The sequence below is a fragment of the Mycobacterium sp. HUMS_12744610 genome (assembly GCF_041206865.1).
Taxonomy (GTDB): Bacteria; Actinomycetota; Actinomycetes; order Mycobacteriales; family Mycobacteriaceae; genus Mycobacterium; species Mycobacterium servetii.
Window position 1 is genome coordinate 4468940 of sequence record NZ_JBGEDP010000001.1, and the last position, 225162, is coordinate 4694101.

The 225162-nt window shown below is 67.3% G+C and carries 225 protein-coding genes, 1 tRNA gene, 1 other RNA gene, 41 pseudogenes and 1 other annotated feature (2 of these 269 only partly in view); of the genes and pseudogenes, 150 read left to right on the forward strand and 118 right to left on the reverse strand.

Features of this window, described 5'->3' with window-relative positions:
- A protein-coding gene (locus AB8998_RS21530; RefSeq protein WP_369739699.1) for a type IV toxin-antitoxin system AbiEi family antitoxin crosses the window boundary here: on the forward strand, nucleotides 1–742 show its 3' portion. The gene continues 41 nt to the left of window position 1, outside the view; only the last 742 of its 783 coding nucleotides appear in the window; the start codon falls outside the window, past its left edge; it ends in the stop codon at nucleotides 740–742.
- Entirely contained in the window at nucleotides 739–1134 is a 396-nt protein-coding gene (locus AB8998_RS21535; RefSeq protein ID WP_369739700.1) for a nucleotidyl transferase AbiEii/AbiGii toxin family protein, read from the forward strand. Before AB8998_RS21530 ends, AB8998_RS21535 begins: the two co-directional genes overlap by 4 nt.
- 21 nt (nucleotides 1135–1155) lie before the next feature.
- Here the strand turns inward: AB8998_RS21535 and AB8998_RS21540 are convergent.
- Nucleotides 1156–1290 (reverse strand): annotated as a pseudogene (locus AB8998_RS21540) (ATP-binding protein); the annotation flags it as partial.
- Between the two features lie 133 nt (nucleotides 1291–1423).
- Here AB8998_RS21540 and AB8998_RS21545 point away from each other — a divergent pair.
- The 7 genes from AB8998_RS21545 to AB8998_RS21575 all read left to right on the forward strand — a co-directional run bounded on the left by AB8998_RS21545 (nucleotide 1424) and on the right by AB8998_RS21575 (nucleotide 9430).
- On the forward strand, nucleotides 1424–2452 hold the full coding sequence (locus AB8998_RS21545; RefSeq protein ID WP_369736422.1) for a tyrosine-type recombinase/integrase: 1029 nt from the start codon (nucleotides 1424–1426) through the stop codon (nucleotides 2450–2452).
- Between the two features lie 218 nt (nucleotides 2453–2670).
- Nucleotides 2671–3708, forward strand: a complete 1038-nt coding sequence (locus AB8998_RS21550; RefSeq protein ID WP_369741376.1) for a tyrosine-type recombinase/integrase — start codon at nucleotides 2671–2673, stop codon at nucleotides 3706–3708.
- Nucleotides 3708–4040, forward strand: a complete 333-nt coding sequence (locus AB8998_RS21555) for a helix-turn-helix domain-containing protein (protein ID WP_369736420.1) — start codon at nucleotides 3708–3710, stop codon at nucleotides 4038–4040. The genes AB8998_RS21550 and AB8998_RS21555 overlap by 1 nt, the downstream gene beginning before the upstream one ends.
- 3 nt (nucleotides 4041–4043) lie before the next feature.
- Nucleotides 4044–6473, forward strand: a complete 2430-nt coding sequence (locus AB8998_RS21560; RefSeq protein WP_369736419.1) for a hypothetical protein — start codon at nucleotides 4044–4046, stop codon at nucleotides 6471–6473.
- A 5-nt stretch (nucleotides 6474–6478) separates the two neighbouring features.
- Complete coding sequence (locus AB8998_RS21565) at nucleotides 6479–8065, forward strand: flavin-containing monooxygenase (protein ID WP_369741375.1); 1587 nt, start codon at nucleotides 6479–6481, stop codon at nucleotides 8063–8065.
- Nucleotides 8066–8216: 151 nt separating this feature from the next.
- Entirely contained in the window at nucleotides 8217–8531 is a 315-nt protein-coding gene (locus AB8998_RS21570; RefSeq protein ID WP_144955196.1) for a helix-turn-helix domain-containing protein, read from the forward strand.
- 488 nt (nucleotides 8532–9019) lie between these two features.
- Complete coding sequence (locus AB8998_RS21575) at nucleotides 9020–9430, forward strand: hypothetical protein (RefSeq protein WP_246133538.1); 411 nt, start codon at nucleotides 9020–9022, stop codon at nucleotides 9428–9430.
- 30 nt (nucleotides 9431–9460) lie between these two features.
- On the opposite strand, the gene AB8998_RS21580 is transcribed toward AB8998_RS21575, so the two are convergent.
- Entirely contained in the window at nucleotides 9461–10696 is a 1236-nt protein-coding gene (locus tag AB8998_RS21580; RefSeq protein WP_369741377.1) for an IS256 family transposase, read from the reverse strand.
- A 193-nt stretch (nucleotides 10697–10889) separates the two neighbouring features.
- Entirely contained in the window at nucleotides 10890–11042 is a 153-nt protein-coding gene (locus AB8998_RS21585) for a hypothetical protein (protein ID WP_246133537.1), read from the reverse strand.
- Between the two features lie 3 nt (nucleotides 11043–11045).
- Here AB8998_RS21585 and AB8998_RS21590 point away from each other — a divergent pair, with 3 nt between their 5' ends.
- A complete protein-coding gene (locus AB8998_RS21590) occupies nucleotides 11046–11624 on the forward strand; it encodes a site-specific integrase (RefSeq protein WP_246133536.1) in 579 nt (192 codons plus the stop codon).
- Nucleotides 11625–11655: 31 nt separating this feature from the next.
- Here the strand turns inward: AB8998_RS21590 and AB8998_RS21595 are convergent, their stop codons facing one another.
- Both AB8998_RS21595 and istA (AB8998_RS21600) read right to left on the reverse strand, forming a co-directional pair.
- On the reverse strand, nucleotides 11656–12327 hold the full coding sequence (locus AB8998_RS21595; RefSeq protein WP_369739701.1) for an ATP-binding protein: 672 nt from the start codon (nucleotides 12325–12327) through the stop codon (nucleotides 11656–11658).
- A 5-nt stretch (nucleotides 12328–12332) separates the two neighbouring features.
- Entirely contained in the window at nucleotides 12333–13964 is a 1632-nt protein-coding gene (istA, locus tag AB8998_RS21600; RefSeq protein WP_369739702.1) for an IS21 family transposase, read from the reverse strand.
- A 109-nt stretch (nucleotides 13965–14073) separates the two neighbouring features.
- Between istA (AB8998_RS21600) and AB8998_RS21605 the strand changes: the two genes are divergently transcribed.
- The 7 genes and pseudogenes from AB8998_RS21605 to AB8998_RS21635 all read left to right on the forward strand — a co-directional run.
- Nucleotides 14074–14697: a nucleotidyl transferase AbiEii/AbiGii toxin family protein gene (locus AB8998_RS21605; protein ID WP_369739703.1), complete on the forward strand. Its 624-nt coding sequence runs from the start codon at nucleotides 14074–14076 to the stop codon at nucleotides 14695–14697.
- 586 nt (nucleotides 14698–15283) lie between these two features.
- On the forward strand, nucleotides 15284–16387 hold the full coding sequence (locus AB8998_RS21610) for a tyrosine-type recombinase/integrase (protein ID WP_369739704.1): 1104 nt from the start codon (nucleotides 15284–15286) through the stop codon (nucleotides 16385–16387).
- A complete protein-coding gene (locus AB8998_RS21615; protein ID WP_369739705.1) occupies nucleotides 16384–16731 on the forward strand; it encodes a helix-turn-helix domain-containing protein in 348 nt (115 codons plus the stop codon). The genes AB8998_RS21610 and AB8998_RS21615 overlap by 4 nt, the downstream gene beginning before the upstream one ends.
- 76 nt (nucleotides 16732–16807) lie before the next feature.
- Nucleotides 16808–18211, forward strand: coding sequence for a recombinase XerD (locus AB8998_RS21620; protein ID WP_369739706.1), 1404 nt, complete (start codon nucleotides 16808–16810; stop codon nucleotides 18209–18211).
- Nucleotides 18212–18316: 105 nt separating this feature from the next.
- Entirely contained in the window at nucleotides 18317–18646 is a 330-nt protein-coding gene (locus tag AB8998_RS21625; RefSeq protein WP_369739254.1) for a hypothetical protein, read from the forward strand.
- Between the two features lie 8 nt (nucleotides 18647–18654).
- Entirely contained in the window at nucleotides 18655–19713 is a 1059-nt protein-coding gene (locus tag AB8998_RS21630; RefSeq protein ID WP_369739255.1) for a transposase, read from the forward strand.
- Nucleotides 19714–19749: 36 nt separating this feature from the next.
- Nucleotides 19750–20001 (forward strand): annotated as a pseudogene (locus AB8998_RS21635) (integrase core domain-containing protein); the annotation flags it as partial.
- Here AB8998_RS21635 and AB8998_RS21640 read toward each other — a convergent pair.
- The 3 genes and pseudogenes from AB8998_RS21640 to AB8998_RS21650 all read right to left on the reverse strand — a co-directional run.
- Complete coding sequence (locus AB8998_RS21640; protein WP_369739707.1) at nucleotides 19950–20477, reverse strand: hypothetical protein; 528 nt, start codon at nucleotides 20475–20477, stop codon at nucleotides 19950–19952. The pseudogene AB8998_RS21635 and the gene AB8998_RS21640 overlap by 52 nt on opposite strands.
- Before the next feature lie 39 nt (nucleotides 20478–20516).
- Nucleotides 20517–20942 (reverse strand): MMPL family transporter, encoded by a 426-nt coding sequence (locus AB8998_RS21645; protein WP_369739708.1) that lies wholly within the window; start codon nucleotides 20940–20942, stop codon nucleotides 20517–20519.
- 25 nt (nucleotides 20943–20967) lie between these two features.
- Nucleotides 20968–21195: pseudogene (locus tag AB8998_RS21650) on the reverse strand (MMPL family transporter); the annotation flags it as partial.
- Between the two features lie 7 nt (nucleotides 21196–21202).
- Between AB8998_RS21650 and AB8998_RS21655 the strand changes: the two are divergent.
- The 4 genes and pseudogenes from AB8998_RS21655 to AB8998_RS21670 all read left to right on the forward strand — a co-directional run.
- A pseudogene (locus tag AB8998_RS21655) lies at nucleotides 21203–21832 on the forward strand (transposase); the annotation flags it as partial.
- 83 nt (nucleotides 21833–21915) lie between these two features.
- Nucleotides 21916–22245 (forward strand): hypothetical protein, encoded by a 330-nt coding sequence (locus AB8998_RS21660; protein WP_369739254.1) that lies wholly within the window; start codon nucleotides 21916–21918, stop codon nucleotides 22243–22245.
- A gap of 8 nt (nucleotides 22246–22253) precedes the next feature.
- Nucleotides 22254–23225 carry a DDE-type integrase/transposase/recombinase gene (locus AB8998_RS21665; RefSeq protein WP_369739709.1) on the forward strand — a complete coding sequence of 324 codons (972 nt, stop codon included), beginning with the start codon at nucleotides 22254–22256 and terminating at the stop codon, nucleotides 23223–23225.
- Between the two features lie 128 nt (nucleotides 23226–23353).
- Nucleotides 23354–24130 (forward strand): annotated as a pseudogene (locus AB8998_RS21670) (IS1380 family transposase); the annotation flags it as partial.
- A gap of 112 nt (nucleotides 24131–24242) precedes the next feature.
- Here the strand turns inward: AB8998_RS21670 and AB8998_RS21675 are convergent.
- From AB8998_RS21675 to AB8998_RS21690, 4 genes are all read right to left on the reverse strand, one after another.
- The gene (locus AB8998_RS21675) at nucleotides 24243–24884 is read right to left on the reverse strand and encodes an MMPL family transporter (RefSeq protein ID WP_369739710.1); all 642 of its coding nucleotides are present in this window, start codon (nucleotides 24882–24884) and stop codon (nucleotides 24243–24245) included.
- Nucleotides 24885–25231: 347 nt separating this feature from the next.
- Nucleotides 25232–25540 carry an MmpS family transport accessory protein gene (locus AB8998_RS21680; protein ID WP_369741695.1) on the reverse strand — a complete coding sequence of 103 codons (309 nt, stop codon included), beginning with the start codon at nucleotides 25538–25540 and terminating at the stop codon, nucleotides 25232–25234.
- A 422-nt stretch (nucleotides 25541–25962) separates the two neighbouring features.
- Nucleotides 25963–26415 (reverse strand): SRPBCC family protein, encoded by a 453-nt coding sequence (locus tag AB8998_RS21685; protein WP_369739711.1) that lies wholly within the window; start codon nucleotides 26413–26415, stop codon nucleotides 25963–25965.
- 250 nt (nucleotides 26416–26665) lie between these two features.
- Complete coding sequence (locus tag AB8998_RS21690; RefSeq protein WP_369739712.1) at nucleotides 26666–26812, reverse strand: hypothetical protein; 147 nt, start codon at nucleotides 26810–26812, stop codon at nucleotides 26666–26668.
- Nucleotides 26813–27234: 422 nt separating this feature from the next.
- Here AB8998_RS21690 and AB8998_RS21695 point away from each other — a divergent pair.
- Nucleotides 27235–28373, forward strand: a protein-coding gene (locus AB8998_RS21695) for an IS3 family transposase (RefSeq protein WP_369739713.1) whose coding sequence is annotated in 2 segments (ribosomal slippage) — nucleotides 27235–27505 and nucleotides 27505–28373 — 1140 coding nt in all. Because the reading frame shifts where the segments join, the coding sequence is not laid out codon by codon here.
- A 94-nt stretch (nucleotides 28374–28467) separates the two neighbouring features.
- On the opposite strand, the gene AB8998_RS21700 is transcribed toward AB8998_RS21695, so the two are convergent.
- Both AB8998_RS21700 and AB8998_RS21705 read right to left on the reverse strand, forming a co-directional pair.
- Nucleotides 28468–29403, reverse strand: coding sequence for an IS3 family transposase (locus AB8998_RS21700; protein ID WP_369739714.1), 936 nt, complete (start codon nucleotides 29401–29403; stop codon nucleotides 28468–28470).
- Nucleotides 29400–29690 carry a transposase gene (locus AB8998_RS21705; RefSeq protein ID WP_369739715.1) on the reverse strand — a complete coding sequence of 97 codons (291 nt, stop codon included), beginning with the start codon at nucleotides 29688–29690 and terminating at the stop codon, nucleotides 29400–29402. The genes AB8998_RS21700 and AB8998_RS21705 overlap by 4 nt, the downstream gene beginning before the upstream one ends.
- Nucleotides 29691–30156: 466 nt before the next feature.
- On the opposite strand from AB8998_RS21705, the gene AB8998_RS21710 reads away from it, so the two are divergent.
- From AB8998_RS21710 to AB8998_RS21750, 9 genes and pseudogenes are all read left to right on the forward strand, one after another.
- Nucleotides 30157–30675, forward strand: coding sequence for a hypothetical protein (locus AB8998_RS21710; protein ID WP_369739716.1), 519 nt, complete (start codon nucleotides 30157–30159; stop codon nucleotides 30673–30675).
- 38 nt (nucleotides 30676–30713) lie between these two features.
- The gene (locus tag AB8998_RS21715; protein WP_369739717.1) at nucleotides 30714–30887 is read left to right on the forward strand and encodes a hypothetical protein; all 174 of its coding nucleotides are present in this window, start codon (nucleotides 30714–30716) and stop codon (nucleotides 30885–30887) included.
- Nucleotides 30888–30991: 104 nt separating this feature from the next.
- Nucleotides 30992–32227, forward strand: coding sequence for an IS256 family transposase (locus AB8998_RS21720; RefSeq protein ID WP_369741377.1), 1236 nt, complete (start codon nucleotides 30992–30994; stop codon nucleotides 32225–32227).
- 43 nt (nucleotides 32228–32270) lie between these two features.
- Nucleotides 32271–32570 carry a hypothetical protein gene (locus AB8998_RS21725; RefSeq protein WP_369739718.1) on the forward strand — a complete coding sequence of 100 codons (300 nt, stop codon included), beginning with the start codon at nucleotides 32271–32273 and terminating at the stop codon, nucleotides 32568–32570.
- On the forward strand, nucleotides 32543–32935 hold the full coding sequence (locus AB8998_RS21730) for an ATP-binding protein (RefSeq protein ID WP_369739719.1): 393 nt from the start codon (nucleotides 32543–32545) through the stop codon (nucleotides 32933–32935). The genes AB8998_RS21725 and AB8998_RS21730 overlap by 28 nt, the downstream gene beginning before the upstream one ends.
- A 186-nt stretch (nucleotides 32936–33121) precedes the next feature.
- A complete protein-coding gene (locus AB8998_RS21735; RefSeq protein WP_369739720.1) occupies nucleotides 33122–33892 on the forward strand; it encodes an IS110 family transposase in 771 nt (256 codons plus the stop codon).
- Complete coding sequence (locus AB8998_RS31705; protein WP_475582075.1) at nucleotides 33841–34287, forward strand: transposase; 447 nt, start codon at nucleotides 33841–33843, stop codon at nucleotides 34285–34287. The genes AB8998_RS21735 and AB8998_RS31705 overlap by 52 nt, the downstream gene beginning before the upstream one ends.
- A gap of 7 nt (nucleotides 34288–34294) precedes the next feature.
- Nucleotides 34295–34718: pseudogene (locus AB8998_RS21745) on the forward strand (ATP-binding protein); the annotation flags it as partial.
- Nucleotides 34719–34797: 79 nt separating this feature from the next.
- A pseudogene (locus AB8998_RS21750) lies at nucleotides 34798–34878 on the forward strand (hypothetical protein); the annotation flags it as partial.
- A gap of 186 nt (nucleotides 34879–35064) precedes the next feature.
- Here AB8998_RS21750 and AB8998_RS21755 read toward each other — a convergent pair.
- On the reverse strand, nucleotides 35065–35487 hold the full coding sequence (locus tag AB8998_RS21755) for an SRPBCC family protein (RefSeq protein ID WP_369739721.1): 423 nt from the start codon (nucleotides 35485–35487) through the stop codon (nucleotides 35065–35067).
- 162 nt (nucleotides 35488–35649) lie between these two features.
- Nucleotides 35650–36525 carry a metal-dependent hydrolase gene (locus AB8998_RS21760; protein WP_369741697.1) on the reverse strand — a complete coding sequence of 292 codons (876 nt, stop codon included), beginning with the start codon at nucleotides 36523–36525 and terminating at the stop codon, nucleotides 35650–35652.
- 234 nt (nucleotides 36526–36759) lie between these two features.
- Here AB8998_RS21760 and AB8998_RS21765 point away from each other — a divergent pair.
- A pseudogene (locus AB8998_RS21765) lies at nucleotides 36760–37544 on the forward strand (IS256 family transposase); the annotation flags it as partial.
- Nucleotides 37545–37593: 49 nt separating this feature from the next.
- Here the strand turns inward: AB8998_RS21765 and AB8998_RS21770 are convergent.
- Nucleotides 37594–38049, reverse strand: coding sequence for an integrase core domain-containing protein (locus tag AB8998_RS21770; protein ID WP_369739722.1), 456 nt, complete (start codon nucleotides 38047–38049; stop codon nucleotides 37594–37596).
- A 15-nt stretch (nucleotides 38050–38064) separates the two neighbouring features.
- Nucleotides 38065–39252 (reverse strand): annotated as a pseudogene (locus AB8998_RS21775) (IS1634 family transposase); the annotation flags it as partial.
- A 117-nt stretch (nucleotides 39253–39369) separates the two neighbouring features.
- Here AB8998_RS21775 and AB8998_RS21780 point away from each other — a divergent pair.
- Nucleotides 39370–40605 (forward strand): IS256 family transposase, encoded by a 1236-nt coding sequence (locus tag AB8998_RS21780; protein ID WP_369741377.1) that lies wholly within the window; start codon nucleotides 39370–39372, stop codon nucleotides 40603–40605.
- Nucleotides 40606–40660: 55 nt separating this feature from the next.
- Here AB8998_RS21780 and AB8998_RS21785 read toward each other — a convergent pair.
- The 4 genes and pseudogenes from AB8998_RS21785 to AB8998_RS21795 form a co-directional block, all read right to left on the reverse strand.
- Nucleotides 40661–41000 (reverse strand): annotated as a pseudogene (locus AB8998_RS21785) (IS1634 family transposase); the annotation flags it as partial.
- Between the two features lie 119 nt (nucleotides 41001–41119).
- Nucleotides 41120–41428 (reverse strand): Lsr2 family DNA-binding protein, encoded by a 309-nt coding sequence (locus AB8998_RS31620; RefSeq protein WP_420492646.1) that lies wholly within the window; start codon nucleotides 41426–41428, stop codon nucleotides 41120–41122.
- Complete coding sequence (locus tag AB8998_RS31625) at nucleotides 41314–41556, reverse strand: hypothetical protein (protein ID WP_420492658.1); 243 nt, start codon at nucleotides 41554–41556, stop codon at nucleotides 41314–41316. Before AB8998_RS31625 ends, AB8998_RS31620 begins: the two co-directional genes overlap by 115 nt.
- A gap of 219 nt (nucleotides 41557–41775) precedes the next feature.
- A protein-coding gene (locus AB8998_RS21795; RefSeq protein ID WP_369739723.1) for an IS3 family transposase occupies nucleotides 41776–43046 on the reverse strand; the annotation gives its coding sequence in 2 pieces (ribosomal slippage) (nucleotides 41776–42773 and nucleotides 42773–43046; 1272 coding nt in all).
- 158 nt (nucleotides 43047–43204) lie between these two features.
- Between AB8998_RS21795 and AB8998_RS21800 the strand changes: the two are divergent.
- A pseudogene (locus AB8998_RS21800) lies at nucleotides 43205–44368 on the forward strand (IS1634 family transposase); the annotation flags it as partial.
- A gap of 317 nt (nucleotides 44369–44685) precedes the next feature.
- Here AB8998_RS21800 and AB8998_RS21805 read toward each other — a convergent pair.
- Complete coding sequence (locus tag AB8998_RS21805; protein ID WP_369739724.1) at nucleotides 44686–46209, reverse strand: flavin-containing monooxygenase; 1524 nt, start codon at nucleotides 46207–46209, stop codon at nucleotides 44686–44688.
- Between the two features lie 45 nt (nucleotides 46210–46254).
- Nucleotides 46255–47145 carry a metal-dependent hydrolase gene (locus AB8998_RS21810; protein WP_369739725.1) on the reverse strand — a complete coding sequence of 297 codons (891 nt, stop codon included), beginning with the start codon at nucleotides 47143–47145 and terminating at the stop codon, nucleotides 46255–46257.
- 165 nt (nucleotides 47146–47310) lie between these two features.
- Between AB8998_RS21810 and AB8998_RS21815 the strand changes: the two are divergent.
- A pseudogene (locus tag AB8998_RS21815) lies at nucleotides 47311–47496 on the forward strand (IS256 family transposase); the annotation flags it as partial.
- A gap of 80 nt (nucleotides 47497–47576) precedes the next feature.
- Here the strand turns inward: AB8998_RS21815 and AB8998_RS21820 are convergent.
- Nucleotides 47577–48997, reverse strand: a protein-coding gene (locus AB8998_RS21820) for an IS3 family transposase (RefSeq protein WP_369739726.1) whose coding sequence is annotated in 2 segments (ribosomal slippage) — nucleotides 47577–48664 and nucleotides 48664–48997 — 1422 coding nt in all. Because the reading frame shifts where the segments join, the coding sequence is not laid out codon by codon here.
- 176 nt (nucleotides 48998–49173) lie between these two features.
- Between AB8998_RS21820 and AB8998_RS21825 the strand changes: the two genes are divergently transcribed.
- Nucleotides 49174–50318, forward strand: a protein-coding gene (locus AB8998_RS21825; protein WP_369739728.1) for an IS3 family transposase whose coding sequence is annotated in 2 segments (ribosomal slippage) — nucleotides 49174–49441 and nucleotides 49441–50318 — 1146 coding nt in all. Because the reading frame shifts where the segments join, the coding sequence is not laid out codon by codon here.
- Between the two features lie 225 nt (nucleotides 50319–50543).
- On the opposite strand, the pseudogene AB8998_RS21830 reads toward AB8998_RS21825, so the two are convergent.
- Both AB8998_RS21830 and AB8998_RS21835 read right to left on the reverse strand, forming a co-directional pair.
- Nucleotides 50544–51552: pseudogene (locus AB8998_RS21830) on the reverse strand (IS256 family transposase).
- Nucleotides 51468–51872, reverse strand: a complete 405-nt coding sequence (locus AB8998_RS21835) for a transposase (RefSeq protein ID WP_369739729.1) — start codon at nucleotides 51870–51872, stop codon at nucleotides 51468–51470. Before AB8998_RS21835 ends, AB8998_RS21830 begins: the two are co-directional and overlap by 85 nt.
- Nucleotides 51873–52488: 616 nt before the next feature.
- Between AB8998_RS21835 and AB8998_RS21840 the strand changes: the two are divergent.
- From AB8998_RS21840 to AB8998_RS21870, 7 genes and pseudogenes are all read left to right on the forward strand, one after another.
- Nucleotides 52489–53149: pseudogene (locus AB8998_RS21840) on the forward strand (IS3 family transposase); the annotation flags it as partial.
- Nucleotides 52796–52923: a sequence feature (AL1L pseudoknot), on the forward strand. It overlaps the preceding pseudogene by 128 nt.
- A 724-nt stretch (nucleotides 53150–53873) precedes the next feature.
- On the forward strand, nucleotides 53874–54269 hold the full coding sequence (locus AB8998_RS21845; RefSeq protein ID WP_369739731.1) for a hypothetical protein: 396 nt from the start codon (nucleotides 53874–53876) through the stop codon (nucleotides 54267–54269).
- Nucleotides 54270–54278: 9 nt separating this feature from the next.
- Complete coding sequence (locus AB8998_RS21850; RefSeq protein ID WP_369739732.1) at nucleotides 54279–54569, forward strand: transposase; 291 nt, start codon at nucleotides 54279–54281, stop codon at nucleotides 54567–54569.
- The gene (locus AB8998_RS21855) at nucleotides 54566–55459 is read left to right on the forward strand and encodes an IS3 family transposase (RefSeq protein ID WP_369739733.1); all 894 of its coding nucleotides are present in this window, start codon (nucleotides 54566–54568) and stop codon (nucleotides 55457–55459) included. The genes AB8998_RS21850 and AB8998_RS21855 overlap by 4 nt, the downstream gene beginning before the upstream one ends.
- A gap of 93 nt (nucleotides 55460–55552) precedes the next feature.
- On the forward strand, nucleotides 55553–56374 hold the full coding sequence (locus AB8998_RS21860) for a Mu transposase domain-containing protein (protein ID WP_369739734.1): 822 nt from the start codon (nucleotides 55553–55555) through the stop codon (nucleotides 56372–56374).
- Nucleotides 56362–56766 carry a transposase gene (locus AB8998_RS21865; RefSeq protein WP_369739735.1) on the forward strand — a complete coding sequence of 135 codons (405 nt, stop codon included), beginning with the start codon at nucleotides 56362–56364 and terminating at the stop codon, nucleotides 56764–56766. Before AB8998_RS21860 ends, AB8998_RS21865 begins: the two co-directional genes overlap by 13 nt.
- Nucleotides 56767–56771: 5 nt before the next feature.
- Nucleotides 56772–57494, forward strand: a complete 723-nt coding sequence (locus AB8998_RS21870; protein ID WP_369739736.1) for an ATP-binding protein — start codon at nucleotides 56772–56774, stop codon at nucleotides 57492–57494.
- Here the strand turns inward: AB8998_RS21870 and AB8998_RS21875 are convergent.
- From AB8998_RS21875 to AB8998_RS21890, 5 genes and pseudogenes are all read right to left on the reverse strand, one after another.
- Nucleotides 57452–58303, reverse strand: coding sequence for an IS3 family transposase (locus AB8998_RS21875; RefSeq protein WP_369741698.1), 852 nt, complete (start codon nucleotides 58301–58303; stop codon nucleotides 57452–57454). The genes AB8998_RS21870 and AB8998_RS21875 overlap by 43 nt on opposite strands.
- A 127-nt stretch (nucleotides 58304–58430) precedes the next feature.
- On the reverse strand, nucleotides 58431–58739 hold the full coding sequence (locus AB8998_RS31630; protein WP_420492646.1) for an Lsr2 family DNA-binding protein: 309 nt from the start codon (nucleotides 58737–58739) through the stop codon (nucleotides 58431–58433).
- Nucleotides 58625–58867: a hypothetical protein gene (locus AB8998_RS31635; protein ID WP_420492658.1), complete on the reverse strand. Its 243-nt coding sequence runs from the start codon at nucleotides 58865–58867 to the stop codon at nucleotides 58625–58627. Before AB8998_RS31635 ends, AB8998_RS31630 begins: the two co-directional genes overlap by 115 nt.
- A gap of 219 nt (nucleotides 58868–59086) precedes the next feature.
- Nucleotides 59087–60358 (reverse strand): annotated as a pseudogene (locus tag AB8998_RS21885) (IS3 family transposase).
- Between the two features lie 104 nt (nucleotides 60359–60462).
- Nucleotides 60463–60753 carry a transposase gene (locus AB8998_RS21890; protein WP_369739715.1) on the reverse strand — a complete coding sequence of 97 codons (291 nt, stop codon included), beginning with the start codon at nucleotides 60751–60753 and terminating at the stop codon, nucleotides 60463–60465.
- A 53-nt stretch (nucleotides 60754–60806) separates the two neighbouring features.
- On the opposite strand from AB8998_RS21890, the gene AB8998_RS21895 reads away from it, so the two are divergent.
- From AB8998_RS21895 to AB8998_RS31640, 11 genes and pseudogenes are all read left to right on the forward strand, one after another.
- Complete coding sequence (locus AB8998_RS21895) at nucleotides 60807–60950, forward strand: hypothetical protein (RefSeq protein ID WP_369739737.1); 144 nt, start codon at nucleotides 60807–60809, stop codon at nucleotides 60948–60950.
- 426 nt (nucleotides 60951–61376) lie between these two features.
- Entirely contained in the window at nucleotides 61377–61664 is a 288-nt protein-coding gene (locus tag AB8998_RS21905; RefSeq protein ID WP_369739739.1) for a transposase, read from the forward strand.
- Nucleotides 61594–62934, forward strand: a complete 1341-nt coding sequence (locus AB8998_RS21910; RefSeq protein WP_172835062.1) for an IS256 family transposase — start codon at nucleotides 61594–61596, stop codon at nucleotides 62932–62934. Before AB8998_RS21905 ends, AB8998_RS21910 begins: the two co-directional genes overlap by 71 nt.
- A 225-nt stretch (nucleotides 62935–63159) precedes the next feature.
- Nucleotides 63160–64093 (forward strand): annotated as a pseudogene (locus AB8998_RS21915) (IS3 family transposase).
- Between the two features lie 42 nt (nucleotides 64094–64135).
- Nucleotides 64136–64687, forward strand: a pseudogene (locus AB8998_RS21920) (transposase); the annotation flags it as partial.
- A 92-nt stretch (nucleotides 64688–64779) separates the two neighbouring features.
- Nucleotides 64780–65109 carry a hypothetical protein gene (locus AB8998_RS21925; protein WP_369739254.1) on the forward strand — a complete coding sequence of 110 codons (330 nt, stop codon included), beginning with the start codon at nucleotides 64780–64782 and terminating at the stop codon, nucleotides 65107–65109.
- An 8-nt stretch (nucleotides 65110–65117) separates the two neighbouring features.
- Nucleotides 65118–66176: a transposase gene (locus AB8998_RS21930; protein WP_369739255.1), complete on the forward strand. Its 1059-nt coding sequence runs from the start codon at nucleotides 65118–65120 to the stop codon at nucleotides 66174–66176.
- Nucleotides 66177–66201: 25 nt separating this feature from the next.
- Nucleotides 66202–66666: pseudogene (locus tag AB8998_RS21935) on the forward strand (IS256 family transposase); the annotation flags it as partial.
- 112 nt (nucleotides 66667–66778) lie between these two features.
- Nucleotides 66779–68035, forward strand: a complete 1257-nt coding sequence (locus AB8998_RS21940) for an ISL3 family transposase (RefSeq protein ID WP_369736942.1) — start codon at nucleotides 66779–66781, stop codon at nucleotides 68033–68035.
- A 25-nt stretch (nucleotides 68036–68060) separates the two neighbouring features.
- Nucleotides 68061–68300, forward strand: a pseudogene (locus AB8998_RS21945) (transposase); the annotation flags it as partial.
- A 47-nt stretch (nucleotides 68301–68347) separates the two neighbouring features.
- A pseudogene (locus AB8998_RS31640) lies at nucleotides 68348–68518 on the forward strand (IS30 family transposase); the annotation flags it as partial.
- Nucleotides 68519–68560: 42 nt separating this feature from the next.
- Here the strand turns inward: AB8998_RS31640 and AB8998_RS21950 are convergent.
- Together AB8998_RS21950 and AB8998_RS21955 are read right to left on the reverse strand one after the other, a co-directional pair.
- Nucleotides 68561–69619 carry a transposase gene (locus tag AB8998_RS21950; RefSeq protein ID WP_369739255.1) on the reverse strand — a complete coding sequence of 353 codons (1059 nt, stop codon included), beginning with the start codon at nucleotides 69617–69619 and terminating at the stop codon, nucleotides 68561–68563.
- A gap of 8 nt (nucleotides 69620–69627) precedes the next feature.
- Complete coding sequence (locus AB8998_RS21955) at nucleotides 69628–69957, reverse strand: hypothetical protein (protein ID WP_369739254.1); 330 nt, start codon at nucleotides 69955–69957, stop codon at nucleotides 69628–69630.
- Between the two features lie 39 nt (nucleotides 69958–69996).
- Here AB8998_RS21955 and AB8998_RS21960 point away from each other — a divergent pair.
- A pseudogene (locus tag AB8998_RS21960) lies at nucleotides 69997–70584 on the forward strand (IS30 family transposase); the annotation flags it as partial.
- On the opposite strand, the gene AB8998_RS21965 reads toward AB8998_RS21960, so the two are convergent.
- Nucleotides 70526–70894: a DUF3024 domain-containing protein gene (locus AB8998_RS21965; RefSeq protein WP_369739740.1), complete on the reverse strand. Its 369-nt coding sequence runs from the start codon at nucleotides 70892–70894 to the stop codon at nucleotides 70526–70528. The pseudogene AB8998_RS21960 and the gene AB8998_RS21965 sit on opposite strands and share 59 nt — an antisense overlap.
- Between AB8998_RS21965 and AB8998_RS21970 the strand changes: the two genes are divergently transcribed.
- The 4 genes and pseudogenes from AB8998_RS21970 to AB8998_RS21985 form a co-directional block, all read left to right on the forward strand.
- On the forward strand, nucleotides 70893–71222 hold the full coding sequence (locus tag AB8998_RS21970) for a hypothetical protein (protein ID WP_369739254.1): 330 nt from the start codon (nucleotides 70893–70895) through the stop codon (nucleotides 71220–71222). The two genes, AB8998_RS21965 and AB8998_RS21970, sit on opposite strands and share 2 nt — an antisense overlap.
- An 8-nt stretch (nucleotides 71223–71230) precedes the next feature.
- Nucleotides 71231–72289, forward strand: a complete 1059-nt coding sequence (locus AB8998_RS21975) for a transposase (protein ID WP_369739255.1) — start codon at nucleotides 71231–71233, stop codon at nucleotides 72287–72289.
- A gap of 49 nt (nucleotides 72290–72338) precedes the next feature.
- Nucleotides 72339–73586 carry a DDE-type integrase/transposase/recombinase gene (locus AB8998_RS21980; protein ID WP_369739741.1) on the forward strand — a complete coding sequence of 416 codons (1248 nt, stop codon included), beginning with the start codon at nucleotides 72339–72341 and terminating at the stop codon, nucleotides 73584–73586.
- Nucleotides 73587–73642: 56 nt separating this feature from the next.
- Nucleotides 73643–74224: pseudogene (locus tag AB8998_RS21985) on the forward strand (ExeA family protein); the annotation flags it as partial.
- Nucleotides 74225–74252: 28 nt separating this feature from the next.
- Here AB8998_RS21985 and AB8998_RS21990 read toward each other — a convergent pair.
- Nucleotides 74253–75188, reverse strand: a complete 936-nt coding sequence (locus tag AB8998_RS21990) for an IS3 family transposase (RefSeq protein ID WP_369739714.1) — start codon at nucleotides 75186–75188, stop codon at nucleotides 74253–74255.
- A complete protein-coding gene (locus tag AB8998_RS21995; protein WP_369739715.1) occupies nucleotides 75185–75475 on the reverse strand; it encodes a transposase in 291 nt (96 codons plus the stop codon). The genes AB8998_RS21990 and AB8998_RS21995 overlap by 4 nt, the downstream gene beginning before the upstream one ends.
- 40 nt (nucleotides 75476–75515) lie before the next feature.
- Between AB8998_RS21995 and AB8998_RS22000 the strand changes: the two are divergent.
- From AB8998_RS22000 to AB8998_RS22015, 4 genes and pseudogenes are all read left to right on the forward strand, one after another.
- Nucleotides 75516–75776 (forward strand): annotated as a pseudogene (locus tag AB8998_RS22000) (ExeA family protein); the annotation flags it as partial.
- 97 nt (nucleotides 75777–75873) lie between these two features.
- Nucleotides 75874–76902: a transposase gene (locus AB8998_RS22005; protein WP_369739742.1), complete on the forward strand. Its 1029-nt coding sequence runs from the start codon at nucleotides 75874–75876 to the stop codon at nucleotides 76900–76902.
- A 150-nt stretch (nucleotides 76903–77052) separates the two neighbouring features.
- Nucleotides 77053–77451: pseudogene (locus AB8998_RS22010) on the forward strand (IS110 family transposase); the annotation flags it as partial.
- Between the two features lie 2 nt (nucleotides 77452–77453).
- Nucleotides 77454–78043: pseudogene (locus tag AB8998_RS22015) on the forward strand (IS982 family transposase); the annotation flags it as partial.
- A 19-nt stretch (nucleotides 78044–78062) separates the two neighbouring features.
- On the opposite strand, the gene AB8998_RS22020 reads toward AB8998_RS22015, so the two are convergent.
- Nucleotides 78063–80003 carry a PE domain-containing protein gene (locus tag AB8998_RS22020; protein ID WP_369739744.1) on the reverse strand — a complete coding sequence of 647 codons (1941 nt, stop codon included), beginning with the start codon at nucleotides 80001–80003 and terminating at the stop codon, nucleotides 78063–78065.
- A 277-nt stretch (nucleotides 80004–80280) separates the two neighbouring features.
- Here AB8998_RS22020 and AB8998_RS22025 point away from each other — a divergent pair, with 277 nt between their 5' ends.
- The 6 genes and pseudogenes from AB8998_RS22025 to istA (AB8998_RS22050) form a co-directional block, all read left to right on the forward strand.
- The gene (locus AB8998_RS22025) at nucleotides 80281–80571 is read left to right on the forward strand and encodes a transposase (RefSeq protein ID WP_369739732.1); all 291 of its coding nucleotides are present in this window, start codon (nucleotides 80281–80283) and stop codon (nucleotides 80569–80571) included.
- Complete coding sequence (locus AB8998_RS22030) at nucleotides 80568–81461, forward strand: IS3 family transposase (RefSeq protein WP_369739733.1); 894 nt, start codon at nucleotides 80568–80570, stop codon at nucleotides 81459–81461. Before AB8998_RS22025 ends, AB8998_RS22030 begins: the two co-directional genes overlap by 4 nt.
- 29 nt (nucleotides 81462–81490) lie before the next feature.
- Nucleotides 81491–81670, forward strand: a pseudogene (locus tag AB8998_RS22035) (recombinase XerD); the annotation flags it as partial.
- 69 nt (nucleotides 81671–81739) lie between these two features.
- Entirely contained in the window at nucleotides 81740–82048 is a 309-nt protein-coding gene (locus AB8998_RS22040) for an IS3 family transposase (protein WP_007170961.1), read from the forward strand.
- A complete protein-coding gene (locus AB8998_RS22045; RefSeq protein ID WP_369739745.1) occupies nucleotides 82045–82611 on the forward strand; it encodes a DDE-type integrase/transposase/recombinase in 567 nt (188 codons plus the stop codon). The genes AB8998_RS22040 and AB8998_RS22045 overlap by 4 nt, the downstream gene beginning before the upstream one ends.
- Nucleotides 82612–82800: 189 nt before the next feature.
- Nucleotides 82801–84114, forward strand: a pseudogene (istA, locus tag AB8998_RS22050) (IS21 family transposase); the annotation flags it as partial.
- A 23-nt stretch (nucleotides 84115–84137) separates the two neighbouring features.
- Here istA (AB8998_RS22050) and AB8998_RS22055 read toward each other — a convergent pair.
- A complete protein-coding gene (locus tag AB8998_RS22055) occupies nucleotides 84138–85073 on the reverse strand; it encodes an IS3 family transposase (RefSeq protein ID WP_369739714.1) in 936 nt (311 codons plus the stop codon).
- Entirely contained in the window at nucleotides 85070–85360 is a 291-nt protein-coding gene (locus AB8998_RS22060; protein ID WP_369739715.1) for a transposase, read from the reverse strand. The genes AB8998_RS22055 and AB8998_RS22060 overlap by 4 nt, the downstream gene beginning before the upstream one ends.
- A 63-nt stretch (nucleotides 85361–85423) precedes the next feature.
- On the opposite strand from AB8998_RS22060, the gene AB8998_RS22065 reads away from it, so the two are divergent.
- The 3 genes and pseudogenes from AB8998_RS22065 to AB8998_RS22075 all read left to right on the forward strand — a co-directional run.
- Nucleotides 85424–85693 carry a hypothetical protein gene (locus tag AB8998_RS22065; RefSeq protein WP_369739746.1) on the forward strand — a complete coding sequence of 90 codons (270 nt, stop codon included), beginning with the start codon at nucleotides 85424–85426 and terminating at the stop codon, nucleotides 85691–85693.
- Nucleotides 85690–86514, forward strand: a complete 825-nt coding sequence (gene istB / locus AB8998_RS22070; RefSeq protein WP_369739747.1) for an IS21-like element helper ATPase IstB — start codon at nucleotides 85690–85692, stop codon at nucleotides 86512–86514. The genes AB8998_RS22065 and istB overlap by 4 nt, the downstream gene beginning before the upstream one ends.
- 7 nt (nucleotides 86515–86521) lie before the next feature.
- Nucleotides 86522–86839: pseudogene (locus AB8998_RS22075) on the forward strand (transposase); the annotation flags it as partial.
- Nucleotides 86840–86848: 9 nt separating this feature from the next.
- Here AB8998_RS22075 and AB8998_RS22080 read toward each other — a convergent pair.
- Together AB8998_RS22080 and AB8998_RS22085 are read right to left on the reverse strand one after the other, a co-directional pair.
- Nucleotides 86849–87565, reverse strand: a complete 717-nt coding sequence (locus AB8998_RS22080; RefSeq protein ID WP_369739748.1) for a hypothetical protein — start codon at nucleotides 87563–87565, stop codon at nucleotides 86849–86851.
- A gap of 422 nt (nucleotides 87566–87987) precedes the next feature.
- Nucleotides 87988–88305 (reverse strand): pyridoxal-phosphate dependent enzyme, encoded by a 318-nt coding sequence (locus AB8998_RS22085; protein WP_369739749.1) that lies wholly within the window; start codon nucleotides 88303–88305, stop codon nucleotides 87988–87990.
- On the opposite strand from AB8998_RS22085, the gene AB8998_RS22090 reads away from it, so the two are divergent.
- Nucleotides 88235–88561: a tyrosine-type recombinase/integrase gene (locus AB8998_RS22090; RefSeq protein WP_369739750.1), complete on the forward strand. Its 327-nt coding sequence runs from the start codon at nucleotides 88235–88237 to the stop codon at nucleotides 88559–88561. The two genes, AB8998_RS22085 and AB8998_RS22090, sit on opposite strands and share 71 nt — an antisense overlap.
- 57 nt (nucleotides 88562–88618) lie before the next feature.
- Entirely contained in the window at nucleotides 88619–89542 is a 924-nt protein-coding gene (locus AB8998_RS22095; protein WP_369739751.1) for a hypothetical protein, read from the forward strand.
- Between the two features lie 79 nt (nucleotides 89543–89621).
- On the opposite strand, the gene AB8998_RS22100 is transcribed toward AB8998_RS22095, so the two are convergent.
- From AB8998_RS22100 to pgm, 5 genes are all read right to left on the reverse strand, one after another.
- Nucleotides 89622–89694: transfer RNA gene (locus AB8998_RS22100), tRNA-Ala, on the reverse strand.
- 53 nt (nucleotides 89695–89747) lie between these two features.
- A complete protein-coding gene (locus AB8998_RS22105) occupies nucleotides 89748–90911 on the reverse strand; it encodes an MFS transporter (RefSeq protein ID WP_369741699.1) in 1164 nt (387 codons plus the stop codon).
- Between the two features lie 164 nt (nucleotides 90912–91075).
- Entirely contained in the window at nucleotides 91076–91816 is a 741-nt protein-coding gene (locus AB8998_RS22110; protein WP_369739752.1) for an SDR family NAD(P)-dependent oxidoreductase, read from the reverse strand.
- A 24-nt stretch (nucleotides 91817–91840) separates the two neighbouring features.
- Nucleotides 91841–92086 (reverse strand): hypothetical protein, encoded by a 246-nt coding sequence (locus tag AB8998_RS22115; protein WP_369739753.1) that lies wholly within the window; start codon nucleotides 92084–92086, stop codon nucleotides 91841–91843.
- Between the two features lie 73 nt (nucleotides 92087–92159).
- Nucleotides 92160–93791, reverse strand: coding sequence for a phosphoglucomutase (alpha-D-glucose-1,6-bisphosphate-dependent) (gene pgm, locus AB8998_RS22120; protein ID WP_369739754.1), 1632 nt, complete (start codon nucleotides 93789–93791; stop codon nucleotides 92160–92162).
- A 109-nt stretch (nucleotides 93792–93900) separates the two neighbouring features.
- Here pgm and crcB (AB8998_RS22125) point away from each other — a divergent pair, with 109 nt between their 5' ends.
- The 3 genes from crcB (AB8998_RS22125) to AB8998_RS22135 are packed head-to-tail and all read left to right on the forward strand — an operon-like array spanning nucleotide 93901 to nucleotide 95982.
- On the forward strand, nucleotides 93901–94299 hold the full coding sequence (gene crcB, locus AB8998_RS22125; RefSeq protein WP_369739755.1) for a fluoride efflux transporter CrcB: 399 nt from the start codon (nucleotides 93901–93903) through the stop codon (nucleotides 94297–94299).
- The gene (gene crcB / locus AB8998_RS22130) at nucleotides 94296–94676 is read left to right on the forward strand and encodes a fluoride efflux transporter CrcB (protein ID WP_369739756.1); all 381 of its coding nucleotides are present in this window, start codon (nucleotides 94296–94298) and stop codon (nucleotides 94674–94676) included. The genes crcB (AB8998_RS22125) and crcB (AB8998_RS22130) overlap by 4 nt, the downstream gene beginning before the upstream one ends.
- Nucleotides 94677–94707: 31 nt before the next feature.
- Nucleotides 94708–95982, forward strand: coding sequence for an HNH endonuclease (locus AB8998_RS22135; protein WP_369739757.1), 1275 nt, complete (start codon nucleotides 94708–94710; stop codon nucleotides 95980–95982).
- A 9-nt stretch (nucleotides 95983–95991) separates the two neighbouring features.
- Here the strand turns inward: AB8998_RS22135 and AB8998_RS22140 are convergent, their stop codons facing one another.
- Both AB8998_RS22140 and AB8998_RS22145 read right to left on the reverse strand, forming a co-directional pair.
- Entirely contained in the window at nucleotides 95992–96687 is a 696-nt protein-coding gene (locus tag AB8998_RS22140; protein WP_369739758.1) for a mycothiol-dependent nitroreductase Rv2466c family protein, read from the reverse strand.
- 20 nt (nucleotides 96688–96707) lie between these two features.
- Entirely contained in the window at nucleotides 96708–97625 is a 918-nt protein-coding gene (locus tag AB8998_RS22145; RefSeq protein ID WP_369741700.1) for an HpcH/HpaI aldolase/citrate lyase family protein, read from the reverse strand.
- Nucleotides 97626–97734: 109 nt separating this feature from the next.
- Here AB8998_RS22145 and AB8998_RS22150 point away from each other — a divergent pair, with 109 nt between their 5' ends.
- Nucleotides 97735–99189 (forward strand): protein adenylyltransferase SelO, encoded by a 1455-nt coding sequence (locus AB8998_RS22150; protein ID WP_369739759.1) that lies wholly within the window; start codon nucleotides 97735–97737, stop codon nucleotides 99187–99189.
- Nucleotides 99190–99223: 34 nt separating this feature from the next.
- Here AB8998_RS22150 and AB8998_RS22155 read toward each other — a convergent pair whose 3' ends face one another.
- Complete coding sequence (locus tag AB8998_RS22155; RefSeq protein WP_369739760.1) at nucleotides 99224–99616, reverse strand: DUF4267 domain-containing protein; 393 nt, start codon at nucleotides 99614–99616, stop codon at nucleotides 99224–99226.
- Between the two features lie 199 nt (nucleotides 99617–99815).
- On the opposite strand from AB8998_RS22155, the gene AB8998_RS22160 reads away from it, so the two are divergent.
- From AB8998_RS22160 to AB8998_RS22170, 3 genes are all read left to right on the forward strand, one after another.
- Nucleotides 99816–100517 (forward strand): TetR/AcrR family transcriptional regulator, encoded by a 702-nt coding sequence (locus AB8998_RS22160; RefSeq protein ID WP_369739761.1) that lies wholly within the window; start codon nucleotides 99816–99818, stop codon nucleotides 100515–100517.
- Between the two features lie 19 nt (nucleotides 100518–100536).
- The gene (locus AB8998_RS22165; protein WP_369739762.1) at nucleotides 100537–101118 is read left to right on the forward strand and encodes a DUF732 domain-containing protein; all 582 of its coding nucleotides are present in this window, start codon (nucleotides 100537–100539) and stop codon (nucleotides 101116–101118) included.
- A 211-nt stretch (nucleotides 101119–101329) separates the two neighbouring features.
- Nucleotides 101330–101851 (forward strand): DUF732 domain-containing protein, encoded by a 522-nt coding sequence (locus AB8998_RS22170; protein ID WP_369739763.1) that lies wholly within the window; start codon nucleotides 101330–101332, stop codon nucleotides 101849–101851.
- Between the two features lie 15 nt (nucleotides 101852–101866).
- Here the strand turns inward: AB8998_RS22170 and AB8998_RS22175 are convergent, their stop codons facing one another.
- On the reverse strand, nucleotides 101867–102259 hold the full coding sequence (locus AB8998_RS22175) for a nuclear transport factor 2 family protein (RefSeq protein WP_369739764.1): 393 nt from the start codon (nucleotides 102257–102259) through the stop codon (nucleotides 101867–101869).
- A gap of 82 nt (nucleotides 102260–102341) precedes the next feature.
- Between AB8998_RS22175 and AB8998_RS22180 the strand changes: the two genes are divergently transcribed.
- Entirely contained in the window at nucleotides 102342–103193 is an 852-nt protein-coding gene (locus AB8998_RS22180) for a phytanoyl-CoA dioxygenase family protein (RefSeq protein WP_369739765.1), read from the forward strand.
- 20 nt (nucleotides 103194–103213) lie between these two features.
- Here the strand turns inward: AB8998_RS22180 and AB8998_RS22185 are convergent, their stop codons facing one another.
- Both AB8998_RS22185 and AB8998_RS22190 read right to left on the reverse strand, forming a co-directional pair.
- Nucleotides 103214–103444 (reverse strand): hypothetical protein, encoded by a 231-nt coding sequence (locus AB8998_RS22185; RefSeq protein ID WP_369739766.1) that lies wholly within the window; start codon nucleotides 103442–103444, stop codon nucleotides 103214–103216.
- A gap of 122 nt (nucleotides 103445–103566) precedes the next feature.
- Entirely contained in the window at nucleotides 103567–105075 is a 1509-nt protein-coding gene (locus AB8998_RS22190; protein ID WP_369739767.1) for a serine hydrolase domain-containing protein, read from the reverse strand.
- Nucleotides 105076–105135: 60 nt separating this feature from the next.
- On the opposite strand from AB8998_RS22190, the gene AB8998_RS22195 reads away from it, so the two are divergent.
- Both AB8998_RS22195 and AB8998_RS22200 read left to right on the forward strand, forming a co-directional pair.
- Nucleotides 105136–105816, forward strand: coding sequence for a M15 family metallopeptidase (locus AB8998_RS22195; protein WP_369739768.1), 681 nt, complete (start codon nucleotides 105136–105138; stop codon nucleotides 105814–105816).
- Nucleotides 105817–105835: 19 nt separating this feature from the next.
- Complete coding sequence (locus AB8998_RS22200) at nucleotides 105836–106273, forward strand: hypothetical protein (protein WP_369739769.1); 438 nt, start codon at nucleotides 105836–105838, stop codon at nucleotides 106271–106273.
- A gap of 114 nt (nucleotides 106274–106387) precedes the next feature.
- On the opposite strand, the gene AB8998_RS22205 is transcribed toward AB8998_RS22200, so the two are convergent.
- From AB8998_RS22205 to AB8998_RS22260, 12 genes are all read right to left on the reverse strand, one after another.
- Nucleotides 106388–107059 carry a hypothetical protein gene (locus AB8998_RS22205; protein WP_369739770.1) on the reverse strand — a complete coding sequence of 224 codons (672 nt, stop codon included), beginning with the start codon at nucleotides 107057–107059 and terminating at the stop codon, nucleotides 106388–106390.
- Nucleotides 107060–107069: 10 nt separating this feature from the next.
- Nucleotides 107070–107774, reverse strand: coding sequence for a hypothetical protein (locus AB8998_RS22210; RefSeq protein ID WP_369739771.1), 705 nt, complete (start codon nucleotides 107772–107774; stop codon nucleotides 107070–107072).
- Nucleotides 107775–107795: 21 nt separating this feature from the next.
- On the reverse strand, nucleotides 107796–108761 hold the full coding sequence (locus AB8998_RS22215; RefSeq protein WP_369739772.1) for an MlaD family protein: 966 nt from the start codon (nucleotides 108759–108761) through the stop codon (nucleotides 107796–107798).
- Nucleotides 108758–109804 (reverse strand): MlaD family protein, encoded by a 1047-nt coding sequence (locus AB8998_RS22220; protein WP_369739773.1) that lies wholly within the window; start codon nucleotides 109802–109804, stop codon nucleotides 108758–108760. The genes AB8998_RS22215 and AB8998_RS22220 overlap by 4 nt, the downstream gene beginning before the upstream one ends.
- Nucleotides 109801–110961, reverse strand: coding sequence for an MlaD family protein (locus AB8998_RS22225; protein WP_369739774.1), 1161 nt, complete (start codon nucleotides 110959–110961; stop codon nucleotides 109801–109803). Before AB8998_RS22225 ends, AB8998_RS22220 begins: the two co-directional genes overlap by 4 nt.
- A 1-nt stretch (nucleotide 110962) precedes the next feature.
- The gene (locus AB8998_RS22230) at nucleotides 110963–111964 is read right to left on the reverse strand and encodes an MlaD family protein (protein WP_369739775.1); all 1002 of its coding nucleotides are present in this window, start codon (nucleotides 111962–111964) and stop codon (nucleotides 110963–110965) included.
- Between the two features lie 14 nt (nucleotides 111965–111978).
- A complete protein-coding gene (locus AB8998_RS22235) occupies nucleotides 111979–112989 on the reverse strand; it encodes an MlaD family protein (protein ID WP_369739776.1) in 1011 nt (336 codons plus the stop codon).
- Complete coding sequence (locus AB8998_RS22240) at nucleotides 112986–114047, reverse strand: MlaD family protein (protein WP_369739777.1); 1062 nt, start codon at nucleotides 114045–114047, stop codon at nucleotides 112986–112988. The genes AB8998_RS22235 and AB8998_RS22240 overlap by 4 nt, the downstream gene beginning before the upstream one ends.
- A 3-nt stretch (nucleotides 114048–114050) precedes the next feature.
- Complete coding sequence (locus tag AB8998_RS22245; RefSeq protein ID WP_369739778.1) at nucleotides 114051–114923, reverse strand: MlaE family ABC transporter permease; 873 nt, start codon at nucleotides 114921–114923, stop codon at nucleotides 114051–114053.
- Nucleotides 114923–115927 (reverse strand): MlaE family ABC transporter permease, encoded by a 1005-nt coding sequence (locus AB8998_RS22250; protein ID WP_369739779.1) that lies wholly within the window; start codon nucleotides 115925–115927, stop codon nucleotides 114923–114925. Before AB8998_RS22250 ends, AB8998_RS22245 begins: the two co-directional genes overlap by 1 nt.
- A 277-nt stretch (nucleotides 115928–116204) precedes the next feature.
- Entirely contained in the window at nucleotides 116205–117176 is a 972-nt protein-coding gene (glsA, locus tag AB8998_RS22255) for a glutaminase A (RefSeq protein WP_369739780.1), read from the reverse strand.
- Between the two features lie 4 nt (nucleotides 117177–117180).
- Entirely contained in the window at nucleotides 117181–118242 is a 1062-nt protein-coding gene (locus AB8998_RS22260; protein WP_369739781.1) for a zinc-binding metallopeptidase family protein, read from the reverse strand.
- A 271-nt stretch (nucleotides 118243–118513) separates the two neighbouring features.
- On the opposite strand from AB8998_RS22260, the gene AB8998_RS22265 reads away from it, so the two are divergent.
- On the forward strand, nucleotides 118514–118960 hold the full coding sequence (locus tag AB8998_RS22265) for a hypothetical protein (RefSeq protein WP_369739782.1): 447 nt from the start codon (nucleotides 118514–118516) through the stop codon (nucleotides 118958–118960).
- A 54-nt stretch (nucleotides 118961–119014) separates the two neighbouring features.
- On the opposite strand, the gene AB8998_RS22270 is transcribed toward AB8998_RS22265, so the two are convergent.
- Entirely contained in the window at nucleotides 119015–119197 is a 183-nt protein-coding gene (locus AB8998_RS22270; RefSeq protein WP_369739783.1) for a DUF732 domain-containing protein, read from the reverse strand.
- 239 nt (nucleotides 119198–119436) lie between these two features.
- Here AB8998_RS22270 and AB8998_RS22275 point away from each other — a divergent pair, with 239 nt between their 5' ends.
- Nucleotides 119437–119595, forward strand: a complete 159-nt coding sequence (locus AB8998_RS22275; RefSeq protein ID WP_369739785.1) for a hypothetical protein — start codon at nucleotides 119437–119439, stop codon at nucleotides 119593–119595.
- A gap of 229 nt (nucleotides 119596–119824) precedes the next feature.
- On the opposite strand, the gene AB8998_RS22280 is transcribed toward AB8998_RS22275, so the two are convergent.
- The 5 genes from AB8998_RS22280 to AB8998_RS22300 form a co-directional block, all read right to left on the reverse strand.
- Nucleotides 119825–120253, reverse strand: a complete 429-nt coding sequence (locus tag AB8998_RS22280; protein ID WP_369739786.1) for a hypothetical protein — start codon at nucleotides 120251–120253, stop codon at nucleotides 119825–119827.
- Nucleotides 120254–120400: 147 nt separating this feature from the next.
- A complete protein-coding gene (locus AB8998_RS22285; RefSeq protein ID WP_369739788.1) occupies nucleotides 120401–121660 on the reverse strand; it encodes an ISL3 family transposase in 1260 nt (419 codons plus the stop codon).
- 243 nt (nucleotides 121661–121903) lie between these two features.
- Complete coding sequence (locus AB8998_RS22290; protein WP_369739790.1) at nucleotides 121904–123370, reverse strand: hypothetical protein; 1467 nt, start codon at nucleotides 123368–123370, stop codon at nucleotides 121904–121906.
- A gap of 44 nt (nucleotides 123371–123414) precedes the next feature.
- A complete protein-coding gene (locus AB8998_RS22295; RefSeq protein ID WP_369739791.1) occupies nucleotides 123415–123738 on the reverse strand; it encodes an RNA 2'-phosphotransferase in 324 nt (107 codons plus the stop codon).
- A gap of 365 nt (nucleotides 123739–124103) precedes the next feature.
- Nucleotides 124104–124226: a hypothetical protein gene (locus AB8998_RS22300; RefSeq protein ID WP_369739792.1), complete on the reverse strand. Its 123-nt coding sequence runs from the start codon at nucleotides 124224–124226 to the stop codon at nucleotides 124104–124106.
- Between the two features lie 79 nt (nucleotides 124227–124305).
- Between AB8998_RS22300 and AB8998_RS22305 the strand changes: the two genes are divergently transcribed.
- The 7 genes and pseudogenes from AB8998_RS22305 to AB8998_RS22335 all read left to right on the forward strand — a co-directional run bounded on the left by AB8998_RS22305 (nucleotide 124306) and on the right by AB8998_RS22335 (nucleotide 129139).
- Complete coding sequence (locus tag AB8998_RS22305) at nucleotides 124306–124812, forward strand: N-acetylmuramoyl-L-alanine amidase (protein WP_369739794.1); 507 nt, start codon at nucleotides 124306–124308, stop codon at nucleotides 124810–124812.
- Nucleotides 124813–124918: 106 nt separating this feature from the next.
- A complete protein-coding gene (locus tag AB8998_RS22310; RefSeq protein ID WP_369739795.1) occupies nucleotides 124919–125608 on the forward strand; it encodes a hypothetical protein in 690 nt (229 codons plus the stop codon).
- A gap of 66 nt (nucleotides 125609–125674) precedes the next feature.
- Nucleotides 125675–126454 (forward strand): annotated as a pseudogene (locus AB8998_RS22315) (BadF/BadG/BcrA/BcrD ATPase family protein); the annotation flags it as partial.
- A gap of 84 nt (nucleotides 126455–126538) precedes the next feature.
- Nucleotides 126539–127447, forward strand: coding sequence for an N-acetylmuramic acid 6-phosphate etherase (locus AB8998_RS22320; RefSeq protein WP_369741701.1), 909 nt, complete (start codon nucleotides 126539–126541; stop codon nucleotides 127445–127447).
- Between the two features lie 112 nt (nucleotides 127448–127559).
- Nucleotides 127560–128453 carry a universal stress protein gene (locus AB8998_RS22325; protein WP_369739797.1) on the forward strand — a complete coding sequence of 298 codons (894 nt, stop codon included), beginning with the start codon at nucleotides 127560–127562 and terminating at the stop codon, nucleotides 128451–128453.
- A 61-nt stretch (nucleotides 128454–128514) separates the two neighbouring features.
- On the forward strand, nucleotides 128515–128769 hold the full coding sequence (locus tag AB8998_RS22330) for a type II toxin-antitoxin system Phd/YefM family antitoxin (protein WP_369739799.1): 255 nt from the start codon (nucleotides 128515–128517) through the stop codon (nucleotides 128767–128769).
- 19 nt (nucleotides 128770–128788) lie between these two features.
- Nucleotides 128789–129139, forward strand: coding sequence for a type II toxin-antitoxin system VapC family toxin (locus AB8998_RS22335; RefSeq protein ID WP_369739801.1), 351 nt, complete (start codon nucleotides 128789–128791; stop codon nucleotides 129137–129139).
- Between the two features lie 107 nt (nucleotides 129140–129246).
- Here AB8998_RS22335 and AB8998_RS22340 read toward each other — a convergent pair whose 3' ends face one another.
- The 11 genes from AB8998_RS22340 to prfB form a co-directional block, all read right to left on the reverse strand.
- On the reverse strand, nucleotides 129247–129663 hold the full coding sequence (locus AB8998_RS22340; RefSeq protein WP_369739802.1) for a PIN domain-containing protein: 417 nt from the start codon (nucleotides 129661–129663) through the stop codon (nucleotides 129247–129249).
- A 2-nt stretch (nucleotides 129664–129665) separates the two neighbouring features.
- Complete coding sequence (locus tag AB8998_RS22345; protein ID WP_369739803.1) at nucleotides 129666–129905, reverse strand: DUF6364 family protein; 240 nt, start codon at nucleotides 129903–129905, stop codon at nucleotides 129666–129668.
- Nucleotides 129906–130076: 171 nt separating this feature from the next.
- Nucleotides 130077–130444, reverse strand: a transfer-messenger RNA (tmRNA) gene (ssrA, locus tag AB8998_RS22350).
- A 98-nt stretch (nucleotides 130445–130542) separates the two neighbouring features.
- Complete coding sequence (locus AB8998_RS22355) at nucleotides 130543–131388, reverse strand: maleylpyruvate isomerase family mycothiol-dependent enzyme (RefSeq protein ID WP_369739805.1); 846 nt, start codon at nucleotides 131386–131388, stop codon at nucleotides 130543–130545.
- Between the two features lie 50 nt (nucleotides 131389–131438).
- Nucleotides 131439–132188 (reverse strand): EamA family transporter, encoded by a 750-nt coding sequence (locus AB8998_RS22360; protein WP_369741702.1) that lies wholly within the window; start codon nucleotides 132186–132188, stop codon nucleotides 131439–131441.
- A 92-nt stretch (nucleotides 132189–132280) separates the two neighbouring features.
- A complete protein-coding gene (gene smpB, locus AB8998_RS22365) occupies nucleotides 132281–132790 on the reverse strand; it encodes an SsrA-binding protein SmpB (protein WP_369739806.1) in 510 nt (169 codons plus the stop codon).
- Between the two features lie 2 nt (nucleotides 132791–132792).
- Nucleotides 132793–133686, reverse strand: a complete 894-nt coding sequence (gene ftsX, locus AB8998_RS22370) for a permease-like cell division protein FtsX (protein WP_369739807.1) — start codon at nucleotides 133684–133686, stop codon at nucleotides 132793–132795.
- On the reverse strand, nucleotides 133687–134376 hold the full coding sequence (gene ftsE, locus AB8998_RS22375; protein ID WP_369741703.1) for a cell division ATP-binding protein FtsE: 690 nt from the start codon (nucleotides 134374–134376) through the stop codon (nucleotides 133687–133689).
- A gap of 43 nt (nucleotides 134377–134419) precedes the next feature.
- On the reverse strand, nucleotides 134420–134893 hold the full coding sequence (locus tag AB8998_RS22380; RefSeq protein WP_369739809.1) for an Rv3103c family proline-rich protein: 474 nt from the start codon (nucleotides 134891–134893) through the stop codon (nucleotides 134420–134422).
- Nucleotides 134890–135927: a mechanosensitive ion channel family protein gene (locus AB8998_RS22385; protein WP_369739810.1), complete on the reverse strand. Its 1038-nt coding sequence runs from the start codon at nucleotides 135925–135927 to the stop codon at nucleotides 134890–134892. Before AB8998_RS22385 ends, AB8998_RS22380 begins: the two co-directional genes overlap by 4 nt.
- Nucleotides 135917–137032 (reverse strand): peptide chain release factor 2, encoded by a 1116-nt coding sequence (prfB, locus tag AB8998_RS22390; protein WP_369739812.1) that lies wholly within the window; start codon nucleotides 137030–137032, stop codon nucleotides 135917–135919. The genes AB8998_RS22385 and prfB overlap by 11 nt, the downstream gene beginning before the upstream one ends.
- A gap of 119 nt (nucleotides 137033–137151) precedes the next feature.
- On the opposite strand from prfB, the gene AB8998_RS22395 reads away from it, so the two are divergent.
- A complete protein-coding gene (locus AB8998_RS22395) occupies nucleotides 137152–138531 on the forward strand; it encodes an FAD-dependent oxidoreductase (protein WP_369739813.1) in 1380 nt (459 codons plus the stop codon).
- Here AB8998_RS22395 and AB8998_RS22400 read toward each other — a convergent pair.
- Nucleotides 138528–140252 (reverse strand): GAF domain-containing sensor histidine kinase, encoded by a 1725-nt coding sequence (locus AB8998_RS22400; protein ID WP_369739814.1) that lies wholly within the window; start codon nucleotides 140250–140252, stop codon nucleotides 138528–138530. The two genes, AB8998_RS22395 and AB8998_RS22400, sit on opposite strands and share 4 nt — an antisense overlap.
- A gap of 9 nt (nucleotides 140253–140261) precedes the next feature.
- Nucleotides 140262–141059: a universal stress protein gene (locus AB8998_RS22405; protein WP_369739816.1), complete on the reverse strand. Its 798-nt coding sequence runs from the start codon at nucleotides 141057–141059 to the stop codon at nucleotides 140262–140264.
- A 218-nt stretch (nucleotides 141060–141277) separates the two neighbouring features.
- Here AB8998_RS22405 and AB8998_RS22410 point away from each other — a divergent pair.
- Nucleotides 141278–142645, forward strand: a pseudogene (locus tag AB8998_RS22410) (nitric-oxide reductase large subunit); the annotation flags it as partial.
- A gap of 113 nt (nucleotides 142646–142758) precedes the next feature.
- Here AB8998_RS22410 and AB8998_RS22415 read toward each other — a convergent pair.
- The 3 genes and pseudogenes from AB8998_RS22415 to AB8998_RS22425 form a co-directional block, all read right to left on the reverse strand.
- Nucleotides 142759–142986: pseudogene (locus tag AB8998_RS22415) on the reverse strand (nitric-oxide reductase large subunit); the annotation flags it as partial.
- Nucleotides 142987–143046: 60 nt separating this feature from the next.
- The gene (locus tag AB8998_RS22420) at nucleotides 143047–144219 is read right to left on the reverse strand and encodes an ISAs1 family transposase (RefSeq protein WP_369739817.1); all 1173 of its coding nucleotides are present in this window, start codon (nucleotides 144217–144219) and stop codon (nucleotides 143047–143049) included.
- 174 nt (nucleotides 144220–144393) lie between these two features.
- Nucleotides 144394–145653 carry an ISL3 family transposase gene (locus tag AB8998_RS22425; protein WP_369737678.1) on the reverse strand — a complete coding sequence of 420 codons (1260 nt, stop codon included), beginning with the start codon at nucleotides 145651–145653 and terminating at the stop codon, nucleotides 144394–144396.
- 593 nt (nucleotides 145654–146246) lie between these two features.
- On the opposite strand from AB8998_RS22425, the gene AB8998_RS22430 reads away from it, so the two are divergent.
- The 3 genes and pseudogenes from AB8998_RS22430 to AB8998_RS22440 all read left to right on the forward strand — a co-directional run.
- Nucleotides 146247–147389: a PPE family protein gene (locus tag AB8998_RS22430; RefSeq protein WP_369739819.1), complete on the forward strand. Its 1143-nt coding sequence runs from the start codon at nucleotides 146247–146249 to the stop codon at nucleotides 147387–147389.
- 84 nt (nucleotides 147390–147473) lie between these two features.
- Entirely contained in the window at nucleotides 147474–148562 is a 1089-nt protein-coding gene (locus tag AB8998_RS22435; protein ID WP_369739820.1) for a PPE family protein, read from the forward strand.
- 4 nt (nucleotides 148563–148566) lie between these two features.
- A pseudogene (locus AB8998_RS22440) lies at nucleotides 148567–148677 on the forward strand (PPE domain-containing protein); the annotation flags it as partial.
- Between the two features lie 284 nt (nucleotides 148678–148961).
- On the opposite strand, the gene AB8998_RS22445 reads toward AB8998_RS22440, so the two are convergent.
- On the reverse strand, nucleotides 148962–149207 hold the full coding sequence (locus AB8998_RS22445) for a hypothetical protein (protein WP_369739821.1): 246 nt from the start codon (nucleotides 149205–149207) through the stop codon (nucleotides 148962–148964).
- Here AB8998_RS22445 and AB8998_RS22450 point away from each other — a divergent pair.
- Nucleotides 149195–149338: a PPE family protein, SVP subgroup gene (locus AB8998_RS22450; RefSeq protein WP_369739822.1), complete on the forward strand. Its 144-nt coding sequence runs from the start codon at nucleotides 149195–149197 to the stop codon at nucleotides 149336–149338. The genes AB8998_RS22445 and AB8998_RS22450 overlap by 13 nt on opposite strands.
- Here the strand turns inward: AB8998_RS22450 and AB8998_RS22455 are convergent.
- Nucleotides 149335–149685, reverse strand: a complete 351-nt coding sequence (locus AB8998_RS22455) for a hypothetical protein (protein ID WP_369739823.1) — start codon at nucleotides 149683–149685, stop codon at nucleotides 149335–149337. The genes AB8998_RS22450 and AB8998_RS22455 overlap by 4 nt on opposite strands.
- Nucleotides 149686–149719: 34 nt before the next feature.
- Between AB8998_RS22455 and hisN the strand changes: the two genes are divergently transcribed.
- The 15 genes from hisN to AB8998_RS22530 all read left to right on the forward strand — a co-directional run bounded on the left by hisN (nucleotide 149720) and on the right by AB8998_RS22530 (nucleotide 163025).
- Complete coding sequence (hisN, locus tag AB8998_RS22460) at nucleotides 149720–150505, forward strand: histidinol-phosphatase (RefSeq protein ID WP_369739824.1); 786 nt, start codon at nucleotides 149720–149722, stop codon at nucleotides 150503–150505.
- Nucleotides 150506–150583: 78 nt separating this feature from the next.
- A complete protein-coding gene (locus AB8998_RS22465; RefSeq protein ID WP_369739826.1) occupies nucleotides 150584–151984 on the forward strand; it encodes an acyl-CoA dehydrogenase family protein in 1401 nt (466 codons plus the stop codon).
- A gap of 47 nt (nucleotides 151985–152031) precedes the next feature.
- Complete coding sequence (locus AB8998_RS22470) at nucleotides 152032–153237, forward strand: acyl-CoA dehydrogenase family protein (protein ID WP_369739828.1); 1206 nt, start codon at nucleotides 152032–152034, stop codon at nucleotides 153235–153237.
- A 48-nt stretch (nucleotides 153238–153285) separates the two neighbouring features.
- The gene (locus AB8998_RS22475) at nucleotides 153286–153456 is read left to right on the forward strand and encodes a hypothetical protein (protein ID WP_369739830.1); all 171 of its coding nucleotides are present in this window, start codon (nucleotides 153286–153288) and stop codon (nucleotides 153454–153456) included.
- Nucleotides 153457–153484: 28 nt separating this feature from the next.
- A complete protein-coding gene (locus AB8998_RS22480) occupies nucleotides 153485–154459 on the forward strand; it encodes an NADPH:quinone oxidoreductase family protein (RefSeq protein WP_369739832.1) in 975 nt (324 codons plus the stop codon).
- Between the two features lie 170 nt (nucleotides 154460–154629).
- Nucleotides 154630–155733 (forward strand): homogentisate 1,2-dioxygenase, encoded by a 1104-nt coding sequence (locus AB8998_RS22485; protein ID WP_369739834.1) that lies wholly within the window; start codon nucleotides 154630–154632, stop codon nucleotides 155731–155733.
- Nucleotides 155734–155735: 2 nt separating this feature from the next.
- The gene (locus tag AB8998_RS22490; protein ID WP_369739836.1) at nucleotides 155736–156914 is read left to right on the forward strand and encodes an alpha/beta hydrolase family protein; all 1179 of its coding nucleotides are present in this window, start codon (nucleotides 155736–155738) and stop codon (nucleotides 156912–156914) included.
- Nucleotides 156914–158116 (forward strand): CaiB/BaiF CoA transferase family protein, encoded by a 1203-nt coding sequence (locus tag AB8998_RS22495; protein ID WP_369739837.1) that lies wholly within the window; start codon nucleotides 156914–156916, stop codon nucleotides 158114–158116. The genes AB8998_RS22490 and AB8998_RS22495 overlap by 1 nt, the downstream gene beginning before the upstream one ends.
- A 48-nt stretch (nucleotides 158117–158164) precedes the next feature.
- Nucleotides 158165–159061, forward strand: a complete 897-nt coding sequence (locus AB8998_RS22500) for a hydroxymethylglutaryl-CoA lyase (RefSeq protein WP_369741704.1) — start codon at nucleotides 158165–158167, stop codon at nucleotides 159059–159061.
- Nucleotides 159061–159681: a TetR/AcrR family transcriptional regulator gene (locus AB8998_RS22505; protein ID WP_369739839.1), complete on the forward strand. Its 621-nt coding sequence runs from the start codon at nucleotides 159061–159063 to the stop codon at nucleotides 159679–159681. Before AB8998_RS22500 ends, AB8998_RS22505 begins: the two co-directional genes overlap by 1 nt.
- Nucleotides 159682–159689: 8 nt before the next feature.
- On the forward strand, nucleotides 159690–160928 hold the full coding sequence (locus AB8998_RS22510; protein WP_369739840.1) for an acyl-CoA dehydrogenase family protein: 1239 nt from the start codon (nucleotides 159690–159692) through the stop codon (nucleotides 160926–160928).
- A complete protein-coding gene (locus AB8998_RS22515; protein ID WP_369739842.1) occupies nucleotides 160925–161929 on the forward strand; it encodes a phosphotransferase family protein in 1005 nt (334 codons plus the stop codon). Before AB8998_RS22510 ends, AB8998_RS22515 begins: the two co-directional genes overlap by 4 nt.
- Nucleotides 161926–162279, forward strand: a complete 354-nt coding sequence (locus tag AB8998_RS22520) for a DUF6285 domain-containing protein (RefSeq protein ID WP_369739844.1) — start codon at nucleotides 161926–161928, stop codon at nucleotides 162277–162279. Before AB8998_RS22515 ends, AB8998_RS22520 begins: the two co-directional genes overlap by 4 nt.
- Nucleotides 162280–162435: 156 nt before the next feature.
- Nucleotides 162436–162582 carry a hypothetical protein gene (locus AB8998_RS22525; RefSeq protein WP_369739845.1) on the forward strand — a complete coding sequence of 49 codons (147 nt, stop codon included), beginning with the start codon at nucleotides 162436–162438 and terminating at the stop codon, nucleotides 162580–162582.
- A 29-nt stretch (nucleotides 162583–162611) separates the two neighbouring features.
- Complete coding sequence (locus AB8998_RS22530; RefSeq protein ID WP_369739847.1) at nucleotides 162612–163025, forward strand: Rv3143 family two-component system response regulator; 414 nt, start codon at nucleotides 162612–162614, stop codon at nucleotides 163023–163025.
- Nucleotides 163026–163106: 81 nt separating this feature from the next.
- Here AB8998_RS22530 and AB8998_RS22535 read toward each other — a convergent pair whose 3' ends face one another.
- Nucleotides 163107–163427 (reverse strand): PE-PPE domain-containing protein, encoded by a 321-nt coding sequence (locus tag AB8998_RS22535; RefSeq protein WP_369739848.1) that lies wholly within the window; start codon nucleotides 163425–163427, stop codon nucleotides 163107–163109.
- Nucleotides 163428–163598: 171 nt separating this feature from the next.
- Between AB8998_RS22535 and AB8998_RS22540 the strand changes: the two genes are divergently transcribed.
- The 14 genes and pseudogenes from AB8998_RS22540 to nuoN all read left to right on the forward strand — a co-directional run bounded on the left by AB8998_RS22540 (nucleotide 163599) and on the right by nuoN (nucleotide 179038).
- On the forward strand, nucleotides 163599–163967 hold the full coding sequence (locus tag AB8998_RS22540; RefSeq protein WP_369739849.1) for an NADH-quinone oxidoreductase subunit A: 369 nt from the start codon (nucleotides 163599–163601) through the stop codon (nucleotides 163965–163967).
- An 8-nt stretch (nucleotides 163968–163975) separates the two neighbouring features.
- On the forward strand, nucleotides 163976–164530 hold the full coding sequence (locus tag AB8998_RS22545; RefSeq protein ID WP_369739850.1) for a NuoB/complex I 20 kDa subunit family protein: 555 nt from the start codon (nucleotides 163976–163978) through the stop codon (nucleotides 164528–164530).
- Entirely contained in the window at nucleotides 164527–165234 is a 708-nt protein-coding gene (locus AB8998_RS22550) for an NADH-quinone oxidoreductase subunit C (protein WP_369739851.1), read from the forward strand. Before AB8998_RS22545 ends, AB8998_RS22550 begins: the two co-directional genes overlap by 4 nt.
- Nucleotides 165234–166532, forward strand: coding sequence for an NADH dehydrogenase (quinone) subunit D (nuoD, locus tag AB8998_RS22555; RefSeq protein WP_369739852.1), 1299 nt, complete (start codon nucleotides 165234–165236; stop codon nucleotides 166530–166532). Before AB8998_RS22550 ends, nuoD begins: the two co-directional genes overlap by 1 nt.
- Complete coding sequence (gene nuoE, locus AB8998_RS22560) at nucleotides 166529–167287, forward strand: NADH-quinone oxidoreductase subunit NuoE (RefSeq protein ID WP_369739853.1); 759 nt, start codon at nucleotides 166529–166531, stop codon at nucleotides 167285–167287. Before nuoD ends, nuoE begins: the two co-directional genes overlap by 4 nt.
- Complete coding sequence (gene nuoF / locus AB8998_RS22565) at nucleotides 167284–168600, forward strand: NADH-quinone oxidoreductase subunit NuoF (RefSeq protein ID WP_369739855.1); 1317 nt, start codon at nucleotides 167284–167286, stop codon at nucleotides 168598–168600. Before nuoE ends, nuoF begins: the two co-directional genes overlap by 4 nt.
- A gap of 7 nt (nucleotides 168601–168607) precedes the next feature.
- Nucleotides 168608–171028, forward strand: coding sequence for an NADH-quinone oxidoreductase subunit G (locus tag AB8998_RS22570; RefSeq protein WP_369739856.1), 2421 nt, complete (start codon nucleotides 168608–168610; stop codon nucleotides 171026–171028).
- Between the two features lie 5 nt (nucleotides 171029–171033).
- Nucleotides 171034–172302, forward strand: coding sequence for an NADH-quinone oxidoreductase subunit NuoH (nuoH, locus tag AB8998_RS22575; protein WP_369741705.1), 1269 nt, complete (start codon nucleotides 171034–171036; stop codon nucleotides 172300–172302).
- Nucleotides 172286–172840 (forward strand): annotated as a pseudogene (gene nuoI / locus AB8998_RS22580) (NADH-quinone oxidoreductase subunit NuoI); the annotation flags it as partial. The gene nuoH and the pseudogene nuoI, both read left to right, overlap by 17 nt.
- On the forward strand, nucleotides 172840–173637 hold the full coding sequence (locus AB8998_RS22585; RefSeq protein WP_369741706.1) for an NADH-quinone oxidoreductase subunit J: 798 nt from the start codon (nucleotides 172840–172842) through the stop codon (nucleotides 173635–173637). The pseudogene nuoI and the gene AB8998_RS22585, both read left to right, overlap by 1 nt.
- A complete protein-coding gene (gene nuoK, locus AB8998_RS22590; protein WP_025735676.1) occupies nucleotides 173634–173933 on the forward strand; it encodes an NADH-quinone oxidoreductase subunit NuoK in 300 nt (99 codons plus the stop codon). Before AB8998_RS22585 ends, nuoK begins: the two co-directional genes overlap by 4 nt.
- 10 nt (nucleotides 173934–173943) lie before the next feature.
- Nucleotides 173944–175845, forward strand: coding sequence for an NADH-quinone oxidoreductase subunit L (gene nuoL / locus AB8998_RS22595; protein ID WP_369739857.1), 1902 nt, complete (start codon nucleotides 173944–173946; stop codon nucleotides 175843–175845).
- Nucleotides 175846–175856: 11 nt separating this feature from the next.
- A complete protein-coding gene (locus tag AB8998_RS22600; RefSeq protein ID WP_369739858.1) occupies nucleotides 175857–177443 on the forward strand; it encodes an NADH-quinone oxidoreductase subunit M in 1587 nt (528 codons plus the stop codon).
- Nucleotides 177443–179038, forward strand: coding sequence for an NADH-quinone oxidoreductase subunit NuoN (gene nuoN / locus AB8998_RS22605; RefSeq protein WP_369741707.1), 1596 nt, complete (start codon nucleotides 177443–177445; stop codon nucleotides 179036–179038). The genes AB8998_RS22600 and nuoN overlap by 1 nt, the downstream gene beginning before the upstream one ends.
- Before the next feature lie 26 nt (nucleotides 179039–179064).
- Here the strand turns inward: nuoN and AB8998_RS22610 are convergent, their stop codons facing one another.
- The 7 genes and pseudogenes from AB8998_RS22610 to AB8998_RS22640 form a co-directional block, all read right to left on the reverse strand.
- On the reverse strand, nucleotides 179065–179334 hold the full coding sequence (locus tag AB8998_RS22610) for a hypothetical protein (RefSeq protein ID WP_369739860.1): 270 nt from the start codon (nucleotides 179332–179334) through the stop codon (nucleotides 179065–179067).
- A 206-nt stretch (nucleotides 179335–179540) separates the two neighbouring features.
- Nucleotides 179541–179630: pseudogene (locus tag AB8998_RS22615) on the reverse strand (PPE domain-containing protein); the annotation flags it as partial.
- Between the two features lie 291 nt (nucleotides 179631–179921).
- Nucleotides 179922–180368 (reverse strand): hypothetical protein, encoded by a 447-nt coding sequence (locus AB8998_RS22620; RefSeq protein WP_369741708.1) that lies wholly within the window; start codon nucleotides 180366–180368, stop codon nucleotides 179922–179924.
- A gap of 8 nt (nucleotides 180369–180376) precedes the next feature.
- Nucleotides 180377–181627, reverse strand: coding sequence for a DUF58 domain-containing protein (locus AB8998_RS22625; RefSeq protein WP_369739862.1), 1251 nt, complete (start codon nucleotides 181625–181627; stop codon nucleotides 180377–180379).
- On the reverse strand, nucleotides 181624–182619 hold the full coding sequence (locus AB8998_RS22630; RefSeq protein ID WP_369739863.1) for an AAA family ATPase: 996 nt from the start codon (nucleotides 182617–182619) through the stop codon (nucleotides 181624–181626). Before AB8998_RS22630 ends, AB8998_RS22625 begins: the two co-directional genes overlap by 4 nt.
- Entirely contained in the window at nucleotides 182616–183098 is a 483-nt protein-coding gene (locus tag AB8998_RS22635) for a hypothetical protein (protein WP_369739864.1), read from the reverse strand. The genes AB8998_RS22630 and AB8998_RS22635 overlap by 4 nt, the downstream gene beginning before the upstream one ends.
- On the reverse strand, nucleotides 183095–184042 hold the full coding sequence (locus AB8998_RS22640; protein ID WP_369739866.1) for a DUF4129 domain-containing protein: 948 nt from the start codon (nucleotides 184040–184042) through the stop codon (nucleotides 183095–183097). Before AB8998_RS22640 ends, AB8998_RS22635 begins: the two co-directional genes overlap by 4 nt.
- Nucleotides 184043–184236: 194 nt before the next feature.
- On the opposite strand from AB8998_RS22640, the gene AB8998_RS22645 reads away from it, so the two are divergent.
- The gene (locus AB8998_RS22645) at nucleotides 184237–185607 is read left to right on the forward strand and encodes a 13E12 repeat family protein (protein ID WP_369741709.1); all 1371 of its coding nucleotides are present in this window, start codon (nucleotides 184237–184239) and stop codon (nucleotides 185605–185607) included.
- 100 nt (nucleotides 185608–185707) lie between these two features.
- Nucleotides 185708–186049, forward strand: coding sequence for a hypothetical protein (locus AB8998_RS22650; protein ID WP_369739868.1), 342 nt, complete (start codon nucleotides 185708–185710; stop codon nucleotides 186047–186049).
- Nucleotides 186050–186104: 55 nt separating this feature from the next.
- Here AB8998_RS22650 and AB8998_RS22655 read toward each other — a convergent pair whose 3' ends face one another.
- Both AB8998_RS22655 and AB8998_RS22660 read right to left on the reverse strand, forming a co-directional pair.
- On the reverse strand, nucleotides 186105–186974 hold the full coding sequence (locus AB8998_RS22655; protein WP_369739869.1) for an SDR family NAD(P)-dependent oxidoreductase: 870 nt from the start codon (nucleotides 186972–186974) through the stop codon (nucleotides 186105–186107).
- On the reverse strand, nucleotides 186971–187573 hold the full coding sequence (locus tag AB8998_RS22660) for a TetR/AcrR family transcriptional regulator (protein WP_369739871.1): 603 nt from the start codon (nucleotides 187571–187573) through the stop codon (nucleotides 186971–186973). The genes AB8998_RS22655 and AB8998_RS22660 overlap by 4 nt, the downstream gene beginning before the upstream one ends.
- A gap of 58 nt (nucleotides 187574–187631) precedes the next feature.
- Here AB8998_RS22660 and AB8998_RS22665 point away from each other — a divergent pair, with 58 nt between their 5' ends.
- From AB8998_RS22665 to AB8998_RS22675, 3 genes are read left to right on the forward strand one after another with little or no spacing between them, the layout of a single operon-like run.
- A complete protein-coding gene (locus AB8998_RS22665; protein ID WP_369739872.1) occupies nucleotides 187632–188792 on the forward strand; it encodes a phosphotransferase family protein in 1161 nt (386 codons plus the stop codon).
- Nucleotides 188792–189916, forward strand: coding sequence for an Rv3169 family protein (locus tag AB8998_RS22670; protein ID WP_369739873.1), 1125 nt, complete (start codon nucleotides 188792–188794; stop codon nucleotides 189914–189916). Before AB8998_RS22665 ends, AB8998_RS22670 begins: the two co-directional genes overlap by 1 nt.
- Before the next feature lie 39 nt (nucleotides 189917–189955).
- Nucleotides 189956–191320 carry a flavin monoamine oxidase family protein gene (locus AB8998_RS22675; protein WP_369739874.1) on the forward strand — a complete coding sequence of 455 codons (1365 nt, stop codon included), beginning with the start codon at nucleotides 189956–189958 and terminating at the stop codon, nucleotides 191318–191320.
- Between the two features lie 9 nt (nucleotides 191321–191329).
- Here AB8998_RS22675 and AB8998_RS22680 read toward each other — a convergent pair whose 3' ends face one another.
- From AB8998_RS22680 to AB8998_RS22690, 3 genes and pseudogenes are all read right to left on the reverse strand, one after another.
- The gene (locus AB8998_RS22680; protein WP_369741710.1) at nucleotides 191330–192289 is read right to left on the reverse strand and encodes an alpha/beta fold hydrolase; all 960 of its coding nucleotides are present in this window, start codon (nucleotides 192287–192289) and stop codon (nucleotides 191330–191332) included.
- 104 nt (nucleotides 192290–192393) lie between these two features.
- Entirely contained in the window at nucleotides 192394–192801 is a 408-nt protein-coding gene (locus AB8998_RS22685; RefSeq protein WP_369741711.1) for an MmyB family transcriptional regulator, read from the reverse strand.
- Nucleotides 192802–192810: 9 nt separating this feature from the next.
- Nucleotides 192811–193099, reverse strand: a pseudogene (locus AB8998_RS22690) (SRPBCC family protein); the annotation flags it as partial.
- A gap of 296 nt (nucleotides 193100–193395) precedes the next feature.
- Here AB8998_RS22690 and AB8998_RS22695 point away from each other — a divergent pair.
- On the forward strand, nucleotides 193396–193653 hold the full coding sequence (locus tag AB8998_RS22695) for a DUF7218 family protein (RefSeq protein WP_369741712.1): 258 nt from the start codon (nucleotides 193396–193398) through the stop codon (nucleotides 193651–193653).
- Nucleotides 193654–193668: 15 nt separating this feature from the next.
- On the opposite strand, the pseudogene AB8998_RS22700 reads toward AB8998_RS22695, so the two are convergent.
- Nucleotides 193669–194139: pseudogene (locus tag AB8998_RS22700) on the reverse strand (hypothetical protein).
- Between the two features lie 141 nt (nucleotides 194140–194280).
- Between AB8998_RS22700 and AB8998_RS22705 the strand changes: the two are divergent.
- From AB8998_RS22705 to AB8998_RS22725, 5 genes and pseudogenes are all read left to right on the forward strand, one after another.
- Nucleotides 194281–194997: a glycosyltransferase family 2 protein gene (locus AB8998_RS22705; RefSeq protein WP_369739875.1), complete on the forward strand. Its 717-nt coding sequence runs from the start codon at nucleotides 194281–194283 to the stop codon at nucleotides 194995–194997.
- A complete protein-coding gene (locus AB8998_RS22710; protein ID WP_369739876.1) occupies nucleotides 194994–195935 on the forward strand; it encodes an acyl-CoA dehydrogenase family protein in 942 nt (313 codons plus the stop codon). Before AB8998_RS22705 ends, AB8998_RS22710 begins: the two co-directional genes overlap by 4 nt.
- 5 nt (nucleotides 195936–195940) lie before the next feature.
- Nucleotides 195941–196714 (forward strand): PIG-L deacetylase family protein, encoded by a 774-nt coding sequence (locus tag AB8998_RS22715; RefSeq protein WP_369741713.1) that lies wholly within the window; start codon nucleotides 195941–195943, stop codon nucleotides 196712–196714.
- Nucleotides 196711–197340: an SAM-dependent methyltransferase gene (locus AB8998_RS22720; protein ID WP_369739878.1), complete on the forward strand. Its 630-nt coding sequence runs from the start codon at nucleotides 196711–196713 to the stop codon at nucleotides 197338–197340. The genes AB8998_RS22715 and AB8998_RS22720 overlap by 4 nt, the downstream gene beginning before the upstream one ends.
- Nucleotides 197336–197597, forward strand: a pseudogene (locus tag AB8998_RS22725) (endonuclease/exonuclease/phosphatase family protein); the annotation flags it as partial. The gene AB8998_RS22720 and the pseudogene AB8998_RS22725, both read left to right, overlap by 5 nt.
- Here AB8998_RS22725 and AB8998_RS22730 read toward each other — a convergent pair.
- Nucleotides 197585–197872 (reverse strand): DUF3349 domain-containing protein, encoded by a 288-nt coding sequence (locus AB8998_RS22730; RefSeq protein WP_369741714.1) that lies wholly within the window; start codon nucleotides 197870–197872, stop codon nucleotides 197585–197587. The pseudogene AB8998_RS22725 and the gene AB8998_RS22730 sit on opposite strands and share 13 nt — an antisense overlap.
- Nucleotides 197873–197956: 84 nt before the next feature.
- Here AB8998_RS22730 and AB8998_RS22735 point away from each other — a divergent pair, with 84 nt between their 5' ends.
- The 5 genes from AB8998_RS22735 (at nucleotide 197957) to AB8998_RS22755 (ending at nucleotide 205256) form a co-directional block, all read left to right on the forward strand.
- Nucleotides 197957–198115 carry a hypothetical protein gene (locus AB8998_RS22735; RefSeq protein ID WP_369739880.1) on the forward strand — a complete coding sequence of 53 codons (159 nt, stop codon included), beginning with the start codon at nucleotides 197957–197959 and terminating at the stop codon, nucleotides 198113–198115.
- A 130-nt stretch (nucleotides 198116–198245) separates the two neighbouring features.
- Nucleotides 198246–199286: an SDR family oxidoreductase gene (locus AB8998_RS22740; protein ID WP_369739882.1), complete on the forward strand. Its 1041-nt coding sequence runs from the start codon at nucleotides 198246–198248 to the stop codon at nucleotides 199284–199286.
- A 116-nt stretch (nucleotides 199287–199402) separates the two neighbouring features.
- On the forward strand, nucleotides 199403–201196 hold the full coding sequence (locus AB8998_RS22745) for a thiamine pyrophosphate-requiring protein (RefSeq protein ID WP_369739884.1): 1794 nt from the start codon (nucleotides 199403–199405) through the stop codon (nucleotides 201194–201196).
- A gap of 6 nt (nucleotides 201197–201202) precedes the next feature.
- Nucleotides 201203–202327, forward strand: coding sequence for an enolase C-terminal domain-like protein (locus tag AB8998_RS22750; RefSeq protein WP_369739886.1), 1125 nt, complete (start codon nucleotides 201203–201205; stop codon nucleotides 202325–202327).
- A 34-nt stretch (nucleotides 202328–202361) separates the two neighbouring features.
- The gene (locus AB8998_RS22755; protein WP_369739887.1) at nucleotides 202362–205256 is read left to right on the forward strand and encodes an FAD-binding and (Fe-S)-binding domain-containing protein; all 2895 of its coding nucleotides are present in this window, start codon (nucleotides 202362–202364) and stop codon (nucleotides 205254–205256) included.
- A gap of 7 nt (nucleotides 205257–205263) precedes the next feature.
- Here AB8998_RS22755 and AB8998_RS22760 read toward each other — a convergent pair.
- The 3 genes and pseudogenes from AB8998_RS22760 to AB8998_RS22770 form a co-directional block, all read right to left on the reverse strand.
- Nucleotides 205264–205527, reverse strand: a pseudogene (locus AB8998_RS22760) (uracil-DNA glycosylase family protein); the annotation flags it as partial.
- 76 nt (nucleotides 205528–205603) lie between these two features.
- A pseudogene (locus AB8998_RS22765) lies at nucleotides 205604–205891 on the reverse strand (LLM class flavin-dependent oxidoreductase); the annotation flags it as partial.
- A 265-nt stretch (nucleotides 205892–206156) separates the two neighbouring features.
- Nucleotides 206157–206717, reverse strand: coding sequence for a hemerythrin domain-containing protein (locus tag AB8998_RS22770; RefSeq protein ID WP_369739888.1), 561 nt, complete (start codon nucleotides 206715–206717; stop codon nucleotides 206157–206159).
- 235 nt (nucleotides 206718–206952) lie between these two features.
- On the opposite strand from AB8998_RS22770, the gene AB8998_RS22775 reads away from it, so the two are divergent.
- Nucleotides 206953–207999, forward strand: coding sequence for a sensor domain-containing protein (locus tag AB8998_RS22775; protein ID WP_369739890.1), 1047 nt, complete (start codon nucleotides 206953–206955; stop codon nucleotides 207997–207999).
- A 22-nt stretch (nucleotides 208000–208021) separates the two neighbouring features.
- Nucleotides 208022–208990, forward strand: a complete 969-nt coding sequence (locus AB8998_RS22780) for an aldo/keto reductase (RefSeq protein ID WP_369739891.1) — start codon at nucleotides 208022–208024, stop codon at nucleotides 208988–208990.
- Between the two features lie 13 nt (nucleotides 208991–209003).
- Here the strand turns inward: AB8998_RS22780 and AB8998_RS22785 are convergent, their stop codons facing one another.
- The 6 genes from AB8998_RS22785 to AB8998_RS22810 all read right to left on the reverse strand — a co-directional run bounded on the left by AB8998_RS22785 (nucleotide 209004) and on the right by AB8998_RS22810 (nucleotide 216205).
- Nucleotides 209004–209783 carry an SDR family oxidoreductase gene (locus AB8998_RS22785; RefSeq protein WP_369741715.1) on the reverse strand — a complete coding sequence of 260 codons (780 nt, stop codon included), beginning with the start codon at nucleotides 209781–209783 and terminating at the stop codon, nucleotides 209004–209006.
- Between the two features lie 79 nt (nucleotides 209784–209862).
- Nucleotides 209863–211614: a diguanylate cyclase domain-containing protein gene (locus AB8998_RS22790; protein WP_369739893.1), complete on the reverse strand. Its 1752-nt coding sequence runs from the start codon at nucleotides 211612–211614 to the stop codon at nucleotides 209863–209865.
- A 130-nt stretch (nucleotides 211615–211744) separates the two neighbouring features.
- The gene (glgX, locus tag AB8998_RS22795; RefSeq protein WP_369739894.1) at nucleotides 211745–213895 is read right to left on the reverse strand and encodes a glycogen debranching protein GlgX; all 2151 of its coding nucleotides are present in this window, start codon (nucleotides 213893–213895) and stop codon (nucleotides 211745–211747) included.
- 93 nt (nucleotides 213896–213988) lie between these two features.
- A complete protein-coding gene (locus tag AB8998_RS22800) occupies nucleotides 213989–215170 on the reverse strand; it encodes a zinc-dependent alcohol dehydrogenase (protein WP_369739895.1) in 1182 nt (393 codons plus the stop codon).
- A gap of 94 nt (nucleotides 215171–215264) precedes the next feature.
- A complete protein-coding gene (locus AB8998_RS22805) occupies nucleotides 215265–215546 on the reverse strand; it encodes a helix-turn-helix transcriptional regulator (RefSeq protein WP_369741716.1) in 282 nt (93 codons plus the stop codon).
- 305 nt (nucleotides 215547–215851) lie between these two features.
- On the reverse strand, nucleotides 215852–216205 hold the full coding sequence (locus tag AB8998_RS22810) for a MerR family transcriptional regulator (RefSeq protein WP_369739896.1): 354 nt from the start codon (nucleotides 216203–216205) through the stop codon (nucleotides 215852–215854).
- A gap of 142 nt (nucleotides 216206–216347) precedes the next feature.
- On the opposite strand from AB8998_RS22810, the gene AB8998_RS22815 reads away from it, so the two are divergent.
- Together AB8998_RS22815 and AB8998_RS22820 are read left to right on the forward strand one after the other, a co-directional pair.
- Nucleotides 216348–216794: an Hsp20/alpha crystallin family protein gene (locus tag AB8998_RS22815; protein ID WP_369741717.1), complete on the forward strand. Its 447-nt coding sequence runs from the start codon at nucleotides 216348–216350 to the stop codon at nucleotides 216792–216794.
- An 82-nt stretch (nucleotides 216795–216876) separates the two neighbouring features.
- A pseudogene (locus tag AB8998_RS22820) lies at nucleotides 216877–217580 on the forward strand (PAS and ANTAR domain-containing protein).
- On the opposite strand, the gene AB8998_RS22825 reads toward AB8998_RS22820, so the two are convergent.
- Complete coding sequence (locus tag AB8998_RS22825; RefSeq protein ID WP_369739897.1) at nucleotides 217577–218959, reverse strand: WS/DGAT/MGAT family O-acyltransferase; 1383 nt, start codon at nucleotides 218957–218959, stop codon at nucleotides 217577–217579. The pseudogene AB8998_RS22820 and the gene AB8998_RS22825 overlap by 4 nt on opposite strands.
- A gap of 159 nt (nucleotides 218960–219118) precedes the next feature.
- On the opposite strand from AB8998_RS22825, the gene ppsA reads away from it, so the two are divergent.
- The gene (gene ppsA, locus AB8998_RS22830) at nucleotides 219119–221515 is read left to right on the forward strand and encodes a phosphoenolpyruvate synthase (protein ID WP_369741718.1); all 2397 of its coding nucleotides are present in this window, start codon (nucleotides 219119–219121) and stop codon (nucleotides 221513–221515) included.
- 115 nt (nucleotides 221516–221630) lie between these two features.
- Here the strand turns inward: ppsA and AB8998_RS22835 are convergent, their stop codons facing one another.
- Nucleotides 221631–221984 carry a hypothetical protein gene (locus AB8998_RS22835; protein ID WP_369741719.1) on the reverse strand — a complete coding sequence of 118 codons (354 nt, stop codon included), beginning with the start codon at nucleotides 221982–221984 and terminating at the stop codon, nucleotides 221631–221633.
- Nucleotides 221985–222016: 32 nt separating this feature from the next.
- Between AB8998_RS22835 and AB8998_RS22840 the strand changes: the two are divergent.
- Nucleotides 222017–222203: pseudogene (locus AB8998_RS22840) on the forward strand (HNH endonuclease signature motif containing protein); the annotation flags it as partial.
- Nucleotides 222204–222206: 3 nt separating this feature from the next.
- On the opposite strand, the gene AB8998_RS22845 reads toward AB8998_RS22840, so the two are convergent.
- The 3 genes in view from AB8998_RS22845 to AB8998_RS22855 are tightly spaced (each overlapping or abutting the next) and all read right to left on the reverse strand, a layout consistent with a single transcriptional unit that may run on beyond the window.
- Nucleotides 222207–223349 carry a 6-phosphofructokinase gene (locus AB8998_RS22845; protein ID WP_369739899.1) on the reverse strand — a complete coding sequence of 381 codons (1143 nt, stop codon included), beginning with the start codon at nucleotides 223347–223349 and terminating at the stop codon, nucleotides 222207–222209.
- Nucleotides 223349–224245, reverse strand: coding sequence for a 3-oxoacyl-[acyl-carrier-protein] synthase III C-terminal domain-containing protein (locus tag AB8998_RS22850; protein ID WP_369739900.1), 897 nt, complete (start codon nucleotides 224243–224245; stop codon nucleotides 223349–223351). The genes AB8998_RS22845 and AB8998_RS22850 overlap by 1 nt, the downstream gene beginning before the upstream one ends.
- Nucleotides 224229–225162: the 3' portion of a 3-oxoacyl-ACP synthase III family protein gene (locus AB8998_RS22855; protein ID WP_369739901.1), read on the reverse strand. The gene runs 164 nt beyond the window's last position; only the last 934 of its 1098 coding nucleotides appear in the window; its start codon lies beyond the right edge, outside the window; it ends in the stop codon at nucleotides 224229–224231. The genes AB8998_RS22850 and AB8998_RS22855 overlap by 17 nt, the downstream gene beginning before the upstream one ends.

The following is a 225162-nucleotide window of genomic DNA, read 5'->3' on the forward strand; positions in this document are numbered from 1 at the left end:
GTCAGATCGGCTGGCCGCGGTCATGCGCCAAGTCGGGCTCGACGGTGACGAAGCGGCGACACAGCGCCTCGCCTACGAACTCCAGCGCGGCGGCTGGCTGGGAAAACTGCGCACCCGCCACGCTTGGGAGTTCCTTCCCGGGGCGCGCGGCGGTGCCTACGGCTCCGGGGACCGCTTCATCGAATTTCGCGCGCAGCGCGCCGTGGACCCTGATTGGCGCGGCGTGCTGGCAATGGAAACGGCTGCATCCCTCCTTGGGCTGGCCCAACGGTTACCGGAGCAAGAAGTCGTCGCCCTCCCGGCCGAGCAACCCTTTCCTAAAGCACTCGCCGGTGATTGGCGCTACGTCCGCATCGAGTTGCCCGAGGCCGGGCTGACGACGGTCAACGGATTGCCGTCGTGGAACCTCGAAGGACTCATCGTCGGTATCGCGGTGCGCCCGTCGGCCTACAAGGACGCGGCTGGCCTGGGTCAGTGGCTGCCGGATGCCGTCGCGCGCGTGAACCTCGATACCGTCATCGGCTTGCTGAAGACTAGGCCGCGTGCAGCGGCGCAGCGTGCCGCATACCTTCTCGGGTCGGCAGGCAACAACGACGCCCGAGCCGCGATCGTCGCCACCTACCCAGCGACAGAGACGGTCTGGCTTGGACCGCGTGTCGCCGGTGCAGGTTTCTTCGACGCCGAGACCAACGTCAATGACACTCTGCTGCACCGATACCTCACCGTAGGCACCGGATCGTGACCCGGATTACCGAGGGGCACCTCGCGCGCCACTATCAAGGCGTCAGGGGTGGACGCGATGCCGCTCTTCTCGACATCGCCCAAGATCACGCGCTGCATCTGCTTCACAACGCCGGGCTCTTCGCACGCGGCCTGGTTTTCAAGGGCGGCACCGCGCTGCGAAAGTTCAGGGCGGGCAACGCTGGCCGTTTCTCGACCGACCTCGACTTCGCCGCGCCCGATGAGGAGGTGGCGCTCGCCGCTTTGCAGGCTCTCGACGGCGTCGATGTCGACGACTTCATTTTCGCGATTGAAAATCTCGGTGACGACGGTCGGCGTGTGTCATTTGCCACGATAATGGGACCACCGGTTGGCCAGTATCTATGGACCACCTGTTTGGCTCATTGGGGATGATCGGTGGTCGTCGGGCTGGTGTCAACTGCGCGCGGGTTTCTGGCGGCGTCGGTAGGACTGTCCTTCGATGATGAGTTCGTGTGCTGTCGAGGTGATTCTGTCGACAGCCGATTGGGCCAGCAGGGGGTCGGTCATGACGGCCAGCCATTCAACTGGAGCTGGCACATGTTCGTTATGACCGATTTCCCCTGCTAGCTGGACTTTCGACTGCTCTGCGTGTCGCATCGATCTTCAAGGCATTATCGCGATATGTTAGGTGCTGCCTTAACGAGTTAGGTGGGAAGAAGGTGTGCGGGTGGTGGAGGGTCTCCGGCTGATTCCCGGTGGCGCCGTCCCGGTCGAGCCCGTTGTTAGGGATCCTGTTGTCTTTCAACGGGAATGCGTCGATGCGTTCGTGGCGTCGTGGCGGGCGCGCGGGTTTAGCCCGGTGACGATCGACAATGACATCGGGTTGTTGGAGCGGACGTTGGCCGCACTGGGGCGTCCGGCGTGGGAGGTCACCAGCGAGGACATCGATCGCGTGGTTGGCGAGCTGGCGGTGGCGGGCCGTTCGGCGTCGACGCGGCGCGAGTACGTGCAGATCTTCAAGGGGTTTCACCGGTTCCTGCAGGCCCGTAAGGCTGCCGAGATCGAGGCCGGGTTCGGTGTGCGCTTGGTGTGCCCGGTTGATGAGTTCAACGCTTCACGGCACGTAGGTGACGAGTCGCCGGCGGTCGGGGCGCCGCCGACCCCCGACCGGGTGAGCGAGTTCTTCGAGTTCTTGAAGTCGAGGATCGCCACCGCCCGCAAGTACGGTCCGGCCGCGCGGGACTACGCGTTGTTTCGGACCCTGTATCACGCTGGGCTGCGATCGGAAGAGTCTGCACTGCTGGAGATAGTGGACGTGCATTTCGGGCGTGGACCGTTCGGCAAGTTGCACGTGCGATTCGGCAAGGCCGCCCACATGTCCGGTCCTAGGCCGCGGTGGGTGCCGATGCTGGACGGGTTGGACGCGTTGTTGCGGTGGTTTTTGGCCGATGTGCGGCCGAAGTTTCCGGAGTCGCCGGTGTTGTTTGCCGACGAGTCCGGTGGTCCGCTGAATCGTGGCACGATCCGCAACCGGCTGCGGTATCTGATGGAGCTGGAGGGCCGACCGGTCGCGGAGCGGTTCAGCCCACACGCGCTGCGTCGCGCTTGCGCGACACACAACTACGAGCGTGGCGTTGATCTGGTGGCGATCCAACAGCTTTTGGGTCATTGGACGGTGAGTTCGACCATGCGCTATGTGAACTATCAGAAATTGCATCAGACGGGCGCGTCTCCGCTGGTCGCCTGCTGAAGCAGATCTGGCTATGGTGTCATGTCGCCTACAGGACAGGGCGTCCCACCTGCATTGCTTGCATATCGCGCCCGTTGGATGCATGATCCTTTCGCCGGACGGTTGCGGGGATTCAGGTTGGAGGCGGCGTGGTGCGGGCAGATCTGGCTGGGTCGGCGCATCTGGAGCTGGTCTCCGGAGTTGTGCAGTTGCGTCCGGAAGACGCTGTGCTGGAGGCGATGTTGCGCGGATGGCGTGCCCAGCAGGTTGCGCGTGGTTTGCGGGAGGAGACCATCGCGCCGCGGGAGCGGTTGGTGCGCCGGTTTGCGACGTTCACTAACGAGTACCCGTGGCATTGGCTGCCGGGTCATGTCGACGAGTGGACGCAGTCGTTGATGGCGGAGTCGCATCTGGCACCTTCGACGATTCGCGGCTATCAGACCGAGCTGCGATTGTTCAGCGAGTATTTGTGCGACGGCCGTTATAGCTGGGTTGCGGTGTGCGAGCAGGAGTTTGGTTCGGGTGTGCATCCGGTGCCGATCTGCCATGAGTGGAACACGATAGAGCACCTCAATGGCTACGAGGGCAACCCAGAGGCCCGGCCATTCACCCGCGAGGAGTTGCAGCGGTTTCTCGACTACGCCGACGACCAGGTTGAGCGTGCGGTGTGCGCGAAACGCAAGGGCGCGTTGGCCGCCTACCGGGATGCGACGTTATTCAAAGTGGTGTATGGGTGGGGCCTGAGGCGGACCGAGACGGCGAAGCTGGATGTAGTTGACTGGGGCCGTAACCCGGCGGTGCCGGAGTTCGGCCGGTTCGGGATGCTGCATGTGCGCTATGGCAAGTCGGTGCGCGGGCAACCGCCGCGGCGACGCAACGTGCCGTCGGTCATGGGGTGGGCGGTGGAAGCGGTCGCCGACTACGTCGACAACATCAGGCCCCGTTTCGGGTGCGAGGACCATCCGGCACTGTGGGTGACCGAACGTGGCGGTCGCATCGCCCCGGCAGAGATCAACGCCCGCTTCGTCACATACCGTGACGCGCTCGGGCTACCGAAAACCCTTAGTCCACATAGCCTTAGGCATTCGTGGGTGACGCACCTTACTGAGGAGGGCGTTGACCGACGATTCATCCAGGAGGCCGTTGGGCATCGCTGCGATACGTCCACCGCGATCTACACCCACGTGTCCGGTGACTTCATGAACACCGCGCTGCGCAAAGCCCTGGCGCCGGCGTTCGACACGGCGCCCGACCCCACGAGCGGCAAGGAGTCCTGATGGCCCGCAAACTCGACTACCGATGGCACCTGCGTCAGGTGATGGCTGCACGCGAGATGTTCAGCACCACCGACCTGATAGAGCCGTTGGCGCAACGCGGCATCCATCTGTCGTCCAGCCAGGTCTATCGGCTCGTCGTCGAGCGACCCGAGCGGCTGAGCCTGAATATTCTGATGGCGCTGCTGGACGTCCTGGACTGCCGGATGGACGAGCTGATCGAACCGGTCGCCGCAGCCGCGCCGACGCGCAAGAAACGTGCCGCTGGCGGCGCCGACGCCGGTCTGGGCGGACTGCGGCCAAAACGCGCTCGCATCAGCGGCATTGAAAGCTAAGCAATGCCAAAGACATTCGCATCTGAGGTGCTCGCCGACCCGATCGGGGTCATCGTCGATCTGGTGCTTGGCGAAAAGCCCGGGCTGGATCGACGCACGGTCATCGGACTGGTCGAGGCGATGGCCGGTGGACGAGCGAAACGGCGCCGCCTCGCCCAGGCATTGCTGGACCGGCCCGCAGTGTTGACCGACGGGCGCTCGCCAGCGCCACGTGGGATTGGTGAGCTGCTGATCGCGCTGAATGCGGCTGGCGCCATGCATATTTCGTCTCCGGTTTGCGCAGGTTGCGGCAAGCATCTACACACCCTGCAGCGACGCGGGGATGACTGGTATTGCGCGAAGTGCGGTCCTCGACGAGAACCCTGCACAATATGCGGCTCGAGCAGGCCGGTTTACCTTCGCGACCGCGACGGCCGACCCAGGTGTTCACGATGCCTGCCCGATGACGGGCGGGATCCGACGCCGCTCATCGTCGACGTCGTGAGGCGAGCAGACCCGAGCTTGTCGGGTGAGGAGATCAACGCGGCAATCGAGGCGGTGGTGCCGCGTGCCGGACGCCGATACCGATTGGCGTGGGCATTGCAGCAGCGACCCGCCCTGCTGACCGGCGCCGGTGCCGAGGCGTCTGATCCTGCGGTGCTGCGGTTGATCGACCAGCTCGGGGACGCCGGAGCGAAAGGCATTGTCCACCCGGCCTGCCCCGGTTGTGGTCGAATCATCCACCTGCACCGGCCTATCGGCGGAAAGTGGTTATGCCGCAGCTGCACCGCCAAGTCCCGTGCCCAACCATGCGCTCGCTGCGGCGCGCTTCGCGAAGCCGCCACCCGTGACGAACAGGGCCAACCCGTGTGTCCGAGCTGCCTGGTCACCGATCCGATCAACCAGGAAGTCTGCGTGGACTGCGGCCGCCGCCGACCGGTTAGTATCCGCTGCGAGGACGGACCACGCTGCGCCAGTTGCCGCCCGCCGACGATCGCCGAATGCGCGATCTGCGGACGGACCGCGCCGAGCACGATTTCAATTGCCACCGGCCGCCCGTGGTGCGAAGCCTGCCACAAGCGGTGGGCCCAATGTATTTCGTGCGGCGAGTTCCGCCCTATCCGCGGCGGCACGCTGGCCGAACCGCTTTGCGCCGAATGCGTTCGTGACGAGTCCGGTTTCTGGCGCACCTGTCCCGGATGTGGTCAACGCGGCCGCCGGTATACGAGCCGGTGCGCCCGCTGCAACGTGCAGCAGCGGCTGCGCGAGCTGCTCGGCGACGCCCGCGGTGACATCCGCCCCGACCTGTGCGACCTCTACGAGGCCCTGGTCGCGGTCGAACGTCCCAACACGGCCGCGGTATGGCTCGATAACGGCGGCGGTCCCGCCATCTTGCGCGAGCTAGAGGCCGGTCAGCGCGTGCTGTCGCACGAGACGCTCGACGAACTGCCCGCGGGCAAGCCGGTCGAGCACCTGCGCAGCGTCCTGGTCGCGATCGGCACCCTGCCACACCGCGACGAACAGATGCTGCGGTTGCAGCGCTGGACCGCCGCCCTCATCACCGAACGCGTCGATCCCGAGGAGCGCGGCCTGCTGCACCGCTACGCCGTCTGGCACGTCATCCGCCGCCTGCGTGCCCGCGTCGGCGACACCGACACCACCTACGGGCAAGCCCGCGCCGCCAAGCGCTCCATCAGATCTGCAGCTGCCCTACTGGATTGGCTTGCCGCGCATAACCTTAAGCTTGCCACTGCCCGACAGGGAGATCTCGACCGGTGGCTAACCAGCGCCGCCGCCGGCCAGCGTCGCGACAGCGGCAACTTCGTGCGCTGGGCACGCCGAAACAGGCTCACCCGAGTCGAGCACGCCGCCCAACGATGGGACGGCCCCAGCGGCGTCATCGACACCGAGACCCGCTGGGAACAAGCACGCTGGCTGCTACACGACGACACGATCGACACCGCCGGCCGTGTCGCTGCCCTGCTGGTGCTGCTCTATGCCCAAACCGCCGCCGCCATAAGCGAACTGACCATTGATGACATCGAACTCACCGACGAAAGCGTCCGGTTGCGGCTCGGACACGAGCCGATCCTGATCCCAGCACCGCTAGACCGACTGATCCGCGCCCTGGTCTCCACCCGATCACCTCACGCCGCCGTCGGCCGCCCTCGCAGCTCGCGATGGCTATTCCCCGGCGGGCAGCCCGGCCGCCACCTCAGCGCCTTCCGCATGGCCGAACGACTCCGTCAACTCGGCATCCAAGCCAGCCGCGCACGTTCCGCCGCCCTGTTTCAACTCGCCACCGACCTGCCAGCCGCCGTGCTGGCGCGCACCCTGGGAATCCACATCAGCGTCGCCGCGACCTGGCAGCGCGCCAGCAGCGGCGACTGGACCACTTACGCAGCCGAAATCAGCCGCCGATCACCCACTGAGATAAGGATGCGGGTCACGTGACAGACATGCGGGCCGGGCGGATCGGCGTGATCGGCGCGGGAATTGCGGGCCTGGTCACCGCGAAAGTGCTGCGCGAGGACGGCTTCGAGGTGATCGTGTTCGAGAAGGAGCAGGCGATCGGCGGTGTTTGGACCCAATCGCGGACCTATCCCGGACTGCGTACCAACAACTCACGCGACACCTACGCATTCTCCGACCATCCCTATGACCGATCAGCCGACATCTTCCCGAGCGCTGAGCAGGTGCGCGCGTATCTGGCCTCGTATGTGGCCCGGTTCGAGTTGGCCCCGCTTCTTCGGTTATCGACTGAGGTGGTGCGGGTGTCTCGCCACGGTAACGAATTCACGGTAGAAAGCTGTGGCCCAACGGGTTTGAGCACCGTGGTGTGTGACTTTGCGGTGGTATGCGCGGGAACCTTCTCTGAACCGGACATGCCTGCGATCGACGGTGCCGACCGGTTCACCGGGACGGTGGTCCATTCAAGCCAAGCGACCAATCCTGCCCTGTTCGCGGGGCGACGGGTGGTGATCGTGGGCGCGGGCAAATCCGCGCTGGATTGCGCGGCGTGGGCCGGGTCGCACGCGCAGGAATGCACGCTGGTGTTCCGAAAGGCCCACTGGATGATGCCCCGCTACTTCCCGGGAGGTATTCCCGCCGACCGGCTGACTCTGGGACGTTCGACCGAGGCGTTCTTCCGCTACCACCACCCCAGCCTGATGGAGAGGTTGTTGCACGGGCCGGGCAAGCAGCTGACCAACTTGGTCTGGCGGGTGGTGAGTCTGCTGTTTCGATTCCTGCTCAGGATGCCTGCGGCCATGGTGCCTGACGAGCCGATGCCTACTGGAATCGAAAACCTGGGGTTCGGCAAGGAGTTCTACGATATGGCCCGCCGCGGTCGGCTGGTCCTGCGGCGTGACTCGGTCGCGGCCTTTCTCGGCGGACCGCAGGTCCTGCTGGCCAGCGGCGATCAGATCGCTGCCGACATCGTCGTTTTCGCCACCGGCTGGCGCCAGCCGTTGTCGTTTCTAGCGCCCGAACTGCGGACACCCGTTGTCTCCGACGGGCGATTCCAGCTCTACCGGCATATCCTTCCGCCCACCGAGCAGCGCCTCGGGTTCGTGGGCTACGCCTCATCGACCGCGTGTCAGCTCAGCTCAGAAATCTCAGCCCACTGGCTTTCACGATGCTTCCGCGGCGAACTCGCACTTCCCAGTCTCGATGAAATGCAGACTGAGATACGACGCGTGCAGGCCTGGCTGGAGGAGGTCATGCCAGCTCGACCGCAGGGCTATCAAATCGGACCGCACCTGGTGCACCACATCGACGACCTGTTGGCCGACATGGGATTACCGACACGGCGAACCAGCAACTTCGTCAGCGAATATTTCGGGTCGTTCTCGCCGACACGCTACCGAAACCTCGCCCAAGAACGGCGCCCGGCCCGCGGTCGCAAGATCGACCGTCGCCGCTACTACTTGAGCGCCCAGCATGCTCTTGCGGCATTTGCCGCTCTCACCCTGGTTGGTGTCCTTCGCCGACACAACGCGACCCGGCGCCGGACCAACGAACACCCCGATCGGAACCAGACATGACACCGACAGACTCGGACCCGACCAACCTGGCATTCCGACAGTTGCGATATCCGACGTCGCCAGAGCGTCCGTCGGCGACATTCATCGAGGACGCTTATCGGCGTGCGGTCACCTCGACCTTGGCCGAGCTCAGCGGAGAGGACGGGACGGCATGAAGATCCGGTGGCGGTTGCGGATGGCGGCTGCGCAGCGTGAGGTGTGGACCGGAACCGAGCTGCGGCGACTGCTGGCAGAGAAGGCCGGGGTGGAGATGTCGGCGGCGTCGGTGTCGGCGCTGTTCACCAAGGAACCCAGCCAGATCAAGCTCTCGACGCTGATCGCGTTATGCACCGCATTGCAGTGCACCCCCGACGACCTGTTCGAGACCGATACCACCCCGCTCGAACGGCCCGCCACTCCGGCGCGGTCGGTTCCGTCGGAACCGAAGACAGCCAACGTGCGGGGCCGGTCGATGCCGCCGATGTAGATTCGGCGAAGCTTCGGAACGGGTTGCGGCCGATGGGGAAAAAGCAACGAGACTGCGTCGACTGCGGAGCCCCGGTCGGATACCTCGGCCGCGAGCATTGCTGCCTGTGCACCCGCCGGTTACGGACGCAGGCGGCCAAGGCGCAATGCCCACGCTGTGGGCGCGACCGGGTGCTGGTGTCGGCGGTGGGTCGGTGCGTGCTGTGTTCGCGCTGTTGCCGGGAATGCGGCAGATCGATGCGGTTCCGCAACGAGGTGGTGTGCCGGCCGTGTCAGAAGCGGGCCAAGCTCGCGGCCGCGAGATCGACCTGCCCGCGCTGCGGAAAACCAGGCTATCTGCGCGAGTCGACTGGGTGGTGTGGCTCGTGCTCACGACCCGGTCCGCCGAAGGATCCGCCCCGGGTCTGCGTGTCCTGCGGCGAGTTGCGCCGCCACGTCGGGCGCGGCATGTGTGGGCGATGCTGGCAGCGTCGCCCGGACCGGCCGTTCGTGCGTGGCGAGACGCTGGCCGCCCGGCTCGCCGAGCCGCCGGGCTGGCTCGATGATTTCGTCGCGGACCTGGCGACGCATTACTGCCCGGCGCAGGCATGCAAGCTGCTCACCACGTTGGCACGGTTGCTCGCAGACGATTTCCCAAATCACCCGCAAAGCGTGCTCGAGCGGGCCCGCACGCCGGGTCGGTCGATGGGATCGCTGGCTCGGGCGTTGGAGGCGTTCTTCACCGAACGTGGTTTGGCGATGGCCACCGACCAGGCCGACCGGCTCGCCGCCGGGCGACGGCAGAGGCGGATCGACAGCGCACCGGCCGGGATGCGTGGCGCTGTCGCGTCCTTCGCTGAGTCCATGCTGCACGCGCGTGAACGCGCCCGCCGTGCGGAGCCTGTCACGATTTCTGTGTAAGTCAGAGGTGATTTGACTACGAGTTGTATTCTAGCACAATGGGATTCGCCCAGGGAATAGTCTGGCGAGTGTGTTGAGCGCCACAGTCCAGTTGTGCGTTCCAGTACCCGAATAGCCTCCTCTCTCGCTGGAGATGTTGCGCAGCCCGAGGTACAGCAACTTCATCGCGGCGTCCTTGTCCGTGAAATGACCACGGTTCTTGGTGATCTTGCGCAACTGGAAGTTGATCGACTCGATCGCATTGGTGGTGTAGACGATCTTGCGCAACTCCACCGGATAGTCCAGGAACGGAACGAATTCCCCCCAGGCGTTGTGCCACACGTCAATTGCACCCGGATATTGGGCGCCGAATTGCTGGTCGAACTCCTTGAGTGCGAGTTCGGCTCCATCGACGGTCGGCGCACTGTAGATCGCCCGCATCGCGGTGGCGACCTTCTTGCGGTCCTTATAAGACACGAAGCGCATCGCATTCCTAATGACGTGCACGACGCAGGTCTGCACCACGGTATCGGGATAGATCGAGCGGATCGCATCAGGCAGACCGGTCAGCCCGTCGCAGCAGGCGATGAGGATGTCGCGCACCCCGCGGTTGCGCAGGTCGATGACGACCTTCTGCCAGAACTTCGCCCCCTCGGAGTCCTGGATCCAGCAGCCCAAGGCGTGTTTGCGGCCCTCCAGATCCACGCCAATGGCCAAATAGGCGACCTTGGTGGTGATGACCCCGTTGTCGCCGATCCGCAGCCGCAGCCCATCGATGTAGAGGATCGGGTAGACCTCATCGAGCGGGCGGGCCTGCCAGGCCTTGATCTCATCGACCACCACCTCGGTGATATTGGAGATCAACTCCCGCGACACCGACGCCCCATAGACCTCCTGCAGGTGGGCTTCGATATCGCGGGTGGTCATTCCCCGTGAATACAGCGACAACACCACCGAATTGATGTTGTTGAGCCGGCGGGTCTTCTTCGGCACAATCGCCGGCTCAAACGAGCCGTTGCGATCACGCGGCGCATCGATCTGCACCGGGCCGTTGACGGTGGTCACCGTTTTCGGCGTGGTGCCGTTGCGCGAATTTCCCGATCCGCGTCCGGCCGGATCGCCGGCCTCATAGCCCAGATGGTGGGTTAGCTCCGCATTCAGCGCCCGCTCCAGCACGGCCTTAGTCAGCTGGTTCAGCAAACCGTCCGCGCCGTCGATCGGGGTCCCGGTCTTCACCGCATCCTTAATCAACGAGTCCAGCGTCTCTTCGGTGAACATCTCGGCCAGCCGCCGCGCCGCGGTCGTCTCCTCAGCCGGCATCTGCATGGTCTTGGTCACAAAACACTCCTTCTGTCCGCCCAACGGCGGTCCGATGATGGACCACCCCGGACTTACACAGATGGAATGACACGCCCGCCGTGCGGGCACTCGGCCCCGTACCGACCGCACCATCGAGTCGGCGCTGACGATCGTACGTGATCTAGCCCGCTTCCTCGATACCCAACGCGGCAAACAGGATTGGGCCCTCGCAGACATCGCCGATATCGAGGCGTTCCTCGCCGAGCTGCCGAAAAACCGGGCCCGCCGCCTGGCGGTGCTGCGCCAATTCTTCCGATTCGCACGCAACCATCATCTGGTGCTCATCGATCCAACCCGCGGCGTCACCATCAAGCGGCACAGGGCATTTCGTGGCCGTACTCTCACCATCCCCGAACAGCGCGTGCTGTTTGAGCGCTGGAGCGGTGATTCGGCAGTGCACCCACACGAGGCGCTGTTCGGGCTGCTGGCAATACTGCACGGCGCCTCCAGCAGCGAGGTGCGTCAGCTACGGGTCGAGCACATCGATACCGTCAATCGCTCGATCACCCTCGGCAGACGTCCTCACCCAGTGCCGCTCGACCCGGTCAGCTGGGCCGCGCTGCAGCGCTGCCTCGAGCACCGCGACACGCTGCGCACCGACAACCCGCACGTACTCGTCACCAGGGGCACCAAGGCCGATCGACGGCCGGCTTCCGAGGCCTACATGAGCCACCTGCTCGACCCGTGCGGCCTGCCGCCCAAGATGCTGCGCAGTACGCGACTGGCCGATCTCGTCAACACAATGGACCCGAAACTCGTCGCCGCAGCATTCGGCATGAAACCCGAAGGGGCGATGATCTACCTCGCCGATCAGCTCGACGATGGCCGATTGCTAGACCAGCTTGCTGAATCCTGACAAGTGCGAACGTGTCACGCTTCGGCAGCGCCTACGCACAGGTTCGCGCGAACATGTGCGCTTTATCGGGGCTGCGGTTGGAGGTCAGCACGGTCGAGGCCCGTTGGTGGCGGGCCACGACGAGCTCGTAGAAATCGGCGGTCGCGGTGGCGTCCATCGGCTGCAGGGCGAAATCGTCGATGATCAGCAGCCGGATTTGGGCCAGGCGGCGCATCTCGGCTTCGGTGCTGTTGTCGAGTCGGGATGCTCTGAGCCGCTTGAACATTGCATCAGCACGCAGCATCAGGGTGGGGATGCGGCGGCGCACGGCGATGTGACCCAGTGTCGTCGCCAGATGTGTCTTGCCCACCCCAACGGGTCCGAGCAGCAAAGCCCCGTGAGGGCCGTCGAGAAACCGCAGGCTGGTCAGGTCGGTCCACAAGGTGCGGTCGTAGCGCACCGCCGCGGCGTCGTCCCAGGAATCCAGCCGCATTGCGGTGTCCAGTCCTGCGTCGCGGGCGCGGCGGGCCGCTGAGCTGTTGTCGCGGCGGCTGGCCTCATCGGCGAGGACCAGCTCCAAAAACGCCGCGTGGGATAGGTGCTGCTGGTGGGCCAAGGTGAGCCGCTCGGGCAGGGTGTCGAGCATCCGCCCGAGCTTGAGTTGGCGCATCACATTCTTCAGGTCAGTCGAGATCGGGTCGCTGACAATGGGTTTGGTTGCCATGGTGATCACCGCCCCTGGGTTTCGTCGCTGCTGGTGGGGGCGGCGCCGCCGTCGATGATGCTGAGCCAGTCGGGCCGCTGCCGGCCGTGGGGGCGGTATTCGCCCGGATCGCGGGCAAACCGGGCCGGTGCCAGCCCGGTGGCCGCCCGCGCTGGCTCGGCAGGGGTGTTCTCGGTGGCTTTTTGCAGCATGGCGGCGATCTTGGATACCGAGACCACGTCGAGTTCCAGGGCACGCCCGCAGGCGGTGTCCACTGGTGTCGCGCCGTAGCGTTTGACCAGCCCCAACAGTCGGTAGACCTGGCGCATCCGGGTCCAGGGCAGCTGGTGGTCGAGCAGGCGTTCGGCGTAGATGCCGATATCAGCCCCGTGGCCGGCGGCGGTGGTGATCAGCCGGGTCAGATCCCGCATGGCGTAGCCGGTCTTGTCGGCGGGCAGATCGGCCGGGTCGGTGGAGCGCCCGCCGGCGGGCTGGCGGGGGTGGGTTTTGATCAGCTTGCCGCGGAAAAACGCCTTGACCAACTCACCATCGGCGCGAACCGAAACGGTTTGCCCGCGAAGGTGTTCGGGAATCGAGTACAAGGCTCGATCGACTTGAATGTGGTAGTCACGGTGCACCTTGGCTTGCGCGTAGATCGGCACCTGGTAGACCACGGTCGGGGCGGGCAGCAGCAGCGCAGCCTCACATTCGGCGAACACCACAGCAGGGCGCTGGCAGGTAGTGCCGTGGATACGCTGCCCGGCCTTATCGGCACACCACACCTGGGCTCGAGCCTGAGCGTCGGCCAGGTCGGCGAAGTCCTCACCAGCGAAGAAGTTGCCCCGCACGTACTGGACCATGCGTTCCACTCGCGGTTTGTCGCACGGGTGTGCCACCCTGGCCGGGTCGGTGAAAAATCCGCGGGCTTGCGAGTACTCCGTCCACCCCACACTGAACTGCGGATCGGTCGAATCCGCCTTGGGCACAATCGGTGTCATGTTGTCTGGGATCAGCACTTTGAAGACACCGCCGTAGAATCGCCAGGCCGCCTCGCAGCCGGCGATGATCGCCTCCAGGGTCTGGCGCAACGTCAGCCACACGAACATGTGCCGCGAGTACACCGCAGTGAAGATCAACGCGTGCACCACCCGGTTGCGCCCTGACCCGGGATCGAAGACCTTGCCCATCTGACCGAAGTCGATCTGGCACTCCACACCGGGCTCACCGTCGGCAACCGGCACCGTGCCAGCGCCGCCACGACCCCGGTAGGCGGTGCACTGCGTGCAGTACCGGTGCAGGGTCCGCTGCGGAACCATAATGCCTTGACGTGCCAACAGGTCACCGATCTTGACCACCGTCAGCCCCTTTTCGACCCACTTGACGATCTGATCGTGGTTGGCGCGCAACAACTCCCACATCGCACCGTGGCTATCTGGCCGGCCTGGCCGCACCGCCTCGATCACCGCCCCGATCAGCTCGTCGGTGAGCTGCTCCAGATCGCCGTCACGGACCAACCCCGCCAACTCCGCGGCGTTCGTATAGTCGCGTGCGGTCTTGCGATCGACCCCTGCCAACGCAGCAACCCGGCGCAAGCCGGCCCCCGACATCCACACCCGCAACAGCTCGCGTACCTCGATCACCGAAACCTCCCGATACATTCAGCGGACCTCCTTCACATCGATCGACATGAAGCGATCCGACCCAGTAATCGAGCGACCCCCCGCGACGACACGCCGGTGGTCCCATAACTGGCAAACGGGTGGTCCAATGAAGCTGGCTAAACCCTGGTCAAAGTGGTCCCATCACCATGGCGGTCGACAGCGTGGTGACCTGTTGGTAGACACGCCATTCGGCCGGCCGCAGCTGGGTGCCAAGATAGAGCTGGCGCGACACGCGCTCAGCCTGGCACCCGAGATCCTCGATCCGGTGCGACTACCGATCCACGACAGGTACGACTTCGTCCTGCCGACGACTCCCGTAGTGCGCGGCGAGGAGGCCGTCGCCGAGAAGCTCGCACGATACCGCCGAGTGTCGCTGGCACGAGATCTCTACGATCTGCAATGGTTCGCAACCTCGGGTGCACTCGATGAGTCCCTCGTCCGCCGGCTCTGGGTACTCAAGGTCTACCGCGACGTCGTTGTCGACGGCCGCGGAACCAAGCCAGTCGACCCGCAGGAGATCCTCAGGCCGCGGGACGAGCGTGAGTTCCGTCAAGAAGACATCGGCTACCTCACAAGGCCTGTGCGTATCAACGAGTGGATCGCCGCCATCCGCGACCGCTATGCCTTCGTTGCTCACCTCGACGCCGACGAGCAGCGCTGGGCCCAATGCAACGAACGAGACCTGCACGAGGTGGAGACGGCCCTCGCATCTTTTCCTGCTCACACCTGAGTCGCCGAATTACGCAGCAGTAGAACGGCTTCCGGAAGAATGACCGGCCCCGGAAGAGTCCGCACCGGAGCGAAGTGTCGAGCCGCCTGTCGCCCGGCGCCCCTGGGTTATGAGCTAACCCGTAGCGGTCTTCTGCAATACGATCGGTCTCATAGCTGCAGGTCATCGACGTTCAGCCGTCCACGCTGTTTCGCCGCGTCCTGCTCGTCCGCATCGGTTCCACCCTATTCCGTCGCCAAATCCGTGGCCACCACGCTGAGCGACGAGTGCAACCGCCTCGCCGTCGCGACGCACGTTTCATAGATAATCTTCATTATCCATGATGTTAGTCTGCATATTGCAACAGATGAATCATTTTCCTCGTCTCCGGTTGGCCCGCCGAGTGGCGCTGTTGGCCTTCTGAGATGGGCATTGACCTGCGATGTTGGTGTCCTCGGTAGCAGGACTCCACCGGTGTAGGTCTTCGCCCTCCGCCGATAGGCCGCACGACCTGTCCCAGACGCCTAGCGCTGACGTGCTCCGATGTGGTAATGATTCATTGAGTGATTCAATAACTCATCAAACGAGACACGCTCGGGAGGCTGTTTTGCCCGTCGACAAGAGTGGCCGTTTCTACGTCGTTGACTCTGTTCCGCTGCTTCATCCCGAGGCGCAGATGGTTCGGGAGATGCTCGACGGTTGGCGCAATCAGCAACTGTGTCGCAACCTCGCGCACGACACCATCGATCAGCGGATCCGGCTCGTGGAGCGGTTCCTGGGGTATACCAACGAATTTCCGTGGACGTGGACTCCAACGATGGTCGAGGAGTTCTTCAGCGACCTGCGCTCGATATCGCGGCGCAGGCAGTCGACCATCCGCGGGTATCAGAACGCGTTGCGGATGTTCTGCTCCTACGTCAGTCATCCCGACTACGGCTGGGACCGAGTGTGCGAGCAGAGATTCGGTAGCCACCCGGCGCAGGTCTTCTTCGAGTGGAACACCGCCGCACACGTGCAAGACAACGAACAATCGCCGGCCAAGCGCGCGTTCACCAAGAAGGAGCTGCAGGATTTCTTTGACCATGCCGACGACCAAGTCGTGTTGATCGCCGCCTCTGCGCGCAAGGGCTGGTTGCCGGCCTACCGCGATGCTGTCATGTTTAAGCTGGCCTACTCGTATGGATTGCGGTTCAACGAACTTCGCCACTTGCAAACCGTTGACTTCGCTCGTAATCCGCACGGGCGCGAGTTCGGACGCTACGGGCTGGTTCATGTCCGTTACGGCAAGGCAAAACGCGGGTCACCGTACAAACGCCGCAGTGTGCTGACTGTCTTTGACTGGACGCCGGAGGTTATCGCCGATTGGCTGGCGCACGGACAGCGTTGCATGGATGACAGTATCGACCTGTTTCCCAGCGAGCGCGGAGCGCTGGTGTCCGAAGATACCCTCCTGCGCCGATTCCGCCGTTATTGCGACCACCTCGGGTTGTCGCCCGGGCTGGACCTGCATTCGCTGCGTCGCTCCTACGCCACCCACCTGATAGAAGATGGATGGGACGCCAAGTTCGTCCAGGACCAATTGGGCCATGAACACGCCAGCGCCACGGCGTTATATACCTGCGTGTCCAGTGATTTCCGCATCCGCACGTTGCGGCGGGCGTTGGACTCCACCATCAACGACGCACTGTCGTCCAGCAAGGAGGACTCGTGAAGCGTCGCGTCGACTATGCCTGGCGGCTACCGGAGATCATGGCCGCCCACGGTATGCACAACAGCACCGACCTGATGCCGCGGCTCGCCGAACGCGGTATCGAGCTGTCCCGGCCCCAGGTGTATCGCATCGTTTACCAACGGCCTGAACGGTTGTCACTGCACCTACTCGCCGCCCTGTGCGACATCTTCGGATGCGGCGTCGAGGATCTTCTCACCATCACCGCGACTGACGTCCGCCGCAAGAAAGCCGCCTCATCCACCACGACTGCGCGCCCAAATGTGTTCGACCTCAACAAGTCGGTGCGTCCGCGCCGGGCCCGGGTGATCCGCGATGAGGATTGATCCCGACCGGCCGCCGACACGTCGCGGACGGCCTGCGGTCCGCGACGGCGCCTTGTGCTGCACGAGGTGCCACCGGATGGCCAACCAATTGCGCGTGAACTGGCCCGCTGATCGACTGTGCCACAGCTGCTTCTACACCGCGATGCGCACCCGCGGCATCTGTCCCATTTGTGGGCACGACGGCGTGCTGCCCGGTCGGGTCAATCGAGCCGATCCTCGACCGGTATGCCTGTCATGCGCCGGCATCTCCGACGACTACCGATGCGCAACCTGCCACACCGAAGGCCAGCTGTATCGGAGCGGGCAGTGCGCCCGCTGCGCGCTTCGCGACGACCTCACTGCTCTGATGGTCCACGACGCCGCCGACCCGGTCGCCATGGGGACCATCGTGACAATCCTTTGCGGGGTTGACCGACCCGAAAGCATCCTTACCTGGAAACGCTCCCCTACCGTTCGGGCCCTGCTGATGGGCCTGGCCAGCGAGGACATCCCACTCAGCCACGATGGTCTGGACGCCGCCGGACAGAGCAGACAGATCTCCCATCTGCGCAGCCTCCTCGAGCACAACGGCCTGCTGCCGCCACGCGATGAACCCCTTGCCCGTTTCCAGGCCTGGCTGGCCTGCAAACTCGACGCGATCTGCGAGCCAGCCGTTCGAGCCCCCGTCGAGCAATTCGCCACCTGGCATCACCTGCACCGCCTACGCCGAACCTCTGCTTCAGGCCAAAGCTCCCACGGACCAACACATTCGGCCAAACAAGAGATCAACGAGACAATCAAATTCCTCAGCTGGTTGCACGAGAACCATCACCGCACCGCGGCGACCTGCCGACAACAAGACATCGACGAGTGGTTAGCCACTGGACCGACAACTCGTACCAAGATCCGCACCTTCGTCGTGTGGGCCTCGAAAAGCAAGGTCAACACCGCCCTGCACCTCGACGCTCCACAAGCCAAGGACACCCGCTTGCTCACCCAAGACCAGCGACTGGCATGGATTAAGGAATTACTCCACGGGGACACCGAATCACTGCCCTACCGCGTTGCCGGCACATTGCTGCTGCTCTACGCCCAGCCCGTGGCCAAAATCGTCGCCCTGCCGACAGCCGCAATCGTCACGGCCGCCGGCGAGACACGCATATCACTTGGCGCCGAACCTGTTCCAATACCCGAGCCCTTCGCCGACATGCTCAAAGACCACCTGCACAACCGACCCAACCTCCGGACCGCTGGAGGCCTGAACACCAACCCCTGGCTATTTCCCGGCCACCGCCCCGGCAAGCACCTCGAACACCACTCCATGATGCTGAAGCTGCGCACCCTAGGTATCAACCTGCTCGGAGCACGCAACTCCGCGCTGCAGAACCTGGTCGCCGAAATACCCCCTCCCGTCGTCTCCCACCTCTTGGGCTACAGCCACAACTGCACCCAACGACATGCCCAACTGGCAGCCCAACCATGGTCGCGCTACGTCACGTAGTGGTTCCGGAGTCGGTGTGGTTTGCGTCTGACTTCGCCGCAGAGATCGGGGTGAGAAATTACCCAAGGGTGGGAGTCTTCTCGGGTGATCCGAGAGGAGCGATCCATGCCCGAGTCGAACGAGTCCGGCCGTCGGCGGCCGATGAAGCTGTCGGCGGAGACGAAGTGGGAGATCTTCCTGCAGGTCACTGCCGGGGAGATCAGCCAGGCCGAGGCCGCGCGCAGGTGGGCCGTCGACGTGTCAACGGTGATCGGGATACGCCGCACAGTCAAAGACGCCGCACTGGCCGCCCTGGCCCGCAAGCCGGGGCGTCCTGGCCGGCAACGCGATTGGCAATTGGAGGCGGCACGATCCGAGATCGCGCAGTTGACCGAGGCGGTCAAGGCGCAGGCTATCGAGCTGGCGGTTGTGCGGGGAAAATCCGGCTGGGGCTGAGCGGACCGGTGCCGGCGCGGGTCCCCGCCGAGGCGAAGGAGCTGGTCCTCAAGACGGTCGACGAGGCGGTCGCAGCCGGGTTCTCCCATAGCTGGGCGTGTGCGCTGTGGCAGGTCTCCGATTCGCGGGTGCACCGGTGGCGGGCGCGGCGCCGCGACACTGGCACCCTGGTCGACTGCGCCCCGGGCGGGCACCCGATACACGGTTTGCTGCCCGAGGAAGTGGCCGCGATCCTCGACCTGGTCGAGCAGTGGGGTCCGATCGACCGGTCGCATCGCAAGCTGGCCCACCGCGGCTCCTACCAGCAGCTGGTGTGGGTGGCGCCGGCCACCCTGCGCCGGGTGCTCATCACCCACGGGCTGAGCCTGCCGGCACCTCAACCACGGCGCCGGTCGGAGAAAAAGCCCTGGCCGGACTGGCTGGTGTGGGCGCCCAACCGGATTTGGATCTGGGACGCGACCCACTTCACCCGGGCTCGCCGCGTCGTCTTCGCCATCGTCGATATGGTGTCACGCAAGTGGATCGACACCCTGGTCAGCGTCGAGGAGACCACCACCCAGGTGCAGGTGGTCTTCGAACACGCCCTCGAAATCGAGGACCTGTTGGATTTGCTGACCGACGAGCGCCTCGACCTCGACGCGGACGATCCGCGCCGCCCGATCCTACTGGCGGTTTCCGACAACGGGCCGCCGATGACCGCCCACGACACCCGCGCTTTCATGGCCCTGATGGCCATCGTCCAACACCATGGTCGCCCCGGCGTGCCACAAGACCAAGCGTGGATCGAATCGTTCTTCGGCCACATCAAGTGCGAGTGGCCGCACCTGGAGGCCATCACCGACCCGGCGCTGCTGGAAACCGAACTCGCAAGGGTGCGAACCGAATACAATTGCGTCAGGCTCCACGAAGCGATTGGCTATGTGACCCCCGACGACGAGCACGCCGGCCGTGGAGAGGCTATCCGCCAGGCCCGTCGTGACGGCCTCGACCGAGCACGCCAACGCCGCCTGGACTACCATCGTCGAACCAGCACCAACCCCACCGGGGAGACGCCATGCATTGGGTAATTTCCCGCGCGATCTCTGCGGTTAAGTCAGAAACGCAGCGTTGGAGATTCATTCGATAATGCGCCCGCGGAGACGATCAACGGCCTGTACAAAACCGAGCTGATCAAACCCCGCGGACCCTGGCGCACCGTCGAGCAGGTCGAGTATGCCACCGCCGAATGGGTCGACTGGTTCAACCATCGCCGGCTATACGAGTACTGCGGGGACATCCCGCCAGCCGAATTGGAGGCCGCCTACTACCGTGAACACCAGCCCCGCCGTCCGGTCGGGAGCTCAGAAACAAAGTGACCGGACATGCCGGTGCGATTCATCTCGATCAATGAACTCTTCACCAGCGGTATGGATTCTGTCGATTGATACAGGTTCTCATCGATAGAGGTGAACTTTAGAGTCGACTGTTTCATCGGTACATTGATCTTGCTGATACTGTCAAAATAGTTCAATGCTGCTTTTAGTTGCGTGCAAAGTGATTCTGCTTCACAATTTGACTGAGCATCAACTAGCTCCCGCACCTGCCCAATCTGGCGGTTAAAGTCGTTCACACGATCATTGAGACCGCGAAGGGTGTCCTGAATTTGAGCGGACGCCGCGCTTAACTGCTGCATGTCTTGATGCGCGTTCGCCAATTGAGTTTGCACACCGTCAATCTGCGGAATCAGCTGACCAAGGTTGTCAGTTAGTTGCTGCATCTGCTCTAAGCGCTTATCGATGATGATCGCATTTTGCGATATCAGGCTTCGTGCATAGCTCACTCCGTAGGTCACAGATGCTTGGTCCAACGGAACGCCCAATGGCCGGGTAATCTACTGAACGGAGTTGACGTCGGGCCTCTGGCTGATTGTCCGAGCCGCCCTCTCAAGTAGACCAATGTCGGCTGAGTTGCGCAGATCGTGGTCGGCCTCGATGAGGACGACGTCCGGCGACATCTGGCTCAGCGGGAAGTGCTTCTTGGCGGCGGATAATCCGCGCGAACTAGGTACATTCTTCGGCACAAAGTCAAGCTCGTCGTTGTTTAGCTGCCCTGTAGGTATAGCTAACATGAATAGGACTAGCACCGCTGTGGTCGCGACGAAGATCGGCACCGGCCAGCGAGCAATCCGAATACCCATGCGTCGCCACAACGTCGCACTGCGAGCCCGCTTGCGCGGCTCGAAAAGCCCGAACCTCTGCGCACCGATCAGCAGCACCGCAGGAGTCACCGTCAACGCAGAGGCAACCGCGAAAAGCATGCCGACAGCGCAATAGTCCAATTGTCTTGAATAGATCGAGCTGGGTGAGATTCATGCAGGCAAGGCCGCCTGCGACGGTCAGACCAGGGGCGACGCTGACCGGAACTATCCCGCGGTACGCTGCCGTGAAAGCCGCATTAGCCCGGATTTTTCGCGGGATGTCGATGTAGCTGGGTGTTGATACGCGAAAGTGCCTGTCCCGCAGTGGAAGATCTACTTGTCTAAGGAAGATCGGTACATGCGTGAGAGGCACCTCGCAAGTGAAGAGTATCGCGGTGGCGCGGCGGGTGAAAGTATCGGCGGACGGTCGTGGGGTGGTGTCGCACGCCGGGATGGGGCTGTTGCGTGAGCTGGCCGACCTGACGGGGTTGTCCGCGCAGGTCACGGCGGTTTTGGCGGATACCTACAAGGGGCCGTGGACCTATGCTCCGGGGGCGGTGTTCGCTGATCTGGCTGCTGCGGTGGCCGACGGGGCGGACTGTATCGACGGGGTCGGGCAGCTGTGCGGGGATCGTGAGCATGTGTTCGGGGCGAAGGCCTCGACGACGACGATGTGGCGGCTGGTCGATGAGCGTATCGACGCCGCGCACCTGCCAGGGGTTCGCGCCGCACGGGCGGCTGCGCGGGCGGCGGCTTGGGCTGCCGGAGCCGCCCCCGCTCGTGGTCAGCCCCTCTATATCGACATCGACGCCACCCTGGTGATCGACCATTCCGACAACAAGGCTGAGGCGGCCCCGACGTGGAAGAAGTCCTTCGGCCATCACCCGCTGCTGGCGTTTTTGGACCGCCCGGAGGTCGCCGGCGGCGAGGCGCTGGCCGGGCTGTTACGCAAGGGAAACGCTGGCTCGAACACCGCCGACGACCACATCACGGTCCTTGAGCAGGTGGTTTGCGTCTGACTTCGCCGCAGAGATCGGGGTGAGAAATTACCCAAGGGTGGGAGTCTTCTCGGGTGATCCGAGAGGAGCGATCCATGCCCGAGTCGAACGAGTCCGGCCGTCGGCGGCCGATGAAGCTGTCGGCGGAGACGAAGTGGGAGATCTTCCTGCAGGTCACTGCCGGGGAGATCAGCCAGGCCGAGGCCGCGCGCAGGTGGGCCGTCGACGTGTCAACGGTGATCGGGATACGCCGCACAGTCAAAGACGCCGCACTGGCCGCCCTGGCCCGCAAGCCGGGGCGTCCTGGCCGGCAACGCGATTGGCAATTGGAGGCGGCACGATCCGAGATCGCGCAGTTGACCGAGGCGGTCAAGGCGCAGGCTATCGAGCTGGCGGTTGTGCGGGGAAAATCCGGCTGGGGCTGAGCGGACCGGTGCCGGCGCGGGTCCCCGCCGAGGCGAAGGAGCTGGTCCTCAAGACGGTCGACGAGGCGGTCGCAGCCGGGTTCTCCCATAGCTGGGCGTGTGCGCTGTGGCAGGTCTCCGATTCGCGGGTGCACCGGTGGCGGGCGCGGCGCCGCGACACTGGCACCCTGGTCGACTGCGCCCCGGGCGGGCACCCGATACACGGTTTGCTGCCCGAGGAAGTGGCCGCGATCCTCGACCTGGTCGAGCAGTGGGGTCCGATCGACCGGTCGCATCGCAAGCTGGCCCACCGCGGCTCCTACCAGCAGCTGGTGTGGGTGGCGCCGGCCACCCTGCGCCGGGTGCTCATCACCCACGGGCTGAGCCTGCCGGCACCTCAACCACGGCGCCGGTCGGAGAAAAAGCCCTGGCCGGACTGGCTGGTGTGGGCGCCCAACCGGATTTGGATCTGGGACGCGACCCACTTCACCCGGGCTCGCCGCGTCGTCTTCGCCATCGTCGATATGGTGTCACGCAAGTGGATCGACACCCTGGTCAGCGTCGAGGAGACCACCACCCAGGTGCAGGTGGTCTTCGAACACGCCCTCGAAATCGAGGACCTGTTGGATTTGCTGACCGACGAGCGCCTCGACCTCGACGCGGACGATCCGCGCCGCCCGATCCTACTGGCGGTTTCCGACAACGGGCCGCCGATGACCGCCCACGACACCCGCGCTTTCATGGCCCTGATGGCCATCGTCCAACACCATGGTCGCCCCGGCGTGCCACAAGACCAAGCGTGGATCGAATCGTTCTTCGGCCACATCAAGTGCGAGTGGCCGCACCTGGAGGCCATCACCGACCCGGGCGCTGCTGGAAACCGAACTCGCAAGGGTGCGAACCGAATACAATTGCGTCAGGCTCCACGAAGCGATTGGCTATGTGACCCCCGACGACGAGCACGCCGGCCGTGGAGAGGCTATCCGCCAGGCCCGTCGTGACGGCCTCGACCGAGCACGCCAACGCCGCCTGGACTACCATCGTCGAACCAGCACCAACCCCACCGGGGAGACGCCATGCATTGGGTAATTTCCCGCGCGATCTCTGCGGTTAAGTCAGAAACACCTCACAGGCATTGGATTCGCTACCGGCGGATTGGCGTCCCGACCCGCAGAACCCGGGCGGACCGGCGGTGGTGGTGCGCTCGGATTCGGCGGGGGCCACCCACCGATTCGCCCAGGCCTGCCGCGACCGGGGGGTTGGGTTCTCCTTCGGTTTCCCCGTCGACGCCCGCGTCTGGGATGCCGTGGACACCCTGCACCTCGCCGAGGGCTGGTATCCGGCGATCGACTCCGGTGGTGACCTGCGCGAGGGGGCGTGGGTCGCTGAGGCCACGTCCCTGGTCAGGCTATCGACCTGGCCTTCCGGGACCCGGCTGATCCTGCGCAAGGAGAGGCCCCATCCAGGGGCGCAGCTACGCTTCACCGACATCGACGGCATGCGCATCACCGCGTTGATCACCGACACCGCGCCCGGGGTCGTGCCCGGCCAGCTGGCCGGGCTGGAACTACGGCACCGCCAGCACGCCCGCGTCGAGGACCGCATCCGCGAGGCCAAGGCCGCCGGATTGGCAAACCTGCCCTGCCATGATTTCCAGTCCAACGCCGCCTGGCTAGAGATCGTGCTGGCCGCCGCTGACCTGGTCGCCTGGGCCCAACTGATCGGCTTCACCGGCACACCGGAGCTGGCCCGCTGCGAAATCCACGCCTTCCGCTACCGGGTGCTGCACGTCGCGGCCCGCATCACCCGCGGCGCCCGCCAACTTCGGCTGCGCATCGACGCCACCTGGCGCTGGGCCGCGGCCATCGCGACCGCCTGGCAACGCCTCCGCGCCGCCTTCCCCTGAACAACCCCACCACCGTGCCTGACAGCCCGAAAGACCCGCGGCCCTGGGAAAGCCCGCCCACCCCGGCGACACGGGCCGATCGAACCTGCCCCAAGCCCAAAACAACAGCAATTCAGCGACTTTCGGGGCTCAGCACCGCCGCACCCCACCGGCGCGCAAAATCGAGGTTAGTATCGAGGCCGTTACGCCGTCCCTCTTGATACCGCCCAATGAAAAAGATCGAATAGTCAGTGCCCGCGCCGAGCATGAGTGCGCTCATCAACGCGTTGGTGAACATCGAGGAGGGCAGCAGACCCGCCTGTATTAGTAAGCTCACTATCGGCGTTGCTGCACCGATGGCGAGCCAAAATGTAAATAGCGGCAAGAGTGCGATAAACATTGAGCGATAAATTAACAAGAGTAAAATGCCAACTAAAATTACGCATAGGGTGCCGATTACTGCTACATCGTGCATGACCGACTGAATTTGGTCGAAGGCTCCCTGGCTTAGTCCAGTAAGGTAGATCGCGGTGCCGTCTGGCTTCTTTACTGAATCGATGGTCGACTTTACTTGATTTACCGACGTGAATGCGGTTGGTGTGCCCAGATCACCAGCCAAGTGTAGCTGCACGAAAGCCAGCTGCTTATCAGGGCTCTCGCTTACCGCGATGGCCTGTGGATCGGACCAGGTATCGAATGCCGACTCGACACTTTTCTTATGGGGCCACCAATTTATGCAGGAGTACAATTCGGAATTGGCGGTCGTCGTCGTCAAATTGCTTGTTCTTCTCGACAATGAGAACCGACTCGTTGCTGGATGACGACTCGCCGAAGGCTTCGCCTATCCGCTGCATCGCCTGGCCAGAAACCGTGTTACTTGGGAGGATAGGACGACCGTGCTCGACAACCATTCTCTCGGGCGAGGGCGCATACAAGTTCGAGCCGAGTACAAGTAGTATCCAAATACCCACAATCAGTAGCCGGGATTTGCCAACCCAGGCCGAGATAGTTGAAAGCCGTGAATCATTCCGCACTGACTAGAAACCCTCTCCGTTAGCCGGTGGCCTTACGGAACGCCAGAAGACTGCAACTCACCGATGGCCGTGTCCCCACGTCAGTCTTCTAATCAGCGAGACGTCCGTCCACCCTGATTCTGCACGTCAATGGCCCATCAGCTGACACGGCTGTCGCTCCGGCAGCAAAGCCGATATCGCTGGTCTTAACCGTAATGCTCCACGGCGACGCTCCGATATAGAGCCTCGTCTGTCCGGTCTCATCGAGATATGAGATGGTGATCTCGGCATTACTCCGACTGAGTGCCTCGTAATGTCCTTGGGTTTGCTTAACGTGAGCGTCATGTTGGCCAACGGTGACTGTGTCGGTTCGGCCGGGTGCTCCACGGCCACATCTTTTTGGGTAATTACGTAGGATCTAGCAGCGGCCCAGAGGCCCAACGATCAACACCCAGACCCATCCGTGACGGCGCGCCAAAAAGCGCCTGACCAATTCGACACCAGTGAGCGGACCGCACGATCAGTGCTTTCATTGAACGGCGTCCGACGCAGCACCGTTTTGTCCAGCGCCGACGGAATAGTTCTCACCGCCTATCCCTCACTAATCGTACACTGGGTAAGTGGCAAGTCTAAATACGCTTTACCTCCGAGAGCTAGCTACACTCGATTTAAGATAACCAAATTTTAGCGTTATGCGCGCAGCCAACATCAATGTGGCTTGCGCTTTCTGATCATACGTACCACTAGCGCCAAGGTGCGGCGTTGCAACCATGTTTTGCTTGAGCGCAATTGGGATGGTGAAATTGATGGTTGTCTGCCCTCGATCGGCAGAAAATCTTTTTAGCAGGAAGCACTTAAGCACCGTCGGCGAAGAGTCCGTACAGTAGAGCGGATACCCGAACCAAGTAGCGGCTCGATAGCGCGTTGGATAAATTTGCCGGTTAGTCCTCCCGGAAAAGAGTAGCCGACTGTTATGTCGACGTGTGTCAGTTCAGGCTCTATCGGTGTCAGAGTGGAGGTACATGATGCTTTAATCCCGTTGTTTGTGAAAACCTCCACGGTGAAGAGTCTGTTAGGTTGCCACTCGCGGATCCGACCTGTTCCGGTCATCCCAATGGGACCGATCTTGCCGCTCCCAGTAAATTTGGTGCCCAGGCCCACGGATTGTTCCCCGACCGGCTCAACGGTATGCAAGCCAAACACCCACTCCGGCATCCACCGGAAGTCAGAAACGTAGTCGAAGACCACCTCAGGTGGTAGTTCTATGGTGTTAGATGCCGATATGGTTGTCATATGGCGCCCGCCGGGGTGATATGACTGCGCGATACGCGAGCGAACCACAGCGTTTCTCCGCTTTGGGCAAATATACACCTGTGAGAGCGCAAGGGAATATCCTTAAGGGATAGGAGCTTATAGGCGAGCATCAGCAATTTTGGCCTTTACTAAGTATGTAAGATTCGACACCTCCGGAGATTGCCTTGGTAAGGTACCAGAGCCGCTATTAGTTGGCCGCGGGATGTCTTGGTCATGAAACGCAGGGCCGTCATCGATTGGTAAAACAGGGTTCAACCCCTTGGAAGTAGCCCAGCGCGGAATCGGCGAAAGGCAGTTCCCTGACATCCGCGCCAGTGCGAAGGGCAACGATGGTGTAGCAGTCGGGCGCGTCCATGTAGTTGAGGAGATCACCCACATACTTCGACACCTCATCTGCTTAAAAGGTTCAGGAGCATCGGCAGCTGATGCAGTACTTCGTTCTCCTTGCGAAACGGCAAAGTAACCGCGGCACGCCGGGATACCGATACCCCGCGCTGACCGCATTTGCAGTGGCCCAGGCTCCGTTGACATGACCACGTTAGGTTTACCCATACATTCGGTTCCAGGTACCGATCGTATCGGACGGTGGCGTCCAGCGCGATAGATCGGCGTGCCTTGCCTGTTGTGAGCGCGTAGCTGGTGGTGGTGCCTCAGCTATTTTGAGCGTGTGGCCGTTACGGCGGCTTGCCCGATGTGGAGGGCAAAATCCACATGGCCGTGAGGTGAGCCCCTCGTAGTGGTCCAGTTGTTGTGTGACTCTGTTGCCCGGTGTGCCGGGCAGGAAGAATCGGCAACGACATGACATCGAAGAAGCGCCGGCGGCACACGCCGGATCAGATCATCCGCAAGCTCGCCGAGGGCAACAAGCTGCTGGCGTCGGGCCAGGAACTCGACGAGGTGTGCCGTCACCTGGAGGTCGCCGAGTCGACCTGGCATCGCTGGGTGGCCCAATACGGCGGCATGAAGGCCAGCGACGCCAAGCGGCTCAAGGAACTAGAGGCCGAGAATGCGCGGCTCAAGAAAATGTTCGCTAACCAGGCTCTTGACATCGACATGCTCAAGGAGCTGTCGGCGGGAAACTTCTAACTCCGAACCGCAAGCGCAGCGCCGTGGATATGCTGCGCGACCGGTTCGGGGTGTCACAACGGCGCGCCTGCACGGTGGTAGGCATCCACCGATCCACGATGCGCCTGGCCCCACCGCCGATGAGCACCGAGGAAGCCGAGTTACGCACCTGGCTGCGCCGGTTTGCCACCGACCGGCCCCGCTGGGGGTGGCGGCGGGCCGCCAAGATGGCGCGCCGCGCTGGTTGGCAGGCCAACAACAAGCGCATCCGCCGCCTCTGGCGTGAGGAGGGCCTGCGGGTCCCGCAGCGCCGCAAGAAGAAGCGGTTGACCGGCATCGGTGTCGTCGTGGGGGCGATGTCACCGATCCGACCGAACGTGATCTGGGCGATGGACTTCCAATTCGATACCACCGCTGATGGCCGCGCCCTAAAGCTGCTCAACGTGATCGACGAGTTCACCCGCCAAGCTCTCGCCATTGAGGTTGATCGCCGCATCGACGCTGACGGCGTCGTTGCCGTCTTAGACCGTCTGGCCCTCACCCACGGCGCGCCAGCCTATGTGCGCTTTGACAACGGTCCGGAGTTCGTGGCCCGCGCCGTCAACGATTGGTGCCGATTCAACGGCGCCGTTTCACTATTCATCGATCCCGGCTCGCCATGGCAGAACGCCTGGGTCGAGTCGTTCAACGGCCGGCTCCGCGATGAATTGCTCAACGCCTGGCGCTTCGACTCGCTCCTGGAAGCCCGCGTGATCATCGAGGACTGGCGCCGTGACTACAACGCCAACCGACCCCACACCGCCCATGGCGAACTCACCCCCACCGAGTTCGCTCTACAGTGGACCACGACCCACCAACCCCAAGTCGCATAGCGACTGGACCACTAAACGGGACCCCCTCAGCCGCACGTCGGCAGGTGACCAAGAAGCTGCGCACTGTGCTTCCCCCGAAATCGTGGAGGGTTTCCTATGCCGCTTCCGGCTTGGTCTTGGATTCCCTGATCTCGTAGTTGACGGGTGAGAGCCCGTCGGCGGCGCTGTGCCGGCGTTGGTGGTTGTAGAAGGTGTAGCACCAGTCGATGACCACGGCCTGCGCTTGGATAGTATCACGGAAACGATTGCGGGACAACACTTCCCATTCGAGTGAGGAGAAGAATGCCTCTGCGGCAGCATTGTCGAAACACGATCCGACCCGGCCCATCGACTGCCGAATCCCCAACTTCCGGCACAGTGCGGTGAACGCGCCCGCGGTATAGGTGCTGCCGCGATCGGTGTGGAATATGACCCGCTCGGACTCCTCGTCGCGCCAGATCACTCGGCGGCCACCGCGGGCGGCCACGGCCATTTTGATGGCCGCGCACGCCAGCTCGGCATCTGGGTGTAAGCCCATGGCCGCGCCCAGCAGCCGGCGGCTATACAGATCGATCACGGTCGCCAAATACAGCTTCTGCCCGGACTCGGTCGGAATCTCGGTCATGTCACCGACCCATTTGCAGTTCGGCGCGGCCGCGGTGAAGTCTCGTTTGACCAGGTCGGGGAACTTCGGTGCCGTCTTGTCCTGTTTGGTAAGCCCATTGCGGCGCTTGATGCGGCGCGCCACCAAACCCTGGCGGCGCATCGAGTCGGCCACCGTTTTCTCCGACACCTGCCAACCAAGATCACGCAGGTCATCGACCAGCCGTGGTGAACCATGTAGTCCCTTGGCCGCCTTGAACGCCGCAGCGACCGCGGCATCGAGTGCAACGCGGCGCCGATCGGTGTCGGTGTGCAACCCATCAGGATCGTCGGCACGGTTGATCCACTTGTAGAACCACGCCATGCTGACCCCCAACAGAAAGCACGTAACCGTATGCGGCACCCGGTATTTGGCCCTCTGGTCAGCGATGAAGCGTGCCACGCTCACTTCGTCGCCTCCTTCACCCACAGGACCACTGATCGCTTGAGGACATCACGCTCCATCCGCAGCTCGGCGTTCTCGGCCCGCAACCGCTTGAGCTCGGCGAGATCGTCGCGGGTCAGCTCCCCACGACCCTCACGCGCCTCTCGATCCTGGGCAACCCAATTTCCCAGAGTGCCCTCGTGGATCCCCAGGTCCCGCGCGACCTGGGCGATCGACTTACCCGTCTCACGCACGATCCGAACAGCCCCCTCACGGAACTCCCGGTCGTACTTCTTCCGTTTCTCTGACATCGCTACTCCTTATAGCTGATGCCTCCACGGTCTCGGGGGAATGCCACACTCACTGCTGTAAGGCATCGAAGACCGATGAAAGCGAGATTTGGATCGGTGAGTGTGGTCACCTGATCTGGCCCCACTTTGGCCGTTGTTCTTCACGAATGTTGGCCCCACCGGGGTGGTGATCATTGCCGGCGGGGTGGGGCGGTGTGTCGTCACGAATGTTGGCCCCATGCTCGTTCAGATCGTTCCTGTCGCCCGTCGTTCCTGGCGCTCAGGGAGGGTCGGTCAGGATGCGGTCACGCGTGGAGTTGTTCGAGAAGATCAGGAGGGATCGGCGGGTTGAGGGCCTGTCGATCCGCGAGTTGGCAGACCGGCACGGCACGCATCGTCGGACGGTGCGCCAAGCCCTTGGTGATGCGATTATCGCACCGGGCAAAGCCTTCACGTCGCGTTCGGCACTCAGGCGCAGGAGGCGTTTGTGGAGGGCCACGTGTTGGGCTTCGAGTACTTCGGTGGGGTGCCGGGGCGGATCCGCTACGACAACCTCAAGCCCGCCGTCATCCGGGTTCTCAAGGGCCGCGACCGGGCCGAGTCCGAACGGTTCATCGCCCTGCGAAGCCACTACGGGTTCGACTCGTTCTTCTGCCGCCCGGGCCTGGGCGGCGCCCATGAGAAGGGCGGAGTGGAGGGCGAGTTTGGACGCTTTCGCCGCCGCCACCTCGTCCCGGTCCCGGCGGGGGCCTCGCTGGCCGACCTCAACGCCTTGATCGCGGTCGCCGACCGTCTCGACGACGACCGGGTGATCACCGGGCGCCCGGTTACCGTCGGTGCGGCGTTCGCCGCCGAGCACGACTCGTTGATGGGGTTGCCGGACGAGGTGTTCGACTGCGCCCGTCTGCTGGCTGCTCGTGTCGACAAACGCGCCAGAGTGTCAGTGCGGCAGTGCTTTACTCCGTGCCGGCACGCTACGCTGGTCGACGGCTTCCGGCGCGGCTGAGTGCTCGTGGTGTCGAGGTCTACGACGGGCCTCGGGTGGTGGCGCGCCACGATCGGGCGGTCGGACGCCACGTCGAGGTGCTGTGCCTGGATCACTACCTGGAGGTGCTGGTGACCAAACCCGGCGCGCTGCCGGGAGCGACGGCGCTGGCTCAGGCCAAGGGGCGCGGGGTGTTCACCGCCAGCCACGGGCGTGTCATTCCATCTGTGTAAGTCCGGGGTGGTCCATCATCGGACCGCCGTTGGGCGGACAGAAGGAGTGTTTTGTGACCAAGACCATGCAGATGCCGGCTGAGGAGACGACCGCGGCGCGGCGGCTGGCCGAGATGTTCACCGAAGAGACGCTGGACTCGTTGATTAAGGATGCGGTGAAGACCGGGACCCCGATCGACGGCGCGGACGGTTTGCTGAACCAGCTGACTAAGGCCGTGCTGGAGCGGGCGCTGAATGCGGAGCTAACCCACCATCTGGGTTATGAGGCCGGCGATCCGGCCGGACGCGGATCGGGAAATTCGCGCAACGGCACCACGCCGAAAACGGTGACCACCGTCAACGGCCCGGTGCAGATCGATGCGCCGCGTGATCGCAACGGCTCGTTTGAGCCGGCGATTGTGCCGAAGAAGACCCGCCGGCTCAACAACATCAATTCGGTGGTGTTGTCGCTGTATTCACGGGGAATGACCACCCGCGATATCGAAGCCCACCTGCAGGAGGTCTATGGGGCGTCGGTGTCGCGGGAGTTGATCTCCAATATCACCGAGGTGGTGGTCGATGAGATCAAGGCCTGGCAGGCCCGCCCGCTCGATGAGGTCTACCCGATCCTCTACATCGATGGGCTGCGGCTGCGGATCGGCGACAACGGGGTCATCACCACCAAGGTCGCCTATTTGGCCATTGGCGTGGATCTGGAGGGCCGCAAACACGCCTTGGGCTGCTGGATCCAGGACTCCGAGGGGGCGAAGTTCTGGCAGAAGGTCGTCATCGACCTGCGCAACCGCGGGGTGCGCGACATCCTCATCGCCTGCTGCGACGGGCTGACCGGTCTGCCTGATGCGATCCGCTCGATCTATCCCGATACCGTGGTGCAGACCTGCGTCGTGCACGTCATTAGGAATGCGATGCGCTTCGTGTCTTATAAGGACCGCAAGAAGGTCGCCACCGCGATGCGGGCGATCTACAGTGCGCCGACCGTCGATGGAGCCGAACTCGCACTCAAGGAGTTCGACCAGCAATTCGGCGCCCAATATCCGGGTGCAATTGACGTGTGGCACAACGCCTGGGGGGAATTCGTTCCGTTCCTGGACTATCCGGTGGAGTTGCGCAAGATCGTCTACACCACCAATGCGATCGAGTCGATCAACTTCCAGTTGCGCAAGATCACCAAGAACCGTGGTCATTTCACGGACAAGGACGCCGCGATGAAGTTGCTGTACCTCGGGCTGCGCAACATCTCCAGCGAGAGAGGAGGCTATTCGGGTACTGGAACGCACAACTGGACTGTGGCGCTCAACACACTCGCCAGACTATTCCCTGGGCGAATCCCATTGTGCTAGAATACAACTCGTAGTCAAATCACCTCTGACTTACACAGAAATCGTGACAGGCTCCCAGCCACCGGCCTACTGGGACGCTGCTCGCACGGCGCGCGGTGACGCCGCCGGAACCCGCGCGCTGATCACAGTCCTGTTGGCGCACCGCACGATGGCCGCCTCGGCGTTGACCGCCGCGATGGACCAGGCCGGACTCATCGACGCTCGCCGCGATACGGCGGCGATCGCGCCGGTGGTTCCGCTCGGTGCGCTGGCCCGCTACGACCGTCCCGCTCCGTCGTTGACCGATTACGACGACCTGCTGACCGGAAGCGAATCATGGCCACCACCGCCAGCAAGCCGGTGAGCACCGATGCCGCGGCGCAGGCCTCGATCGGGGCTTCGGCCCGTGAGTTGCACCTGCCCACCGTGCGCACCGAAGCCGCTCGGCTGGCCGAGATCGCCGCACGGCAACGTCACACCCATCTGCTCTATCTGGCCGAGGTCTTGGCCGCAGAGGTCGATGACCGCACCGAACGACGCCTAGCTCGCTCCGTCAACGAGGCCAAGTTCCCCGGGCCGAAACGGTTGGCGGAGTTCAACAGCGACGCCGTGACCGGTATCGCACCTGCAACGCTGGGGCAGCTCGCTGCCGGGCACTACATGGATGCCGGCGAGCTCGTCGTGCTGCTCGGTGACTCCGGCACCGGCAAAACCCATTGTGAGTCTTGAAAACGGACTCGGAAGAGTTCCGGCGCCGCCAAGTGGAAGGGTCGGTGTCGGTGACCGCGACTGACCCTAAAGACTCATTGGCCCACCCCGCGCGGCAGGTGCCCTTGCTTTGGATATGTCGTCGATGGTGACCGGCACCGGCCTGGCCCACCACGACTGGCCTGATCAGACGCCTGGCCGACCCGAATGTCGGGCCGTGCCTCATCACAGTCTTGCCACACGGTGATCCCATCCAGGGCCGGTGCCAACCTGATGCACCCAACAGATGTGGAGAACGCCATGACACCCATGCTGGCAGACAAAGTCGACTTCGTCATCGGCGTCGACACCCACCGCGACTCGCACACCGCCGCGGTCATCACCGCTACCGGTGGACTCAAGGAACGCCTTACCGTGGCCACTGACGCGTTTGGATTTCGCGAGCTCGACGCGTTCGCCGCTGCGCACGCGCGGGGTCGGCGGGTCTGGGCCGTCGAGGGCACCGGCAGTTTCGGGGCAGGGTTGACCACCCACCTGCTCAAGCGCGGCGAATGGGTCGTGGAGATCGACCGCCCGGCACGTCCCGCCCGTCGCGACGGAGCTAAATCCGATGATCTCGATGCGGTACGAACTGCCCGCGAAGCGCTAACCCTTGAGCATCTGGCAGCCCCACGGGCTCGCGGCGACAGAGAAGCCATGCGCGTCCTGCTGACCGCACGCGAAGGCGCAATCCTGGCTCGCACCAAAGCTATCAGACAACTCAAAGCCATGATCGTCAACGCCCCCAGGCGCTGCGCGATCAGCTGCGCCGCGGCACCACTGACGAACAGCTCAACCGCTGCGCACGCCTCCGCACCTTGCCATCACACTCCATCGAACACCGGGCCACGGTGCGTGCGATCCGGGCCACCGCGCGGCGTGCACTCATGCTCGAAGCTGAAGCAGCAGAACACGAAACCGAACTCGAGCTCCTCGTAGCCGCCGCCTGCCCACAACTGCTTGAACGACCCGGTATTGGCGTTATCACCGCAGCGCAACTGCTCATTTCCTGGTCACACCGCGACCGCGTCCGCAGTGAAGCCGCATTCGCCGCCTTAGTTAGCCGGCGCGGCTCCCATCCCCGCCAGCAGCGGCGCTACCGTGCGCCATCGCCTCAACCGGGCCGGGGATCGCCAGCTCAACCGCGCATTGCACACCGTTGCTTGACCGGACTGCGCTTCGAACTGGCCACCAAGGCCTACGCCGCGCGACGCACCGCCGAGGGCAAAACTCCCCGCGACATCAATCGCTGCCTCAAACGCGCCATCGCCCGAGAGGTCTACCGCATCATGCAGACCCACGCGCAATCAACCACCACCAGAACGGCGGCTTGACAGACATAGAAGCATCCTGCTCATCGGGCTCGGGCGGGCGGCCTGCGAGCAGGGACGTCGGGTCCGCTACGTCACCACCGCCCAGTTGGTCAACGAACTCGTCGAAGCCGCCGATGAACGTGTCCTCTCCCGCGTCTTGGCTCGGTACGGGCGCTTGGATCTGCTCTGCCTCGATGAACTCGGATACGTCCAAATCGACTCCCGCGGAGGAATTGCTGTTTCAGATCATCACCGAACGCGAAGAACGCGCCTCGGTGGCGATCGCGACCAATCTCCCGTTCAGCGAGTGGGGCACCGTGTTCCCCGACCCGCGCCTGGTCGCCGCCATCGTCGACCGCATCACCTTCAACGCCCACATCATCTAGACCGGCACCAAGTCCTACCGGCTACGCACCAGCAACACGACCAACCGCACCAAACGCACCACCTGATCCACGGTAGGGCCAAAATTCACGACGACAGTGGGCCCAAGGCACTTGACGAAACACAGATCGGGTGGCCACCACGGGGATGGGCCGATCGATGGCGCGTCGGATGTTGATCGGCCTGAGGCTGCTGGATCCTGCCGAGCAGGTCGACGGGCGCACGCTGCCGGTCGGTGGCCGACAAGCTTGGCATCGTGCGCCACAGACGCTACTGAATCGGGTACGCAAGGCACAGTTGATGCCGTTCAGCGTCCCGTTCGAGCTTAGTGAACGAGCGATCCGCACGTTCGGTGTGAGCCGCCCCGATGCTCCTCCGTGCCGCAAGACGTCCGAGATGCCGGTGCCTTTAGACTCAGGACTTCGCCGCGGCCCGGGCGAGCAGCCGCAGCAGTACCTGGCTTAGAGCCGCGAGCACGAGCTTCACCGGCGGGAACGACGCTGTGGACGACAATGTGTAGTCGATGCGGGTTCCCTGCCCCTCGTGTTGAGTGAGGCGTACCTCGCCCTGGTAACCGGGGATGGGTACGCCTGAGCGGGCGGCGTAACCGAACCGGTTCGGGACCTCGAAGGCCACCACTTCTTCGGTCATCGCCGGTCCTGGGCCGGGCGTACTGATCCGACGCACAGCGCCAAGACCGTTCGGCTCGGGACTGCCAGGCCGGTCGATGGTCACGGTCACCCCTGGGCCCCAGTTCGACATACCTTCGTGATCGGTCAGGATTGCCCAGACGGACTCGATCGGGCGGGCAACGGTGGTGGTGGCGGTCGCGTGCATGGTGGCTCCCTTAGTCGGGGTCGACTCGATGAATGCCGCACGCCCGGCTGCAGCCCGGCGGGTGTTAGACAGGCCGCATCAGCCCCGGGGACGCGCGTCCAGGACAGGCCCCCGCGCTGATGGGGCCCTCCCAGTTCAATTGTTGTCACCCGCTTTAGGTAGCTACCTGAGATAGCCCACGAGGGTTCCTTCTGTGCCGAACAGTTCCTCTTGCCAGCGTTCCAGTAATGCACCGGTGTCGATGTCATCGGGATGAAACCCGGTCCGCTGGTAGACGCGCAGCTCAGGGATGAGTCCCCGTAGCAGTGGGCCGCGGTAGAGCCGGTAGGTTTCTCGCACTACGCGCAGCGGCCGGCGACGCGCTTCGGGGTCCTTGGACACCGAGTAGGCAGTAACCCCGAGGAGCAGTAACAAAAGCAGGGGAATCATCACCGCCATGACACGCCGGCGCACCTTCTCGGTGCCGCCCACCGTCTGGAACACATCGAATGCCACCGACTTGTGCTCCAACTCTTCGATCGCATGCCAATTAAGCAGATTCCAGATCTCCAGCTCGCCCGGGATCGCCTGAATCTCCTCGTCACCAAGTACCCGCTCTGCAAGTACGGCGGTGAAGTGTTCGGCAGCCGCTGTCACCGCCAAAGGGATCCGCGGAGGCAAGAACTCCTCAACGCGTTTCACCCAATCAACGAACTTCTCCGAATCCCACCACGCGATCGGGTACCCCATCTCGATGAGTTTCTCGTTGATCGCCCGGTGCTGCTGGCCGTGCACCGATTCTTGACCGATAAAACCCGCCACCCGCTTCTTCAACACCGGATCGGTGATCTCATCAGCAAACCGGCGCACTGAGCGAATGAACATCTCTTCTCCCGGCGGGAACGACCCCGACAAGTTAGCCACGAAGTGGCTAAACACCATGTCGTTGTTGACGTAGTACTTGCTGCTTTGAGCGAACGGGAAACGTATCCGCCGCGTCTTGGGGTAGCGAGACTCCACCACCGGGGCCGCGGCAACAGCCAGCCCGCCAGGTCCCATGTCGCCCTCAACCATGGTAAGCGCCTTTCCTCGTACATTGGGTATCAGATACCAACAGTAGCGCACTGAACCGCCCAGGGGAGACCAGAGATTTTCTGATTTGAGGGGACTGTCGCAATAAGGGTGTTAACGGCCTGATCGGTCCCGGTGTGTCGGGGCTGGAAAGGTCGTTTAATGACCGAGCCTGTCGTGGCTGTGCAGCCATCACAGAACCCTGAAGTCAAGGCCGCCGCCATGGCGGCGATCGATGTCCCTGGTAGCCGTGAGGTCGACGAGCTCGAGGTCGCCCGGGAGTGGGTGCGCCAGGCCCGCGAGGCCGGCGTGGCGCTGACCGGGCCGGGCGGGTTACTCAAAGCGATGATCAAGACGGTCATCGAAACCGCCGTTGATGAGGAATTATCCGAGCATCTCGGCTATGCCCGCCACGATCCGGCCGGGTATGCAAGCGGCAACTCCGGCAACGGAACCCGCGTCAAGGCAGTGCTGACCGATGCGTGCGGTCCATTGAAATTGACGTCCCGCGCGATCGAGCGGGCACGTTCGAGCCGCACATCGTCCAAAAGCGTCAGCGACGCCTGACCGACGTCGATGAGGTGGTGTTCTCGCTGTATGCCCGTGAGTTGACCACCGGCGAGATCAGCGCCCGTTTCGCCGACATCTACGGTGCGTCGGTGTCCAAGGACACCATCAGCCGGATCACCGACCGCGTTGTGGAGGAAATGACGGCCTGGCACACCCGCCCGCTGGAGCGCGTGTACGCCGCGGTGTTCATCGATGCCCTGCATGTCGAGATCCGCGACGGGCAGGTCGGACCGCGGCCGGTCTACGCGGCCATCGGGGTGGATCTGGCCGGGCACCGTGACGTGCTGGGCATGTGGGCCGGTGAAGGTGACGCTGAATCAGCGAAGTACTGGCTGGCCGTGCTGACCGAGTTGCGCAACCGCGGCGTAGCTGACATCTTCTTCCTGGTCTGCGACGGCCTTAAAGGCCTACCGGCCTCGGTGAGCGCGGTGTTCCCCGACACCGTGTGAGGTGTTTCTGACTTAACCGCAGAGATCGCGCGGGAAATTACCCAATGCATGGCGTCTCCCCGGTGGGGTTGGTGCTGGTTCGACGATGGTAGTCCAGGCGGCGTTGGCGTGCTCGGTCGAGGCCGTCACGACGGGCCTGGCGGATAGCCTCTCCACTGCCGGCGTGCTCGTCGTCGGGGGTCACATAGCCAATCGCTTCGTGGAGCCTGACGCAATTGTATTCGGTTCGCACCCTTGCGAGTTCGGTTTCCAGCAGCGCCGGGTCGGTGATGGCCTCCAGGTGCGGCCACTCGCACTTGATGTGGCCGAAGAACGATTCGATCCACGCTTGGTCTTGTGGCACGCCGGGGCGACCATGGTGTTGGACGATGGCCATCAGGGCCATGAAAGCGCGGGTGTCGTGGGCGGTCATCGGCGGCCCGTTGTCGGAAACCGCCAGTAGGATCGGGCGGCGCGGATCGTCCGCGTCGAGGTCGAGGCGCTCGTCGGTCACCCGACTTTTATCAAATTAGTGCGCACCGCCGCTGGCGTGGATTTCTGCTAGTGCTTGGGCGAGGTCGTCGGGGATGGGGTCGGCGGCGGTCAGTGTCTGCTTTCCGGCTTGGATGGTGATGGTGCGGTAGCGCCGTGCGGTCCGCACGAATTTCTTGATGCTCCAACCTGTTCGGTGCTCGATCCAGTGGGTGAGGGCCATCGCGGCGAACACGATGCTCAGGTGGGCGTCGATCGATTCCCGTTTGTGGTGATAGATCGGGCGGGCTTGTAGGTCGTGCTTGGACATCCGAAAGCTCTTTTCGATGCGCCACAAGCGGTGATAGGCCTCGATGATGAACTTTGGGGTCTGCTCGGTGAGGTTGGTGGTGTAGCCCTTCCAGCCGGCCAGGGCGCGGGCCTTGGCTTCCAGGTCGCGGTCGATGGCCTTGGTTTCTCCGCTCAGGGTGATGAACCGATTGCGTTTGACCGGGGCTTTGCCCTCAACGGCACGCTGGGCTTTGGTGATCTGGTCATCGATGCCCCGCAGCGTGCGCCGCGCCCGGTCGTGACGGTACTGGTAGTGGATCACCCGGTCGGGGATCCCGCGGGTCTTTTCCCGGCTGGTGGCTGGCCAGGGCTGGGTCAAGATCAGCTCATCGGGAACGGCCTGGTCGGGGTGTTGGTCGTGCCACTCGCGCACGACATCGGGCAGGTAGGGCAGCCGCGCACCCAGGATGTAGGTCAATCCGGCGGCGGTGATATCGATTTGGTTGGCCTCCGAGATCATCCCGGCATCAGCGACCACCGTGATGTCGGTGAGCTGGTGAGCTTTTTTGAACGCGTTGAGCACCGGCAGCATGGTGGCGGTCTCGGCTTTGTTGCCTTCAAAGGCGCGCACCGTGAGCGGGAACCCTGAGGCATCGGTGAGCAATCCGACGGTGATCTGGGGTTCGAGGCGTCGTTCTTTGGAGAATCCGGGCTCGCGGAACCCGTCAGCGGTGTCGGTTTCGAAGTACAGCGTCGTCACGTCATACAACACCAACGTGGCCGGCCCCAGATCGGCGTGTGCCGCACACGCCGCCGAAAGGCGTTCCCGGAAGCCATCTTTGGCATAAACTGGTAGGCGGCGGTTCAAGGTGGGGTATGACGGGGCGGCCACCCCGGTCTCCTGCAGGACCCGGGCCGAGTCGATCTTGCTGGTCGGTTCGATGGGGCGTGTCATTCCATCTGTGTAAGTCCGGGGTGGTCCATCATCGGACCGCCGTTGGGCGGACAGAAGGAGTGTTTTGTGACCAAGACCATGCAGATGCCGGCTGAGGAGACGACCGCGGCGCGGCGGCTGGCCGAGATGTTCACCGAAGAGACGCTGGACTCGTTGATTAAGGATGCGGTGAAGACCGGGACCCCGATCGACGGCGCGGACGGTTTGCTGAACCAGCTGACTAAGGCCGTGCTGGAGCGGGCGCTGAATGCGGAGCTAACCCACCATCTGGGTTATGAGGCCGGCGATCCGGCCGGACGCGGATCGGGAAATTCGCGCAACGGCACCACGCCGAAAACGGTGACCACCGTCAACGGCCCGGTGCAGATCGATGCGCCGCGTGATCGCAACGGCTCGTTTGAGCCGGCGATTGTGCCGAAGAAGACCCGCCGGCTCAACAACATCAATTCGGTGGTGTTGTCGCTGTATTCACGGGGAATGACCACCCGCGATATCGAAGCCCACCTGCAGGAGGTCTATGGGGCGTCGGTGTCGCGGGAGTTGATCTCCAATATCACCGAGGTGGTGGTCGATGAGATCAAGGCCTGGCAGGCCCGCCCGCTCGATGAGGTCTACCCGATCCTCTACATCGATGGGCTGCGGCTGCGGATCGGCGACAACGGGGTCATCACCACCAAGGTCGCCTATTTGGCCATTGGCGTGGATCTGGAGGGCCGCAAACACGCCTTGGGCTGCTGGATCCAGGACTCCGAGGGGGCGAAGTTCTGGCAGAAGGTCGTCATCGACCTGCGCAACCGCGGGGTGCGCGACATCCTCATCGCCTGCTGCGACGGGCTGACCGGTCTGCCTGATGCGATCCGCTCGATCTATCCCGATACCGTGGTGCAGACCTGCGTCGTGCACGTCATTAGGAATGCGATGCGCTTCGTGTCTTATAAGGACCGCAAGAAGGTCGCCACCGCGATGCGGGCGATCTACAGTGCGCCGACCGTCGATGGAGCCGAACTCGCACTCAAGGAGTTCGACCAGCAATTCGGCGCCCAATATCCGGGTGCAATTGACGTGTGGCACAACGCCTGGGGGGAATTCGTTCCGTTCCTGGACTATCCGGTGGAGTTGCGCAAGATCGTCTACACCACCAATGCGATCGAGTCGATCAACTTCCAGTTGCGCAAGATCACCAAGAACCGTGGTCATTTCACGGACAAGGACGCCGCGATGAAGTTGCTGTACCTCGGGCTGCGCAACATCTCCAGCGAGAGAGGAGGCTATTCGGGTACTGGAACGCACAACTGGACTGTGGCGCTCAACACACTCGCCAGACTATTCCCTGGGCGAATCCCATTGTGCTAGAATACAACTCGTAGTCAAATCACCTCTGACTTACACAGAAATCGTGACAGGCTCGTTCGATGACCCGCGCACACACTAGCGCGCGGAACACCTCGTCGGCTACCTGGTCGAATCCAAGGCCCCGGTAGCCCTGGCACAAGGCATCCCACAGATGCGCCGCCCGCGAGGAGGTGATCGGCAGCGGCGCCGACCCAGCTCGAGGGGCAATCCCGAGATCCAGCTCGGGCCTGGCCGGCGGCCAGCCGTTGGGTGGCGGTCGCCTTGAGCGCCGCCACCCCCGCCTCATCATGGGCTGAGCCCAAATGCTCGATCGACCGTGATCCCCGCCGAGATGACCACACGATCTGCACCGCGGTCGCCCCAGAGCTGGTTTTCACCGCGCGCACGTAGGCCACCACCGCACCCTACGGACCCATTCTGAAGGACCCCGGGTTTGATGCACACCTCGTTTTGTGTGACCGGTGTTGTCCGATCCGATGAGGAGCGTAGTACCCGGACGCCCAGTTGTGCGCGGTCAGTTCGTGTCGTTGGCGTCGTGCCATGCCTGCCAGATGTCGGGGCGGAGCCGACCGCGGTCGGGTACCTGCAGGCCGACGGCGCGGGCCCAGGCGCGCACCTCGGCGGTGCTCGGCTCGGGCGCTGGGGCTGCTTGATCGAGTTCGGTGACGATCGATCTTGGTTGGCGAGATACGTTGCAGCGCAGCGTGGTCAGTGATCGCCCAGGCGTGGGCGGCGTGGGGTACGCACGTTCGGACGCGCCTGCTTGCGGGTGCGCGGCGATTGCCAGAACACCGCGTCGCGGCCCCCCGCGGTGGTGAACCACCGTCGATTGGGGTCCCGGCTTTCACGAACAACCAGCTGCGAGCGGTTTTCCCTGGACCGCTGCACAATCACATCGATGGCCGCACCGCGGCGCTGGCACGAGCGCAACGGCAGGCGTTCGACGATCACCGCATCTGTGGGCCACTCGTTGAGGCTGACTGGGTAGCAGTACAGCGCCTTGACCCGCGGCCACGTCCCCGAGGTCCGAAACAGCAGGTCACCGCCGGGTTGGGGAACCCGCAGCAGATACAGCAGCCGGGAATCCTCATCCGGGTTCGAGCGCGATCACCAACTCCGCCACAGTCCCCGAGTCTGCCGGTGCGCGGCCCCGAAGCGGGCCTGTGGGGCTTACTGGTGGCCGGTGTGCTCGGCGGCGTGCAGGCGCTGGTAGTGCTCGGCCTCGACCTCGGCCGGCGGGCGTCGGCCCAGACGGTGCATCAGCCTGGCTGTGTTGTACCAGTGCACCCACGCCGAGGTGATGTCCTCCAGGTCGGCGAGGGTGCGGATCGGGCCGTTGCGAAACGGTGAGCCCTCGCGGACGCACTCGGTTTTGTAGAGCCCAATAGTGGTTTCGGCGAGCGCGTTATCGAGGGCGTCTCCGACCGTGCCGACCGAAGGTTTCAGCCCGGCCAACATCAGAATTTCGGTGAAATGTATTGCGGTGTACTGTGATCCGGCATCGCTGTGGTGGATGGTGTTCCCGGACAGCGGACGACCCTCGCGGGCTCGGCGGGCTGCGGCGGCCCGAATGGCGCGTTCGACGAATGCGGTGTTTTTCCTCAGCGAGCATTCCCAGCCGGGGATCAGGCCGGCGTAGGCGTCGATGACAAACGCGGTATAGCCGAACCCGCCACCGTCGAGGGGCACGTAGGTGAAGTCGGCCACGTGCAGAGCGTCGGGTCGCGTTACCCGGAACCGCCGACCCACCAGGTCCGGTGCCCGCTCGGCGGCTGGATCCCGCTCGGTGGTGCGCACCCGGCGGGTTCGGGTCACGCCGCGCCAGCCGTTGGCGCGCATCAGCCGTTCTAGCGTGCAGCGGGCCACGGGGACGCCCTGGCGCTGCAGATGCGCCCACATCTTCACACTGCCGTACAGGCATTCTGGAGGCCGTTTGCCATCGCCGTCGGGCTCGTAGATGCCGGCCAGGATCTCGGTGATCGTGGTGTCCCATAGTGCCCGTTTCGACGGTGCTGCTGCCCGGTGTGCCCAGTAGGTACGCGGGGCGATCGCCACGCCCTGGATACCCAGAGCGCGGCAGATCGGTACGACCCCGAACCGGTCCTTGTGTTCGTCGATGAACGCACAGATCAGCGGTGTAGCGGGTCGCACTCCCGCGCGAAGAAAGTCGTTGCGGCTTTTAGTACTTCGATTGTGGTTTCGAGCTCGCGGTTCTTCCTGCGAAGCTCACGCAGCTCTTGTTTTTCTTCGCTGGACACCCCGGCCCTCTCGCCCGCGTCGACCTCGGCCTGGCGCACCCACTTGCGCAGCGTCTCCGCGCTCATCCCCAGCCGGCCGGAGATCTCGCGCATCGCCGCCCACTCCGTGGCGTAGTCATCGCGGTGTTCGCGGACCAACCGAACCGCCTTGGCCTTGGTGTTCTCGTCGTACTTGCTCGGCATCGTGCCCATCCTTCCCTCAGAAGAAGGTGTGCAAGAAACCCGGTACGGTTCATTCCTAGTGCACAAATCCGCACCAGCGACCACCCAAACCCACAGGTCACAGCCCTACAGCCCGACCCAGCCAGCCAAAGTGATAAAAGTCAGGTGTCATACCGGTGTCCTACCGCAGTGTCCAGCGGCATCTTGCCATCACGGTCGAGAAGCGGTACCGGGACAAGATTGCCGCGAAATGCTTTGCCTACGCCTCGGATTGCGGTGGGCTGAGCCTGATCCTTTACGACGCAACCACATTGTGGTTCGAGGCTGAGAACGAAGACGAACTCCGCAAGGTCGGCTATAGCAAGGACCGCAAAGTCGATCCACAAATCGTGGTCGGGCTGCTGGTAGACCGCACCGGGTTTCCGCTGGAAATCAGTTGCCACGAGGGCAATACCGCTGAGACGACCACGATAGTGCCGATCATCACCAGCTTCACCGAGCGCCACGATCTCAAAGACACGCCGGTGGTGGTCGCCGCCGATGCCGGGATGTTGTCGGCAGCCAATCTCAAAGCCCTCGACGAACTCGGCTGCTCGTTCATCGTCGGCTCTCGAACCACCAAAGCCCCCGGGGATCTGGAATCCCATTTCCATTGGAACGGCGATGCTTTCACCGAAAAACAGATCATCGACACGGTCACCCCGCGACACGGAAAATCCAAGGTCAACGACATCAAGCTGCGGTCCGAACCGGTCTGGGACCCCGCCGAGCACCCGAATGCGTGGCGGGCAATCTGGTCCTATTCGGCCACCCGGGCCCGCCGCGACCAGAAGACCCTGGCCGCCCAGGAACAACGCGCCCGCGCCATCGTCGATGGAGAACGGCCCGCCAAATCCGCCCGGTTCGTCAAGGTCAACGGTTCTGACCGCCACCTCGACGAAACCGCCCTGGCCCGAGCCCAATCGCTGGTCGGCCTCAAAGGCTACGTCACCAACGTCCCGGTTACGGCGATGCCGGCCACCGAGGTCATCGACAAATACCACGACCTGTGGAAGGTCGAGAAGTCGTTCCGGATGTCCAAATCAGACCTCGCCGCCCGCCCGATCTTCCACCACCAGCGCCAATCCATCGAAGCGCACCTGACCATCGTGTTCACCGCCCTGGCCGTCTCCCACGCCATCCAGTCCCGCACCGGCCTGTCCATCGCCCAAGTCGTCAAACAACTGCGGCCCCTGCGCAGCGCCACCATCGCCATCAACGGCACCACCCAAACCTTCCCGCCAGCCATTCCCGCAGGCCAGCGCCACATTCTCGACTCGCTCGGGCTCAAAACGGGGCACTAACGAATGTCCTAACTCAGGCCGGACGGCACCCTGATCCTCCCGCCCTCACGGGCTACAACCTCGCAATCCCCCACCAGACACGCGCTGATCACCAGTTTGCTCCGTTTGCTGAGCCGGGCCTTGCCCACGCTGAAAGCTTCACCTCGCTGACACCCAGCTCAGCAGCGATCACCGTGATCGTCGCACCCTCGGGGTGTCCCGGTACAGCGCGGCCGCGTCACGCTTGAACTCATCGGGATGATTTTTCTTTGCCATCGGGTTGGATCATCTCGCTTCCCCAGGCCAAGCCTGGAATTAAGCGTGTCCAACACACGGGGTTAAGTCCCGCCAGAAGCCAATTCGCAAGTGCTTTGGTGTGATGTCGAGGCCGGCAGAGTTACCGACCGGGATGCTTTGGTCGTGAAGCGCAGACCGTCATCGATCTTGCCGCGGCGTATTTGACGAACATCGAAGAGGTAATTCTGCTTTGCTTTCCACGGACCGCGGGATCCGGACTTAGGCAGTTGATCCATGGCGCGTTGGAAGTAGCCGGGCGCAAAATCCGTGAACGGCAGCTCCTCGACATCCTCGCCAGGGTGGGGAGCTACGACGGTGTCGTAGCCGTGCGCATCCATGTAGTTGAGTAACCGACAGACATATTCAGACACTAGGTCTGCTTTCAGTGTCCATGACGCGTTGATGTAACCGATAGTGAAGGCCATGTTCGGGACATCGGATAGCAGCATGGCCTTATAGGTCATCGACTTGGCGACGTCGACGACCTTGCCGTTGTGGGTAACCTTGGCGCCGCCGAACAACCGCATGTTCAAACCGGTTGCGGCGACAATGATGTCGGCCGTCAACTCCTGACCCGAGGAAAGCTTGATCCCGGTCCTGGTGATGCGGTCGATAGTATCGGTGACTACAGTGGCCTTGCCGTCCCGAATGGCCTTGAAAAGGTCCCCGTTAGGGGCCAGGCATATCCGTTCATCCCACGGGTTGTACTTCGGCCCGAAATGCTTCTCCACGTCATAGCCTGCGGGCAGCTGGTATTTAGCCCAAGCGATCAACGCTTTTCGCATGGAACGGGGAAAGCGACGCGCCAGTCTGTACTGCGCTACAGCTAAGAGGATGTTCTTCCAGCGGTTGACGAAGTCCGCGGTCCTTGTCGGTAACCACTTGATGAGCTGTACGGCGATGGGGTCGATGTTTGGCAGGGATCCGATGTAAGTCGGTGAACGCTGCAGCATCGTGACCTGGCCAGCGCCTGAATCCACGAGGGACGGAATAAGGGTCACTGCGGTAGCACCGCTGCCGATAACGATGATGTTCTTGCCCGCATAATCGAGGTCTTCGGGCCAGTTCTGCGGGTGAACAATAACTCCTTCGAAATCCTCCTCGCCCCGGAATTCTGGACGGTACCCCTGGTCGTAGTCGTAGTAGCCGGTGCACGCAAACAGGAACGCGGCCGTGATCTCGGTCGTTTTCTGGCGGTCCCCAGCGACCTTGATCGTCCAGCGCCTGTCGGCGTCCGACCAGTCCGCAGACAATACCTGGCTACCAAACCGGATGTGTTTGTCGATGCCGCTCTCGGTGGCAGCTTCCCAGAGATAATCCTTGATGGTGGCTCCATCAACGGTGAAGCGCGGCGAGTGCCACGGCTTGAAGCGGAACCCGAAAGTGCACATGTCGGAATCCGATCGGATGCCGGGATACTTGAACAGGTCCCATGTACCACCCAGATCAGCTCTGCGCTCTAGAACTAAATAACTCTTGTTGGGACAGCGCTCCTGCAGATGCCAGGCAGCGCTGATACCGGAAATACCAGCACCCACAATCACAACGTCAAAGGATTCGGACATAAAACTGCATGCTCCCTTCTTGGCGACGGTCTCGGTAAGGTTCGATCACTTCAGGTAGCCGACCAGGGCCCCCTCGGTGCCGAAGAGTTCCTCTTGCCATTGCTCGAGCAACGCGTTGGTGTCGATGTCGTCGGGGTGAAATCCCGGTCGCAAGTATTGCCTGAGCTCTGGGATCAAACCCCTGAATATCGGACCGCGGTAGACCCGATAGGTCTCACGCACCAACCGCACTGGTTGACGGCACGCTTCGGGATCCCGCGCCACCGAATACGCCAGCGTGCCACTCATGAGGAGGAGCAGAAGGGGAATCATTACCGCCATCACACGTCGACGCACCCGCTCGGTACCCCCCACCGACCGGAATACATCGAAGGCAACCGACTTGTGCTCAAGTTCCTCCAGCGCATGCCACTTCAGGAGATTCCACACCTCCGCATCGCCCGGGATCGCCCGGAAGTCCTCATCGCCGAGCAGCCGCTCAGCAAGTATCGCGGTGAAGTGTTCTGCGGCTGCTGTCACCGCCAGCGGAATCCGAGCCGGCAGCAACTCCTCGATGCGTTTCACCCAGTCAACAAACTTTTCTGAATCCCACCACCCGATCGGATACCCCATGTCAACGAGCTTGTCATTGAGCGCCCGATGCTGCTGGCCATGCACCGATTCCTGACCGATAAACCCGGCCACTCGCTTCTTCAACCCAGGATCGGTGACCTCATCGGCGAACCGCCGCACCGACCGAATGAACAACTCCTCCCCCGGCGGGAACGACCCCGACAAGTTCGCCCACAGGTGGCTGAAAATGATGTCGCCATCGAAGAAATACTTGCTGTCCTCGCCAAAGGGGAAACGTATTCGCCGGGTCCTCGGATACTGAGACCCCACACTTGCGGCACTCGCAGTGGTCACCGCACCTTGTCCTGTGTCTTCGTCGACCATGACAGGCTACCTTTCCTCGAACATCGAGTTTCGGATACCGATAGTATCGGGTTCTAACGCGGAATGCTACACGCTACAAGGTCCTTCCAGAGGGACTGTCTGAACAACGGTGGATCTGATTTTGGTCTGACAGGCCGGGCGTGAGCTTGGCGGGAATGACTGACGATGTCAGAAACACTCGATCCCATGGCGATTGAACTGGATCAACGTGAGCTTCCTGAACAGCTGCTGGCTCAAGCGAGGGAACAAGGTGTCGAGCTGGTCAGCCCGAACGGTCTGCTGAATCAGTTGACTAAGAACGTGCTCGAGACGGCGCTGGATGCCGAGATGGCCGAGCACCTTGGTTATGACATGTCCCCGGTGAATGAGTCCGCCTTGTTTTAGAGTCCTGCGGAATTTGTCAACCTGAATGAGGCACCGTTGAGGGGTATTTACTGAGTGGCCTCCTCGGTGTCGTCTGGTTTGTTGATCCACGAGCCGTTGGGCAGTTTCGGTGGTTTGGGAGGCTTGCGCACGAACCGTTCTGGGTGTGCGGCGTAGGCGGTGTCGAGCACGCCGGCGCGCTTCTCGCGGACGATGACGGCGGTGCCGTAATGCACGTCGGCGGGAACGTGTAAGCCCAGCCCGGTATGGCGATGTTCATCGTTGTACCAGCCGAAGAAGATCTGGCAGTGCCGGCGGGCGGTCTCGATCGAGGCGAACCAATCAGGGAAGTCGGGCCGATACTTCAGTGTCTTGAATTGCGCCTCGCTGAACGGGTTGTCGTCGGAGACGTGCGGGCGTGAGTGCGACTGGGTGACGCCCAGGTCGGCGAGCAGGAACGCCACCGGCTTGGAGGTCATCGAAGAGCCACGGTCGGCGTGGATGGTCAACTGGTCGCGGCCGATACCCTGCTTGGCGCATGTCTGGCGGATCAGCACCTCGGCCAGCGCCGCAGACTCCCGGTGCGCGACCATCCATCCGACCGCGTAGCGGGAGAAGATGTCCAAGATCACGTAGAGGTAGTAGTACGTCCACTTCGCCGGGCCGCGCAGCTTGGTGATGTCCCATGACCAGACTGAATTTGGCTGGCGTGCAACTAATTCCGGCTTCACCGTCGCGGGGTGGGTGGCTTGGCGGCGCCGCTCCTTGCTTTCACCGGCTTGGCGCAGCAGCCGGTAGAAGGTCGAGATCGAGCCGAGGTAGCGGCCTTCGTCGAGCAGTGTGGCCCACACCTCGGTCGGCGAGGTGTCGACGAAGCGCTCGCTGTGCAACTCAGCCAGGATCGCGGCCCGCTCAGTGGCAGACAACGCGCGAGGCTGCGGTCGGTCCTTGTGGCCGATCGGCGCCGGCCGCTGCGGTGGCGGGCTGTGCCGGTGTCGGCGGTAGTAGCTGGCTTGGGCGACACCGACGACATCGCAGGCGTTGCGTACGCCGATCTTGGGCGCCAGCTCGGCGATCGCTGCGTCGCTCACTTCATCGACCCGTTCTCGGGCTCCGCGCTCTCGGAGAGCGTCTCCAAGAGCGCGTGCAGTTTTGCCTGCACGTCCACCACGAAGCGGGTCTTGGCCAGCTCCTGCTCCAGTTGGCGCTTCTCGGCCTCCAGCCGGGTGATCCGCTCGGCCTGTGGGTCGCGCCGCTTACGTCCGCGCGGAACGGCCAAGCCAGCCAGCGCGCCAGCGTCGCGGGCCTGCCGCCACTGCACAATGTGGCTGGAATACAAGCCCTCCCGGCGCAACAGCGCACCCTTCTCACCTTCGGGAGCAGCGTCGTAAGCGGCCAGCATCTCCAGCTTGTACTTCGCGGTGAACCTCCGGCGCCGGGCACGCTCGGGCACCTCAGGGTCAGGACGTTCCATCCCAGCGTCATTCATCCGACCAGGATCTTCGATCCCGGTCGCTCGGACCAATGCGGTCACCTTGTTCGTCATCTCGGGGAAGCTCTCCATCCCCGCCCTCGGGTCACTAATTGTCAGGGGGCAGGTGCCTCAACTCAGGTTGGCAGAGAGGGCTGTGGCCCCGAGGGGGGCCGGAAGGGACGATGAAGAACATGGCTGGCCGGAAGAAGCATTCCGCCGAGGACGTGGTGCGTAAGCTGCGCCGCGCTGATGAGCTCGCCGCGGCGGGCAAGACCAACGAAGAGATCGCGGCCGAGCTGGAGGTCTCGCCGGCCACGCTGTACAACTGGCGACGCAGCTATGGCGGCATGGACGTGGACGCGGCCAAGGAGCTCAAAGAACTGCGGGAACAGAGCAGCCGCCTCAAGCGGCTGCTGGCCGAGGCCGAGCTGGAAAAGGACGCCCTGCGGGAGGTCGCCAAGGGAAAATTCTGAGCCCGGACGCCAAGCGCCGCGCTGTGGACATGCTCAAGGAGGTTCTGGGCATGTCAGAACGGCTGGCGTGCAAGGCGGTCGGGCTTGCCCGTTCCACCTATCGCCGCACGCCGCTTGCGGCTACCCCGGCTGACCCTGACGCGCTGCTACGGCAGTGGTTGCGGGATTACTCGGCCAAACACCCCTGCCATGGGTTTCGGCGCGCCTGGGCGGCCCTGCGCCACGACGAACACCGTGAGGTGAACAAGAAGAAGGTGCATCGGCTGTGGAAGCAGGAGGGGCTGCAGCGCCGGGTGCACAGCCCGCGCAAACGCTCCGGGGCCTGCACCGCCCCGCACGTCGAGGCCGATGCGCCCAAGGTGGTGTGGGCGCTGGATTTCCAGTTCGACTCCACCATCGACGGCAAAGCGGTCAAGATCGCCTCGATGCTCGACGAGCACACCCGAGAATCGTTGCTGAACATCGTGGAGCGCTCGATCACCGCCGAGCGGCTCATCGCCGAGCTGGAGCGGGTGTTCGCCGCGGCCGGCGGTCCACCGAAGGTACTGCGAATGGACAACGGCCCTGAGCTCATTTCCCAAGCGCTCCAACAGTTCTGCGATGGCAAGGTGGGGCTGTGCTACATCCCGCCCGGAACGCCGTGGAACAACGGCTACATCGAATCGTTCAACAACCGGCTACGAAGGGAGTGCCTCAACCGCAACCACTGGACCAACCTGCTCGAAGCCCGCGTGGTCATCGGCGACTTCAAGCACGAACACAATCATCGACACCGTCACTCAGCGCTGGGCTACCTCACCCCCGCCGAGTACGCTGCCCGATGCAGCCACACCCACCACCCCGTGACCTGCGAGATCAACTGAGACCGGTATCAACACAACCTGGCTCCAAAACCAGGTGGACCGACTATCGGGGACCTGCCAGTTATGACAAGCACGACCCGGCTTGGCACGGGAGCGGGAACTTACGCAACGGCATCCGCGCCAAGACGGTGCTCACGAAATCGGCCCGGTCAAGATCGGGTCCCGCGCGACACCAACAGCAGCTTCGAAGGGTCCGTCAGATTAACGGTGTAAGCGGCACTTCGGTTAGGTGGTTTCGCTTCCCGGCATGCGGTCGGCGAAAGTGATCGCGAAGGCGGTCAGTGCTGGTTTCCAGCGCATGGTCCATCGCTTCTGGCCGGTCCCGGTCGGGTCCAGTGACCGGGTGACGAAGTATAGGCATTTCAGGGCGGCTTGCTCGGTCGAAAAATTCCCACGCACCCGGATGGCACGGCGGTAACGGGCATTCAAGGATGTGATGGCGTTGGTCGAACAGGTCACTTTCCTTATCTCGGTGTCGTAGTCCAGGAACGGGATGAATTCGCTCCAGGCGTTGCGCCACAACCGAATGCCGCCGGATACCGGTGCCCCACTCGGCGTCGAAGGCGTCCAGCGCCTCGGCGGTCGCGGTGGCGTTGACCGCGGTGTAGATCGGTTTGAGGGCGCGGGCGATGGCGTCGCGGTGCTGACGCCCCGCGTAGCGGAAGGTGCCGCGGATCAGATGGATGATGCAGGTTTGTACCACGGTGTCGGGGAACACCGCGCTCACCGAGGCCGGTAGGCCTTTAAGGCCGTCGCAGACCAGGAAGAAGATGTCAGCTACGCCGCGGTTGCGCAACTCGGTCAGCACGGCCAGCCAGTACTTCGCTGATTCAGCGTCACCTTCACCGGCCCACATGCCCAGCACGTCACGGTGCCCGGCCAGATCCACCCCGATGGCCGCGTAGACCGGCCGCGGTCCGACCTGCCCGTCGCGGATCTCGACATGCAGGGCATCGATGAACACCGCGGCGTACACGCGCTCCAGCGGGCGGGTGTGCCAGGCCGTCATTTCCTCCACAACGCGGTCGGTGATCCGGCTGATGGTGTCCTTGGACACCGACGCACCGTAGATGTCGGCGAAACGGGCGCTGATCTCGCCGGTGGTCAACTCACGGGCATACAGCGAGAACACCACCTCATCGACGTCGGTCAGGCGTCGCTGACGCTTTTGGACGATGTGCGGCTCGAACGTGCCCGCTCGATCGCGCGGGACGTCAATTTCAATGGACCGCACGCATCGGTCAGCACTGCCTTGACGCGGGTTCCGTTGCCGGAGTTGCCGCTTGCATACCCGGCCGGATCGTGGCGGGCATAGCCGAGATGCTCGGATAATTCCTCATCAACGGCGGTTTCGATGACCGTCTTGATCATCGCTTTGAGTAACCCGCCCGGCCCGGTCAGCGCCACGCCGGCCTCGCGGGCCTGGCGCACCCACTCCCGGGCGACCTCGAGCTCGTCGACCTCACGGCTACCAGGGACATCGATCGCCGCCATGGCGGCGGCCTTGACTTCAGGGTTCTGTGATGGCTGCACAGCCACGACAGGCTCGGTCATTAAACGACCTTTCCAGCCCCGACACACCGGGACCGATCAGGCCGTTAACACCCTTATTGCGACAGTCCCCCTCAGCCGCGACGAACGCTATAGTCGTTGGCCATGAGACTAGATTCGATTCGCCGTTCGGGCGTTGTAGTGCTTGTCTTGGGCACTGCCTCGGTAGCAATGGTCGTGGACGCGCTGGGGTGGCGCCGTTATCTTGTGCTGGGCACGGCCACACTGGCACTTGCCGTCAAGGCTGCGGGGAGGCGTCGCCTCGGCGTTCGGCGCAGTCTGGGAAGAAAAGGCAAACGCAATAGTGCCTTGAGTCATTAATTTGGTGCAGTAGTTGCCGACGATTCTGACCAACGATTTGGTCGGCGGTCGTGGTCCAGACGTATGGGGCCTTCGTTCCGGGTGCCGACTACTCCGGTGATTCCCGCTTACTGCGAGGGGTACTCCGGATTCACTTCAGTGAGCCTGCGCGCCGCACGCTCACGAAGCTCGGAGATTGCTCGGGCGTGCCACGACTCGAATCCTCCCAAGGTCAGGAGTCTCCGGAAACGCGGAACGGCTCAGGTCGAATCGCCCTGGAGATTTGGAGATTCCTGACCTTGGAAACGAGGACGCAGGGATGCGCACGGAATCGTCATCAGGAAAGAAGCCGACCGGGTGCAGGTACAGCCCGGAGGAGAAGGCCGCCGCTGTGCGGGTGGTACCCGCCTTGCGCGCAGATTTGGGCACCGAGCAGGGAACGGTGTCGCGGGTGACCCGCCCCCGCTTGGCTACGGGTGGAGTCAGTACGGAGCTGGGTGGGTCAGGCCGACATCGACGACGGGTACGCACCTGGGATCTCGAGTCAGGAGTCGGCAAGGGTCAAGCAGCTCGAGCAGGAGAACCGAGAACTTAAGCGCGTCAATGGTATTCTGAAACGATCTGTCAGCTTCCTCGGCGCGGAGCTCAACCGCCAACACAAGAAATAGTCGGCTTCATCGACTTGCACCGCGAGGACTTCGGGGTCGAGCCCATCATCGCCGTCCTACGCACCGCAGGGGTGACGGTGGCCCCGAGCACTTACTACGACAGCAAACCCGGCTCCCCTCAGCACGGGCCCGTCGCGACGTCGAGCTGGCCCCAGCACTGGTCGCGCTCGGGACGACAACTATCGGGTCTACGGGACGCGCAAGCTATGGAAGACCGCCGTGGCGGGCGCGACGTCGGCCGTGATCAGGTCGGGCGCCTGATGCGCGCGGCCGGCATTACACGGGGTGCGTCGCGGCAAACCGGTCCGCACCGATAAGTTCCACCGTTGTTCTAAGTCACCCCGGCGTGTCCGGACACTTCACTTCGTAGTGAAAGGCAAAGGTGAAGTGAGATGGACTTCGTCGGTTGGACAGGTCGCGGCGGTTCGTAAGTGGAGAGCTGCTGCTGTTGTTATGCCGCTTGCGGTAGCGGCTCGGTGTGATGACCGCGCTCGCTGAACTTCCCCACTGACGCTGGCGGATTCCAGTCAACGTCGCAACACCGAAGCTATTCGGAGGTTGCCATGGAGTCGGAGCGGAAGACCCGAGGACGGGGACGCCCAAGGGGCGGAACGTTGGTCGAGGAGCAGGAGTGGTCCGGCCGGCTGATCGCCCGAGGCGTCAGCAACTCTCAGGCGTGTCGGATGGTGGGGATCGACCGGAGGACGGGGACACGCTGGCGCTATGGGCGCGTGGTGGTCAACAAGGTCGGTGATTTGGTGCGCTATCCAGCCGTGAGTGACGCGCGACCCCAACTGCGGCATCCCCGGTACTTGTCGTTTGACGAGCGGACGATGATCGCTGATGTGCATCGTGAGGGTGTCGGTGTCCGCGGTGTCGACCGCCACGGTGATGGGACCACCTTGACTAGGGTTTAGCCAGCTTCATTGGACCACCCGTTTGCCAGTTATGGGACCACTGGCGTGTCGCGCTCGGTGGCCGCTCGCTTACTGGGTCGGATCACTTCATGTCGATCGACGTGAAGGAGTTCCGCTGAATGTATCGGGAGGTTTCGGTGATCGAGGTACGTGAGCTGTTGCGGGTGTGGATGGCAGGGGCCGGCTTGCGCCGGGTGGGCGTGCTGGCCGGGGTGGATCGCAAGACCGCACGCGACTATACGAACGCGGCGGAGTTGGCGGGGCTGGACCGGGGCGGTGATCTGGATCAGCTCACCGATGAGCTGATCGGCGCGGTGATCGAGGCGGTGCGCCCGGGCCGACCGGATGGCCACGGTGTGACGTGGGAGTTGTTGCGCGCCAACCACAATCAGATCGTTGAATGGGTCGACAAGGATCTAACGGTGGTCAAGATCGGCGATTTGTTGGCGCGCCGCGGCATCATGGTGCCGCAACGGACTGGATATCCCCCCAAAGCGTGGAGGCATGCACTATGAGGAGTAGTCATGTCAGAAACACGCAGGAAGTTCGACCAGGAGTTCCGGGAGGGGGCGGTGCGGATTGTCCGGGATACCGGTAAGCCGATCGCCCAGGTGGCCCGAGACCTCGGGATCCACCCGGGTACCCTGGGTAATTGGGTGGCCCAAGATCGTGCAGAACATGAAGGCACGCAAGGGCTTTCGACTGGTGACATTGCCGAGTTGAAGCGACTACGCACCGAAGTCGCTGAGCTGCGGATGGAGCGTGATGTGCTCAAGCGATCAGTGGTCCTGTGGGTGAAGGAGGCGACGAGGTGAGCGTGGCACGCTTCATCGCCGACCAGAGGACCATGCACGGCGTGCCACACACCGTGGCCTGCGCGATTCTTGGCCTCAGCCTCTCCTGGTTGTACAAATGGCTGCATCGCGAGCCAACCGGCCGGGAGCGCCGCCGCGCCGAGCTGGACACGCGGGTGGCGGAGCTGTTCGTGGCCTCCAAGCGCACCTACGGTTCGCCGCGCATCCACGCCGACCTGCTCGAGGAGGGCTGGAAGGTCAGTGTTAACACCGTTGCTGAGTCTATGCGCCGGCAGGGTCTGCAAGGTCGTAAACCGAAGCGGCCCAAGGGATTGACTCGCCAGGACAAGAGGGCGGCGAAGTTTCCCGACCTGCTCAAACGGGACTTCAGTGCGGCGACGCTGAACCTCAAGTGGTGTGGCGATATCACTGAGATCCCCACCGACGAGGGCAAGCTCTTCTTGGCTTCCGTGCTCGATCTGTGTGGACGTCGGTTGCTGGCGTGTCCGATGTCGGATCACCCCGACGCCGAGCTTGCCGGTGACGCGATGAAGATGGCCGCTGCGGTGCGCGGCGGCCGCACCGTGATCGATGGCGTAATTTTCCACACTGACCGCGGATCTACTTATACTGCAAGTGCTTTCACGAAGTTGTGCCGCAAGCTTGGGGTGCGGCAGTCGATGGGACGTGTGGGGTCGTGCTTCGACAACGCCGCGGCCGAGGCGTTCTTCTCGACCCTGGAACATGAGGTGCTGTCTCGGCAGCACTTTGCCACGAAAGCACAGGCCCGTGAAGTCATCACCGCCTGGTGTCACGATTTCTACAACGTCCAGCGTCGACACAGCTCGGCCGGGTTGTTGCCGCCCGTCGAGTACGAGAAAATCGCCGCAAACCAGACGGAGGCGGCTTAAAGGAAGCCTTCCACGTTTCGGGGGGAAACCCAGACCCTGCATCGGTACTGCACGCAGTGCACCGCCTACCGGGGCCGCGGCAGCGCTGGCACGGTGCCGGTCACCGACGGCGAACCCGGCGTGGAATGCCAGATCGATTTCGGGAAGATGGGCAAGATCTTCGATCCCGAATCGGGGCGCAACCGGGTCGTGCACGCGTTGATCTTCACCGCCGTCTACTCGCGGCACATGTTCGTGTGGCTGACGTTCAACCAGACCCTGGAGGCGATCATCGCCGGCTGCGAGGCGGCCTGGCGATTCTTCGGCGGTGTGTTCAAGGTGTTGATCCCCGACAACATGACACCGATTGTGCCCAAGGCCGATTCGACCGATCCGCAGTTCAGCGTGGGATGGACGGAGTACTCTCAAGCTCGCGGATTTTTCACCGACCCGGCCCGGGTGTCCCACCCGTGCGACAAACCGCGGGTCGAACGCATGGTCCAGTACGTGCGGGGCAACTTCTTCGCCGGCGAGGACTTCACCGACCTGGCCGACGCCCAAGCCCGCGCGCAGGCGTGGTGTGCAGACAAGGCCGGGCAGCGTATCCACGGCACCACCTGCGCCCAACCGGCGGTGGTGTTCGCCGAGGGTGAGGCCGCACTGTTGCTACCGGCACCGACCGAGCTCTACCAGGTGCCGATCTACGCTGATGCCAAGGTGCACCGCGACTACCACATTCAGGTAGCCCGAGCCTTGTATTCCATCCCCGAACACCTTCGCGGGCAGACTGTTTCGGTGCGTGCCGATGGCGAGTTGGTCAAGGCGTTTTTCCGCGGCAAGCTGGTCAAGACCCACCCCCGCCAGCCTGCCGGCGGGCGCTCCACCGACCCGCTGATCTGCCCGCCGACAAGACCGGCTACGCCATGCGGGATCTGACCCGGCTGATCACCACCGCCACCGGCCATGGACCCGATATCGGCATCTACGCCGAACGCCTGCTCGACCACCAGCTGCCGTGGACCCGGATGCGGCAGGTATACCGGCTGTTGGGGCTGGTCAAACGCTACGGCGCGACCCCGGTGAACACCGCCTGCGAACGCGCCCTGGAGCTCGACGTGGTCTCGGTGTCCAAGATCGCCGCCATGCTGCACAAGGCCACCGAGAACGCCCCCGCCGAGGCGCCGCGGGCGGCCACCGGCCTGGCCCCAGCCCGGTTTGCCCGAGACCCGGGTGAATACCGCCCCCAAGGCAGGCACCGACCCGACTGGATGACCGTCATCGACGGCGGCAGCACTGGTGAGGGCCTCAACCAGCCGCAGGGGCGGTGAACATCATGGCGACCAAACCCACTGTCACCGACCCGATCTCGACTGACCTCAAGAATGTGATGCGTCAACTCAAACTCGGCCGTATGCTCGACACCCTGCCCGAGCGGCTCACCTTGGCCCGCCAGCAGCACCTGTCACATGCGGCGTTTCTGGAGCTGGTCCTCGCCGATGAAGCCACCCGGCGAGACACCAGCTCAGCGGCCCGTCGTGCCCGCGACGCCGGCCTGGACACGGCGATGCGCCTGGACTCCTGGGACGACACCGCCGCGGTCCGCTACGACCGCACCCTGTGGACCGACCTGACCAGCCTGCGGTTTATCGACGGCCCGTACGGCGCCCTGCTCCTGGGGCCCGTTGGCGTAGGCAAGACGCATCTGGCAACGACGCTGGGTCACATCGCCGTGCGCCGCCGCACCCCCACCCTGATGCTGCGTGCCGATGCAATGTTCAAGCGGCTCAAAGCCTCCCGACTCGACAACAGCACCGAAGCGGAGATGCGCCGCCTGGCCCAAATTCGGCTGCTGATCATCGATGACTTCGCGCTGCAGCCGATGGACGCCACCGCGACCGCCGACTTTTACGAGCTTGTCGTGGCCCGCCACCAGCGAGCCTCAACCGTGCTGACCTCCAACCGCAGCCCCGATGAATGGCTGGCTGTGCTTCCCCCGAAATCGTGGAGGGTTTCCTATGCCGCTTCCGGCTTGGTCTTGGATTCCCTGATCTCGTAGTTGACGGGTGAGAGCCCGTCGGCGGCGCTGTGCCGGCGTTGGTGGTTGTAGAAGGTGTAGCACCAGTCGATGACCACGGCCTGCGCTTGGATAGTATCACGGAAACGATTGCGGGACAACACTTCCCATTCGAGTGAGGAGAAGAATGCCTCTGCGGCAGCATTGTCGAAACACGATCCGACCCGGCCCATCGACTGCCGAATCCCCAACTTCCGGCACAGTGCGGTGAACGCGCCCGCGGTATAGGTGCTGCCGCGATCGGTGTGGAATATGACCCGCTCGGACTCCTCGTCGCGCCAGATCACTCGGCGGCCACCGCGGGCGGCCACGGCCATTTTGATGGCCGCGCACGCCAGCTCGGCATCTGGGTGTAAGCCCATGGCCGCGCCCAGCAGCCGGCGGCTATACAGATCGATCACGGTCGCCAAATACAGCTTCTGCCCGGACTCGGTCGGAATCTCGGTCATGTCACCGACCCATTTGCAGTTCGGCGCGGCCGCGGTGAAGTCTCGTTTGACCAGGTCGGGGAACTTCGGTGCCGTCTTGTCCTGTTTGGTAAGCCCATTGCGGCGCTTGATGCGGCGCGCCACCAAACCCTGGCGGCGCATCGAGTCGGCCACCGTTTTCTCCGACACCTGCCAACCAAGATCACGCAGGTCATCGACCAGCCGTGGTGAACCATGTAGTCCCTTGGCCGCCTTGAACGCCGCAGCGACCGCGGCATCGAGTGCAACGCGGCGCCGATCGGTGTCGGTGTGCAACCCATCAGGATCGTCGGCACGGTTGATCCACTTGTAGAACCACGCCATGCTGACCCCCAACAGAAAGCACGTAACCGTATGAAGGACCCCGGGTTTGATGCACACCTCGTTTTGTGTGACCGGTGTTGTCCGATCCGATGAGGAGCGTAGTACCCGGACGCCCAGTTGTGCGCGGTCAGTTCGTGTCGTTGGCGTCGTGCCATGCCTGCCAGATGTCGGGGCGGAGCCGACCGCGGTCGGGTACCTGCAGGCCGACGGCGCGGGCCCAGGCGCGCACCTCGGCGGTGCTCGGCTCGGGCGCTGGGGCTGCTTGATCGAGTTCGGTGACGATCGATCTTGGTTGGCGAGATACGTTGCAGCGCAGCGTGGTCAGTGATCGCCCAGGCGTGGGCGGCGTGGGGTACGCACGTTCGGACGCGCCTGCTTGCGGGTGCGCGGCGATTGCCAGAACACCGCGTCGCGGCCCCCCGCGGTGGTGAACCACCGTCGATTGGGGTCCCGGCTTTCACGAACAACCAGCTGCGAGCGGTTTTCCCTGGACCGCTGCACAATCACATCGATGGCCGCACCGCGGCGCTGGCACGAGCGCAACGGCAGGCGTTCGACGATCACCGCATCTGTGGGCCACTCGTTGAGGCTGACTGGGTAGCAGTACAGCGCCTTGACCCGCGGCCACGTCCCCGAGGTCCGAAACAGCAGGTCACCGCCGGGTTGGGGAACCCGCAGCAGATACAGCAGCCGGGAATCCTCATCCGGGTTCGAGCGCGATCACCAACTCCGCCACAGTCCCCGAGTCTGCCGGTGCGCGGCCCCGAAGCGGGCCTGTGGGGCTTACTGGTGGCCGGTGTGCTCGGCGGCGTGCAGGCGCTGGTAGTGCTCGGCCTCGACCTCGGCCGGCGGGCGTCGGCCCAGACGGTGCATCAGCCTGGCTGTGTTGTACCAGTGCACCCACGCCGAGGTGATGTCCTCCAGGTCGGCGAGGGTGCGGATCGGGCCGTTGCGAAACGGTGAGCCCTCGCGGACGCACTCGGTTTTGTAGAGCCCAATAGTGGTTTCGGCGAGCGCGTTATCGAGGGCGTCTCCGACCGTGCCGACCGAAGGTTTCAGCCCGGCCAACATCAGAATTTCGGTGAAATGTATTGCGGTGTACTGTGATCCGGCATCGCTGTGGTGGATGGTGTTCCCGGACAGCGGACGACCCTCGCGGGCTCGGCGGGCTGCGGCGGCCCGAATGGCGCGTTCGACGAATGCGGTGTTTTTCCTCAGCGAGCATTCCCAGCCGGGGGATCAGGCCGGCGTAGGCGTCGATGACAAACGCGGTATAGCCGAACCCGCCACCGTCGAGGGGCACGTAGGTGAAGTCGGCCACGTGCAGAGCGTCGGGTCGCGTTACCCGGAACCGCCGACCCACCAGGTCCGGTGCCCGCTCGGCGGCTGGATCCCGCTCGGTGGTGCGCACCCGGCGGGTTCGGGTCACGCCGCGCCAGCCGTTGGCGCGCATCAGCCGTTCTAGCGTGCAGCGGGCCACGGGGACGCCCTGGCGCTGCAGATGCGCCCACATCTTCACACTGCCGTACAGGCATTCTGGAGGCCGTTTGCCATCGCCGTCGGGCTCGTAGATGCCGGCCAGGATCTCGGTGATCGTGGTGTCCCATAGTGCCCGTTTCGACGGTGCTGCTGCCCGGTGTGCCCAGTAGGTACGCGGGGCGATCGCCACGCCCTGGATACCCAGAGCGCGGCAGATCGGTACGACCCCGAACCGGTCCTTGTGTTCGTCGATGAACGCACAGATCAGCGGTGTAGCGGGTCGCACTCCCGCGCGAAGAAAGTCGTTGCGGCTTTTAGTACTTCGATTGTGGTTTCGAGCTCGCGGTTCTTCCTGCGAAGCTCACGCAGCTCTTGTTTTTCTTCGCTGGACACCCCGGCCCTCTCGCCCGCGTCGACCTCGGCCTGGCGCACCCACTTGCGCAGCGTCTCCGCGCTCATCCCCAGCCGGCCGGAGATCTCGCGCATCGCCGCCCACTCCGTGGCGTAGTCATCGCGGTGTTCGCGGACCAACCGAACCGCCTTGGCCTTGGTGTTCTCGTCGTACTTGCTCGGCATCGTGCCCATCCTTCCCTCAGAAGAAGGTGTGCAAGAAACCCGGTACGGTTCAGTATGCGGCACCCGGTATTTGGCCCTCTGGTCAGCGATGAAGCGTGCCACGCTCACTTCGTCGCCTCCTTCACCCACAGGACCACTGATCGCTTGAGGACATCACGCTCCATCCGCAGCTCGGCGTTCTCGGCCCGCAACCGCTTGAGCTCGGCGAGATCGTCGCGGGTCAGCTCCCCACGACCCTCACGCGCCTCTCGATCCTGGGCAACCCAATTTCCCAGAGTGCCCTCGTGGATCCCCAGGTCCCGCGCGACCTGGGCGATCGACTTACCCGTCTCACGCACGATCCGAACAGCCCCCTCACGGAACTCCCGGTCGTACTTCTTCCGTTTCTCTGACATCGCTACTCCTTATAGCTGATGCCTCCACGGTCTCGGGGGAATGCCAGGCGGTCATGACCGACCCCCTGCTGGCCCAGTCCGCCGTCGACCGGCTCACCTCAACAGCGCACGAACTCGTCATCGAAGGCCAGTCCTACCGACGCCGCCAGAAGCCCTCAGTTGACACCAGGCCAACGACCGCCGATCATCCCCAATGAGCCAAACAGGTGGTCCATAGTTGGTGGCCAACCGGTGGTCCCATCCTCGTGGCAAATGACAGCGGCATTGCTGATCAGCTCGGCCGGGCGGCTTCGACGATCTCTCGGGAGTTGCGCCGCGGCGGCGACGATCAGGGACGTTATCGACCTGCTTGCGCCGAGCGGCTCGCTGTTGGGCGGTGATCTCGATCGTCACACACCCGCCGGGTGGAGTGCGACGAGGAACTTCGCGGTGTCGTCTCTGATCTGTTCGCCAAGGGGCGTGTCATTCCATTTGTGTAAGTCCGGGGTGGTCCATCATCGGACCGCCGTTCGGGGCGGACAGAAGGAGTGTTTTGTGACGAAGACCACGCAATTGCCGGCTGAGGAGAAGTCGGCGGTGGCATTCCCCCGAGACCGTGGAGGCATCAGCTATAAGGAGTAGCGATGTCAGAGAAACGGAAAAAGTACGACCGGGAGTTCCGTGAGGGGGCTGTTCGGATCGTGCGTGAGACGGGTAAGTCGATCGCCCAGGTCGCGCGGGACCTGGGGATCCACGAGGGCACTCTGGGAAATTGGTCGCGTCCTGAAACCGGTGTAAATGGGGCCGGGCGTAGGTTCTGCTTCGAGACCTACCAAGTCATCGAAGAAAGGACCTACGCCCGTGCCTGCACGAGTATTGCCGACCGACCGTGTTCGCGCCAAGATCGACGAGTTGTTCGCCTCCGATCGTGAGCTGCCCGAGATCCTGGAGGAGGTGGCCCGCCTCGGTGCGCAACTGTTGATGCAGGCCGCGCTGGAAGCCGAGGTGACCGAATTCCTGGGCCGGGAGCGCTACCAACGCACCGCAGCGACACCGGATGCCCAGCCGGGGTCACGCAACGGCTATCAGCCGGTGACGGTCAAGACCACCGCTGGCCCGGTCACCTTGGAGCGGCCCAAGCTGCGCGGCACGACCGCCGCGTTCGCCTCACGGCTGTTCGGCAAGCACGTCACCAAGACCAACGCGCTGGAATCGCTGGTGATCGCCTCATTCGTGCGTGGATTGTCGGTGCGCGATGTCGAGGCCACCCTTGCCGATGCGCTCGGTGATCAGGCCGCGATCTCGAAATCAACGGTGTCGCAGGTATGCCAAGCCATCAAGGCCGAGTACGACTCCTGGGCGGTCCGCCGCCTCGACGAGGTGGTGCTGGACTACCTGTTCCTGGATGCCTCGTTTTTCCGGATGCATCCCGGCTCGCCGGCCGAGCCGGTCCTGGCTGTCTGGGGCATCACCACCGACGGCAAGCCCGTCTTCGTGGGCCTGGCCCCCGGCACCGGGGAGTCGACGGATGCCTGGGCCGACTTTTTGACCGACCTACGCGACCGTGGGCTGGGGTGCCCGCTGCTGGTGGTCTCCGACGGGGCCCGCGGATTGATCGCGGCTATCGAACAAATCTACCCAAAAGCGTTGCGCCAGAGATGTCTTATTCACCGGCTGCGCAATATTCTGGCGAAGATCCCGGCGGGGATGCAGGCCGAGATCCGCGACGGCTACTGGGCCTGCTTCGACACCGACGGCCTCAACATCGAACCCGGCCCACGCCTGGTCGAGCTCATCGACGCCCGGCTGACCGCGTTCGCCGACCGCTACGCGCCCACCTACCCGGCGGCGATGAAGATCTTGCTGACCGACCGGGAGGGTCTGACCGCTTATCTGCGGTTCCCGACCGAGCATCATCACCGCATCCGGCACTCGAACTTCATCGAGCGCACCTTCGGTGAAACACGCCGTCGCGCAAAGGTTATCGGCCGCTTCCCGGGCGAGACCAGCTGCATCAGCATCGTCTGGGCCGTCCTTGACCGCGCATCGCGCGGCTGGCGCGGACTGACCATGACCCCCGCCGGGTTACGCCAGCTCCAAGACCTACGCCGTGCCCTGCTGCAACCACCACGGCAACTACGACCCCAGCACACCCCGGACTCCGCCACCAACAACCCCGAGCCTGTCAGCGCCACCGCGTAACATCACCCACCGAAGCCAGAACCTGCGCCCGACGATTTACACCAAAATCTGGACGCCACCGGGAAATTGGGTTGCCCAGGATCGAGAGGCGCGTGAGGGTCGTGGGGAGCTGACCCGCGACGATCTCGCCGAGCTCAAGCGGTTGCGGGCCGAGAACGCCGAGCTGCGGATGGAGCGTGATGTCCTCAAGCGATCAGTGGTCCTGTGGGTGAAGGAGGCGACGAAGTGAGCGTGGCACGCTTCATCGCTGACCAGAGGGCCAAATACCGGGTGCCGCATACGGTTACGTGCTTTCTGTTGGGGGTCAGCATGGCGTGGTTCTACAAGTGGATCAACCGTGCCGACGATCCTGATGGGTTGCACACCGACACCGATCGGCGCCGCGTTGCACTCGATCGCGGTCGCTGCGGCGTTCAAGGCGGCCAAGGGACTACATGGTTCACCACGGCTGGTCGATGACCTGCGTGATCTTGGTTGGCAGGTGTCGGAGAAAACGGTGGCCGACTCGATGCGCCGCCAGGGTTTGGTGGCGCGCCGCATCAAGCGCCGCAATGGGCTTACCAAACAGGACAAGACGGCACCGAAGTTCCCCGACCTGGTCAAACGAGACTTCACCGCGGCCGCGCCGAACTGCAAATGGGTCGGTGACATGACCGAGATTCCGACCGAGTCCGGGCAGAAGCTGTATTTGGCGACCGTGATCGATCTGTATAGCCGCCGGCTGCTGGGCGCGGCCATGGGCTTACACCCAGATGCCGAGCTGGCGTGCGCGGCCATCAAAATGGCCGTGGCCGCCCGCGGTGGCCGCCGAGTGATCTGGCGCGACGAGGAGTCCGAGCGGGTCATATTCCACACCGATCGCGGCAGCACCTATACCGCGGGCGCGTTCACCGCACTGTGCCGGAAGTTGGGGATTCGGCAGTCGATGGGCCGGGTCGGATCGTGTTTCGACAATGCTGCCGCAGAGGCATTCTTCTCCTCACTCGAATGGGAAGTGTTGTCCCGCAATCGTTTCCGTGATACTATCCAAGCGCAGGCCGTGGTCATCGACTGGTGCTACACCTTCTACAACCACCAACGCCGGCACAGCGCCGCCGACGGGCTCTCACCCGTCAACTACGAGATCAGGGAATCCAAGACCAAGCCGGAAGCGGCATAGGAAACCCTCCACGATTTCGGGGGAAGCACAGCGGCGCGTCGGCTGGCTGAGACGTTCTCGGCGGAGACGTTGGACTCGTTGATCAAGGACGCGGTGAAAGCCGGGACCCCAATCGACGGTGCGGACGGTTTGCTCAATGAGTTGACCAAGGCCGTGCTGGAGCGGGCGCTGAATTCGGAGCTGACCCATCACCTGGGCTATGAGGCCGGTGATCCCGCCGGGCGCGGTTCGGGCAATTCTCGCAACGGCACGACGCCTAAGACGGTGAGCACGATCAACGGCCCGGTGCGCATCGATGCGCCACGCGACCGCAACGGGTCGTTCGAGCCGGCGATCGTGCCGAAGAAGACCCGTCGGCTTAACAACATCAATTCCGTGGTGCTGTCTCTGTATTCACGTGGCATGACTACCCGAGACATCGAAGCACACCTTGAAGAGGTGTACGGGGCCAGTGTGTCGAGGGAGCTGATCTCCAACATCACCGAGGTGGTGGTCGATGAGATCAAGGCCTGGCAAGCCCGCCCACTCGATGAGGTCTATCCGATCCTGTATATCGACGGTCTGCGGCTGCGCATCAAGGACAACGGGGTGGTCACCATGGTTTGCGTCTGACTTCGCCGCAGAGATCGGGGTGAGAAATTACCCAAGGGTGGGAGTCTTCTCGGGTGATCCGAGAGGAGCGATCCATGCCCGAGTCGAACGAGTCCGGCCGTCGGCGGCCGATGAAGCTGTCGGCGGAGACGAAGTGGGAGATCTTCCTGCAGGTCACTGCCGGGGAGATCAGCCAGGCCGAGGCCGCGCGCAGGTGGGCCGTCGACGTGTCAACGGTGATCGGGATACGCCGCACAGTCAAAGACGCCGCACTGGCCGCCCTGGCCCGCAAGCCGGGGCGTCCTGGCCGGCAACGCGATTGGCAATTGGAGGCGGCACGATCCGAGATCGCGCAGTTGACCGAGGCGGTCAAGGCGCAGGCTATCGAGCTGGCGGTTGTGCGGGGAAAATCCGGCTGGGGCTGAGCGGACCGGTGCCGGCGCGGGTCCCCGCCGAGGCGAAGGAGCTGGTCCTCAAGACGGTCGACGAGGCGGTCGCAGCCGGGTTCTCCCATAGCTGGGCGTGTGCGCTGTGGCAGGTCTCCGATTCGCGGGTGCACCGGTGGCGGGCGCGGCGCCGCGACACTGGCACCCTGGTCGACTGCGCCCCGGGCGGGCACCCGATACACGGTTTGCTGCCCGAGGAAGTGGCCGCGATCCTCGACCTGGTCGAGCAGTGGGGTCCGATCGACCGGTCGCATCGCAAGCTGGCCCACCGCGGCTCCTACCAGCAGCTGGTGTGGGTGGCGCCGGCCACCCTGCGCCGGGTGCTCATCACCCACGGGCTGAGCCTGCCGGCACCTCAACCACGGCGCCGGTCGGAGAAAAAGCCCTGGCCGGACTGGCTGGTGTGGGCGCCCAACCGGATTTGGATCTGGGACGCGACCCACTTCACCCGGGCTCGCCGCGTCGTCTTCGCCATCGTCGATATGGTGTCACGCAAGTGGATCGACACCCTGGTCAGCGTCGAGGAGACCACCACCCAGGTGCAGGTGGTCTTCGAACACGCCCTCGAAATCGAGGACCTGTTGGATTTGCTGACCGACGAGCGCCTCGACCTCGACGCGGACGATCCGCGCCGCCCGATCCTACTGGCGGTTTCCGACAACGGGCCGCCGATGACCGCCCACGACACCCGCGCTTTCATGGCCCTGATGGCCATCGTCCAACACCATGGTCGCCCCGGCGTGCCACAAGACCAAGCGTGGATCGAATCGTTCTTCGGCCACATCAAGTGCGAGTGGCCGCACCTGGAGGCCATCACCGACCCGGCGCTGCTGGAAACCGAACTCGCAAGGGTGCGAACCGAATACAATTGCGTCAGGCTCCACGAAGCGATTGGCTATGTGACCCCCGACGACGAGCACGCCGGCCGTGGAGAGGCTATCCGCCAGGCCCGTCGTGACGGCCTCGACCGAGCACGCCAACGCCGCCTGGACTACCATCGTCGAACCAGCACCAACCCCACCGGGGAGACGCCATGCATTGGGTAATTTCCCGCGCGATCTCTGCGGTTAAGTCAGAAACACCTCAACCACCAAGGTGGCTTACCTGGCGATTGGGGTGGATCTGGAGGGCCGCAAACATGCCCTGGGAGTCTGGATCCAAGACTCCGAGGGCGCGAAGTTCTGGCAGAAAGTCGTCATCGACCTGCGCAACCGCGGAGTGCGCGACATCTTGATCGCCTGCTGCGACGGCCTCACGGGGCTGCCCGATGCGATCCGCTCGATCTTCCCCGACACCGTGGTGCAGACCTGCGTGGTGCACGTGATCCGCAACGCCATGCGGTTCGTGTCCTACAAGGACCGCAAGAAGGTCGCCACTTCGATGCGGGCGATCTACACGGCCGCAACCGTCGAGGCCGCTGAGCTCGCGCTCAAAGACTTCGACACCCAGTTCGGCGCCCAATATCCCGGCGCGATTGACGTCTGGCACAACGCCTGGCCCGAATTCGTGCCGTTTCTGGATTATCCCGTGGAGCTGGGCTCTTGTGACGTTGTCGTGGGTTCGCTGACCTGGGAATTTGGGCGCAACGCCGTGTCCTGCTTACGTTTTGGACTGTCTAGGGTTCAATCCGCGAGAAGGAGCTACGGCGTTGCGCATGTCCAGGGTATTGGCGAGCGGTCTGGGTGACCAAAACATGGTGATCGAGGACGTGACGATCGAGACCGAGACCACGGGTCGGAAGCAGCCGAAGACCTCCGAAGTTCTGGTGTTCTCGGTGCGGCCCAAGGCGTCGCAGGCGGGCCGGTGCTCGCGGTGCCGGAAGCGGTGCCCGGGCTATGACGCGGGGGGCCGGGACGGGAACGGGATCAGGCGCTGGCGGACCCTGGATGTGGGGACCACAAAGGCGTATCTGCAGGCCGCGGCCCCGCGGGTGGCATGCGGCGAGCATGGGGTGGTGGTTGCGCATGTGCCGTGGGCGCGGCCGGGCGCCAAACACACCTGGGCGTTCGAGGACACCTGCGCGTGGCTGGCCGCGCACACCGCATTGAGTGTGCTCACGGTGCTGCTGCAGATCGCCTGGCGCACCGTGGCGGCGATCGTGACCAGGGTGGTGGCCGATGGCCGCGACACCAACGACCTGCTCGCCGGACTGTCGCGGATCGGCATCGACGAGATCGCCTACCGCAAGGGACATCGCTACTTGACGTGCGTGGTTGACCACACGACAGGCCGGCTGGTGTGGGCCGGCGAGGGCCGCAACCAGGACACGCTGGGCCGGTTCTTCGATCAGCTCGGCGCCGAGCGGGCCAAGCTGCTCACCCACGTCAGCTGCGACGGGGCGGAATGGATCCACGCCCTGGTGCGTGCCCGCGCGCCGCAGGCGCTGATTTGCCTGGATGGGTTTCATGTCGTGGCCTGGGCCATGAAGGCACTGGACAAGGTGCGGGTACGCACCATGACCCGCGCCGGGATCACCGATCGGCACGCCATGTGGGCGACCCGCAAGAACCCGGCTGACCTGTCCTGCGAGCAGCGCACCAGCCTCGCTAAGATCGCCGACACCAACCGCACCCTCTACCGGGCGTATCTGCTCAAAGAGCAACTACGCGAGGTGTTTCGGGTCAAGGGCACCCACGGGCGGCAGCTGCTGGCCGGCTGGCTGTCGTGGGCGTCGCACTCACGCATCCCCGAGTTCGCCGCGCTGGCCCGCAGCATCCGCCGCTACCGCGACCTCATCTGGAACACGCTCGATCACGGCCTGTCCAACGCCCGATCCGAAGCCACTAACACCCACCTGCGGGCATTAACCAAACGCGCCTACGGATTCCACAGCCCAGACGCACTCATCGCCATGGCCATGCTCACCCGAGGCGGCCTCTGCCCAGCACTACCCGGACGGAAATGACCCACTACAACGTCAGTAGATCCTGGAGCTGCGCAAAATCGTGTACACCACCAATGCGATCGAATCGATCAACTTCCAGCTGCGCAAGATCACCAAAAACCGCGGCCATTTCCCCGACAAGGACGCCGCGATGAAGTTGCTGTACCTCGGGTTGCGCAACATCTCCAGCGAGAGAGGAGGTTTCTCCGGCACCGGGACCTACAACTGGACTGTGGCGTTGAACACACTCGCCAGGCTCTTCCCGGGCCGAATTCCGTTGTGTTAGAATACAACTCGTAGTCAAATCACCTCTGACTTACACAGAATTCGTGACAGGCTCTCGCCAAGAGGTGGAGTCCCCAACAGATTGCCCACGAGTTGGTCATCCGGTTCCCCGACCAACCCAAGCGCCAGTTGTGCACCGAATCGATCTACCAGGCGACCTATGACCCGCGGATCGAGTTGTCCCGCCCAGCCAAACGGCGAGGCCGACGCCGACGCCGACATGAGGTGTTTCTGACTTAACCGCAGAGATCGCGCGGGAAATTACCCAATGCATGGCGTCTCCCCGGTGGGGTTGGTGCTGGTTCGACGATGGTAGTCCAGGCGGCGTTGGCGTGCTCGGTCGAGGCCGTCACGACGGGCCTGGCGGATAGCCTCTCCACGGCCGGCGTGCTCGTCGTCGGGGGTCACATAGCCAATCGCTTCGTGGAGCCTGACGCAATTGTATTCGGTTCGCACCCTTGCGAGTTCGGTTTCCAGCAGCGCCGGGTCGGTGATGGCCTCCAGGTGCGGCCACTCGCACTTGATGTGGCCGAAGAACGATTCGATCCACGCTTGGTCTTGTGGCACGCCGGGGCGACCATGGTGTTGGACGATGGCCATCAGGGCCATGAAAGCGCGGGTGTCGTGGGCGGTCATCGGCGGCCCGTTGTCGGAAACCGCCAGTAGGATCGGGCGGCGCGGATCGTCCGCGTCGAGGTCGAGGCGCTCGTCGGTCAGCAAATCCAACAGGTCCTCGATTTCGAGGGCGTGTTCGAAGACCACCTGCACCTGGGTGGTGGTCTCCTCGACGCTGACCAGGGTGTCGATCCACTTGCGTGACACCATATCGACGATGGCGAAGACGACGCGGCGAGCCCGGGTGAAGTGGGTCGCGTCCCAGATCCAAATCCGGTTGGGCGCCCACACCAGCCAGTCCGGCCAGGGCTTTTTCTCCGACCGGCGCCGTGGTTGAGGTGCCGGCAGGCTCAGCCCGTGGGTGATGAGCACCCGGCGCAGGGTGGCCGGCGCCACCCACACCAGCTGCTGGTAGGAGCCGCGGTGGGCCAGCTTGCGATGCGACCGGTCGATCGGACCCCACTGCTCGACCAGGTCGAGGATCGCGGCCACTTCCTCGGGCAGCAAACCGTGTATCGGGTGCCCGCCCGGGGCGCAGTCGACCAGGGTGCCAGTGTCGCGGCGCCGCGCCCGCCACCGGTGCACCCGCGAATCGGAGACCTGCCACAGCGCACACGCCCAGCTATGGGAGAACCCGGCTGCGACCGCCTCGTCGACCGTCTTGAGGACCAGCTCCTTCGCCTCGGCGGGGACCCGCGCCGGCACCGGTCCGCTCAGCCCCAGCCGGATTTTCCCCGCACAACCGCCAGCTCGATAGCCTGCGCCTTGACCGCCTCGGTCAACTGCGCGATCTCGGATCGTGCCGCCTCCAATTGCCAATCGCGTTGCCGGCCAGGACGCCCCGGCTTGCGGGCCAGGGCGGCCAGTGCGGCGTCTTTGACTGTGCGGCGTATCCCGATCACCGTTGACACGTCGACGGCCCACCTGCGCGCGGCCTCGGCCTGGCTGATCTCCCCGGCAGTGACCTGCAGGAAGATCTCCCACTTCGTCTCCGCCGACAGCTTCATCGGCCGCCGACGGCCGGACTCGTTCGACTCGGGCATGGATCGCTCCTCTCGGATCACCCGAGAAGACTCCCACCCTTGGGTAATTTCTCACCCCGATCTCTGCGGCGAAGTCAGACGCAAACCAGACAGCTGCAGGGATTGCAGCGGGCCGGCCGGATCGCCAACATGACGATGATCGCTGATCGACCTGCCGAGGTCGAGGACCGGGTGCAGGTCGGGCACTGGGAAAGAGACAGCCTCGTGGGGGCCAGGAACCGTTCTGCGATCGGAACTCTCGTCGAACGTGTCAACCGCTTTGTGATCCTGATCCACGTGTCCACCGGGCGCCCGAGTGCAGAAGCGATGCGTGAAGACGTCGTCGCCGCACTCGGTGCGCTGACATCAGATCTCCGACGGACGCTGACCTGGGATCAGGGCAAGGAGTTGTCCTACCACCAACAGATCACCGCAGCCACCGGTACCGACGTGTTCTTCTGTGACGCGCACTCACCATGGCAGCGCGGCTCCAACGAGAACACCAACGGCCTACTGCGCGATTACTTCCCCAAAGGCACTGACCTGGACCACATCTCACCAGATCAATTGCAGCGGGTCGCCGACAAAATCAACGACCGGCATAGGCGTGAAAACGCAGATTTCGGTCGCGCCAGTACAACGACCACAGCCCAGTGGATTTCACATACCGCAGCCGGGCGATCGGGAACCGCGTCCACTGCGCACCGATCTCGGGCCGCCACGGCGACCGGCATTCGACCACCGTCAAGTGACGCTCAGCGACGTCAACCTCGACCCGAACCTCGGCCAGGGCGAACGCAGGCAACCTGTCCCGACACCACCGCTGGACCCGCGCAATATCGATCTGCGGCACAACGCCCACCGGTCTTGGTTTGCGTCTGACTTCGCCGCAGAGATCGGGGTGAGAAATTACCCAAGGGTGGGAGTCTTCTCGGGTGATCCGAGAGGAGCGATCCATGCCCGAGTCGAACGAGTCCGGCCGTCGGCGGCCGATGAAGCTGTCGGCGGAGACGAAGTGGGAGATCTTCCTGCAGGTCACTGCCGGGGAGATCAGCCAGGCCGAGGCCGCGCGCAGGTGGGCCGTCGACGTGTCAACGGTGATCGGGATACGCCGCACAGTCAAAGACGCCGCACTGGCCGCCCTGGCCCGCAAGCCGGGGCGTCCTGGCCGGCAACGCGATTGGCAATTGGAGGCGGCACGATCCGAGATCGCGCAGTTGACCGAGGCGGTCAAGGCGCAGGCTATCGAGCTGGCGGTTGTGCGGGGAAAATCCGGCTGGGGCTGAGCGGACCGGTGCCGGCGCGGGTCCCCGCCGAGGCGAAGGAGCTGGTCCTCAAGACGGTCGACGAGGCGGTCGCAGCCGGGTTCTCCCATAGCTGGGCGTGTGCGCTGTGGCAGGTCTCCGATTCGCGGGTGCACCGGTGGCGGGCGCGGCGCCGCGACACTGGCACCCTGGTCGACTGCGCCCCGGGCGGGCACCCGATACACGGTTTGCTGCCCGAGGAAGTGGCCGCGATCCTCGACCTGGTCGAGCAGTGGGGTCCGATCGACCGGTCGCATCGCAAGCTGGCCCACCGCGGCTCCTACCAGCAGCTGGTGTGGGTGGCGCCGGCCACCCTGCGCCGGGTGCTCATCACCCACGGGCTGAGCCTGCCGGCACCTCAACCACGGCGCCGGTCGGAGAAAAAGCCCTGGCCGGACTGGCTGGTGTGGGCGCCCAACCGGATTTGGATCTGGGACGCGACCCACTTCACCCGGGCTCGCCGCGTCGTCTTCGCCATCGTCGATATGGTGTCACGCAAGTGGATCGACACCCTGGTCAGCGTCGAGGAGACCACCACCCAGGTGCAGGTGGTCTTCGAACACGCCCTCGAAATCGAGGACCTGTTGGATTTGCTGACCGACGAGCGCCTCGACCTCGACGCGGACGATCCGCGCCGCCCGATCCTACTGGCGGTTTCCGACAACGGGCCGCCGATGACCGCCCACGACACCCGCGCTTTCATGGCCCTGATGGCCATCGTCCAACACCATGGTCGCCCCGGCGTGCCACAAGACCAAGCGTGGATCGAATCGTTCTTCGGCCACATCAAGTGCGAGTGGCCGCACCTGGAGGCCATCACCGACCCGGCGCTGCTGGAAACCGAACTCGCAAGGGTGCGAACCGAATACAATTGCGTCAGGCTCCACGAAGCGATTGGCTATGTGACCCCCGACGACGAGCACGCCGGCCGTGGAGAGGCTATCCGCCAGGCCCGTCGTGACGGCCTCGACCGAGCACGCCAACGCCGCCTGGACTACCATCGTCGAACCAGCACCAACCCCACCGGGGAGACGCCATGCATTGGGTAATTTCCCGCGCGATCTCTGCGGTTAAGTCAGAAACACCTCAGTGCGGGATATGGCCGCCCAGGTCCATATCGGGCCGTTCGGGCAGCCGACGGAGGTGTCGCGGGCCAGCCTGGACCGCTGGATTCGGGCGTGGCGGGCCGGCGGGTTCGACGCGCTGCTCCCAGCGCAGCGCCAGATCACCCCGCGCACCGACGCCGAGGTGCTGGAGTTGGCGGCGCGGCTCAAGGCCGAGCACCCCGCACGCACTGCGGCCCATATCGCCCGGATCGTTGAGGCCGAGCAGGGCTGGGCGCCGTCGGCGCGGACCCTGCAACGCCACTTCGCCCGCCTGGAGCTCAATACTCGCCCGGACGGCACCCCGCCGGCGGCGTTCGGCCGGTTCGAGGCAGGCGAACCTGATGAGTTGTGGATCAGCGACGGCCTGCACGGCCCGGCCATCGACGGGAAACGGGCGGTGCTGTTCGCCCTGCTCGACGACCACTCCCGCTATGTGCCCGGCCACCGGTGGGGCTACGGCGAGGACACCCTGGGTATGCAGGCCGCGCTGCACGACGCGGTCAAAACCCACGGCTGCCCACGAAACCTATACTGCGACAACGGATCTGCGTATTCCTCGAATCAACTGGCTTGGTCGGTGGCGGTGCTCGACATCCGGCTGGTGCACAGCAGGCCGGGCAGACCGCAGGGTCGCGGGAAAATCGAGAGATGGAACCGCACCGTGCGCGACCAATTCCTGGTCGAGATCGAAGCCGCCGGCGGCGTCGATTCACTCGATGAGCTCAACCGGCTGTTCACCGCATGGTTGCACCAGCAGTATCACCGCAGCGTGCATTCCGAGACCGGCGCCACCCCCACAGCGCGCTACCACGCCGAGGGCCGCACCCCGGCGCCGCGACCGGATACCGCACTGCTGCGGCGGGCATTTTTATGGCGTGAGCAGCGCAGAGTCACCGCCACCGCCACGGTGTCGCTACACGGCAACCGATACCAGGTCGACGCCGCCTTAGTCGGGCGCGTCGTGGACTTGCTGTTCACCCCGTTCGATCTGACCGCCATCGACGTCGAATACCAGGGCAAACCGATGGGGCGGGCCGCCCCGCACATCATCGGCCGCCACACCCACCCCGCGGTCAAACCCAGCACCACCGCCCCCGTCGAAGCCACCGGCATCGACTACCTGCACCTACTCGAGCAGGCACACCAAGCCGACGTGGGCCAGGCGATCAACTACCTCGCCCTGGCCGGCGGCGATGTCGAACCAACCCGCCACAACCAGGCTGACCCGGAAAACACCTGACCCGCCTCATCATTCACCTCAACCACCGGGCCAGCCCCGGGGAACGGACCACCACCATGCTCGACAAAATTCAATCCTATTTCGGCTTCACCACCATGCCCTTTGGCCGGGCCCTGGCACCGGGCATGCTGTTTCGCAGCGGTGATCATGCCCAGGCCGCCGCCCGCATCGGCTACGGCATCGCCACCCGCGGCATCACAGTGATCACCGGCGAAGTCGGCGTAGGCAAGACGGTGGCCGCCCGCGCGGCGATCGACCGCGCCGAACCGGCCCGCCACCACCTGATCTACATTCCCGACCCCACCGTCGGCGCCCGCGGCATTTACCACCACATCGTGTCCGCCCTCGGTGGGCGGCCCAGCTTCCACAACGCCTCCCTGGTCCCGCAAGCCCGCGACGCGCTCGCTGCCGAACATGCTGAGCGGGGCCGTGTCCCCATCGTGTGTATCGATGAAGCCCACTTGCTTTGCCACGATGCCCTCGAAGCACTGCGGCTGCTCACCAACCACCGGCTCGACACCGAATCCCCTTTCGCCACACTCCTTCTCGGCCAACCCACCCTCGCCGCCAAAATGGCGCTGGGCACCCTGGCCGCGCTCGAACAACGCATCACCGTGCGCCGCACCATGACCGGCATGTGCTTCCCCCGAAATCGTGGAGGGTTTCCTATGCCGCTTCCGGCTTGGTCTTGGATTCCCTGATCTCGTAGTTGACGGGTGAGAGCCCGTCGGCGGCGCTGTGCCGGCGTTGGTGGTTGTAGAAGGTGTAGCACCAGTCGATGACCACGGCCTGCGCTTGGATAGTATCACGGAAACGATTGCGGGACAACACTTCCCATTCGAGTGAGGAGAAGAATGCCTCTGCGGCAGCATTGTCGAAACACGATCCGACCCGGCCCATCGACTGCCGAATCCCCAACTTCCGGCACAGTGCGGTGAACGCGCCCGCGGTATAGGTGCTGCCGCGATCGGTGTGGAATATGACCCGCTCGGACTCCTCGTCGCGCCAGATCACTCGGCGGCCACCGCGGGCGGCCACGGCCATTTTGATGGCCGCGCACGCCAGCTCGGCATCTGGGTGTAAGCCCATGGCCGCGCCCAGCAGCCGGCGGCTATACAGATCGATCACGGTCGCCAAATACAGCTTCTGCCCGGACTCGGTCGGAATCTCGGTCATGTCACCGACCCATTTGCAGTTCGGCGCGGCCGCGGTGAAGTCTCGTTTGACCAGGTCGGGGAACTTCGGTGCCGTCTTGTCCTGTTTGGTAAGCCCATTGCGGCGCTTGATGCGGCGCGCCACCAAACCCTGGCGGCGCATCGAGTCGGCCACCGTTTTCTCCGACACCTGCCAACCAAGATCACGCAGGTCATCGACCAGCCGTGGTGAACCATGTAGTCCCTTGGCCGCCTTGAACGCCGCAGCGACCGCGGCATCGAGTGCAACGCGGCGCCGATCGGTGTCGGTGTGCAACCCATCAGGATCGTCGGCACGGTTGATCCACTTGTAGAACCACGCCATGCTGACCCCCAACAGAAAGCACGTAACCGTATGCGGCACCCGGTATTTGGCCCTCTGGTCAGCGATGAAGCGTGCCACGCTCACTTCGTCGCCTCCTTCACCCACAGGACCACTGATCGCTTGAGGACATCACGCTCCATCCGCAGCTCGGCGTTCTCGGCCCGCAACCGCTTGAGCTCGGCGAGATCGTCGCGGGTCAGCTCCCCACGACCCTCACGCGCCTCTCGATCCTGGGCAACCCAATTTCCCAGAGTGCCCTCGTGGATCCCCAGGTCCCGCGCGACCTGGGCGATCGACTTACCCGTCTCACGCACGATCCGAACAGCCCCCTCACGGAACTCCCGGTCGTACTTCTTCCGTTTCTCTGACATCGCTACTCCTTATAGCTGATGCCTCCACGGTCTCGGGGGAATGCCAGGCATGACCAGCGAAGAGACCGCCGGCTACCTACGCCACCACCTCCAACTGGCGGGCCGATCCGATCCGCTGTTCACCGACGACGCCATCGCGCTCATCCACCAATCCAGCCGCGGCAAACCCCGCGGTATCAACCGGCTCGCCATCGCAGCCCTCATCGCCGCCTGCACCGCCGACAAGAACCTCATCGACGAGGCCAGCGCCCGAACCGCGGTCACCGAAACCAACCACGACCTCCAGCCCGCGACACCATGACCACCACCGCGACACCGCGACCACCCGCAGCCCCGCCCGACACCACCAGGCAGGGTCAAATCACACCCGAACCAGCCTCAACGACAGTGACGCCACCATGTGCAAGATCAGTGACGCGCAGCAGGCGGTCGCAGCCGGGTTCTCCCATAGCTGGGCGTGTGCGCTGTGGCAGGTCTCCGATTCGCGGGTGCACCGGTGGCGGGCGCGGCGCCGCGACACTGGCACCCTGGTCGACTGCGCCCCGGGCGGGCACCCGATACACGGTTTGCTGCCCGAGGAAGTGGCCGCGATCCTCGACCTGGTCGAGCAGTGGGGTCCGATCGACCGGTCGCATCGCAAGCTGGCCCACCGCGGCTCCTACCAGCAGCTGGTGTGGGTGGCGCCGGCCACCCTGCGCCGGGTGCTCATCACCCACGGGCTGAGCCTGCCGGCACCTCAACCACGGCGCCGGTCGGAGAAAAAGCCCTGGCCGGACTGGCTGGTGTGGGCGCCCAACCGGATTTGGATCTGGGACGCGACCCACTTCACCCGGGCTCGCCGCGTCGTCTTCGCCATCGTCGATATGGTGTCACGCAAGTGGATCGACACCCTGGTCAGCGTCGAGGAGACCACCACCCAGGTGCAGGTGGTCTTCGAACACGCCCTCGAAATCGAGGACCTGTTGGATTTGCTGACCGACGAGCGCCTCGACCTCGACGCGGACGATCCGCGCCGCCCGATCCTACTGGCGGTTTCCGACAACGGGCCGCCGATGACCGCCCACGACACCCGCGCTTTCATGGCCCTGATGGCCATCGTCCAACACCATGGTCGCCCCGGCGTGCCACAAGACCAAGCGTGGATCGAATCGTTCTTCGGCCACATCAAGTGCGAGTGGCCGCACCTGGAGGCCATCACCGACCCGGCGCTGCTGGAAACCGAACTCGCAAGGGTGCGAACCGAATACAATTGCGTCAGGCTCCACGAAGCGATTGGCTATGTGACCCCCGACGACGAGCACGCCGGCCGTGGAGAGGCTATCCGCCAGGCCCGTCGTGACGGCCTCGACCGAGCACGCCAACGCCGCCTGGACTACCATCGTCGAACCAGCACCAACCCCACCGGGGAGACGCCATGCATTGGGTAATTTCCCGCGCGATCTCTGCGGTTAAGTCAGAAACACCTCATTGACTCGTAGACGGTATGGGGAGGCTGGGGCCTCGCCACATGTGAACGTGGGTTGCCGACAGGAATGAGGTCCTGGCCGGTAGAGCCATAGATGTGGATGGAGGCCCCAGTGAAACGTCATCGTACGAGTGTTGGTTTGGATGTGCACGCACGTTCGGTTGTTGGATGTGCTCTTGATGGGGACACCGGTGAGGTGTTCGAGCGCCGACTGACCCCGGATTATCGGGAGATCCTGGACTGGCTGCGATCGTTGCCAGGCCGGGTCGCGGTGACCTATGAGGCCGGCCCGACCGGGTTCGGGCTGGCCCGGTTCCTGATCGCGGCCGGCATGGTGTGTCTGGTCGCTGCGCCATCGAAGCTGCAACGACCTACCGGAGATCGGGTCAAGACTGATGCCCGTGATGCCGCGCATCTGGCTCGGCTGCTGCACCTGGGGCAGATCGTCGAGGTGGCGATCCCGAGCGCCGAACAAGAAGCCGCCCGTGATCTGGTGCGCGCGCGGGAGGACTTGACGTATGGGTGGTCGACTCCACCCCGGTGTGGAATGTGCCCGATCCCGCCAGACCGTCAAACGATCCGACCTCGCCGGCTGGGCCGAGTACGGCTACTGCGCCTCACACTCGCGGTACTTCTGGGGACTGCGCCTGCACCTGCTGTGCACCCTGCACGGCCTGCCGATGGGTTGGGCGCTGACCGGCGCCAAGGCCGACGAACGCGACGTGTTGATCGAAATCCTCACCACCACGACAATTCTGACGTCGACAGACAAGAAATCGCCGACCATCATCGGCGACAAGAACTACTACGGCCGCGACTTCGAAGCCACCCTGGCCAACTGGGGCATCACCGTGCTCCGGCCCACCCGCAAGGGCGAAAAACCACACGCGGGCGAACGGTTCTTCAAACCTCTCCGCCAGATCATCGAATCGATCAACGACACCCTCAAGGGCCAGCTCGACCTCGAAGCCCACGGCGGCCGCACCATCGCCGGGGTCTGTGCCCGCATCGCCCAACGGCTCCTCGCGTTCACCGCCGCAATCTGGCACAACGACACCATCGGCGCCACCATCCGCCGGTCACTGACCGCCTACGACCACTGACCCCCTTGGAATCATTCATCTAGAGGGGCAGCGAGATCAGTGGCGCCGGTGACGCCGATGCGCCGATCGCCTGGGCCAGTTGCTCGGGCGCGTAGTTCACCAGGAAGGGCAGCAGACCGGAAAATTGCGTGCCGCCGGGGCCGAGATCGAGCACTACTGGGCCGACCCCGATGGTGTTGAGCAGAGGGGAGATCGTCACCGTCGCGCTGTAGTGGCCGGGCGGGACGAGCAGCCCGTCCAGCGGCAGGTTGCCGACGGCACTCACATTCGCTACTGCGTCGAGGACGCCAGATACGGTAATGTTCGGCAGGCTCAAGGCGAAAGAGAATGTTGTCTGGCCGTTGAGGAAGCCGTTGGCGATGACCGCCGGCGCGTCGATGAGGGCGGCGATCGCCCCCCCGGGGTCCCCGGCCTGCAGCGCGGCGGTGAAGGCCGCGGCGCTGGAACCGGCCGCCTCCAGCATGCTGACCGGCGGCCCCAGCAAGGCGACGCCGAATACCACCGGTAACCCGACGACGTAGTTCAAACTCGCGCTGACGAGTGTGCTAAATCCTTGTGGCAGAAGCGAGACATCCAGGTAGGGGGTGATGCTCGTGTTCGTCGCCAACTGGACGACGTTGGTCATGTTCTGCGCGATGTGGCCGGGAATGGCCGAGATCGGTGTCAGGGTGGGCCCGACGCCGGAGAAGACGTTCTGCAGTCCGGTTTCCACATCGCTGAGCCCAGAGGAGTAATTGCCGGCCGAAAAGGCCTGTGCTGCCGCCTGCAAGGCCGTGGGCAGGGCCGCCGCGTGCGCCTCGACCGATTGGGACGCGTTCCCGAAGGCCGCCGCAACGGTCTGGGCGTAGCCCATCTGGTTGGTGATGAACTGCCGCAGGAACGGGAAGGGATCCGCCAGCCACCTCGCCCCGAGGTTCTGCAGGTTGTTCCACGTGTTGTAGAAGAGCTCTTCGTACGGGCCGGCGATGGCGGCGAAGTACGGTCCCGCATCGCCGATGTTGAGGTGCACCAGCCCGGACAGCAAGGAGTTCGTCAGCCCTGTCAACGAGTTCCCAAGGCCGCCGAGCAGACCGGGCAACCCGGGAAGCCCGGGCAGGGCAACGGAGAGAATCGACCCGAGATTGCCAAGCCCGCCGAAGATCCCGGTCAGGTCGCCGGTCAAACCACTCAGCAGCCCACCGCTACCGGTCAGGCCGCCGGTCAAACCACTCAGCAGCCCACCGCTACCGGTCGGGCCGGTGAGCCCGCCGAGCAGCCCACCGCTACCGGTCAGGCCGCCGGTCAAACCACTCAGCAGCCCACCGCTACCGGTCAGGCCGCCGGTCAAACCACTCAGCAGCCCACCGCTACCGGTCAGGCCGCCGGTCAAACCACTCAGCAGCCCACCGCTACCGGTCAGGCCGCCGGTCAAACCACTCAGCAGCCCACCGCTACCGGTCGGGCCGGTGAGCCCGCCGAGCAGCCCACCGCTACCGGTCAGGCCGCCGGTCAAACCACTCAGCAGCCCACCGCTACCGGTCAGGCCGGTGAGCCCGCCCAGCAGGCTGCCGGCAGCGGGGGTGCCGCCGCCGGCCGCGGCCATGCTACCGAGACCCGACGCGCCACCGAGTCCCAGCACCGCCTGGGCGGGCGCGGTGACCGCGTTCGCTAGCGTCTGCTCGGCGTTGGCGAGCTCCGTGCTGAGGTACGCGCCGGCACCGGCGTTGATCACGTCGACGAACTCGGCATGGAACGCTTGCGCCTGGACGCTCAGGGACTGGAACTCCTTGCCGAAGTTGCCGAACGTCGCCGCAACAGCCGCGGACACCTCGTCACCGGCTGCGGGGACCACCCCGGTCGTGGGAGGCGCCATGGTCGTGATTGCCTCGGCCAGTACCGACCGGATTCCCGCCAGGTCCTGGGCTGCCACCTGGATCGTTTCAGGCACCGCCACCACGAACGACATATTTCCTCCACTCATCCGATGCACTGTAAGCCAGGTCAGATCAGAGTATGCGCGCTGAATGGCCACCCGACACCAGCGCTCGCGCTTGAACGCTGGAGTCCTCATCGGCCGCCACCCGAGAAGACTGCCAGCCTTGGGTAATTTCTCACCCCGATCTCTGCGGCGAAGTCAGACGCAAACCAGATTTGGCCCCACTGTGACGGCTTGATTTGGCCCCGGTCGTCTTGGGTGCCTGGTTGTTGTGGGTGGATATCCCCCCAAAGCGTGGAGGCATGCACTATGAGGAGTAGTCATGTCAGAAACACGCAGGAAGTTCGACCAGGAGTTCCGGGAGGGGGCGGTGCGGATTGTCCGGGATACCGGTAAGCCGATCGCCCAGGTGGCCCGAGACCTCGGGATCCACCCGGGTACCCTGGGTAATTGGGTGGCCCAAGATCGTGCAGAACATGAAGGCACGCAAGGGCTTTCGACTGGTGACATTGCCGAGTTGAAGCGACTACGCACCGAAGTCGCTGAGCTGCGGATGGAGCGTGATGTGCTCAAGCGATCAGTGGTCCTGTGGGTGAAGGAGGCGACGAGGTGAGCGTGGCACGCTTCATCGCCGACCAGAGGACCATGCACGGCGTGCCACACACCGTGGCCTGCGCGATTCTTGGCCTCAGCCTCTCCTGGTTGTACAAATGGCTGCATCGCGAGCCAACCGGCCGGGAGCGCCGCCGCGCCGAGCTGGACACGCGGGTGGCGGAGCTGTTCGTGGCCTCCAAGCGCACCTACGGTTCGCCGCGCATCCACGCCGACCTGCTCGAGGAGGGCTGGAAGGTCAGTGTTAACACCGTTGCTGAGTCTATGCGCCGGCAGGGTCTGCAAGGTCGTAAACCGAAGCGGCCCAAGGGATTGACTCGCCAGGACAAGAGGGCGGCGAAGTTTCCCGACCTGCTCAAACGGGACTTCAGTGCGGCGACGCTGAACCTCAAGTGGTGTGGCGATATCACTGAGATCCCCACCGACGAGGGCAAGCTCTTCTTGGCTTCCGTGCTCGATCTGTGTGGACGTCGGTTGCTGGCGTGTCCGATGTCGGATCACCCCGACGCCGAGCTTGCCGGTGACGCGATGAAGATGGCCGCTGCGGTGCGCGGCGGCCGCACCGTGATCGATGGCGTAATTTTCCACACTGACCGCGGATCTACTTATACTGCAAGTGCTTTCACGAAGTTGTGCCGCAAGCTTGGGGTGCGGCAGTCGATGGGACGTGTGGGGTCGTGCTTCGACAACGCCGCGGCCGAGGCGTTCTTCTCGACCCTGGAACATGAGGTGCTGTCTCGGCAGCACTTTGCCACGAAAGCACAGGCCCGTGAAGTCATCACCGCCTGGTGTCACGATTTCTACAACGTCCAGCGTCGACACAGCTCGGCCGGGTTGTTGCCGCCCGTCGAGTACGAGAAAATCGCCGCAAACCAGACGGAGGCGGCTTAAAGGAAGCCTCCACGTTTCGGGGGGAAACCCACCGACCCAACCTCCGGACCGCTGGAGGCCTGAAGACCAACCCCTGGCTATTTCCCGGCCACCGCGCCGGCAAGCACCTCGAACACCACACCATGATGCTGAAGCTGCGCACCCTAGGTATCAACCTGCTTGGAGCACGCAACTCCGCACTACGAAGCCTGGTCGCGGAAATACCTCCTGGGTCTGCTGCACGAACAGGTGACATCTGAGTTGGCTTGCCCTGATGGGCGGGCTGGAAGGATGTTGCTGTGCCCAGGCCCTACCCCAGAGAGTTCCGCGACGATGTCGTGCGGGTCGCCCGTAACCGTGAGGACGGGGTGACGATCGAGCAGATCGCCGCCGACTTCGGCATCCACCCGATGACGTTGTCGAAGTGGATGCGCCAGGCCGATGTCGACGACGGCGCCAAACCCGGCACCAGCCGCACCGAGTCGGTCGAACTGCGCGAGCTGCGCCGGCGAAACCGGCTGCTGGAGCAGGAGAACGAGGTCCTGCGCCGGGCCGCGGCCTATCTTTCACAGGCCAACCTGCCGGGAAAAGGCTCTACCCGCTCGTGACAGAGCTCGCCGTCGACGGGATTCCCGTGGCGGTGACGTGCCGGGTACTCAAGCTCGCCCGCCAGCCCTACTACCGGTGGCTGGCGGGCCCTGTCACCGACGCTGAATACGCCGAGGCGCATCGGGCCAACGCCCTGTTCGACGCCCACAACGATGATCCGGAGTTCGGCTACCGCTACCTGGTCGAGGAGGCCCGAGAAGCGGGCCAGCCGATGGCCGAGCGGACCGCCTGGCGGATCTGCTCGCAGAACCAGTGGTGGAGTGCGTTCGGGAAGCGCAAGCGCGGGAAGAACGGCAAGGCCGGCCCACCGGTCCATGACGATGTGGTCGGCCGCGTCTTCACCGCCATCGCGCCAAATGCGTTGTGGCTGGCTGACATCACCGAACATCGCACCGGGGAGGGCAAGCTCTACCTGTGCGCGATCAAGGACGTGTTCTCCAACCGCATCGTCGGCTACAGCATCGACTCTCGGATGAAGTCGCGGCTGGCCACCCAGGCCTTGGCCAACGCGGTCGCCCGCCGCGGCGAGGTCGCCGGCTGCGTGCTGGCCGTGACAGTCTGATTTGGCCCCAGGAGGACGGCTTGATTTGGCCCCGCCTGGATGGCGGCGGGGTGTTGTTGTGACGGTCTGATTTGGCCCCACTTCGGTGACACGCCGTGTTGGTTATGACGGCTTGATTTGGCCCCACCTCAGCGTGGTCGGTGTCCGGATGGTCCGGATTGCCGGTCACGGAGGTCAGGCGTGCGAAGGGTGTCGCGGGTGCAGCAGTTCGAGGCGATTCGGCGTGATCACCGGGTCGAGGGGCTATCGATTCGGGGGTTGGCCGATAAGCATGGGGTGCATCGGCGCACGGTGCGTCAGGCCTTGGCCTCGGCGGTGCCGCCGGCCCGCAAGAGCGCTACGCGGATAGCGCCGCGGTTGGAGCCGTTCAAGGCGGCGATCGATGCCATGTTGCGCAGTGATCTGGATGCGCCGAAAAAGCAGCGTCATACTGCGCGGCGGGTTTTGGCCCGCTTGGTCGATGAGCATGGCGCACAGGGGTTGTCGTATTCGACGGTGCGTGATCATGTCCGCAAGCGCCGCCCGCGCATCCTCGCTGAGGCGGGCCGGCCGCTGGAGTTGGGGTATGTGCCCCAGACCCATGAACCCGGCGCTGAGGCCGAAGTCGACTTCCACGATCTGTGGGTGATCCTGGCCGGGGTGAAGATCAAGACCACGCTGTTCACGATGCGGTTGTCCTATTCGGCGCGAGCAGCGCACCGGGCCTCGATCACCGCTGGCCAGGAGGCGTTCCTGGAGGGCCACGAGTACGCCTTCGCCCGTTTCGGCGGTGTGCCGATCGACAAGGTCCGCTACGACAACCTCAACAGCGCGGTCACCCAGGTCCTCTTCGGGCGATCCCGGCAGGAGAACGACCGCTGGATCGCGTTTCGCTCCCACTACGGGTTCGAGGCCTGGTACTGCCAGCCCGGCCATGAGGGCAGCCACGAGAAGGGCGGGGTTGAAGGCGAGGGCGGGCGGTTTCGCCGCAACCACTGCGTGCCGATGCCGGTGGTGGACTCCATCGACGAACTCAACGCCCTACTGGAGGCCGCCGACGACGCCGATGACGCCCGCCGGGTCGGCAACCGCTCGACCAGCGTGGCCCAGGACTGGGCGCTGGAGCGCACCCTGCTTCACCCATTGCCGGCCGAGTCGTTCGACACCGCATTGACGTTGACTCCGCGGGTCGACCGCTACGCGCAGGTGACGGTGCGCTGCAACCAGTACTCGGTGCCCGCCCGCTTCATCGGGCACCGGCTGCGGGTGAAGCTGTCGGCCTCGACTGTGAGCGCCTATGACCGTAACCAGGTGGTGGCCCGCCACCAACGGGCCATCGGCAAGGGCGTCAAAGTCCTTGACCTGGATCATTATCTGGAGATTCTGCTGCGCAAGCCCGGCGCTCTGCCCGGGGCGACCGCACTGGCCCAGGCCCGAGCGGCCAAGGTCTTCACCGCCGACCACGACCGGTTCTGGGCCGCGGCCCGCAAAGCCCACGGCGACGCCGCAGGGACCCGTGTGCTTCCCCCGAAATCGTGGAGGGTTTCCTATGCCGCTTCCGGCTTGGTCTTGGATTCCCTGATCTCGTAGTTGACGGGTGAGAGCCCGTCGGCGGCGCTGTGCCGGCGTTGGTGGTTGTAGAAGGTGTAGCACCAGTCGATGACCACGGCCTGCGCTTGGATAGTATCACGGAAACGATTGCGGGACAACACTTCCCATTCGAGTGAGGAGAAGAATGCCTCTGCGGCAGCATTGTCGAAACACGATCCGACCCGGCCCATCGACTGCCGAATCCCCAACTTCCGGCACAGTGCGGTGAACGCGCCCGCGGTATAGGTGCTGCCGCGATCGGTGTGGAATATGACCCGCTCGGACTCCTCGTCGCGCCAGATCACTCGGCGGCCACCGCGGGCGGCCACGGCCATTTTGATGGCCGCGCACGCCAGCTCGGCATCTGGGTGTAAGCCCATGGCCGCGCCCAGCAGCCGGCGGCTATACAGATCGATCACGGTCGCCAAATACAGCTTCTGCCCGGACTCGGTCGGAATCTCGGTCATGTCACCGACCCATTTGCAGTTCGGCGCGGCCGCGGTGAAGTCTCGTTTGACCAGGTCGGGGAACTTCGGTGCCGTCTTGTCCTGTTTGGTAAGCCCATTGCGGCGCTTGATGCGGCGCGCCACCAAACCCTGGCGGCGCATCGAGTCGGCCACCGTTTTCTCCGACACCTGCCAACCAAGATCACGCAGGTCATCGACCAGCCGTGGTGAACCATGTAGTCCCTTGGCCGCCTTGAACGCCGCAGCGACCGCGGCATCGAGTGCAACGCGGCGCCGATCGGTGTCGGTGTGCAACCCATCAGGATCGTCGGCACGGTTGATCCACTTGTAGAACCACGCCATGCTGACCCCCAACAGAAAGCACGTAACCGTATGCGGCACCCGGTATTTGGCCCTCTGGTCAGCGATGAAGCGTGCCACGCTCACTTCGTCGCCTCCTTCACCCACAGGACCACTGATCGCTTGAGGACATCACGCTCCATCCGCAGCTCGGCGTTCTCGGCCCGCAACCGCTTGAGCTCGGCGAGATCGTCGCGGGTCAGCTCCCCACGACCCTCACGCGCCTCTCGATCCTGGGCAACCCAATTTCCCAGAGTGCCCTCGTGGATCCCCAGGTCCCGCGCGACCTGGGCGATCGACTTACCCGTCTCACGCACGATCCGAACAGCCCCCTCACGGAACTCCCGGTCGTACTTCTTCCGTTTCTCTGACATCGCTACTCCTTATAGCTGATGCCTCCACGGTCTCGGGGGAATGCCACCCGTGCCCTGGTCGAAGTGCTGCTGTTGCACCGCCGCCTTGAGCACGCCGATGTGCTGGCCGGCATCGTCGCCGCGCTGGCGGTGGGCTCGACCAACCCCGATGTGGTCGCCCTGGAAGCCCGCAAGGCCGCCGAACACCGCGGGGCGGCAGCCGGACCCGACGGCCACGATCAGGACGCTTTAGTGGTCGATCTCGTGTCACGCCGGGCCGAGCTGCCCTCCGACACCCGACCGTTGCCCTGCATGGACAAATACGACGCCCTGCTCGGAAAGGAAAGCTCATGACCGCCCGCCACACCCTGACCGAGCCGGCCGCCACCGCCGCCATCGACCAGGGCTGCCGCATGCTGCGCCTGCCCACCATCCGCGACCGCTACGCCGAGATCGCCACCACCGCCGAACGCGAACACCAGACCTACCTGGGATACCTGGCCGAACTGGTCATCGCCGAGTGCGACGACCGTGACCACCGCCGCGCCCAACGCCGCATCCGCGACGCCGCCTTTCCCCGCCCGAAACGGTTGGAGGACTTCTCCTTTGACGCCAACCCCGCGATCAACCCCGCCCTCATCGGCCAACTCGCCAGCTGCGACTGGGTCAAAGCCGGCCACCCCCTGTGTTTGATCGGTGACTCCGGCACCGGCAAAAGCCACCTCCTCATCGGCCTGGGCACCCGCGCCGCCGAAGCCGGCTACCGAGTCCGCTACACCCTGGCCAGCAAGCTGGTCAACGAACTCGTCGAAGCCGCCGACGATAAACACCTCACCAAACTCATCACCCGCTACGGCCGCGTCGACCTTCTCCTCATCGACGAACTCGGATACCTGCAACTGGACCGGCGCGGCGCCGAGCTGCTCTTCCAGGTCCTCACCGAACGAGAAGAACGCTCCGCGATCGCCATCGCCTCCAACGAACCCTTCTCCGCCTGGACCAAGACCTTTACTGACCCGCGCCTATGCGCCGCCATCGTCGACCGACTCACCTTCGCCGGCCAGATCATCGAAACCGGCAGCCACTCATACCGACTCACCCACGCCCACAACAACCAGGCACCCAAGACGACCGGGGCCAAATCAAGCCGTCACAGTGGGGCCAAATCAAGTTGACATTGCCAGCGTGCTGCATAGCGACAGGGGAAGCCAATTTCGAAGCCGGAAATTTGTTCTGGCCCTTGGCCGTAACGACATGGTCGGCTCCATGGGCCGCGTCGGGGCAGCTGGTGACAACGCCGCCATGGAGAGCTTCTTCTCCCTGCTGCAAAAGAACGTCCTAGACCGCAGGCGCTGGAACACCAGAGAGGAGCTACGGATCGCGATCGTCACCTGGATCGAACGCACCTACCACCGGCGCCGCCGCCAGGTCGGTCTCGGACGGTTGACCCCGATCGAATTCGAAGCAATCATGACCACACCGGCCGATCAGGCCGCGTGACTGAACGTGTCACCTGTTCGTGCAGCAGACCCCTACGTCAAGGGCGCTTTGGGCGACTTTGTGTCCAACGGTGGCCTCGGCGACCGCCGCGTCCGCCTTGGCTTCCTTGCGCTTGGGTCCGTAATCGCGAGCGACCTCAAGCACTTTGACTGTGGTCGAGACTGTCTTCTCAGCCGTAGCTTTGCCGAAAAGCCAGGCCCAGAACGGGCTGCCGTAGCGAAGACTCCTGATCCCAACCCTGCCAGGCATGAGACGGGCCACTTCGTCGGCAACCAGTGCGTCATACAGAATTGGGTCGATAACGTCGAGGCCAACCGGTCCTATGGCTGGAAACGGCGTATTGGTAATGCGGTCATATCCTGCTTTCGACAGACTCTCAAAGAACGGATCATCCTTGCTCGATCGTCTCCTGCGGTACCAATAGTCGAACCACAGATCTGGAGGAAATCCGCGACCCTCGTTTAGAGCGAATTCACGTGCGGACAGTTGTCGTTGGACCCGAAGATAGGGACTCTCCTCTCCGCCTTCAGAGGGCAACCGGTCCAATGCACTCCGTAGTTCGTCATCGGTCGGAAACTTCATCCGCTCCATGGCTGTGCGCCGGGCGCGACTGGACTCCGCATCGTAAGCAACGTCGGTCGCCACGCGTAGCCCTTTAACCGTGCTCTCAAGCTGAGCAAGCGTTGCGTCGGGTCCAAGATCAGCGGTGACGGTAAGAAGCTGCATGGCGCGGGAGTCTACCCAGCCGAGTGCCTATCGAGTAGCTTCTCGCCTGCGACCGTAGCCCAGGCGCTGCGACCGCAAAAGTGTTTCCGGGCCAGGCCCCGCTCAGTAGCACTTTGCTGTCGCGGCGCTAGCTCGGTCACTAACCCGTCAGCGAATACGCGGACATCGAATATGCGGCTTTACCGGTATAAATACGGCATGTTTGTTATCATATTGTGCACCAATATCTTTCACAGTGTGAGTTGTGCCGATAATTTGGCGCCCCTACTGCGTTCTCGCGTAAGTCTTGCCGAGTCGCCAAGCCTGGAGGATGCAGTGACGGCACGAGAATCGACTCATCACTGGCCGGCAGCGGAGAAGACGAGGATCAACATCGGGGCAGCCGGACCGGCACGTGCCGCTCCCCCACCGGGGGACAGATGTCAAGGCCTGTGGATGGCAGCCGCATCGACCCAGCGGCGGTAGGCGTCCATGTCTACATTGCTGCCGCAGACGATGGTCACCACATGTCGGCCCGCGAAGCGGTCGCGGTCTTCGAGGATGGCGGCGATGCCCAGCGCGGCCGCCGGTTCGACGACGAGGCCAGCGTCCTCCAGAGGTACCCGCATAGCGGCGATGATCGATGCTTCCTGGACCAAGACGGCGTCGTCGCCGACCAGGAGGAGGTCGTTGAGGACCTCCGGAATTGGACACCGGCCGGCGACCGACCGCAACCTGCTGCTGTCGCGGGCCGACGGCACGCCGCTGCCGGTGCGCGACTATAGCCGCGAGTTCGCCGCCCAGCACAAGGCTGCTGGCCTCAAGGCGATCACGCTCGGGAAGCTGCGGCACTCCAGCATCTCTCGGATGCGCGCGGCAGGCATTGCCGCCGACGTGGTTGGCGCCTGGCACGGCCACACCGAGCGGATGACTCAGGCCGTCTACGGGCGCGTGACCGACGACCGCCTGACCGCCGCGTCGGCGGTGATATCAGCGAACGCTCTAGGCCGAAACTAGACTGGCATCCTCTTCTCCGCTCACAGACTTGTCGGTGTCCACGTGCAGAATAGATTTATGCGGGAACACGTTTGGGACGACGCTCTAGAGATAGGCGTCCGCAACCGGCGCATGATTGCGCTGGCGAAAAACCACTGCACCCGCATGGAGTTTGTCCAAAGCAGCGGCCAGGGCATGGCTGAGGAGGCAACTGGCCTTCCAATCAACGCACGCGAGATTCGCTGCCCTATGGCCCACGGTCACATGGTCGGGTCGAACCTTGAGATGACCGTACCGATGTTCTACCGGCAGAACTGCATCGGCTGCGCGGAACAACGGCCCAGCGGTCTCCTACCGACACTGGCCGGCTATGTCGCCGCTGTCGACGAGAACGCTAGTGCCGAACGCGAGCGCGAGGTCGAGCGTAACGCAGCGTTACATACGGAATGGGAAGCCCGAGTCCAAAAGCGCCGCGGGTTGATGGCGGGTTGCCACGACATGATGGCGACCGCGCTGGCCGACATTGGGCGACTCGACGTCGACCCTGCTGGTGATCTGCCGGAGGATGACCGTGCCCCGCTCGCGCGGTTGAGAGCGTTGGCCGAGCGCGCTGCCGAGACGTTCACCCCGGACGTGATCGCCCATGGGGTGGAGCTGGTCGAGCGCGGATTGGCGTCGCCGGCGCTTCTGGATCCGCTGCGGATCGTCGCCCTGTCGCGGCCCGAGTTCGGACCTCCAGTCGTCCGCGCGGCGGTGACGGTGATGCGCGAGGCCGCATCAGTACCGGCGGGGCGGTGTCTTGCTGATCTGGCCGAGCACGCGGACACTGCTGAACTTGACGAGCGCGTGTGTCGATCGGCCGCCGCGTTGGCTGGCTCGCCGATGCGGGACCCATTCTCACAGCGCCGTCAGGGTAGCGATCCGGTCAGCCTGCTCGCGGTTGCTGCCATGGTTCCTGATCAACTGATTTCAGTCTTATCGTCCGCGATAGGACAGAGTTAGGACATTCGGCGCACCGCCCGACCCGGCCCGCAAATCACGCAACCCGCCCCGACCAATGGTCGGAGCGGGTTTTCTTTTGTGGAGCTAAGGGGACTCGAACCCCTGACCCCCACACTGCCAGTGTGGTGCGCTACCAGCTGCGCCATAGCCCCAAGTCGTGCCAGTCGAAGCTACACCACTGGCACGCGTCCTTCAAAGCTGCTGGTCAGGCCAGCTCGACGTCCGCCTGCGACGGCAAAAGCGCCGTGTCGGTCGCCGTCCGCGTTTCCGGCGACAGCACCCAGCCCGCGGCCGCGATCAGCAGGACCAGCCCGCTGAGGCCGAAGTCCCAGCCGAAGCTCAGTCGCTCGGCGACCCAGCCGACCGTCATCGAGCCGATGATCGCGCCCAGGTCCGACGCCATCTGCACCGCGGCCACCGGAGTGCCCGCGCGCGCCTCGCTGCCGAGGATGTCGGCGACGGCGGCCTGCATCGGTGACATGAAGATGCCCGTGGTCACGCCGGACAGGCACGCCGCGGTCATGAACGCCGGCAGCGACGACACCGCCCCCAGGGAGACGGTCGCCACCCCGGTGGCGGCCAGGCCGGCGATCAGCAGCGTGCGCCGTCCCATCCGGTCGGACAGGTAGCCGCTGGGGATGACGGCCAGGGCGTTGCCGGCCGCGAACGCCGCCAGCACCACGCCGATGACGCCGACGCCGCGGCCCATGACGTCGGAGACGAACAGCGGGACCAGCGCGACCCGCAACCCGAACGCCGACCATCCGGTCGCGAAGTTGGACAGCAACGACGACCAGTACGCCCGGAACCGCAGCGCCTCGGCCATCGTCACCTTCGAGCGCGTCGGCGGCGCGGGCGCGGCCAGCGCCGAATGCCGCAGGCCGTAGAACAGCACCACCGCCACACCCAGCAGCGCGACGCCGTAGACGACGAACGGAGCGGTCAAACCCCAGCTCGCCGTCAGCCCCCCGACCGCCGGACCGCCGACCGCGCCCAGCATGAACGAGGTGGTGAAAATGCCCGCCACCCGGCCGCGCGCGTCGGCCGGGCTGATGTGGATCATCAGGCCCAGCGCCGAGACGTAGAACAGTGTCGACCCGACACCGCTGACCGCGCGGAAGAACAGCAGTTGCCAGTACGTCTGGGAGAACGCGCAAGCACCGGTCGACAACGCCACGACCAGCAAACCGCTGATGTAGATGCGCCGCTCCCCCAGCCGCTGCACCAGCAGGCCGCTGACCGGAGCGAAACACAGCCTGCTCAACGAGAACACGGTGACCAAGAACGTCACCGCGTTGATGCTGACCCCGAAGGTACGCGCGAACGACGGCATCACCGGCGAAATCACGCCGTAGCCCAGCGCGATCATGATGTTCGCCCAACTGAGGATCCAGACTTCGCGCGGCAGCCGCGCGGACCGGGACCCACGCCCCCCCGGGCAGACCGGCCGTAAGGATCGGAGGGAATAGGTCACCCGATGACTTTATGCACCGTCCGACGCGCGGTTTCAGGCACCTCGGCAAATGCCTCCCGCTAGCCGGCGCCCTTACCGTTGTCGACACGGTAGACGGCACCGTGGACGGCGGCCGCGGCGTCGCCGGCGAGGAACGCGATCACGTTCGCCACGTCGAGGGGCTGCATCATCCCGCGCGGCGAGGCGGTGCGCATGATCAGGTCGTAGTTCGGGTTGTCCGGGGCGCTGAACTGCTCGATCTGCGGCGTGAGCATGCCGCCCGGGCACACCGCGTTGACGCGCAACCGATCCGCGGTGTACTCCACCGCCAGGGCGCGGGTGAGCCCGATCAGCCCGTGCTTGGCGGCGCAGTAGCCGACCGAGTAGGCCTGGCCCTCGACGCCGGCGATGGAGGCGACGTTGACGATGTTGCCGCCCCGCTCCAGCAGGTGGGGCAGCGCGGCCCGGCACAGGTAGAACGGCCCGTTGAGGTTGACGTCGAGATCCTGCGCCCAGTCGTCGTCGGTCATCGACTCCGTCCGGCGCATCTGGTGCCGCCCGGCGATGTTGACCAGGACGTCCAGGCCGCCGAACTCGTCGACGCACCGCTCGACGGCCGCCCTGCAGGCCGGCGCCGACGAGATGTCCACCGAGACATACGAGCCCTGTGCCACGTCGGCGAACACTTCGGCCAGGCGCCCGGTGTCGCGGCCGATGCCGAAAACCGTTGCGCCCTGGCGGGAGAACAGGCGTGCCGTCTGGGCGCCCAGGCCCGAGGACGCACCGGTCACCAGCGCGACTTTGCCCTGCAACGTCGACATACCAGTGCTCGCCCTCGTTTTCGCTCAGTAGGAGAGCATCCGCGCAACCCTACCCCGCAGCAGCTCAAGCGGCGCAACCACTCTCAATCCCATCACGTGCGCCACGCGGCGCGCGGCCAGCAACGCGATCAGGCTGATCGCCAGCCTGCCCAGCGCCATCGGCCTGGCTCGCCTCCTGCGGGACGCCGGCGTCCCGGCCGCGCGCCGGCCGAAGTAGTAGCCGACACACGTCGCGGTCACCAAAGCGGCCATCGCCGCGAGCACGGTCATCTCGACCAGCGTCCTTCGTCACCGTCGCGGCGAGGTCACACCCGGGATACGCGTTGGCAAAAAGGCCGGGTGCTCAACCGATGACGCTGTTGACCACCTCGCGCGCGGTTTTCTGCACCTCGGCCAGATGCTCGGGCCCCTTGAAGGACTCGGCGTAGATCTTGTAGACGTCCTCGGTGCCCGACGGCCGCGCGGCGAACCACGCGTTGGCCGTCGTCACCTTCAGCCCGCCCAGCGCCGCCCCGTTGCCGGGCGCGGCGGTCAGCTTCGCCGTGATCGGCTCCCCGGCCAGCTCGGTGGCGGTGACCTCCTCGGCCGAGAGCTTGGCCAGCCGGGCCTTCTGGTCCCGGTCGGCGGGTGCGTCGACGCGGGCATACGTCGGGGCGCCGTAGTCGGCGGTCAGTTCCGAGTAACGCTGCGACGGGCTGCGACCGGTCACGGCCAAGATCTCGGCGGCCAGCAGGGCCAGGATGATGCCATCCTTGTCGGTGGTCCACACCGAGCCGTCGCGGCGCAGGAAAGACGCCCCCGCCGATTCCTCGCCGCCGAAGCCGATGGTGCCCCCGATCAGGCCGTCGACGAACCACTTAAACCCGACCGGCACCTCGAGCAGCTTGCGGCCGATGCCCGCGACCACCCGATCGATGATCGACGAACTGACCGCGGTCTTGCCCACGGCGATGCCCTCGGGCCACGACGGGCGGTGGGTGTAGAGGTAGTCGATGGCCACCGCGAGGTAGTGGTTGGGGTTGAGCAGGCCCGCGTCGGGGGTGACGATGCCGTGACGGTCGGCGTCGGCGTCGTTGCCGGTGGCGATCTGGTAGCGGTCCCGGTTGGCGATCAGCCCGGCCATCGCGTCCGGCGAGCTGCAGTCCATCCGGATCTTGCCGTCGTGGTCGAGCGTCATGAACCGCCACGTCGCGTCGACCAGCGGGTTGACCACGGTCAGCTCGAGGTTGTGCCGCTGCGCGATCTCGCCCCAGTAGTCCACGCTGGCCCCGCCGAGCGGGTCGGCCCCGATCCGTATCCCGGCCGCGCGTATCGCGGCGATGTCGACCACGTTGGGCAGGTCGTCGACGTAGTTGCCCAGGTAGTCGTGGCGGTGGACGGTCTGCAGCGCACGGGCCAGCGGAACCCGCTTGACCGGCGAGCCTTCGCGCAGAAGCTCGTTGGCGCGCTTGGCGATCGCGTTCGTCGCCTCGGTGTCGGCCGGGCCACCGTGGGGCGGGTTGTACTTGAAGCCGCCGTCGGGCGGCGGGTTGTGCGAGGGCGTCACGACGATCCCGTCGGCCAGCGCCTCGGTGCGGCCGCGGTTGTAGGCGAGGATGGCGTGGCTGACCGCCGGGGTGGGCGTGTAGCGGTCGCGGGAGTCGATCATGGCCGTCACGTCGTTGGCGGCCAGCACCTCCAGCGCCGACACCCAGGCCGGCTCCGAAAGGCCGTGTGTGTCCCGGCCGACGAACAAGGGTCCGGTGGTACCCTGCGCGGCTCGGTACTCGACGATGGCCTGGGTGATGGCCAGGATGTGGGCCTGGTTGAATGCCCCGTTCAGCGCCGAGCCGCGGTGGCCCGACGTGCCGAACACCACCTGCTGGGCGACGTCATCCGGGTCCGGTTCGATCGAGTAGTAGCAGGTGATGAGGTGGGGCAGATCGACGAGGTCTTCGGGCTGGGCCGGCTGACCGGCACGCGGATTGGCCACCATGGCTCCCCATTCTGCCCGCGCGTCGGCCCGCGCGCGCTCCAAGCCTTGCCCACCGCACGTCCGGCTACGCTGCGAAGCGCACCGCAAACACACCGAAGGGAACCGATCAGTGGCAGGCCTCGACCACCGCGAGTTGGCGGCGGTTTTCGCCGGCGGCGCGCTGGGCGCGCTGGCCCGCGCCGTCGTGACCGTGCTCACCGTCCATGACCCGGCGAGTTGGCCGTGGCCGACGTTCGGGGTAAACATCGTCGGCGCCTTCCTGGTCGGTTACTTCACCACCCGGCTGCTCGAGCGGCTCCCGCCGTCCAGCTACCGGCGCCCGCTGCTGGGCACCGGGCTGTGCGGCGGGCTGACCACGTTCTCCACCATGCAGGTCGAGACGCTCACCATGCTTCACCGCGGCCACTGGGCGTTGGCCGCGGCCTACACCGTCACCACCATCGTGCTGGGCTTCCTCGCGGTGCACCTGGCCACCGCCTTCGTCCGCCGGGTGCGGTTTCGCCGATGACCGGCGCGCTGACGTCGATGGCGGTCTGGGCCGGCGTGCTGGTCGCCGGCGGCACCGGGGCGGTGCTGCGTTTCCTGGTGGACCGGACGGTGGGTCGGCGGGTCGCCCGCCCGTTTCCGTTCGGCACGCTGACGGTCAACATCAGCGGGGCCGCGCTGCTGGGGGTGATCAGCGGCCTGGCGCTGGGCAGGGAAGCGGCCCTGCTGGCCGACACCGCGTTCGTCGGCGCCTACACCACCTTCTCCACCTGGATGCTCGAATCCCAGCGGCTCGGCGAGGAGCGCCAGCTACGTCCCGCCCTCGCCAACATCGTCGTGAGCGTCGCGCTCGGGCTCGCCGCGGCGCAGCTGGGGCAGCGGATCGCCGAGCACTTATGAGTTGTCAGGGACCCCGGCTAGTATCGAACGCATGTTCGAAGAATTGGTGGCGGTGGACCCCCAGGCCGACGAGGCCGCGCTGATCGGGCGCATCGCCGAGCTGGAACGACTCAAATCGGCCGCCGCGGCCGGCCAGGCCCGCGCGGCCGCCGCCCTGGATGCCACCCGCCGCGCGGACGAGGCCGCCGCCGGGATGCCCGCCGCCCGGCGCGGGCGCGGCGTGGCCGCCGAAATCGCCCTGGCCCGGCGGGACTCCCCGGCCCGGGGCGGGCGCCATCTCGGACTCGCCAAAGCACTGGTGCACGAGATGCCCCACACCCTGGCCGCCCTGGAACAGGGGGCGCTCTCGGAGTGGCGGGCCACCCTGATCGTGCGCGAATCCGCCTGCCTGGACGTCGAAGACCGCCGCACCCTGGACGCCGAGCTGTGCGCCCGGCCCGCGCGGCTCGAGGGCATGGGCGACGCCCGCATCGCCGCGGCCGCCAAAACGATCGCCTACCGCCTCGACCCGCACGCCGGCGTCGAACGCGCCGCCAAAGCCGAACGCGAGCGCACCGTGACCATCCGGCCCGCCCCCGACACCATGACCTATCTGACCGCGCTGCTGCCCGTGGCGAAAGGCGTAGCGGTCTACGCGGCACTCAAACGCGCCGCCGACACCACCTTCGACGACCGCACCCGCGGCCAGATCATGGCCGACACCCTCATCGAACGCATCACCGGCAGACCGGCCGTGGTGCCCGACCCCGTTGCGGTAAACCTCGTCCTATCCGACGACACGCTGCTGGGCGGCGACGATGCGCCGGCCGAGGTGGCCGGCTACGGGCCCATCCCCGCGGCCGTGGCCCGCAACCTGGTCCACAACGCCGCCGCCGACGCGCGCTCGCGAGCCACCCTGCGCCGCCTCTACGTCCACCCACGATCCGGGGCCCTGGTGGCCATGGAATCGCGGGCACGCCTGTTTCCCCGCGGGCTGGCCGCCTTCATCGACCTGCGCGACCGACGCTGCCGCACTCCCTACTGCGACGCTCCCATCCGCCACCGCGACCACGCCCAACCTTGGGCCCGCGGCGGCCCCACCACCGTCACCAACGGCCTGGGCACCTGCCAACACTGCAACTACACCAAAGAAAGCCCCGGCTGGCGCGTCACCACCAGCACCGACGAAACCCACACCCACACCGCCGAATACACCACCCCCACCGGCCACACCTACCGCTCAGAAGCCCCACCACGCGCACCCACCATCGACTGCAGCGAACTCGAAACCCGCATCGGCATCACGCTCGCGCGACACGCCGCCTAGGCGACCCCGTCAGCCGCGATCGGCGAGGTTCTCGACCTCGATGACCTCACCGCGGTCGATGCTCACCCAGTCGCGGCCGTGCAGGTAGGGGCGCAGACGGCGGCCGATGAGCTCCACGTCGGCCCGCGCCTTGGGCCGCTGAAGCTCGTAGACGTGCGGCAGCCCGGCCATGCCGGTCACCACGGTCCACAGCTTCAGGGAGTCCGGACCGGTCGGCGGGTCGACCAGAACCGGGCCGAACAGGCACTGACCGGAAAGGAACAGCGTCGGCACACCGTAGCCGCCGGCGTCGAGGACCCGTTGATGGTCGGCCCGGACCTCGTCGTGGGTGGTCGGGTCGGCCAGCGCCGCGTCGAGAGTCTCCCCGTCGACGTCCAACTCCTCGAGCAGGCGGCGCGCCACCGCCGGGTCGTGCGGTTTGTTACCCGCGGCGTGTAACTCGTAACCGATCCGGCCGTACCACCGGTCCAGCAGGGCCATGTCGGTCCGGCGCAGCAGCGCCCCGATGCGCATCAGCGACCACCCGTAGGACCACTCCCGTTCCCACGGATGCTTCTTGCCGTCGGCGCGGTTGATCTCCTCGAGGCTGAAAAACCGCCAGTTGACCGTGATCCCGACCTGCTCCCGGACGTCGCGGATCCACAGCGCGGTCTGGTAGGCGAACGGGCACATCGGGTCGAAGTGGAAATCCACGGAGTCGCTCATCGGGACCTGCTCGGTAGTGATCAATAGTGGTAGGTGTCCGACGGCGCAGGCGAGTGCACCGGTTCGTCCTCGAATTCGGACACCTCGATGCCGTAGGCGCGGGCCAACTCGAGGATCTTGCTCGCCCGCGCGATGCGCGGCAGGTCCGACCCGTTGCGGATCTCGCCGCCGTCGCGCTCGAACTCGGCGAAGAACTCTTTCGCCCAGGCTATTTCGTCCTGCGACGGGGACAGCCCCTCGTTGACCACCGCGCACTGCTCCGGGGACAGGCAGATCTTGCCGGTCATCCCGAACTCGACGGAGACGGCCGTGGCCTCGATGAGCTTGAGCGGGTTGGAGCCGATGGTCGGCCCGTCGATCGCGCTGGGCAGGCCGGCCGCTTTGGCCGCGATGGTGAAACGCGACCGGGTGTAGGCCAGCGTGGACGGGTCCTCCCCGAAGCCGGTGTCGCGGCGGAAGTCCCCGATGCCGAAGGCCAGCCGGAAAGTGCCCTTGGCGGCGGCGATCTCGGTGATGCGCTCCAGGCCGCGGGCCGTTTCGACCAGCGCCACGATCGGCACGTCGGGCAGCCGCTTGGCGGTCTCGGCGACGTGGTCGACCGATTCGACCATCGCCAGCATCACCCCCCCGACGGGGGTGCCGGACAGCGCGGCGAGATCATCCGCCCACCAGGGGCTGCCGAAGCCGTTGACGCGGACCCAGTCCGTGTTGCCCGCGCCGAGCCAGCGCACGACGTGGTCGCGGGCGGCGGCCTTGTCCTTGGGCGCCACCGCGTCCTCGATGTCGAGGACGACGATGTCGGCGCGGGAGTGCGCCGCGGACTGGAACCGGTCGGCGTGCGCGCCGTTGACCAGCAGCCAGCTGCGGGCCAGGACCGGGTCGATGCGCGACCCGATGTCTGCGGGATCCACCGCGTGGCTGTTGACCTGCTCGTACATTGATTGATCCGTCGTCATGCTCGTTCCGTGGTGAGGGTGTCGCCATCAACCGTAGCGGCCTTGACAACGGCGCGGCGCGAGCTGCCGGGTTTTCCGTAGGCTCGATGAGGTGAGCGTCACCCCGCACATGGCCGTTGCTCTGCAAGACCGCTTCCTGCGCGACCTGCCCGAGATGGCCGTCCGCTGGCAAGCCGAGACGCCTCCCGACGCGCGGTTGCTCGTGCTCAACGGACGCCTCGCCGCGGAACTCGGTCTCGACCCCGCGTGGCTGCGCGGCCCCGACGGGCTGCGCTTCCTGGTGGGCAACCTGGTGCCCGACGGGGCGACCCCGGTGGCCCAGGCCTACGCCGGGCATCAGTTCGGCGGGTTCGTTCCCCGGTTGGGCGACGGCCGCGCCCTGCTGTTGGGCGAGCTCGCCGATGAGCACGGGCACCTGCGCGACATCGCCCTGAAAGGCTCCGGTCCCACGCCCTTCGCGCGCGGCGGTGACGGCCTGGCGGCGACGGGGCCGATGCTGCGCGAGTACCTGATCAGCGAGGCGATGCACGCGCTGGGCGTGCCGACGACACGGTCGCTGGCCGTGGTGGGCACGGGACGCCCGGTGCAGCGCGACACGGAGCTGCCCGGCGCCCTGCTCACCCGGGTGGCGGGCAGCCACCTGCGCGTCGGGAGCTTCCAGTACGCCGCCGCCTCCGGCGACGCGGACCTGCTGCGGCGCCTCGCCGACCACGCGATCGCGCGCCACTATCCCGCCGCCGCCGCCGCGCAGCGCCCCTACCTCGCGCTGTTCGAGGCGGTGGTGGGCGCCCAGGCGTCGCTGACAGCCCGGTGGATGCTGATCGGGTTCGTGCACGGGGTGATGAACACCGACAACATGACGATCTCCGGGGAGACCATCGACTACGGACCGTGCGCGTTCATGGAGGCCTACGACCCCGAGACCGTCTTCAGCTCGATCGACTTCTGGGGTCGCTACGCCTACGGCAACCAGCCCGCCGTCGCCGGGTGGAACCTCGCCCGCTTCGCCGAGACGCTGCTGCCGTTGATCTCGGAGAGCACCGAGGAGGCGGTAGGGCTCGCCGAGGAGTCGTTCGGGGTGTTCCACACCCGCTACGACGCCGTGTGGGCGCCCGGCATGCGGGCGAAACTCGGCCTTTCCGCCGACGCCGGCGCGGCGCACCTGATCGACGAACTGCTCGCCCTGCTGAAGGCGGGCCGCGTCGACTACACCTCCTTCTTCCGCCACCTCGGCCGGGCCGCCCGCGGCGATGCCGGGCCCACCCGCGAACTGTTCGACGACACCGCTGGCTTCGACGACTGGCTGCCGCGCTGGCGGGCCCTCGACCCAGACCCGGAGTCGATGGACCGCACCAACCCCGTCTACATTCCCCGCAACCATCTGGTCGAGGAGACCCTGAGTGCGGCCACCGACGGCGATCTCGAACCGCTCGAACGACTCCTCGAGGCCTTGACGGCCCCTTACGACGAACGGCCGGGCCTGCAGCGGTACGCCGCCCCGGCCCCCGAGGACTTCGGCGCCTACCGAACGTTCTGCGGCACCTGAGCCGAAGCGGCCCTGCGCCAACGAATCTCGCCGGTCAGCCCGGCGGCCGCTCCCCCGCACCCCGGCGGCGCGCCGCGCCCCACAGCCCCACGCCGACCCCGATCACCGCGCCGCCGAGTCCGATAACCCGTTGTGCGGGCCTCAATTCGGGAAGCACGCCGATTCCGCCGAGCAGGTCGGCAGCGTCGGCGCCGCCCGATGCGAGGAACCAACCGCGGGTGTCCTTGCCGCGCAACGCCGCCGCGGCGAGCAGGCCGCCGATCAGCGCGTCTCGGTAGCCCATCGAGCGCAGCAGCAGCCGCGCCGTCGGCGCCGGTTCCTCCGCGTCGCCCCACAGCCGGTTCGCGCGCAGGGGGTCGACGAGAAACGACACGCCCGAGGCAAACCGGATGCTGCCGGCAACGAGCGCGGCGCGGTCGATCGTCATGGCCCCCAAGCCTATGCTCCCCGTCCCCGGCAAACCAGGAGTCCACCAAGGGCACTGCTGGGAGGGCGGCGATGCCCACATGGCAAACCGATCGCCGGGGCGACCGGGGGCGTTCCGGCGGCCGCCCGTGTCGCCGACATCGCGACATTCCGGCGAAAGTGGATGCCCGCAAGCGATTTGCGCATTATTTTGATTATCTATGACGGACCAGGGGGATCCGCTCACACGACGGCAGGCGCACGTGGGGCATCAGGTACGAACGCGACGCAACAAGCTCGCTCCCGATCCCGACGTGCGCCGCGCCATCGTCGCGGCAGCGTCGGAATCCGTTCGGCAGCAGGGGGTCCGGGGCCTCAGCGTCGCCGCGGTGCTCGAGCACGCCCGGCTGAGCACACGCGCGTTCTACCGGCACTTCGAATCCAAGGACGAGCTCGTCGAAGCCGTCTTCATGGAGATGACGCACGCCGAAGTGCGGCGGTTGAAGGCGAAGATGGCGACCGCGGGGACGCCGATCGAGGCGGTGGCGGCCTGGATCGACGGGCGGATCGATCTGGCGTTCAACGACAGCGTCAAGCCGGAGCTGCGCCAGCTGCCCCTGGATGCCCCCGCCACGGTGCTCAACTCCCCGGAGCTGGTCTCCCCCGCCTACACGGCCATCCTGGAGCCGCTCGTCGAGCAACTCGAGCGGGGCGTGGAGCTCGGCGTTTTTCGCGGCATCGTTCCGGCCGTCGCCGCCAAGTCGATCCACGGCGTGGTCTGGGCGGGCACCCAGCAGCAGTGGGCGGCGGGTCACGCCAAACGCGCGGAGGTGCGCGAACGCGCGATCCGGTTCTGCCTGCGCGGCCTCGGCGTGGCGCCGGAGACGATAGAACAGATCGCCGACGATCCGCCCCTGGACTGACATGGCTAGCATGGCCGTCATGCCCGAGCCGGTACCGGCTGCCGACGAACCGACACCCGACGGTGGTGAAACCGTGGCCGCGCCCGCTTCGGCGGGTCCGGACGCGGTGGAACCCGCGTGGTCGCGCGAGGACGACGCGGGCTCCGCTGGCGAGCCGCCCGCGGATCGTCAATCGTGGCAAGCGACTTGGCGCAAAGCCGCTGTGTTGCTCGTCGGCGGTCTCGCGGTGGCGGGGGCGATCGTGCTCGCCTTCTGGTTGATGAGCCCGTCCGACTCGCCGGCGCCGGCGAAAGGCGGCGCACCGCCGGCGACCTCGACGGCGTCCTCGGCCGCGCCGTCGTCCATCGCCTCCACACCGCAGCAGGACCAGAAGTACGTCCGGGACCTCAACGACCGCGGCATCTCCTTCGCCGATCCCCAGGCCGCCATCTACAACGGCAAGATGGTGTGCCAGAACATCAGCCGGGGCATGACGGTGCCGCAGGTCGCCAACGAGTTCCGTGCGAGCAATCCGGGCATGGGCGCCGACGCCGACACCTATGTGACGATCTCCGTCCACGCCTACTGTCCGCAACACAACAACCTGGTCGACGGCGGCTGACGGGGCTACCCGGCGGCACGCGTCGGCGATACGATCGGGCGCATCGTCAACGGATCCGAGTCACCGATGAGTCCCATGCGGCGCGTGCCGTCGCCCGCTGCGCGACGGCGCTCGACTTGGCGTGACCTCGACAAACCTGACAGGGTGGGGGCGCGGTCTCCGCGGTGAATGCAGCCGTGGCGATCATTCGGGGAGGCAGAGGAGTGAGCGCATGACCATCGAGGACAACCAGGTCCCGACCGAGTCGGCGCCTCCGCCGCGTCCGCGGCGCCGCCGCCCGTCCTGGACCGAGTCCGCCGGGTCCCTCGTCTTCGCCGCGTCCATCGCCATCGCCGCCGTGGTGGGCCTGAGCGCGGTAGGCGCCTATTTCCTGCGCGACAAGACCGCGACCTCGCCCGGGTCGCAGACGGTGACGGTCACGCCCTCGCACAAGACGCCGTCGCTGAGCGACGGGCCGGACGGGGCGTTCCTCACGGCGCTGGCCTCCTACGGCATCGTCGACAACGGGACCGAGGCCGTTCGGCAGCGGTTCATGGAGTTCGGTCATCACACGTGTTTCTCGCTGCTGCCCCCGACACCGCAGCCGCTGGAGTCGGTGGTCGACAACATCCTGGCGGCGGAGAACAAGGACGTCGCCGACGGAAATTCGTGGTCGCCGAAGTTCACCCGCGCCGACACCGAGAATCTGACGCAGGCCGCGATCCGCGTCTACTGCCCGGAAGCGCAGAAGTAGCGGCCCTCAGGCCCCTCAGGCCTCCGGCTGTTGCAGCAGCCTGCCCATCTCGGGGATGACGGCCTGCAGCGCCTTGAGCGGCCGCAGCATCACCTTGACCGAGGTGATCTTGCCGTCGTCGTTCCAGTGGATCATGTCGATGCCGTTGACGTGGATGCCGTCGACGTCGGCGACGAACTCGAGCACCGCGGAGCGCTCGGCATACCACTTCTCGATATAGCGGAAGCCGTTGCCGGAGAACAGCTTCGCGGCGGCGGCCAGGTAGGCCACCGCCTTGTCCCGGCCCTCCTGCGGCGTGAACACCGCGGGGGAAAGGAAGACGGCGTCCTCGGCCAGCAGGTCGCGCAGCTCGTCGGTCCGGCCGGTGTCGACGATCTCGATCCAGCGTTCGATCACCGGTGGTGTCACACCGCAAAGCTAGCGTTCGGTGTGGACCGGGGCGAACCCGGCCTAGTGTGGGCCCTAGCGCCACCACGACAGGGACGTGCCAATGAACATCGACGACGAGTCCGTCACCACGCTGGAGGACCTCAGGGGCGACCTGGCCCAGCGGTACAAGTGGACGCCGAGCGGCGGCAGCTCGGTCGGCGACGCGATCGTCGACGCCGACCTGGCGGCCCTCGACCGCGACGGCTACGTCGTGTGGGAGAACCTGCTCGGCGCCGAGGAATGCGGGCAGATCCGTGACGCGGTGCGCCCGGGGCTCGGGCACACGGGACGCAACTCCTTCGAGGGCCGGCGCACCCAGCGCATCTACAGCCTGCTGAGCAGGACGCGCGTGTGCGACCGGCTCGTCGACAACCCGCGGGTGCTGGCGGTGCTCGACCGGTTACTGATGCCCAACTACCTGCTCTCGGCGCTGCAGGCCATCAACATCCAGCCCGGGGAGGCCGCCCAGCTGGCCCACCACGACGACGGGTTCTACCCGATTCCGCGCCCGCGGGCCCCCTTGGCTGCGGCCACGATCTGGGCGATCGACGACTTCACCGCGGACAACGGCGCCACGGTGCTCTTTCCCGGCAGCCACCGCTGGGGCAAGCGCCGGCCGGGTCCCGACGACAGGGCGCTGCCCGTGGTCATGCCCGCCGGCTCGTGTGTCTTCTTCGTGGGCACCCTGTGGCACGGCGGCGGCGCCAACACCACCACCCACGATCGCCTTGCCGTCACCGCCCAGTACTGCCAGCCGTGGCTGCGGCCGATGGAGGCCTTCACCCTGTCGGTGCCGCGCGAAACCGCTCGGGCGGTCTCCGACGACATCCGCCGGATGCTCGGCTACAGCATCCACCCGCCGTTCGTCGGCGCCGTCGACGGCCTGCACCCGCTGCGGCTGCTCGACTCGTAGGCGCCGGGACGACGCCGCTCTCAGGCGACGTCGGGTGCGCGCAACTCGACGTCCTTGATCCCACGGCGCAGGTGCTCGGCCAGATGCCATTCCTCGCCGCTGTGGGAGTGATGCAGGGCCTTCTCGACCGCCAGCTTGGCGTCCTGCAGGCGCCCGCGCCGTTCCTCGCCGACGGCGACGATGGCGTCGAGCACGGCCACCACGGCCTCCTGAACGGCGCCGGCGAAGCCGGTGGAATTCTTGACCGTCACGGCCGGCCCTCTTTCTGCTCGATGTCCCGAGTACATAGCTGGCAGCTGTGCAATAGCAGTTTCCCGATCTGGCGCGGGCCAAACAAGTTCGGCGCGCCGCGTGCCCGCGGTTTTTTGCGGGCCTACCGCGCCGCCCCGTACAGACGCAGGGCCCGCGCCGCCGCCGTGGCCACTTTCCCGTCCAGGTTGGTGGTCGGCGGACTGCCCCGCACCTGGATCGCGTTCGAGAGCAGCAGCACGTAGGTGTCCGAGCCCGGGTCCATCCACAGCGAGGTCCCGGTGAACCCCGTGTGGCCGAAGCTGCCGACGGGGAACACCAGCCCGCGCGGGACGGAATAACCGGTGTCGATGTCCCAGCCGAGGCCGCGCAGGTTCTGTCCCCGGACCGCCGGATAGCGCGCGGCGGCAGAGCGCAGCGCGTCGTTGGCCGCTTCGAGTTGTCCGGGGGCGTGCCCGGGTTGTTCGGGGCTGGTCATCAGCTCCAGCGTCGCCCGCTTCAGCGGGAAGGTGCTCGGGCGGCCCGCGAGCCGATCGAGCAGGGCCTGGGCATAGACGCTGACATCGTGCGCCGTCGAGAACACACCGGCATGCCCGGCCACGCCGCCCATGCGGCGTGCGGTCGGATCGTCCACGGCGCCCCGCAGCAGGCGACCGTAGTCGGGATTCCTGCCGGGATCGGCGGCGCTCTCCTCGTCGCGAGCCGTGGGTGCGATGCGCGGCAGCAGGCTGGTGCGCCACGCCCCGGCGGGGCAGGCGGCCGGCGCACGGCCCGCCGGCGCGGACCAGGTCACCGCAGCTCCGCTGAGCGTGTGCGGGCCACATGCCTTGGCCGTCGGGAGGTAGCGGCTGTCCTTCATGCCGAGCGGCGCGAACACGTGCTGCTGGACATAGACGTCCTCCGCGTCGCCGGTCACCTGCTCGATCAGCGCACCGAGCAGGACGAAGTTGATGTCGGAGTAGCGGAAACCCGCGCCGGGAACCGACTGCAGCGGCGTGGTGAGCGCGCGACGAATGCCTTCGGTCTTGTCGGGGCGATCCAGCCCCCACGGATCGGCGAGATCGACGTCGCCCGGTTCGCCTGAGGTGTGCGTGAGCAACGTACGAACCGTCACCTTCGCGCGCTGCGGGTCGTTCGCCGGGTTGAAGCCGGGCAGATACGCCTGCAGGGGATCGTCGAGCCGAACCCTGCCCTGTTCGTAGAGCTGCATGACGACGGTCGCGGTCGCAAGGCACTTCGTCAACGACGACATGTCGAAGACGGTGTCCTCGGTCATCGGCTCCGCGGGTGCGGGCGACCCGTCCAGCCCCGGCTCCCCGGCAAGCTTGCGCTCGCCGTACGCCCGGTGGAAGACGACCGTGCCGCCATGCCCGATCGCCGCCACGGCCCCCGGCAGCTCACCCGCCGCCACCGCCTCGTTCAGCAGCGTGGACACGGCGGCGAACCGGGCCCCGGCGGCCGCGTCCAGCGGCCCGAAAGGCACCGGCGGAGCGGGGGCGGGCGCCGCGGCCGGCACGGCGGTTGTCACCCGCGCGCCGTCGCCCGGGGCCGGATGCGTGGTGAGGCGGCGCGAGGAGACCGCGACGAGCGCCAGCAAGACGGTTGCGATGGCGACGGCCTTGCGCATCGACATAGCGCAAGGGTAGATCGGTCTGATGAGGATTCGTCCCCGTTGACGCCCTGCAGGGGGTGGGTGGCCGTACTGGCGGCGGTGACGGCGGCTGGTTTCGTGCTGGCGCAGTGCGCCGGGGCGCCGCCGCCTCCTGCGGCCACACCGCCGCCGCCCGCGGCGCCGCCGCCGTCGGCACCGGCCGGGCCGACGGTCGCCCCGGTCACCGCCGCCGAGCTGGGGGCGAGCTGGCGGCCGGGTTGCCCGGTCGTGCCGGAGCGGCTGCGCCGGGTCGTCGTCGACCACATAGGTTTCGACGGCCGGACCCACCGCGGCGAGCTGATCGTGCACGAAGACCTGGTGCCGCAGGTGATCACCATTTTCGAGCGGCTGTACCGGCTGGGCTTTCCGATCGAGAAAATCCGCACAGCCGAGCACTATCCGGCCGCCGACGACGAGTTGTCCATGGCCGACGACAACACGTCGGCGTTCAACTGCCGGGGCATCCCCGGGAGCAGCCGCTGGTCCCCGCACGCCTACGGCCGCGCCATCGACGTCAATCCCTTGGTCAACCCGTGCCTGTACGCCCACGGCACATTCCAACCGCGCAACGCGGTGCTCTACCTCAACCGCGGCCGCACCGACCCGGGACTTTTGCACCGCGGCGACCCGGCGGTACGGGTCTTCACCGATCGCGGCTGGCGATGGGGTGGGGACTGGACGGTTCCCGTGGACTACCAACACTTCGAGCAGACGCCGGGATGACCTGGAAGGATGGCACGCCATGTCGCGCTCATTCGACGGTTTGACCGAGGAGCCCGGCCGCGTCGAGCGGATCAGGCGGGTGCGCAGACCCCTGATCGCGCCGCTGCTCGCGGTCAGCGCGGCCACGATGTGCCCGACGGCCCCGCCGGCGGGCGCCGCCGGTGACGGGGAGTGCAGCGTCATCCTGCCGGCGGCGGATCGGCTCGAGCAGGAGTTCAATTTGGTATCTCCTTCCGGTACACCGTCGTACGTGGCGAGCCAGATCCGCAACGCGCTGGCTCCGCTGCACGGCCTGCGCAGTGCGGCGGCGGTGGACCTGCGGCTTCGGTCGGACATGCTGGCGTCTCAGATCGACGGGAGCGACCCCTACCGACCGGCCAGCCCGCAACGACTCGCCGGCGATCTCGCCGAGGCGAGAGAGAACTTGGCCGCGGCGCGCGACTACTGCGCGCCGTAAGGGCCGGTCGCTACGTCCCCGGGCGCCACTTCCGGACCGACAGGCGCTCGGCGCCGGGCCAGATGGCCATGGCGGCCGGGGATGCGCAGAAGGCGTCCTCGGCCTGGTGGGCGGTCATGTCGACGGCGTGCAGGCCGTCCTCCTGGTGGGCGCGGCAGTGACGGTCAGCACCCGGTGCGTGTCGGGGTCGACCTGCTCGGCCTCGATGGTCAGGACCACGACCAGCGTGTAACCGGCCCCGGTCGGCAGGTAGAAGGTGAGGTCCCGGCTGTCCAGGCCGCCGCCGTTGGTGACCAGGTACCCGTCTCCGCTGGGGTAGACGGCCTGCCCGACCATCTGGGTGCGTTCGAAGTGGAGACGGTCACCCGGCGCCCGCCACACCGAGAACCGGGTGTTCGCGCCGCCGTTGAACAAGTGCTGGGCGATCGGGATGATCAGCTCTTCGCGGCCGTCCTCGTCGATGTCCTGCAAGCCGACGCCGCCCGGGCTCGAGGGCTCCAGAAGCTCGTCGATGGTCTGCACCGTTTCACCCGCCGGGCCGGTCACGGTCACCTTCACCGCCCTGGGCCGCGGCAGCTCGGGCACGTTGAAGTAGGTGACCGCGAAATTCAAAGCGCCGGATTGCATTTGGCAATCCGAATGCGGAGACGTGGCTTTCGGGCTGATCACCGCGGTCCGCTGCGGGCACGGCGGCAGCGTGGTATCGGCGGCCGCGGTGGGGCACGTCAGGCACCCGGTCACCGCGATGGCCACCAGCGTGACGGCCGGCGCCGACAGCCGCTTCATCGCCGCGCACCTAGCGCTTCGGCGCCGGCTTGAGCGGCGCGGGAGGAGCCTCGGGCGGCGGCAGCTGCTCCTCGACGGGCGGGTGGGAACCGGTCTTGGGACCGATGTCGGAAACCTGCCACCCGTTGCCCGCCCTGCTGACGGTCACCTGCAGCAGGATGATCGACACCTTGGGCGTCGGGTTCTGCAGGTTGCGGGTGGTCTGGTGGGCCGAGACCACCACCTGATAGACCCCGCCGGGCTGGGCGACCGGGTCGGTGGCCAGCACCTCACCGGTGGAGGTGACCTGCGCCTGCAACATGATGCTCTTCAGCACGTCGGTGGCGTTGACGTATTTGTCCTTGAGTTGCTGCGACACACCGTCTTCGACCGAGCGGAAGAAGGCGTCGGGGTCTTCGAAGCTGTAGGCCAGCGACTTCAGCGCGTAATCCTTGGCCAGCTGCGCCGCGGCCTCGCGGTCGGCCTGTTGCCGGCGCAGCTGCGCGAGCTCGCCGCTCACGTCGCGATATTTCAGGAACCCGAAGACGGCGCCGGCGAGCACCGCCGCCGCCGCAACGGCGGCGGCCCATCGCCACGGCCGCCGCGGCCAAAGCCGCCGCCCGGCGGTCTCGGTCCGCTCGGCCTCCTCGGCGTCCACGGCGTTCTCGGCGTTCTCGGGGGCCTCGGGCTCGGTCTCCGTCGTTGTTTCGTCGTCGCTGGTCGTTGACTTGGCCATCTCAGTTCTTTCTGTGCTCGATTACTGGTGCCATTCGGGCACGTTGAGTTGCACCCGCACGCCGCCGGTGTCGTTGAAGGTCGATTCCCAGAAGTCCAGCCAGTGCCCGGCGTCCACTTTGATGTCGCGCAGCGGCGCGACCGCGGGGAGCAGGACGGGGGCGAAGGTGCTCAACGGGCCGGCCAGCATGTCGACGTATTCGCTGATCTTGGAGATCAGGATCCCGCCCGCATCGTCGGGGCCCATCACGCCCAGCCCGCTGTGCGACAGGGTTTCGATTTCATGGATCAGCCGCAGGAACGCCGGCACCGAGTTCGGCAGCAACTGGCCGGTCGTGCTGATCACCTCGGCAGCGTGGACCTCACCCAAATCGGTGGTCAGCGTGGAGATGTTGCTGAACAGCGTGGCCATCAGTTGCTTGTCGTCGCGGACCACCTTGGCGGCCAGGCCGGCGGTGGTGGCCAGGGAATCGAGGGTGTCGTCGTTGCCGGCGAACGCCGCCGAGATGCTACCGGTGACGGTGTGCACGCTGTCGGGGTCGAGGGCGGAGATCAGGGCATTGGCCTTGGTCAGCAGGTCGCTTCCGGTGACCGTCGGCGCGACCCGGTCCGCGGGGATCACCGCCCCGTCGGAAAAGTACGGCGGCGCAATCAGCTTCGGCTTGAAGTCGATGTATTGTTCGCCTGCCGCGGAGAGATTTTCCACGCTGATCGCGCTGTTGGCGGGCACCGGGTGCGCGCGATCGAGGTCGATCGAGACGGCCAGCCCCGTCGTCGTGGTGCGGATGCCGGTCACCCGGCCGATCTTGATGCCCCGCATGGTCACCTCGGACGTTGGGAGCAGGCCGCCGGACGTGTTGAGCAGCAGGGTGAGTCGGGTGTCCTGCTTGGTCGGGTCCATCTCGAGCACGCCGACCGCCATGTACACCGCGCCCAGCAGCGTCATCACCGTCAGGATGACCAGCGTGATCCGGGCATTGAACTTCACGGCAGCAACCCCATCGTCCGCATCGCCGAGACCGCCTGGTCGGCCTTGTCGGCGGGGTCCACACCCTCATGCCCGGTCGGTGGATGAAGTCCGGAGATGGTGTATTTCGGGCCCCCGTGGCGGAAGAACGGGATGAGCTTGGTGCGGATCAAGGCCATCATCTTGTCGGCGAGCACCGGAATGGTGGTGTCGACGGTGGCCACGGTGCCCACCCACGGCGTGAGGTAGGAGAGCATCTCCATCCAGTCGCCGGCGACCGGGTTGATGACCTGCCCGCCCAGTTCGTCGATGCCTTTGGAGTCCGCGACGAGCCGCACGATGGCGAGCGTGATCGCCGACAGGCCTTCGAGCTTCGCCGGGCCCTCGGCGACCAGCCGGTTGAACACATCGGTGTTGCCCGACAGGTTCGTGCTGATGTTCTCCATGCTCGACAGGATCCCGTTGATGGTGTCCTGGTTGGCCGCAAGGTCGTTCAGCACTCCGGCGATGGTGTGCTGGATCCGGGTCAGCGCGGCGGGATCCCGCGGGAAGGCTTTGTTGAAGTTGACCACGGTATCGCGCAACGTGCCGATCGCCCCGCCCGCCACCAGGTTCGACACCGACCGCAGGACGTCCTCGACGTTGGTGGCAGGTTCGGTGTTGCGCAACGGGATGGTGCCGCCGTCGCGCAACACCCCCGCCGACGGTTTGGCGGCCGGCAGCAGCGCGATGTAGATGTCGCCGAGTGGGGTCGCCTGGCGCAGTTCGGCGCGGGTGTTGTCGGGAAGCGTGGTGTCGCCGGACATCTCGACGTAGGCGACCGCCTTGCTGCCGTCGAGTGCGACGTGGTCGAGCACGCCGATCTGGATACCGCCGGAGTCCACCTTGGCCCGCGCGGGCAGGTTGAGCACACTGGAGAACTCGATCTTGATTCGATAGGCGTGGTGGGGGGTGTAGGCGCCCGGGACCGGCAGCCGGGTCGGGTCCAGCGAGCAGGCCGCCGTGGACACGATGGCCAGCACGGCCAGCAGCAGGCAGGCAACACGCGCCGATCGCCGGGTCATGACAGCGCGGCCCCCAGGATGAGATCGGTCAGCCCGAGAGTGACCGGATCCGACGGGGTGTCCGACGCGCACGCCGCGGCGGCCCCGGGGGTGTGACGCTTGCGCAGCACGTCGCAGATGGCCCCGGCCTGCGTCGGCGAAATCGCCACCTGCGGTGGGATGTAGGTGACGTTGTGGGTGCCCCACGCCGGCTCGTAGATGTCGGACAACCAGTGGCTGAACTGCGGCCACGACTTGATGGTGCCCAGGATGGCCGGGGTGTAGCGGTTCAGCACGTCGCGCACCCACGGGATCAGCTTGTCGGTGATTCTCTGATAGAGCCGCGGCGCCCACCGGTTCATGGCCTCCACCAGGATCGGCAGCAGGTGCGAAATGTGGCTCAGCGCCGCGGAGAAATTGTCCGACAGGCCCTCGATCAGTTCGGTGGTGGCGGGCAGCGTTGCGACCACCGAGGCGAAGGTGTCCCAGTGCTTGAGAAAGCCCGACGTGAAGATCTCGCTGTTCTCGAACAGCTGCCGGTACTCGGCGTCGGCCTTGTAGGGATCGGCAAGCATGGTGACCAGATTGCGCAGCGTCTGGTTGAGGCCTGGTCCGGTGCCGTCCAGCGAGCGGCCGGCCGCGCGCAAGCTGTCGTTGATGGCCTGCACGCCCGGGGCGCGGGACGGGTCCTGGCCGGGCTGGGGGCCCAGAATGTCGTCGGCGAGCTTGCCGATGGCCGAGAAGGTTTCGCTGACACTGATCGGGGTTCTGGTGTACGCCAGCCCGATACAGCCCGGCCCGGTGAACTTCGGCCCCGACGTGTAGGGCTTGGTCAGTTCGAGATGCCGGTCGGTGACGATCGATTGCGAGTAGGTGACCGCTCCGACGTCGGCCGGCAAGTCGAGGTCGGCGGGCACGGTGAAGTCGACCTCGACGTGGTCGGGCTTGTTGACGATCGCGGTCGTCGCGCCGACGTCGATGCCCAGCAGCGCGACCTTGTTGCCCGGGTACAGGCCCACCGCGTCGGTCAATTCGGCACACATCGCCCGGGTTTTGGCGGGCAGGACGGCCTGGGCGCCAAAGAACGCCGCCGCCGTGATCCCGGCGACGAGAACCACCGCTGCCGCGATACCCAGCGGGGAGCGCAACCGCGAGCCGACAGCCGAAATCCAGGGCATCTCAACAGTTCCTCATGATGTTGGGCAGGCACAGGTCCTGCCCGGGGACCAGCCGGTTGTGTTCGTCGAAGACGACCCCGTTCCCGCTGAGCATCGGCATCACGACGCCCAGCGCCTGCCCCAGGCCCTCGGCCGCCAGGCCAAGCCGGTCGGGATGGGCCTGCAGCGTGTCGATGATGTCGTTGAGCCCGTTGACGATCGGCGCGACCTCCCGGCCGTAGAACACCGTAACGCGGTCCAAGATCCTCGACAATTCCTTGAACAGGGTGAAGAACTCGACGATGTCGACCGCCTTCGCCGTGTACGTCTTGCCGATGATGTCGATCTGCTCGAACAGCGTGACGAGTTGCCTGCGCCCGGCGACCATGGCATGCAGCCCATTGTTGGTGAAATCCAGGCTGCGGTGGAACTCGGCGGTCGTCTTGCTCAACGACGTGGTCAACGCGTTGGCCGACTGGATCAAGTCGCGCAACGCGTTGGGATACTTGTCGGCCGCACTGGCCACCTCGCTGAAGGTGTCGTGGATGACCTGGCCGTTGACTTCCTTGATCATCGGGGTCGCCGCCTGGAGGATGTCGTTGACCTCGAACGGCAAGGTGACGCGCTGCGGCGGGATGACGTTGTGGCCCAGCGGTATACCGCCCTTGGGGTCGAGCGCCACGTAGTGGCCGCCCAGTGGGGTCAGCAGCTTGACGTCCAGGGTGGACTGCGAGCCGACCTGCACCGAACGCTTGACGTCGAACTTCATCTCGACGACGGCGCCCGCGAGCCCGATGCTGGTGACCTTGCCGACCGGGATGCCGGCGACGCGGACCTGGTCGCCGACGCGCACACCGGCGGCGTTGGGCAGGTCCGCGGTGTAGGACGACTGATCGGTCGGATTCAGATAGGCCATCGCGGTGGCGGCCAACACCGCGGCGATGACGACCAAGCCGATGATGCCGTGGCGGCGGCTGCGGGTCGCGGCGGCACGCTCGTCGAGAGCAACGCGCCGACGCCCCATGCTGCTGCCCCACCTCACCGGCACACCACCAGGTTCTGCTGCGCGAACGACACCTGCCCGATCCCCGGCAGCGTCATCTCGCCGTGCGAGCAGGAAAACGTCGGTGTGGCGGGCTTGTCGTCGACCAGTGAGTCCCGTATCCCTTGGATCAGCGACGGCACCAGCGACAGCCCCGCGATGATCGTCGGCGTCTGCGGCCACATCCGGCTGGTCAGGTCGTAGAGCGGAGTCGTCGTCCCGTCGAAGATCCGCTCGATGTACTGCAGCTGATGGGCGCTGGTCCGCAGGACGGGCAGCCCGGTCTCGAGCGCATCGCGGAACTCCTCGGCCTTGGAACCGAACTTTGTCAGCACGTCGTTGAGGGTGGCGATCAGGTGAAACAGTTGCTGGGACTTGCCACCCAGGTCCCGCGAGATCGAACTGAGATTGCGGATCACGGCGACGATCACCGCCTGGCGGTCCACGGCCACTTTGGAGATGACGTCGAGGTCGTGCAGGAACGGGCCGACGCCGGATTCGTCGCCCTGGATCAGCCGCAGCAGGTTCTCGCCGAGCAGGTTGAACTGGGCGGGGTCAAGGGTTTGGAATATCGGCCGAAACCCGTTGAACAGTTTCGCCACGTCGAACGACGGAATCGTCTGTTCCAGGGGAAGGAGACTCCCCGCCGGCAACCGTGGCGCCGGCTTGGCCGGCTGGACGAGCTCGACGTAGCGCTGACCGAGCAGGGTCTGGTAGCGCACCGCGGCGACGGTGTTGGCGAACACCGGGTGATCGTCTTGCGCGGTGAAGTCCACCTTGGCGATGCGCCCGTCGAGCCGGATGGTCTCCACCTTGCCGACCTGCACCCCGGAGATGCGCACGTCGTCGCCGGCGTAGAGCCCCGACACATCGGAGAACGCCGCGGTGTAGCGGGAGACCACGCCGGTGACCGGACTGCGCAGGGCGGTCAGCACGATCAGCGCGCACACCACGGCGACCGCGGTGAAGACGGTCAGCCACACCACCGATTTGGTGACGCTTCTCATCGGCCAGCCCCCTGCGGCGCCGGCGCGGGCGGACCCGGTGGCGCGCTCGGCCCGAGGGCCGCCGGCAGCCCCGGCATCGTGTCCAGGGCGACCTCGATCTGCATGCGCACCTTGCCGTCGATGACCGGGAACGCCGCACTGGTGCGGTCCAGCAGACCCGAGAGCCGGTCATACACCGGCGCGAAGCTGGCCTGCATGTAGGAGTACGGCTTCAACACGTCGGTCAGCGAGGCGACCATGGGCGCGATCCATGACACGTTCTTGGCGAAGACGTTGTCGGCTTTGAAGAGCAGCTGCGCCGTCTGGTCCAGGATCGCGTTCATGCGCGCGACCCCGTCGGGGTGCGCCAGAAACTCCATCCCGTTGAGCAGGTCGTAGGCCAGCTTGATCAGCGGGATGGCGTCGCTGGCCCCGTTGACCACCGAGGCGAACACCGAAAGCGACTGCGAGAAAGGCACTTTCTGGGCGTCGACGAGCATCTTGGCCAGGTCGAAGAAGGCCCGGGCCACCGGCTCGGTCAGGTCGGCGTGGCGACGTACGACTTCGATGATGTGATCGACGTCCGGGGAATCGATGATCTGGCCGAGCTTTTGGCCCTGGCGCAGCAGCCCGGTGATGGAGGCCGAAGGCACGTCGGCCCCGATCAACAGCGTCTGGTTCGGCCGCAACCGGGGGCCGGTGCCGCTGCTGAGCAGTTCGACCGCCGCGAGGCCGAAGGTGTTCGAGGATATGAACCTGGCCGTGGTGTCGGCGGCCAGGACGCGCGCCTGCCCCGGCTCGAGTTCCACCGTCATCTTCTGCCTGTTGTATCCGAACGATTCCAGCGTCTTGACCGATCCGATCGTCAGGCCGCGGAACTTCACCTCCGCGCCCGGCGTCAGCCCCTCCCCGATCGCGTCGGCAACCACGGTCAGCTTGAACGCGTCGGCATAGCCGCCGGTCCCCATTTGGTACAGCGCGATGCCCGCGATGCCCAGTACCGCCGCGGCGATCAGTCCCCGGATCCGCAACGAGCGCGAACTGGGCGCCCGCACCCCCTGATCTGGAAAGATGGGCATGCCCTACCCCGATATCCGAACACCGGGGCTGTTGCCCCAGAACAACAGCGTCAGCACCATGTCGGCGGCGACCACCGTGACGATGCTGGCCCGGATGGCCCGGCCCGAAGCCCGTCCGACCCCCTCGGGGCCCCCGGCGGCGTAGTAGCCCTGGTAGCCGTGGATCGCGATCACCAGCGTCACGAAGGTGGCCGCCTTGAGCAGCGAGAACACCACGTCGGACGGCTGGATGAACGAGTCGAAATAGTGGTAGTAGGTGCCCGACGACTGTCCGTGCAGCACGTTGACCACCAGCACGCACGACATGTAGCTCAATGCCAGCGTCACCACGTAGAGCGGAACGATGGTGATCATCCCGGCGATCACCCGCGTCGTGACCACGAACGGAATCGACTGGATGCCAAGCGCTTCCAGCGCGTCGATCTCCTCGGAGATCCGCATCGCGCCGATCTCGGCGGTCATGCGGCACCCGGCCTGGGCCGCGAAGCCGATCCCGGCGATCATCGGCGCCATCTCCCGGGTGTTCGCGTAGGCGGAGACGAAACCGGTCAGCGGGCCCATCCCGACCATGTCGAGGGCCCCGTAGCCCTCGATCCCGACCGAACCACCGACCGCCGCGCCCATGAACACCAGCACACCGATGGTGCCGCCGCCGACGATGAGCGACCCGTTGCCCCAGATCATGTCGACCAACAGCACCCCGGTCTGATGCCGGTAGCGCTTCAGCGTGTGCGGGATCGCGCCGAGCACCTCGGCAAGGAACGTGAGCTGGTGGCCCAGGCGCTGGACGAGCGAGTCGCCCCGGCCGGCGACCCACCACGTGGCGCGCGCGGCCGTGAGCAGGCCGAGCGGTAGGTGTCGTGACGGAGCCGCCATCAGCCCAGTCTCAGCGGCATGGACATCGAAAGCCCCTGGGTGATGACCAGGTTGAGGCCGAACACCGCGACCACGCCGATGACGACCGAGGCGTTGACGGCGTCGGCCACACCGCGCGCACCGCCCTTGGCCTCCAGGCCCCGCTGGCAGGCCACCAGGATCACGACCACCCCGAACAACCAGGTCTTGAGCACCGCGACGCCGACATCGCCGACGCTGGCGAAGGAAGCGAACGACGCGATATAGCTGCCCGGGGTGCCGGACTGGAAGCCGACATTGATCGCGTAGCCCGCCGCCAGCCCCATGAAGACGATGAACGAGCACAGCACCGGCGCCACGAGCACGATCGCCGCCAGCCGGGGGGCGACCAACCGGCGCACCGGGTCGACGCCCATGACCCGCAGCGCGTCGACCTCCTCGCGAATGGTGCGAGCGCCGAGATCGGTGGCCACCGCCGAACCGGCCGCACCGCCCAGCAACAGCGCGGCCACGATGGGCGCACCCTGCCGGATCACCCCGAGGCCGCCGGCCGCACCCGAGATCGACGAAGCGCCAACCTGCTGGATGAAGTTGCCCACCTGCACCGCCACGATGACGCCGAACGGTACCGACACCAGCAGCGCGGGGATCGCCGTGATGCTGATCATGAACCAGGCCTGGTTGACGGTGTCCCGCCACGGGTGGCGCAGCCGGATCGCGTCCACGATCAGGTAGAAGAAGGACTGCGCGGCCAGGTCGAAGAAGCGGCCCAGCGTCTGCAACGAGGAATCGAGCTGGTTGCGGCCGGACCGCAGCGGTTTGCCCAATCCGGCGAGGACCTGGTGGCCGATCGACCCGTCCGCGTCGGCCCGGCGATCTTCTCGCGCGCCGGGCGTCCTCGCCGCAGCATCGGAGTGTTCGCCGTTGGTGGTGATGCCCGCGTCGACATCGAGGTCGGGTAGGCCGTTGCCTACTGATTGACTCGCTGGTCGAGCCGCCGTCGCGTCATGGACCCCTGCGGTCAACGGCAGGTACCTCCTTAAATTGCTGTCACGGCGTCCCACCCCGGCAGATGTGCGAGCCTGCTAGTCGTGTGTCCAACAGCGGTACCCAGTTGCGTTTTACCAGCGGGCCGGGCCTCTGTCCGGGGAAAGGATTTAGTGTGACGTACGCCACACTACCGTGGCGCGGCGTCGGCCGCTCGGGTGCCCGCCGGGTCCGGATCTGCGGTCAGCGCGGCCGACCCATGCAGTCGGGCATCCGCGCCGAACGGGTCGCGGGCCGCCGGCGAGATCGGCGGAGCTATCCGTTTGCCTGGTCGCCGCGGAGTGGGACGTCGAACAGTCCAAGGTCCAGTGTCCGGGCGACCTGCGCCACGGCGGCTTGGGCGCGCACACTGTTGCCCACCTCGTCCAGTGGCGGCGAGAACGCGGCAATCGCCAGTTGACCGGGCGCCACGGCAACCAGCCCACCTCCCACACCGCTCTTAGCGGGCAATCCCACGGTGTAGGCCCAGTCGCCCGAACGCGTGTAGATGCCTTCCATCGTCATCGCCGCGAGCACGTACCGGACGTTGCCGTGTGCGACGACCCGCTTGCCGGTGAGCGGATTGAGCCCACCGTTGGCCAGTGTCGCGCCCATGACCGCCAGGTCCACGGTCGTGACCAGCGTCGAACACTGCCGGGTGTAGACGTCGCAGGCTTCCATCGGGTCGCAGTAGATGGAGCCGCCGTCGCGCAGCAGCCAGGCGATTGCGCGGTTGTGGAAGTTGGTGTCCTGCTCGGAGGCGTTGATCTCGTCGCTGACCGAGATCTGACGGCCCGCGAAATCGCTTTGCACTTGCAGGATCTGACGCCAGCGGTCCTCGGCGTCGGCGGCCTTCACCAGGCTGGTCGTCGCTATCGCGCCGGCGTTGACCAGCGGCGACATCGGCTTGTCGTTGTGCTGTTCCAGCGCCGCCACCGAGTTGAAGGCGCGGCCGCTGGCGTTGGCGCCGACCCGGTGGAGAACCTCCTGGGGGCCGCGCTGTTCGATCACCAGGGCGAGCGTGAACACCTTGGAGATCGATTCCAGCGCGAATTCGTAGCGTGCGTCGCCCGCGGCGAATATCTGCCCGCCGACCGTCACCACGCACACGCCGAGCAGATCCGGGTCCACCTTCGCCAGGACCGGGATGTAACTGGCGTTCTCGCCGCCGTGCTTGTCCTTCTGGCTGTCGTGCGCGTCGACAACCGCCTCCTCGATCCGATCGGCTGGCGTGGCGATAAGAGTCATCGGTTCAATTCTCTTCGGCGGCAGCATGGCCGGCGGCGGCGGTGGTGACGACGCGGTGGATGAAGCCGAGCTTGTCGACCACACGCGGCGGCAGCGAGAACGGGTACAGGTCGTCGCGGCCCATCGAGTGGTTGACCCGGTTCAGAACCCCCGACAACGGTATCCAGTCCCCCACGATGTCGGCAATCGTGGCGTCGGCATAGGACTCCCTTGCGTCGATGTCCGCCCTCAGGTCCCACTTGACCCTGTCGGCCTGCAGCACCAGCCCCGAATCCGCGATCGTGGCAAGGGTTCCCGTGATGTGCAGATAGTGCGCGAAGCTTTCGGCGAAATCCTCCCAGGGATGCGCGGTCGCGTATTCCGAGATGTAGCCCGACTGCCAGTCGGCCGGGACGACGCCGCTGTAGTGGCGCTGCAGGGCAGCCTCGTAGTCCTCGCGCTCATCGCCGAACAAGGCCCTCGCCTCCTCGGCCAGGGGCGTGTTCGCGACGAGGATCATCTCGTAGTAGTGGCCGACTTCGTGACGGAAATGACCCAGCATCGTGCGGTAAGGCTCTTTGAAGTGGATGCGGAGTCGCTCTCGGTACAGTTCCAGCGACTCGGCCAGGTCGATGGTGATCACCCCGTCGGCATGCCCGATCGTCACGGGGCCGCCCGACGATTCGCTCGACAACAGGTCGAACGCCAGCCCGTCGTCGGCCTGGTGGTACGGCCGGATCGGCAGTCCCAGCTCGATCAACTCGAAGATCAACCGCCGCAACGTCTTCAATGTGTCGTCGAGTTCGGCCAGCGCCTTGGTGTCGTCGGCCGCGGGTTCCCGACGAACGAAACCGTCGGCAAAGCACCGCTCCGACCCGGAGTCACAGGCGGCGAGCCAGTTGCACCCGCGCCTCCAGTGCGCACACTGTGTCCACCGACGGTCGTCGACGACCACCGGGGCCCGCCCCGAGAGGGCCAGCATCCGGCGCGACGGGTAGTGATAGCCGACCGCCGCCCCGCACGTCGGGCAGCCCTGCGCCTCGAAACCGACCGCCTGCCCGCACTTCGGGCATCCGAACGCACGCACGGTTCAAAGCTTGGTGGTGCCGTCCGAGCGGACAGGGGGTCGGGGCTTCGAGCCCCTCGCGTCGTTGCTCATCTGCCCTCCAAGTCCGTACTCGCTAACCAGCGAGCGTAGGCCAGCCGGGGCCCGGCCACGCCGATCGGCCCTGCTTCGGCTCGCCCGCAAATCCGCGAAAACATCCATGCCGTGCGGCGTGGCGAGCGCCGCCGGGTCGTCGCTGTCACTACCCTGAGGGCGACAAACGGTGGGGGGCACCGCGGAAAGGACACACCCCGTGAACCCCTACAGCACGACCACGAAACGGGTCCTCCCGGCGCTCGGCCTGGCCGCCTTCGCCGCCCTGTGCGTGAGCGCAGCGATTGCCCAGGCCGACACCGCCAGCATCAACACCGCCAGCGTCAAGTTCCAGCCGACGACGATGAACAACGTTCCGAGTCTACGCGTCACCGTCACCGACACCAGCGGGAACGGGAACCCCGGCACGTACGGGTCCTGTACTTTCAATGCCACGCCCACGCTGGGGACCATGGACGTCCTCCAGGGCATCGGCACTCCGATGGCGCCGCTCAACCAGACATTCGAACTGCCCCAGGGTGGTCAGCAGGTGCTGAACTTCGCACCCGAGCTGCCGACGGGCACGCTGTGGAACGTCACGGTCAGCTGCACCGACCCCGTCCAAAGCCAGACCGCGACCGTCTACAACGCACCGATGCCGTTTTGACCACCGCACTTGCGTTGCCGTACATCGTTGCGCTGCGGTGGGACCGGTCGGCGGCTACGGGCAGTAGGTCGATTCCGCGGCACTGACGATGCCGGTGGCGTCGGCGAACGCGATGCCTACCGAAGAGAGCTCGGGGCGGATTTCCTGCGCAATCTCATCCGGCGTCGCACCGGCCTTGCGGTCGACGCAGATCGCGTGCCCGAGTGCCACCAGGTCGTTGTCGCCGCCCGGCGCCACACGATCCCAAGCCGGTGCAGCTTTGCGAGATACGTGCTGTCGTTGCTGTCGGCAAGAGCGATCGCCATGCCTGAGGTCAGGGCAGCGCCGACCATCACAGGGATGGCCAGTGCAATCAGCCGGCGAGGTAGGAACATTGGGCACCCTTTCTGAGCCGAGGCGCGCGCAAAGCCGAGGATGTCGACGGTCGATCGGTCGTCGCGGAACCGTGCGGGACGTGGAACTGAGACAATCGCGTTGTGCCCACCGAGCCCCCGCATCGACCACCGGCCGCGCCGGAACCACCGCGGGTGCGCGTCACCCCCGAGGACCTGGACAGGTTCGGCGACGAGGATCAGGTGCGCGCGGCGTGGGACGAGGACCGGCTCCGCGACGAACAACCGCCGCATCACCGCTGACCCACCGGCGCAAGACACAGCCGTTTGGAACGTCGCGGCCGCGCCGCCCTGGTCGTGCCGATCGCCGACCAGGGCCAATAGGTCGATTCCGCGGCATTCATTCATCTCGGATGCGCACACAGGCCCTGGACGATCCGACCAAGACTAATGTCCGAGACGATGTAATTCGACGGAGTCATGGCGTTGCTATGGGACTACATCCGCCCGACCATATTCACGGGGCCGACTTTCAGCACTCCGGCCCTCCCATTTTGAGGACGTCCTCGTGTGCGATGCGGAAATACTTCTCGACGCGACCAGCAACCCACTTAAGCTTTTGCACAGTGGTCGGGAAATCAGCCGGCAGCTTGTCCTTTATAATTTCTTCACGAGAAATCCCGTGTTTTATAGCCAACATGACAACGTATTGCCACTTCCCGGAGACATCGGTGGGACCGAAAACGTTGGGTGCGGCGAGCGGTGCGATCATGCAATTGATCGAAGCTTCGCGGGTGGACTGACAAATTTGTATCTTGCAATCCTTCGAACGGAAGTACACGACAGAACTTCCGGGCCCACCCTCAGGCACGTCACCGTCGTACTCGTCCAGCCAGAAGCCGAGTCCGCTCAATAACGGCTCAACTATCGACTGCACTTCAGCTAAAAATTCGACGGTCATTGCCGTCCGTCCGTAACACCCACCCACGAGTTCCCGACTTGCCGATAACCATATGCCTCTGCATTACTCTTCAGGAACCCTATCTCCATGACCGAGAAGGAATCCGGATCGACGACCAGGACATCTTCAACAGACGCAAATTTGGCTCTATTGACATGAATGTGGGTGGCCCCTGGTGTGGTATGGGAGTTCGAGGGTGACCGGTCCGCAAGCCAGGAGGATGAGAGCGAGGGCAGCTTGAGCGCTGTGGAAGCCGTAGGCACGGCGCACGAGGAGACGCACCTTGGTGTTGAGCCCTTCGTGGCGTCCGTTCGACAGGTTCCTCTCGATGGCGGCGTTGATGCCGGCGCGGTGTTTGCGGATGGTGCGCCCGGCCTTGACGAACTCCGGGATGCGGCTGCGTTGGGCTCGCGAGCACCAACGATCCAGCAGTTCGGCGACGGTGGCGGCGTCGAGGTCGCCGGCGAAGACCTCGCGCAACGCTTCTTTGAGTTGATAGGCGCGCCAAAGGATCCCGCCGCTGCGTTTCATTTCCCGCAGGGTTTCGGCTTGGGTGTCGGTGAGGTCGGCGGGGTTCTTCAGCAGCGCCCAGCGCGCACCCTTGAACGTGCGAGCGATGCGCTGATCGGGCAGCGTGCGGGCGGCCTGCCACACCTGGCGGCGCACCGCATCGAGCGCGTCGGTGACGAGCTTGACAACGTGGAACGGGTCGACGCAGATCACCGCCGCCGGCACCCGCTGGCGCACCGCTTTGGCGTAGGCGGGTCCCATGTCCATCGACACCGCTTCGATGGACGCACCTTCGTCGGGCAGTTCATCGAAGAAGGCGTCCAAGGTGTCGCTGTCCTTGCCGGGTTTGCCCCACACGATGGTGCCGCTGTCGTGGTCGGAGACCAGCGTCAAATACCGGTGGTGTTTGCACCAGGAGATCTCGTCAACGCCGATGTCGACCAGCCCGCACAGCCGGTTGGGGTCGAGCACGTCGGGGGCGAGGCGTTCGCAGATTGCGCCTACGGTGCGCCAGGCCACCCTGGCGAAGGTACTGACGGTGGTTTTGTCGGTCTTGGTGACCAGCCAGGCCACCAGGTCCTCGAAGTCGCGGGTGTGGCGGGAGCCGGGGCGGGCGAACGGCACCGCTTCGGCCAGCACACCATGTGTCGGGCAGCGCAGCCGCCTGCGCCGCAACAGGATCCGGCATATCCGCCCGGCGGTGTCCAGATGCCGCCACGACGATTCCACCTCCCGGGTGTCATAGCGATGCCGGGTCGTAAACGAGCAGTGCGGGCAGCCAAGCCGGCGCCGGCGCAAGCTAACCGTGACGCGCAGCTCACCACCGTGCACAGCGGCCGCGCCGACGCGCACGCCAGGCAGATCGAGCAGGGAATTGAGTAGGGTTGATGCGCGCACGGACGGCTCCAGGATCGATCGGAGTTAAGGCCATCGAACCTAGATCACCGTCCGTGCGCCCCGCTCACCATCCCCGCCGCCATACCACACGCTCCCTGATCCACATGAACGTCAGGAGAGCCGCAAATTTACCGAGCAATTCGTAGTCGATCTGAGGCACTCCGCTCTCCATTTGACTGCGAAGAAACTGTTCGTTGACTTGCCATGCGAGGCTTTCGGATTGGGGCTCGCTGAGACCCCGGGTCATGGCGTCCAGGCCGGGTCGCCGGTGTCAAAGTAGATTCCGCCGTAGCCTCTGGCTTCGCCGATGTAGCCAGCTTCCTGACCACCGAACTTGCCCAGGACGACTCGGTCAGGGCTGTCGCCCACGTAGTGGGTCGACATGTCAGCGAGTTGTTGGCTGAGGCCCGGCGTGGGCCCGCCATGCCCGAACGCAAAGTTGAGGTCCGTTGTCGCCTCGCCCGCCCACGAGTTGTACGTCGGGGGATGATCGAAGCCGAGTGGGGCGTGGGCTGAAACCGCCGGGCCCGTGTCGAGCACACCGGGACCGATGTCGCCGAGCCCCGCTTCGACCGCGGCTCCCTCACCGCCGAAGATCATCCCCGGCAGGGCGAAGGCGCCGTCGGAGGTCTTGGCGCCTAAATAGTAGGCCGGAGTTGGGGATTCGAGTGCGTTCTTGATTTCCCCGGCCGCCGCGCCGAGTGGATTTTGCGCGGTCTCGACGGTGCCCTTGAGCATCTGCTGCCACGACTCGAGCACCCCGGGCGCGCCCGGCCCACCCTGCCCGACGAGGTTTTTGATCCCCTGCTCGGTGGCAAACCAACGATCCCCGAATCCCTCGCCGAAACCCGGCGGCGGAGCCGACTTCGGCTCGGGCGGAACATAGTTGGGCATCCCGTCGCCGAGCCACTGCTGAGTACGGCCCACGAGGTCATACAGGCGCGCCTCAATCTGATCCGGCGGCACACCATCGCCGATCATCGATTGGCGGGCCATCGCCTTGAATCTCGCCACGTCCGCGGGCTTGAGCTGCGGGCGGGGTACGCCCGGAACGGGCGGGGTCTGGTCACCCTGGCCCCTGGTCGGCAGCTCGCCGGCGGGCAACAGCATGTCCTGCAGCGACAGCGGCTTGCCCGGGGCGCCGGCCGCCGCGGTGCGCGCGTCCGACGGCGAGCCATTACCGCCCCTGGTGTCCGCGGGGCCAGCGGGTAACAGCATGTCTTCCAGCGACCGCGGCTTCCCGCCGGGAAGCTTGGCCACGCCGTTCGGCGAAGGGCCACTCACGGCAGCGCGGACCGCGGCGGCAAGCTCGTGATCGGCACTGTCGGCATGCGCCTCCAACACAATCAGCCGATCTTGCAGCACCTGCCGCTGGGCGGCGAACTCCAGCGGATCGCGCCCGATCCAGGTGTCGCCCACATCTATCCGCCACTCCGGCGTGATGGTCCAGCCCTTGGCGTCGGTGGCCCGCTCGATGTCATCGAGCTCCCGCTTGCACACCCGCACGTCCCCCTCAGCACGCGCCACCGCCGCAGCGACCTGCCTGGACTCCTGACCGTCGGCCTCGATGTCGCGTCCCGCCTTCCCCAAATCGGCGCGAAACGCCTCACCTGCCTCCCCATGCCAGCCACCGAGACCATTGTCGACCTGCTGCAGGTTCTCCCCCAACCGCTGCAACGAAGCAGCCCGCCCGCTGGCCGTCTCGAACACCTGCTGAATCGCGCCGAGATCCCAACGCCTGACATCAAACGGGGTCAACACCCCCACGCGCCACCCCTACCCCGGACCGACCTGAAAGCCTGGGCCGACTCGTCCTCGCTCGTGACGTAGCGCAACATCGCCTCGGCCACGTGCGACCCCAGCCCGTCCACCGCCACCTGGTGCTGATCGTGCCGGGCCTCCCACCGCGCGGCAAGCTCAGCCAACGCCAGCTGCGAGGAGCCGACCCAGCCCGGTGCCGCCCCGGCCAACCCATCTTCATGACTGAGAAATTCCAGGGCCGCCTCGCCGATCGCAGTGAACATGTCATTGCTGCCGACATGCAACGCGGCAGGGTCAACCCTGAACCCATCGACCACGATTGCCCCCTTCGGCTCCCCAGTGATGCGCTCTGAATCCTAAAACGTTCCACCGGAACGCGCCCCTCACCTTTCCAGCAGGCAAAATGCCTCCCGACCGCGGCTTTTTTCGTTTCGTTCTCGTTCGGTTCCGGCTCGTTGCCTGTGGTTTCGTTCGCGGTCGTGACGGCGTCAAGAGTGAAACCCGACAACCCGGTCATGCAGAACTACATCGTTATGGTGGCCTATATGGAGGCATCCGAGCCCGACGCGGGCCCCAATTCGGTCAGCCGCCGTCATCTGCTTCGGTGGGCTGGAAGCGTCGGCTTGGCGACCACCGTGGTCGGCTGCGCAAGAAATGCGATGGTGAATTCAGGCCCAGACCCTTATGCCGGCGCGAATCCGCCGTCGACTCCTGATTCGGCCGCTGCGTTGCCCGCCCACGCCAGCCTGACGACCACACCATCAGCCGAGACCATGCCCTCGCCCAGATCCGCTTCCAACGCCACTTCGGCAATGCTGCTTTGTCGAGATTCTTGGGGTGCCCGCCCGGCACGCCGCGGTGGTAGGCCCCACACCATCACGCGCATGACGCTCCACCATGAGGCCGTCGTCCTCGGCGACAATCGCAACGCCCCAGGCCGATTGCGCCAGGACCAGCGGTACCACCAGGACCAGCTGGGTTGGATCGACATTGCCTACCACGTCGGCGTTGACCGCGACGGCAACATCTACGAACTGCGCACCCCGGAAATCGCGGGTGATACGGAGACGGACTACGACACGACGGGCCACTTCCTGGTCCTCTGCGAAGGAGACTTCGATCGAGAGGTCGTATCGGAGGCCCAGCTCCATGGCGCAGCTGTCGCGTTCGCCTGGGCCGCGCAGAATTTCCGCATCGCGACCGACACGTTGGCGGGGCATCGAGACCTGGCCCAGACCTCGTGCCCGGGCGCGAACCTGTATGCCCACCTCTCCTCCGGTGACCTCGAGCGGCGCATCAACGAGCTGCTGGCCGCCGGGCGCGTGGACCTGCAGCGCTTCTGCGGTCCCGACGCCGCCGCGAGGGTCGCGGCCATCGAGGCAGGCAACTGAAACGGCCCCGGGCGCGCGGCGTGGGATGAGGGCCGGCTGCACGACGAGCGACCGCAGTACCACTGCTAGCCCGCCACATTGACCACTGTTGGGTACAACTAGGGGTATGACATACCCCCACCAGTTTGGCGTGCCCCAGATCGTGCTGGCCGGGGTGGCGCTGATCGCGGTGGTGATGTTGGTGTCGTCGGTGGTCGGGCGACGCCGCAAGGTGCGGCCCGGCGCGGGTTCGGCGGAATCGGCCCGCCGCGGGAGTCGACTGCGGTTCCGGCCACTACGCCCGGTCACCGGGGTTGTGCTGCTTGTTGTTTCGCTTCTGATGCTCTGGTTCGCCACGCTGGTGCAGACGTATTTGGGCCTGACCGGCGAAGTCAAAGCCGCCCACGTCGTGGCGACAGAGATCAGCAAGGCCAGTCACCGCCTCAGCGTCGATCTCACGCTCCATGACGAACGGGTCCACGCATCGACCCGCAGGAGCTATGAGGTCGAAGGGGACCTGTGGGCGTTCCAAGCCGCCATCGTCGAGCTCCGGCACCGGGTGAATGTCCTGGGTATGCATTCCGGGTACAAGGTGACCCGCCTCTTCGGTGAGCGCCTGGCCGGGGTTTCACCGGCACAGCACCAGATCTCGCTCAACGGCGGCGATGGTAACTTTTTCGCCGGCATCCGCGGTGGCAGATGGTGGACCAAGCCCTTCGTGCGGTCGGCATACGGCAATGCCGTCATATCGCCGCCGGGTGAATTCGACGTGTACGTCTCCCAGGACGCGATCAAGGCTCGCACCACCAATGGCTAGACGATCAGCACTCATGCACATCGCCGACCCGGACGGCAACGTCATCGAATTCGCACGGAAGCTTCGATGATTCCCGACACCCTCGGATGCGGTGAGCCCTGGCAAAAGAATGGGCCCGTGATCCTCGCCGTCGACCTCGGCAAGACGTGCTGCCGGGCCGCTGCGCGCGGCCGCAGGGCCGAGGGGGCCGGCGCGCCGGGGCTGGCCGCGCCGGGCGGCGTACGGGCCGCGGAGGCGGCCATCCTGGCCGTGGCCGGCAAGGTGGCAGGCGATTTCGGCCCGTTCGACGAAGCGATCGTGGGCGCCGCCGGGGCGCTGGCGGCTCCGGACGCAGCACGTGCGCTGGGCACTGCGCTGCTGGCCTCGCTGCGGGTCGGGCGCATCGCGGTGACCAGCGACGCCGTGATCGCGCACGCGGGCGCGCTGGACGGGGAGCCGGGCGTCGTGCTGGTTGCGGGCACCGGCGTGGTGGCGCTCGCCATCGACGCGGACGGCGCGCTGCGCACCGCCGACGGCTGGGGGCCCTGGCTGGGTGACGAGGGCGGCGGCGCGTGGATCGGCGCCGCCGGGCTGCGCGCGGCGCTGCGCGCCCACGACGGTCGCGGCCCGTCCACCACGCTGCTCGACGCCGCGCGTGCCCGTTTCGGCACGCCGGAGACCTGGCCCGCGCGGCTCACCGACGCCGCCGCGCTCGCGCGTTTCGCGCCCGACGTCCTCGCCGCCGACGGCGACGCCGCGGCGCTGGCGATCGTCAGCGCCGCCGCTGAGGCGCTCGCCGCGACCGCCCGCGCGGCCGGGCCTGGCCCGGTGGCGATGGTCGGCGGACTGGCGGCAGTCCCGGCGCTGCGCAAGCAGCTCGACCTCATCCCGGCAGCCGGCGATGCGCTCGATGGCGCACTGCGGCTCGGGACGATCCACGAGCCGCACCTGATCCGGGTACACGCGACCCCCAATGTCCTTGCCGCGCAAGGGCTCGACGCGCTCGCCACCGAGCAGGCCCGACCAGGCCTGGACGACCTCGACGCGAGGCCTATCGCCGAGGTCGTCGCGGTTCTCGTTGCCGCCGAGGGCGAGGCGCACGGCGCAGTCGCGGCGGCGGTCCCCCAAATCGCTTCGGCGGCAGAGGGGATCGCTGCGCGGCTCGAGCGCGGCGGCCGCCTGGTCTACGCCGGCGCCGGGACGCCCGGTCGGCTCGGGGTGCTCGACGCGGCCGAGTGTGGGCCGACGTTCGGCACCGACCGTGTGCGCGGCGTGATCGCCGGCGGCGCCGCGGCGCTGACCGAGGCGATCGAGGGCGCCGAAGACGCGTTCGAGCCCGCCGATCTCACCGACTTGACCGGCGCCGACGCACTCGTCGGGATCACCGCATCGGGCCGCACGCCGTACGTGCTCGGGGCGCTCGAGCACGCACGCGGCGTGGGCGCGCTGACCGTCGCGATCGTCAACAACACGGGTGGCGAGGTGCCTGCCGACCTGGTGATCGAGTTACCGACCGGGCCCGAGGTGCTCGCCGGCTCCACGCGCCTGACCGCCGGTACGGCCCAGAAGGTCGTGCTCAACGCGCTTTCGACGAGCGTGATGATCGCGCTCGGCAAGGCCTACGGACCGTGGATGGTCGACCTGCGCGCAACCAATGCCAAGGTGCGCCGCCGCGCGGTGCGGATCGTCCGCGACGCGGCCGGCGTCGACGAGGCGACCGCGACCGCCGCGCTCGACGCCGCGGGCGGTCACGCCAAGACCGCGATCGTCGCGCTGGTCACGGGCGTCGACGCGACCGAGGCCGCCACCCGGCTCGACCGGGCGCGGGGACGCGCGCGCGAGGCGATGGCTGGGAGCTGACGCTTCGATCGGTGCCTTTGGTCCTTCGGCTTACATCGCTTCGGCCCTGACAATCGCGGCCTGGGTGAAAGATGCTGCGGTAGGCGGATAGCCGATCACGGAACGGACTCACATGTGGCAACCACCACGCGGCGCGGTCTTGGTAGGCGTCGACGGCTCGGCGGCGGCCCTGGGAGCCGTACGGTGGGCGGCCCACGATGCGGCGCTACACCGCGTGCCGCTGGTTCTGGTCCATGTCATCGACGCCGCCTTACCGGAGTGGTTCGAGGTCGCCGCGCTAACCGACTTCGGGCAACGGCAGCAACGCCGGGCGCGCGGTTTCGTCGAGTCGGCGATCAAGGTCGCCGAGGAGAGCACCGATGGGCACGGCCCGGTGCACATCGAGGGCAAGGTACTAACTTCGGCCACCATCCCGACGCTCGTCGGCCTCTCCGCACAGGCGGCGATGGTCGTGGTCGGCTACCGGCGGCGTGACGCCCTGGCGCGCAGCGTCCTCGGCTCGGTGAGCTCCGCGTTGGTCTACCACGCGCAGTGCCCGGTCGCCGTGATCCACGACCGCGAAGCCAGGGGCGCCGCCGTCGCACGGGCGCCGGTGCTGGTGGGCATCGACGGCTCAGCGGCATCGGAAGCGGCGACCGCTATCGCTTTTCAGGAGGCGTCCCGACGAGGTGTCGGCCTGGTGGCTTTGCACGCGTGGACCGAGCCGTGGGCTTCCGGCTCCGGGCGGTTCCAGAACGCCCACTGGGACGCTCAGCTGTCCGAACAAGAGGCGACGCTCGCCGAACGGCTGGCGGGTTGGCAAGATCGTCACCCCGAGGTGACGATCCGTCGCAGGCTCGAAATCGGTGATCCCGCAAGCTGTCTCATCGACGCGTCCGAACAGGCGCAACTGATCGTGGTCGGCAGCCATGGCTGCGGCCGGCTCAGGGGTGCGTTGCTGGGATCGGTCGGGGCGGCGGTGGTCAGCAGGGCCAAGATCCCGGTGATCGTGGCGCGTCGTTGGTAGTACCTCAAGCGGCCGGTGCTTGACTAGACCAGACTAAGTTCAAGCGCCTACCATCGGCCGGGTGACGATAAACGTGAACATCCACGAGGCGAAGACCCATCTGTCTCGACTCCTCGAACGGGTGGCGGACGGCGAGCGTGTCGTCATCTCGAAGGCCGGCAAGCCCGTGGCGGATCTGGTGCCGCATCAGGCTGTCGATGTCGCGTTCGGTGGACTGCGCGGCCAAATCACCTACGACGACTCTTCCTTCGACGTCGATCCAGAAATTCAGGAGATGTTCTACGGCGCACGTCACCACGGCGATGCTTCTTCTTGACAGCCAGGCCCTCTTGTGGATGCTCGATGACAACCCACGGCTCGGTCAAAACGCTCGCGCTGCAATCGGTTCGGCGCGAGGTGTGCACGTCTCGACCGCAACCGTGTGGGAATTGACCATCAAGACGATGCTCGGCAAGCTTTCCGTGCCGACCCCTCTTTCCGCCGTCCTGACTGGGCAGGGCCTCCTACTGCTGGACGTCACCGCCGAGCACGCCGAAGCGATTCGCGACTATCCCGAATTGACGCGGCACGACCCGTTCGACCGGCTCCTCGTCGCCCAGGCCGATCGTGCCGGCTTGCGACTGCTCACCGCCGACCGGGTGCTGATCGGACTGAAGAAGGCGTTCATTCTCGACGCCACGAAGTGACAATCGAGCTCGTTCCAAAATTGTCGTATGGATATGCCCAAGGCGTTGATGACATCGGCACTTGGCCAGGCCCGCCCGGTGGAGGAGAGCCAGAAGGGCCTCAGATGTTATCCGCGGGCGAACGGATTGCTCAGCCGTACTCCTTCGATGACCTGGCCCTCGTTGAGGTCCTCGGTCCACAAAGTGTCGCAACGCAATTCGGCGGCACTGCGGACGATCATGGCGTCCCAGAAGGAAAGCTGGTAGCGACTGGACAACATCGCCGCAGCGATCACGTCATCGGGCAGCGGCGAATGGACCCGCCATCGCATCAGGCTTTTCAGCATGTCGACCGCGACTTCGGTATCGATCGTCTTTGCGACCTTGCGTGTCGCGTTGACGTAAAACTCCTGCAGAACCTGAACGCTGACTGCCCCGCGCCGCTCTCGCCACAGCCGCTCGACCAGCGCGGTGGCCCTGTCGTGCCGTTCACCGGCCGCCGCATCGTATGCGTAGAGCAAGATGTTGGTGTCGACGAACTCCATGGTCAGCGTTCGTGAACCTCTTCACGGGACCAGGTGATCGGCCCGACCTGAAGGCCGAGCCCTCCGTTCATGCGGCGACGCTCGAGTTCGGCCACTTCGTCGTAGTCGCGCACGTCGCCGACGAGTTGCTCGAGCAGCCTGGCAACCAGACTCGACACGGACATATCGTGCTGGGCGGCCAGCACCTTCGCGCGGCGTACCAATTCCTCGGGCATCGACAGCGTGATGTTCTTGGTCGCCACAGTGATTCAGTGTAGCACTGATTCACAGGGTCTCGTACCATATAGTAGCCGCAGGTAGGATTCGGCGGCTTGTTCCACAACCAGGTCGCGACGTCTTAGAAGCCATCCACGGGCAATCCGCGGACATTCCCACCCGCGAACGGGAAAGGGCCGCATCTCTGCGGCCCTTTTCAGTGGAGCTGCCGGGAATCGAACCCGGGTCCTACGGCATTCCCTCAAGGCTTCTCCGTGCGCAGTCCGCTATGCCTCTACTCGGATCTCCCGGTCACGCGAACCAGCCAGGATGACGATCCCAGTCGCTGTTGGTGTCCCGGTGAGTCCCGCGACCGGACTCACCGGTTGATCCCTCTAGCTGACGCCAGGCTCCGGGTCGAGGGCTTTCCCGGTCTGACGGACTAGCTGTCGCTTAGGCAGCGAGAGCGTAGTCGCGCTGTGTTGAAACGGCGCTTATCTGTTTGCAACGACGCTTACGGTGGTCTCTTGCCTGCACCGGCACGCTTCCCTTGATTCGATGCGCGAAGTCGAAACCGTTCAGCCCCATGTCTTCGAACATCCCCGCCGACTTTCGGCAGGACAATCAATCATACGCCCCTATCAACCGGCGACGGCGAACCTTTGTTCCCGGCGCCCGCCGGTCCTAGATGACGAAGTTCAGGTTCTCGACGATGCGCTGCGCGACGTCGCTGTCACCACCGAGTTCGACGCCCTGGGTGCGGCTCGGGCACATCGGCCGCCCCCCGGCGAGCCGGGTGAACTGCAGCCCGTCCATCTGGATCGTCGCGGTCGGCTCCTGCCCGCCGAAATCGTCGACCACCTGCGCGCGGCCGTCGACGCTGACGCGGATGCTGCGGGCCAGCGGCCCGGTCAGCTCGAACAGGACGCGGGAGCCGTCGGGGGCCTTGGCGAGCTTGCCCACGACGAATCCCATGGTGCCCGCGATCTCGTCCAGGGACAGCTGTGACGCCGGCCCGTCGAGTTCGGCGTCGGACGAGGGCCGCTGCAGCGCGGCGCGGATGTCCTGCTCGTGCATCCAGCAGTCGAAGACCCGGATCCGCATGAACCGCCCGTAGCTGTCCATGCCCGCCGGCGTCGGCGTGACCGCGTTCCACTCCTCGTCGGACATGCCGGCCAGAACCTTGCGCCGGGTGCCGGTGATCTCCCGGAACCGGGCCAGCACGTCGGCGCCCCGTTCCCCGCTGAGATGGCGCACCCAGCACTCGTTCATCGCCCCGATGTCGTTGCGGACGTGCTCGAGCGCCTTGACGTCGCAGTCGGGCTCGGGCGAGGCGATGCCGGAGAGGAACGACTCGGTGCCGATCATGTGCGCCACCAGCGCCTGCACGTCCCAGCCGGGCAGCGGGCTCACCGCCTGCCACTGCGTGTCGGGCAGCCCCTCGAGGAGCGCACCGAGGTCGTCCCACACCGCGAAGAGCCCGGCGAGGACCTCAGACTTGTCGAGTTTGGTCACGGGTCGGTCGGCCATCCCCGGATCGTAAGCCGCTCAGCTTCCGGCCAAGCGGCCGACCCTCGCGGTCACGCCGCGGCAATCATCGCCACGGAACCCATGGCCAACACCATGCCGAGGCCCTGCCACCGCGTCACGCGCTCGCGCAGCACCAGCATCGCCAGCACGACCGTCGCCGCCGGATACAGCGAGATCAACATGCTGGCCAACGACAACAGCCACGACCGCAGCGCCTCCAGCATGGTGACGTTGGCGAAGATGTCCAGCAGGGCCACCGCCCCCGCCAACAGCAGCGGCTTACCACGCGGCGGCCGCAACTTCTTGCTCGTCGCCGCGAGCAGCAACACCACCACGGTCGCCGACAGGCGGGCGATGAACAGCGGCCAGAACCGGCATTCGTGGGGCGCCTGATGGAGGAACACCAGGTCCATCCCGAACGCCACGCCGGCCACCACCGTCAGCCACGCCACCTTCGGCGTGAACCGGTACGGCGTCACGCCCTCGACGGTGGCTTCGCGGCTCACGAGCATCACCGCGACCATCGCCAGCACGACACCCACGGAGGCGGTCTGTCCCGGGCGCTCCCCCAGCACCACGCCGACGGCGACGGGCACCGCCGCGTTCAGCACCGCCGCCACGGGCGAGACCACCGAGATGGGGCCCGACCCCAGCGCCGCGAAGAACGCCCACATTCCCAGCGCCTGGCTCAGCCCGTACAGGACACCCCAGAAGACCGCGCCGAAGCGGATCGGCCCGCCCGCGCTGGCTGCCAGCACGCCCAGCAACACGACCTCGATCGGGTAGGCGACCAACAACACCCGCAGCGCCGCGACCCGGCGTGCGGCCACCCCGCCCACGAAATCGCTGACGCCGTAGGACACGGCCGAAAGCTGGGCGTACGCGGCGCCGATCAGCTCAACCCCTTGGCCCGGCGGCCCAGTTCACGGACCACTTCGCGGTGGGCGTCACGGCGAGCCAGGTCCTGGCGCTTGTCGTACGCCCGCTTGCCGCGCGCCAGTGCGAGTTCGACCTTCACCTTGCCCTCGGAGAAATACAGTGACAACGGCACCAGTGCGAGGTTACCATCGCGAATCTTGCCGATCAGCGTGTCGATCTGCCGGCGGTGCAGCAGCAACTTTCGTTTGCGGCGGGGCTCATGGTTGGTCCAGCTGCCGTGCTGGTACTCCGGGATGTGCACGTTGTGTAGCCAGACTTCGCCGTCCTCGACGAGCGCGAAGGCGTCGGCCAGCGAGGCATGTCCCTCGCGCAGGCTCTTGACCTCCGTACCCTGCAGCGCAACCCCGGCCTCGAACAATTCGACAACCGAATAGTTATGCCGCGCTTTGCGATTGGTCGCGACGATGCGTTTGCCACCGCGTTTGTCGCCCGTCGCTTTGGCCCGGGCGGAGTTGTTGGCCACAGCTATTCCCGCACGTAGAGCCGCAAAGTCACGTACGCCGTCAGGCCCGACATCGACACGCCGAGCAAAAACAGCCACGGCGAAATGTAGAGGATGTCGGCGTAGTCCACCCGGGCGATCAAGTTTGCTTGGTAGAACTGGTTGAGGGCACTGTCCAGGAACCACGCGCGCACCAGGATCAGGCCGGCGATCGCTATTGCGACCCCGACGGTGGCGGCGAACATCGCCTCGACCAGGAACGGCAGCTGGGTGTACCAGCGGCTGGCCCCGACCAGCCGCATGATCCCGATCTCGGTGCGCCGCGTGTACGCCGCGACCTGGACCATGTTGGCGATCAACAGGACAGCCCCGACCGCCTGGACCAGCGCGACGGCGAAGGCGGCATTACTCAGCCCGTCCAGGACCGCGAACAGCCGGTCGATCAGATCCTTCTGGTTGAGCACCGACAGCACCCCGGGTTGGCCCTGCACGGCCATGTCGAAGTCCTTGTGCTGCTCGGGGTTGTTCAGCTTGACGATGAACGACGCGGGGAACGAGTCCTTGCCGGCGACCTCCTTGTACTGCGGGAACTTCCGGATGGCGTCCTCATAGGCGTCCTTGCGGTTGAGGAACCGCACCGACTTGACGTCGTTGCGCGCCTCGATGCGCTCCCGCAGCGCCTTGCAGGGGTCGGCGTCGCAGGCCGGATCGTTGGCGGAGACGTCCTCGGTGAGGAAGACCTGGGTCTCGACGCGGTCGAGGTAGATGGCCCGGGAGTTGTCGGCCAGCCGGACCACCAGCAGACCGCCGCCGAACAGGCCGATCGAGATCGCCGTCGTCAGGATCATCGCAACGGTCATGGTGATGTTGCGACGAAGACCGGTCAGGACCTCGTTGAGCAGGAAGCCGAAGCGCACTTAGCGATCCATCCCGTAGATGCCGCGCTGTTCGTCGCGAACCAGCCTGCCCAACGACAACTCGACGACCCGCTGCCGCATCGAGTCGACGATGTGGTGGTCGTGAGTGGCCATCAACACCGTGGTGCCGGTCCGGTTGATCCGCTCGAGCAGATCCATGATGTCGTTGCTGGTGTCGGGGTCGAGGTTGCCGGTGGGCTCGTCGGCCAGCAGCAGCAGGGGCCGGTTGACGAACGCGCGGGCAATCGCGACGCGTTGCTGCTCCCCGCCCGACAGCTCGTGCGGCAGCCTGTTCGCTTTGCCGGACAGGCCGACCGTCTCGAGCACCTCGGGCACGACCCGGTTGATGGCGTCGGTGCGTTTGCCGATGACCTCCAGGGCGAAGGCCACGTTGTCGTACACGGTCTTCTGCTGTAGCAGGCGAAAGTCCTGGAAGACGCAGCCGATCACCTGGCGCAGCTTGGGTATGTGGCGACCCGGGAGCTTGTTGACGTGGAACTTCGACACTCGCACGTCACCCGCGGTCGGTGACTCCGCGCCCAGCAGCAGGCGCATGAACGTCGACTTGCCCGAACCCGACGGTCCGATCAGAAAGACGAATTCACCCTTGTCGATCTTGACGTTCACGTCCTCCAGCGCCGGTCGCGCCGACGCTTTGTATTTCTTGCTGACATGGTCCAGGGTGATCATCACGGCACGCCAGTGTAGCCGCGGCTTTCGCCGCTGGACGAAGTCAACTGGCCGGTGGTGCCGAAGTGGGCGCCGGGCCGGGGCCCGGCATCGGCGTTGGTGTGGTCGGGGTGGTGCTGGGCGGGCAGAAGGGCGGCGGCAGCAGGCACGGTAGCTGCGGCAGCACGAACGGCGGCGGCTCGGTGGTCGTGGTCGTGACGGGCGGCGGCTCGGTCGTGGTCGGCGCCGGCGGCACCGTCGTGGTCGGGGTGTACCTGACGGTGGGGGGCGGCTGCACCCGGGTCCGCGGCACCCAGGTGTAGTTCGGGTCGGGCACGAAACCCGGCGGCACCACCGCCGGGGCCGGCGGCTTGGGGGGCGGCTGCGGGCGGTAGGTGTCGTAGACCCACCACACCGCCAGGAACGCCACGATCAGCACCAGCGTCGACGTGCGGATCCGGCCGCCGAACAGATAACCCGGCCAGCGTCGTTCCTGCTCCGCGCCGTGCCTCTCGAGGACGTTGAGGGTGACCTTCATCGCCGTTGCACCGCATCCGTGGTCGTGTCACCTGCGTCGGCGGACTTGTCGCCGGCTGCCTCCGCTTTGTCGCGGGCGGCCTTGGCGGCCGGTACCGCGGGGTCGTCCTCGACCAGGCCCACCGTCGCGTCGGCCGCGGTGACGATGCCGACACGGGCCAGCGCCCGGATGACCAGCACCCGCAGTTGCCGGCCCACCTCGAACTGCTTGCCGGGCAGGGTGCGGGCCACCACGCGCAGGGTGACGGTGTCGACCGCGATGCTTTCCACCCCCATCACGGTCGGCGCGTCCAGCAGCAGGTCCTTGAGCACCGGGTCGCCCGTCGCGCGTTCGCACTCCTGGTGCAACACCTCGTTGACCCGGTTGAGGTCGGCGTTGATGGACACCGGAATGTCCACCACCGCGCGGGCCCAGTCCTTGGACAGGTTGACCACCTTGACGATCTGCCCGTTGGGAATGGTCAACACCTCACCGTCCGCCGAGCGCAGCCGGGTCACCCGCAGGGTCACGTTCTCGACCGTGCCGCTGGCGTCCGTCGATGCCACCACGGTCAGGGTGACCAGGTCGCCGAAGCCGTACTGCTTCTCCACGATGATGAAGAAGCCGGCCAACATGTCCCTGACCAGCTGCTGGGCGCCGAAGCCCAGCGCCGCGCCCACCACGGTGGCCGGCGCGATCAGCCCACCCAGTGAGAACCGCAGCACGTCGGCGATCTGCAGCATCACCCAGATGCCGATGATGACGATCGACACCCACGAGATCACCGAGGCCACGGCCTGCCGGTGCTTGGTGGCCTCCGAGCGCACCAGCGCGTCGCTCTCGGCGAACCCGATGTCCAGCTGCCGGGTCACCTGCTGGGCCACCCAGTTGACGAAGCGGGCGGCCAGCACCGCCGCGATCAGCACCATGACGATCCGCAGACCCCTGGTGATGATCCATTCGCCGATCTCGCCGCGCCAGAAGTCGTGCCAACGCTGGGTGGCGGAGGCCGCCGACACCCGGGCCGCGGCGAGGACGGTGGGGTTAGTCGTCATCTTTTCGGTTGCGCCACCGAATCCCCGCTTCCAGGAACCCGTCGATGTCCCCGTCCAGGACCGCCGCCGGGTTTCCCACCTCGTACTCGGTGCGCAAATCCTTGACCATCTGATACGGGTGCAGCACGTAGGAGCGCATCTGGTTGCCCCAGGAGCTGCCGCCCTCGCCTTTCAAGGCGTCCATCTCGGCGCGCTCCTCGGAGCGCTTGCGCTCCAGCAGCTTGGCCTGCAGCACCCGCATCGCCGACACCTTGTTCTGCAGCTGGGACTTCTCGTTCTGGCACGTCACGACGATCCCCGTGGGGATGTGGGTCAAACGCACCGCCGAGTCGGTGGTGTTCACCGACTGCCCGCCGGGCCCGCTGGAACGGTAGACGTCCACGCGGACGTCGCCCTCGGGGATGTCGATGTGATCGGTGGTGTCCACGACCGGGAGCACCTCGACCTCGGCGAACGACGTCTGGCGCCGGCTCTGGTTGTCGAACGGGCTGATCCGGACCAGCCGATGGGTGCCCTGCTCCACCGAGAGCGTGCCGTAGGCGAACGGCGCGTGCACGGCGAAGGTGGCGCTTTTGATGCCCGCCTCCTCGGCGTAGGAGATGTCGAACACCTCGACCGGGTACTTGTGCTGCTCGGCCCACCGGATGTACATGCGCATCAGCATCTCGGCCCAGTCGGCGGCGTCGACCCCACCCGCGCCGGAGCGGATGGTGACCAGCGCCTCGCGCTCGTCGTACTCGCCGGACAACAGGGTGCGCACCTCGGTGGCTTCGATGTCGGCGCGCAGCGCCGCGAGCTCGGCGTCGGCCTCGGCCAGCGTGTCGGCCCCGGCCCCGCCCTCCTCCTCGGCGGCCAGCTCGTAGAGCACCGGCAGGTCGTCGAGGCGCCGCCGCAGCTCCTCGATACGGCGCAGCTCGCCCTGGGCGTGCGAGAGCTCGCTGGTCACCCGCTGGGCCCGGGTCTGGTCGTCCCACAGCTGCGGATCGGACGCCTCGTGCTCGAGCTTCTCGATGCGGGTGCGCAGACCATCCACATCGAGCACCCGCTCCACCGTGGTCAGGGTGGAGTCGAGGGCGGCGATGTCGGCTTGACGGTCGGGTTCCACAGCCGACCACGTTACCGGCGCGCGGGCCCGCGGCGAATGCTCAGGTCGCCGTCACCGCGCTGACGTTTAGCATCGAGGGACCGTTCCGTTGCACCCCCCGACCGCGCAAAGGCTTGAGCATGCGTCTGTATCACATAGCCATCGTCGGCTCCGGACCGTCGGGATTCTTCGCCGCGGCCTCCCTGCTCAAGGCGGCCGACGCGGCGGAGGATTTCGACATCTACGTCGACATGCTGGAGATGTTGCCGACACCGTGGGGGCTGGTCCGGTCGGGGGTGGCACCCGATCACCCGAAGATCAAGTCGATCAGCAAGCAATTCGAAAAGACCGCCGAAGACCCGCGCTTCCGGTTCTTCGGCAACGTGACGGTGGGCGAACACGTCTCGGCGGGCGAGCTCGCCGAGCGCTACGACGCCGTCGTCTACGCCGTCGGAGCCCAGTCCGACCGCGCGCTGCACATCCCCGGCGAAGACCTGCGGGGTAGCGTCGCCGCCGTCGACTTCGTGGGCTGGTACAACGCCCACCCCAACTTCGCGCGGATGGCGCCCGACCTGTCGGGCGCCCGGGCCGTCGTCATCGGCAACGGCAACGTCGCACTCGACGTCGCCCGCATCCTGATCACCGACCCGGAAGTGCTGGCGCGCACCGACATCGCCGACCACGCGCTGGAGAAACTGCGGCCCCGCGGTGTGCAGGAGGTCGTCTTGGTGGGCCGGCGCGGCCCCCTGCAGGCCGCGTTCACCACGCTGGAGCTGCGGGAGCTCGCCGACCTCGAGGGGGTCGACGTGATCGTCGACCCCGCCCAGCTGGAAGGCATCACCGACGAGGACGCCGCCGCGGTGGGCAAGACGGCCAAGCAGAACATCAAGGTGCTGCGCGACTATGCCAACCGGGGAACCGGCCACGAACCCCACCCCGGGCACCGGCGCCTGGTGTTCCGGTTCATGACCTCGCCGATCGAGATCAAGGGCGACGGCAAGGTGGAAAGCATCGTGCTCGGCCGCAACGAACTGGTCACCGACGCCGACGGGCGGGTGACGGCGCAGGACACCGGCGAGCGCGAAGAGCTGCCGGCCCAGTTGGTGGTGCGGTCCGTCGGCTACCGCGGTGTGCCGATCCCCGGGCTGCCGTTCGACGAGCGGACCGGGACCATCCCCCACACCGACGGCCGGATAGCGGGCAGCCGCAACGAATACGTCGTCGGTTGGATCAAGCGGGGGCCGAGCGGGGTGATCGGCACCAACAAGAAGGACTCCCAGGACACCGTCGACACCCTGATCGCCGACCTGACCGGCGCCGGTTCGGACGTGCCGGGCGGGCGCGGAGCCGCGCGTGCCGACGAACTGGCCGAGTGGCTGGCTTCGCGCCAGCCCAAGCTGGTCACCGCCGCGCACTGGCAACTCATCGACCGCTACGAGCGCACCGCCGGTGAGGCGCAGGGACGGCCCCGCGTCAAACTGCCCGATCTGGCGGAGCTGCTGCGCATCGGCCACGGTTAGACGAGCGGCGCGGTCCAGCGCAGCACCGTTCCCCCGGCCGCGGTGGTCTCGACGGTGAGCTCGCCGCCGGCCTGCTCCGCCCGCCGCCGCAGGCGCGCCAATTTCCGGCCGCCACCGGCTTCCGTTGCGCCGCAACCGTCGTCGCTCACCTCGATGCACAGATCGTCGTGGACCACGACCCGGATCGTCACCGCGGTGACCCGGGGATGCCGCAGCGCGATGACGAGCGCTTCGCAGATCACCGCCTCGGCGTGTTCGGCCAGGGTGCCCTCGACCACCGACAACGGCCCGACGAACTGCACGCTGGTGCGCAGGTCGCCGGCGAGTCGGGCGACCGCCTCGTCGATCCGTTCGCGCAGCGAGGCGCCCTGCGGCGCCCCGTGCAGGCCGTAGATGGTCGTCTGTATCTTCTGGATGACACCCTGCAGGTCGTCCACGGCATCGGCGAGCCGCCGCTGCACTTCGGGCACGCGCGCGAGCGGGGCCGCGGCCTGCAACGTCAGCCCGACGGCGAAGAGCCGCTGTATCACGTGGTCGTGCAGGTCGCGCGCGATGCGGTCCCGCTCGGTGACCACGTCGAGTTCCCGCATCCGGCGCTGCGAGGTGGCCAGCTGCCAGGCCAGCGCCGCCTGGTCGGCGAACGCGGCCATCATCTCCACCTGTTCGTCGGTGAACGAGCCCGCCGCGCCGCCGTACAGCATGATCACGACGCCGGCGACGGTGCCGGTGGCCCGCAGCGGCAACACCAGGGCGGGTCCCAGGTCCGCACCGTCCAGGTCGAAGTGTTCGACCGGGAGGGGAGCACCGTCGGCCAGCACGTCGGCGAGAGGTGTGCGCGCCACCGCAAGGGTTCGCCCGATCGCCGAAGGCGTTACCTTGCCTCCGGTTTCGATCACCAGCAACTCGTGGGCGGCGGCGATCGGCATCCCCTCGTCGACGGGGACCGCGACGACGACACCGTCGGCCGCGGTCAACGTCAGCGCCTCCTCGGCGACGAGCCGGAACACCGTCGCGGGCTCCGTACCGGACAGCAGTTCCGTGGCGATGTCGCGCGTCGCCTCGATCCAGGACTGCCGCGCCCTGGCCTGCTCGTAGAGCCGGGCATTCGCCACGGCGATACCGGCGGCGGCGGCCAGTGCCTGGACCAGCACCTCGTCGTCGTCGCTGAACGGCTGCCCGCTGAGCTTGTCGGCCAGGTAGAGAGTCCCGAACGATTCGTCGCGCACCCGGATCGGCACCCCCAGGAAGGTCCGCATCGGTGGAGGATGCGGCGGAAACCCCACCGAGGCGGGATGATCCGCGATTTTGTCCAGCCGCAGCGGTGCGGGTTCGCCGATCAGCAGACCGACGATCCCCCTGCCCTCGGGGACGTGGCCGATGCGCCGCACCGTGTCCTCGTCGATGCCCTCGTGCACGAACTGCGATACGCGGCGATTCCGGTCGTGCACCTCCAGGGCGCCATAGCGCGCGTCCACCAGATCGGTCGCCGAGTGCACGATCGAGCGCAGGGTGTCATCCAGCTCCAGCCCGGCGGTGACCACCAGCATCGCCTCCACCAGCCCGGCGAGACGGTCGCGCTCCTCGACCATCTGCTCGACGCGGTCCTGCACCTCGGCCAGCAGCTCGCGCAGCCGGAGTTGCGACAAGGACCGGCGTAGCCGATGTACGGCCGTGCCATCCCCGTCGGGAACCGTTTCCGTCCCGGCGTGTGCGGGAGTCATCGCGCGGCCCTACAGGTTTCCGAAACGGAACGCTAGGACGGAGTGTTTGGCATTAGGGGTGCCGCACAACTCGCGGCAGGCGCGCGAGTCGGTGACGAACAATTGGTCGGGCTCCTCGGCGGCGTCCAGATACTTGTCGACGGTTCCGCGCACGACGCCGGACTCGACCGGCACGTCGGGGTACAGGTGCTCCCACGGGGCGATCCGCCGGCGCAGTTCCGCCTGCGCCAGACGTCTCCCGTCGGGGTTGTCCGAGCCGGCCGTCGCGGAGACCGAGATCGCGCACAGCGGCGCCCGCCGCAACCGGGCCTCGTCGAAGGCGAAGCGCAACAGCGCGGCTTTGTCCGCTTCCACGACGACGCGGCTGACCTGCCGGGGCGCCGGCTGGCCCGGCGCCCGCCGGATCACCGCCACCGGGCACAGGGCCGAGGCCGCCACGGCCGCCGCCAGCGAACCGACACCGTGGTGGGCGTGGTTGCGACCGAGCGCCCCCACACAGATCATGGCGGCCGCTCTGGACTCTTCCATCAGTGCGACCAGCGGCTTCCCCGTCAGGATTTCGGTCTCGATCTTCACCGGCTTGCCGGTCGCCTCGACCGCGCGCTGAGCGTCGCGTAGGGCCGACCGCGCGGCGGCATGCCCGCCCGTCTCGACTTCCGCGCCGACCGGTTCCGACGGCTCGATGACGTAGACCAGCCGCAGCGGCATGTCCCGGCTGACCGCCTCATCGACGGCCCACCGGGCCGCATCGATGGCCGCCTTGGACCCGTCCACGCCGACGACGACGGTCGCAGCTGAATGAAACATGTGCTCTCCCCGGCTCGTTCCCTCCGCACGCTAACTGCGGCAATCCGGGCAGGTGCAGGGGCATTGGATGCACAAACGGGTGTCATTGGTCCCTATTCGCCGTATCGCAAGGGGTTGCCAAGGCGGCCCGCCGCCAATTTGGATGGGCTGTGGCGTCCTGGGGGCGTCAGGCACCGCTGTATTCCTGACCCGCGACAAGTTGCGCGAGAAGACATTGGATGGCCGCTCCGCAGGCATCGCCGCGTCCCGATCAGTCGTCGTCACAGCCGCTGGTTTCCAGAGGCTGGCCGCAGGGCGTCGCCCTGGTGATGATCTTCGGCTCCCTGGTGATGGGCATACGAGCCCACCGCACCTACACGGCGTCGATGCCGATGCCGGACAAGGTGGTCAGCGAATCGGGCCAGTTGCTGTTCACCGGCGACGACATCACGCGGGGCCAGGAGCTCTACCAGGCTCGCGGCCTGATGGAATACGGCTCGGTGCTGGGCCACGGCGCCTATCTGGGGCCCGACTACACGGCCGAGTACCTGCGGATGGCCACCGACGACGTCGCCGGCCAGCTGCGCGCACACGGCGTGGCCGACCCGCACGGCCGGGTGGCGAGCGAGTTCCGGACCAATCGCTACAACCCGGCCACCAAGACGCTGGTGTTCACCGACCGGCAGGCCGCCGCCTTCGACCGCATCCAGCGGCACTATGCGGCTTACTTCGGCGAGAACTCCACCAAATACGGTCTGCTGCCCCAGATGATCACCGACAAGGCCCAAATCCACGATCTGACAGCATTTTTCGCGTGGACGGCGTGGGCCGGGGCGGCCGAGCGTCCCGGCCACAAGTACAGCTATACCAACAACTGGCCGTCGGAGCCGCGGGTCGACAACGGTCCCACCGCCCCGGTGATCGTGTGGTCGGCGTTGTCGCTGGTCGCGTTGCTCGGCGGCATCGGGATCATGTTCGCCGTCTACGGCCGCTGGAGCCAGAAGGTCGGGTGGCACAGCGCCGAGGCGTCCACGCTGTCGTTCCGTCAGCCCGGTGAGGTGAGCTTGACGCCGGCACAGCGCGCCACCATCTGGTTCTTCGCGATCGTGTCGGTGCTGTTCCTGGCGCAGACGCTGCTCGGGGCGGCCGCCGAGCATTACCGGGCCGACCTGTCGACGTTCTTCGGCTTGGACCTGGCCCGGGTGCTGCCCTACAACCTGGCCCGGACCTGGCATGTTCAGCTGTCGCTGTTCTGGACGGCGGCGGCTTTCCTGGCCGGCGGAATCTTCCTGGTGCCCTTCATCGCCCGCCGCGAGCCGCGACGGCAGGGGTTGTTGGCCTACGTGCTGCTCGGTGCGGTGGCCGTGGTGGTGTTCGGGTCGCTGCTCTGCGAAGCGCTGTCGATCTACGGGGTGATCCCGCACGGCGGGTTGTTCTCCCAGCAGTGGGAGTACCTCGACCTGCCGAGGCTGTGGCAGGTCCTGCTGATCGTGGGGCTGTTCCTCTGGATCGCGATCATCTGGCGCGGCATGCGGGCCAGGCTCAAGGGCGAGTCGAAGATGAACATGCCGTGGCTGTTCTTCTTCTCCGGGCTGGCGATTCCGGCCCACCCGATGGCCAGTAGTGCCAGTGAGTACCCGGCAATCAGGATCACCGAGATGGCCGGCGGTGCCATCGGCTCACTCCTTGACGGCAGGATCGCAGGACCGGCGCCGAGGCCTAACTCCTCGGCGGTCACCCCGGAGCGGAAGTTGCGCAGCGCCGTCGAGGCGATCCAGACGAAAGGCAGCACACCGCCGACGATGAAGATGAGGTCGCCGGGCAGCCGCAGCCATTCGAGCACCGAGTTGCCCGGTTTGGTGATGTAGCCCAGCGACCTGGCCTCGAAGTAGCCGTCGCTGACGGAGTGGTAGAGCTGCAGCACGCCGAGGGGCAGCAGGCATCCGAAGAATTGCGGGCGGCGGCCGAGACGCTGTCGAAGAACCCAGGGTCCCGGAAAAGTCACGTCTCATGAGGTCAGGATCAATTTGAGGGCGTGATCTGGGTGTCTGGCGTGGTGGCGGAGGCCGGCGGCGATGTTGTCCCATCCGGTGATGCGGAGTATTCCGATGGCGAGGTTGCGGCAGGTGGCCATCACGCGTGGCGCTTGACCGGTACGTACCTGTGATCCGTCCTCGGCGAAAGTGACGTCTCGGACCCAGTGAAGGCGATTTTCTATGCTCCAGTGGCCCTGTACCCAGGCGGCGAGTCGCTGCGGCGGCGCCGCCGTGTGGTTTGCTGAGGTGATCAGGTAGACGACCTCGACGGTTTTGGTTGCTTTGTCGGTGACGGTGCGGCGCAGTTGGGCGACTTGGGCTGCGTCGGGAAAGTCGATCCAGTCGGGAGCGTCGGCGACCTTGATCGTTCGGGTGACCCGCCGGCCACGCTCAACAGTCGTGGCGGTGTGCGCGGGCATGTCCTTCCACGGCAGCTTCTTGAGCGTCTGGTGCAGGGTGGGCATGTTCGCCTTGACCGTGAACACGTAGTCCCCACCCGCCCCGGTGATCGCGGTGGCAGTGTCGGTCTGGGTGTGCATCGCATCAAGGGTCACCACCGCCCCTTCCAGATCGAACTGTCCCAACAGTGTTCGCACAGCAGGTATTTCGTTGCTCTTTGCGTCGATGGCCACCTGCCCGAGCACCGCACCGGCACCATGGTCGAACGCGGCGACCAGCTGCGGCGCCTTACCGTCGGGGCGGGTGCGCGCACCTCGCAGGGTCTTGCCGTCCAACGCGATCACCCGGCGTTGCTCGACGGTGAAGGTTCGCGTCCACATCCATGTGCCCAACGCCCGGTCGAGGGCGTCGGCATCGATGCGGGCGAACAACTTTCTCAACGTCGATTCGTCCGGAACGCTACCGCTGGTGAGTCCGAACGAGGCCAGATTGTCAATTGCGGTCTCTGCGGCCCACTGACCGATCGCCGCGAACGAGCGGCACCCGGCCAAGGTAGCTGTGACCGCCAGTGCGAGCACCCCGACCAACGAGTAACGCACCCCGCGTCGGTCACGTGGGTCGGGCACCGTGTTGAGGACACTCAGCAGTCGTTCGTGGCGCGTCGGATTCGCATCGGCAGGCGGCGTAGGAGAAGATGGCACGCGGGTGTGACCTCGGGTTCGGATGGATGGATTCGCAACCTGCATCCAAACCCGTTAGTCACACCCGCCACATACGCCACGCCGGTCACGCGGCGATAACAGCCAAGGTCACAGCACTACGCATCAACTTTTCCGGCACCCTGTCGAAGAACCCCGCTTCGCTGCAATTGCGTTACCTGCAAACGCTGCTCGAATTGGGCGCAGATCAGAATTCGGGCTCTATTGACATGAATGTGGGTGGCCCCTGGTGTGGTATGGGAGTTCGAGGGTGACCGGTCCGCAAGCCAGGAGGATGAGAGCGAGGGCAGCTTGAGCGCTGTGGAAGCCGTAGGCACGGCGCACGAGGAGACGCACCTTGGTGTTGAGCCCTTCGTGGCGTCCGTTCGACAGGTTCCTCTCGATGGCGGCGTTGATGCCGGCGCGGTGTTTGCGGATGGTGCGCCCGGCCTTGACGAACTCCGGGATGCGGCTGCGTTGGGCTCGCGAGCACCAACGATCCAGCAGTTCGGCGACGGTGGCGGCGTCGAGGTCGCCGGCGAAGACCTCGCGCAACGCTTCTTTGAGTTGATAGGCGCGCCAAAGGATCCCGCCGCTGCGTTTCATTTCCCGCAGGGTTTCGGCTTGGGTGTCGGTGAGGTCGGCGGGGTTCTTCAGCAGCGCCCAGCGCGCACCCTTGAACGTGCGAGCGATGCGCTGATCGGGCAGCGTGCGGGCGGCCTGCCACACCTGGCGGCGCACCGCATCGAGCGCGTCGGTGACGAGCTTGACAACGTGGAACGGGTCGACGCAGATCACCGCCGCCGGCACCCGCTGGCGCACCGCTTTGGCGTAGGCGGGTCCCATGTCCATCGACACCGCTTCGATGGACGCACCTTCGTCGGGCAGTTCATCGAAGAAGGCGTCCAAGGTGTCGCTGTCCTTGCCGGGTTTGCCCCACACGATGGTGCCGCTGTCGTGGTCGGAGACCAGCGTCAAATACCGGTGGTGTTTGCACCAGGAGATCTCGTCAACGCCGATGTCGACCAGCCCGCACAGCCGGTTGGGGTCGAGCACGTCGGGGGCGAGGCGTTCGCAGATTGCGCCTACGGTGCGCCAGGCCACCCTGGCGAAGGTGCTGACGGTGGTTTTGTCGGTCTTGGTGACCAGCCAGGCCACCAGGTCCTCGAAGTCGCGGGTGTGGCGGGAGCCGGGGCGGGCGAACGGCACCGCTTCGGCCAGCACACCATGTGTCGGGCAGCGCAGCCGCCTGCGCCGCAACAGGATCCGGCATATCCGCCCGGCGGTGTCCAGATGCCGCCACGACGAGTCCACCTCCCGGGTGTCATAGCGATGCCGGGTCGTAAACGAGCAGTGCGGGCAGCCAAGCCGGCGCCGGCGCAAGCTAACCGTGACGCGCAGCTCACCACCGTGCACAGCGGCCGCGCCGACGCGCACGCCAGGCAGATCGAGCAGGGAATTGAGTAGGGTTGATGCGCGCACGGACGGCTCCAGGATCGATCGGGGTTAAGGCCATCGAACCTAGATCACCGTCCGTGCGCCCCGCTCACCATCCCCGCCGCCATACCACACGCTCCCTGATCCACATGAACGTCAGGAGAGCCAGAATTCGACCGTCGTCTTCCCGTTACCGGCGGACATCATCACGCCATTTCTGCGGCACCCGGAGTTGCTGGAGGGTATCGCCGCTTTCGGGAAGGAAAACGTCGCACACCGGAGCTGAGAACTGCGCGCCTGTGCGCGCGACTTCCCGGACAGGGTGGCGTTTCATCCGCATAGCCGCACCTCGGATCACCGCCACTATTCAGATTTCACTCAACCACCGCAAGAAATTCATATAAATCGCATGCACCGCCCATGCCGTCTTGCCATTTTTATGGCGGTCCCAAGTGAAGGTCACCGTGAATGCCCTCCGCGCATGCCCCACCAGCGGTTTGATTGGTGCCCGTTCCGCGTCGTCTGACGGCATTCCCGCCCGCGCGCCCCGCAGGCCTGAGATTCTCTGACTCACAGACTGTTTGATTGTTCGCCCCCTCCGCAGCCGCTCCTGCCCCTCAGTTAAGGAGATATGACGCATGGACTACCTCTTCTTCCCCCCGGAGATCAATTCCACCCGGATGTATTCCGGCCCCGGCGCCGGCTCTCTGCTGGCCGCCGCGGGAAGCTGGGACGCGGTGTCCGCCGAATTGAGCACCACCGCCGAGGGCTATGAGTCGGCGGTGTCGGGCCTGGACCTGCATTGGCGCGGCCCGGCCAGCGAGGCGATGGCGGCCACCGCCGCCCGGTACATGAATTGGCTGCAGTCGACGGCCGAGCAGGCCAAGCAGACGGCCATGGCCGCCAGGACGGCGGCGGCGGCCTACGAACATGCGTATGCGATGACGGTGCCCCCGCCGGCCGTCGCGGCCAATCGCACCCGGCTGTCCTACCTGGTGGCGACCAATATCCTGGGCCAGAACACCGCGGCGATCGCGCAGACCGATGCGCAATACGCCGAGTATTGGGCCCAGGACGCCACCGCGATGTCCGGCTATGACACCGCCGCGAAGGCGGCGACCACACAGTTGTCGACGTTCTCCTCGCCGCACAACGGCACCGATCAGTCCGGGCTGACCGCTCAGAACACCGCCGTCACCAACGCCGCCAACGGCGCCGCCGCGTCGGACCCGGTGTCGCAGGCGCTGTCGGGGTTGTCCAGCACGGCGACCTCGATCCTGCCCGCCGGCTCACCGAGCATTCTCGAAGACCTGACCGTTCTTGACGCCATACAGGCCACCGGCACCGCGATCAACTCCACCTACTACATGGAGGCGTTGCCCGCCGGGGTCATCGGCGCCGAGAACAACCTGGGAGTCCTGCCCAACCTCGGCGCTGCCGCCGCTGCCGCCGCCCCGGCCGAGATCGCCCCGGCACTCAGCGGCGCCTCCACGGGCGGTGCCGCGGGGCTGGGCAACGTCACCGCGACCCTTGCCCGTGCGGGCACGATCGGACCGATGTCCGTGCCGGTCAGCTGGTCCGCACCGTCAACCAGCACCGTCGCGGCGCTGACGCCAGCCGGGATGACCACGCTGCCGGGGACCGAGGAGGCGGCCGCATCCGGCTCCCCCGGCTACCCGGGGATGCCCGGGGGGATGGCCGCGCGTGGCGTCGGCGTGGGCGCCCCGCCCCGGTACGGCGTCAAGTTGACGGTGATGCCGCGCCCACCGGCGGCCGGCTGACACGAACTCCAGCTCGCGGGCGGCCGGGGCGGTGGCAACACCGCAACGGTTCGCCGCGCCTAGCAGCTAAAGAAAAGTGGGACAATGGATTTCGCTTTTTTGCCGCCGGAGGTCAACTCCGGCCGGATGTACGCCGGCCCGGGCTCGGGCTCACTGATCGCCGCCGCGGGCAGCTGGGAAGCGGTGTCGGCCGAACTCGACATCACCGCCGCCACCTGCGCATCGGTGCTCTCCACCCTGGCCACCCTGCACTGGCATGGCCCGGCCGCCCAGACCATGACGGCCACCACCACCCCCTACCTGGACTGGCTGCACACCACCGCCGAACACACCAGACAAACCGCCCTGCAGGCCCGCGCCGCCGCAGCCGCCTACGAACTGGCCTTCGCCGCGACCGTGCCCCCCGCCGCGGTCACCGCCAACCGCACCCAACTGGCAGCCCTGATCGCCACCAACTTCTTCGGCCAAAACACCGCAGCCATCGCAGCCACCGAAGCCCAATACGCCGAATACTGGGCCCAAGACGCCGCCGCCATGTACGGCTACGCCGCCAACACGGCCACCGCCACCGCCACGCTGCCGCCCTTCCACTCCCCCCACACCGCCACCGGCGCGGTGTCACGAGCCGTCTCGGCGGCGACGAACGCGTTGACGGCCACGACGAACGCGGCGCCGTCGATCCTGCCCACCAATGCGTCGCTCCTGCCGGATAGCCTGACTGTTTTCACCGCGATCAGGGCCGTGGGCACGGTGATAAATTCCACCGCCAAGACGGGCTTGATCGAGACCGGGATCATCGGGGCCGAGGACAGGTTGGGGATTCTGCCCGACCTCGGGGCGGCAGCGGAGGCAGCGGAGGCGGCGCCCGCGCTGTCCGCGTCGAGCCTGGGCGGCGGCCCGCGCCTGGGGAGCGTCACCGCAGCCCTTGCCCGCGCGGGCACGATCGGGTCGATGTCGGTGCCGGCGAGTTGGGCGACACCGGTCGGCGGCACGGTCACGGCGTTGCCGGGCACCGATGTCTCGGCCACGGCGACGGGCGGCCCGGCTCAGCCGGCTTCCGGTCTTCCGGGCCTCCCCGGGGTGCCGGGCGGCACCGGTTCACGGGCCACGTTGGTCGTCCCGCGGTACGGCGCCCGGCTCACGATCATGTCGAGGCCGCCGGCGGCCGGGTGACGGGGTGGATTTCGCTTTGCTGCCGCCGGAGGTCAACTCCGGCCGGATGTACGCCGGCCCGGGCTCGAGCTCACTGATGGCCGCCGCAGGCTCCTGGGACGTGGTGTCGGCCGACTCGACATCACCGCCGCTATCGCAGCCACCGAAGCCCAAGACGCCACCGCCATGTACGCCAACGCCGCCAACGCCACGCTGCCCGTTCAGGTCCCCGCGGCAAACCACCAACGAGGCAGGGCTCACCGCCCGGTACGGCGCCGTCATCCGAGCCGTCGACACCGCCGCGGGGCCAATGTCACAAGCCGTTTCGGAGGCACTGTCGGCAACTGAGGCGACCGGGTTCGCCCCCACGGTCTTCGATTCCGCCGTGGCCATCGATACCGTGACGAGCCAGCTCGACAACTACTCGGACTTTCCCGCGGGCGTCGTCGACGTCATGAACAACTTGAGGGTGTTGCCCGACCTGGGGGCGGAGCAGCCTTCCGCGCTCGGGGGCGCTCTTCCCGGCTTTGCCGGGCCGCCGAATCCGATGGTCGCCAGCCTGGCCCGGGCCGGCTCGGTCGGGCCGCTGTCGGTGCCGGCGGGTTGGGCCCAGCCGGCGGGCCGCCTCGTTTCGCCGTTGTCGGACAACGCCATTGCCGCCGGCATCCGGTACGCTCCACCGAGCTGGCTCGGGCCTGCCCGGGATGCCCGCCGGCAGAACCTTCCGCCCATCGATCGTCGTCCCGCGCTACGGCGTGCGGATCACGGTGATGAGCCGTCCCCTGACCGGTGGCTAGCCCCCCGGCGGCGGCTCGGGCGGCTGGGGCGGGTCGGGCGGTGCCAGCCTCCAGTTGTCGGGATTCTTGGGCGAGTACACCACCGGCAGCAGCTGACCCATCGTCGGCCATCGCTCGACGTTGACTTCCATGCGCTGATAGACGGCGTGCTCGGCGACGGTGGGCCCGTTGATGACACCGGCGATGGTGACGTACTGCCTACCGGTGGCGTCCGGCCGCGGACTGACGCCGGTCACCAGCAGTGTGCCGGCGAGCGACTCCCCGCGCGGGCCGCGCGAGAGAAATCGCTGGGCAAGGAACACCCCCAGCACCGCCACCAGGATGAGCAGCACACCGAATTCCCACACGGGGCCAGGTTAGAGGCATGGTAGGACTGCTGTCATGAGCCCCCCGGAGGATCTGGCGCTGGCGCTGACGCTGGCCGACCGCGCCGACGCGCTGACCCGCACCCGGTTCGGTGCGCTGGACCTGCACGTCGACACCAAGCCGGACCTGACGCCGGTGACCGACGCCGATCGCGCCGTCGAGACCGACCTGCGTGAGCTGCTCGGGCGCGACCGGCCGGACGACAGCATCCTGGGCGAGGAGTTCGGCGGGACAACGACATTCCGCGGGCGGCAGTGGGTGATCGACCCGATCGACGGGACGAAGAACTTCGTCCGCGGGGTGCCGGTGTGGGCCAGCCTGATCGCGCTGCTCGTCGACGGCGTCCCGACGGTCGGTGTGGTGAGCGCGCCGTCGTTGCGGCGCCGGTGGTGGGCGGCCCGCGGCCACGGCGCGTTCGTCGGGTTCGACGGTGACCCACCCCGCCGGCTGTCGGTTTCGGCGGTGGCACAGCTGGATTCGGCCAGCCTGTCGTTCTCGAGCCTGTCGGGGTGGGCGCAGCGCGGCCTGCGCGACCGCTTCATCGAGTTGACCGACGCCGTATGGCGGGTGCGCGCCTACGGCGACTTCCTGTCCTACTGCCTCGTCGCCGAGGGCGCCGTCGACATCGCCGCCGAACCGGAGGTGTCGGTATGGGACCTGGCCGCACTCGACATCCTGGTGCGCGAAGCGGGCGGGGCTTTCACCGGCCTGGACGGGGTGGCGGGCCCGCACCGCGGCAGCGCCGTGGCAACCAACGGCCTGTTGCACGAGCAGGTGCTGGGCAGGATTGTTGTGAATTAGATAACAGGATGCAGGATCTATCTTACTCCACAGTAAGATAGGGGTATCCGCACTGCCCCAACGACAGAGGCTGCCGACATGACCGCAACTCGTTCCGGTTCACATTCCGATTCCTCCCGCCGACCCAGACGGGGCGGGGGCGTCACGGGCGTCGGGATGCAACCGCACAAGCGGACCGCCATCGACATCGCCATCGCGCTGATCACCCCGCTCGTTGGCCAGGACTTCCTGGACAAGTACCGCCTGCGCGGCCCGCTCAACCGCGGTCTGGGCTACGGCACCAAGACGATCTTCTCGACCAGCGCCGCCGCGTCCCGCCAGTTCAAGCAGGTCCAGAATCTGCGCAGCGGACCGACGCGGCTGAAGTCCAGCGGCAAGGACTATTTCGACCTGACGCCCGACGAGGACCAGAAGCTGATCGCCGAGACGGTCGAGGAATTCGCCGAGGAGATCCTGCGCCCGGCCGCGCGCGACGCCGACGAGGCCGCCGCCTACCCGCCCGACCTCATCGCCAAGGCCGCCGAGCTCGGCATCACCGCGGTCAACATCCCCGAGGACTTCGACGGCATCGCCGCGCACCGCTCCAGCGTGACCAACGTGCTGGTGGCCGAGGCACTCGCTTACGGCGACATGGGCCTGGCGCTGCCGATCCTTGCCCCGGGCGGGGTGGCCGCCGCGCTGACCCACTGGGGCAGCGCGGACCAGCAGGCCACCTACCTGCCGGAGTTCGCGGGCGAGAACGTGCCGCAGGCTTGCGTGGCCATCGCCGAACCGCGCCCGCTGTTCGACCCCACCCGGTTACGGACGACGGCGGTGCGCACCCCGGGCGGCTACCGGCTCGACGGCGTGAAGTCACTGGTTCCCGCCGCGGCCGACGCCGAGCTGTTCATCGTCGGTGCGCAGCTGAACGGCAAGCCCGCCCTGTTCATCGTCGAGTCGTCCGCCGCGGGCGTGACCGTCAAAGCGGACCCGAGCATGGGAATCCGGGCCGCGGCGCTGGGCCAGGTCGAGCTGTCCGGGGTGTCGGTGTCGTGCAGCGCCCGGCTGGGCGAGGACGAAGCCTGCGACGACGACTACTCCGAAGCGCTGGCGCTGTCCCGGCTGGGCTGGGCGGCGCTGGCCGTCGGCACCTCGCACGCGGTGCTGGACTACGTCGTGCCCTACGTCAAGGAACGCCACGCCTTCGGTGAGCCGGTCGCCCACCGCCAGGCCGTTGCGTTCATGTGCGCCAATATCGCCATCGAACTCGACGGCCTGCGGCTGATCACCTGGCGCGGTGCCGCGCGGGCCGAACAGGGCCTGACGTTCACCCGCGAAGCGGCGCTGGCCAAGCGGCTCGGCGCCGACAAGGGCATGCAGATCGGCCTGGACGGCGTGCAGCTGCTCGGCGGCCACGGCTACACCAAAGAGCACCCGGTCGAGCGGTGGTACCGCGATCTGCGGGCCATCGGCGTCGCCGAGGGCGTCGTCGTCATCTGAGCCTTTTCCCAATCGGATCCCGTTCAACCCGAGCCGAAAGTTCAATCATGGCAATCAATCTGGAACTTCCTCGCAAACTGCAAGCGGTGATGGACACGACCCATCAGGGGGCCGCCGAGTTGATGCGGCCGATCGCGCGCAAATACGACCTGAACGAGCACGCCTACCCCGTCGAGCTGGACACGCTCTTCAGCCTGTTCGAGGGCGCGTCCTCGGCGATGGCCTTCGCCGGCGCGGACGCGCTGCGCGACGAGGAGGAACGGCGCGACACCAACCACAACGGTGCCAACATGGCCGCGCTGCTTCAGACCCTGGAGGCCAGCTGGGGCGATCTGGCGATGATGCTCTCGGTCCCCTATCAGGGGCTGGGCAACGCGGCAATCTCCGCGGTCGCCACCGACGAGCAGCTGGAACGCCTGGGCAAGGTGTGGGCGGCGATGGCGATCACCGAACCGGGCTTCGGATCGGACTCGGCGGCGGTGTCCACCACGGCCAAGCTGGACGGCGACGAGTACATCATCAACGGCGAGAAGATCTACGTCACCGCGGGTTCTCGCGCCACCCACATCGTGGTGTGGGCCACCTTGGACAAGTCGAAGGGCCGCGCGGCCATCAAGTCGTTCATCGTCCCGCGCGAGCATCCCGGCGTCACGGTCGAGCGGCTGGAACGCAAGCTCGGCATCAAGGGCTCCGACACCGCGGCCATCCGGTTCGAAAACGTGCGCATCCCGAAGGAAAACCTGCTGGGCAGCCCGGAAATCGAAGTGGGCAAAGGCTTTTCCGGGGTGATGGAAACCTTCGACAATACCCGGCCGATCGTCGCGGCCATGGCCGTCGGGGTGGGCCGTGCCGCGCTCGAGGAGATCCGCAAGATCCTCACCGAAGCCGGCGTGGAGATCTCCTACGACAGGCCCTCGCACGTGCAGAGCGCCGCGGCGGCCGAGTTCCTGCGGATGGAGGCCGACTGGGAGGCCGCCTACCTGCTGTCGCTGCGCGCGGCGTGGCAGGCCGACAACAAGATCCCCAACTCCAAAGAGGCGTCGATGAGCAAGGCCAAGGCCGGCCGCATGGCCAGCGACGTCACGCTCAAGACCGTCGAACTGGCCGGGACCACGGGTTATTCCGAGCACACGCTGCTGGAGAAGTGGGCACGCGACTCAAAGATCCTCGACATCTTCGAGGGCACCCAGCAGATCCAGCAGTTGGTCGTCGCGCGCCGCCTGCTGGGCTTGTCGTCGGCCGAGCTCAAGTAGCGAGCGCGGTCAGCCGCGCCGAGCGGGTGGCCAGTTCCGTACGAGGGCGTGGCGATCGGCACCGCCGGCTTCACCGCGGCCATGAGCGGGTGGGCGCTGATCGACTGGGGCGTCGCGGCGGATGCGAGACCGGTCGTCGTCACCGGCACCTCCGGCGGCTTCGGTGCGCTCCGGCCGCGCGGTGGTCCGGGTCGCCGGCGGATTCTGAGGCGCAAGTAGGCTGATCGGCACCGACGATGGAGGTGGCATGCGCGCTGCACAAGTGACTCGGCTGGACGGTCCGGACGCGATCGAGGTGACCGAAGCCGAGGAACCCCGAGGCGACGGCGTGGTCGTCGACGTGCACGCCGCCGGGGTCGCGTTTCCCGACGCGCTGCTCAGCCGGGGCCTCTACCAGTACCGGCCGGATCCGCCATTCGTGCTGGGCGCCGAGATCGCCGGGGTGGTGCGGTCGGCGCCCGAGGGCGCCCATGTGCACGCCGGTGACCGGGTGGTCGGGCTGACGATGCTGTCCGGCGGCATGGCCGAGGTCGCGGTGCTCTCGCCGGACCGGGTCTTCAGGTTGCCCGACAACGTCAGCTTCGAGGCGGGCGCCGGCCTGCTGTTCAACGACCTGACGGTGTACTTCGCGTTGACGGTCCGCGGCCGGCTGGCCCACGGCGAGACGGTGCTGGTGCACGGCGCGGCCGGGGGTATCGGGACCTCGGCGCTGCGGCTGGCGCCGGTGCTCGGGGCGGGGCGCACCATCGCGGTGGTCAGCACGCCGGAGAAGTCGGAGATCGCCACGACGGCGGGCGCGACCGACGTGGTGCTGGCCGAGGGATTCAAGGACGCGGTCAAGGAGTTGACCGACGGGCGCGGGGTCGACGTGGTCGTCGACCCGGTCGGCGGCGACAGGTTCACCGACTCGTTGCGCTCGCTCGCGCCCGGGGGCCGCCTGCTGGTCGTCGGGTTCACCGGCGGGGAGATCCCCACCGTGAAGGTGAACAGGTTGCTGCTCAACAACATCGACGTGGTCGGTGTCGGCTGGGGCGCCTGGACCGGCACCCACCCCAACGCGCTGGCCGAGCAGTGGGCCGGCCTCGAGGAACTGCTCAGCTCCGGCCGGCTGACGCCGCCGGAACCGGTGGTCTATCCGCTCGACGAGGCCGCCGCCGCGGTGGCGTCGCTGGAGAACCGCACCGCCAAAGGGAAGGTCGTACTCCGGGTTCGCGATCGATGACGGGGCGCTGACCACCGCGCGGTCGCATCTGACCCACCGGCCTCCGGCGCGTCTCCGCCCGGCGGCGACTGCCGTGGCTCGCGCGGCTCGCAGGAGCCCTTGTGCGCGACAGAAAAGAAAACTAATGTCACTTTTAGTTTCGCGCCCTGTCCACACCCCGGAGTCGCCTCATGGAATCCTTCGTTCATCTGCGCAAAGGCAGGACGCCGCGGCGGTTGCACGCCGACCTCGACGGGCTGAAAGACGACGAGCTGGGCCGCGGAGGGTTCACCGGCCGGACCGCCAATCTCTACCGCCGCCACGACCCCACCGCCTACCGGGCGACCAGCCCGCTGCGGCCCGTCGACGTGGTATCCGACGCGCTGAAACCCGGCGATGCCACCGATGCGCGCGGCGGTCCGCTGCTCATGTTCGACAACGACGACTGCCGAATATCGTTGAGCCGCCGCCACGAACCGATGCCGTTCTACACCCGCCACGTCGACGGGGACCTGCTGTGCTTCGTGCACCGCGGCTCCGGCCTGGTCGAGACCGAGTTCGGGCCGCTGAGCTACCGGGAGGGCGACTGGGTCTACCTGCCGAAGGCGTGCACCTGGCGCCAGGTGCCCGATTGCGAGACGACGCTGCTGATGGTCGAGACCACCGACGAGCTGCGTGTCCCTCCCCCGGGCGCCCTGGGCAGGCACTTCCCTTTCGACCCCTCCCAGGCCACCATCCCCGAACCCGCACCCGTCGAGGACGACGGCCGCGACGAATACGAGGTCCGCCTCGTCCACCGGCCGGTCGCCGGTGTCGGCACGACAACTCTTTATTACCAACATAATCCGCTCGACGTCGAGGGCTGGCGCGGCGACAATTTCGCGTTCACGTTCAACATCGCCGACTACAACGTCGTCACCTCCGACAGCGTTCACCTGCCGCCGACCGTGCACCTGTTCATGCAGGCCGCCGGCGTGTACGTGATGAACTTCCTGCCCAAGCCCGCCGAGGGCGTCCCCGGCACCGAGCGCACCCCGTGGTATCACCGCAACGTCGACTACGACGAGATCGCCTTCTTCCACGGCGGCTCGCTCTACGGCATCCCGATGCCCCCCGGCCTGATCACCCACGCACCGCAGGGAATTCACCACGGCGCACCGGAAAAGGCGCGGGAGCGGGCGCGCCGCAAGTTCGACGAGTATTCCCGGGTGGACTGGCAGGTGATCGCCGTGGACACCCGCCGCCGGCTGACCCCGTCGGCCGAGGTGCTGGCCCACGACCTGGGGCAGCACTGACGATGACGACCCGCCACGACTACGACCGCATCCCCTATCTTGTTGCTTTCCAGAACAATTCCAGCGTCCGCGACGTCTACGGCGGACTCGCCGAGATCACCGTGCTGGAGAGCTATCTGCTCAAGCCGAAGGACAGGCCCTCGGATACCGTGCTGGTGTTCATGCACCCGATCGGCGGCGGCGCATACCTGCCGATGATCAACGCACTGGCCCGGGCCGGGCATCACGTCATCTACTGCAACAGCCGGTTTCGCGGCACGGATTCGGGCCTGCTGATGGAGAAGGTGGTCGAGGACCTCGGCGAGTGCATCAAGGACGCCAAGAACCGGCTGGGGTACACCAAGGTGGTGCTGGCCGGGTGGAGCGGGGGCGGTTCGCTGTCGCTGTTCTACCAGCAGCAGGCCCAGCACGCGACCATCACCTCGAGCCCGTCGGGCGACGGTCCCGACCTGACGGCCCTGGACCTGCCTGCCGCCGACGGCATCATGCTGCTGGCCGCGCACATCAGCCGCCACGGCACGCTCACCGAATGGCTGGACGCCTCCATCCTCGACGAATCCGACCCCTCCAAGCGCGATCCCGAGCTGGACCTGTATGACCCCGACAACCCCAACCAGCCGCCCTACAGCCCGGAGTTCCTGGACCGCTACCGGCAGGCCCAGATTCAGCGCAACCGGCGCATCACCGCGTGGGTCAAAGAAAAGTTGGCCAAGCTCGCCGCTGACGGGCGCCCCGACGACGAGTTCTGCTTCGTCGTGCACGGCACCATGGCCGATCCGCGCTGGCTGGACCCGACGGTCGACCCCAACGAACGCGCCCCGGGAACCTGCTACCTGGGCGACCCCCGGGTGGTGAACATGAGCCCGGTCGGGCTGGCCCGCTTCTCCACGCTGCGCGGCTGGCTGTCGCAGTGGAGTTACGACGACGCCCGCGGCGACGGCGTGACGTGCGGGCGCGACATCGCCGTCCCCGCGCTGGTGATCGGTAATCTGGCCGACGACGCCTGCACACCCAGCCACACCTGGCGGCTATTCGACGTGATCGGACACCATGACAAGGAGATGCACGAAATTCCTGGAGCCACACATTATTACGCGGGACCCGAGCAGCGCGACAAGCTGCGCGCGGCCGTCGACATCGTGACGGACTGGCTGGTCCGCCACGACTTCGCGGGGCGCTGATGACGGCTGGACCGCTCGACGGCATCCGGGTGCTCGAGCTGGGCACCCTGATCGCCGGGCCGTTCGCCGGGCGCTTGCTCGGGGACATGGGCGCCGACGTCATCAAGGTCGAACCGCCCGGCGCCCCGGACCCGTTGCGGACCTGGGGCCAGGCCGAGGTCGACGGGCAGCACGTCTTCTGGACGGTGCACGCGCGCAACAAGCGGGCCGTCACGCTGGACCTGCGCCGGCCGCGCGGCAGGGAGCTGTTCCTCGACCTCGTGGAGAAGTCCGACATCGTGGTGGAGAACTTCAGGCCGGGCACCCTGGAGAAGTGGGAGCTGGGCTACGACGCGCTCAGCGCGCGCAACCCGGGCGTCATCCTGGTCCGGGTGTCCGGCTACGGGCAGACCGGCCCCGAGGCGCACAAGGCCGGTTACGCCTCGGTGGCCGAGGCCGCCAGCGGGCTGCGGCACCTCAACGGCTTTCCCGGCGGGCCGCCGCCCCGGCTGGCGATCTCGCTGGGCGACAGCCTGGCCGGCATGTTCGCGGCGCAGGGCGCGCTGGCCGCGCTGTACCGCCGCAGCGTCACGGGGCGAGGCCAGGTGGTCGACGTCGCCCTAACCGAATCTTGTTTGGCCGTGCAGGAATCCACCATTCCCGATTACGACGTCGGTGGTGTGGTGCGCGGACCGTCGGGCACCCGGCTCGAGGGCATCGCACCGTCGAACATCTACCGCGGCGCCGACGGCTCGTGGGTGGTGATCGCCGCCAACCAGGACACCGTGTTCGGCCGGCTGTGCAAAGCGATGGGCCGCCCGGAGCTGGCAGGAGACGACCGGTTCGCCACGCACGCGGCCCGCGGTCGCAACCAGGACGAGCTCGACGCGATCATCGGCGACTGGGCCGCACGACGCGACCCAGCAGACATCATCGAAACCCTCAGCGCCGCAGGCGTGATCGCTGGGCCGATCAACACGGTGGCGGAGGTGGTGCGCGACCCGCAGCTGCGCGCCCGCGGCATGCTGGTCGAGCACTACGACGAGCGGCTGCAGCGCGACGTGCTGGGGCCGGGCGTCGTGCCGGTGCTCTCCGAGTCGCCCGGCGGCGTCCGCAACGCGGGCCCCGCGCGTCCGGGGCAGCACAACGACGACGTCTACACCGGGCTGCTGGGCAGGACTGCCGCGGAGCTCGACGAATTGAGGGCGGAGGGGGTGCTATGACCGCACCGGCGACGATGCAGAGCGCAGCGATGAGGAGGAGCGGTGCCATTGACTGAGCACGTCGCCATCCGCGAGGTCGCGCTGCGCGACGGCCTGCAGATCGAGAAGCCGATCCCGTTGCCGGCCAAGCTGGAACTGCTGGCTGCGGTGGCCGCCACCGGGGTTCGCGAGGTGGAGGCGACGGCGTTCGTCTCCCCGTCGAAGGTGCCGTCGATGGCCGACGCCGCCGAACTGGCCGCACACCTGCGCGACTACCCCGACATCGAGTTCTCGGCGCTGGTGGCCAGCCCCAACGGCGCCAGGCGGGCCGTCGCGGCCGGACTGGGTTCGATCGAATACGTGGTGGCGGCCAGCGACGCGTTCAGCCGAGCCAACGTCGGGCGGTCGACCGCCGAGGCCACCGGGCAGATCGGCGAGATCGTCGCCATCGCCCACGACGGCGGCATCAGCGTGGAGGTCATCGTGGCCACCACGTGGGACTGCCCGTTCGAAGGCCCCACCCCGCCACAGCGGGTCCTCGACATCGCCGCGGCCGCCGGCGAGCAGGGGGCCGACCGGTTCTGCATCGCAGACACGATCGGCACCACCACCCCGGGGCGGGTGAGTTCGCTGATCGCACAACTGCGTCCGGTGCTCGGCGACCTGCCGCTGGGCGGGCACTTCCACAACACCCGCGGCGCCGGGCTGGCCAGCGCCTACGCGGCGGTCAGGTCCGGGGTGACCCGCCTGGACGCCTCGGTCGGCGGGCTGGGCGGCTGCCCGTTCGCGCCGGGCGCGACCGGCAACATCGCCACCGAGGACCTGGTGTACCTGCTGACCGACAGCGGGATCACCGTCGACGTGGACCTGCGGGCCGCGATCGCCGCCGCCGGCGTCGCGAAATCGGTTGTCGGCCACGACCTGCCGGGCGCCCTGCTGCGCGCCGGCGACCGGATCCGGGCCTGATGCCCGCCGCCACCCTGACCGCCAAAGGCCGCCAGACCCGGGCGGCCATCGAACAAGCTGCCCGCAAACTCTTCGCCGAGCGCGGTTTTCACGGCACCACGCTGGCCGACATCACCTCGGCGGCCGGGAAATCACCGGCGGTGTTCTACCGGTATTTCGCCGACAAGGAAGACCTGCTGGCCTTCCTGGCGGAGTCCTTCCTGCACGACGTGGTGACACCGTCGGCGCTGCGCGTCCAGTTGCCCGACGCCCCGGACGACGACGCGTTCTTCACTTCGGTGGTCACCGGCTACTGGAACATGTTTAAGCAGAACATCGGCATCATGATCGCGGTCGCGCAACTGGCGGCCACCCAACGCCGGTTCGCGCACCTGCAGAACGAGTTCCGGCGGTTCGGCATGGACATCGTCGCGGCCTCCGTGCGCCGGGCGCAGGAGCAGGGCCACGGGACCGACCTGCACCCGCAGCACACCGCCGCGGCCATCGCGTTGCTGTTCGAGAACTTCACCACCGTGTTCGTCGGCACCTCGGGCCCCGAGGGCCTCGGCCTGAAGATCAGCGACACGGACGCCATCGCGACCCTGTCGACGGTCTGGAAGAAAACCCTGTACGGCACCTAAGGAGACCCATGGATTTCACTCTCCCAGAACATCTTCCGGGACTGCTCGCCGAGATGGACGCGTTCATCGAGGCGGAGATCAAGCCGCTGGAACGCGACCACATCCAGTACTTCGACAAGCGCCGCGAGCACGCCCGCACCGACTGGGACAACGACGGCATCCCGACCCGGGAGTGGGAGGACCTGCTCGCCGAGATGCGCAGGCGCGCCGACAAGGCGGGCTGGCTGCGCTACGCGCTGCCGGCCTCGCTGGGCGGCCGCGACGGCACCAACCTCGACATGGCCGTCATCCGGGAACACCTGGCGCACAAGGGCCTGGGGCTGCACAACGACCTGCAGAACGAGTCGTCGATCGTCGGGAACTTCCCGCAGGTCATCATGATGGAGCGGTTCGGCACCGACGAGCAGCGCGCCGCCTGGTCGGAGGCGCTGATCACCGGGGAGCGCTCCATGGCGTTCGGTCTGACCGAACCGAAGCACGGTTCGGATGCCACCTGGCTGGAAACCCGCGCCGTACCCGACGGGGACGACTGGGTGATCAACGGCTCCAAGCGGTTCAACACCGGCGTGCATCGCGCCACCCACGACCTGGTATTCGCCCGCACGTCCGGGGAGCCGGGGCAGGCGCACGGCATCACCGCGTTCCTGGTCCCCACCCACGCCCCGGGCTTCGGCGTGCCGTACTACTGGTGGACGTTCAACATGCCCACCGACCACGGCGAGGTCGAACTGACCGACGTGCGCGTACCCGCCGACGCGGTGCTCGGCGAAGTGGGCCGCGGCCTGGAGGTCGCGCAGACGTTCCTGCACGAGAACCGGATTCGGCAGGCCGCGAGCAGCCTGGGCGCCGCGCAGTACTGCATCGACCGCGCCGCGCAGTACGCCGGCGAGCGCACGGTGTTCGGCAAACCGCTGTCGGTCAACCAGGCCGTGCAGTGGCCGCTGGCCGAACTGCAGACCGAGGCGCAGATGGTCCGGCTGCTCGTCCAGTACGCGGCATGGCATCTGGACCGCGACCACCACATGGAGGTCTCCGACAAGGTGTCGATGGCCAACTACCGCGCCAACCGGCTGGTCTGCGACGCCGCCGACCGCGCCATGCAGGTCTTCGGCGGCCTCGGCTACAGCCGTCACGAACCGTTCGAGCACATCTACCGCCACCACCGCCGGTACCGGATCACCGAGGGCGCCGAGGAGATCCAGATCCGCCGGGTGGCGCAGCGGTTGTTCAGGTTCGGCAAGCGGTGACGGCCGAACCGGAGCTGCTCGGCAGGCTGACGGGAGTGCTGGCGCAGGTGCTCGGCGCCGGCACCGCCGTCGAGAATCTGCGCGCGCTGACCGGTGGCGCCAGCCGCACCACCTGGGCGTTCGACGCCGTCACGGCTGGCGGGCGCCGGGCGCTGATCTTGCGCATCGGTCCCCCCGACGACGTGCACGCCGGCATGGAGCTCGAGGCCCGCGCACAGGCCGCGGCGGCCGCGGCCGGCGCACCGGTCCCCCACGTTCTGATCGCCGACGATTCGGCTGCCGCACTCGGTAATCCGTTTCTCGTCTGCGACGAGATCAAAGGCGAGACGATCGTCCGGCGCATCCACCGGCAACTCGACGCCGGCGGCCACGGGTACGAGGCCCGCACCGGACTGCTGCATCAGTGCGCGCGGGCGCTGGCCGCCATCCACCGGGCCGACCCCGACCTGCCCGGATTGACCCAGGAGGACCAACTCGCTCAGTGGCGCGAGCGCCTCGACGCGATGGGTGACACCACCGCCACGTTCGAATGGGCGTTCCGGTGGCTGGCCGCCCGCCGGCCTCGGCCGTCGGCGCGGGTTCTGGTGCACGGCGATTTCCGGATGGGAAACCTCATCGTCAACGGCTCCGACCTGGCCGCGGTCCTCGACTGGGAACTGGTGCACGCCGGGCAGGCCTACGAAGACCTGGCCTGGTTCTGCATCCGGGCCTGGCGGTTCGGCGCCCCGGCCAGCCTGGCCGCGGGCGGCCTGGGCAGCATCGAGAGCTTCCTGCGGGCCTACGAGGAAGCCGCCGCAACTACCGTCGACCGGGTGGCGTTCCACTGGTGGCTGGTGCTGGCGACGCTGCGCTGGGGGGTCATCTGCCGCTACCAGGCGGAACGGCATCTGAGCGGGCAGTCCCGCTCGGTGGAGCTGGCGACGATCGGCCGCCGCGTCAGCGAGACCGAGTGGGACCTGCTCGACCTGCTCGAGAGCCCGGAGTCGAAGGTGTGCTCGTGATCGGCGCCTATGGCCGCCCGCTGGCGGCCGAACTCGTCGCCGCGGTGGCCGAGTTCCTCGAGTCCGAGGTCCGGGAGGCGACGACCGGACGGGTCAACTTCCACGCCCGGGTGGCCGCCAACGCGTTGCGCATCGTCGAGCGGGAACTGCTCGACGAGAGCGAGGCGGAAAGCGGTGCGGCGCTGGCCCGCCTGGGCTACGCCGACGAAGACGCGCTCGCGGCCGCGATCCGGGCCGGCGACCTGGACGGGCGCGCCGGGGAGGTCATCGCCTGCCTGCGCACCCTGGTCCGCCGCCGGCTGGCGGTCGCGCACCCGGGATACGACGAGCCGGACCCGGACACCGCATAGACAGCGACCAGGAGCCTGCCCATGCCGAGCCCGACGCCGAAACCATCATCGACGTAGCCGATCGCCTGTTCGCCGCGATCGAGGGCGGCGACAGGGCAACGGTGGACCGGCTCTGGCGCGATGACATCGCGGTGTGGCGATCGGGTGCGCGCCGGGATGACGACAAGGCCCGGCGCGGTCCGCATCGCGGGCCACACCCGGGTCGAGCGGGCCCGGTTCGGCTTGGGCTGGAACAAGTTCGGCATGATGGCGGCGACCGCGACGGCGGCGGCCGACGCCGTCTTCGTGCGGGTACCCCGTTAGGCGCGGCGCCGCCGCAGTACCATCTGCTCGTGCCCGCCGCGAATACCGACTCCGCCGTCGCCCTGCGCGTCCTCGTCTACAGCGACAACGCCGACACGCGCCGGGAAGTGATCCAGGCGTTGGGCCGGCACCTGCACCCGGATCTGCCCGAGCTCAACTACATCGAGGTGGCGACCGGCCCCATGGTCATCCAGCGGATGGACGAGGGCGGCATCGACCTGGCCATCCTGGACGGGGAGGCGACGCCGACGGGCGGCATGGGAATCGCCAAGCAGCTCAAGGACGAACTCGAGACGTGCCCGCCGATCGTCGTGCTCACCGGGCGTCGCGACGACGCGTGGCTGGCCAAATGGTCTCGCGCCGAAGCTGCGGTGCCGCACCCCATCGACCCGATTGTGCTGGGCCGTACGGTGCTGGGCCTGCTGCGAACCCCCGCTCGCTAGCCGGGCGCAGCGGGTCGCCCGCCCGCACCACATCAGGGTGCCGTGGCTGAGGTAGGGGCCTCCGGTCGGATCGTATTGGGATTAGCCGGCGTCGACGAGGGGCGTCAGCGCGTTGTTCAGGCCGCTGACGATGGGCGCCGCGACCCCGATCTGCTGCAGTGGCATCAGGAGGGGTAAGGGTCGTGGTCGGCACCATGTACGTCGTCGTGGTGCACCCGAGCGCGTTCGCGACGGATGACACCTGAACCACCTGCGACGGCGCGACGAGTTCGGTGCCCATCTCGACGGGCCGATCGCGGCCCGTCGCGGCCGCGGCAACGGTCCGCGAGGCACAAAAGCATAAGCACCGCATGCCCCAGGTCGGGCTGACAATCTGCGGTTCCACCGAAGTTGAGCGGCCATCCCGGTCACGGGCCCGGCAACCGATCGGATAGCCCACCCCGGGCAAGCGCCCCGGCCGTCGCGACGCTATGTTGTAGGTCACTGCGACCGGACAAAGACACTGTCCGTCACAGCAGCCCGGCCACCGCCCGGTCGCCGCCCGGCGGCCCGTACGACGGATCTTGGAGCGAGTTGAACGCCTACATACCCATCCTGGTACTGGGAGCCATTGCCGCCGCCTTCGCCGTGGGCTCGGTGGTGATCGCGAGCCTGGTCGGTCCGTCCCGATACAACCGTTCGAAGCTGGCCGCCTACGAGTGCGGGATCGAACCCACCGAAAGCACCGCCCACACGACCGGCGGCCAGCGGTTCCCGGTGAAGTACTACCTCACCGCGATGCTGTTCATCGTCTTCGACATCGAGATCGTGTTCCTGTATCCCTGGGCGGTCAGCTACGACGCGCTGGGGACGTTCGCGCTGGTCGAAATGGTCGTGTTCATGCTCACGGTTTTCGTGGCCTACGCCTACGTGTGGCGCCGCGGGGGCCTGACGTGGGATTGAGGTAAGACGTGGGCCTGGAAGAACAGCTGCCCGGTGGGATTCTGCTGTCCACCGTCGAGAAGGTCGCGGGCTATGTGCGCAAGAACTCGCTGTGGCCGGCGACCTTCGGGTTGGCCTGCTGCGCAATCGAGATGATGGCGACGGCCGGACCCAGATTCGACATCGCACGCTTCGGCATGGAGCGGTTCTCGGCGACACCGCGGCAGGCCGACCTGATGATCGTGGCCGGGCGGGTCAGCCAGAAGATGGCACCCGTGCTGCGCCAGATCTACGACCAGATGGCCGAGCCGAAATGGGTGCTGTCGATGGGCGTGTGCGCGTCCTCCGGCGGGATGTTCAACAACTACGCAATCGTGCAGGGCGTCGACCACGTGGTCCCGGTGGACATCTACCTGCCCGGCTGCCCGCCGCGCCCGGAGATGCTCCTGCACGCAATCCTCAAGCTGCACGAGAAGATTCAGGACATGCCGCTCGGCGTGAACCGGGAACACGCCATCGCCGAGGCCGAGGAGGCGGCGCTGGCGGCCCGGCCCACCATCGAGATGCGCGGGCTGCTGCGATGAGCTCACCGGACCAGGACCCGCAGGAAGCAGTGGCCCGCGCCGACGAGGAAGTGATCGATGTCCGGCGCGGCATGTTCGGGGTGTCGGGCACCGGCGACACGTCCGGATACGGCCGGCTCGTGCGTGAGGTCACGTTGCCGGGCAGCAGTTCCCGGCCCTACGGCGGCTACTTCGACGCGGTCGCCGACGGCCTGGCCGAGGCGCTGGGGCGCGCCGGTGTCGATTTCGGCACCGCGATCGAGAAGGTCGTGGTCCACCGCGACGAACTGACGCTGCACGTGCGCCGGGAGTCGCTGCCGCAGGTCGCCCAGCGGCTACGCGACGAACCGGACCTGCGGTTCGAGATGTGCCTGGGCGTCAGCGGCGTGCACTACCCGCACGAGGCCGGGCGGGAACTGCACGCGGTCTATCACCTGCAGTCGATCACCCATGGCCGCCGCGTGCGGCTGGAAGTTGCTGCGCCGGAAGGTGATCCGCACATCCCGTCGCTGTACGCGATCTACCCGACCAACGACTGGCACGAACGCGAGACCTACGACTTCTTCGGCATCATCTTCGACGGGCATCCGTCGCTGACCAGGATCGAGATGCCCGACGACTGGCAGGGGCACCCGCAGCGCAAGGACTACCCGCTGGGCGGAATCCCGGTGGAATACAAGGGCGCGCAGATACCCCCGCCCGACGAGCGGAGGGGCTACAACTGATGAGTCAAACCGAAACCCTCGTCGTCGCCGGCGGCCAGGACTGGGAGCAGGTCGTCGACGCCGCCCGCAAGGCCGACCCCGGTGAGCGCATCGTCGTCAACATGGGCCCCCAGCACCCGTCGACCCACGGGGTGCTGCGGCTGATCCTGGAGATCGAGGGCGAGACCGTCACCGAGGTCAGGTGCGGAATCGGCTACCTGCACACCGGGATCGAGAAGAATCTCGAATACCGCTACTGGACCCAGGGCGTCACGTTCGTGACCCGGATGGATTACCTGTCGCCGTTTTTCAACGAGGCCGCGTTCTGTCTGGGCGTGGAGAAGCTACTCGGCATCACCGACCAGATCCCGGAGCGGGCCAGCGTCATCCGCGTGATGATGATGGAGCTCAACCGGATCTCCTCGCACCTGGTGGCCCTGGCCACCGGCGGCATGGAACTGGGCGCGATGACCCCGATGTTCGTCGGCTTCCGGGGCCGCGAGATCGTGCTCAAACTCTTCGAGTCGATCACCGGCCTGCGGATGAACAGCGCCTACATCCGGCCCGGCGGCGTGGCGCAAGACCTCCCGCCCAACGGGGTCGACGAGGTCGCGGCCGCCCTCGAGGAATTGCGTCATCCGCTGCGTGAGATGGGCGCCCTGCTCAACGAGAACGCCATCTGGAAGGCCCGCACCGAGGGCATCGGCTACCTGGACCTGACCGGCTGCATGGCGCTGGGGATCACCGGCCCGATACTGCGGTCCACGGGACTGCCGCACGACCTGCGCAAGAGCGAGCCGTACTGCGGATACCAGAACTACGAGTTCGACGTGATCACCGCCGACACGTGTGACGCCTACGGGCGCTACATGATTCGCGTGAAAGAGATGTGGGAGTCGATGAAGATCGTGGAGCAGTGTTTGGACAAACTGCGGCCGGGTCCGACGATGGTCGAGGACCGCAAGATCGCCTGGCCGGCCGATCTGAAGGTGGGCCCCGACGGCATGGGCAACTCGCAGGAGCACATCGCCAAGATCATGGGCAGCTCGATGGAGGCGCTGATCCACCACTTCAAGCTCGTCACCGAGGGCATCCGGGTGCCCGCGGGCCAGGTGTACAGCGCGGTCGAATCGCCCCGCGGCGAGTTGGGCGTGCACATGGTCAGCGACGGCGGCACCCGCCCCTACCGGGTGCACTACCGGGACCCGTCGTTCACCAACCTGCAGTCGGTCGCCGCGATGTGCGAGGGCGGAATGGTCGCCGACCTGATCACCGCGGTCGCCAGCATCGACCCGGTCATGGGCGGGGTGGACCGATGACAGGTGCCCAGGGGCAGCCCGTGTTCATCCGGCTGGGCCCGCCGCCCGAGGAGCCCAACGCGTTCGTGGTCGAGGGCGCGCCGCAGTCCTACCCCCCTGAGGTGCGGGCTCGGTTGGAGGTCGACGCCAAGGAGATCATGGGCCGCTACCCCGAGAAGCGCTCGGCGCTGCTGCCGCTGCTGCACCTGGTGCAGGCCCAGGATTCCTACCTGACTCCGGCCGGTCTCGAATTCTGCGGTGAGCAGCTGGGATTGACCGGGGCCGAGGTGTCGGCGGTGGCGAGCTTCTACACGATGTACCGTCGCGGACCCACCGGCGACTACCTCGTCGGGGTCTGCACGAACACGCTGTGCGCCGTCATGGGCGGCGACGCGATCTTCGAGAGCCTCAAAGAGCACCTCGGCATCGGCAACGACGAGACGACGGCCGACGGCTCGGTCACGCTACAGCACATCGAGTGCAACGCCGCCTGCGACTTCGCCCCGGTGGTGATGGTCAACTGGGAGTTCTTCGACAACCAGACCCCGGAGTCGGCGCGCGAACTCGTGGACTCGCTGCGCTCGGGCACGCCGGCGCCGCCGACCCGCGGCGCCCCGCTGTGCGCCTTCCGGGAGACGTCGCGCATTCTGGCCGGCCTGCCCGACGAGCGGCCGGACCAGGGGCAGGGCGGGGCCGGCGCCGCGACGCTGGCCGGGCTGAAGGTGGCGCGGGAACTGGGCATGGAGGCGCCGGCAGCGTCGGAAGGCCAGTCATGAGCACCCCGCTGACCCCGGTCCTCAGCCGCTTCTGGGACGACCCCGAGTCGTGGACGCTGGACACCTATCTGCGCAACGACGGCTACCAGGCGATGAAGAAGGCCCTGGCGATGGACCCCGACGCGGTGATCGCCACCGTCAAGGACTCCGGGTTGCGCGGGCGCGGTGGCGCGGGCTTCTCGACCGGCACCAAGTGGTCGTTCATCCCGCAGGGCGACTCCGGGGCGGCCGCCAAGCCGCACTACCTGGTGGTCAACGCCGACGAGTCGGAACCCGGTACGTGCAAAGACATCCCGCTGATGCTGGCCACCCCGCACGTGCTGGTCGAGGGCGTCATCATCGCGGCGTACGCGATCCGTGCCCACCACGCGTTCATCTACGTGCGCGGGGAGGTGCTGCCGGTGCTGCGCCGCCTGCAGAACGCGGTGGCCGAGGCCTACGCCGCCGGATACCTGGGCCGCGACATCAACGGCTCGGGCTTCGACCTGGAGTTGGTGGTGCACGCCGGGGCGGGCGCCTACATCTGCGGTGAGGAGACCGCGCTGCTGGACTCGCTGGAGGGCCGGCGCGGCCAGCCGCGGCTGCGGCCGCCGTTCCCCGCGGTGGCCGGACTCTACGGCTGCCCCACCGTGATCAACAACGTCGAGACGATCGCCAGCGTGCCGGCGATCATCCACCACGGCGTCGAGTGGTTCCGGTCGATGGGCAGCGAGAAGTCGCCCGGCTTCACGCTGTACTCGCTGTCCGGGCACGTCACCCGGCCCGGCCAGTACGAGGCCCCGCTGGGCATCACGCTGCGCGAGTTGCTCGGCTACGCCGGCGGCGTGCGGTCCGGGCACCGGCTCAAGTTCTGGACGCCCGGCGGGTCGTCGACCCCGCTGCTGACCGACGAGCACCTCGACGTGCCGCTGGACTACGAGGGCGTCGGCGCGGCCGGCTCGATGCTGGGCACCAAGGCGCTGGAGATCTTCGACGAGACCACCTGCGTGGTGCGCGCCGTGCAGCGCTGGACCTACTTCTACAAGCACGAGTCCTGCGGAAAGTGCACGCCGTGCCGGGAGGGCACCTTCTGGCTCGACCAGATCTACGAACGCCTGGAAACCGGCAAGGGTACGCCCGAGGACATCGACAAACTGTTGGACATTTCCGATTCGATCCTGGGAAAGGCGTTCTGCGCGTTGGGCGATGGCGCCGCCAGCCCGGTGATGTCGTCGATCAAGTACTTCCGCGACGAATACGTCGCGCACGTCGAGGGCGGCGGGTGCCCGTTCGACCCCAAAGACTCCATGCTGAACCCCAACGGAAAGGTGTGACCGTCACATGACGGCTGCGGCCAAACCCGAGACCGGCGGCGAGGTGAGCCGACCCGAGATGGTGACGCTGACCATCGACGGTAACGAAATCAGCGTTCCGAAGGGGACTTTGGTTATCCGCGCCGCCGAGCTGATGGGCATCCAGATCCCGCGCTTCTGCGACCACCCCCTGCTGGACCCCGTCGGCGCGTGCCGGCAGTGCCTGGTCGAGGTCGAGGGGCAGCGCAAGCCGATGGCCTCGTGCACCACGGTCGCCACCGACGACATGGTGGTGCGCACCCAGCTGACCTCCGAGGCCGCCGACAAGGCCCAGCACGGCGTGATGGAACTGCTGCTGATCAACCATCCGCTGGACTGCCCGATGTGCGACAAGGGCGGCGAATGCCCGCTGCAGAACCAGGCGATGTCCAACGGCCGCGCGGACTCCCGCTTCACCGACGTCAAGCGCACGTTCGCCAAACCGATCAACATCTCCTCGGAGGTGCTGCTGGACCGGGAACGCTGCATCCTGTGCGCGCGCTGCACCCGGTTCTCCGAGCAGATCGCCGGTGACCCGTTCATCGATATGCAGGAGCGGGGCGCCCTGCAGCAGGTCGGCATCTACGCCAACGAGCCGTTCGACTCCTACTTCTCGGGCAACACGGTGCAGATCTGCCCGGTGGGCGCGCTGACCGGGATGGCGTACCGGTTTCGGGCGCGCCCGTTCGACCTGGTCTCCAGCCCGAGCGTGTGCGAGCACTGCGCCTCGGGTTGCGCGCAGCGCACCGACCACCGCCGCGGCAAGGTGCTGCGGCGCCTGGCCGGTGACGACCCCGAGGTCAACGAGGAGTGGAACTGCGACAAGGGGCGGTGGGCGTTCAACTACGCGATCGCCCCGGATGTCATCGCCACCCCCCTGATCCGCGGCGAAGACGGCGTGCTGACGCCCGCGTCGTGGTCGCACGCGATGGCGACGGCGATCCGGGGCCTCGATGCGGCCCGCGGGCGCACCGGCGTCCTGGTCGGCGGCCGCGCCACCTTGGAGGACGCCTACGCGTACTCCAAATTCACCCGAATCGTGTTGGACAGCAACGACATCGACTTTCGCGCCCGTCCGCACTCGGCCGAGGAGGCCGCTTTCCTGGCGGCGCGGATCGCCGGCCGCCGCGACGTCGGCTACGCCGATCTCGAATCCGCGCCGGTGGTGCTGCTGGTCGGGTTCGAGCCGGAAGAAGAGTCGCCGATCGTGTTCCTGCGGCTGCGCAAGGCGGCCCGCAAGCGCGGCGTCCCGGTGTACGCGGTCGCGCCGTTCGCGACCCGCGCGCTGCACAAGATGGCGGGCCGGCTGCTGCAAACCGCACCCGGCGCCGAAGCGGCCACGCTGGACGGCCTGACCACCGGCGAGGTGGGCGAGCTGCTGTCGGCTCCGGGCGCGGTCATCATGCTCGGCGAGCGCCTGGCCGCGGTGCCCGGCGGATTGTCCGCCGCCGCGCGGCTCGCCGACGCCACCGGGGCCCGGCTGGCGTGGGTGCCACGGCGGGCCGGCGAGCGCGGCGCACTCGAGGCCGGCGCGTTGCCCGGCCTGCTGCCCGGTGGCCGCCCACTGGACGACGAGGCCGCCCGCGCGCAGATCGCCGCGGCCTGGAACGTCTCCGAACTGCCTTCCGCCCGTGGACGCGACGTGGACGGCATCCTGGCCGGCGCCGCCGACGGCACGCTGGGGGCACTGGTGGTGGGCGGTGTCGAACCCGACGACTTCGCCGACCCCGCAGCAGTGCTGGCCGCGCTGGACGCCGCCGGGTTCGTGGTCAGCCTGGAGCTGCGGCACAGCGCCGTGACCGAGCGCGCCGACGTGGTGTTCCCGGTCGCGCCGACGACGCAGAAGGTCGGGGCCTTCGTCAACTGGGAGGGCCGGTACCGCCCGTTCGAACCGGCGCTGCACGGCACGACAAAGCAGGCCGCCCAGTCCGACCACCAGGTGCTCGACGCGCTGGCCGACGAGATGGGCATCTACCTGGGGCTCTCGACCGCCGACGCGGCGCGCGCGGAACTGGCGAGGCTGGGCACCTGGGACGGCAACTGGGCCGCCGGGCCCGACGTCGCCGCGCCGACCGGGCCCGGTGAGCAGCCGGACAAAGGCCAGGCGGTGCTGACCGGCTGGCGGATGCTGCTGGACGCCGGCCGGATGCAGGACGGCGAACCGCACCTGGCCGGGACCGCGCGCACACCCGTGGCGCGGCTGTCGGCCGGCACGGCGGCCGAGATCGGCGCCGCCGACGGCGACGAGGTCACGGTCAGCACACCGCGCGGCTCGATCACCCTGCCGCTGAGCGTCACGGACATGCCCGACCGGGTGGTGTGGCTCCCGCTGAACTCGCCGGGTTCGGCGGTACACCGGGAGCTGGGCGTGACCATGGGGAGCACGGTGAACATCGGAGTGGGCAAATGACCGGCTTGAGCGCCTTCGGACACGACACGTGGTGGCTGGTGCTGGGCAAGGCGCTGGCCATCTTCGTGTTCCTCATGCTCAACGTGCTGGTCGCGATCCTGTTGGAGCGCAAGATTCTCGGCTGGATGCAGCTGCGGCCCGGCCCCAACCGGGTGGGTCCGTGGGGCGCCCTGCAGAGCCTGGCCGACGGGATCAAGCTGGCGCTCAAGGAGAGCATCACCCCCAAGGGCGTCGACTGGTTCGTGTACATGGCGGCGCCGGTCATCTCGACGATCCCGGCGTTCACCGCCTTCGCGTTCATCCCGTTCGGCCCGGTGGTGTCGGTGTTCGGCCACCGGACGCCGCTGCAGCTGACCGACCTTCCGGTCGCGGTGCTGTTCATCCTCGGGCTCTCGGCGATCGGGGTGTACGGAATCGTGCTGGGCGGCTGGGCGTCCGGGTCCACCTACCCGCTGCTGGGCGGGGTGCGTTCCACCGCCCAGGTCATCTCCTACGAGGTCGCGATGGGGCTGTCGTTCGCGGCGGTGTTCCTCTACGCCGGCTCGATGTCGACGTCGCAGATCGTCGCCTCCCAGAACCGGGTCTGGTACGTGTTCCTGCTGCTGCCGTCGTTCATCATCTACCTCATCTCGATGGTCGGCGAAACCAACCGTGCGCCCTTCGATCTGCCCGAGGCCGAGGGTGAGCTGGTCGCGGGGTTCCACACCGAGTACTCGTCGCTGAAGTTCGCGATGTTCATGCTGGCCGAGTACGTGAACATGATGACGGTCTCCTCGCTCGCCACGGCCCTGTTCTTCGGCGGGTGGCATGCGCCGTGGCCGCTGAACATGTGGGCCGGTGCCGACACCGGCTGGTGGCCGGTGCTCTGGTTCACCGCCAAGATGTGGACCTTCCTGTTCATCTATATGTGGCTGCGCGCCAGCCTGCCCCGCCTGCGCTACGACCAGTTCATGGCGCTGGGCTGGAAGCTGCTGATCCCGGCATCGCTGGTGTGGGTCCTGATCGCGGCGGTCATCCGCACGCTGCGCAACCAGGGTTACCCGTACTGGACGCCGCTGCTGGTCGTCAGCAGCATCGTGGTGGCCGCGGTGCTGGTACTGCTGTTGCGGAAACCGTTCGCCAATCCCGGTGTCCGCGCGATGGAACGGGAAATGCGCCGCCGCGAGAAGGGTCGCGGCGCCGCGGCCCTCGAGCCGGCGTTCCCGGTGCCGCCGCTGCCGATGAAGGCCCTGACGACCCCGATCGGTGCGAGCAAGGAGAAAGCGCATGGCTAAGTTGCTGGACGCCGTGGCCGGATTCGGCGTGACGTTCGCCGCGATGTTCAAAAAGCGGGTGACCGAGGAGTATCCGGAGAAGCCGGGCCCGGTGGCGCCGCGCTACCACGGCCGTCACCAACTCAACCGCTACGCCGACGGCCTCGAGAAGTGCATCGGCTGCGAGCTGTGCGCGTGGGCCTGCCCGGCGGACGCCATCTACGTCGAAGGCGCGGACAACACCGAGGAGCAACGATTCTCCCCCGGTGAGCGCTACGGCCGTGTCTACCAGATCAACTATCTGCGCTGCATCGGCTGCGGCCTGTGCATCGAGGCCTGCCCCACCAGGGCGCTGACGATGACGAACAACTACGAGATGGCCGACGACAACCGCGCCGACCTCATCTACGAGAAGGACCGGCTGCTGGCCCCGCTGCTGTCCGACATGCTCGCGCCGCCACATCCCCGGACGCCGGGGGCCACCGACAAGGACTACTACCAGGGCAACGTGACCGCGCAGGGCCTGCGCGCACCCCAGACCGCCGGGGAACCGCGGTGATTGCGTCCGATGTCCACGTCCTGGCGGCCGACGCCATCGTCCGGACCTCCACCGGTGAGGCGGTGACGTTCTGGGTGCTGGGCGCGCTGGCGTTGATCGGCGCGCTCGGGGTGGTGCTGGCGGTCAACGCCGTCTACTCGGCCATGTTCCTGGCGATGACGATGATCATCCTGGCGGTGTTCTACATGGCCCAGGACGCGCTGTTCCTCGGCGTCGTGCAGGTCGTGGTCTACACCGGCGCGGTGATGATGCTGTTTTTGTTCGTGCTGATGCTGATCGGCGTGGACACCTCCGAGTCCTTGAAGGAGACGCTGCACGGACAGCGCGTCGCGGCCGTGGTGACCGGGGTCGGGTTCGGTGTCCTGATGGTCGCCGCCATCGGCAACGTGGCGACGGGCGGCTTCGCCGGGCTGCGCGGGGCCAACGCGAACGGCAACGTGGAAGGCCTGGCGGCGCTGATCTTCTCGCGTTACCTGTGGGCCTTCGAGTTGACCAGCGCGCTGCTGATCACCGCGGCCGTCGGGGCGATGGTGCTGGCGCACCGCGAGCGGTTCGAGAGGCGCAAGACCCAGCGGGAGCTCTCCGAGGAACGCTTCCGGCCGGGCGGGCATCCCACGCCGCTGCCCAACCCCGGCGTCTTCGCACGCCGCAACGCCGTCGACACGGCCGCGCTGCTGCCCGACGGCTCGTATTCGGAGATCTCGGTGTCGCCGATCCTGCACCGGCACACCGGCGAGGGCACCGAGATCCCCTCCCGGGAAGCGAGCCCGAGCCTGCCCCAGGGAGGTGCGTCGTGAATCCGGCCAACTACCTGTACCTTTCGGCCCTGCTGTTCACCATCGGGGCCTCGGGTGTGCTGCTGCGCCGCAACGCCATCGTGATGTTCATGTGCGTCGAGCTGATGCTCAACGCCGTCAACCTGGCTTTCGTCACCTTCGCCCGGATGCACGGCCACCTGGACGGGCAGATGATCGCGTTCTTCACGATGGTGGTGGCCGCCTGCGAGGTCGTGATCGGACTGGCCATCATCATGACGATTTTCCGTGCCCGCAAATCGGCGTCAGTCGACGACGCGAACCTACTCAAAGGCTGAGAACGCCACCGTGACAAATCTTTTGGGGACTCACTACACCTGGCTGCTGGTGGCCCTGCCGCTGGCGGGTGCCGCGATCCTGCTGTTCGGCGGTCGACGCACCGACGCGTGGGGCCACTGGCTGGGCTGCGCCGCGGCCCTCGCGTCGTTCGGCGTGGGCGCCACCCTGCTGGCCGACATGCTGGCCCGCGGCGCCGACGACCGCGCGATCCACCAGAAGCTGTACACCTGGATCCCGGTCAACCAGCTGCAGGTCGACCTCGGGCTGCAGATCGACCAGCTGTCCATGTGTTTCGTGCTGCTGATCAGCGGGGTCGGCTCGCTGATCCACATCTACTCGGTCGCCTACATGGCCGAGGATCCCGACCGCCGCCGCTTTTTCGGCTACCTCAACCTGTTCCTGGCCTCGATGCTGCTGCTGGTGGTCGCCGACAACTACGTGGTGCTCTACGTCGGCTGGGAGGGCGTCGGCCTGGCGTCCTACCTGCTGATCGGGTTCTGGTACCACAAGCCGACCGCGGCCACGGCGGCCAAGAAGGCGTTCGTGATGAACCGGGTCGGCGACGCCGGCCTCGCGCTGGGAATGTTCCTGATGTTCGGCACCTTCGGGACGCTGTCCTACGCGGGCGTCTTCGCCGCCGCGCCGGCCGCGGGCACGGGCGTGCTGAACGCGATGGGGTTGCTGTTGCTGCTGGGCGCTTGCGCCAAATCCGCGCAGGTCCCGCTGCAGGCCTGGTTGGGCGACGCGATGGAGGGCCCCACCCCCGTGTCGGCGCTGATCCACGCCGCCACCATGGTGACCGCCGGCGTGTACCTGATCGTGCGGTCCAACCCCCTGTACAACCTGGCGCCCGGGGCGCAGCTGGCGGTGGTCATCGTCGGTGCCGTCACGTTGATGCTGGGCGCGATCATCGGCTGCGCCAAGGACGACATCAAACGCGCCCTGGCCGCCTCGACGATGAGCCAGATCGGCTACATGGTGCTGGCCGCCGGCCTGGGCCCGGCCGGCTACGCATTCGCGATCATGCACCTGCTGACCCACGGGTTCTTCAAGGCGGGGCTGTTCCTCGGCTCCGGCGCGGTCATCCACGGGATGCACGAGGAGCAGGACATGCGCCGCTACGGCGGGCTGCGCGCCGCCCTGCCGATCACGTTCGTCACCTTCGGGCTCGCCTACCTGGCGATCATCGGCGTGCCGCCGTTCGCGGGCTTCTTCTCCAAGGACGCCATCGTCGAGGCGGCGCTGTCCTCCGGCGGGATCCGCGGCTACGTGCTGGGCGGCACCGCGCTGCTGGGCGCCGGGATCACCGCGTTCTACATGACGCGGGTGATGCTGATGACCTTCTTCGGCGAAAAGCGCTGGGCGCCGGGCGTTCACCCGCACGAGGCACCGGCGCTGATGACGTGGCCGATGATCCTGCTCGCCTTCGGCTCGGTGTTCTCCGGTGGCCTGCTGGCCATCGGCGGCACCCTGCAGCGCTGGCTCGAACCGGTCGTCGGCGCGCCCGAAGAGGTGACCCACGCCCTGCCCACCTGGGTCAGCACCGCGCTGGCGCTGACCGTCGTCGCCATCGGCATCGCGGTGGCCTACGCCAAGTACGGAAGGTTGCCGATCCCGCGGGTGGCCCCGCTGTCGGTCTCCCCGGCGACGACGGCCGCGCGCGCCGACCTCTACGGCGATGCCTTCAACGAGGAGGTGTTCATGCGCCCCGGCGCCCAACTGACGCACGCGCTGGTCGAATTCGACGACGCGGGTGTGGACGGCTCGGTCAACGCCCTCGCGGCGCTGGTGAGCGCGACGTCGAACCGCCTACGCGGCCTGCAGACGGGTTTCGCGCGCAACTACGCATTGTCCATGCTGGCGGGCGCCACCCTGGTGGTCGCGCTGATCCTGGCGGTGAGGTTCTGGTGAACGGGGCTTCGATGAGTAACGTCCCCTGGCTGAGCGTGCTGTGGCTGGTGCCACTCGCGGGTGCCGCGCTGGTCATCCTGGTGCCGCCCGGGCTGCGGCAGCTCGCCAAGTGGATCGGCCTGGCGTTCGGACTGCTGACGCTGGCGGTGGCGGTGGTCATCACCGCCGGCTTCAAGGCCGGCGGCCCCACCTACCAGTTCGTCGAAAGCCATTCGTGGATCCCGTCGTTCGGGGCCGGCTACACCCTGGGCGTGGACGGCATCGCGGTGGTGCTGGTGCTGCTCACCGTGGTGCTGATCCCGGTGCTGCAGGTGGCCGGCTGGAACGACGGCGGCGAGCGCACGCGGGGTGTCCACGCCTACATCGCGTTGACGCTGGCCATCGAGTCGATGGTGCTGGTCTCGGTGATCGCCCTGGACGTGCTGCTGTTCTACGTGTTCTTCGAGGCCATGCTCATCCCGATGTACTTCCTGATCGGCGGCTTCGGTCAGGGTTCGGGCCGCTCCCGCGCCGCGGTGAAGTTCCTGCTGTACAACCTGTTCGGCGGGCTGATCATGCTGGCCGCGGTGATCGGGCTGTACGTGGTGACCGCGAAGCACGGTGCGGGCACCTTCGACTTCCGGGCGATCGTCGACGCGGTACAGCACGGGCGCCTGGGCGTCGATCCCGCGGTGCTCAAGGCGCTGTTCCTGGGCTTTATGTTCGCCTTCGCGATCAAGGCGCCGCTGTGGCCGTTCCACCGGTGGCTGCCCGACGCCTGCGTGGAGGCCACGCCCGCGACCGCGGTGTTGATCACGGCGGTGATGGACAAGGTCGGCACCTTCGGCATGCTGCGCTACTGCCTGCAGCTGTTCCCGGATGCCTCGACGTATTTCCGGCCGCTGATCGTGACGCTGGCCATCATCGGCGTGATCTACGGCGCGATCGTGGCGATCGGCCAGAAAGACATGATGCGCCTGATCGCCTACACCTCGATCTCGCACTTCGGGTTCATCATCGCGGGCATCTTCGTGATGACCAGCCAGGGCCAGAGCGGGTCCACGCTGTACATGCTCAACCACGGCATCTCCACCGCCGCGGTGTTCCTGATCGCCGGGTTCCTTGTGACGCGACGCGGCAGCCGGTTGATCGCCGACTACGGCGGCGTGCAGAAGGTGGCGCCCGTCCTGGCGGGCACCTTCCTGGTGGCCGGCATGGCCACCCTGTCGCTGCCCGGGCTGGCGCCCTTCGTCAGCGAATTCCTCGTCCTGCTGGGCACTTTCAACCGCTACTGGCTGGCCGGCGCGTTCGGGGTCACCGCACTGGTCCTGGCGGCCATCTACATGCTGTGGCTCTACCAGCGCGTGATGACCGGACCGGTGGCCGCGGGCAACGAGAAGATCACCGACCTCAAGGCGCGCGAACTGCTCGTCATCGCGCCGTTGATCGCGCTGCTGATCGGTCTCGGGGTCTACCCCAAGCCGGTGCTGGAGCTGATCAACCCCGCCGTCGCCAACACGATGACCACCATCGGCCAGCACGATCCCGCGCCGAGCGTGCCCCCGGGCACCGCGGCACCGGACCGAGCACCCCGCACAGCCGAAGGACCACACCGATGATCCTGCTCCCCTCCCCCAGCATCGAGTACTTCCTGCTGAGCCCGATGCTCATCGTGTTCGGCGTCGCGGTGGCCGGTGTGCTGGCCGAGGCGTTCGTGCCGCGGCGGTTCCGCTACGGCACCCAGGTGGCGCTCGCGCTCGGCGGCTTGGTGGCGGCGTTCGTCGCGGTCGTCGCGGTGAGCCGCTCGGTCTGCACCTCGGGACGCACCGCGGTGCTGGGCGCGATGGCCGTCGACCGCACTGCGCTGTACCTGCAGGGCACCGTGCTGCTGGTGGCCGTGCTCGCGGTCATCTTCATGGCCGAACGCACGCAGGCCAAAGCGGAACGCAAAGCGGCCGTGGGAGTTTCAGGGGCCGCTTCGGCGGCGGCCGGCCTGGATTCCTTCACTCCGCAGGCCTCCGCGGTGCCCGGCAGCGACGCCGAGATCGAGGCCGAACGGGCCGGGGCCGCGCAGACCGAACTCTTCCCGCTGACGATGCTCTCGGTCGGCGGCATGATGGTGTTCCCCGCGTCCAACGACCTGCTGACCATGTTCGTCGCGCTGGAAGTCCTTTCGCTGCCCCTGTATCTGATGTGCGGCCTGGCCCGGCATCGTCGCCTGCTGTCGCAGGAGTCGGCGATGAAGTACTTCCTGCTGGGCGCGTTCTCGTCGGCGTTCTTTCTCTACGGCGTGGCGCTGATCTACGGCGCGACCGGTACGCTGCTGCTGCCCGGCATCCGCAAAGCCTTTGCCGCCCAAGGTGACACGTCGATGGCGTTGGTCGGCGTCGCGCTGCTGTCGGTCGGCCTGCTGTTCAAGGTCGGCGCGGTCCCGTTCCACTCCTGGATTCCCGACGTCTACCAGGGCGCCCCCACTCCGGTCACCGGCTTCATGGCGGCGGCCACCAAGGTCGCGGCGTTCGGCGCGCTGCTGCGGGTGGTGTACGTGGCGCTGCCGCCGCTGCACGACCAGTGGCGCCCGGTGTTGTGGACGATCGCCATCCTGACCATGGCGGTGGGCACGATCACCGCGGTCAACCAGACCGACGTCAAGCGGCTGCTGGCCTACTCGTCGGTCGCCCACGTCGGTTTCATCCTCACCGGCGTCATCGCCGACAACCATTCCGGTCTGTCGGGCACGTTGTTCTATCTGGTCGCCTACAGCTTCAGCACGATGGGGGCGTTCGCGATCGTGAGCCTGATCCGCAACGCCGACGGCGTCGAGGACGCCACCGTGTCCCACTGGGCGGGGCTCGGGCAGCGCTCACCGATCGTGGGCGTGATGTTCTCGATGTTCCTGCTGGCCTTCGCCGGCATCCCGCTGACGAGCGGATTCGTCAGCAAGCTCGCCGTGTTTCGGGCCGCCGCCCAGGGCGGGGCGCTGCCGCTGGTGGTCATCGGTGTGATCGCCAGCGGGGTGGCCGCGTATTTCTATGTGCGCGTGATCGTTTCGATGTTCTTCACCGAGGCCACCGAGGACACGCCCCACGTGGTCGCGCCCGGCATCCTGAGCAAGGCCGCGATCGCCGTGTGCGCCGTGGCCACCGTGGCGCTGGGGATCTTCCCGCAGCCTCTGCTCGACCTGGCCGACCAGGCCGCCCACCTGCTGCACTGAGCCGGCCGCACGCGCTGTTTGCGCCGCTAGCCCTTGGCCGCCGCTTCCGCGCCCGCGCCAAAGCCGGTGCCCTGGTCGGCGATTCCCGCGAAGTCGTCGATGGAGTTGCCCACACCTGAGGTGTAGGTGAGGCCGCCGGCATTGGTGGCCGAATTCGCGATGCCGGAGTTGTTCGCACCCGAGTTGAACATGCCGACGTTGGTGCTGCCCATGTCGGCGATGCCGGTCAGCTGGGTACCCGAGTTGTCGATCCCGACGTTGCCGTCGCCGATGTTTCCGAATCCCGAGCTCGGCACCCCGAGGGCACCGGCGCTCGTGTTCTGGTAGCCGGAGACGTCGACGCCCGAACTGTAGAACCCGGAGACGTCGGTGCCGGAGGTGCCGATGCCGGAGACCGAGCCCGGCTGGGTGATCGCGCTGCCGATGCCGGTGTTGAGGTCCCCGGAGTCGAACAGGCCGGTGTTCAGGCTGCCCGTGTTGAAGAAGCCCGTGTTTCCCCCGACGCCGCCGCGGCCTGCAGCATCGGCGCCGAACCGGCACCGGAGAACATCCGCAGCGAATTGATCTCCGGCGGCAACGTCAGAAAACTCATCGGCCTGTCCTTCCCATGAGGCGTGGCCACACACCGTCCCCCACGGGTCTCGTGTGTCAGAACCTCTCGGCGCGGCACCCGCTACGCGACCGATGAGCAAACATCGCATCGCAAATGCGCGAGATATTGCCAAAAAGTTCGGCAAACCTCCGTTCCGAGCCCACTGGGCAGCCCAACGCGGCCGACACCAAGCCGCTATGCGGCGTTACACGATGGCAACGGCACCGCACCCGGCCCTGCTGCCCGCAAGGCGCGCGCCGGAAACCGCGCTTCGGCTATCGGCCAAACCCGCTACGTGAACGGGCGCGTAGCCAGCACGAAAATCGCCAGCGCGCCCAGCGGGGCGAGCAGCGGCAGCCACGGCAGCTGAAGCGGAAACGACACCGCAATCAAACCGGCCGACGTGAAGCACAGGGCAGCAACCCATGTCGCGCGGCTCCCGATGACCATCGCGGCCGACGGCCCGGTGGCGTGGCGGGACACCAGATAGGCTGCCGCGCAAAGCCCCGACAGGCCGACGGGCACGGGCGGTGGACCGGACAGCGCGATCGCGAACACCACGAGCACAACGGCAAACGTTGCGGCCGGCCGCAACGCCGTCCCGACGGCCACCGCGGTCAGCGCCGCCGCGCACCCGACCATCGCCGCCCCGTGCGAACCGACGGCGACCGATCCCACCATTAGCAGCCCGGATGCCACCGACAGGGCGGGGATGGCCATCCGCGCCGCGCCCGCCATGCCCGCGCTCATCCCCGCACCCGTCGCCCATGCCGCGGCAGCACACCCATGGACTGCTCCAGGGCGGCGCCCTCGGACCAGGACACGATGTCGACACCGACGGTGGCCATGTCGCGATACATGGCGGAGCGCTGCAGCCCCCACAGCTCGTCCACCAGCGGGTCGCGATCGCCCCGGAACGGAGCCCGGTCGAGGACGTCCACCGCCAGGACGACGTGCCCGCGGCGGCGGAGGTCGATCAGCGCCAGCGCGAACTCGGTGTCGAGCAGCGTGGAGAACGCGACGACGATCGCCCCGGCGGGGACAGCCGCGCGTGGCGCCAGGGTGCCGGTGGTGTCCTCGAAGTGCTCGCCGACGTCGAGCACGGTGTCGAGGACACGGAAGAACTGGCGTTGTCCGATGTCGGCGCCGAGCCACCGTGGGCGCCTGCCGCCCAGGGCGACGATTCCCGCGCGATCGCCGTGCCGCAGTGCCGTCTGCACCACCTGGGCCGCCCCGCGTACGACCCTTTCCGTGGCCTCGGTCGCCGGGCCGGCCGGCTGACGATAGGCGTCGATCAGCACCACCACGTCGGCGGCGCGGTCGGTCAGCCGTTGCGTGACATGCAGTTGGCGGCGACGAGCGCTCACCGGCCAGTTCACCGCCCGCAACTGGTCGCCCGGCACGTAGGGTCGAATGTCGGCGTACTCCACGCCCGGCCCGACGTGCCGGGTCAGGTGCGCACCGAGGCGGTCGAGCAACTCGGTCTGCGGGATCGGCGTCGACTGCGGCGGCGTCAGCGGGAACACGACGACGGCGGCGGCGTCGACGGTGGCCGTGCCGGTGAGCAGCCCCCCGCGCGCCACCACGTCCACACGTGCCCGCAGGTAATACCGGCCCCAGCGATGCGCCTTCGCCGCAACCGTTTTCGCCGCACGACCATCGGCGGCGAGGACTTCGAGCCCCATGCCCGCGACGTCCGGGACCAACAGCTCGACGGTCGCGGCCCCGGCGTCTTCGACGGTGGCCCACACCCGGAGCCGTACCCGCTCGTCTTCGAAGCATCGCTGCGACGCGGGGTTGCCGTGCACGCGGACCGGGGGCATCCGAGGCTGCCAGCTGATCGAGCACAGCACACCGAGCAGCGGTGCGGCGAACGCGATCAGCTGCCACCTGCCGCCGATCACCGCGACGGCCAGCGCAGCGCCCGCACTCGTCGCGATCGCCCGCGTCAACGGGGATGCGCGCCAGCGGAACTCGACCGTGCGCGGCTCCGTCACGCCGGACCCGCCAGGCTGTCGCCGCCGCCGGTCCGGGGCACCGGCAGGCGCCGCAACAGCTCCCCGACGACATCGGCGCCCTGGATCTTTCGCACCCACATCTCCGGGCGCAGGGTGATCCGGTGGGCGATCGCCGGGATCGCCAGCGCCTTGACGTCTTCGGGAATCACATAGTCGCGCCCCAGCAACAGCGCACGGGCCCGGGCCAGTTGAACCAGGTCGAGCTCGGCGCGCGGGCTGGCGCCGACCGCGACCTGCGGATGGTGCCGGGTGGCCGCCGCCAGCGACACCACGTAGCGCAGGACGTCGTCGTGCACGGTCACCTGCTCGACGGACTCGCGCATGGCCAGCAGATCGTGCGCGTCCACCACCTGATCGACCACCGGCTCGGACGACCCGCGCTCGAGACGCCGGCGCAGCATGGCGGTCTCGTCGCGCTCGGAGAGGTAACGCAGCTCCAGCCGGATCGCGAACCGGTCCAGCTGCGCCTCCGGCAGCGGGTAGGTGCCTTCGTACTCGATCGGGTTGTCCGTCGCCAGGACTATGAACGGTGTTGGCAGCTGGTGGGTTTCGCCGTCGATGCTGACCTGGCTTTCAGCCATCGCCTCCAGCAGGGCCGCCTGGGTCTTGGGCGGGGTGCGGTTGATCTCGTCGGCGAGCAGCAGGTTGGTGAAGATGGGTCCGGCGCGGAAGGCGAACCGGCCCGACTGCATGTCGTAGATCGTCGAGCCGAGCAGGTCGGCCGGGAGCAGGTCGGGGGTGAACTGCACCCGGGTGAAGCGAAGCCCCAGAGCGGCGGCGAAGGACCGCGCGATGAGCGTCTTGCCCAGTCCCGGCAGGTCTTCGATCAGCACATGCCCGCGGGCGAGCACCGCGGTCAGGATGAGCGTGAGCGCCGAACGCTTGCCCACCACCACGCGTTCGATCTCGTCGATGACTGCACCGCAGTACTCGGTGGTCTTGTCGGCCGGCAGTGCGGTGGGCAACGTCATACCTGCTCCAACTTCCGTAGGATCGCCTCGAGCGCCGCACGGCCGGGGCCGGGCCCCCGGTCACCGCCACGGACGACGTTGTTGGGATTGACCCATTCCCAGAGTTCGGCTCCGAACAGTATCCGCCCACTGGTGTGATACGCGGCGGGGTCCTTCGAAAGCCTTTGGCCGGTTACGAGTTCGTAGCGCCGTGCGAGCATCGGCCGCAGGTGCCGGTCCCAGTCCGCCCGGGTCGAGTCCGACCACCGGATGGTTGTCTCCGTGTTGGCGACCCAACGGCGCAGCGCGTCCCCGAGGTCGTCCGCACCGGGCTCCTCGTCGGGTTGCGGTCCCCTCCCCACGACGCGACGAACGTTGAGCAGCACCAGGGCCAGCGCGACGCCGGTGGCCGCGAGCACGAGTCCGCGGTCGGGCAGGGCCAGCGTCAGCAACTCCACACTGAGGATGAGGAATACCCCAAGGGCGACAAGCCTGTTCATGCGTGGCTCACGGACCGCAGTTCGTCGAGGACCAGCCGCAGCGCCCGGACCGCGACGTCGCGGTGAGCTTCGTTCATCACGTGCGGGCTGAACCGCGCCTCGGCGAAAAGATCGACCAGTTGGACGGCGTTGTCGGCGTGCAGCGCGTGGCGTTCGACGGCGCGGGCCAGCACCTCGGTCGGGGTGTCGAAATCCTGCGGGACGGCGCCCGGAACGTTCGCGAGCTCGCGTTCCATTGCGGCGTAGCAGGCGATGATCGCCTCGCGCGGCTCCCGGCGCAGGTCTGTCATCTCGGCCAGGCCGCGCTCGGCGGCCCGCACCAGCGAGCCCGGGTTCGGTTGCGCCGCAGCGGTTTCGCCCTCTTCCGCGGCGGTTTCGCCCGCGCCCGTCGCGCGCCACCGCCGGCGCGACTCGAGGAGCGTGCCCACGACGAGGATCGGCAGCAGGGGCAGCGTGCAGGCGATCAGGACGCGGGATATGTTGCCGGAGTCGGCTTTCGGCGGTTGCCGGGGCGGCGGGGCCCCGGTGCGCGCCGGGGGCGACACGCTCGCGGATCCCGGCGCGGGGGGCGTGACGTCGTGGCCCACCGCGACCCGGGTCAGCAGCGTCAGCGCCAGCAGCAGGCCCGCGATCACCCCGAGCGCGACCAGCACCACCCGCCAACTCGGCCGGTCGGTGCCGGTGTCGAGCAGCGCGGGCAGGTCCGGCCCGCTGGGCGCGAACCCTCGGGGATCGCGCAGCCGCGCGACGACGGCGATCGCGAGCAGCGTCACCGTCCCGGCCAGGGCCGCGACGACGGCCGTCCAGGCCGCGGCACTGCCGCCCGCCTCGGTGCGGAAGGCCCGGTCGTGGGCCGGAAGATAGCCGCGCAGCGCCACGGCGACCACGAGCAGGAGCACGATCAGCGCCACGACCCGCGCCGTGGGTTTGTCACTACCGGGCATCGGCACACCACTCGACCGGTTAACTGCCGCCGTTGCGGCTTCGGTTTTTCATCCTCGCACGTCAGGCGGCGGTTTCGCCAGGAATCCCGGCGCCGGCCGGTGCTGCGTTGTCCACAGCCCGCATTGCATCCACAACCCGGCCGAACGGGGGCGGTATTCGAACGTTTGTTCGCTACCCTGGACGCATGGTCGCGATGATCCCCGAACAGGCACGAGAGCGGATCGACGCCGCCCTCGACGCGATCGACGCCGCCCATGACGTGCTGCGTGCGACCTCCTCGGATGTGGTGGGCAACGACTTCCGGGTGGACGTCGCCGAACGGCTCGAGACGCAGCACCGCACCAACCGGGGCCTGATGTACCGGTTCTTCGCCGAGATCGCCGAGCCGCCTGACGGCGGCGAGTCCATACCGGCCCAACGCGACCGGCTGTGGGCCCGGCTGCGCATCCCGCCGCGGGAAATCCGGCGCCGCTTCAAGCTGGCCGCGCGAATCCGGCCGCGGCGCTCGCTGACCGGTCCGCCTGTCGCACCGGAGCTTCCGGAGTTGGCGGCGGCACTCGAGGCCGGCGCGGTCGGCGAGGACCACATCCGCGCGGTATGCGACGCGGTCGACGTGCTGCCCTCCTGCGTTTCGGCCTCCGACGTGGCGGATGCCGAGCGAACGCTGGTGCAGCACGCACGGAAACTCGATGCCGGCGTCGTCACCAAGCTGGGCCACCGGATCGCCGACCACCTCAACCCCGACGGCTTGTTCAACGACGAGGATCGGGCCCGTCGCCGCGGGCTACACCTGGGCGCGCAGGGACCGGATGGCATGTCCCGGTTGTCGGGATTGCTGGAACCCGAGGCCCGAGCGTACTTCGAGGCCATCCGCGCGGCCGTGCGTCCGGGACGTCACCAACCCGACGGCGCCGCGCCGCAGGAGCGCGACACGCGCACACCCGCGCAACGCTGCCATGACGCGCTGAAACTCGGTCTCAAGGCTGCGGTCTCGTCCGGTCGGCTGGGATCGCACCGGGGCCACCCCGTCACGGTGGTCGCCACGACCACGCTGGACGATCTCGAGCGAGCCGCCGCAGCGGTTGCCGACGAGTCCGTCCCGATGCCCGCACCCGCGCGGACCGGCGGCGGGTCCAGGCTGCCGATGCCCGACCTCATCCGCATGGCCGCCGATGCGATTCACTACCTGGCCGTGTTCGACGGGCACACCGGCCGGCCGCTGTACCTGGGCCGCCAGAAGCGGATCGCGACAGCCGATCAGCGGCTCATCTGCTACGCCCGCGACCGGGGCTGCACGCGACCCAATTGCCTTGAACCGGGCTATAACTGCGAAGTGCACCATTCGCCGGACTGGGCCGAAGGCGGCCGCACCGACGCCGATTCGTTGCATTTCGCCTGCGGCGGCGACCATGACGGCGCGAGCCGCGGCGAATGGCACACCGAGGTCACCGAAAACGGGCGACTCGGCTGGAGCAAGGGCGACGGCCCACCGGAGATCAACCACGCCCACCATCCCGACGAGCTTTTGCGCGGTGATCTCGATCCGCCGATTCAGGAGGAGTGAGGTGGGATCGGCCGCCGAAGTTTCGGGGCGAGTTTGCCGGGTAGCCGGAGAGAGTCCGGATCCACTCGACCCAGGTCCACTTGAGAATGGGGGAAACATCATGGACAGCAAGAAAAACCACGACAGCCACGCACTCCGCCGTACGTTGGCGGCGATCGGCGCGGGCGTCGCAGGCCTGGCCGTCAGCGCAGGGATCGCGGCCGCGACCGGCGACGCGCGCACGCAGTCCGTCGCGCACGGTTCGCAGGTGAGCTCCCTGCCCGACGAGCCGGCGCCGCCGCCTCCGCCCGGTCCGGTCGGTCCCGGTGTCCCGGGACCGATGCCGGGCGCCCCGGGGCCGATACCCGGCGGGCCGGGGCCGATACCCGGCGGGCCGGGGCCGATGCCCGTTGGGCCGGGGCCTATGCCCGGCGGACCGGGGGGCCCGGCACCGGGGTACTGAGCCCGGGCGGCTCCAGCCCCGGCCGGGCGTGCGGCGCCACCGGCGGCCAAGGCCCCTATTCGGGTTCGAACGGCCGGAAGCTGCCGTCGAGGACCTGCAAATGGCCGATCGTGCGGCCGGTGACCGCGCCCGGATCGACCAACGCCAATTCGACTGCGGCGCGCGCGAATTCGTCGACATCCGCGGTGTGGCCGAATTCGCGCGCATAGTAAGCCAGGCCCGGGGTCATGATGGGCTTGGACGGCGACAAGGCGTTCACCGCGACGTTGTGGTCGGCGAGGTCGTAGGCCGCGCACTGGGTGAGATGCTCGAGCGCCGCCTTCGATCCGCCGTACCCGGGCAGCACTCCCCCGCCGCGGTCGGGGAAGGGGCCGTCGCCGGGCAGCCGGGACGCGACCGAACTGATGTTGACGACCGCGCCCCCGCCCGCGTCGATCATGTCGGGGCACACCCGCTGCATCAGCTCGTAGGCGGCGAAGACCGCGATCTCGAAGTGCCGGCGGTAGGCGGCCAGCGGAATGCTGACGAACCCGGGCCAGCCGGGCTTGGCGCCACCCGCCTTCGCCGCGGGCTTGGCGCGGGGCGCGCCGCCGGGCGCAGGCGGGCGCCCGGGCGCGGTGAAGGCGGCATTGTTCACCAGGATCGTGATGGGCCCCAGGGCATCTCGTGCCGAATCCACCAGCCGGGAGATGTCGTCGGGGTCGGTCAGGTCGGCCCGGACCGCCACGGCGCGGCCACCCGCCGACTCGATTCCGGCGACCGTCTCGCCGATCGTCCCTGGCAGCCGCTCGTCCCACACCTGCTCGGTGCGGCCCGCGACCGCGACGGCCGCACCCTCGGCGGCGAGCGCCGCGGCGATCGCCCGGCCGAGGCCGCGGCTGCCGCCGGTGACGATCGCGGCCCGGCCGGCGAGCCGCCCCGTCATCGCCGCACCCCGTGCACGACGATCGCGGCGGTCTGCTCCACCCACGCCTCGTCGAGTGCGTCTTCCGGGCGCAACAGCATCCGCAGCATCGTCGCTCCTCCGATCAACTCGATCAACCGGTCCGGGTCCACGTCGTCATGCGCCTCGCCCCGCTTGACCGCCTCGCCCAACCGCAGGCGCACCGCGGCGAACACGTCGACGAAACGCGACATGACCCGGGCGTTGAGGGCGGGGTCGGCCGTCATGTCGGCCACCAGGCCGGGCAGGGCGGCGCGCACGACCGGCGTGGTGAACACGGCGCGGGTGGCCTCGATCATCATGCGGACGTCGGCGGCGATGTCGCCGGCCGGCGCCTCCAGCGCGGTGGGTGCCGTCGGGAAGGCCGCCTCGTGCACCAGCTCGGCCTTGCTCGACCACCGCCGGTACAGCGCGGATTTCGTGGTACCGGCCCGCTCGGCGACCGCGGCCAGGCTCAGATTCGAATATCCGATCTGCACAAGCAGTTCCGCGGTTGCCGATAGGATGGCCGAATCGATACGCGGGTCCCGCGGGCGGCCGGCGCCGGGGGCCTTGTCAAGGGCGGACGGGTCTGCTTTCATAACGCTACCTACCGTATCGTAATTGTCGCGCAGAAGTCGCAAAGAATGGGGGCACCCCGTGGCCAACGAACCCGTCCTCGACAAGGTCGACCGGCTGCAGCGCTCGAGCCGCGACGTCAGCACCCTGCCGGGGGTGATGGCGCGGTGGCTGTCCACCGTCCTGCCCGGCGGGGCGACACCGGAGGTGACCGTCGAGAGCGGCGTGGACTCCACGGGCATGTCCTCGGAAACCATAATCCTGACCGCCCGCTGGCAACAGGACGGGCAGCAGATCGAGCAGAAGCTGGTGACCCGGGTGGCCCCCGCCGCCGAAGACGTGCAGGTCTTCCCCACCTACCGGCTCGACCACCAGTTCGAGGTGATACGAAAGGTCGGTCACCTCACCGACGTCCCCGTTCCGCCGGTCCGCTGGCTGGAGTCCACCGGCGACGTGCTGGGCACGCCCTACTTCGTGATGGATTACGTCGACGGCGAGGTGCCGCCCGACGTCATGCCCTACACCTTCGGCAACAACTGGTTCGCCGACGCGCCCGCCGAGCGCCAGCGCGAACTGCAGGACGCCACCGTCGGTGTGCTGGCCAAGCTGCACGCTATACCCCGCGCCGCCGAGGAATTCGGCTTTCTCACCGAGGGCTCCGAGGGCGACACCGCCCTGCGCCGGCACTTCAACTGGGTGCGGTCCTGGTATGACTTCGCGGTGCCCGACATCGGCCGCTCACCGCTGCTGGAGCGGACCTTCGAGTGGCTCGAGGCCCACTGGCCGGCCGAGGCGGCCGCCGCCGAACCAGTCCTGCTGTGGGGCGACGCCCGGGTGGGCAACGTGTTGTACCGCGACTTCCAGCCGGTGGCGGTGCTCGACTGGGAGATGGTGACACTCGGCCCGCGTGAGCTCGACGTCGCGTGGATGATCTACGCGCACATGGTCTTTCAGGAACTCACCGGCCTCGCCGGGCTACCGGGCCTGCCGCAGGTGATGCGCGAGGACGACGTCCGCGCCACTTACGAACGGCTCGCCGGCGTCGAAATAGGCGACCTGCGTTGGTTCTACGTGTACTCGGGTGTGATGTGGGCGTGCGTGTTCATGCGCACCGGCGCCCGTCGGGTGCACTTCGGGGAGATGGAGAGGACCGACGACCCCAATTTCGCAGAATCGCTGTTCTATCACGCCGGATTGATGCGCCGTTTGATCGGCGAGGGTCTCATCGGAGAGGACCAGTAATGTCGCACAGGCTAGGCCCGCTGGACGAATTCCCGGTGCACCAGATCCCGCAGCCCATCGCGTGGCCGGGCTCCAGCGACCGTAACTTCTACGACCGTGCCTACTTCAACGCCCACGACCGCACTGGGGACATCTTCGTCGTCAGCGGCATCGGCTACTACCCGAACCTGGGCGTCAAGGACGCTTTCCTGCTCGTCCGGCGCGGCGACACCCAGACCGCGGTGCACCTGTCCGACGCCATCGACCAAGACCGCCTCAACCAGAACGTCAACGGCTACCGCATCGAGGTCATCGAGCCGCTGCGCAAACTGCGCCTGATCCTCGACGAAACCGACGGCATCGCAGCCGACCTCACCTGGGAAGGCCTGTTCGACGTCGTGCAGGAACAGCCGCATGTGCTGCGGTCGGGCAATCGGGTGACGCTCAGCGCGCAGCGGTTCGCCCAATTGGGCTCCTGGAGCGGACGCCTGGCCGTCGACGGCGACGAGTTCGCCGTCGACCCCGCGACCTGGATCGGCAGCCGGGACCGGTCCTGGGGCATCCGGCCGATCGGCGAGCCCGAGCCGGCGGGCCGCCCCGCCGATCCGCCCTTCGAGGGCATGTGGTGGCTGTACGTGCCCATGGCGTTCGACGACTTCGCGATCGTGCTGATCATCCAGGAGGAGCCCGACGGCTTCCGCTCGCTCAACGACTGCACCCGGGTCTGGCGCGACGGCCGCGTCGAGCAGCTGGGCTGGCCGCGGGTCAAGATCCACTACCGTTCCGGCACGCGCATCCCGACCGGGGCGACGATCGACGCCACCGCACCGGACGGCACCCCGGTCCACTTCGACGTGGAGTCCAAGCTGCCCGTCCCCATCCACGTCGGCGGCGGCTACGGCGGCGACTCCGACTGGCTGCACGGCATGTGGAAGGGCGAGAAGTTCGTCGAACGGCTGACCTACGACATGACCGACCCGGCGATCGTCGCGCGCTCCGGGTTCGGCGTGATCGACCACGTGGGCCGCGCTTTGTGCCGCGAGGGCGACGCGGAGCCGGTGGAGGGTTGGGGGCTCTACGAGCACGGCGCGCTGGGCCGCCACGACCCGTCCGGGTTCGCCGACTGGCTGTCGGTCGCCCCCTGACGCTGGGCATTCTCGCCCGAGTGCGGTTCACTAGACGGCGTGACGAATCCGCCGCCCCCCGACGCCGGATCCTGGAGCGTGGACGTCGTGGTGGTCGGCGCCGGCTTCGCCGGGCTGGCCGCCGCGCGCGAACTGACCCGGCTGGGCCATGACGTGGTGGTCCTGGAGGGCCGCGAACGCGTCGGCGGCCGCTCGTTCACCGGCAGCGTCGCCGGGCTGCCCGCCGACATGGGCAGCACCTTCGTCGGCCCCACCCAGGACGCGGTGCTGGCGTTGGCGGCCGAACTGCAGATCCCGACCACCCCGACCCACCACCACGGCCGGAGCATCATCCAGTGGCGCGGCTGGGCGCGCCCCTACCACGGCACCATTCCGAAGCTCTCGCTGGCGGGGCTGATCGACATCGGCCGGCTGCGCTGGCAGTTCGAGCGGATCGCGCGCGGCATCCCGCTGGCGGACCCGTGGAACGCGCGCCGCGCCCGCGAACTCGATGCCCAGTCGCTCGGCGACTGGTTGCGCTCGGTGCGCGCCTCCGCCTCCTCCCGCGACCTGCTGGCGATCGTGTCCCGGGTGAGCTGGGGGTGCGAACCCGACGAGGTGTCGATGCTGCACGCCGCCCGGTACGTGCGCGCCGCCGGCGGCCTGGACCGGATGCTCGACGTCGAGAACGGGGCCCAGCAGGACCGTTTCCCGGGCGGCACGCAGCAGATCGCCGACGCGGTGGCGGCCGAGCTCGGCCCGCGCATCGTGCTCGAGGCACCGGTGCGGCGCATCGAGCGCAATGGCGCGGGCGTGGCGGTCACCTGCGACCGCGGCCGAGCCGAGGCCGGATTCGTCATCGTCGCCGTTCCGCCCGCCCACCGCGCCTCGATCGAATTCACTCCCCCGCTGCCCGAGGAGTACGACGAACTCGCCCGGCACTGGCCGCAGGGGCGCCTGAGCAAGGCCTATGCGGCCTACTCCACGCCGTTCTGGCGGGCCGACGGCTTCTCCGGCCAGGCCCTCTCCGACGAGGGTCCCGTCTTCATCACCTTCGACGTCAGCCCCCAAGCCGACGGGCCGGGCATACTGATGGGCTTCGTCGACGCCCGCGCGTTCGACTCACTGCCCGCCGACCAGCGCCGCCGCGAGGCGTTGCGTTGCTTCGCGTCGCTGTTCGGCAGCGACGCGCTCAAACCCCTCGACTACGTCGACCATCGTTGGGGCACAGAAGAATTCGCACCGGGTGGCCCGACGGCGGCGGTACCGCCGCGGTCGTGGACCCGGTCCGGGCCGTACCTGCGCCGGCCCGTCGGGCCGATCCATTGGGCCGGCACCGAAACGGCCGACGAATGGACCGGATTTCTCGACGGCGCCATCCGATCCGGCCGCCGTGCGGCCGCCGAGGTCACGGCCCTGCTGTGAGCCGCCCCTTCAGGAGCTGATGCGCCGCAGGTCGCGGCTGACCGACCCGGCGAGCTCCCGCAGATGGCGGTTCACCGCGGCGGGCTGTTCCAGCATCGAGCAGTGACCGCCGGGCAACTCGACCAGGCCGACGACGTTGGGCGCGGTGCGCGCGATCGCGCGGGATTGGCTGATGGGCGTCAGCCGGTCGCGCTCGCTGCCGATCACCAGCGTCGGCACCGTGAGGCCCTCCAGGTCGAGGTGGCGAGACCCCAGCGAGCCGACCAGCATCCGCGCGCACCCGCCACGCCCCGCGGCCGAGGTCTGCGCGAACAGCTCGTAGACGAGCGTGGCCGCGCTCGGGTCCGCGTCCTTGGCGACCGCCAGCATCGCGACCAGGTAACGACTCGGGACGCGGGCGACGCCGGGCAGCGGGAACCCGCCGAACGCACCGATCAGCCCGCGCACGAGCAGGTCGCGGGCCGGCGACAGCCGGCGCGGCACCGGCAGCAGGCTCACCTTGCTGACCAGGTCGCCGGTCGTGGTGTTGATCAGGGCCACCGCGTCGGCGCGCCGGTGCACCTTGTGCCGGTAGCGCGCCGACCAGGCCGCGATCGTGATGCCGCCCATCGAATGCCCGGCCAGCACCGCCCGTTCGTGCGGCGCCAGTGTCGCCTCGAGCACGCAATCCAGGTCCGCGGCGAGGGCCTCGAGGGTGTAGCCGTTGCCGCGCGGGACGCCGCTGCGCCCGTGGCCCCGGTGGTCGAAGGCGATCACCCGGTAGTCGGTGGCCAGGTCGGCGATCTGGTATGCCCACGCGCGGATCGCGCAGGTGATGCCGTGGGTCAGCACGATCGGATAGCCGTCCGGCGGCCCGAACACCTCGGCGTGCAGCGGGGTGCCGTCGGCCGCGCGCACGGTCAGCTCCCGGCTGGGCGGCAACACCTCGGACAGTCCGTCGTCGCCGCGGGCGGATCGTCTGGGACTCATCGCGGTTTCCCCTCCAATGCGGCCACGCTGCCACGGTTTCGGATCCCGCGAGTCTAGCCTGACGCCGACGTCAATTCCGGCAGATTCGCCTTCGCTTTCCGGTCCTATTCGGCGGTCACCGCGCAGGAGGCCAGCAGCCGCAGCGCCTCCTCGGACCGCGAGCGCGGTTCGGCGGTGTAGCCGAACAACGACAACCCGCCCGTGCCGATGTCGAGCATGTTGCACCTGAGCACTTGTTCCCCGACGTCGGCATGGGGGAAGCGCTTCACGCCGTGGCGGTGCGCCTTGACGTTGAGCGCCGCCCAGCGGCTGCGGAAGTCCTCGCTGCGGGTGGTGAGCTCCCCGACGAGCCGGGTGACGGCCGGCGAGTCCGGGGAGCGCGCGGCCTCGCCCTGCAGTAGGGAGACGGCGTCGTCGGCCGCGATGTCCCACTCCGGGAAGACCCGACCGGCGGTGGCATCGAAGAAGATGAACCGCGCCAGGTTCGGCGTTGCCACGGCGCGGGCGAACAGCGCCGCGCCTCACCGCTCCAGCGCCTCCGCGCAGGCGTCGAGAATCGCCTCGAAACTCGAGCGCAGCACCCGGTGGCTGACCGCCTCGAGCAGCCGTCCGCCCGCCCAGGCGGGGTGGGTGTAGTTGGTGAGCCAGTCGACGTGGGTGCCGGTTCCCGCCGGGGTGAAGGTCAGCGTGCCGCCCTCGTGGCGGAACGGCGGAAATGACCGGACGATCAGGTAGGTGTAGCCGTGGGGGCCGGTCGTAGGCGGTGATCTCCTCGCGGAACCAGGTGCCGACGCCGGTGACCTCGCGCAGGCAAATCCGGCGACAGACCCGCGGCAAGGCGCGACAAAGCCGCGACGCCGCCGGCCGAGGCGCCGATCGCCATGACTCCGCGCAGCATGTTCTCGCCGTTCGCGTTGATCACCACCCTCGGCTACCCCCATCGAGCGCAGGTAACCCGGAAGGTCCTAGCTAGTGCCCCGATCGGGCATTTCAGGCGGTGACACGCCAAGTTTCGGCGGCCCGGGCGTGGCGCGGCGGGTTTTCCCGGTCGCCGGGCGGGGCATCCCCGGACAAAGACGTCACAAACACCACAGACAGGAGGCCGCATCGTGCCGTCGTCCATCAAGAACGAGAAGCTCTACGAGGATCTGCGCCGGCAGGGCGACTCCAAGGAGAAGGCCGCGCGGATCTCCAACGCGGCCGCCGCGCAGGGCAAGTCGTCGATCGCGCGCAAGGGCGGCAGGGCCGGCTCCTACACCGACTGGACGGTGCCGGAGCTGAAGAGGCGCGCCAAAGAGCTTGGCATCTCGGGGTATTCGGACCTGACCAAGGACAAGCTGATCGCCAAGCTACGCAGCCACTGATCAATCACTGATCAATCACAGAGGCCGAGCCGCTTCGGCCAGCACCACGAAGGCGGAAGCGAAGTCGTTGTCGCCGGTCTGGGACCTGATCTGTTCCCAGTCGAGCCGCTCCCGCACCGCCGGCAGCTGCGTCGCGAAGTCGCAGAAGTGCTCGTCGAGGGCGCGCAGTGCCGTTCGGCGCGGTCCAGCAGGTCCGTCCGCACCGCCACACCGTTGACGCGATGCAGGCACGTCGACGACCGCGTTCCCAGCCCGGGCCTGGAACAGCCAGCCCTCCGGGGGCGTTCGATGCCGAATCCCGCGCGCTGCAGGGCGGCCGCGGCGTCGGCCACATCGGCTTCGGCGACCACCAGATCACGTCGTGATTCGGTTCAGGCGCCCCGTGAGCCCGCGGCGCATGGCCCCGGCCAGGGCGAACCGCGGCCCGCCCTCCTTGAGCGCCGACGCCGCCGCGCGCAGCGCCTCCCGCAGCCGGCCGTCGTGCACGGGCGGGCCCGGGGATCTGTGCTGCCATGGTCACTACGTCATACCCCGCGACCCTGGCTGGCAGCCCGACGGCCCGACGCCATTGCGCCCCAGCGTTTGTCGTCTGTTTAAGCAACGGCCGGATTGGCAAACCAAGTAGCTATGCCAGCCCCAGTCCTGAGAGCCTACGACGGGGCTGCCGTCGTGATTCCCGCCCACAACGAGCGGGCGAAGCTGCCGGCGTGCCTGCGCGCGGTGCTGACCGCGGCCCTGTGCGCCCCGGTTCCGGTCACCGTCGTGGTCGTGCTCGACGACACCGACGATGACAGCGCCCAACTGGCCGGCGAGTACGGGCCCGACGTGCACTTCGTATGCGTCGACGCCCGCAACGTCGGCACCGCGCGGGCCGTGGGCTTCGGCTATGCCCGGTCGCTGCACGGGCCCGGCGCCCGGTGCTGGTACGCCACCACCGATGCCGACAGCCGCGTCGACCCCGGCTGGCTGGTCCGCCAGCTCGAGACGGGGGCCGACATGGTGCTGGGCGTGGTGCGCGTGACCGACTGGCACCAGCACTCCCCCGACGTCGCCGACCGGTTCCTGCGGGCCTACGAGGGCGGCGCGGGGGACCCGCACGACCACATCCACGGCGCGAACATGGGCTTTTCCGCCCGAGCCTACTGGCGGGTCGGCGGGTTCCGCCCGCTGGCCTCCGGCGAGGACGTCGACCTGGTCGAGCGTTTCGAGTCCGCCGGCTGTTCCATCCACCGGGACACCGGGATATCGGTCATCACGTCGGCGCGGACCCGGGCCCGCGCCCCGCACGGCTTCGCCCATCACCTCCGCCGACTGGGCACGCCGGCGACGGGGGACTGCGCGTGACGGCGGGATTGGTCAAGCACTGGCTGGAGACCGGACGGCTGGAGTTGCCGCTGCCGGCCTCGGGTCGCACCGCCGAGCGCTGGCAGGGTCTGGCCCTGCTGGCCGAGGAGGACATCGTGGCGGCCCGCATCGCCGAGGCCCACGTCGACGCCGTCGCCATCCTCGACGAGCTCGGCGGCAAGCCGCCCGATCCCGGCCAGCTGTGGGGCGTGTGGGCCGCCGAGGCCCGCGACGCGCTGCTGACGGCCGCCGAAGCCGGCGGCGCGTTCACCCTGAACGGCACCAAGGTCTGGTGCTCGGGTGCCGGCTTCTGCACCCATGCGCTGGTGACGGCGCGACTCGCCGACGGAACGCGCGGCCTGTTCGCGGTGTCGGCGCTCGATGCCACCGTCAAGGCCCTGCCGACCACGTGGTGGAACGCCGGGATGGCCGGCAGCGACACCCGGCCGGTGCAGTTCACCAACACCCAGGCCGTCGCCGTGGGCGGCCCCGGCGACTACCTGAGCCGGCCCGGGTTCTGGCACGGCGCGATCGGGGTGGCCGCGTGCTGGCTCGGCGGCGCCCGCCGGGTTGCCGAACCGCTGTACCGTTGCGCGGGAAGCGAATCCGCGGACGCCTACTCGCTGGCCCATTTGGGCGCGGTGGATGCCGCCCTCGCGGCCGGCGAGGCGATGCTGAGCACCGCCGCCGCCCACATCGACGCCGACCCGTTCGACCGGACCGACACCGCCCAACTGCTCGCGCGCCGCGTCCGCAGCGTCGTGGAGCACGCGGCCGACGAGGCGATCACCCGCACCGGCCGGGCCCTGGGCCCCGGGCCGCTGTGCCAGGACGGCCGGCACGCCCAGCGGGTGGCCGACCTCACCATCTACATCCGGCAGAGCCACGCGGAGCGCGACCTGGCCGAGCTCGGCAAGCTTGCGGGACAACACCGTTGACCGCGCTGACGGCCCTGCCGGCCGGCAACTGCGAACGGTTCGCGGCCAAGCCGCTGACCCGCGGCGGCACACCGCTGCCGGTGTGGCTGACCGCCCTGGGCCGCGGGCCCCTGCCGCCGCTGGACCTCACCGGGTGCCAGCGCCTGGTGGTCGTCGCCCCGCACCCCGACGACGAGACCCTGGGGATGGGCGCCACGATCGCGCACCTGGCCTACGCGGGGGTCGACGTCCAGGTGGTGTCGGTCAGCGACGGCGGCGCCGCCTACCCGGGGGCGACGGCGTTGCAGCGGATCCGCCTGGAGACGACACGCCGCCACGAGTTAAGCAGGGCGGCACGGGTTTTAGGGATTCCCCCTGCGCTGTCGCTCGGCCTGCCCGACGGGGAGGTCGCCGACCACGAGGACGCCCTCACCGAGGTGCTCGCCGGCGTTCTCGGCGCCGCCGGGCCGGACACCTGGTGTGCGGCCACCTGGCGCGGCGACGGGCACCCCGATCACGAGGCCGTGGGGCGCGCGGCGGCGGCGGCCTGCGCGCGCACCGACGCCACGCTGCTCGAGTTCCCGGTGTGGATGTGGCACTGGGCCAACCCCGCCGACTCCGTGGTGCCGTGGGAGCGCGCCCACACCGTGGCCGTACCCGGTCGCGCGGTCTCTCGAAAAAAGCTTGCCGCGCAATGCTTTCGCAGTCAGTTCGAGCCGTGCCACGGGGCGTCGGCGCCGGTGCTGCCCGGGTTCGTGCTGCCGCGGCTGCTCGCGGTGGGCGAAGTGGTCTTCCGGTGAGCACCCGGCTTCCCGACGCGTACTTCGACCGGCTCTACGCCGGCGAGGACGACCCCTGGCGGCTGTCGACGCGGTGGTACGAGGAGCGTAAATACGCGATCACCCTGGCGATGCTGCCCGGCCGCCGCTACCGGCACGCGTTCGAGCCGGGGTGCTCGATCGGCACGCTGACCGAACTGCTGGCACGGCGTTGCAACCGAGTGGCCGCGGTGGACGTGGCCGACGCCGCGCTGCGCGGCGCGGACCGGCGGCTGCGGGCGGCCGGCTGCCGTGAGCGGGTGGACCTGGCGCGGGCCTCCCTGGACGAGGCGTGGCCGCGCGGACCCTTCGACCTGGTGGTGCTCAGCGAGGTCGGATATTACCTGCAGGCCGACGCGCTGGCCGCCGTGCTGGATCGTGAATGCGCTCGGCTGCAGCCGGGCACCACCGTCGTCGCCGCCCACTGGCGCCACCCCGTTGCCGACTACCCGATCGGCGGCGATGCGGCGCACCGTGTCGTCGCGCGCACGCCCGGCCTGGCGTCGCTGGGGTGCTACCGCGACCGCGACGTCGTCGTCGAGGTGTTCGGCCTCGGCGACGGGCGGTCGGTGGCGGCGCGCGAGCGCGTGCCCGGTGCTGGCCCGTGACGTGCGTGGCTTCCCCGGCCCGCGGCTGCTGATCGGGATCTCAATCTCACCCCGGCGGCGGTGCGGCGCAGGTAGGGCATGCGGCCGCTCGCGGTCGCCGCCACGTTCCCGGCCGACACGCCCGACCGCCAGCTCGACCACATCCTCACCGACGATCCCGCCCTGCGGGCGGGCGCCACCGAGTCCGAGTCGATGCCGATCTCGACCACCGGCCGCTGGCCGTCAGCCTGGAACGCCGGGGCCCTCAGGCGCCCTGATCGGCCGGCCAGCCGAGGGCGACGAGGCGATCGCGTACGCGGTCGATGTCGTCCAGGGACGGCATCTCGTTGGTGACCCGGCTGATCTCCACGCCCATGTCGGCGGCGCCGGCCGGGACCCCCCGGCCCCGAATCCGTTCGGTGATCGCGACGATCTCGTCGTCGGAGAGCCGGCGGGGAAGCAATACGAACAACGGCACGTATCCAGTTGCCGGCACGCCCGCGGGGTAGCCCGCGCGCAGGAAGCCGACCACTCTGGACACCACGTTCGCCATCGTCAACCCGCCTCGCTCGCTTCGCCGCACGCTACCGGCGGCAGCCCTGGGCTCGGATACCGCCTCCGGCGGATTTCAAAACCCATGCCGGCGACCCCAGGTGGACGCATTGTCGCACTCCCACGACGGCGGGCCCGGCCCAACGCGCCCGACCATGCGGTCGTGCTGGGCCCCGACGTCGACACCTGGCTCAAAGAACAGGTGACACCCGGCGCGGCCGCGGCGCAAACGCCGAACTGCTGACGCGCCGAACCCACCCCAGAGCGTAAGGGATACAACATGTCTCGCACCCGTAGTCGAGACGGCGCCGGGTGCGGGGCGGCTTCGGCAAAATCGAGGAATAACGCCATCGAGTGCGGGTACCCGGCGCTTTGTGGGAAATACGAGGGCAGCCCATTCGGGCCAGACCGTGGTCGTCACCGGCGCGAGCGGGGGCATCGGACGTGCGACGGCCAGAGCGTTCGGCGCGCGCGGCGCACAGGTCGGACTGCTCGCCCGCGGCGAGGAGGGGCTGAGCGGCGCGGCTCGCGACGTGGAGGCCGCCGGTGGGAAGGCCTACGCGGTGCCCACCGACGTCGCCGACCCGCGGCAGTGCGAGTCGGCGGCCGAAGAAGTCGAGCGGGCCTTCGGGCCGATCGACGTCTGGGTGAACGTGGCGTTCACGTCGGTCTTCGCGCCGTTCTGGGAGATAGAGCCCGACGAGTTCCGCCGCGTCACCGAGGTCACCTACCTCGGCTACGTCTACTCCACCATGGCGGCGCTGCGCCGGATGCGGCCCCGCAACTCCGGAACCATCGTGCAGGTGGGTTCGGCGCTGGCCTACCGGGGCATCCCGCTGCAGAGCGCCTACTGCGGCGGCAAGCATGCGATTCAGGGTTTCAACGAATCGCTGCGCTGCGAACTGCTGCACGAGCGCAGCAAGGTCCGCGTCACCATGGTGCAGATGCCGGCGGTCAACACCCCGCAGTTCTCGTGGGTGCTGTCGCGGCTGCCGCGCCAGGCCCATCCGGTTCCGCCGATCTACCAACCCGAGGTGGCCGCGCGGGCGGTGCTGCACGCCGCGGACCATCCCCGGCGGCGCGAGTACTGGGTCGGGGGGAGCACGGCCGCGACGCTGGTCGGAAACGCCCTCGCGCCCGGGTTGTTGGACCGCTATCTGGCGCGGACCGGGTTCGACTCCCAGCAGACCAAGGACCCCCGGCCGGCCGGGCAGCCGGCCAACCTGTGGGAGCCGGCCGACGGAAGCGGCCGCCGCGACTACGGGGCCCAAGGCATCTTCGACGACCGGTCGTCTGCCCGCAGCTTCCAGCTGTGGGCGTCCCAGCACCACGGCCTGCTCGGCAGCGCGGCGGGTGGCGCGCTCGCCGCCGGGGTCGGGGCGGCGGCGCGGCTGCTGCGCCGGCGGGGCCGATGATCGCCGGTGACGGCGCCGGGTCGGCGCGCCCACGCGCGTCGGCACACCACCCGCTTTTTCGTTCGGCCACTTCGCACTAGCTAGGCCAGAAGTATTTCGATTGAGGAGGAGAACCGATGTCCAAGAAAGACGTTGCGGACTATCTGCTGGAGCGCCTGCGGGCCTGGGATGTTGAGCACGTTTTCGCATTCCCCGGCGACGGCATCAACGGGATCCTCGCCGCGTTCGGCCGCGCGGACAACGAGCCGCAGTTCATCCAGTCGCGCCACGAGGAGATGAGCGCCTTCGAGGCGTGCGGCTACGCCAAGTTCACCGGGCGCGTCGGCGTGTGCATGGCCACGTCGGGGCCGGGCGCCATCCACCTGCTCAACGGCCTCTACGACGCCAAACTCGACCACGTCCCGGTCGTGGCCATCGTCGGCCAGACCAACCGCAGCGCCATGGGCGGGTCCTACCAGCAGGAGGTGGACCTGATGTCGCTGTTCAAGGACGTCGCCAGCGACTACCTCCAGATGATCACCGTCCCGGAGCAGTTGCCCAACGTCCTGGACCGCGCCATCCGGGTGGCGATGGCTCAGCGCGCCCCGACGGCGCTGATCATCCCGGCCGACGTGCAGGAGCTGGAGTACTCGCCGCCCACCCACGAGTTCAAGATGGTGCCCTCGAGCCTGGGCGTCGAGTGGCCGTCGATCGACCCCAACGACGCCGCCATCGCGCGGGCGGCCGAGGTGCTCAACGCGGGCAGCAAGGTGGCGATGCTGGTGGGCAGCGGCGCGCGCGGGGCGCACGAGGAGGTCGCCCAGGTCGCCGACCTGCTCGGCGCCGGCGCGGCCAAGCCGTTGCTGGGCAAGGACGTGCTGTCCGACGAATTGCCTTGGGTAACCGGGTCGATCGGCCTGCTGGGCACCCGGCCCAGCTACGAGCTGATGCGCGACTGCGACACGCTGCTGACCATCGGCTCCAGCTTCCCCTACACGCAGTTCCTGCCCGACTTCGACCAGTGCCGGGCGGTGCAGATCGACGTCGACGGTCGGTTCATCGGCATGCGCTACCCCAACGAGGTGAACCTGGTCTCCGACGCGAAGTCGGCACTGAAGGCGCTGATCCCGCACCTGCGGCGCAAGGAGGACCGCAAGTGGCGAGAGACCATCGAGGCCAACGTGACCCGCTGGTGGGAAACCATGGCGATGGAGGCCAAGGTCAGCGCCGACCCCATCAACCCCATGCGGTTGTTCCACGAGCTGTCCCCACAGCTACCCGAGAACGCCATCGTCACAGCCGATTCCGGGTCGTCGGCGAACTGGTACGCGCGCAACCTGAAGTTCCGCGGCGACATGCGCGGCTCGCTGTCGGGCAACCTGGCCACGATGGGACCCGGGGTTCCCTACGGTATCGGCGCGAAGTTCGCCCACCCGCAGCGGCCGGTCATCGTGTTCGCCGGTGACGGCGCCATGCAGATGAACGGCATGGCCGAGCTCATCACGATCAAGCGGTACTGGAAGGAGTGGGCCGACCCGCGCCTGATCGTGGCGATCCTGCACAACAACGACCTCAACCAGGTCACCTGGGAGATGCGCGCCATGGCGGGAGCTCCGAAATTCACGGAGTCCCAAAGTCTTCCCGACATCGACTTCGCCGCGTTCGCGTCCAGCCTCGGCCTGGGCGCGATGACCCTGAAAGATCCCGACGAACTCGCCGACGCCTGGCGCGAGGCGCTGGCGGCCGATCGTCCGACCGTGATGGACGTCCACACCGACCCGAACATGCCACCCATCCCGCCGCACGCCACCTGGGACCAGTTCAAGGCCACCACCACCGCCTTCCTGTCCGGCGACGAGGACCGGATCGGCTTCACGATGGTGGGCCTGAAGACCAAGGCGCAGGAGTTCCTGCCGCACAAGAAGAGCTGAGAAAGCATGGCCTCCTTAGCACTGGCCGAGAAGAGCACCGCGGTCGGCGACCTGAACGTCAGCGCCTACACGATCCCGACAGACGCCCCCGAAGCCGACGGCACGATGGCGTGGGATTCGACCACGATGATCGTGGTGCAGGTCCACTGCGACGGCGAGGTCGGCACGGGGTGGACCTACGGCAGCCCGGTGTGCGCCGATCTCATCGAGGGCAAGCTCAGCGACGAGGTGGTCGGCCACAACGCGCTGGATGTTACCGGCGCCTCCGACACCATGATCAAGGCGGTGCGCAACATCGGCCGGCCCGGCGTTGCGGGGCAAGCTATTTCGGCGATCGACGTCGCGCTGTGGGACCTCAAGGCGCGGCTGCTGGGGCTGCCGCTGTACCGGCTGCTCGGGGCGCTGCGCGACGCGGTCCCGGTGTACGGCAGCGGCGGCTTCACCACCTACGACGAGCAGCAGCTGCGCGAACAGCTGCTGCGCTGGACTCAGCGGCTGGACATCCCACGGGTGAAGATCAAGATCGGCGAGTCGTGGGGCACCTGCCTGGATCGCGACCTGGCCCGGATGCGGCAGGCCCGCGAGATGGTCGGGGACGCGGTGGAACTCTACGTCGACGCCAACGGCGGATACACCCGCAAGCAGGCGGTCCGCCTGATGGCCGACGCGGCCGACCTGGACGTGCACTGGTTCGAGGAGCCCGTCTCCTCCGACGATCTAGACGGGCTGCGCCTGGTCGCCGAGGCGGTCGACGCCGACGTGACCGCCGGCGAGTACGGCTACGACCTGATCTACTTCCGCCGCATGTGCCAGGCCGGCGCGGTTGACTGCCTGCAGGCCGACGCCTCGCGCTGCGGCGGGATCACCGAGTGGCTGCGGGTCGCGGCCGTCGCCGCCTCCCACAACCTGGAGATCTCCGCCCACTGCGCACCGCATCTGCATCTGCACGCCGCGGCGGCCACGCCCAACCTGCGCCACATGGAGTACTTCCACGACCACGTCCGCATCGAGGAGATGGCGTTCGACGGAACGGTCTCGCCGCAGGGCGGGCTGATGCGGCCGGACCCCGACGCGCCGGGCCACGGGCTCAACCTTCGCGCCGGTGACATCGAGAAGTACCGGACGAGTTGAGCCGCAACGAGTTGCCGCGGGACCAGGAGGTGGCGTGACCGCGAAGTTGTTGGACGCACTGGCAGCCGACCTGCGCGACAACGTCGACGGGGAGATCCGCTTCGATCCCGGCTCGCGGGCAGCCTATTCCACCGACGCCTCCAACTACCGCCAGGTGCCCATCGGGGCCGTGGTGCCCCGCACCCCGGAGGCCGCGGCCGAGGCCGTCGCCGTCTGCCGCCGCCACGACGTGCCGGTGCTGTCCCGCGGGGGTGGCACCAGCCTGGCCGGGCAGTGCTGCAACACCGCGGTGGTGCTCGACTGGAGCAAGTACTGCACCCGCGTGGTTTCCGTCGACACCGACGCCGGGATCGCCGTGGTGGAGCCCGGCATCAAGCTCGACGCGCTCAACGACCGGTTGAGGTCGTCGGGCTGGATGGTCGGTCCCCGGCCCTCCACGCACGTGAGCTGCGCGATCGGCGGCATGATCGGCAACAACTCGTGCGGTTCCACCGCGCAGGCCTACGGCAAGATGGTCGACTCGGTGCGCCGCCTTGAGGTGCTCACCTACGACGGGCTGCGGATGTGGGTCGGTGCGACCGGCGACGACGAGTTCGCGCGCATCGTCGGCGAGGGCGGCCGGCGCGCCGAGATATACCGCGGCCTCAAGGACCTCGCGGGCGAGTACGCCGACGAGATCCGGTCCCGGTATCCGGACATCCCCAGGAGGGTTTCGGGCTACAACCTGGATTCGTTGTTGCCCGAGAACGACTTTCACGTGGCCAAGGCTCTGGTCGGCTCCGAGAGCACCCTGGTGACGGTGCTGCGCGCCGAGCTGACCCTGGTGCGGGTGCCCGCGGCCAGCGCCCTGGCCGTCCTGGGTTTCGAGGACCTGCCCGCGGCCGCCGACGCGGTGCCGGCCATCCTCGAGCATCAGCCGGCGGCGCTGGAGGGCATGGACGACCGGCTGGTCGAACTCGAGCACTCCCGGCGGCTGGCCGAGAAGGCGCTGCGACAGCTGCCGGACGGGCGGGCCTGGCTGCTGGTGCAGTTCGACGGCGACGACCAGGACGAGGCCGACCGCAAGGCCAAGGCGATGCTGGACGCGCTGCACGGCATGGCCGAGTGCGACACCACGGTGCTGGACGACCCGGGCAGCAAGCAGGAGGTGTGGGCCGCCCGCGAGGCCGCGCTGGGTGCCACCGCGTTCCCGCCCAACGGACGCCAAACCCTAGCGGGCTGGGAGGATTCGGCGGTGCCCCCGGACCGGCTGGGTGACTACCTGCGCGAGGTCCTCAAGATGCTTGACCGCTACGGCTATGGGGACGCCTCGCTGTACGGGCATTTCGGGCAGGGCTGCGTGCACACCCGGATCCCGTTCGTACTGTGGACCGCCCAGGGGCTGGCCGCCTACCGGGAGTTCGCCGAGGAGGCGGCGCGGCTCGTCGTGAACTACGGAGGCTCGCTGTCCGGTGAGCACGGCGACGGGCAGTCGCGCGGGGAGTTGCTGGGAATCATGTTCGGGGACCGCATCGTCGGGGCGTTCGAGAAGGTCAAGGCGCTGTTCGACCCGCACAACCGGATGAACCCGGGCAAGGTCGTCAATGCCTACCGGCTCGACGAGAACCTGCGCATGGGGGTGGATTACCTTCCCGCAGAGCCCGAGACGATGTTCGCCTACCCCGACGACCACCACCGCTTCGCGCGCGCCGCGGCCCGCTGCATGGGCGTCGGCAAGTGCCGCGGCCACGAATCCGGGGTGATGTGCCCCAGCTACCGGGCCATCGGAGAGGAAGAGCACTCCACCCGCGGGCGGGCGCGGCTGCTGTTCGAGATGCTGCAGGGCGACGTCATCACCGACGGCTGGCGCTCCACCGAGGTGCACGACGCGCTGGATCTGTGCCTGGCCTGCAAGGGTTGCCGCAGCGAGTGCCCGGTCAACGTCGACATGGCCACCTACAAGGCCGAATTCCTGTTCCACCACTACCGGCACCGGTTCCGGCCGATGGCGCACTATTCGATGGGCTGGATTCCGCTGTGGGCGCGGCTGGCCGCGGTGGCACCGCGCGCGCTCAACACCGTGTCGCACGCGCCCGCGCTGTCGGGCCTGCTCAAGAAGGCCGGCGGCATCGCCCCGCAGCGCGAGGTGCCGAACTTCGCGCCGCAGCGGTTCAGCTCGTGGTTCGCCGGGCGGCCGGTCGGCGTCAACGCCCCGACCCCCGGGCGGGTGCTGCTGTGGCCCGACACGTTCGTCAACAACTTCGACCCCGCCGTCGGGCAGGCCGCCGTCGCGGTGCTCGAGGCGGCCGGCTTCGAGGTCCAGGTTCCGCGCCGGACCGTGTGCTGCGGGCTCACCTGGATCTCGACCGGACAACTCGGCGTCGCCAAACGCGTTCTGCAGCGCACGCTTTCGACCCTCCGCCCGGCGCTGCGCAGCGGCACGCCGGTGGTGGTGCTCGAGCCCAGCTGCGCGGCGGTGTTCCGCTCCGATCTGCCGGAACTGCTGTACGACGACACCGACGCCCATCGGCTGGCCGATCAGACCTACACCCTGGGCGACCTGCTGGCCAACAAGGCCCCCGACTGGGAGCCGCCCCGGGTCAGCGCCGGGGCCACCGAAGCGATCGTGCAACAGCACTGCCATCAGCATGCGCTGCTGGGTTACACCCACGAGCGCGAGCTGCTCGGCGGCGCCGGGGTGCACGCCGACGTCCTCGACGCCGGATGTTGCGGCCTGGCAGGCAATTTCGGCTTCGAGAACGGCCACTACGACGTGTCGGTGGCCTGCGCCGAGGACAAGCTGCTGCCGGCCCTGCGCGACGCCGATCCCGGCACGCTGGTGATCTCCGACGGGTTCAGCTGCCGCACCCAGATCCGGGAACTGGCCTCCGGCCGGCACCCGGTGCACACCGCACAGGTGCTCGCCCGGGCCCTGCCGCCGCCCGGGTGAGATCGCCCTATCTGAGCGCTTCCCGCGCGCCCCGCAGGTCGTCGACGAACGGCGTGTAGGCCTCGTCGTGGCGGTCGCTGCGGTCGCGCAGCACCGCCGACGGGTGCACCGTCGCCACGATGGCGGGCGCCTGCCCGGGGGCCACCGCCTCCTCGACCTCGGGGGGCGGTTCCAGCACCTCGCCGCGGTGGGCGGACACCCGAAACGCCGTCCCCAACAGCGACTGTGCGGCGGTCGCGCCGAGGCAGACGACCACCCGCGGCCGCACCGATCAGCTCGCTCGAGGGCATCATCGTCTGGAACCCGTCGCCGATGCGCCCGGCGACGCGCGCCGCGCGCGGCCCGAAGGCCGAGATATACATGGCGACAGGAGCTTTGGGCAACGTGTAGATGCGGGCGTTCTCCACCGTGAAGGACCGCCCGGTGTGGCTGACCTGCTTGCCGGTGGACAGCTCGCGCATCACCTCCACCGACTCCTCCAGCATCTCCAGCCGGGTGCCCGCGGGTGGCCAGTGCTCGCCGGTGATGTGCTCGTTGAGCGCCTCCCCGGTGCCCAGGCCCAGCACGAACCGCCCGTTGCACTGCACCGCGCTGGTCGCGGCCGCCTGCGCGATCACCGCCGGGTGGATCCGCACGATGGGGCAGGTGACCGCCGTGGTGATCGGCAGCGAACACGCCTAGCGCACCGACCACCGACCACACGAAGGGACTCTGGCCCTGCTTGTCGTTCCACGGGTGGAAGTGGTCGGAGATCCACAGGCGTTCGAAGCCGGCGGATTCGGCGCGCGCGGCTTGGTGCACCAGCTCGTCGGGAGTGAATGCCTCGCAACTCAGGAAGTGGCCCAGGGACGTCATGCCCCTGGGCCTACCCCTGCCGACGGGTGCGAAACACCCTGTAGATCAACCCTTGCCGGTGATGGCGTCGCGGGCGCGGTCGAGCATCGCCGCGAACGGTCCCGCGACGAGGTTGGCGACCTGCGACTCCACTCCGGCGTGCGGCCGGGTGGGGGCGATCGCCTCGGCGAGCTTGGCGGCACGGCCCATGCTCTCGAGCTCCGCGCCGTCCAACTGCTCGCCCAGCTTGGCGAACTCGTCCTTCTCCTCGTGGGTCGCGTGCTCGACGACGGCGTCGCGCAGTTCGGTCAGCATCGTGGTGAATTCCTCGCTGTCGACGTCGAGCTTCTCCAGCTTCTGCAGCACCGTCTTGGCCTCGTGCTCTTCCTTGAGGCGCTTGTCGACGACCTCGGCGCCTTCGGCGAGCTTGCGCTTGGCCCGCGGGTGCACGATCTCCTCCTCGGCGGTCTCGTGCACGGCGAGCAGCCGCCGCAGATCGACGAAGGCCTTCTCCCGGGCCTCGCCGGAGGCCGCCAAGGTGTTGGCGAACAGCGACTTGATCTGCTCGTGCTGGCTAACGAGAAAGTCGATCACATCGGTGGGCGACGTGATGGTGGATCGAGCCATGGTGTCCTCCCCTGCATGGTCGTGGCTCGCGCGCCGGGCTGTTGGCGCGCTCCCGTTCTGGCTACCCGTCGCCCCCGATGCCAAACCTTCCCGGCGCCGGTCGCACCACGATTCGCGGACGTCCCGCGGCCGGTGCCCAGCAACTTTCCGGGAGGATCGCGGACGGATCCTTGGCGCACCACGGCCCTCCGTCGGATACATTCGCGGCAGGACCCACACCGAGGAGGGCACCGCAGTGAGCGCTCCCCACGATTCCTCTGGCTCCTACGGCCAGGCTCCCTACGGCCAGGCTCCCTACGGCCAAGGCCCGTTCAGCTACGACCCGCTCGGCCGGGTTCCGTACGCCGGCCCACCCGCGGGCCCGCCGGCGGGCCCGCCGGTGCTCCCGCCCCCGCCGGTGACCCCCTACCCGGCGCCCGTCAATGCGGTCGCCACGCTGTCGCTGATCTTCGCGTTCCTGTGCGCCCCCGTCGGCGCGCTACTGGGACACGTGGCGCTCGCACAGATCCGGCGCAGCGGCGAGCGTGGCCACGGCCGCGCGGTGGCCGGCGTGGCGCTGTCGTACGCCTTCGTCACGCTGGCGGTGTTCGCGCTGATCGCCTGGGCCACGCTGGCCGTTTCCACCTCGCACCACACCGCGGCGCCCGGCGCGCCCGCCACCACCGCCGCGCCGGTGCCCACGGTGGCGCCGAACGCCGTGGGCGCGCTTTTGCCCGGCCTGAGCGACCTGCAGAACATCACCGGCGACCAGAACCTCGTGGCCGGCCAGACGTGGGACCATCCGGCCCGCTCCGACCGGGAGGGCACCATCGACCGCCCGCAGTGCTGGGGAAGCGTCGCGCCGGGGACCCCGGACGCCTACACCGCCGGCTCCATCTTCGGCTACCGCGCGGCGGAGTTCTCCGACACGCGCAGCTTCCTCAAGTCGACGCAGGCGATCCTGGCGGTCGCGGCCTTCCGCGACCCGCCCGCGGCCCAGTCGCAGCTGGCGAACCTGCTGTCCGGGTGGCGCGAGTGCGGCGGCTCCACCGTCGCGGTGACCCTTCCCGGCGGGCAGGCGATCCCGTTTTCGCTGGGCGAGCCCGCCGACGCCGGGGACGGCATCACGACGCTGGACCTGGTGCCGCGCGGGCTGCAGGTGCGCTCCGTGCGGGCGATCGCGGCCCGGTCCAACGTCGTGGTCGACCTCTACGTGTCCTGCAGCGGCACGACCGACGGCCACATCCCGCGCCAGTCCGCGGTGAGCATCGCCAACTTCATCCTCGACAAGATCCCCCGGTAGCGCTGGCCAGTAGGGTGGGCGCATGCGATATGTCGACGTCGACGGGGTCGGACGCGTCAGCCGGATCGGCCTGGGCACATGGCAGTTCGGGTCGCGCGAGTGGGGTTACGGGGACCGCTACGCCTCCGGCGCCGCCGGTGACATCGTGCGGCGAGCCCGCGCCCTGGGGGTGACGCTGTTCGACACCGCCGAGGTCTACGGGCTGGGCAAGAGCGAGCGCATCCTCGGCGAGGCGCTCGGTGCCGAGCGGGCCGAGGTCGCGGTGGCCAGCAAGATCATGCCCGTCGCCCCCTTCCCCGCCGTGGTCAGGCAGCGCGAGTCCGCCAGCGCGCGGCGGCTGGGGCTGGATCGTATCCCGCTCTACCAGATCCACCAGCCGAACCCGGTGTTCCCGGACTCGGTGATCATGCCCGGCATGCGTGACCTGCTGGAGCGCGGCAGGATCGGCGCGGCCGGGGTCTCCAACTACTCGCTGGCGCGGTGGCGCAAGGCCGACGCCGCGCTCGGCCGCCCGGTGATCAGCAACCAGGTCCATTTCTCGCTCGCCCACGCCGGCGCACTCGAGGACCTGGTGCCGTTCGCCGAGCGCGAGAACCGCGTCGTGATCGCCTACAGCCCCCTGGCCCAGGGCCTGCTGGGCGGCAAATACGGCCTGGAAAACCGGCCCGGCGGCATCCGCGCGCTCAACCCGCTGTTCGGCACCGAGAACCTGCGCCGCATCGAGCCGCTGCTGCAGACGTTGCGCGACGTCGCCGCGCAGGTGGGCGCCAAGCCGGCCCAGGTGGCGCTGGCGTGGCTGATCAGCCTACCGGGCGTCGTCGCCATCCCCGGGGCCTCCAGCGTCGAGCAGCTCGAGTTCAACGTCGCCGCCGCCGACGTCGAGCTGCCCGCCCAGGCCCGCGACGCGCTCACCGCCGCCGCCCGCGCGTTCCGACCGGTCTCGGCCGGCCGCTTCCTCACCGGCAAGGTCCGCGAGAAGCTGGGCCGCTGAGCCGCCGCCGGCGCTACGGCTGGGCGGAGTCGGTGAACGCCGCGGTGGCGGCGGGCGCGCCGCGGGCCACCACGAGCGGCATCGACGTCGCCGCGTCCGTGCGCAGGATCGTGTGCACGATCTCGATGAGATCCTCGACGGGCATCAGCTTGCCGGGCATGCAGCCGCGGGACGCCCACAGCGGCACGGCCTTCATCGCCAGGTCCACGTCCCAGCCGATGTTCATCCCGGTCGCCGCGTCGCCCTCGCCGCCGGGGCACTCCCCCACGATGAGCGTCGTGAAGCCGATGTCGGGATGCTCGGCCCGCCACGCCTCGACGAGGCGCTCCAGCGCCGCCTTGCTGACGCCGTAGGCCCCCAGCCCCGGCCAGGGCGGCCCGAACGTTCCCGCGTCGGAGGACAGGTAGACCGCCTTGCCGGCCCCCGTGCCGGCAGGGGCCGTCAGGTACGGCACCGCTGCGGCCGTGACCAGGGCCGCGCCGATCACATTCGTGTCGAAGATCCGCCGCCACGTATCGGCGTCGGTGTCGACCATGCGGACCAGCGGCCCGACGGCCGGGGTGTAGACGAGGTTGTCGATGCCGCCGAGCGCGTCGGCGGCATAGCTGATCGCCGACCGGCACGATGCCTCGTCGGTGACGTCGCATTCCACGGCGATCGCGCCGGCTCCCGCCTCCCGAGCAGCGGCCTCGATACGCTCCCGGCGCCGGGCCAGCAGCGCCACCTGATCGCCGCGCCGCGCGAGGCCGACACCAATGCAGCGCCCGAGGCCGCTCGAGGCGCCAACCACCACTGTCCGTGACATATTCACCCTTTTCTGTAACGACACAACCACTGGCGAGAAACCTACCGGATCGCGGTGCCCCGCCCGCTCAGATGCGGATGACGGCGTTCCCCTCGGCCGATTTGGCCTGGTACATCGCCGCGTCGGCGCGGGCCGTGATCGACGTGACCGCCTCCCCGGGCACGGCGATGGTCACGCCGATGCTCAGGGTCGCCACGATCGTGCACCCGGATTCCTGGATGGGTTCGGCGGCCCGCGAGCGAATCTTCTCGGCGATCTGGGCGGCCGCGTCGATGCTTTCGATGCCGGGTAAAAGGACCAGGATCTCGTCGCCTCCCGTCCGCCCGACGGTGTCGCCTTCGCGGACGCATTCGCAAATCCGGGCCGCCAGGGTGGTGAGCACGGCGTCGCCCACGACGTGGCCCCACGTGTCGTTGATGTCCTTGAAGCGGTCGACGTCGCAGTACAGGATGCCCAGCTGCGCGCCGAGGGTCGGCGATTGCTGCAGCGCCGACTCCAGGCGGTCGATCGCCTCGGCCCGGTTCGCCAGCCCGGTCAGGTTGTCGAACCGGGCCAACCGCTCCAGCCGCTGCTCCGCCTCGACCCGATCGTCGACGATGCGCAGCGCCGCGATCATCCCGTCGGCGTTGCCGTCGGCATCGACGTAGGGCTTGGCGTGACTGTCGATCCAGTGGTAGTCGCCGTCGGTGGAGCGGACCCGGAAACGCCGCAGCACCGAGTCGCCGACGGCGGTGCCGCCCAGCACGGCCACCACCGTGTCCATGTCGTCCGGGTGGATGCACCTGCTCAGGTCCGTGCCGACCCACTGCCGCGGCGGCCCGCCCAGGGCGGCCTCCACGGACGGCGAGATCCATCCGATCTTGCTGCCGCGCAGGTGCACGATGATGTCCACGGCGTTGTCGGCGAGGAGGCGGTAGCGCGCCTCGGCGTCGGCGCGTTGCTTGCTGACCTGCTCCTTCTCGATCAGCACCCGCTGCTCGCGCTGGCTCAGGTAGAACGTGACCGCGCCGACGATCATCGTGCCCATCACGATCGACAGGGTCCACTCCGCGTGCGCCCCGAGGCCGGCCGCCAGGAACGCCGCCCGCGACAGCGCCACGACGACAGGGAACCCGGCGAGGATCCCCATCAGCCGGACCAGCGAGCGCCGGTCGGGCCTGGCGAGCAGCCAGGCGAGCGGAAACCGGTCGGGCCGGGCCGCCACCGCGGCGGTGACCACCAGTACCAGGGTCAACGCCGTCGAGATCGACTGGCCGGTCGATGGCGTGACGCCCACCAGCGACACGGCGTCGAACAGGTAGGCCACGACCGACACGAACGCGATCGCACCGCCGGCCGCCACGCACAACTTCCAGGCCGCGGAGGTCCCGCGGTCCAGCCGCATCATCCCGACGGCGGCGGCCACCAGCAGCACCGCCCACGCCGTCTGCGGGCTCGGGCGCCCCGGCCAGGACGATTGCAGCATGCGCACCGCTGCGGTGAACCACACGTCGTCCAGGCCGAACGACCGGGCGGTCGCGTACTCGGCGAGGACCGCGGCGGCGAGCACGCCCACCGCCGCGGCCAGGCCGCGCCCGGCCCACACCCGAGCGCGCGACGGCCGTCCCGATTGCGCCGCGACCGCGGCCGCCAGCGCGGCCAGCCACAGCGCGGTCCACGGCGTCATCTGCGGCCACGACGGGTTGATCCGCGTCAACGGCTCGACGCCGCTCGCCCAGCCCACCCAGTCCGTCACGGCGACGGCGAGCGCCACCGCCACCGCTACCCGGCCGTACCGGGCCAGCGACGCCTGCAGACGCGCGTCGGGGTGGGGATCCATGGCATCGACATTGTGCGGCACTCACCGAGGTCGGGGCCGTCGAACCGGGGAGATCGGTGACCTCGTGACGAAATCTCACACGGGGCGGCGGCGATGTCGCGCCGACCGGGAGGGAACGTCACGAGGGCCGTCAGGCGCCCTCCGGGGCCTGCAACACCACGGCAGCGTAGGCCTCCACGGTCAGCTTGCCACCCCCGGGAACCTCGTCGGCCGGAGTCCTCTCCTCCGGCCCGGTGAACACCACCACCTGCCAAGAGGCCCCGAATTCCTTTGACGGAAGGGTGAATTCGATCGGCTCGTGGTGGGCGTTGAAGCACAGCAGGAACGAGTCATCGACCACCCGCTGCCCCCGCGGGTCGCGGTCGGGGATGCCGTGGCCGTTGAGGAACACCGTGACCGACTTGGCGAACCCGGCGCCCCAGTCCTCTTCGGTCATCTCCGTGCCCTCGGGGGTGAACCAGGAGATGTCGGCCAGGCCGTCCTGGCCGCGCCGGCCCAGCGGCTTGCCGGAGAAGAACCGCCGCCTGCGGAACACCGGGTGCTCGGCGCGCAGCGCCGACACGGTGCGAGTGAACTCAAGCAGGCCGGTGTCGGCGCCGTCCCAGTCGATCCAGGTGAGTTCGTTGTCCTGGCAGTAGCCGTTGTTGTTGCCGTCCTGGGTGCGCCCGAGTTCGTCGCCGTGGCAGATCATCGGCACCCCCTGCGACAGCAGCAGAGTGGTCAGGAAGTTGCGCTGCTGGCGGGCGCGCAGCTCGTTGACGTCGGCGTCGTCGGTCGGCCCCTCGGCGCCGCAGTTCCACGAGCGGTTGTGACTCTCGCCGTCGTTGTTGTCCTCGCCGTTGGCCTCGTTGTGCTTCTCGTTGTAGGACACCAGGTCGCGCAGCGTGAACCCGTCGTGGGCGGTGACGAAGTTGATCGAGGCCACCGGCCGGCGCGCGGTGTGCTCGTAGAGGTCGGACGACCCCGACAGCCGGTAGGCGAACTCGTCGAGCGTTGCGGGCTCGCCCCGCCAGAAGTCGCGGACGGTGTCGCGGTACTTGCCATTCCACTCAGTCCACTGCGGCGGGAAGTTGCCCACCTGATAGCCGCCCGGCCCGACGTCCCACGGTTCCGCAATGAGCTTGACCTGGCTGACCGTCGGATCCTGTTGCACGAGTTCGAAAAACGTGGCCAGCCGGTCCACGTCGTAGAACTCGCGGGCCAGAGTCGAGGCCAGGTCGAAACGGAATCCGTCCACGTGCATCTCCAGCACCCAGTAGCGCAGCGAGTCCATGATCAGCTGCAGCGCGTGCGGATGCCCGACGTTGAGGCTGTTGCCCGTGCCGGTGTAGTCCATGTAGTAGCGCTTGTCGTCGTCGACCAGCCGGTAGTAGGCGGCGTTGTCGATGCCGCGCATGCACAGCGTCGGTCCCATGTGGTTGCCCTCGGCGGTGTGGTTGTAGACGACGTCCAAGATGACCTCGATGTCCGCCTCGTGCAGGGCGCGCACCATCGCCTTGAACTCCTGCACCTGTCCGCCCGGCGACTTCGAGCTGGAGTATTTGAAGTCGGGCGCGAAGAACCCGATCGTGTTGTAGCCCCAGTAGTTCGACAGACCCTTGTCGACCAGGGTCGAGTCGTTGGCGAAGTGGTGCACCGGCATCAGCTCGATCGCGGTGACTCCGATGCTCTTGAGGTGCTCGATCATCACCGGGTGCGCCACCCCGGCGTAGGTGCCGCGCATCTGGTCGGGGATGTCGGGGTGGGTCTGGGTAAGGCCCTTGACGTGCGCCTCGTAGATCACGCTGTCGGCGTACTCGTGGCCCGGCGGCCGGTCGTTGCCCCAGTCGAAGTACGGGCTGATCACCACCGACTTGGGCATGCTGGGCGCGGAGTCCTCGTCGTTGCGGCTGTCGGGGTCACCGAAGTTGTAGCCGAACAGGGACTGGTTCCACTCGAAGCTGCCGTCGATGGCCTTCGAGTACGGGTCCACCAGCAGCTTGTTCGGGTTGCACCGCAGCCCGTTCTCCGGGTCGTACGGGCCGTGGACGCGGTAGCCGTAGCGCTGGCCGGGTTCGATACCGGGGATGTAGGAGTGCCAGACGAACCCGTCGACCTCGGGCAGCCGCACCCGCGACTCGGTGCCGTCGGCGTCGAACAGGCACAGCTCGACTCGCTCGGCCGCCTCGGAGAAGACCGCGAAGTTGGTCCCCGCGCCGTCGTAGGTGGCACCCAGCGGGTAGGCCTTGCCCGGCCAGAGTTCACCGGTGGGCGTGGGGACGGGTACTTCGGCGCTCGTCATGGCGCACCTGATACCCGAGTGGCGCGGCGATCAAACCGGCTTACGGGAATGTCTTTGGCAGACAGGGCTTTTGCGGGCCACCCCGGGCCCCGGTCACGGTTTCAGCAGCACTTTCACGGCACCGTCCTGTTTCTTCTGGAAGATCTCGTAGCCGTGCGGCGCCTCGTCCAGGGGCAGCACGTGGGTCGCGAACGTATCCACGCCGAGCGGGTCGTCGTCGGTCAGCAGCGGCATGATGTCGTCCACCCAGCGCTTGACGTTGGCCTGGCCCATCCGCACGGTCACCTGCTTGTCGAACATGATCAGCATCGGGAAGGGGTCGGCCATTCCGCCGTAGACCCCAGCCAGCGAGATCGTCCCGCCGCGACGCACGATGTCGATGGCCGAGTGCACGGCGGCTAGCCGGTCGATTCCGGCGGTCTGCATCAGCCGCTTGGCGACCACGTCCGGCAGCATGCCGGTGGCCTGCTGGGCTAGTTGGGCCACCGGGGAGCCGTGCGCCTCCATTCCCACCGCGTCGATCACGGAGTCCGGGCCCCGGCCGTCCGTCAGGTCGCGGACCGCGTCGCCGACCGGGCCGTCCAGCCGCCCCAGGTCGACAGTGTGAATGCCGCGCTGCGCGGCCCGCGCCAGCCGTTCGGGCACCAGGTCCACCGCGATGACGCGGTAGCCGAGATGGTCGGCGATGCGCGCGGCCATGTCCCCGATCGGGCCCAGGCCGAGCACCGCCACCGTGCCGCCCTCCGGGATGTCGGCGTAGGCCACCGCCTGCCAGGCGGTCGGCAGCACGTCGGACAGGTAGACGAAGCGCGAATCCGGCGGCCCCTCAGGCACTTTGATGTGCGTGAACTGGGCCTGGGGCACACGCAGCAGTTCGGCCTGGCCCCCGGGCACCTCGCCGTAGAGCTCCGAATAGCCGAACAGTGCTGCTCCCATACCCTTTTCGCGCACCTGGGTGGTCTCGCACTGGGTGTAGAGCTGCTTGTCGCACATGTAGCAGCTGCCGCACGAGATCTGGAAGGGGATGACGACGCGGTCGCCGACCCGCAGGTCGCCCGTTTCCCCACCGACCTCGCGGACGATCCCCATCGGCTCGTGGCCCAGCACGTCACCGGGCTTCATGAAGGCCCCGAGCACCTCGTAGAGGTGCAGGTCGGAGCCGCAGATGTTGGTCGAGGTGACCTCGATGATCGCGTCGGTGGGCTTTTCGATCCTGGGATCGGGAACCGACTCCACCCGGACGTCGCGTTTGCCGTGCCATGTGACAGCCTTCATGCCTGGCCCATACCCGTCCTGCGGGCGCCGAAACTCAGGACCGCTGCAGCGCCCCGAAAAATCCTGGCGTGCAGAAGCTTTCGATCGCGCAGAGTCAGGCGCTCAGCGTCTGGTTGGGGCTCCCGCCGTAGGTCGGGCGGTAGAGCCTGGCGAAGCGGCCCTGGTGGGCGAATCCCCCGTGCGCGGCGACGGCGCCCACGGTCGTCGCGCCCGGGTCCGACTCGATCAGGTCGCGATGCGCGCGGTCCAGCCGGACCCGCCACAGGTACTGCATCGGCGTCATGTCCAGGTGCCGGCGGAACACGTCCTGCACGGCGCGCGGGGTGGCGTAGACGTGGGCCGCGAAGTTGACCGAGCCAATCCACCGGCGGTGGATGCGGGCGCGGGAGGGTTACCCGACGCCGCTGATGCGCATCGGCACGTAGGTGCGGACCAGAAACTCCTCGGTCTCCTCGAGATCGCAACTGTCGAAATCAAGATCGTCCATGGAGCCCTCGATTCGTCGCCGCCCGCGGGCAGAGCGCCCCACTCCGGCACCCGTTCGGGCCTGCCCGAGGTCCTGCCGGCGCCATCGCGACGGCAGCCGCCGCCCGGTGACTGCCCGCGAGCAGCGTCGCGACCCCGTGCCGGCGCCCACAATCGGCGGGCCCGCGCCACGGGTCAGGGCTGCGGCGGTTCGGGCTACGGGGCGGGCTCGCCAGCCTGGGGCGCGTCGCGCAGCCTGCGGTTGATGGACCGCAGATCGGTGTTGTCCGCTGACAGCGCGGCGTTGTCGTCCTCGAGCGACAGGATGCGGGCGATACCGGCGAGATTGACGCCGTCATCCACCAGGGCGCTGATGCGCTGCAGCCGGGCCAGGTCATCGGCGCTGTAGCGCCGCGTGCCGCCATCGCTGCGGGCGGGCGTCAGCAATCCGTGGCGCTCGTAGAGCCGCAGCGACTGCACCGCGACACCGGAGAGTTCGGCGGCCACGGAGATTCCGTACACGCCGCGGTCGGGCGCCGGCGCACCGCTGTCGCCAGGCTGGTCGGGCATCGGGGCACTCCTCATTTAGCTGATACAGGAAAGTTGTCTACCACAGTTGCGTTGATGTGTCGACAATGCTATACAAAATCTATGCCACATGGCATAGATAGGCAGTTTCACCACGAAAGACGAGGAGTGAGAGGTGACCGCCATGCTGATGCGCACCGACCCGTTCCGTGATCTGGACCGCTTGACCCAACAGGTATTCGGCACCGCGGCGCGGCCGGCGGTGATGCCGATGGATGCCTGGCGCGACGGCGAGAATTTCATCGTCGAATTCGACCTACCGGGCATCGACGCCGACTCGCTGGACATCGACATCGAGCGCAACGTCGTGACCGTGCGCGCGGAACGGCCGGCCCTGGACCCCAACCGGGAGATGCTGGCCACCGAGCGGCCGCGCGGCGTCTTCAGCCGCCAGCTCGTCCTCGGCGAAAACCTCGACACCGACAGGATCGAGGCCACCTACCGCGAGGGCGTCCTGAGGCTGCACATCCCGGTCGCGGAGAAGGCCAAGCCGCGCAAGATCTCCGTCGACCGCGGCGGCAACACGGCGATCAACGACAACACGGTCAAACGCGAGGTCATCGACGCCTGAACCACGGGTGGGCACGGCGGCGGCCGCATCGTATTCGCGGTTGCCGCCTGCCCGCCCTGCGCCTGAAGAGCCACGCCGACCGATGAGATGGGATCTCAACGGCGACACCGAGAACGTAGAGCAGGCCCTGGCCGGCGGCACGCCGCAACGGGTCGGCTGGTTCCGGTTCTACTTCGCCGGCCAGCGCTGGGAATGGTCGGACCAGGTGCAGCGGATACACGGCTACGAGCCCGGCAGCGTCACCCCGACCACCGAGCTGGTGCTCGCGCACAAACACCCCGACGACCGCGGGCAGGTCGCGGCGAGCCTCGACCAGATGATCCGCACGCGTCAGGCATTCAGCACCGGCCACCGGATCATCGACACTCGTGGCCGAGTTCGCTCCATCGTCGTCGTCGGGGACCAGCTCTGCGACGACGACGGCGAAGTGGTCGGGACACACGGCTTCTACGTCGACGTCACCTCCCCGGCCGAAGAGGTGAAGGAGGGTGCCGTCAGCGCGAAGCTGGCCCGCATCAGCGAGAGCCGCGCCGCCATCGAGCAGGCCAAAGGCATGCTGATGTTGGTCTATGGCATCACCTGCGACGCCGCGTTCAACCTGCTCAAATGGTTGTCGCAGGAAACCAACGTCAAGCTGCGGGCACTGGCCGAGCAGATCGCCGAGGACTTCCGCGCATCGGGCGTAGCCCCGAGATCCCGGTCGGAGTTCGACCACCTCCTGCTGACGGACACCAGCGAGCCCGCCACGCCGCACAGGGCCGCGCGGCGGGTCGGGAGACGGGTTAGCCCGTCGGCGCCGGGGCCCGCTTGCCGCGCCGCGCGCGGCTGGCGGCCACCAGTTGGGCCACCCCGTCCTCGATTCCCGCGGCGAGCACCTCGATGTCGCATGCCGCGTCGTAGTCGGCGGTGATGCCGAACACGAACGCGTCGGCGTAGCTGACCATCGCGACGCCGGTGCGCACCTGCAGGGCGATCGGCGGCACCGGCAGGATCTCCAGCACCCGCCGGCCCAGCAGCCGCTGCCGGCTCCGCGGCCCGGGCACATTGGTCGCCAGGCCGACGACGGCGCGTTGCGGCAGCCGCGCAAGCAAGCGGACCGCCCACGCCGAGAGGGCGAACGGGACGTTGCCGGCCATCGCCACCGCCGCGCTGCCGCCGTCGCTTTGACCGCTGGCCTTGGCCCGGCCGAGGCGTTCGTGCACCAACCGCAGTTGGCGCACCGGGTCCGGCTCGTCGACCGGCAGCAGCGGCAGCATCGCCGAGACCCGGTTGTCGGTGGCCGCGAAGTGGTCGGCCGTGCGGACCGACACCGGAACCAGGGTGCGCAGCGAATCGTGGCCAGGCCGTTCGCCCCGCTCCAGCAGGACGCTGCGATAGCTGTTCGTGATCGCCGCCAGCGCAACGTCGTTGAGCGTCACACCGAATTCCCGGGACACCTTCTGCAGGTCGGCCAGCCGGACCCGGGCCGCGCTGTAGCGCCGCATCGTCGTGAGCGGGCCGTTCAGCGACGACGGCCGGGCCGGACGCACCAGTCCGGCCGTCAGCTCGGCCGCACCCACGGCGGCGTGCTCGGCCGCCAGGGCGCCCCGCCCGATCTCGCGCACCCAGCTCAGCGGGTTCAGGCTCATCCGCGCCAGGCTCACGCCCGGGGGCGCTTGCCCCTTGGAGCCGGCGATGTCGGTGGCGAAGGTGCCGGCGTCGTCGTCGCTGAACCTCGTCATCATCTGCGTGGTCGCGATGCCGTCGGCGATGCAGTGGTGCAGTTTGATCAACACGGCCCACCGGTCGTCGCTGAGGCCCTCGATGATCCAGCAGTCCCACAGCGGGCGCTCGCGGTCGAGCCGGTGCTCCATCAGGGCAGCAATCATCTCGAAGAGCTCGGCGTCGCCGCCCGGATGGGGCAGCGCAGCGCGGTGCAGGTGGCGCGACAGGTCGAAGTGCGGGTCGTCCACCCACTCCGGTGGCCGCAGATCCAGCGGGTGGGTCCGCAGCACCTGCCTGCAGCGCGGGATCGTCGCCGCCCGCCGCGTGAAGGCCGCGACGAACTCGTCGTAGCGCGGAGCGGGGCCCTCGACGACCGACACCCCGCCCACCGCCAGGCTCACGTGCGGGTCGGCGTCCTCGACCTCCAGGAAGGCGGCGTCCAGGGCGGTCAGATGCTCCATCCCGTCACTGTCCACCGCGGCAGCGCCCCCGATCAGGGCCGGAAGTCCTCAGCTTGGGTGCCAAACGAAAGCTGTGCCGCGCCGGCCGCGGCCATATCGTCATCAGGTGACGCCCGAGCGGTTTCGCGGCGGATGGGCGACGACGCGAAGGAACAGATCATGACCGGGTTCACCTACATTCGCTTCTTCGAGGAGTTCGGCATCGCCGACGTGCCGCTCGTGGGCGGCAAGAACGCCTCGCTCGGCGAAATGTTCCAGAAGCTGTCGCAGCAGGGCGTCCGGGTGCCGCACGGGTTCGCCATCACCGCCGAGGCCTACAAGCACATGCTGGACCGCGCCGACTCCTGGGACGCGCTGCACGCCGAGCTCGACGAGATCGACCCGGCGGACGTCACCGCGTTGGCGCGCAAGGGCAAACGCGCCCGCGAGATCGTCTACGGCGCCGGCCTCCCCGCCGACCTGGCCGGTGAGATCCTGGACGCCTACCGCGCGCTGCAGGACGAGTACGGCGACGACGTCAGCCTCGCCGTGCGCAGCTCGGCCACCGCCGAGGACCTGCCGACAGCGAGCTTCGCCGGCCAGCAGGAGACCTTCCTCAACATCACGGGGCCCGAGAGCCTGCTGGACGCGTGCCGCCGCTGTTTCGCCAGCCTGTTCACCGACCGGGCCATCCACTACCGCATCGACCAGGGCTTCGACCACTTCAAGGTCGCGCTGTCGATCGGCGTGATGAAGATGGTGCGCTCCGACCTCGCCTCCTCGGGGGTGATGTTCACCCTCGACACCGAGTCCGGTTTCACCGACGTCGTGTTCGTGACCGGCGCCTACGGCCTGGGCGAGAACGTCGTCCAGGGCGCGGTCGACCCCGACGAGTTCTACGTCCACAAGCCGACGTATGAGGCCGGGCACCGCGCCGTGCTGCGCCGCCTGATCGGCGACAAGGCGGTCAAGATGGTGTTCGTCCAGGGCGGCACGAAACACACGACCCGCAACATCCCCACGCCGAAGGCCGACCGCGGCCGGTTCTGCATCACCGACGACGACGTGCTCGAGCTGGCCGGCTACGCGTGCGCCATCGAGCGGCACTACGGGCGCCCGATGGACATCGAGTGGGCCAAGGACGGTCTGGACGGCAAGCTCTACATCGTGCAGGCGCGCCCGGAGACCGCGGCCTCCCAACGCAGCTCGGCGACGGTGGAAACCTATGTACTGGAAGCGGAGGGCGAGATACTCACCGAGGGCCGCTCGGTCGGCGAGAAGGTCGCCTCCGGCGTGGCGAAACGGATGGATAACCTCGGGCGCATGTCGGACTTCCGGCCCGGCGATGTACTGGTCGCCGACATCACCACACCGGACTGGGAGCCGGTCATGAAGATCGCCGCCGCGATCGTCACCAACCGCGGCGGGCGCACCTGCCACGCGGCGATCATCGCCCGCGAGCTCGGCATCCCGGCCGTGGTCGGCGCGGGCGACGCCACCACGCGCGTGCCCGACGGCGAGGTCGTCACGGTGTCGTGCGTCGAGGGCGACACCGGGCGGGTGTACCGCGGCGAGGTGGGCTTCCACGTGGAGCGCACCGAGGTGGCCGACCTGTCGCGGCCGCGCACCGAGATCATGGTCAACCTGGGCAATCCGGACCGGGCCTTCAAGACGTCGTTTCTGCCGAACGACGGTGTGGGACTGGCCAGGATGGAGTTCATCGTCGGCGAATACATCAAGGTGCACCCGCTGGCCCTGTTGCATCCCGACAAGGTCGACAACGCCGCGGCGCGCCGCACGATCGAGCGGCTCACCTACGGCTACGCCGACGGCGCGGAGTTCTTCGTGCAGCGCCTCTCCGAGGGGATCGGCACGATCGCGGCCGCGTTCTGGCCCAAGCCCGTGGTGGTGCGGATGTCGGACTTCAAGACCAACGAGTACGCCAGCCTGATCGGCGGCCGCGGCTTCGAACCGACCGAGGCCAACCCGATGATCGGCTTCCGTGGCGCCTCGCGCTACGCCCACCCGGCCTACGCCGAGGGCTTCGCGCTGGAATGCCGCGCGATGCAACGTGTCCGCGACGACATGGGCCTGACGAACGTCGTCATCATGCTGCCGTTCGTGCGCCGGGTCGCCGAGGCGGACCTGGTGCTGGCCACGATGGCCGAACACGGCCTGCGGCGCGGCGACAACGGGCTGCAGGTGTATGCGATGTGCGAGATCCCCAACAACGTCATCCTGCTCGACGAGTTCGCCAAGCGCTTCGACGGCTTCTCCATCGGCTCCAACGATCTGACCCAGCTCACCCTCGGCGTGGACCGGGACAGCGAGATCGTGGCGTTCGACTACGACGAGCGCGACGACGGCGTCAAGGAAATGATCCGCCTGGCCGTGGAAGGCTGCCGCCGCAACGGGATTCACTCCGGCCTGTGCGGGCAGGCGCCCTCGGACTACCCGGACATGGCCGAGTTCCTGGTGCGCCTGGGCATCGACTCGATCAGCCTGAACCCGGACGTGGTGGTCAAGACGACGCGCCAGATCCTCGCGCTGGAGCAGGAGTTCGCGCGGGCGCAATAGGGCACTTAACCGCCGGAGGCCGCCCGACCTCCTTTCACCAAATAACTTGTGTCACTTCGGTTTCTGTGGGGTGTAACACGCAGCATCCTGCACAAGTGTTAGGCGGCCAGGCGGTTTAGCCGGCGCCCAACCGCCAGTTCTTGTGCGGATTCCTCGGTGAATACAGCACCGGCAGCTGCTGGCCAATCGTCGGCCAGTGGTCGACGTCCATCACCATGCGTTGATAAACGGCCCATTCGCTGGTCTGTGGACCTAGTCTGCCGAAGCTATTGACCATCGGACCGTTGATGACACCGGCGATGGTGACGTATTGCTCGCCGCTAGCGTCCGGCCGCGGGCTGACACCGGTCACCAGTAGCGTGCCGCTCGCCACCTGACCGCGCGCGCGCCACCGTGGCGCGAACCGGCCGAGGACCATCGCCGCAAGGACGATGACCAGGAACAACAGCGGACCGAAGTTCCACCACACCACCCGGCCATGGTATCGAGCCGTGATAGGGCTGCGGCCCCCACCACCGCCTCGTGCAACCCCGAGGCTGGACCATTCGCAAAAAACACCAAAGGCGACACCGAATGGATCCCACCCCCACACCTCGACCGCGCCCAACCCCGCACCAACATCTACTGGCACCCCGAAAAACTCCTGCGCGCAGACGGCGACGGGGATGAGGACAGTGGTGCGGCCTGAGCGTTATACGCCGATCGTGCTGTACGTGGGCATCTCGTCGCCGAAGTTGATCCCCATGTCGCGGGCGGTCAGCAGCGAGTCGCAGTCGAGCGGGACCCTCTTCTGCCGGCGGGTGGCCTCGGCGATCGGCACGTAGTCGACCGTCGGTGGGTTCAGCGCCACCATCACGCCGCGCTGGCCTTCCTCGAGGGCACGCACGGCGGCCGCCCCGAAACGCAGGCCGAGCAGGCGGTCGAACGAGGTGGGCGATCCGCCCCGCAGCAGGTGGCCGAGCACGACGGTGCGCGCTTCCCGCCCGGTCATCCGCTGCAGTTCGGCGGCCACTTTGGTGCCGATGCCGCCGAGCCGTTCGGCCTGCCCCCGCGACTTGCCCAGGATCGACACCTCCCCGCCGGCCGGCCGGGCGCCCTCGGCGACGCAGACGATGGAGAACTTCGCGCCGTGCCGCTCGCGGTCGGCGATCAACGCCGCCACCGGTTCGAGACTGAACGGGATCTCGGGAATGAGGATCGCGTGCACCCCCGACGCCATGCCGGCGTTCAACGCGATCCATCCCGCGTAGCGGCCCATCACCTCCACCACGATGATCCGGCCATGCGAGGTGGCGGTGGTGAACAGCCGGTCGATGCACTGCGACGCGAAGTCCACGGCGGAGTCGAAGCCGAATGTCGTCGTCGTCTTGTCCAGGTCGTTGTCGATGGTCTTGGGCACGCCGACCAGGCGCAGCCCGGCCTCGTGCAGGTGGTGGCCGATCGCCATCGTGCCGTCGCCGCCGACGGTGATCAACGCGTCGATCCGGTGCTCCTTGAAGCGTCCGAGCAGCTCCGGCGTGCGGTCCACCTCGGTCCAAGCACCGCCCTGTTGCACCGGATAGGCGGTCGGGTTCCCGCGATTGGTGGTGCCGAGGATCGTGCCGCCCTGGTGGATGATGCCGCGCACCCGGTCGCGGGTCAGCTCGATCAACCCGCCCTCGGAACCGTCGCCGCGATAGTCGTCCGGGGAAAGCAATCCGTTGAAGCCGTCGCGGATCCCGACGACCTCCCAGCCGCGGTTGCGGGCGGCCAGCGTGGCCGCGTGGATCACCGCGTTGAGTCCCGGCGCGTCGCCGCCGCCGGTGCTCAGGGCGATCCGCTCGATGCCTTCCATCACGCGCGGCCCGGCGGCTGACGGTAGAGCGCGGCACCGGCGGTGACCCCGGCGCCCGCGGCGACGAACAGGACCCGCGCGCCCGCCGCGAGCCGCCCGGCCTGCCCCTCGAACGCGGCGGCCAACGCCGCGGTGTGCATGCGCTCGTCGTCGGCGACGGCGATGCGCTCCTCCGGAAACCCGAGCCGCTCGCCCAGCGCGGCGCGAAACCCGGGCCGCGGCGGTGCGGCGACGATCAGGTCGACGTCCGCCGGCTCCACCGATGCGGCGTCCAGGCACCGGCGCGCCGCCCGGGCCGCGACGGTGGCGAACTCCTCGTCCATCCCCGGCGACTGACCGAACCGGAGCACGTTGCGGGCATCGGCGAAACCCACTGTTGCGGAGAATGTTCCGTCGTCCTCCGCCGAATTCACCCACGACACGCGGCCCAGGCCGTAGTCGTCGTCGGACCAGCCGCACAACACCGCCGCCCCGGCCGCGGAGAACGGGAAGTGCTCGCTGAGGCCGTGACCCGGGTCGGCGTCGCTGGCCACGACGATCGCGTGGCGGATGCTGCGCGCCCGCAGGAACCCGTCGACGATCTGCAGCGCGGTGAGCACTCCGCAGGCCCCGTTGGCGATGTCGAAGGAGAACGTGCCGTGCCCGCCGGCGTGCGGCTCCTCGGGGTTGGCCCCGATGTCGTCCTGGATCAGCGCCGCCAGCGCCGGTTCGCCCAGGTTGCGGTCGCGGTAGATCCCCGCGTTGACCACCAGGTCCAGCTCGGCCGCGTCGCAGCCCGCCCCCTTCAGGCAGTCCTTCGCCGCGGCGACGGCCAGGTGCAGGGCGCTGTGCCGGTGACGCCACCCACCCACGCCCTGGGGGCAGGCGATGTCGATGCGTTCAATCGTGGTGCCCATAGCGGCTCACCACCTCCTCGTCCAGGGTCAGCAGGACCACCCCGATCTCCAATCCGGAGGCCAGCGCGATCAACGCGATCGTCTCGCCGGGCGCGACGTGCCCGGCCTCCAATTCCTCGACCAGGGCTACGGTGTGCGTCGTCGACGCCGTGTTGCCGTAGCGGTCGACGGTGATCACCGCGTCGTGGCGGGGCGCGTCGCCGAAGGACTCCGACATCCGCGTCATCCCCTTGCGGATGGCCCGGGCCGACGTCTGATGGGTGATCACATGGTCGACGTCGTGGATCGAAATCCCCGCCGTGTCAAGGACTTCCTGCAGCAGCACCGGGGTGTTGTCCATGGCCGCCCGCTGGATCGCGCGGGAGTCGGTGAACATCCGCGCTCCCGGGTCGTGACCGCGCGGGTAGGCCAGACAGAGCCTGCTGTAGTCGGCGACCGTGGTGAACCCCGCCAGGCTGATGCCGGCCGAACCGGCGGGTGCCCGCTCCAGCACCAGCGCGGCACCGGCGTCACCGAGGGTCAGCGAGGCGAGTTCCTTGCTCATGATGTTGCGGATGTGCCGGGCCGCGTTGTGACCGAGCTGGGAGATGTACTCGCCGCTGACGACGAGGGCGCGCTCGACGATCCCCTGCCGGATCCAGTTGTTGACGATGGTGACCCCGGTGAGCATCCCGGCGCAGGCGTTGGACACGTCGAACGTCATCGCGTGGTGCGCCCCGATCCCGCGGGCCACCGCACTGCTCGTCGAGGGCTCCAGCCATTGGGTCAGACCCCCGCGGAACTTGGTGATGCTGCAGTTGACCACCACGTCGAGCGAGGCCGGGTCCGTCCCCGCGGTGGCGAGCGCGTTGCGCGCCGCCGCGGTGGCCAGCGTGTAGGAGTCCTCGTCGCCGACCGAGACGCGGCGTTCACGGATT

Coding starts and splice junctions, on each gene's coding strand:
- AB8998_RS21550 (WP_369741376.1), top strand. CDS start 2,671: ATGTTGCGCGGATGGCGTGCCCAGCAGGTTGCGCGTGGTTTGCGGGAG.
- AB8998_RS21555 (WP_369736420.1), top strand. CDS start 3,708: ATGGCCCGCAAACTCGACTACCGATGGCACCTGCGTCAGGTGATGGCT.
- AB8998_RS21560 (WP_369736419.1), top strand. CDS start 4,044: ATGCCAAAGACATTCGCATCTGAGGTGCTCGCCGACCCGATCGGGGTC.
- AB8998_RS21565 (WP_369741375.1), top strand. CDS start 6,479: ATGCGGGCCGGGCGGATCGGCGTGATCGGCGCGGGAATTGCGGGCCTG.
- AB8998_RS21570 (WP_144955196.1), top strand. CDS start 8,217: ATGAAGATCCGGTGGCGGTTGCGGATGGCGGCTGCGCAGCGTGAGGTG.
- AB8998_RS21585 (WP_246133537.1), bottom strand. CDS start 11,042: ATGATGGTTGCGTGCGAATCGGAAGAATTGGCGCAGCACCGCCAGGCG.
- AB8998_RS21595 (WP_369739701.1), bottom strand. CDS start 12,327: ATGGCAACCAAACCCATTGTCAGCGACCCGATCTCGACTGACCTGAAG.
- istA (WP_369739702.1), bottom strand. CDS start 13,964: ATGTATCGGGAGGTTTCGGTGATCGAGGTACGCGAGCTGTTGCGGGTG.
- AB8998_RS21605 (WP_369739703.1), top strand. CDS start 14,074: ATGAAGCTGGCTAAACCCTGGTCAAAGTGGTCCCATCACCATGGCGGT.
- AB8998_RS21620 (WP_369739706.1), top strand. CDS start 16,808: ATGGCCAACCAATTGCGCGTGAACTGGCCCGCTGATCGACTGTGCCAC.
- AB8998_RS21625 (WP_369739254.1), top strand. CDS start 18,317: ATGCCCGAGTCGAACGAGTCCGGCCGTCGGCGGCCGATGAAGCTGTCG.
- AB8998_RS21645 (WP_369739708.1), bottom strand. CDS start 20,942: ATGCTTTTCGCGGTTGCCTCTGCGTTGACGGTGACTCCTGCGGTGCTG.
- AB8998_RS21660 (WP_369739254.1), top strand. CDS start 21,916: ATGCCCGAGTCGAACGAGTCCGGCCGTCGGCGGCCGATGAAGCTGTCG.
- AB8998_RS21685 (WP_369739711.1), bottom strand. CDS start 26,415: ATGACAACCATATCGGCATCTAACACCATAGAACTACCACCTGAGGTG.
- AB8998_RS21705 (WP_369739715.1), bottom strand. CDS start 29,690: ATGTCAGAGAAACGGAAGAAGTACGACCGGGAGTTCCGTGAGGGGGCT.
- AB8998_RS21730 (WP_369739719.1), top strand. CDS start 32,543: ATGGCCACCACCGCCAGCAAGCCGGTGAGCACCGATGCCGCGGCGCAG.
- AB8998_RS21735 (WP_369739720.1), top strand. CDS start 33,122: ATGTCGGGCCGTGCCTCATCACAGTCTTGCCACACGGTGATCCCATCC.
- AB8998_RS31705 (WP_475582075.1), top strand. CDS start 33,841: ATGCTCGAAGCTGAAGCAGCAGAACACGAAACCGAACTCGAGCTCCTC.
- AB8998_RS21755 (WP_369739721.1), bottom strand. CDS start 35,487: ATGCACGCGACCGCCACCACCACCGTTGCCCGCCCGATCGAGTCCGTC.
- AB8998_RS21760 (WP_369741697.1), bottom strand. CDS start 36,525: ATGGGACCTGGCGGGCTGGCTGTTGCCGCGGCCCCGGTGGTGGAGTCT.
- AB8998_RS21805 (WP_369739724.1), bottom strand. CDS start 46,209: ATGTCCGAATCCTTTGACGTTGTGATTGTGGGTGCTGGTATTTCCGGT.
- AB8998_RS21810 (WP_369739725.1), bottom strand. CDS start 47,145: ATGGTCGACGAAGACACAGGACAAGGTGCGGTGACCACTGCGAGTGCC.
- AB8998_RS21835 (WP_369739729.1), bottom strand. CDS start 51,872: ATGACCGAGCCTGTCGTGGCTGTGCAGCCATCACAGAACCCTGAAGTC.
- AB8998_RS21845 (WP_369739731.1), top strand. CDS start 53,874: ATGTATCGGGAGGTTTCGGTGATCGAGGTACGTGAGCTGTTGCGGGTG.
- AB8998_RS21850 (WP_369739732.1), top strand. CDS start 54,279: ATGTCAGAAACACGCAGGAAGTTCGACCAGGAGTTCCGGGAGGGGGCG.
- AB8998_RS21865 (WP_369739735.1), top strand. CDS start 56,362: ATGCGGGATCTGACCCGGCTGATCACCACCGCCACCGGCCATGGACCC.
- AB8998_RS21870 (WP_369739736.1), top strand. CDS start 56,772: ATGGCGACCAAACCCACTGTCACCGACCCGATCTCGACTGACCTCAAG.
- AB8998_RS21875 (WP_369741698.1), bottom strand. CDS start 58,303: ATGGCGTGGTTCTACAAGTGGATCAACCGTGCCGACGATCCTGATGGG.
- AB8998_RS21890 (WP_369739715.1), bottom strand. CDS start 60,753: ATGTCAGAGAAACGGAAGAAGTACGACCGGGAGTTCCGTGAGGGGGCT.
- AB8998_RS21895 (WP_369739737.1), top strand. CDS start 60,807: ATGACCGACCCCCTGCTGGCCCAGTCCGCCGTCGACCGGCTCACCTCA.
- AB8998_RS21905 (WP_369739739.1), top strand. CDS start 61,377: ATGTCAGAGAAACGGAAAAAGTACGACCGGGAGTTCCGTGAGGGGGCT.
- AB8998_RS21925 (WP_369739254.1), top strand. CDS start 64,780: ATGCCCGAGTCGAACGAGTCCGGCCGTCGGCGGCCGATGAAGCTGTCG.
- AB8998_RS21955 (WP_369739254.1), bottom strand. CDS start 69,957: ATGCCCGAGTCGAACGAGTCCGGCCGTCGGCGGCCGATGAAGCTGTCG.
- AB8998_RS21970 (WP_369739254.1), top strand. CDS start 70,893: ATGCCCGAGTCGAACGAGTCCGGCCGTCGGCGGCCGATGAAGCTGTCG.
- AB8998_RS21965 (WP_369739740.1), bottom strand. CDS start 70,894: ATGGATCGCTCCTCTCGGATCACCCGAGAAGACTCCCACCCTTGGGTA.
- AB8998_RS21980 (WP_369739741.1), top strand. CDS start 72,339: ATGGCCGCCCAGGTCCATATCGGGCCGTTCGGGCAGCCGACGGAGGTG.
- AB8998_RS21995 (WP_369739715.1), bottom strand. CDS start 75,475: ATGTCAGAGAAACGGAAGAAGTACGACCGGGAGTTCCGTGAGGGGGCT.
- AB8998_RS22005 (WP_369739742.1), top strand. CDS start 75,874: ATGTGCAAGATCAGTGACGCGCAGCAGGCGGTCGCAGCCGGGTTCTCC.
- AB8998_RS22020 (WP_369739744.1), bottom strand. CDS start 80,003: ATGAGTGGAGGAAATATGTCGTTCGTGGTGGCGGTGCCTGAAACGATC.
- AB8998_RS22025 (WP_369739732.1), top strand. CDS start 80,281: ATGTCAGAAACACGCAGGAAGTTCGACCAGGAGTTCCGGGAGGGGGCG.
- AB8998_RS22060 (WP_369739715.1), bottom strand. CDS start 85,360: ATGTCAGAGAAACGGAAGAAGTACGACCGGGAGTTCCGTGAGGGGGCT.
- istB (WP_369739747.1), top strand. CDS start 85,690: ATGACCGCCCGCCACACCCTGACCGAGCCGGCCGCCACCGCCGCCATC.
- AB8998_RS22080 (WP_369739748.1), bottom strand. CDS start 87,565: ATGCAGCTTCTTACCGTCACCGCTGATCTTGGACCCGACGCAACGCTT.
- AB8998_RS22095 (WP_369739751.1), top strand. CDS start 88,619: ATGCGGGAACACGTTTGGGACGACGCTCTAGAGATAGGCGTCCGCAAC.
- AB8998_RS22105 (WP_369741699.1), bottom strand. CDS start 90,911: ATGATCGCGCTGGGCTACGGCGTGATTTCGCCGGTGATGCCGTCGTTC.
- AB8998_RS22110 (WP_369739752.1), bottom strand. CDS start 91,816: ATGTCGACGTTGCAGGGCAAAGTCGCGCTGGTGACCGGTGCGTCCTCG.
- AB8998_RS22115 (WP_369739753.1), bottom strand. CDS start 92,086: ATGACCGTGCTCGCGGCGATGGCCGCTTTGGTGACCGCGACGTGTGTC.
- pgm (WP_369739754.1), bottom strand. CDS start 93,791: ATGGTGGCCAATCCGCGTGCCGGTCAGCCGGCCCAGCCCGAAGACCTC.
- crcB (WP_369739756.1), top strand. CDS start 94,296: ATGACCGGCGCGCTGACGTCGATGGCGGTCTGGGCCGGCGTGCTGGTC.
- AB8998_RS22135 (WP_369739757.1), top strand. CDS start 94,708: ATGTTCGAAGAATTGGTGGCGGTGGACCCCCAGGCCGACGAGGCCGCG.
- AB8998_RS22140 (WP_369739758.1), bottom strand. CDS start 96,687: ATGAGCGACTCCGTGGATTTCCACTTCGACCCGATGTGCCCGTTCGCC.
- AB8998_RS22145 (WP_369741700.1), bottom strand. CDS start 97,625: ATGTACGAGCAGGTCAACAGCCACGCGGTGGATCCCGCAGACATCGGG.
- AB8998_RS22155 (WP_369739760.1), bottom strand. CDS start 99,616: ATGACGATCGACCGCGCCGCGCTCGTTGCCGGCAGCATCCGGTTTGCC.
- AB8998_RS22160 (WP_369739761.1), top strand. CDS start 99,816: ATGACGGACCAGGGGGATCCGCTCACACGACGGCAGGCGCACGTGGGG.
- AB8998_RS22165 (WP_369739762.1), top strand. CDS start 100,537: ATGCCCGAGCCGGTACCGGCTGCCGACGAACCGACACCCGACGGTGGT.
- AB8998_RS22170 (WP_369739763.1), top strand. CDS start 101,330: ATGACCATCGAGGACAACCAGGTCCCGACCGAGTCGGCGCCTCCGCCG.
- AB8998_RS22180 (WP_369739765.1), top strand. CDS start 102,342: ATGAACATCGACGACGAGTCCGTCACCACGCTGGAGGACCTCAGGGGC.
- AB8998_RS22190 (WP_369739767.1), bottom strand. CDS start 105,075: ATGTCGATGCGCAAGGCCGTCGCCATCGCAACCGTCTTGCTGGCGCTC.
- AB8998_RS22200 (WP_369739769.1), top strand. CDS start 105,836: ATGTCGCGCTCATTCGACGGTTTGACCGAGGAGCCCGGCCGCGTCGAG.
- AB8998_RS22205 (WP_369739770.1), bottom strand. CDS start 107,059: ATGAAGCGGCTGTCGGCGCCGGCCGTCACGCTGGTGGCCATCGCGGTG.
- AB8998_RS22210 (WP_369739771.1), bottom strand. CDS start 107,774: ATGGCCAAGTCAACGACCAGCGACGACGAAACAACGACGGAGACCGAG.
- AB8998_RS22220 (WP_369739773.1), bottom strand. CDS start 109,804: ATGACCCGGCGATCGGCGCGTGTTGCCTGCCTGCTGCTGGCCGTGCTG.
- AB8998_RS22225 (WP_369739774.1), bottom strand. CDS start 110,961: ATGCCCTGGATTTCGGCTGTCGGCTCGCGGTTGCGCTCCCCGCTGGGT.
- AB8998_RS22230 (WP_369739775.1), bottom strand. CDS start 111,964: ATGGGGCGTCGGCGCGTTGCTCTCGACGAGCGTGCCGCCGCGACCCGC.
- AB8998_RS22235 (WP_369739776.1), bottom strand. CDS start 112,989: ATGAGAAGCGTCACCAAATCGGTGGTGTGGCTGACCGTCTTCACCGCG.
- AB8998_RS22240 (WP_369739777.1), bottom strand. CDS start 114,047: ATGCCCATCTTTCCAGATCAGGGGGTGCGGGCGCCCAGTTCGCGCTCG.
- AB8998_RS22245 (WP_369739778.1), bottom strand. CDS start 114,923: ATGGCGGCTCCGTCACGACACCTACCGCTCGGCCTGCTCACGGCCGCG.
- glsA (WP_369739780.1), bottom strand. CDS start 117,176: ATGACTCTTATCGCCACGCCAGCCGATCGGATCGAGGAGGCGGTTGTC.
- AB8998_RS22280 (WP_369739786.1), bottom strand. CDS start 120,253: ATGACCGTCGAATTTTTAGCTGAAGTGCAGTCGATAGTTGAGCCGTTA.
- AB8998_RS22305 (WP_369739794.1), top strand. CDS start 124,306: ATGACGCTCCACCATGAGGCCGTCGTCCTCGGCGACAATCGCAACGCC.
- AB8998_RS22310 (WP_369739795.1), top strand. CDS start 124,919: ATGACATACCCCCACCAGTTTGGCGTGCCCCAGATCGTGCTGGCCGGG.
- AB8998_RS22325 (WP_369739797.1), top strand. CDS start 127,560: ATGTGGCAACCACCACGCGGCGCGGTCTTGGTAGGCGTCGACGGCTCG.
- AB8998_RS22335 (WP_369739801.1), top strand. CDS start 128,789: ATGCTCGATGACAACCCACGGCTCGGTCAAAACGCTCGCGCTGCAATC.
- AB8998_RS22340 (WP_369739802.1), bottom strand. CDS start 129,663: ATGGAGTTCGTCGACACCAACATCTTGCTCTACGCATACGATGCGGCG.
- AB8998_RS22355 (WP_369739805.1), bottom strand. CDS start 131,388: ATGGCCGACCGACCCGTGACCAAACTCGACAAGTCTGAGGTCCTCGCC.
- ftsE (WP_369741703.1), bottom strand. CDS start 134,376: ATGATCACCCTGGACCATGTCAGCAAGAAATACAAAGCGTCGGCGCGA.
- AB8998_RS22380 (WP_369739809.1), bottom strand. CDS start 134,893: ATGAAGGTCACCCTCAACGTCCTCGAGAGGCACGGCGCGGAGCAGGAA.
- AB8998_RS22385 (WP_369739810.1), bottom strand. CDS start 135,927: ATGACGACTAACCCCACCGTCCTCGCCGCGGCCCGGGTGTCGGCGGCC.
- AB8998_RS22395 (WP_369739813.1), top strand. CDS start 137,152: ATGCGTCTGTATCACATAGCCATCGTCGGCTCCGGACCGTCGGGATTC.
- AB8998_RS22400 (WP_369739814.1), bottom strand. CDS start 140,252: ATGACTCCCGCACACGCCGGGACGGAAACGGTTCCCGACGGGGATGGC.
- AB8998_RS22405 (WP_369739816.1), bottom strand. CDS start 141,059: ATGTTTCATTCAGCTGCGACCGTCGTCGTCGGCGTGGACGGGTCCAAG.
- AB8998_RS22420 (WP_369739817.1), bottom strand. CDS start 144,219: ATGCAGGTTGCGAATCCATCCATCCGAACCCGAGGTCACACCCGCGTG.
- AB8998_RS22430 (WP_369739819.1), top strand. CDS start 146,247: ATGGACTACCTCTTCTTCCCCCCGGAGATCAATTCCACCCGGATGTAT.
- AB8998_RS22435 (WP_369739820.1), top strand. CDS start 147,474: ATGGATTTCGCTTTTTTGCCGCCGGAGGTCAACTCCGGCCGGATGTAC.
- AB8998_RS22445 (WP_369739821.1), bottom strand. CDS start 149,207: ATGCCGGCGGCAATGGCGTTGTCCGACAACGGCGAAACGAGGCGGCCC.
- hisN (WP_369739824.1), top strand. CDS start 149,720: ATGAGCCCCCCGGAGGATCTGGCGCTGGCGCTGACGCTGGCCGACCGC.
- AB8998_RS22465 (WP_369739826.1), top strand. CDS start 150,584: ATGACCGCAACTCGTTCCGGTTCACATTCCGATTCCTCCCGCCGACCC.
- AB8998_RS22470 (WP_369739828.1), top strand. CDS start 152,032: ATGGCAATCAATCTGGAACTTCCTCGCAAACTGCAAGCGGTGATGGAC.
- AB8998_RS22480 (WP_369739832.1), top strand. CDS start 153,485: ATGCGCGCTGCACAAGTGACTCGGCTGGACGGTCCGGACGCGATCGAG.
- AB8998_RS22485 (WP_369739834.1), top strand. CDS start 154,630: ATGGAATCCTTCGTTCATCTGCGCAAAGGCAGGACGCCGCGGCGGTTG.
- AB8998_RS22490 (WP_369739836.1), top strand. CDS start 155,736: ATGACGACCCGCCACGACTACGACCGCATCCCCTATCTTGTTGCTTTC.
- AB8998_RS22495 (WP_369739837.1), top strand. CDS start 156,914: ATGACGGCTGGACCGCTCGACGGCATCCGGGTGCTCGAGCTGGGCACC.
- AB8998_RS22505 (WP_369739839.1), top strand. CDS start 159,061: ATGCCCGCCGCCACCCTGACCGCCAAAGGCCGCCAGACCCGGGCGGCC.
- AB8998_RS22510 (WP_369739840.1), top strand. CDS start 159,690: ATGGATTTCACTCTCCCAGAACATCTTCCGGGACTGCTCGCCGAGATG.
- AB8998_RS22525 (WP_369739845.1), top strand. CDS start 162,436: ATGACGACAAGGCCCGGCGCGGTCCGCATCGCGGGCCACACCCGGGTC.
- AB8998_RS22535 (WP_369739848.1), bottom strand. CDS start 163,427: ATGGCCGCTCAACTTCGGTGGAACCGCAGATTGTCAGCCCGACCTGGG.
- AB8998_RS22550 (WP_369739851.1), top strand. CDS start 164,527: ATGAGCTCACCGGACCAGGACCCGCAGGAAGCAGTGGCCCGCGCCGAC.
- nuoD (WP_369739852.1), top strand. CDS start 165,234: ATGAGTCAAACCGAAACCCTCGTCGTCGCCGGCGGCCAGGACTGGGAG.
- nuoE (WP_369739853.1), top strand. CDS start 166,529: ATGACAGGTGCCCAGGGGCAGCCCGTGTTCATCCGGCTGGGCCCGCCG.
- nuoF (WP_369739855.1), top strand. CDS start 167,284: ATGAGCACCCCGCTGACCCCGGTCCTCAGCCGCTTCTGGGACGACCCC.
- AB8998_RS22570 (WP_369739856.1), top strand. CDS start 168,608: ATGACGGCTGCGGCCAAACCCGAGACCGGCGGCGAGGTGAGCCGACCC.
- AB8998_RS22600 (WP_369739858.1), top strand. CDS start 175,857: ATGAGTAACGTCCCCTGGCTGAGCGTGCTGTGGCTGGTGCCACTCGCG.
- AB8998_RS22620 (WP_369741708.1), bottom strand. CDS start 180,368: ATGGCGGGCGCGGCGCGGATGGCCATCCCCGCCCTGTCGGTGGCATCC.
- AB8998_RS22630 (WP_369739863.1), bottom strand. CDS start 182,619: ATGACGTTGCCCACCGCACTGCCGGCCGACAAGACCACCGAGTACTGC.
- AB8998_RS22635 (WP_369739864.1), bottom strand. CDS start 183,098: ATGAACAGGCTTGTCGCCCTTGGGGTATTCCTCATCCTCAGTGTGGAG.
- AB8998_RS22640 (WP_369739866.1), bottom strand. CDS start 184,042: ATGCCCGGTAGTGACAAACCCACGGCGCGGGTCGTGGCGCTGATCGTG.
- AB8998_RS22645 (WP_369741709.1), top strand. CDS start 184,237: ATGATCCCCGAACAGGCACGAGAGCGGATCGACGCCGCCCTCGACGCG.
- AB8998_RS22650 (WP_369739868.1), top strand. CDS start 185,708: ATGGACAGCAAGAAAAACCACGACAGCCACGCACTCCGCCGTACGTTG.
- AB8998_RS22655 (WP_369739869.1), bottom strand. CDS start 186,974: ATGACGGGGCGGCTCGCCGGCCGGGCCGCGATCGTCACCGGCGGCAGC.
- AB8998_RS22660 (WP_369739871.1), bottom strand. CDS start 187,573: ATGAAAGCAGACCCGTCCGCCCTTGACAAGGCCCCCGGCGCCGGCCGC.
- AB8998_RS22670 (WP_369739873.1), top strand. CDS start 188,792: ATGTCGCACAGGCTAGGCCCGCTGGACGAATTCCCGGTGCACCAGATC.
- AB8998_RS22680 (WP_369741710.1), bottom strand. CDS start 192,289: ATGAGTCCCAGACGATCCGCCCGCGGCGACGACGGACTGTCCGAGGTG.
- AB8998_RS22705 (WP_369739875.1), top strand. CDS start 194,281: ATGCCAGCCCCAGTCCTGAGAGCCTACGACGGGGCTGCCGTCGTGATT.
- AB8998_RS22730 (WP_369741714.1), bottom strand. CDS start 197,872: ATGGCGAACGTGGTGTCCAGAGTGGTCGGCTTCCTGCGCGCGGGCTAC.
- AB8998_RS22735 (WP_369739880.1), top strand. CDS start 197,957: ATGCCGGCGACCCCAGGTGGACGCATTGTCGCACTCCCACGACGGCGG.
- AB8998_RS22745 (WP_369739884.1), top strand. CDS start 199,403: ATGTCCAAGAAAGACGTTGCGGACTATCTGCTGGAGCGCCTGCGGGCC.
- AB8998_RS22750 (WP_369739886.1), top strand. CDS start 201,203: ATGGCCTCCTTAGCACTGGCCGAGAAGAGCACCGCGGTCGGCGACCTG.
- AB8998_RS22770 (WP_369739888.1), bottom strand. CDS start 206,717: ATGGCTCGATCCACCATCACGTCGCCCACCGATGTGATCGACTTTCTC.
- AB8998_RS22780 (WP_369739891.1), top strand. CDS start 208,022: ATGCGATATGTCGACGTCGACGGGGTCGGACGCGTCAGCCGGATCGGC.
- AB8998_RS22790 (WP_369739893.1), bottom strand. CDS start 211,614: ATGGATCCCCACCCCGACGCGCGTCTGCAGGCGTCGCTGGCCCGGTAC.
- glgX (WP_369739894.1), bottom strand. CDS start 213,895: ATGACGAGCGCCGAAGTACCCGTCCCCACGCCCACCGGTGAACTCTGG.
- AB8998_RS22800 (WP_369739895.1), bottom strand. CDS start 215,170: ATGAAGGCTGTCACATGGCACGGCAAACGCGACGTCCGGGTGGAGTCG.
- AB8998_RS22810 (WP_369739896.1), bottom strand. CDS start 216,205: ATGCCCGACCAGCCTGGCGACAGCGGTGCGCCGGCGCCCGACCGCGGC.
- AB8998_RS22815 (WP_369741717.1), top strand. CDS start 216,348: ATGCTGATGCGCACCGACCCGTTCCGTGATCTGGACCGCTTGACCCAA.
- AB8998_RS22825 (WP_369739897.1), bottom strand. CDS start 218,959: ATGGAGCATCTGACCGCCCTGGACGCCGCCTTCCTGGAGGTCGAGGAC.
- ppsA (WP_369741718.1), top strand. CDS start 219,119: ATGACCGGGTTCACCTACATTCGCTTCTTCGAGGAGTTCGGCATCGCC.
- AB8998_RS22845 (WP_369739899.1), bottom strand. CDS start 223,349: ATGGAAGGCATCGAGCGGATCGCCCTGAGCACCGGCGGCGGCGACGCG.
- AB8998_RS22850 (WP_369739900.1), bottom strand. CDS start 224,245: ATGGGCACCACGATTGAACGCATCGACATCGCCTGCCCCCAGGGCGTG.